Origin of the sequence: Pseudomonas morbosilactucae, assembly GCF_023241665.1 — a bacterium.
GTDB classification, from domain to species: Bacteria; Pseudomonadota; Gammaproteobacteria; order Pseudomonadales; family Pseudomonadaceae; genus Aquipseudomonas; species Aquipseudomonas morbosilactucae.
In genome coordinates, this window is sequence record NZ_JALQCX010000005.1 from 57,672 (window position 1) to 283,879 (window position 226,208).

The 226,208-nt window shown below is 62.8% G+C and carries 209 protein-coding genes and 10 pseudogenes (2 of these 219 cut by a window edge); 117 read left to right on the plus strand and 102 right to left on the minus strand.

Translation table 11 applies throughout. The annotated features are described in order from the left end of the window. The 3 genes in view from znuC to M1B35_RS02220 are tightly spaced (at most 37 nt apart) and all read left to right on the plus strand, a layout consistent with a single transcriptional unit that may run on beyond the window. Positions 1–784 carry the 3' portion of a zinc ABC transporter ATP-binding protein ZnuC gene (gene znuC, locus M1B35_RS02210; protein ID WP_268261106.1) on the plus strand. Its footprint begins 2 nt before the window's first position, so only the last 784 of its 786 coding nucleotides appear in the window; the start codon is cut by the window's left edge — 1 of its three bases falls inside, at position 1; the stop codon is at positions 782–784. Further along, positions 777–1,565, plus strand: a complete 789-nt coding sequence (znuB, locus tag M1B35_RS02215; RefSeq protein WP_268261107.1) for a zinc ABC transporter permease subunit ZnuB — start codon at positions 777–779, stop codon at positions 1,563–1,565. The genes znuC and znuB overlap by 8 nt, the downstream gene beginning before the upstream one ends. A gap of 37 nt (positions 1,566–1,602) precedes the next feature. Then, positions 1,603–2,322, plus strand: a complete 720-nt coding sequence (locus M1B35_RS02220; protein WP_268261108.1) for a PA5502 family lipoprotein — start codon at positions 1,603–1,605, stop codon at positions 2,320–2,322. A 44-nt stretch (positions 2,323–2,366) separates the two neighbouring features. Here the strand turns inward: M1B35_RS02220 and katE are convergent, their stop codons facing one another. Then, a complete protein-coding gene (katE, locus tag M1B35_RS02225) occupies positions 2,367–4,505 on the minus strand; it encodes a catalase HPII (RefSeq protein ID WP_268261109.1) in 2,139 nt (712 codons plus the stop codon). Between the two features lie 268 nt (positions 4,506–4,773). On the opposite strand from katE, the gene M1B35_RS02230 reads away from it, so the two are divergent. From M1B35_RS02230 to M1B35_RS02240, 3 genes are read left to right on the plus strand one after another with little or no spacing between them, the layout of a single operon-like run. Further along, positions 4,774–5,781 carry a methionine ABC transporter ATP-binding protein gene (locus M1B35_RS02230; RefSeq protein ID WP_123328063.1) on the plus strand — a complete coding sequence of 336 codons (1,008 nt, stop codon included), beginning with the start codon at positions 4,774–4,776 and terminating at the stop codon, positions 5,779–5,781. After that, positions 5,781–6,446, plus strand: a complete 666-nt coding sequence (locus M1B35_RS02235; protein ID WP_123328062.1) for a methionine ABC transporter permease — start codon at positions 5,781–5,783, stop codon at positions 6,444–6,446. The genes M1B35_RS02230 and M1B35_RS02235 overlap by 1 nt, the downstream gene beginning before the upstream one ends. 48 nt (positions 6,447–6,494) lie before the next feature. Continuing rightward, positions 6,495–7,268, plus strand: a complete 774-nt coding sequence (locus M1B35_RS02240) for a MetQ/NlpA family ABC transporter substrate-binding protein (protein WP_123328061.1) — start codon at positions 6,495–6,497, stop codon at positions 7,266–7,268. Positions 7,269–7,401: 133 nt separating this feature from the next. Here the strand turns inward: M1B35_RS02240 and M1B35_RS02245 are convergent, their stop codons facing one another. Genes M1B35_RS02245 through M1B35_RS02265 form a run of 5 tightly spaced genes read right to left on the minus strand, consistent with a single transcriptional unit; the run spans position 7,402 to position 11,310 of the window. Further along, positions 7,402–8,037, minus strand: a complete 636-nt coding sequence (locus M1B35_RS02245) for an SCO family protein (RefSeq protein ID WP_268261110.1) — start codon at positions 8,035–8,037, stop codon at positions 7,402–7,404. Beyond that, positions 8,034–8,933, minus strand: a complete 900-nt coding sequence (gene cyoE / locus M1B35_RS02250) for a heme o synthase (RefSeq protein ID WP_123328059.1) — start codon at positions 8,931–8,933, stop codon at positions 8,034–8,036. Before cyoE ends, M1B35_RS02245 begins: the two co-directional genes overlap by 4 nt. Beyond that, positions 8,921–10,000, minus strand: a complete 1,080-nt coding sequence (locus M1B35_RS02255; RefSeq protein ID WP_268261111.1) for a COX15/CtaA family protein — start codon at positions 9,998–10,000, stop codon at positions 8,921–8,923. The genes cyoE and M1B35_RS02255 overlap by 13 nt, the downstream gene beginning before the upstream one ends. A 10-nt stretch (positions 10,001–10,010) precedes the next feature. Next, positions 10,011–10,604 carry a hypothetical protein gene (locus tag M1B35_RS02260; protein WP_268261112.1) on the minus strand — a complete coding sequence of 198 codons (594 nt, stop codon included), beginning with the start codon at positions 10,602–10,604 and terminating at the stop codon, positions 10,011–10,013. Next, complete coding sequence (locus M1B35_RS02265; RefSeq protein WP_123328056.1) at positions 10,570–11,310, minus strand: SURF1 family protein; 741 nt, start codon at positions 11,308–11,310, stop codon at positions 10,570–10,572. The genes M1B35_RS02260 and M1B35_RS02265 overlap by 35 nt, the downstream gene beginning before the upstream one ends. Positions 11,311–11,382: 72 nt before the next feature. Between M1B35_RS02265 and M1B35_RS02270 the strand changes: the two genes are divergently transcribed. Further along, the gene (locus M1B35_RS02270) at positions 11,383–11,586 is read left to right on the plus strand and encodes a twin transmembrane helix small protein (RefSeq protein WP_123328055.1); all 204 of its coding nucleotides are present in this window, start codon (positions 11,383–11,385) and stop codon (positions 11,584–11,586) included. A 7-nt stretch (positions 11,587–11,593) separates the two neighbouring features. Here the strand turns inward: M1B35_RS02270 and M1B35_RS02275 are convergent, their stop codons facing one another. The 4 genes from M1B35_RS02275 to coxB form a co-directional block, all read right to left on the minus strand. Further along, positions 11,594–12,481 (minus strand): cytochrome c oxidase subunit 3, encoded by an 888-nt coding sequence (locus M1B35_RS02275; RefSeq protein WP_123328054.1) that lies wholly within the window; start codon positions 12,479–12,481, stop codon positions 11,594–11,596. A 34-nt stretch (positions 12,482–12,515) separates the two neighbouring features. Further along, positions 12,516–13,073, minus strand: coding sequence for a cytochrome c oxidase assembly protein (locus M1B35_RS02280; RefSeq protein ID WP_268261113.1), 558 nt, complete (start codon positions 13,071–13,073; stop codon positions 12,516–12,518). A gap of 25 nt (positions 13,074–13,098) precedes the next feature. Then, a complete protein-coding gene (gene ctaD, locus M1B35_RS02285) occupies positions 13,099–14,694 on the minus strand; it encodes a cytochrome c oxidase subunit I (RefSeq protein ID WP_123328052.1) in 1,596 nt (531 codons plus the stop codon). An 82-nt stretch (positions 14,695–14,776) separates the two neighbouring features. Then, positions 14,777–15,904, minus strand: coding sequence for a cytochrome c oxidase subunit II (coxB, locus tag M1B35_RS02290; protein WP_123328051.1), 1,128 nt, complete (start codon positions 15,902–15,904; stop codon positions 14,777–14,779). Between the two features lie 373 nt (positions 15,905–16,277). Between coxB and M1B35_RS02295 the strand changes: the two genes are divergently transcribed. Beyond that, positions 16,278–16,928: a hypothetical protein gene (locus tag M1B35_RS02295; RefSeq protein ID WP_123328050.1), complete on the plus strand. Its 651-nt coding sequence runs from the start codon at positions 16,278–16,280 to the stop codon at positions 16,926–16,928. 82 nt (positions 16,929–17,010) lie between these two features. On the opposite strand, the gene M1B35_RS02300 is transcribed toward M1B35_RS02295, so the two are convergent. From M1B35_RS02300 to M1B35_RS02310, 3 genes are all read right to left on the minus strand, one after another. Next, on the minus strand, positions 17,011–18,567 hold the full coding sequence (locus M1B35_RS02300) for a SulP family inorganic anion transporter (RefSeq protein WP_268261114.1): 1,557 nt from the start codon (positions 18,565–18,567) through the stop codon (positions 17,011–17,013). A gap of 91 nt (positions 18,568–18,658) precedes the next feature. Beyond that, positions 18,659–19,393, minus strand: a complete 735-nt coding sequence (locus tag M1B35_RS02305; RefSeq protein ID WP_123328048.1) for a carbonic anhydrase — start codon at positions 19,391–19,393, stop codon at positions 18,659–18,661. A 233-nt stretch (positions 19,394–19,626) separates the two neighbouring features. Continuing rightward, positions 19,627–20,685, minus strand: coding sequence for a PA0069 family radical SAM protein (locus M1B35_RS02310; RefSeq protein WP_268261115.1), 1,059 nt, complete (start codon positions 20,683–20,685; stop codon positions 19,627–19,629). Positions 20,686–20,961: 276 nt separating this feature from the next. Between M1B35_RS02310 and M1B35_RS02315 the strand changes: the two genes are divergently transcribed. Continuing rightward, positions 20,962–21,618 carry a phosphatase domain-containing protein gene (locus M1B35_RS02315; RefSeq protein WP_268261116.1) on the plus strand — a complete coding sequence of 219 codons (657 nt, stop codon included), beginning with the start codon at positions 20,962–20,964 and terminating at the stop codon, positions 21,616–21,618. 115 nt (positions 21,619–21,733) lie between these two features. On the opposite strand, the gene M1B35_RS02320 is transcribed toward M1B35_RS02315, so the two are convergent. Next, a complete protein-coding gene (locus M1B35_RS02320; RefSeq protein ID WP_123328043.1) occupies positions 21,734–22,015 on the minus strand; it encodes a YheV family putative zinc ribbon protein in 282 nt (93 codons plus the stop codon). Then, the gene (prlC, locus tag M1B35_RS02325) at positions 22,012–24,063 is read right to left on the minus strand and encodes an oligopeptidase A (RefSeq protein ID WP_268261117.1); all 2,052 of its coding nucleotides are present in this window, start codon (positions 24,061–24,063) and stop codon (positions 22,012–22,014) included. Before prlC ends, M1B35_RS02320 begins: the two co-directional genes overlap by 4 nt. Before the next feature lie 102 nt (positions 24,064–24,165). Here prlC and M1B35_RS02330 point away from each other — a divergent pair, with 102 nt between their 5' ends. Together M1B35_RS02330 and M1B35_RS02335 are read left to right on the plus strand one after the other, a co-directional pair. Next, the gene (locus M1B35_RS02330) at positions 24,166–24,711 is read left to right on the plus strand and encodes a gamma carbonic anhydrase family protein (RefSeq protein WP_268261118.1); all 546 of its coding nucleotides are present in this window, start codon (positions 24,166–24,168) and stop codon (positions 24,709–24,711) included. 28 nt (positions 24,712–24,739) lie between these two features. Beyond that, entirely contained in the window at positions 24,740–25,390 is a 651-nt protein-coding gene (locus M1B35_RS02335) for an HAD family hydrolase (protein ID WP_268261119.1), read from the plus strand. Positions 25,391–25,393: 3 nt separating this feature from the next. Here M1B35_RS02335 and M1B35_RS02340 read toward each other — a convergent pair whose 3' ends face one another. Then, entirely contained in the window at positions 25,394–26,488 is a 1,095-nt protein-coding gene (locus M1B35_RS02340) for an aminopeptidase (RefSeq protein ID WP_268261120.1), read from the minus strand. 59 nt (positions 26,489–26,547) lie between these two features. Between M1B35_RS02340 and M1B35_RS02345 the strand changes: the two genes are divergently transcribed. Together M1B35_RS02345 and M1B35_RS02350 are read left to right on the plus strand one after the other, a co-directional pair. Continuing rightward, positions 26,548–26,961, plus strand: coding sequence for a PA0061/PA0062 family lipoprotein (locus tag M1B35_RS02345; protein ID WP_268261121.1), 414 nt, complete (start codon positions 26,548–26,550; stop codon positions 26,959–26,961). Between the two features lie 42 nt (positions 26,962–27,003). Continuing rightward, a complete protein-coding gene (locus M1B35_RS02350) occupies positions 27,004–27,423 on the plus strand; it encodes a PA0061/PA0062 family lipoprotein (protein WP_123328037.1) in 420 nt (139 codons plus the stop codon). A 6-nt stretch (positions 27,424–27,429) separates the two neighbouring features. Here M1B35_RS02350 and M1B35_RS02355 read toward each other — a convergent pair whose 3' ends face one another. After that, on the minus strand, positions 27,430–27,663 hold the full coding sequence (locus M1B35_RS02355; protein ID WP_123328036.1) for a DUF1161 domain-containing protein: 234 nt from the start codon (positions 27,661–27,663) through the stop codon (positions 27,430–27,432). Positions 27,664–27,827: 164 nt separating this feature from the next. Here M1B35_RS02355 and M1B35_RS02360 point away from each other — a divergent pair, with 164 nt between their 5' ends. Next, on the plus strand, positions 27,828–28,487 hold the full coding sequence (locus tag M1B35_RS02360; protein WP_185039026.1) for a hypothetical protein: 660 nt from the start codon (positions 27,828–27,830) through the stop codon (positions 28,485–28,487). A gap of 57 nt (positions 28,488–28,544) precedes the next feature. Here the strand turns inward: M1B35_RS02360 and M1B35_RS02365 are convergent, their stop codons facing one another. Further along, the gene (locus M1B35_RS02365) at positions 28,545–28,976 is read right to left on the minus strand and encodes an OsmC family protein (RefSeq protein ID WP_123328035.1); all 432 of its coding nucleotides are present in this window, start codon (positions 28,974–28,976) and stop codon (positions 28,545–28,547) included. Between the two features lie 242 nt (positions 28,977–29,218). Between M1B35_RS02365 and M1B35_RS02370 the strand changes: the two genes are divergently transcribed. Further along, complete coding sequence (locus M1B35_RS02370; protein ID WP_123328034.1) at positions 29,219–30,220, plus strand: LLM class flavin-dependent oxidoreductase; 1,002 nt, start codon at positions 29,219–29,221, stop codon at positions 30,218–30,220. A 63-nt stretch (positions 30,221–30,283) separates the two neighbouring features. On the opposite strand, the gene M1B35_RS02375 is transcribed toward M1B35_RS02370, so the two are convergent. Beyond that, a complete protein-coding gene (locus M1B35_RS02375) occupies positions 30,284–30,508 on the minus strand; it encodes a DUF1161 domain-containing protein (RefSeq protein ID WP_123328033.1) in 225 nt (74 codons plus the stop codon). Between the two features lie 132 nt (positions 30,509–30,640). Beyond that, positions 30,641–30,856 carry a dodecin gene (locus tag M1B35_RS02380; RefSeq protein WP_123328032.1) on the minus strand — a complete coding sequence of 72 codons (216 nt, stop codon included), beginning with the start codon at positions 30,854–30,856 and terminating at the stop codon, positions 30,641–30,643. Positions 30,857–31,013: 157 nt separating this feature from the next. Here M1B35_RS02380 and M1B35_RS02385 point away from each other — a divergent pair, with 157 nt between their 5' ends. Further along, positions 31,014–31,340 (plus strand): ElaB/YgaM/YqjD family protein, encoded by a 327-nt coding sequence (locus M1B35_RS02385; RefSeq protein ID WP_123328031.1) that lies wholly within the window; start codon positions 31,014–31,016, stop codon positions 31,338–31,340. Here the strand turns inward: M1B35_RS02385 and M1B35_RS02390 are convergent. Next, a complete protein-coding gene (locus M1B35_RS02390; RefSeq protein ID WP_268261122.1) occupies positions 31,337–32,230 on the minus strand; it encodes a LysR family transcriptional regulator in 894 nt (297 codons plus the stop codon). The genes M1B35_RS02385 and M1B35_RS02390 overlap by 4 nt on opposite strands. Before the next feature lie 114 nt (positions 32,231–32,344). Between M1B35_RS02390 and trpB the strand changes: the two genes are divergently transcribed. The 3 genes from trpB (at position 32,345) to M1B35_RS02405 (ending at position 34,969) form a co-directional block, all read left to right on the plus strand. After that, a complete protein-coding gene (trpB, locus tag M1B35_RS02395; RefSeq protein ID WP_123328029.1) occupies positions 32,345–33,580 on the plus strand; it encodes a tryptophan synthase subunit beta in 1,236 nt (411 codons plus the stop codon). Then, positions 33,580–34,392 (plus strand): tryptophan synthase subunit alpha, encoded by an 813-nt coding sequence (gene trpA / locus M1B35_RS02400; protein ID WP_123328028.1) that lies wholly within the window; start codon positions 33,580–33,582, stop codon positions 34,390–34,392. Before trpB ends, trpA begins: the two co-directional genes overlap by 1 nt. A gap of 121 nt (positions 34,393–34,513) precedes the next feature. Then, the gene (locus tag M1B35_RS02405; protein ID WP_123328027.1) at positions 34,514–34,969 is read left to right on the plus strand and encodes an anti-virulence regulator CigR family protein; all 456 of its coding nucleotides are present in this window, start codon (positions 34,514–34,516) and stop codon (positions 34,967–34,969) included. An 84-nt stretch (positions 34,970–35,053) separates the two neighbouring features. On the opposite strand, the gene M1B35_RS02410 is transcribed toward M1B35_RS02405, so the two are convergent. Both M1B35_RS02410 and M1B35_RS02415 read right to left on the minus strand, forming a co-directional pair. Continuing rightward, complete coding sequence (locus M1B35_RS02410; RefSeq protein WP_268261123.1) at positions 35,054–35,380, minus strand: DOPA 4,5-dioxygenase family protein; 327 nt, start codon at positions 35,378–35,380, stop codon at positions 35,054–35,056. A gap of 59 nt (positions 35,381–35,439) precedes the next feature. Beyond that, positions 35,440–36,390: a choline sulfate utilization transcriptional regulator gene (locus M1B35_RS02415; RefSeq protein ID WP_268261124.1), complete on the minus strand. Its 951-nt coding sequence runs from the start codon at positions 36,388–36,390 to the stop codon at positions 35,440–35,442. Between the two features lie 114 nt (positions 36,391–36,504). Here M1B35_RS02415 and betC point away from each other — a divergent pair, with 114 nt between their 5' ends. From betC to M1B35_RS02430, 3 genes are all read left to right on the plus strand, one after another. Continuing rightward, positions 36,505–38,019: a choline-sulfatase gene (betC, locus tag M1B35_RS02420; protein ID WP_123328024.1), complete on the plus strand. Its 1,515-nt coding sequence runs from the start codon at positions 36,505–36,507 to the stop codon at positions 38,017–38,019. A 15-nt stretch (positions 38,020–38,034) separates the two neighbouring features. Beyond that, on the plus strand, positions 38,035–38,952 hold the full coding sequence (choX, locus tag M1B35_RS02425) for a choline ABC transporter substrate-binding protein (RefSeq protein ID WP_123328023.1): 918 nt from the start codon (positions 38,035–38,037) through the stop codon (positions 38,950–38,952). A 130-nt stretch (positions 38,953–39,082) separates the two neighbouring features. Then, entirely contained in the window at positions 39,083–40,654 is a 1,572-nt protein-coding gene (locus M1B35_RS02430) for a SulP family inorganic anion transporter (protein WP_268261125.1), read from the plus strand. Positions 40,655–41,055: 401 nt separating this feature from the next. Here M1B35_RS02430 and aroE read toward each other — a convergent pair whose 3' ends face one another. Then, a complete protein-coding gene (aroE, locus tag M1B35_RS02435; RefSeq protein WP_268261126.1) occupies positions 41,056–41,877 on the minus strand; it encodes a shikimate dehydrogenase in 822 nt (273 codons plus the stop codon). A 79-nt stretch (positions 41,878–41,956) separates the two neighbouring features. After that, entirely contained in the window at positions 41,957–42,874 is a 918-nt protein-coding gene (gene hemF, locus M1B35_RS02440; RefSeq protein ID WP_268261127.1) for an oxygen-dependent coproporphyrinogen oxidase, read from the minus strand. A 168-nt stretch (positions 42,875–43,042) separates the two neighbouring features. Between hemF and M1B35_RS02445 the strand changes: the two genes are divergently transcribed. Then, the gene (locus M1B35_RS02445) at positions 43,043–44,020 is read left to right on the plus strand and encodes an NADPH:quinone reductase (protein WP_268261128.1); all 978 of its coding nucleotides are present in this window, start codon (positions 43,043–43,045) and stop codon (positions 44,018–44,020) included. Positions 44,021–44,074: 54 nt separating this feature from the next. Here the strand turns inward: M1B35_RS02445 and tsaC are convergent, their stop codons facing one another. Together tsaC and dprA are read right to left on the minus strand one after the other, a co-directional pair. Next, the gene (gene tsaC, locus M1B35_RS02450; RefSeq protein WP_268261129.1) at positions 44,075–44,632 is read right to left on the minus strand and encodes an L-threonylcarbamoyladenylate synthase type 1 TsaC; all 558 of its coding nucleotides are present in this window, start codon (positions 44,630–44,632) and stop codon (positions 44,075–44,077) included. A gap of 54 nt (positions 44,633–44,686) precedes the next feature. Further along, on the minus strand, positions 44,687–45,787 hold the full coding sequence (dprA, locus tag M1B35_RS02455) for a DNA-processing protein DprA (protein ID WP_268261130.1): 1,101 nt from the start codon (positions 45,785–45,787) through the stop codon (positions 44,687–44,689). A 335-nt stretch (positions 45,788–46,122) separates the two neighbouring features. Between dprA and def the strand changes: the two genes are divergently transcribed. The 5 genes from def (at position 46,123) to M1B35_RS02480 (ending at position 50,830) form a co-directional block, all read left to right on the plus strand. Then, the gene (def, locus tag M1B35_RS02460; protein ID WP_123328016.1) at positions 46,123–46,629 is read left to right on the plus strand and encodes a peptide deformylase; all 507 of its coding nucleotides are present in this window, start codon (positions 46,123–46,125) and stop codon (positions 46,627–46,629) included. A 116-nt stretch (positions 46,630–46,745) separates the two neighbouring features. Next, the gene (gene fmt / locus M1B35_RS02465) at positions 46,746–47,693 is read left to right on the plus strand and encodes a methionyl-tRNA formyltransferase (protein WP_268261131.1); all 948 of its coding nucleotides are present in this window, start codon (positions 46,746–46,748) and stop codon (positions 47,691–47,693) included. Beyond that, positions 47,690–49,015 carry a 16S rRNA (cytosine(967)-C(5))-methyltransferase RsmB gene (rsmB, locus tag M1B35_RS02470; protein WP_268261132.1) on the plus strand — a complete coding sequence of 442 codons (1,326 nt, stop codon included), beginning with the start codon at positions 47,690–47,692 and terminating at the stop codon, positions 49,013–49,015. The genes fmt and rsmB overlap by 4 nt, the downstream gene beginning before the upstream one ends. A 23-nt stretch (positions 49,016–49,038) precedes the next feature. Beyond that, complete coding sequence (gene trkA / locus M1B35_RS02475) at positions 49,039–50,412, plus strand: Trk system potassium transporter TrkA (RefSeq protein WP_123328013.1); 1,374 nt, start codon at positions 49,039–49,041, stop codon at positions 50,410–50,412. Positions 50,413–50,497: 85 nt separating this feature from the next. Next, positions 50,498–50,830: a tetratricopeptide repeat protein gene (locus tag M1B35_RS02480; RefSeq protein ID WP_268261133.1), complete on the plus strand. Its 333-nt coding sequence runs from the start codon at positions 50,498–50,500 to the stop codon at positions 50,828–50,830. Here M1B35_RS02480 and M1B35_RS02485 read toward each other — a convergent pair. From M1B35_RS02485 to tag, 3 genes are all read right to left on the minus strand, one after another. Further along, on the minus strand, positions 50,821–51,060 hold the full coding sequence (locus M1B35_RS02485) for a PilZ domain-containing protein (protein ID WP_123328011.1): 240 nt from the start codon (positions 51,058–51,060) through the stop codon (positions 50,821–50,823). The genes M1B35_RS02480 and M1B35_RS02485 overlap by 10 nt on opposite strands. Before the next feature lie 73 nt (positions 51,061–51,133). Further along, positions 51,134–52,021, minus strand: a complete 888-nt coding sequence (locus M1B35_RS02490) for a lysophospholipid acyltransferase (protein WP_123328010.1) — start codon at positions 52,019–52,021, stop codon at positions 51,134–51,136. Positions 52,022–52,063: 42 nt separating this feature from the next. Beyond that, the gene (tag, locus tag M1B35_RS02495) at positions 52,064–52,627 is read right to left on the minus strand and encodes a DNA-3-methyladenine glycosylase I (RefSeq protein WP_268261134.1); all 564 of its coding nucleotides are present in this window, start codon (positions 52,625–52,627) and stop codon (positions 52,064–52,066) included. 81 nt (positions 52,628–52,708) lie between these two features. On the opposite strand from tag, the gene glyQ reads away from it, so the two are divergent. From glyQ to M1B35_RS02515, 4 genes and pseudogenes are all read left to right on the plus strand, one after another. Beyond that, positions 52,709–53,662 carry a glycine--tRNA ligase subunit alpha gene (glyQ, locus tag M1B35_RS02500; protein WP_053253611.1) on the plus strand — a complete coding sequence of 318 codons (954 nt, stop codon included), beginning with the start codon at positions 52,709–52,711 and terminating at the stop codon, positions 53,660–53,662. Beyond that, complete coding sequence (gene glyS, locus M1B35_RS02505; protein ID WP_268261135.1) at positions 53,659–55,713, plus strand: glycine--tRNA ligase subunit beta; 2,055 nt, start codon at positions 53,659–53,661, stop codon at positions 55,711–55,713. Before glyQ ends, glyS begins: the two co-directional genes overlap by 4 nt. A gap of 7 nt (positions 55,714–55,720) precedes the next feature. Then, on the plus strand, positions 55,721–56,254 hold the full coding sequence (gene gmhB, locus M1B35_RS02510; protein ID WP_268261136.1) for a D-glycero-beta-D-manno-heptose 1,7-bisphosphate 7-phosphatase: 534 nt from the start codon (positions 55,721–55,723) through the stop codon (positions 56,252–56,254). 96 nt (positions 56,255–56,350) lie between these two features. Next, a pseudogene (locus M1B35_RS02515) lies at positions 56,351–57,121 on the plus strand (lysophospholipid acyltransferase family protein). Between the two features lie 169 nt (positions 57,122–57,290). Here the strand turns inward: M1B35_RS02515 and M1B35_RS02520 are convergent. The 3 genes from M1B35_RS02520 to M1B35_RS02530 form a co-directional block, all read right to left on the minus strand. Further along, positions 57,291–59,594, minus strand: coding sequence for a CHASE2 and HATPase_c domain-containing protein (locus M1B35_RS02520; RefSeq protein ID WP_268261137.1), 2,304 nt, complete (start codon positions 59,592–59,594; stop codon positions 57,291–57,293). An 18-nt stretch (positions 59,595–59,612) separates the two neighbouring features. Further along, the gene (locus M1B35_RS02525; protein WP_425273379.1) at positions 59,613–60,623 is read right to left on the minus strand and encodes a FecR family protein; all 1,011 of its coding nucleotides are present in this window, start codon (positions 60,621–60,623) and stop codon (positions 59,613–59,615) included. 396 nt (positions 60,624–61,019) lie between these two features. Further along, entirely contained in the window at positions 61,020–61,304 is a 285-nt protein-coding gene (locus M1B35_RS02530) for a hypothetical protein (RefSeq protein WP_123328004.1), read from the minus strand. A 223-nt stretch (positions 61,305–61,527) separates the two neighbouring features. Between M1B35_RS02530 and M1B35_RS02535 the strand changes: the two genes are divergently transcribed. Next, entirely contained in the window at positions 61,528–62,253 is a 726-nt protein-coding gene (locus M1B35_RS02535; RefSeq protein WP_123328003.1) for a response regulator transcription factor, read from the plus strand. 13 nt (positions 62,254–62,266) lie between these two features. Here M1B35_RS02535 and M1B35_RS02540 read toward each other — a convergent pair whose 3' ends face one another. The 6 genes and pseudogenes from M1B35_RS02540 to dnaA all read right to left on the minus strand — a co-directional run bounded on the left by M1B35_RS02540 (position 62,267) and on the right by dnaA (position 69,579). Continuing rightward, a complete protein-coding gene (locus tag M1B35_RS02540) occupies positions 62,267–62,722 on the minus strand; it encodes a hypothetical protein (RefSeq protein WP_123328002.1) in 456 nt (151 codons plus the stop codon). 12 nt (positions 62,723–62,734) lie between these two features. Beyond that, positions 62,735–63,250 carry an Imm21 family immunity protein gene (locus tag M1B35_RS02545; RefSeq protein WP_268261138.1) on the minus strand — a complete coding sequence of 172 codons (516 nt, stop codon included), beginning with the start codon at positions 63,248–63,250 and terminating at the stop codon, positions 62,735–62,737. 113 nt (positions 63,251–63,363) lie between these two features. Continuing rightward, positions 63,364–65,781, minus strand: a complete 2,418-nt coding sequence (gyrB, locus tag M1B35_RS02550; protein ID WP_123328000.1) for a DNA topoisomerase (ATP-hydrolyzing) subunit B — start codon at positions 65,779–65,781, stop codon at positions 63,364–63,366. Positions 65,782–65,785: 4 nt separating this feature from the next. Continuing rightward, a complete protein-coding gene (gene recF / locus M1B35_RS02555; RefSeq protein ID WP_123327999.1) occupies positions 65,786–66,889 on the minus strand; it encodes a DNA replication/repair protein RecF in 1,104 nt (367 codons plus the stop codon). Positions 66,890–66,909: 20 nt separating this feature from the next. After that, positions 66,910–68,012 (minus strand): annotated as a pseudogene (gene dnaN / locus M1B35_RS02560) (DNA polymerase III subunit beta). 38 nt (positions 68,013–68,050) lie between these two features. Then, a pseudogene (dnaA, locus tag M1B35_RS02565) lies at positions 68,051–69,579 on the minus strand (chromosomal replication initiator protein DnaA). A 568-nt stretch (positions 69,580–70,147) separates the two neighbouring features. Between dnaA and rpmH the strand changes: the two are divergent. The 23 genes from rpmH to M1B35_RS02680 all read left to right on the plus strand — a co-directional run bounded on the left by rpmH (position 70,148) and on the right by M1B35_RS02680 (position 92,730). Next, positions 70,148–70,282 carry a 50S ribosomal protein L34 gene (gene rpmH / locus M1B35_RS02570; RefSeq protein ID WP_003213577.1) on the plus strand — a complete coding sequence of 45 codons (135 nt, stop codon included), beginning with the start codon at positions 70,148–70,150 and terminating at the stop codon, positions 70,280–70,282. A gap of 16 nt (positions 70,283–70,298) precedes the next feature. Then, on the plus strand, positions 70,299–70,700 hold the full coding sequence (gene rnpA, locus M1B35_RS02575; protein ID WP_221178408.1) for a ribonuclease P protein component: 402 nt from the start codon (positions 70,299–70,301) through the stop codon (positions 70,698–70,700). Continuing rightward, positions 70,693–70,938 carry a membrane protein insertion efficiency factor YidD gene (gene yidD, locus M1B35_RS02580; RefSeq protein ID WP_010207715.1) on the plus strand — a complete coding sequence of 82 codons (246 nt, stop codon included), beginning with the start codon at positions 70,693–70,695 and terminating at the stop codon, positions 70,936–70,938. Before rnpA ends, yidD begins: the two co-directional genes overlap by 8 nt. A gap of 2 nt (positions 70,939–70,940) precedes the next feature. Beyond that, positions 70,941–72,623 carry a membrane protein insertase YidC gene (yidC, locus tag M1B35_RS02585; protein ID WP_268261139.1) on the plus strand — a complete coding sequence of 561 codons (1,683 nt, stop codon included), beginning with the start codon at positions 70,941–70,943 and terminating at the stop codon, positions 72,621–72,623. A gap of 79 nt (positions 72,624–72,702) precedes the next feature. Further along, on the plus strand, positions 72,703–74,073 hold the full coding sequence (gene mnmE / locus M1B35_RS02590) for a tRNA uridine-5-carboxymethylaminomethyl(34) synthesis GTPase MnmE (RefSeq protein WP_123327995.1): 1,371 nt from the start codon (positions 72,703–72,705) through the stop codon (positions 74,071–74,073). A 760-nt stretch (positions 74,074–74,833) separates the two neighbouring features. Then, on the plus strand, positions 74,834–76,726 hold the full coding sequence (mnmG, locus tag M1B35_RS02595; RefSeq protein WP_123327994.1) for a tRNA uridine-5-carboxymethylaminomethyl(34) synthesis enzyme MnmG: 1,893 nt from the start codon (positions 74,834–74,836) through the stop codon (positions 76,724–76,726). Beyond that, complete coding sequence (rsmG, locus tag M1B35_RS02600) at positions 76,723–77,367, plus strand: 16S rRNA (guanine(527)-N(7))-methyltransferase RsmG (RefSeq protein ID WP_268261140.1); 645 nt, start codon at positions 76,723–76,725, stop codon at positions 77,365–77,367. The genes mnmG and rsmG overlap by 4 nt, the downstream gene beginning before the upstream one ends. Positions 77,368–77,385: 18 nt before the next feature. Further along, the gene (locus tag M1B35_RS02605) at positions 77,386–78,183 is read left to right on the plus strand and encodes a ParA family protein (RefSeq protein WP_123327992.1); all 798 of its coding nucleotides are present in this window, start codon (positions 77,386–77,388) and stop codon (positions 78,181–78,183) included. A 9-nt stretch (positions 78,184–78,192) separates the two neighbouring features. Beyond that, positions 78,193–79,065 carry a ParB/RepB/Spo0J family partition protein gene (locus M1B35_RS02610; RefSeq protein WP_123327991.1) on the plus strand — a complete coding sequence of 291 codons (873 nt, stop codon included), beginning with the start codon at positions 78,193–78,195 and terminating at the stop codon, positions 79,063–79,065. Positions 79,066–79,213: 148 nt separating this feature from the next. Beyond that, positions 79,214–79,621, plus strand: a complete 408-nt coding sequence (locus M1B35_RS02615; RefSeq protein WP_268261141.1) for a F0F1 ATP synthase subunit I — start codon at positions 79,214–79,216, stop codon at positions 79,619–79,621. A 16-nt stretch (positions 79,622–79,637) separates the two neighbouring features. Further along, positions 79,638–80,507: a F0F1 ATP synthase subunit A gene (gene atpB / locus M1B35_RS02620; protein WP_123327989.1), complete on the plus strand. Its 870-nt coding sequence runs from the start codon at positions 79,638–79,640 to the stop codon at positions 80,505–80,507. A 134-nt stretch (positions 80,508–80,641) separates the two neighbouring features. Further along, positions 80,642–80,899 carry a F0F1 ATP synthase subunit C gene (gene atpE / locus M1B35_RS02625; protein WP_002555987.1) on the plus strand — a complete coding sequence of 86 codons (258 nt, stop codon included), beginning with the start codon at positions 80,642–80,644 and terminating at the stop codon, positions 80,897–80,899. Positions 80,900–80,956: 57 nt separating this feature from the next. After that, entirely contained in the window at positions 80,957–81,427 is a 471-nt protein-coding gene (locus tag M1B35_RS02630; protein ID WP_123327988.1) for a F0F1 ATP synthase subunit B, read from the plus strand. A 12-nt stretch (positions 81,428–81,439) separates the two neighbouring features. Continuing rightward, positions 81,440–81,976, plus strand: coding sequence for a F0F1 ATP synthase subunit delta (locus M1B35_RS02635; RefSeq protein WP_123327987.1), 537 nt, complete (start codon positions 81,440–81,442; stop codon positions 81,974–81,976). Between the two features lie 21 nt (positions 81,977–81,997). Continuing rightward, on the plus strand, positions 81,998–83,542 hold the full coding sequence (atpA, locus tag M1B35_RS02640) for a F0F1 ATP synthase subunit alpha (RefSeq protein ID WP_123327986.1): 1,545 nt from the start codon (positions 81,998–82,000) through the stop codon (positions 83,540–83,542). 50 nt (positions 83,543–83,592) lie between these two features. Beyond that, entirely contained in the window at positions 83,593–84,453 is an 861-nt protein-coding gene (atpG, locus tag M1B35_RS02645) for a F0F1 ATP synthase subunit gamma (RefSeq protein WP_123327985.1), read from the plus strand. Between the two features lie 27 nt (positions 84,454–84,480). Further along, positions 84,481–85,857 carry a F0F1 ATP synthase subunit beta gene (atpD, locus tag M1B35_RS02650; RefSeq protein WP_123327984.1) on the plus strand — a complete coding sequence of 459 codons (1,377 nt, stop codon included), beginning with the start codon at positions 84,481–84,483 and terminating at the stop codon, positions 85,855–85,857. Between the two features lie 44 nt (positions 85,858–85,901). Then, the gene (locus tag M1B35_RS02655) at positions 85,902–86,327 is read left to right on the plus strand and encodes a F0F1 ATP synthase subunit epsilon (RefSeq protein WP_123327983.1); all 426 of its coding nucleotides are present in this window, start codon (positions 85,902–85,904) and stop codon (positions 86,325–86,327) included. A gap of 117 nt (positions 86,328–86,444) precedes the next feature. Then, a complete protein-coding gene (gene glmU / locus M1B35_RS02660; RefSeq protein WP_268261142.1) occupies positions 86,445–87,812 on the plus strand; it encodes a bifunctional UDP-N-acetylglucosamine diphosphorylase/glucosamine-1-phosphate N-acetyltransferase GlmU in 1,368 nt (455 codons plus the stop codon). A 189-nt stretch (positions 87,813–88,001) separates the two neighbouring features. After that, positions 88,002–88,769 carry a DeoR/GlpR family DNA-binding transcription regulator gene (locus M1B35_RS02665; protein ID WP_123327981.1) on the plus strand — a complete coding sequence of 256 codons (768 nt, stop codon included), beginning with the start codon at positions 88,002–88,004 and terminating at the stop codon, positions 88,767–88,769. A 10-nt stretch (positions 88,770–88,779) separates the two neighbouring features. Beyond that, the gene (glmS, locus tag M1B35_RS02670; protein WP_268261143.1) at positions 88,780–90,627 is read left to right on the plus strand and encodes a glutamine--fructose-6-phosphate transaminase (isomerizing); all 1,848 of its coding nucleotides are present in this window, start codon (positions 88,780–88,782) and stop codon (positions 90,625–90,627) included. A gap of 138 nt (positions 90,628–90,765) precedes the next feature. Beyond that, positions 90,766–91,728, plus strand: a complete 963-nt coding sequence (locus tag M1B35_RS02675) for a bifunctional GNAT family N-acetyltransferase/nucleoside diphosphate kinase regulator (protein WP_268261144.1) — start codon at positions 90,766–90,768, stop codon at positions 91,726–91,728. Positions 91,729–91,974: 246 nt separating this feature from the next. Then, a complete protein-coding gene (locus tag M1B35_RS02680; protein ID WP_123327979.1) occupies positions 91,975–92,730 on the plus strand; it encodes a FadR/GntR family transcriptional regulator in 756 nt (251 codons plus the stop codon). Positions 92,731–92,775: 45 nt separating this feature from the next. On the opposite strand, the gene M1B35_RS02685 is transcribed toward M1B35_RS02680, so the two are convergent. The 3 genes from M1B35_RS02685 to M1B35_RS02695 form a co-directional block, all read right to left on the minus strand. Next, positions 92,776–93,666: an SMP-30/gluconolactonase/LRE family protein gene (locus M1B35_RS02685; RefSeq protein WP_268261145.1), complete on the minus strand. Its 891-nt coding sequence runs from the start codon at positions 93,664–93,666 to the stop codon at positions 92,776–92,778. Between the two features lie 35 nt (positions 93,667–93,701). Beyond that, positions 93,702–94,526: an NAD-dependent epimerase/dehydratase family protein gene (locus tag M1B35_RS02690; RefSeq protein ID WP_123327977.1), complete on the minus strand. Its 825-nt coding sequence runs from the start codon at positions 94,524–94,526 to the stop codon at positions 93,702–93,704. Between the two features lie 94 nt (positions 94,527–94,620). Further along, complete coding sequence (locus M1B35_RS02695; RefSeq protein WP_268261146.1) at positions 94,621–95,346, minus strand: oligogalacturonate-specific porin KdgM family protein; 726 nt, start codon at positions 95,344–95,346, stop codon at positions 94,621–94,623. Positions 95,347–95,708: 362 nt separating this feature from the next. Between M1B35_RS02695 and M1B35_RS02700 the strand changes: the two genes are divergently transcribed. The 12 genes and pseudogenes from M1B35_RS02700 (at position 95,709) to M1B35_RS02750 (ending at position 109,009) form a co-directional block, all read left to right on the plus strand. Next, positions 95,709–96,863, plus strand: a complete 1,155-nt coding sequence (locus M1B35_RS02700; protein ID WP_123327975.1) for a mandelate racemase family protein — start codon at positions 95,709–95,711, stop codon at positions 96,861–96,863. A 72-nt stretch (positions 96,864–96,935) separates the two neighbouring features. Continuing rightward, on the plus strand, positions 96,936–98,546 hold the full coding sequence (locus M1B35_RS02705) for an ABC transporter substrate-binding protein (RefSeq protein WP_268261147.1): 1,611 nt from the start codon (positions 96,936–96,938) through the stop codon (positions 98,544–98,546). 68 nt (positions 98,547–98,614) lie between these two features. Beyond that, entirely contained in the window at positions 98,615–99,652 is a 1,038-nt protein-coding gene (locus M1B35_RS02710) for an ABC transporter permease (RefSeq protein ID WP_123327973.1), read from the plus strand. A gap of 50 nt (positions 99,653–99,702) precedes the next feature. After that, positions 99,703–101,313: an ABC transporter substrate-binding protein gene (locus M1B35_RS02715; RefSeq protein WP_268261148.1), complete on the plus strand. Its 1,611-nt coding sequence runs from the start codon at positions 99,703–99,705 to the stop codon at positions 101,311–101,313. 62 nt (positions 101,314–101,375) lie between these two features. Then, a complete protein-coding gene (locus tag M1B35_RS02720; RefSeq protein ID WP_123327971.1) occupies positions 101,376–102,293 on the plus strand; it encodes an ABC transporter permease in 918 nt (305 codons plus the stop codon). Positions 102,294–102,304: 11 nt separating this feature from the next. After that, entirely contained in the window at positions 102,305–103,144 is an 840-nt protein-coding gene (locus tag M1B35_RS02725; RefSeq protein WP_123327970.1) for an ABC transporter ATP-binding protein, read from the plus strand. Between the two features lie 10 nt (positions 103,145–103,154). After that, entirely contained in the window at positions 103,155–103,931 is a 777-nt protein-coding gene (locus M1B35_RS02730) for an ABC transporter ATP-binding protein (RefSeq protein ID WP_123327969.1), read from the plus strand. A gap of 195 nt (positions 103,932–104,126) precedes the next feature. Continuing rightward, positions 104,127–105,038 (plus strand): 5-dehydro-4-deoxyglucarate dehydratase, encoded by a 912-nt coding sequence (kdgD, locus tag M1B35_RS02735; protein WP_123327968.1) that lies wholly within the window; start codon positions 104,127–104,129, stop codon positions 105,036–105,038. Between the two features lie 183 nt (positions 105,039–105,221). Then, positions 105,222–105,668: pseudogene (locus tag M1B35_RS32085) on the plus strand (cache domain-containing protein); the annotation flags it as partial. Between the two features lie 366 nt (positions 105,669–106,034). Continuing rightward, on the plus strand, positions 106,035–106,739 hold the full coding sequence (locus M1B35_RS32090) for a methyl-accepting chemotaxis protein (protein WP_425273382.1): 705 nt from the start codon (positions 106,035–106,037) through the stop codon (positions 106,737–106,739). Positions 106,740–106,765: 26 nt separating this feature from the next. After that, positions 106,766–107,134, plus strand: coding sequence for a 5-carboxymethyl-2-hydroxymuconate Delta-isomerase (locus M1B35_RS02745; protein ID WP_123327966.1), 369 nt, complete (start codon positions 106,766–106,768; stop codon positions 107,132–107,134). 54 nt (positions 107,135–107,188) lie between these two features. Further along, the gene (locus M1B35_RS02750; RefSeq protein WP_268261150.1) at positions 107,189–109,009 is read left to right on the plus strand and encodes a glycoside hydrolase family 28 protein; all 1,821 of its coding nucleotides are present in this window, start codon (positions 107,189–107,191) and stop codon (positions 109,007–109,009) included. A 69-nt stretch (positions 109,010–109,078) separates the two neighbouring features. On the opposite strand, the gene M1B35_RS02755 is transcribed toward M1B35_RS02750, so the two are convergent. The 7 genes and pseudogenes from M1B35_RS02755 to M1B35_RS02780 form a co-directional block, all read right to left on the minus strand. After that, on the minus strand, positions 109,079–110,776 hold the full coding sequence (locus M1B35_RS02755) for an ABC transporter ATP-binding protein/permease (protein ID WP_268261151.1): 1,698 nt from the start codon (positions 110,774–110,776) through the stop codon (positions 109,079–109,081). Further along, positions 110,773–113,556 (minus strand): M16 family metallopeptidase, encoded by a 2,784-nt coding sequence (locus tag M1B35_RS02760; protein ID WP_268261152.1) that lies wholly within the window; start codon positions 113,554–113,556, stop codon positions 110,773–110,775. Before M1B35_RS02760 ends, M1B35_RS02755 begins: the two co-directional genes overlap by 4 nt. Positions 113,557–113,626: 70 nt before the next feature. Beyond that, on the minus strand, positions 113,627–116,566 hold the full coding sequence (locus M1B35_RS02765) for a TonB-dependent receptor plug domain-containing protein (RefSeq protein WP_268261153.1): 2,940 nt from the start codon (positions 116,564–116,566) through the stop codon (positions 113,627–113,629). A gap of 271 nt (positions 116,567–116,837) precedes the next feature. After that, positions 116,838–117,596 carry a FecR family protein gene (locus tag M1B35_RS02770; RefSeq protein ID WP_268261154.1) on the minus strand — a complete coding sequence of 253 codons (759 nt, stop codon included), beginning with the start codon at positions 117,594–117,596 and terminating at the stop codon, positions 116,838–116,840. A gap of 86 nt (positions 117,597–117,682) precedes the next feature. After that, positions 117,683–117,883: pseudogene (locus M1B35_RS32095) on the minus strand (FecR/PupR family sigma factor regulator); the annotation flags it as partial. Next, positions 117,876–118,382, minus strand: a complete 507-nt coding sequence (locus tag M1B35_RS02775; protein ID WP_268261155.1) for a sigma-70 family RNA polymerase sigma factor — start codon at positions 118,380–118,382, stop codon at positions 117,876–117,878. The gene M1B35_RS02775 and the pseudogene M1B35_RS32095, both read right to left, overlap by 8 nt. A gap of 116 nt (positions 118,383–118,498) precedes the next feature. Then, the gene (locus M1B35_RS02780; protein WP_268261156.1) at positions 118,499–118,720 is read right to left on the minus strand and encodes a hypothetical protein; all 222 of its coding nucleotides are present in this window, start codon (positions 118,718–118,720) and stop codon (positions 118,499–118,501) included. A gap of 90 nt (positions 118,721–118,810) precedes the next feature. Between M1B35_RS02780 and M1B35_RS02785 the strand changes: the two genes are divergently transcribed. From M1B35_RS02785 to M1B35_RS02795, 3 genes are read left to right on the plus strand one after another with little or no spacing between them, the layout of a single operon-like run. Next, on the plus strand, positions 118,811–119,131 hold the full coding sequence (locus M1B35_RS02785) for a hypothetical protein (RefSeq protein WP_268261157.1): 321 nt from the start codon (positions 118,811–118,813) through the stop codon (positions 119,129–119,131). Between the two features lie 53 nt (positions 119,132–119,184). Beyond that, on the plus strand, positions 119,185–120,369 hold the full coding sequence (locus tag M1B35_RS02790) for a DUF3142 domain-containing protein (RefSeq protein WP_268261216.1): 1,185 nt from the start codon (positions 119,185–119,187) through the stop codon (positions 120,367–120,369). Beyond that, on the plus strand, positions 120,356–122,479 hold the full coding sequence (locus M1B35_RS02795) for a hypothetical protein (RefSeq protein WP_268261158.1): 2,124 nt from the start codon (positions 120,356–120,358) through the stop codon (positions 122,477–122,479). Before M1B35_RS02790 ends, M1B35_RS02795 begins: the two co-directional genes overlap by 14 nt. A 3-nt stretch (positions 122,480–122,482) precedes the next feature. Here the strand turns inward: M1B35_RS02795 and lpdA are convergent, their stop codons facing one another. The 7 genes from lpdA to M1B35_RS02830 all read right to left on the minus strand — a co-directional run bounded on the left by lpdA (position 122,483) and on the right by M1B35_RS02830 (position 129,819). Further along, positions 122,483–123,883 carry a dihydrolipoyl dehydrogenase gene (gene lpdA, locus M1B35_RS02800; RefSeq protein ID WP_268261159.1) on the minus strand — a complete coding sequence of 467 codons (1,401 nt, stop codon included), beginning with the start codon at positions 123,881–123,883 and terminating at the stop codon, positions 122,483–122,485. Positions 123,884–124,078: 195 nt separating this feature from the next. Further along, positions 124,079–125,011 carry a phosphatidate cytidylyltransferase gene (locus M1B35_RS02805; RefSeq protein ID WP_123327956.1) on the minus strand — a complete coding sequence of 311 codons (933 nt, stop codon included), beginning with the start codon at positions 125,009–125,011 and terminating at the stop codon, positions 124,079–124,081. Between the two features lies 1 nt (position 125,012). After that, complete coding sequence (locus tag M1B35_RS02810; RefSeq protein ID WP_123327955.1) at positions 125,013–125,633, minus strand: lysophospholipid acyltransferase family protein; 621 nt, start codon at positions 125,631–125,633, stop codon at positions 125,013–125,015. 9 nt (positions 125,634–125,642) lie between these two features. Beyond that, positions 125,643–126,098 carry a hypothetical protein gene (locus M1B35_RS02815; protein WP_268261160.1) on the minus strand — a complete coding sequence of 152 codons (456 nt, stop codon included), beginning with the start codon at positions 126,096–126,098 and terminating at the stop codon, positions 125,643–125,645. Then, positions 126,088–127,428: a phosphatase PAP2/dual specificity phosphatase family protein gene (locus M1B35_RS02820; protein WP_268261161.1), complete on the minus strand. Its 1,341-nt coding sequence runs from the start codon at positions 127,426–127,428 to the stop codon at positions 126,088–126,090. Before M1B35_RS02820 ends, M1B35_RS02815 begins: the two co-directional genes overlap by 11 nt. Continuing rightward, positions 127,428–129,185 (minus strand): bifunctional alpha/beta hydrolase/class I SAM-dependent methyltransferase, encoded by a 1,758-nt coding sequence (locus M1B35_RS02825; RefSeq protein WP_268261162.1) that lies wholly within the window; start codon positions 129,183–129,185, stop codon positions 127,428–127,430. Before M1B35_RS02825 ends, M1B35_RS02820 begins: the two co-directional genes overlap by 1 nt. 10 nt (positions 129,186–129,195) lie before the next feature. Then, complete coding sequence (locus M1B35_RS02830; protein ID WP_268261163.1) at positions 129,196–129,819, minus strand: CDP-alcohol phosphatidyltransferase family protein; 624 nt, start codon at positions 129,817–129,819, stop codon at positions 129,196–129,198. A 260-nt stretch (positions 129,820–130,079) separates the two neighbouring features. Here M1B35_RS02830 and hflK (M1B35_RS02835) point away from each other — a divergent pair, with 260 nt between their 5' ends. From hflK (M1B35_RS02835) to cfaB, 5 genes are all read left to right on the plus strand, one after another. Continuing rightward, positions 130,080–132,035, plus strand: a complete 1,956-nt coding sequence (hflK, locus tag M1B35_RS02835; protein WP_268261164.1) for a protease modulator HflK — start codon at positions 130,080–130,082, stop codon at positions 132,033–132,035. After that, complete coding sequence (hflC, locus tag M1B35_RS02840; protein WP_268261165.1) at positions 132,032–133,096, plus strand: protease modulator HflC; 1,065 nt, start codon at positions 132,032–132,034, stop codon at positions 133,094–133,096. Before hflK (M1B35_RS02835) ends, hflC begins: the two co-directional genes overlap by 4 nt. Then, positions 133,093–134,151 carry a protease modulator HflK gene (gene hflK / locus M1B35_RS02845; protein ID WP_268261166.1) on the plus strand — a complete coding sequence of 353 codons (1,059 nt, stop codon included), beginning with the start codon at positions 133,093–133,095 and terminating at the stop codon, positions 134,149–134,151. Before hflC ends, hflK (M1B35_RS02845) begins: the two co-directional genes overlap by 4 nt. Then, a complete protein-coding gene (locus M1B35_RS02850; protein ID WP_268261167.1) occupies positions 134,148–136,049 on the plus strand; it encodes a heavy metal translocating P-type ATPase in 1,902 nt (633 codons plus the stop codon). Before hflK (M1B35_RS02845) ends, M1B35_RS02850 begins: the two co-directional genes overlap by 4 nt. A gap of 253 nt (positions 136,050–136,302) precedes the next feature. After that, the gene (gene cfaB, locus M1B35_RS02855) at positions 136,303–137,490 is read left to right on the plus strand and encodes a C17 cyclopropane fatty acid synthase CfaB (RefSeq protein WP_123327947.1); all 1,188 of its coding nucleotides are present in this window, start codon (positions 136,303–136,305) and stop codon (positions 137,488–137,490) included. Here cfaB and cls read toward each other — a convergent pair. Further along, complete coding sequence (cls, locus tag M1B35_RS02860) at positions 137,487–138,926, minus strand: cardiolipin synthase (protein ID WP_268261168.1); 1,440 nt, start codon at positions 138,924–138,926, stop codon at positions 137,487–137,489. The two genes, cfaB and cls, sit on opposite strands and share 4 nt — an antisense overlap. A gap of 131 nt (positions 138,927–139,057) precedes the next feature. Here cls and M1B35_RS02865 point away from each other — a divergent pair, with 131 nt between their 5' ends. After that, the gene (locus M1B35_RS02865) at positions 139,058–139,579 is read left to right on the plus strand and encodes a DUF3617 domain-containing protein (RefSeq protein ID WP_123327945.1); all 522 of its coding nucleotides are present in this window, start codon (positions 139,058–139,060) and stop codon (positions 139,577–139,579) included. Positions 139,580–139,594: 15 nt separating this feature from the next. Here the strand turns inward: M1B35_RS02865 and thrS are convergent, their stop codons facing one another. Genes thrS through folE2 form a run of 8 tightly spaced genes read right to left on the minus strand, consistent with a single transcriptional unit; the run spans position 139,595 to position 147,185 of the window. Beyond that, positions 139,595–141,496 (minus strand): threonine--tRNA ligase, encoded by a 1,902-nt coding sequence (gene thrS, locus M1B35_RS02870; protein ID WP_268261169.1) that lies wholly within the window; start codon positions 141,494–141,496, stop codon positions 139,595–139,597. A 34-nt stretch (positions 141,497–141,530) separates the two neighbouring features. Beyond that, complete coding sequence (locus M1B35_RS02875) at positions 141,531–142,868, minus strand: dihydroorotase (protein WP_268261170.1); 1,338 nt, start codon at positions 142,866–142,868, stop codon at positions 141,531–141,533. Positions 142,869–142,870: 2 nt separating this feature from the next. Continuing rightward, positions 142,871–143,431, minus strand: a complete 561-nt coding sequence (locus M1B35_RS02880; RefSeq protein WP_123327942.1) for a gamma carbonic anhydrase family protein — start codon at positions 143,429–143,431, stop codon at positions 142,871–142,873. Next, positions 143,428–143,865, minus strand: a complete 438-nt coding sequence (gene hisI / locus M1B35_RS02885; protein ID WP_123327941.1) for a phosphoribosyl-AMP cyclohydrolase — start codon at positions 143,863–143,865, stop codon at positions 143,428–143,430. The genes M1B35_RS02880 and hisI overlap by 4 nt, the downstream gene beginning before the upstream one ends. Next, entirely contained in the window at positions 143,862–144,746 is an 885-nt protein-coding gene (locus tag M1B35_RS02890) for a metal ABC transporter substrate-binding protein (protein ID WP_268261171.1), read from the minus strand. The genes hisI and M1B35_RS02890 overlap by 4 nt, the downstream gene beginning before the upstream one ends. Positions 144,747–144,757: 11 nt before the next feature. Then, positions 144,758–145,624 (minus strand): metal ABC transporter permease, encoded by an 867-nt coding sequence (locus M1B35_RS02895; protein WP_268261172.1) that lies wholly within the window; start codon positions 145,622–145,624, stop codon positions 144,758–144,760. Beyond that, positions 145,624–146,292 (minus strand): metal ABC transporter ATP-binding protein, encoded by a 669-nt coding sequence (locus M1B35_RS02900; protein WP_268261173.1) that lies wholly within the window; start codon positions 146,290–146,292, stop codon positions 145,624–145,626. The genes M1B35_RS02895 and M1B35_RS02900 overlap by 1 nt, the downstream gene beginning before the upstream one ends. Beyond that, positions 146,289–147,185 carry a GTP cyclohydrolase FolE2 gene (folE2, locus tag M1B35_RS02905; protein WP_123327937.1) on the minus strand — a complete coding sequence of 299 codons (897 nt, stop codon included), beginning with the start codon at positions 147,183–147,185 and terminating at the stop codon, positions 146,289–146,291. Before folE2 ends, M1B35_RS02900 begins: the two co-directional genes overlap by 4 nt. A gap of 129 nt (positions 147,186–147,314) precedes the next feature. On the opposite strand from folE2, the gene M1B35_RS02910 reads away from it, so the two are divergent. Further along, entirely contained in the window at positions 147,315–148,532 is a 1,218-nt protein-coding gene (locus M1B35_RS02910) for an N-acetylmuramoyl-L-alanine amidase (RefSeq protein WP_268261174.1), read from the plus strand. An 87-nt stretch (positions 148,533–148,619) separates the two neighbouring features. Here M1B35_RS02910 and M1B35_RS02915 read toward each other — a convergent pair whose 3' ends face one another. After that, positions 148,620–148,997 carry a glutamine synthetase gene (locus M1B35_RS02915; RefSeq protein ID WP_123327935.1) on the minus strand — a complete coding sequence of 126 codons (378 nt, stop codon included), beginning with the start codon at positions 148,995–148,997 and terminating at the stop codon, positions 148,620–148,622. Positions 148,998–149,119: 122 nt separating this feature from the next. On the opposite strand from M1B35_RS02915, the gene dksA reads away from it, so the two are divergent. The 4 genes from dksA (at position 149,120) to M1B35_RS02935 (ending at position 152,519) form a co-directional block, all read left to right on the plus strand. Further along, the gene (gene dksA / locus M1B35_RS02920; RefSeq protein ID WP_123327934.1) at positions 149,120–149,524 is read left to right on the plus strand and encodes an RNA polymerase-binding protein DksA; all 405 of its coding nucleotides are present in this window, start codon (positions 149,120–149,122) and stop codon (positions 149,522–149,524) included. Between the two features lie 31 nt (positions 149,525–149,555). Next, positions 149,556–150,767, plus strand: a complete 1,212-nt coding sequence (gene zigA / locus M1B35_RS02925) for a zinc metallochaperone GTPase ZigA (RefSeq protein WP_268261175.1) — start codon at positions 149,556–149,558, stop codon at positions 150,765–150,767. Next, positions 150,767–151,471, plus strand: a complete 705-nt coding sequence (locus M1B35_RS02930) for a DUF1826 domain-containing protein (RefSeq protein WP_268261176.1) — start codon at positions 150,767–150,769, stop codon at positions 151,469–151,471. The genes zigA and M1B35_RS02930 overlap by 1 nt, the downstream gene beginning before the upstream one ends. Positions 151,472–151,556: 85 nt before the next feature. Continuing rightward, positions 151,557–152,519, plus strand: a complete 963-nt coding sequence (locus tag M1B35_RS02935; RefSeq protein ID WP_268261177.1) for a CobW family GTP-binding protein — start codon at positions 151,557–151,559, stop codon at positions 152,517–152,519. A 49-nt stretch (positions 152,520–152,568) separates the two neighbouring features. On the opposite strand, the gene M1B35_RS02940 is transcribed toward M1B35_RS02935, so the two are convergent. Next, positions 152,569–152,961, minus strand: coding sequence for a DUF3301 domain-containing protein (locus M1B35_RS02940; RefSeq protein ID WP_123327930.1), 393 nt, complete (start codon positions 152,959–152,961; stop codon positions 152,569–152,571). Between the two features lie 116 nt (positions 152,962–153,077). On the opposite strand from M1B35_RS02940, the pseudogene pdxY reads away from it, so the two are divergent. Further along, positions 153,078–153,949: pseudogene (pdxY, locus tag M1B35_RS02945) on the plus strand (pyridoxal kinase PdxY). Positions 153,950–153,968: 19 nt separating this feature from the next. Here the strand turns inward: pdxY and M1B35_RS02950 are convergent. Together M1B35_RS02950 and M1B35_RS02955 are read right to left on the minus strand one after the other, a co-directional pair. Beyond that, the gene (locus tag M1B35_RS02950) at positions 153,969–155,360 is read right to left on the minus strand and encodes an APC family permease (protein ID WP_268261178.1); all 1,392 of its coding nucleotides are present in this window, start codon (positions 155,358–155,360) and stop codon (positions 153,969–153,971) included. Positions 155,361–155,608: 248 nt separating this feature from the next. Further along, entirely contained in the window at positions 155,609–156,091 is a 483-nt protein-coding gene (locus M1B35_RS02955) for an acyl-CoA thioesterase (protein WP_123327927.1), read from the minus strand. A gap of 290 nt (positions 156,092–156,381) precedes the next feature. Here M1B35_RS02955 and M1B35_RS02960 point away from each other — a divergent pair. Beyond that, positions 156,382–158,144 (plus strand): annotated as a pseudogene (locus M1B35_RS02960) (cation:proton antiporter). A 67-nt stretch (positions 158,145–158,211) separates the two neighbouring features. Here the strand turns inward: M1B35_RS02960 and M1B35_RS02965 are convergent. The 4 genes from M1B35_RS02965 to uvrD all read right to left on the minus strand — a co-directional run bounded on the left by M1B35_RS02965 (position 158,212) and on the right by uvrD (position 162,541). Next, the gene (locus tag M1B35_RS02965) at positions 158,212–158,619 is read right to left on the minus strand and encodes an SMI1/KNR4 family protein (RefSeq protein ID WP_123328123.1); all 408 of its coding nucleotides are present in this window, start codon (positions 158,617–158,619) and stop codon (positions 158,212–158,214) included. A gap of 138 nt (positions 158,620–158,757) precedes the next feature. Further along, positions 158,758–159,630, minus strand: a complete 873-nt coding sequence (locus tag M1B35_RS02970) for a Tim44 domain-containing protein (RefSeq protein ID WP_123327925.1) — start codon at positions 159,628–159,630, stop codon at positions 158,758–158,760. A 174-nt stretch (positions 159,631–159,804) separates the two neighbouring features. Further along, a complete protein-coding gene (locus M1B35_RS02975; RefSeq protein ID WP_268261179.1) occupies positions 159,805–160,245 on the minus strand; it encodes an EamA family transporter in 441 nt (146 codons plus the stop codon). 112 nt (positions 160,246–160,357) lie between these two features. Then, a complete protein-coding gene (gene uvrD, locus M1B35_RS02980) occupies positions 160,358–162,541 on the minus strand; it encodes a DNA helicase II (protein ID WP_268261180.1) in 2,184 nt (727 codons plus the stop codon). 246 nt (positions 162,542–162,787) lie between these two features. Here uvrD and M1B35_RS02985 point away from each other — a divergent pair, with 246 nt between their 5' ends. The 3 genes from M1B35_RS02985 to M1B35_RS02995 all read left to right on the plus strand — a co-directional run bounded on the left by M1B35_RS02985 (position 162,788) and on the right by M1B35_RS02995 (position 167,065). Beyond that, a complete protein-coding gene (locus M1B35_RS02985; protein WP_268261181.1) occupies positions 162,788–165,658 on the plus strand; it encodes a GGDEF domain-containing phosphodiesterase in 2,871 nt (956 codons plus the stop codon). A 150-nt stretch (positions 165,659–165,808) separates the two neighbouring features. Next, the gene (gene hexR / locus M1B35_RS02990; RefSeq protein ID WP_011064325.1) at positions 165,809–166,675 is read left to right on the plus strand and encodes a transcriptional regulator HexR; all 867 of its coding nucleotides are present in this window, start codon (positions 165,809–165,811) and stop codon (positions 166,673–166,675) included. 177 nt (positions 166,676–166,852) lie between these two features. Continuing rightward, positions 166,853–167,065 (plus strand): PA3496 family putative envelope integrity protein, encoded by a 213-nt coding sequence (locus M1B35_RS02995; RefSeq protein ID WP_123327921.1) that lies wholly within the window; start codon positions 166,853–166,855, stop codon positions 167,063–167,065. On the opposite strand, the pseudogene M1B35_RS03000 reads toward M1B35_RS02995, so the two are convergent. Next, positions 167,007–167,968, minus strand: a pseudogene (locus M1B35_RS03000) (LysR family transcriptional regulator). The gene M1B35_RS02995 and the pseudogene M1B35_RS03000 sit on opposite strands and share 59 nt — an antisense overlap. 190 nt (positions 167,969–168,158) lie before the next feature. Here M1B35_RS03000 and M1B35_RS03005 point away from each other — a divergent pair. Next, the gene (locus tag M1B35_RS03005) at positions 168,159–169,574 is read left to right on the plus strand and encodes an acetyl-CoA carboxylase biotin carboxylase subunit (protein WP_123327919.1); all 1,416 of its coding nucleotides are present in this window, start codon (positions 168,159–168,161) and stop codon (positions 169,572–169,574) included. Positions 169,575–169,676: 102 nt separating this feature from the next. After that, entirely contained in the window at positions 169,677–171,485 is a 1,809-nt protein-coding gene (oadA, locus tag M1B35_RS03010) for a sodium-extruding oxaloacetate decarboxylase subunit alpha (protein WP_268261182.1), read from the plus strand. Positions 171,486–171,987: 502 nt separating this feature from the next. On the opposite strand, the pseudogene M1B35_RS03015 reads toward oadA, so the two are convergent. Together M1B35_RS03015 and M1B35_RS03020 are read right to left on the minus strand one after the other, a co-directional pair. Next, a pseudogene (locus tag M1B35_RS03015) lies at positions 171,988–172,823 on the minus strand (amino acid ABC transporter permease). Next, entirely contained in the window at positions 172,820–173,641 is an 822-nt protein-coding gene (locus tag M1B35_RS03020; protein ID WP_123327916.1) for an ABC transporter substrate-binding protein, read from the minus strand. Before M1B35_RS03020 ends, M1B35_RS03015 begins: the two are co-directional and overlap by 4 nt. A 110-nt stretch (positions 173,642–173,751) precedes the next feature. On the opposite strand from M1B35_RS03020, the gene M1B35_RS03025 reads away from it, so the two are divergent. Next, positions 173,752–174,651 (plus strand): homocysteine S-methyltransferase family protein, encoded by a 900-nt coding sequence (locus M1B35_RS03025; protein WP_123327915.1) that lies wholly within the window; start codon positions 173,752–173,754, stop codon positions 174,649–174,651. Between the two features lie 63 nt (positions 174,652–174,714). Here M1B35_RS03025 and M1B35_RS03030 read toward each other — a convergent pair whose 3' ends face one another. Genes M1B35_RS03030 through M1B35_RS03040 form a run of 3 tightly spaced genes read right to left on the minus strand, consistent with a single transcriptional unit; the run spans position 174,715 to position 176,480 of the window. Further along, positions 174,715–175,383 (minus strand): GNAT family N-acetyltransferase, encoded by a 669-nt coding sequence (locus tag M1B35_RS03030; protein WP_123327914.1) that lies wholly within the window; start codon positions 175,381–175,383, stop codon positions 174,715–174,717. Between the two features lie 17 nt (positions 175,384–175,400). After that, the gene (locus M1B35_RS03035; RefSeq protein ID WP_268261183.1) at positions 175,401–175,847 is read right to left on the minus strand and encodes a GNAT family N-acetyltransferase; all 447 of its coding nucleotides are present in this window, start codon (positions 175,845–175,847) and stop codon (positions 175,401–175,403) included. A gap of 9 nt (positions 175,848–175,856) precedes the next feature. Beyond that, positions 175,857–176,480 (minus strand): FMN-binding negative transcriptional regulator, encoded by a 624-nt coding sequence (locus M1B35_RS03040; protein WP_268261184.1) that lies wholly within the window; start codon positions 176,478–176,480, stop codon positions 175,857–175,859. Positions 176,481–176,583: 103 nt separating this feature from the next. Between M1B35_RS03040 and pdxR the strand changes: the two genes are divergently transcribed. After that, positions 176,584–178,134: a MocR-like pyridoxine biosynthesis transcription factor PdxR gene (pdxR, locus tag M1B35_RS03045; RefSeq protein ID WP_268261185.1), complete on the plus strand. Its 1,551-nt coding sequence runs from the start codon at positions 176,584–176,586 to the stop codon at positions 178,132–178,134. A gap of 114 nt (positions 178,135–178,248) precedes the next feature. On the opposite strand, the gene M1B35_RS03050 is transcribed toward pdxR, so the two are convergent. From M1B35_RS03050 to M1B35_RS03065, 4 genes are all read right to left on the minus strand, one after another. Then, positions 178,249–179,349 (minus strand): polyamine ABC transporter substrate-binding protein, encoded by a 1,101-nt coding sequence (locus tag M1B35_RS03050; RefSeq protein WP_123327910.1) that lies wholly within the window; start codon positions 179,347–179,349, stop codon positions 178,249–178,251. Between the two features lie 12 nt (positions 179,350–179,361). Then, positions 179,362–180,393, minus strand: coding sequence for a histone deacetylase family protein (locus M1B35_RS03055; RefSeq protein WP_123327909.1), 1,032 nt, complete (start codon positions 180,391–180,393; stop codon positions 179,362–179,364). A gap of 162 nt (positions 180,394–180,555) precedes the next feature. After that, on the minus strand, positions 180,556–182,469 hold the full coding sequence (locus M1B35_RS03060) for an ankyrin repeat domain-containing protein (RefSeq protein WP_425273380.1): 1,914 nt from the start codon (positions 182,467–182,469) through the stop codon (positions 180,556–180,558). Between the two features lie 70 nt (positions 182,470–182,539). Beyond that, a complete protein-coding gene (locus M1B35_RS03065; RefSeq protein WP_123327908.1) occupies positions 182,540–183,532 on the minus strand; it encodes an AraC family transcriptional regulator in 993 nt (330 codons plus the stop codon). Between the two features lie 198 nt (positions 183,533–183,730). On the opposite strand from M1B35_RS03065, the gene M1B35_RS03070 reads away from it, so the two are divergent. Continuing rightward, entirely contained in the window at positions 183,731–184,276 is a 546-nt protein-coding gene (locus M1B35_RS03070; RefSeq protein WP_259740329.1) for a hypothetical protein, read from the plus strand. 72 nt (positions 184,277–184,348) lie between these two features. Here M1B35_RS03070 and M1B35_RS03075 read toward each other — a convergent pair whose 3' ends face one another. The 12 genes from M1B35_RS03075 to aspA form a co-directional block, all read right to left on the minus strand. Beyond that, on the minus strand, positions 184,349–185,353 hold the full coding sequence (locus M1B35_RS03075; RefSeq protein WP_268261186.1) for an asparaginase: 1,005 nt from the start codon (positions 185,351–185,353) through the stop codon (positions 184,349–184,351). 96 nt (positions 185,354–185,449) lie between these two features. Next, entirely contained in the window at positions 185,450–186,901 is a 1,452-nt protein-coding gene (locus M1B35_RS03080; protein ID WP_268261187.1) for an alanine/glycine:cation symporter family protein, read from the minus strand. 400 nt (positions 186,902–187,301) lie between these two features. After that, entirely contained in the window at positions 187,302–188,318 is a 1,017-nt protein-coding gene (locus tag M1B35_RS03085) for a Rieske 2Fe-2S domain-containing protein (protein ID WP_268261188.1), read from the minus strand. Beyond that, positions 188,315–189,466 (minus strand): hypothetical protein, encoded by a 1,152-nt coding sequence (locus M1B35_RS03090; RefSeq protein WP_268261189.1) that lies wholly within the window; start codon positions 189,464–189,466, stop codon positions 188,315–188,317. The genes M1B35_RS03085 and M1B35_RS03090 overlap by 4 nt, the downstream gene beginning before the upstream one ends. Then, complete coding sequence (locus M1B35_RS03095) at positions 189,442–190,596, minus strand: ATP-grasp domain-containing protein (RefSeq protein WP_268261190.1); 1,155 nt, start codon at positions 190,594–190,596, stop codon at positions 189,442–189,444. The genes M1B35_RS03090 and M1B35_RS03095 overlap by 25 nt, the downstream gene beginning before the upstream one ends. Further along, a complete protein-coding gene (locus M1B35_RS03100; RefSeq protein WP_268261191.1) occupies positions 190,584–191,942 on the minus strand; it encodes a F390 synthetase-related protein in 1,359 nt (452 codons plus the stop codon). Before M1B35_RS03100 ends, M1B35_RS03095 begins: the two co-directional genes overlap by 13 nt. Next, positions 191,932–192,786, minus strand: coding sequence for an MBL fold metallo-hydrolase (locus M1B35_RS03105; RefSeq protein WP_268261192.1), 855 nt, complete (start codon positions 192,784–192,786; stop codon positions 191,932–191,934). The genes M1B35_RS03100 and M1B35_RS03105 overlap by 11 nt, the downstream gene beginning before the upstream one ends. Beyond that, positions 192,783–193,790 carry an NAD-dependent epimerase/dehydratase family protein gene (locus M1B35_RS03110; protein WP_268261193.1) on the minus strand — a complete coding sequence of 336 codons (1,008 nt, stop codon included), beginning with the start codon at positions 193,788–193,790 and terminating at the stop codon, positions 192,783–192,785. The genes M1B35_RS03105 and M1B35_RS03110 overlap by 4 nt, the downstream gene beginning before the upstream one ends. Then, positions 193,790–194,803 carry a beta-ketoacyl-ACP synthase 3 gene (locus M1B35_RS03115; protein ID WP_268261194.1) on the minus strand — a complete coding sequence of 338 codons (1,014 nt, stop codon included), beginning with the start codon at positions 194,801–194,803 and terminating at the stop codon, positions 193,790–193,792. The genes M1B35_RS03110 and M1B35_RS03115 overlap by 1 nt, the downstream gene beginning before the upstream one ends. Positions 194,804–194,863: 60 nt before the next feature. Next, positions 194,864–195,523 carry a hypothetical protein gene (locus M1B35_RS03120; RefSeq protein WP_123327897.1) on the minus strand — a complete coding sequence of 220 codons (660 nt, stop codon included), beginning with the start codon at positions 195,521–195,523 and terminating at the stop codon, positions 194,864–194,866. 57 nt (positions 195,524–195,580) lie between these two features. Further along, positions 195,581–196,222 (minus strand): UBA domain-containing protein, encoded by a 642-nt coding sequence (locus M1B35_RS03125; RefSeq protein WP_123327896.1) that lies wholly within the window; start codon positions 196,220–196,222, stop codon positions 195,581–195,583. Positions 196,223–196,531: 309 nt separating this feature from the next. Next, positions 196,532–197,956 carry an aspartate ammonia-lyase gene (gene aspA, locus M1B35_RS03130; RefSeq protein WP_028618519.1) on the minus strand — a complete coding sequence of 475 codons (1,425 nt, stop codon included), beginning with the start codon at positions 197,954–197,956 and terminating at the stop codon, positions 196,532–196,534. A 181-nt stretch (positions 197,957–198,137) separates the two neighbouring features. Here aspA and M1B35_RS03135 point away from each other — a divergent pair, with 181 nt between their 5' ends. From M1B35_RS03135 to M1B35_RS03155, 5 genes are all read left to right on the plus strand, one after another. Beyond that, positions 198,138–199,052, plus strand: a complete 915-nt coding sequence (locus M1B35_RS03135; protein WP_185039016.1) for a LysR substrate-binding domain-containing protein — start codon at positions 198,138–198,140, stop codon at positions 199,050–199,052. Positions 199,053–199,362: 310 nt separating this feature from the next. Continuing rightward, positions 199,363–199,854, plus strand: a complete 492-nt coding sequence (purE, locus tag M1B35_RS03140) for a 5-(carboxyamino)imidazole ribonucleotide mutase (protein ID WP_020298262.1) — start codon at positions 199,363–199,365, stop codon at positions 199,852–199,854. 11 nt (positions 199,855–199,865) lie between these two features. Continuing rightward, entirely contained in the window at positions 199,866–200,951 is a 1,086-nt protein-coding gene (locus M1B35_RS03145) for a 5-(carboxyamino)imidazole ribonucleotide synthase (protein WP_123327894.1), read from the plus strand. A gap of 103 nt (positions 200,952–201,054) precedes the next feature. Continuing rightward, positions 201,055–201,300: a GlsB/YeaQ/YmgE family stress response membrane protein gene (locus M1B35_RS03150; RefSeq protein ID WP_011064289.1), complete on the plus strand. Its 246-nt coding sequence runs from the start codon at positions 201,055–201,057 to the stop codon at positions 201,298–201,300. A gap of 87 nt (positions 201,301–201,387) precedes the next feature. Next, positions 201,388–201,924 carry a DUF3299 domain-containing protein gene (locus M1B35_RS03155; protein WP_268261195.1) on the plus strand — a complete coding sequence of 179 codons (537 nt, stop codon included), beginning with the start codon at positions 201,388–201,390 and terminating at the stop codon, positions 201,922–201,924. A gap of 60 nt (positions 201,925–201,984) precedes the next feature. Here the strand turns inward: M1B35_RS03155 and M1B35_RS03160 are convergent, their stop codons facing one another. Next, entirely contained in the window at positions 201,985–202,884 is a 900-nt protein-coding gene (locus M1B35_RS03160) for a D-hexose-6-phosphate mutarotase (protein WP_268261196.1), read from the minus strand. 71 nt (positions 202,885–202,955) lie between these two features. After that, positions 202,956–203,360: an acyl-CoA thioesterase gene (locus M1B35_RS03165; RefSeq protein WP_003229628.1), complete on the minus strand. Its 405-nt coding sequence runs from the start codon at positions 203,358–203,360 to the stop codon at positions 202,956–202,958. 394 nt (positions 203,361–203,754) lie between these two features. Here M1B35_RS03165 and M1B35_RS03170 point away from each other — a divergent pair, with 394 nt between their 5' ends. The 10 genes and pseudogenes from M1B35_RS03170 (at position 203,755) to M1B35_RS03210 (ending at position 215,181) form a co-directional block, all read left to right on the plus strand. Beyond that, a complete protein-coding gene (locus M1B35_RS03170) occupies positions 203,755–205,053 on the plus strand; it encodes an MFS transporter (protein WP_123327891.1) in 1,299 nt (432 codons plus the stop codon). A gap of 165 nt (positions 205,054–205,218) precedes the next feature. Beyond that, positions 205,219–206,202: a phosphate ABC transporter substrate-binding protein PstS gene (locus M1B35_RS03175; protein ID WP_123327890.1), complete on the plus strand. Its 984-nt coding sequence runs from the start codon at positions 205,219–205,221 to the stop codon at positions 206,200–206,202. Positions 206,203–206,587: 385 nt separating this feature from the next. Beyond that, positions 206,588–208,621: an ABC transporter permease subunit gene (locus M1B35_RS03180; RefSeq protein WP_268261218.1), complete on the plus strand. Its 2,034-nt coding sequence runs from the start codon at positions 206,588–206,590 to the stop codon at positions 208,619–208,621. 15 nt (positions 208,622–208,636) lie between these two features. Beyond that, positions 208,637–210,307, plus strand: a complete 1,671-nt coding sequence (gene pstA, locus M1B35_RS03185) for a phosphate ABC transporter permease PstA (protein WP_123327888.1) — start codon at positions 208,637–208,639, stop codon at positions 210,305–210,307. Positions 210,308–210,418: 111 nt separating this feature from the next. Continuing rightward, positions 210,419–211,252: a phosphate ABC transporter ATP-binding protein PstB gene (pstB, locus tag M1B35_RS03190; protein WP_123327887.1), complete on the plus strand. Its 834-nt coding sequence runs from the start codon at positions 210,419–210,421 to the stop codon at positions 211,250–211,252. A gap of 115 nt (positions 211,253–211,367) precedes the next feature. Further along, positions 211,368–212,129 carry a phosphate signaling complex protein PhoU gene (phoU, locus tag M1B35_RS03195; RefSeq protein ID WP_123327886.1) on the plus strand — a complete coding sequence of 254 codons (762 nt, stop codon included), beginning with the start codon at positions 211,368–211,370 and terminating at the stop codon, positions 212,127–212,129. A 164-nt stretch (positions 212,130–212,293) separates the two neighbouring features. Beyond that, positions 212,294–213,220, plus strand: coding sequence for a response regulator (locus M1B35_RS03200; RefSeq protein WP_123327885.1), 927 nt, complete (start codon positions 212,294–212,296; stop codon positions 213,218–213,220). Between the two features lie 499 nt (positions 213,221–213,719). Further along, positions 213,720–213,902, plus strand: a pseudogene (locus M1B35_RS32015) (type II toxin-antitoxin system RelE/ParE family toxin); the annotation flags it as partial. Positions 213,903–213,909: 7 nt separating this feature from the next. Next, entirely contained in the window at positions 213,910–214,224 is a 315-nt protein-coding gene (locus M1B35_RS03205) for a helix-turn-helix domain-containing protein (RefSeq protein ID WP_268261197.1), read from the plus strand. Between the two features lie 60 nt (positions 214,225–214,284). Continuing rightward, entirely contained in the window at positions 214,285–215,181 is an 897-nt protein-coding gene (locus M1B35_RS03210) for a M23 family metallopeptidase (RefSeq protein WP_268261198.1), read from the plus strand. A 40-nt stretch (positions 215,182–215,221) separates the two neighbouring features. Here M1B35_RS03210 and M1B35_RS03215 read toward each other — a convergent pair whose 3' ends face one another. From M1B35_RS03215 to phoB, 3 genes are all read right to left on the minus strand, one after another. After that, entirely contained in the window at positions 215,222–216,562 is a 1,341-nt protein-coding gene (locus tag M1B35_RS03215; protein ID WP_123327882.1) for a hemolysin family protein, read from the minus strand. A gap of 117 nt (positions 216,563–216,679) precedes the next feature. Continuing rightward, a complete protein-coding gene (gene phoR, locus M1B35_RS03220; protein WP_259740334.1) occupies positions 216,680–217,972 on the minus strand; it encodes a phosphate regulon sensor histidine kinase PhoR in 1,293 nt (430 codons plus the stop codon). A gap of 126 nt (positions 217,973–218,098) precedes the next feature. Next, positions 218,099–218,788 (minus strand): phosphate regulon transcriptional regulator PhoB, encoded by a 690-nt coding sequence (gene phoB / locus M1B35_RS03225; RefSeq protein ID WP_003176964.1) that lies wholly within the window; start codon positions 218,786–218,788, stop codon positions 218,099–218,101. 150 nt (positions 218,789–218,938) lie between these two features. Between phoB and M1B35_RS03230 the strand changes: the two genes are divergently transcribed. Further along, complete coding sequence (locus tag M1B35_RS03230; RefSeq protein WP_123327880.1) at positions 218,939–219,319, plus strand: COG4315 family predicted lipoprotein; 381 nt, start codon at positions 218,939–218,941, stop codon at positions 219,317–219,319. A gap of 54 nt (positions 219,320–219,373) precedes the next feature. Here M1B35_RS03230 and ubiA read toward each other — a convergent pair whose 3' ends face one another. Further along, positions 219,374–220,264, minus strand: coding sequence for a 4-hydroxybenzoate octaprenyltransferase (gene ubiA / locus M1B35_RS03235; RefSeq protein WP_268261199.1), 891 nt, complete (start codon positions 220,262–220,264; stop codon positions 219,374–219,376). After that, positions 220,264–220,827, minus strand: coding sequence for a chorismate lyase (locus M1B35_RS03240; protein WP_123327878.1), 564 nt, complete (start codon positions 220,825–220,827; stop codon positions 220,264–220,266). Before M1B35_RS03240 ends, ubiA begins: the two co-directional genes overlap by 1 nt. Positions 220,828–221,041: 214 nt before the next feature. On the opposite strand from M1B35_RS03240, the gene M1B35_RS03245 reads away from it, so the two are divergent. The 9 genes from M1B35_RS03245 to M1B35_RS03285 all read left to right on the plus strand — a co-directional run. After that, positions 221,042–221,209 carry a rubredoxin gene (locus tag M1B35_RS03245; RefSeq protein ID WP_007930291.1) on the plus strand — a complete coding sequence of 56 codons (168 nt, stop codon included), beginning with the start codon at positions 221,042–221,044 and terminating at the stop codon, positions 221,207–221,209. Between the two features lie 41 nt (positions 221,210–221,250). Further along, positions 221,251–222,399, plus strand: a complete 1,149-nt coding sequence (locus M1B35_RS03250; protein ID WP_268261200.1) for an NAD(P)/FAD-dependent oxidoreductase — start codon at positions 221,251–221,253, stop codon at positions 222,397–222,399. Positions 222,400–222,586: 187 nt separating this feature from the next. Beyond that, the gene (locus M1B35_RS03255) at positions 222,587–222,862 is read left to right on the plus strand and encodes an HU family DNA-binding protein (RefSeq protein WP_003213368.1); all 276 of its coding nucleotides are present in this window, start codon (positions 222,587–222,589) and stop codon (positions 222,860–222,862) included. Positions 222,863–223,071: 209 nt separating this feature from the next. Further along, positions 223,072–223,554, plus strand: a complete 483-nt coding sequence (locus tag M1B35_RS03260; protein WP_259740327.1) for a hypothetical protein — start codon at positions 223,072–223,074, stop codon at positions 223,552–223,554. Continuing rightward, on the plus strand, positions 223,542–223,913 hold the full coding sequence (locus M1B35_RS03265) for a hypothetical protein (protein WP_123327876.1): 372 nt from the start codon (positions 223,542–223,544) through the stop codon (positions 223,911–223,913). The genes M1B35_RS03260 and M1B35_RS03265 overlap by 13 nt, the downstream gene beginning before the upstream one ends. Before the next feature lie 121 nt (positions 223,914–224,034). Continuing rightward, entirely contained in the window at positions 224,035–224,469 is a 435-nt protein-coding gene (locus M1B35_RS03270; RefSeq protein ID WP_268261201.1) for a DcrB-related protein, read from the plus strand. Between the two features lie 23 nt (positions 224,470–224,492). Continuing rightward, the gene (locus M1B35_RS03275; protein ID WP_123327874.1) at positions 224,493–225,785 is read left to right on the plus strand and encodes a polymorphic toxin type 46 domain-containing protein; all 1,293 of its coding nucleotides are present in this window, start codon (positions 224,493–224,495) and stop codon (positions 225,783–225,785) included. Continuing rightward, on the plus strand, positions 225,782–226,066 hold the full coding sequence (locus tag M1B35_RS03280) for an immunity protein Tsi6 family protein (protein ID WP_123327873.1): 285 nt from the start codon (positions 225,782–225,784) through the stop codon (positions 226,064–226,066). Before M1B35_RS03275 ends, M1B35_RS03280 begins: the two co-directional genes overlap by 4 nt. A gap of 8 nt (positions 226,067–226,074) precedes the next feature. Then, positions 226,075–226,208: the beginning of a hypothetical protein gene (locus M1B35_RS03285; RefSeq protein ID WP_268261202.1), read on the plus strand. The gene runs 178 nt beyond the window's last position; 134 of the gene's 312 nt are visible here — the first part of the coding sequence; its start codon is at positions 226,075–226,077; its stop codon lies beyond the right edge, outside the window.

The window sequence follows — 226,208 nt, forward strand, 5'->3', positions numbered from 1 at the left end:
GAGCACTGCGTTGATCCGCCTCGAGCAGGTCGCGGTGACCTTTGCCGGGCAAAACGTCCTGGATAACATCCAACTCAGCGTCGAGCCGGGGCAGATCGTCACCCTGATCGGCCCCAACGGCGCCGGAAAGACCACCCTGGTTCGGGCCGTGCTCGGCCTGCTCAAGCCCGACAGCGGCAGCGTTTGGCGCAAACCCAAACTGCGAGTCGGCTATATGCCGCAGAAGCTGCATGTCGACCCGACCTTGCCGCTCTCGGTGCTGCGCTTTTTGCGCCTGGTGCCGGGCGTGGACCGCACCCGCGCTTTGGCGGCGCTCAAGGAAGTGGGCGCCGAGCAGGTGATCGACAGCCCGGTGCAAAGTGTTTCCGGCGGTGAAATGCAGCGTGTGCTGCTGGCCCGGGCGCTGCTGCGCGAACCCGAACTGCTAGTGCTCGACGAGCCGGTGCAAGGTGTCGACGTGGCCGGCCAGGCCGAGCTCTACAGCCTCATCACACGCCTGCGCGACCGCCACGGCTGCGGCGTACTCATGGTCTCCCACGACCTGCACCTGGTGATGAGCACCACCGACCAAGTGGTGTGCCTGAACCGTCACGTCTGCTGTTCCGGGCACCCGGAGCAGGTCAGCGGCGACCCGGCCTTTGTCGAACTGTTCGGCAAGAACGCGCAAAGCCTGGCGATCTATCACCACCACCACGACCACGCCCATGATTTGCACGGGTCAGTGGTTGCCGAGGCCCCGACCGGCCACGCCCATGTTCACGGAGAAAGCTGCAAGCATGGCTGATTTTCTGCTCTACGCCCTGCTTGCAGGCCTGGCCCTGGCGCTGGTTGCCGGCCCGCTGGGGTCCTTCGTGGTCTGGCGGCGCATGGCCTATTTTGGCGACACCCTGTCCCACGCCGCGCTGCTCGGCGTGGCCCTGGGCTTCCTGCTGGACATCAGCCCGGCTGTGGCCGTGACCGTCGGCTGCCTGCTGCTGGCGGTGTTGCTGGTGACCCTGCAACAACGCCAACCCCTGGCATCCGACACGCTGCTGGGGATTCTCGCGCCCAGTACCCTGTCCCTGGGCCTGGTGGTACTAAGCTTCATGCATGAAGTGCGCATCGACCTGATGGCCTACCTGTTTGGCGACCTGCTGGCGATCAGCCCCGGCGACCTGGCCTGGATCCTCGGCGGCAGCGCCGGGGTGCTGTTGCTGCTGGTGTCCTTGTGGCGACCGCTGTTGGCGATCACCGTGCACGAGGAACTGGCCAGGGTCGAAGGCCTGCCCGTGGCCTCCCTGCGCCTGGCGTTGATGCTGCTGATCGCGGTGGTGATTGCCGTGGCGATGAAGATCGTCGGCGTTTTGCTGATCACCTCGCTGCTGATCATTCCAGCGGCAGCAGCCCAGCGCCACGCCCGGTCGCCGGAGCAGATGGCCTTGGGCGCGAGCCTGCTGGGCATGCTCGCGGTGTGCGGCGGGCTGGCCTTGTCCTGGTTCAAGGACACCCCGGCCGGGCCGTCGATTGTGGTCACTGCCGCCGCACTGTTTCTGCTGAGTTTTGTTCTGCCCCGTCGAGGGGTGTAGACTTGCTCGCTTTTTGCGCAATTAGAGAGTCGCAGGAATGAAGCCGTTCGCCTCCCGTTATCTGCTCCTTGTTGCATTTTCCCTGCTGCTGGGAGCCTGCCAAAGCACGCCGCCCGCGGCCACCCAGGTCCCGGATGCACGGGCCACGGCCATCGCGCAGCTGGAACAAAACATCGCCAGCAGCGAGTTGGCCACCGCCGAAGACCAACTGGCAGCGTTGCAGGCCCAGTCGCCCAACGATCCGCAGCTTGAGCAATACCAGCGCCAGCTGGCCGAAGCCTATTTGCAGCGCAGCCAGATCGTCCTGCAAAAAGGTGACGTCAACGCCGCCGCTACGGCCCTGAGCCGTGCCCGGGCGCTGATGCCCAAGGCGCCGGCCCTGACCGGTGGCGTCAACAGCGCCATCACCCACGCTCGCAAAGCCGAGTTGGACCAGGCCGAGGCCGCCCTGAAAGCCGCCGAAGCTCGCCCAGTGGCCAAATTGATCGACCCGACGGCGGAAAGCACCACCATTGCGCTGAACATCCGCGATATCAAGCAACTGCGCCGACAACTGGACGCGATTGCCACCGATGTCGTGAATTATGAGTGTGAAGTGAGCATCCAGGCGCCCCGTACCCAGGATTACCCGTGGCTGGCCACGCTGCTGAGCAAGCGGGTGAAAAAACTGGACAGCACCTTCGACCTGAAGATCGAGCGCCAGATCCTGCGGCACATTCCCGCACAAATGGTGCTGATCCCACGCAAGGCGCAATAACGCCCAGGGTCGGCCAGCCCGGGCTGGCGACCGCGGCACGCTCTTTAGGCCGGCACGGCCTTGGCTTTCGCCTCCCTGTCCCAGACCCGATGCTCAGCCATCGCGGCAAACAACGCTTTGAACAGCTGGGCATCCTTGCCAACGATCAAGCCGGCATCCGCCTCCAACCTCAGCACATCCAGCAATTGCCCGGCATCCCCGTGCAGGGCGATAGCCTTGAGGTGCTTGTAGGCTTCCAGCAGGTAATGCAGAGCCACGCCATCGCTGCTCAGCGCCTTGATCGAGGCCGCACCACCCGGCACAAACACCGCATCAAACGCCACCGACGGCAGCCCCTCCATCGAGGCATCCACCGGCAACTGTTTGCCATCGGCGGTGGTCACTGGCGCCGAGGTCGGGCCAAGCAACTTGGCATGGGCCCCTTCGGCTTTCAGGGCCTGCTGAAAAGCACTGATCGCCGCCCCATCGACGCCATTGGCCGCCAGAATTGCTACTTTTCGGGTTTTTATACCGCCCGGCAGCAAGTTGGCCTGGCTCAACGCCGGCGAGCGCGCCAACGAGGTCTTGCGCTCGGCCACCGTGGGCGCTTTCGGCGCTGGCAGGCCGAGGTTCTGGGCTACACGGCCGGCCAGTTCAAGGTCGATATTGGCAAGGATCTCATTCACCTGCCGCTCACGGATCCACAAGCGCTCGACCTTGCCCAACTCAAAGCTGTAGGCCGCGATGATGTGCTCCTGCTCGTGCTTGCTCATGCTCTTGAAGAACAGCCGGGCCTGGGAGAAGTGATCGCCGAACGACTCACTGCGCTGGCGAATCTTGTGGGCGTCGATCCGTTCGTTGTAACTCTCAAAACCGCCATCCTGTGCGGCCGCCGGCGTTTCCTTCGGCCAGCCGCCATCGATGGAGTTGGGCTCGTAGGACGCCCGCCCCTTGTCGATGGTGGTGCGGTGCATGGCATCGCGCTGGCCATTGTGGAAGGGCGCCACTGGCCGGTTGATCGGCAGTTCGTGGAAGTTCGGCCCGCCCAGGCGGCTGATCTGCGTGTCGGTGTAGGAAAACAACCGGCCCTGCAGCAGTGGGTCATTGGAGAAGTCGATACCCGGCACGATATGCCCCGGGCAGAAGGCGACCTGCTCGGTCTCGGCGAAGTAGTTGTCCGGGTTGCGGTTAAGCACCATTTTGCCCAGGGGCGTGATGGGCACCAGCTCCTCGGGAATCAGCTTGGTGGGGTCGAGAATGTCGAAGTCGAAACTGTGCTCGTCCTCTTCGGCGATGATCTGTACGCCAAATTCCCATTCCGGGTAATCCCCCCCTTCGATGGACTCCCACAAGTCCCGCCGATGGAAGTCGGTGTCCTTGCCGGCGAGCTTCTGCGCTTCATCCCAGACCAGGGAACAGGTGCCCACCGTTGGCCGCCAGTGGAACTTGACGAAGCTCGACTGGCCCTCGGCATTGATCAGGCGAAAGGTGTGCACGCCAAACCCCTGCATGCTGCGCAGGCTTTTCGGAATGGCCCGGTCGGACATGGCCCAGATCACCATATGGGCCGATTCGGGCTGCAGGGAGACGAAGTCCCAGAAGGTGTCGTGGGCCGAACCGCCAGTGGGTATTTCGTTGTGGGGCTCGGGCTTCACCGCGTGTACAAAGTCGGGAAACTTGATGGCGTCCTGAATGAAGAACACCGGCATGTTATTGCCCACCAGGTCGAAGTTGCCCTCGTCGGTGAAGAACTTCACGGCAAAGCCGCGCACGTCACGCACCGTATCGCCGGAACCGCGAGGCCCCTGCACGGTGGAAAAGCGCACAAACACCGGGGTCTGCTTGGTCGGGTCAGAAAGGAACCCGGCCTTGGTCAGGGCCGAGTGGTTGCCGTAGCTCTGGAAGTAGCCATGGGCGCCCACGCCGCGCGCATGGACGATCCGCTCGGGGATCCGCTCATGGTCAAAATGGGTGATTTTCTCCCGCATGATGAAGTCTTCCAGCAACGAAGGCCCGCGGGCACCGGCTTTCAGGCTGTTCTGGTTATCGACGATCTTGACGCCCTGGTTGGTGCGCAACGCCTGTTCGGTGGCATCGGAACGGAAGGGCTCCAGGCTCTCCAGCTTGCTGTTGCTATTGCCCCGATCCAGGGTGTCAGTCCCGGCCAGCTGGCTTTTGCGGGCGCTTGGCTTCTTGGTACTCATCAGACAAAAACTCCTCGTGTGCAAAATCCCGGGCGAACCCGGGCTTCATGAGCAAGTTGTCCAGGCACGGTACCTGGACACTTTGGAGTGGCTAAGTAGTGACTGATGAGCGAAGAGCACCGTTCCTTTTTTATGACCTTTGATCGCGTTATTGCCAAATGGAAGGATGATCGCGAAATAAATGCTAAGAACCTCTATACGGACAGGCTAAAATGCCCGCCCGGCTTACCGCTGACCCCTTTTCAACGCGCCCCACAAGGTTCGCTACGTGATCGAGTTTCAAGACGTCCATAAAACCTACCGGGTTGCCGGCAAGGATATTCCCGCTCTGCATTCGACCAACCTGCGGGTCGAAAACGGCCAGGTGTTCGGCCTGATCGGCCACTCCGGGGCGGGTAAAAGCACCCTGTTGCGCCTGATCAACCGCCTGGAAAACCCCAGTGGCGGCAAGATCATCGTCGACGGCGAAGAAGTCACCGCCCTCAACGCCAACGGCCTGCGCCGTTTCCGCCAGCAGGTCGGGATGATTTTCCAGCACTTCAACCTGCTGGCGTCCAAGACCGTGGCCGACAACGTCGCCCTGCCACTGACCCTGGCCGGCGAACTGTCCCGCAGCGAGATCGACAAGCGGGTCACCGAATTGCTGGCCCGAGTCGGCCTGGCCGACCACGCCAAGAAGTACCCCGCCCAGTTGTCCGGCGGCCAGAAGCAGCGCGTCGGCATCGCCCGCGCCCTGGCGACCAAGCCGAAAATCCTCCTGTGCGACGAGGCCACCAGTGCCCTCGACCCGCAAACCACGGCGTCGGTCCTGCAACTGCTGGCCGAGATCAACCGTGAGCTGAAGCTGACCATCGTGCTGATCACCCACGAGATGGATGTGATCCGCCGCGTCTGCGACCAGGTGGCGGTGATGGACGCCGGGGTCATCGTCGAGCAAGGCTCGGTGGCCGAGGTGTTCCTGCATCCCAAGCACCCGACCACCAAGCGCTTCGTCCAGGAAGACGAGCAGATCGATGAAAGCGAACAGCGGGACGACTTTGCCCACGTGCCCGGGCGCATCGTGCGCCTGACCTTCCAGGGCGACGCCACCTACGCGCCGCTGCTGGGCACCGTGGCCCGCGAAACCGGCGTGGATTACAGCATCCTCGCCGGGCGCATCGACCGCATCAAAGACACCCCTTACGGGCAATTGACCCTGGCCGTGACCGGCGGTGACATGGAAGCGGCCTTCGCCCGCTTCACCGCAGCGGACGTCCACATGGAGGTGCTGCGCTGATGGATACCTTCTTCGCCAACATCGACTGGCTGGAAATCTGGCTGGCCACTGGCGACACCCTGATGATGCTCGGCGGTTCGCTGCTGTTCACCGTGCTCCTGGGCCTGCCCCTGGGCGTGCTGCTGTTCCTCTGCAGCCCGCGCCAATTGCTCGAGCAAAAGAACCTCTACGCGCTGCTGTCGCTGGTGGTGAACATCCTGCGCTCGCTGCCGTTCATCATCCTGCTGATTGTGATGATCCCCTTCACGGTGCTGATCACCGGTACGTCCCTGGGCGTCGCCGGGGCCATTCCGCCGCTGGTGGTGGGCGCCACGCCGTTCTTTGCACGCCTGGTGGAAACCGCCCTGCGTGAAGTGGACCGTGGCATCATCGAGGCCACCCAGTCCATGGGCGCCACCACCCGCCAGATCATCACCAATGCCTTGCTGCCAGAAGCCCGCCCGGGCATCTTTGCAGCCATCACCGTGACCGCGATCACCCTGGTGTCCTACACCGCCATGGCCGGCGTTGTGGGTGCCGGCGGCCTAGGCGACCTGGCGATCCGTTTCGGCTACCAGCGTTTCCAGACCGATGTGATGGTGGTGACGGTGATCTTGCTGTTGGTGTTGGTTCAGGTTCTGCAAACCGTCGGCGATAAGCTGGTGGTGCACTTTTCCCGCAAATAAATGCAATGCCGGCGCCCGGGACCGGGCGTCTTACAAGGAGCTTGTTCGATGAAAAAACTACTCGTCGCTTTCGCAGCCGTGGCCGCGTTTTCCGCCCACGCCGCCGAAACCCTGACCGTGGCCGCCACACCGGTGCCCCACGCCGAGATCCTGGAATTCGTCAAACCGGCCCTGGCCAAAGAAGGCGTGGACCTCAAGGTCAAAGTCTTCACCGACTACGTGCAGCCCAACGTGCAAGTGGCCGAGAAACGCCTGGACGCCAACTTCTTCCAGCACCAGCCGTACCTGGATGAGTTCAACAAGGCCAAGGGCACTCACCTGGTGAGCGTTGCCGGCGTGCACCTGGAGCCCCTGGGCGCCTACTCCAACAAGGTCAAGAAACTCGACGAGCTGCCAGGCGGCGCCAACGTAGTGATCCCTAACGACGCCACCAACGGCGGCCGTGCCTTGCTGCTGTTGGCCAAGGCCGGGCTGATCAAGCTCAAGGACTCGAACAACATCCTGTCCACCGTCAAAGACATCACCGAGAACCCGAAAGACCTGAAGTTCCGTGAACTGGAAGCCGCCACCATTCCCCGCGTGCTGACCCAGGTCGACCTGGCGCTGATCAACACCAACTACGCCCTGGAAGCCAAGCTGGACCCGTCCAAGGACGCCCTGGTGATCGAAGGCAACGACTCGCCTTACGTGAACATCCTGGTGGCCCGTCCTGACGACAAAGACTCGGACGCCATGAAGAAACTGGTCGCCGCCCTGCACAGCCCGGAAGTGAAGCAATTCATTCTCGAGAAATACAAAGGCGCGGTACTGCCAGCCTTCTAACAACCTTAGGCGCTGGCTTGCCAGCGATGCGCCGCTCAAGAGCGCTATCGCCGGCAAGCCGGCTCCTACACGTTGTAGAAACACAAACGGGGCCCCTCAGGGCGCCCCGTTTTATTTGCGGCGGTTCTTCCGCTTACGGGCGTTGCAACATCACCGGCAACTGGGCCACCAACTTCTGGTTGTTCAGCGGCGCACGGATAAAGCCCCGCTGGGTGCCGTCCGGGCCGATCACCGCCAGGTTGCCGCTGTGGTCCACGGTGTAGTTGGGTTTGCTGGTGTCCGCCGGAATAAACGGGATGCTCACCGCATTGGCCAGCTTCTGCAGATCTTCCACCGAAGAGGCGGTCAGCCCCTGGAAGTCCTTGTCGAAATAGCCCAGGTACTGCTTGAGCTGCTGCGGCGAATCACGATGGGGGTCGACGCTCACCAGCACCACCTGCAGCTTGTCCACCGCCTCCTTGGGCAGCTCGCTCTTGATCTGCCGCAGTTGGGCCAAGGTGGTGGGGCAGATGTCCGGGCAGAAGGTGTAACCGAAGAACAGCAGCGACCACTTGCCCTTGAGTTCATCGATCACCACCGGCTGGCCATTCTGGTCCGTCATCTTCACGCTCGGCAGATTGCGGCTTTGCGGCAGCAGGATAATCCCGGCGTCGATCAACGCAGTGGGGTCGCCCTGGCCCTTGCCGGACAGCACTTTGTTAACGGTCAGGCCCAGTACCAGGGCCACCAGCGCCACAAGAATAAAGACGGTTTTCTGAGTTCGAGTCATAGGGTCAACAATAGGTAGTGGTCTACGAGCAGGGCGATGAACAGCAGGAACAAGTAATAAATAGAGTACTTGAAGGTGTTGATCGCCGCGTGCGGCCGAGTGCCACGGTACAGCACCCAGGCCCATTGCAGAAAGCGCGCACCCAATCCCAGGGCACACACCAGGTACAACACGCCGCTCATGTGGATCACGAACGGCAGCAGGCTGACCGCCAGCAGGGCAAAGGTGTAGAGCAGGATATGCACCTTGGTGTAATGCTCGCCGTGGGTCACCGGCAGCATGGGGATATCGGCCTTGGCGTACTCCTCCTTGCGGTGAATGGCCAGGGCCCAGAAGTGCGGCGGGGTCCAAGCGAAGATGATCAGTACCAGTAACAGCGGCTCGGCACTGACATGCCCGGTGGCCGCCACCCAGCCGAGCAGGGGCGGGGCGGCGCCGGCCAGGCCACCGATCACAATGTTCTGCGGGGTCGCGCGTTTCAGAAAGCCGGTGTAGATCACCGCGTAACCGAGCAGGGAAGCCAAGGTCAGCCAGGCAGTCAGCGGGTTGGTGAACGCCAGCAACAGGGCCTGGCCGGCCAGGGCCAGGAGCAGGGCGAAGGTCAGGGCCGCGCTCGGCGAAACCCGGCCCTGGGCCAGCGGGCGTTTGTGGGTGCGGGCCATCACCGCATCGATGCGCCGATCCACCACGTGGTTGACCACCGCCGCGCCCCCCGCGCACAAGGCGATCCCCAGGTTGCCGAACACCAGCACCGTCCAGGGCACGCCGGCGCGGGTGGCGAGGAACATGCCGACCAGGGAAGTGATCAGCATCAACACCACCACCTTGGGCTTGGTCAGCTCCAGGTAGTCGCGCCAGATCGCCTGGCCCGCCCGTTCACCGATCAGAGTCGCCATGGCAGCTCTCCTTTTAAGGTTATGAGCCCGGCCACGTGTTTACGTGGGCTGAGGCGCCAGCCAAAGGGCCGTTGGTCCTTGACCCGGACCAGGCTGGTGCGGGCGTGGTAATTGACCAGCACCAGGGTCAGCAACAGCGCCGCGCCCCCGGCGTTGTGGGCCACGGCTACCGGCAGCGGCAGGTGGAACAGCACGTTGCTCACCCCCAGGGTGATCTGCACCCCGAGGGCCAGCAGCACCAACCCGGCCAGGCGGGTCATACCCACGTGTCGCAACTGCCAGGCCAGCCCCAGCAGCACCAGGGTCACCACCAGCGCACCGATGCGATGGGTCAGGTGAATGGCGGTGCGCGCCTCGCTGTCGAGCTGGCCGCCCAGGTAGTTGGGGCCGATGTGCTGGGTCAGGTGAAAGCCGTTGGCAAAATCCGCCGCCGGCCACCACTGGCCGTGACAGGTGGGCAAGTCGATACAGGCCACCGCCGCATAGTTGGAACTGACCCAGCCGCCCAGGGCGATCTGCCCGATCACCAACACCAAGCTGGCCGTGGCCCAATATTGCAGGCGCCGCGGCACAATCAACGCCGGCAACACCCCGGACAACCGCAAGGTCAGCAGGAACAACAGGCTCAAGGTGGCAAAGCCGCCGAGTAAATGCGCAGTGACCACTTGCGGCCAGAGCTTGAGGGTCACCGTCCACATGCCGAAGGCCGCCTGGGCAAACACCACCGCCAACAGGAACAACGGCAGTTTCAAGGGCTGCCCGGGGTACTGCCGATGACGCCAGGCGCGTGCCGCCAACAACACGATCAACAGCCCCAGGGTGCCGGCGAAGTAGCGGTGGACCATCTCGTTCCAGCCTTTATGAGCCTCCACCGGCGTGTCGGGGAAATGCAGCTCGGCATGGGCCAACTGGGCTTCGCTGGCGGGCACGCTGATAAAGCCGTAGCAGCCGGGCCAATCCGGGCAGCCGAGGCCGGCGTGGGTCAGCCGAGTATAGGCACCGAGCAGCACCACAATCAGCGCCAGCAAGGTGGCAAACAACGCGAGGCGAAATCCAGGTTTGGCCATGACGATGCCCTTATCCGATGTTCGACAGTTTCAGCAGGTGGCGCAGGTCGTTAAGCAAGTCCTTGCCGTTGACCCGGGCGTCGTAGCGCAGCACCAGGTTGCTGTGGGGGTCGACGATCCACAGCTGCGGCGCCTCTTGCTCATGGGCGCCCTTCATAAAAGTCGGCAGGTCCAGGGGGTAGCGCTGCAACTGCGGGTACTCACGCGCCAGCGTGGCCTGGTAGTTGGCACTCAAGGGCTGGGCGCTGGCCAGGGCATGGCTGGCCCGGGACGCATCGCGCCCCAGGGCGACCTGGATCTGCCGCGCCAGGTACACCAGTTGCTGGCAATCCTCGGCACAGCCCTTGGGCGCGGTCACCAGGATCTGCCAGCGCTCCTCGTCGGCCTGTACGCCGATCTGGGCGCGGGTCTGGCCGTTACCGATCAGCTCACCGTGGTAGCTGCGGCTTTCCGGCACCCAGAACTGCAGCTTGTACATGCCGGTGGCGAGGACCATGGGGCCGATCACCATGGCCAGGATCAGGATCAGTTGCCAGCGCCCGCGACGCCGGCTCTGCGGTGCCGACGGCTCAGACATGTTGGTTGGATTGATGGCCGTTCCCATGCGGTTTCTCCCTTGCGTTGTGCCAGCCGAGATAGAGGTAGAGCGCAAACAAAGCCAGGGCCATGGCGAACCACTGCACCGCGTAGCCCAGGTGTTTTTCCGGCCCCATGGCCACCACCGGCCACTGGGTGAGGTAGGCGCCCGGGCCGGATTCCTGGCGCACTTCGTAAGCAAAACCGCTGCGGCCCAACTCACTCCAAAGCTTGCCCGGCTCCACCGCCGTCACCAGCCGGGGCCAGCGGGCGCCGGCCGGATCGGCGTGCAGTTGAAAGGTCGCGCCCGGGGCGACATAGACCCAGGCATCCAGGCTTACCGGCTGCTCCGGGGTGCTGAACACCGGTGGCGTGCGCCGGTCAGGCCAGGGCAACCAGCCGCGATTGAGCAGCAACCAGTTTCCGCTGGCCTGGTCCTGAAAGGGTTGCAGCAACTCCACGCCGACCTGGCCGTCGTGCTGGCGGTTGTCCAGCAGCAAGCTGTACTCGGGATCAAAATGACCGTGCAAGCGCACCCGGCGGAAGGCCGGATCCTGAACACTTAGCAGCTCATGCACCGACAGTGGCTCGGCGGCCCGGCGCTCGGCGTAACTGGCCAGCAGCTCGCGCTTCTGCTCGCCACGACTCAGTTGCCAAAACCCCAGGGCCACCAGGATGGGCAGCAGCAACAGCACCACCAGGCTCGGCGCCAGGCCGGGGCGAAAGCGCTTCATGTGGGCGCCGTAAAGTGCGCAGATCGACTCGCTATACTGCTGTTCATCGTCATTCCCCCCGGGAGTCCCGCCATGCTCAAAGCAGCGATCGTCCTGATGCTGATTGCCACGGTTATCAGCCTGTTCAGCGGCCTGTTCTTTTTGGTCAAGGACGACAGCGGCTCCAAGCGCGTGGTCAATCTGCTGACCGTTCGGGTGTGCCTGGCCGCGATCACCGTGGGCTTGATCGCCTGGGGTTTCTTCAGCGGCCAGTTGGTCTCACACGCCCCCTGGTAGCGGCGTTTCAGAGCACGTAGACAAAGACGAACAGCCCGATCCACACCACATCGACGAAGTGCCAATACCAACTCGCGGCCTCAAAGCCGAACTGGTGCTCGGCGTCGAAATGCCCGCGCAGGATGCGCATCAGCATCACGAACAGAATCAGCGTGCCGATGGTCACGTGGGCACCGTGGAAACCGGTGAGCATGAAGAAGGTCGCGCCATACACCCCCGATCCCAGGGTCAGCCCCAGTTCTTTGTAGGCATGGATGTATTCCTCGGCCTGGAAACCAAGGAACGCGCAGCCGAGCAGGACGGTCAGCGCCAGCCAGATTTTCAGCGCGCCGCGATGACCTCGTTTCAAGGCATGGTGGGCGATGGTCACCGTGACGCTGGAACTCACCAGAAGAACGGTGTTAAGCAGCGGCAGGCCCCAGGGGCTGATGGTGCCCTTGGGCGTAGGGAAGAGTTTGGGGTCGGGGTTATTGAGCAGCGGCCAGACGAACTCGAAGTTCGGCCACAGCATATGGGCCAGGCCCTTGCTGCCTTCCCCGCCCAGGGCCGGCCCAGAGATATGGCGCACGTAAAACAGCGCACCGAAGAAGGCGATGAAGAACATCACCTCGGAGAAGATGAACCAGCTCATGCCCCAGCGGAACGAGCGGTCGAGCTGAGCGCTGTACAAGCCGGAACGGCTTTCCTTGATCACCGCCCCGAACCAGCCGAACAGCATGTAGGCCAGCAACAGGCCGCCGACAAAGAAGATCAGCGGGCCATGGGATTCCGGACGCGCCGCCTTGAGGTCGTTGAACCAAGTCGCCAGGCCAAACACGGTGACGAACATGCCCACCGTCGCGATGATCGGCCACTTGCTCTGGGCGGGAACGTAATAGTGCTCATGAGTCGCCATTGATTGTTCTCCTTATCGGGCACGCTAGAACGTCTTAACCACCGGTCTTGGCAGTGGCCGCCACAGGTGGATGACGCGCGGTGATATCGAACAGCGTGTAAGCCAGCGTCAGGTGCTTCACATCCTTGGGCATGTCACGGTCCACGATGAAGCGCACCGGCATCTCGATCTTTTCACCGGGCTGCAACACTTGCTGGGTGAAACAGAAGCATTCGGTCTTGTGGAAATACATCGCCGCGCTGCTCGGTGAAATGCTCGGCACCGCCTGGGCGCTCATCGGGCGATCGCTGGGGTTATGGGCGATAAACACCATTTCGTTCACCGCTCCGGGGTGGACCACGATGTCTTCGGACTTGGGGTAGAAGTCCCAGACCATGTCGATGGCGTTGGTTGACAAGAACTGCACCCGCACCTGGCGCGATGCGTCGACCTGCTGCCCCTGGTCCGCGTACTGCCCGCCGGTCTTGCCGTTGATGCCCAGGGCCTTGCACATCACGTCGTAGATCGGCACCAGGGCAAAACCGAAGACAAACATCGCCACCACCACCAGCAACAGGCGCGTCACCAGTTTCTTCAGCGAGATCTCGGCCATTTCAACCTCCCCGGGTAGGAGCTGTTCATTTCACTTCCGGCGGCGTGGTGAAGGTGTGATACGGCGCAGGCGAAGGAATGCTCCATTCCAGCCCTTCGGCCCCATCCCACGGTTTGGCCGGTGCCGGCTTGCCGCCACGGATGCACTTGATGACGATGAACAGGAAGAAAATCTGCGTGGCGCCAAAGGTGAAGGCACCGATGGACGAGACCATGTTGAAGTCGGCGAACTGCAGGTTGTAGTCCGGGATCCGCCGCGGCATCCCCGCCAGCCCGACGAAGTGCATGGGGAAGAACGCCATGTTCATGCCCACGAAAGACAGCCAGAAGTGCAGCTTGCCCAGGGTTTCGTCATACATATGCCCGGTCCACTTCGGCAGCCAGTAATAGGCCGAGGCGAAGATCCCGAAGATCGCCCCCGGCACCAGCACGTAATGGAAATGCGCCACCACGAAGTAGGTGTCCTGGTACTGGAAGTCCGCCGGGGCGATAGCCAGCATCAAGCCGGAGAAGCCGCCGATGGTGAACAGAATGACGAAGGCCACAGCGAACAGCATCGGCGTCTCGAAGGTCAGCGAGCCCTGCCACATGGTGCTGACCCAGTTGAACACCTTGACCCCAGTGGGCACGGCGATCAGCAGGGTCGCGTACATGAAGAACAGTTCGCCCACCAACGGAATGCCCACCACGAACATGTGGTGCGCCCAGACAATAAACGACAGGAAGGCGATGGAGCCCGTGGCGTAGACCATCGAGGTGTAGCCGAACAACGGCTTGCGGCTGAAGGTCGGAATGATCGAGCTGACAGCGCCGAAGGCCGGCAGGATCATGATGTACACCTCGGGATGCCCGAAGAACCAGAACACATGCTGGAACAGCACCGGGTCGCCGCCGCCGGCAGCACTGAAGAAGCTGGTGCCGAAGTGAATGTCCATCAGCATCATGGTCACGCAGCCGGCCAGCACCGGCATCACTGCGATCAACAGGAACGCGGTGATCAGCCAGGTCCAGACGAACAGCGGCATTTTCATCAAGGTCATGCCCGGGGCACGCAGGTTGAGGATGGTGGCGATCACGTTGATCGCGCCCATGATCGAACTGATGCCCATCAGGTGGATGGCGAAGATAAAGAAGGTCACGCTTTCCGGGGCGTAAGTGGTGGAGAGCGGGGCGTAGAAGGTCCAGCCGAAGTTCGGCCCGCCACCGGGCATGAACAGGGTCGAGACCAGCATCAGGAAGGCTGCCGGTAACAGCCAGAAGCTGAAGTTGTTCATCCTCGGCAGGGCCATGTCCGGCGCCCCGATCATCAGCGGGATCATCCAGTTGGCCAGCCCGACAAAAGCCGGCATCACCGCGCCGAAGACCATCACCAGGCCGTGCATGGTGGTCATCTGGTTGAAGAACGCCGGCTCGACGATCTGCAGCCCGGGCTGGAACAGCTCGGCGCGGATCACCATGGCGAAGGAGCCACCGAGCAGGAACATGCAGAAGCTGAACCACAGGTACAGGGTCCCGATGTCCTTGTGGTTGGTGGTCAGAACCCAGCGCATCAGGCCCTTGGCCGGGCCATGGGCGTGGTCATCATGGCCGGCGTGGCCGTGGTCATCGATCACTGCACTCATGCCCTGTCTCCTGCAAACGGGTGGGCTGGACGCTCAAGGGCACTGCACCCCGAGCGGTTGCGGAAATACCCAATAAGCCGGCTCATTGGCTTTCCGCCTGTTTCAGCGCCAGCACTTCTTTTGGCGTGACCATGTCGCCCTTGTTGTTGCCCCAGGCGTTGCGCTCGTAAGTGACGACCGCAGCGATATCGACTTCCGACAACTGCTTGCCGAAGGCCGCCATGGCGGTGCCTGGCTTGCCGTGGAAGACGATGCTCAGGTGAGCCTCCTTGGGCCCGGTGGCGATTTTCGAGCCTTTGAGGGCCGGGAACATGGGCGGCAGGCCCTGGCCTTCCGCCTGGTGACAGGCGACGCAGGTGGTGTGGTAGATCTTGTCGCCGCGCGCCACCAACTCGTCGAGGGTCCATTCCTTGCTGGTCAGTTCCTTGAGCTTGGCGGCTTCGGCTTTGCGCTCGCCCATCCAGGTGTCGTAGTCGGCTTTAGTCTTGACCTCGACCACGATCGGCATGAACCCATGGTCCTTGCCGCACAGCTCGGCGCACTGGCCACGGTAGATGCCGGGCTTGTCGACCCGGGTCCAGGCCTCGTTGACGAAGCCGGGGATGGCGTCGCGCTTGACCGCAAAGGCCGGCACCCACCAGGAGTGGATCACATCAGCCGCCGTCACCAGGAAACGCACCTTGGCGCCCACCGGCAGCACCAGCGGCTGGTCCACTTCCAACAGGTAGTGCTCGCCTTTGACGGCCTGGTTATGGATCTGCTCGGCGGGGGTGGCCAGGTTGCTGAAGAACTCCACGTCCTGGCCCAGGTATTTGTAGTGCCATTTCCATTGGTAACCGGTGATCTGGATGTCCACGTCCGACTCGCTGGCGTCGTACATCTTGATCAGGGTCGCGGTGGCCGGCACAGCCATGGCCACCAGGATCAGGAAGGGGATGATGGTCCAGAGAATTTCGACCGTGGTGCTTTCGTGGAACTTGGCGGCCACCTGCCCGGTGGAGCGACGATGAACGATCATCGACCAGAACATCGCGCCGAAGACAATGATGCCTATCACCACACAGATCCAGAAAATGGTCATGTGCAGATCGAAGACCGCGTGGCTTATTTCGGTCGCTCCAGGCGCCATATTCACGGTCCAGGCGGCGTTCGCCTGGCTGAATATCGACCACAACAGGAGGCCCATCCAGACTTGTGGATGTCGCATCATTGCGGGTTCCCCTTATCGTTCTTGTTATCCCGTAGGCTTAACGCCTGCGGCCAAGGGAGCGGCTGCCTAGACTACGAACTTAAACCGCCGAGCCTTCGCTGCACGGGCAGCAGGGCGTCATCAGCTAACTTCATACAAGGCCGAGTATAGACAGCGAGTTCGACCTCGCAACGCAGGGGGGCAAATCAGCAAAAACAGCATGGACAGGCCACACAAGCCACGAAAAGAGGGGGGTTGGCAGAGGAAGATGGCAATTCGATATAACCGCCATGACTAAGCATGAAATAATTATGACAAATGCGTCTTAGCCGATTTTTTGATCAGGCTAACTTATGTCTGCCCTCTTTAATTGCCCATGGTCCCTGGAGTTTTCATGAACACCGCCGCGTTGCGCGAGCAAATCCGACTGGCCCAGCAACACGAAGCCAGCACAGGCCAATTGACGCGTCAATTGGAAACCCAACTGCCTCACTTGCACCCCGCCATCCAACTGCCTGATGTCGACGCCAACGGCGTGATGACCCGTTTTGTCGCCGCGTATATCGACCAAGTGCCCGACCTGCTCGACGCTGCCAACGAGGTCGCCCGCGAGGCCGGCATCGAATCGCAGATCAAGCCGGTACTGAAAATTGCCGAGCAGTTCTTTATCCAGCCGCCGGCCATCATGGACGGCCATGTCGGCCTCGATAGCCTGCTGGACGAGGCCTACCTGGCTCACCGCCTGGTGGAAGAGGTCAACGATCTCTACATCAAACACTTTGGCCAGCCGCTGATCCCCCTGGACACCACGGTCGCCAACCTGATCGCCCACCAACTGATCGGCGAAGACTTCGCCAACCAACTGGATGAAGCGGTGCACCACGCCGTGGACGCCATGCTCGATGAAGACAGCTTCGCCCTGGAGTCGGTGGAAGCCTACCGCGACAAGCTCGCCAGCCCGGACACCGAAGCCGCCTGGAAACGCTGGCCGTGCCTGTCACGCCAACTGGGTGTGGAACTGGAACTGGACCAACCCGCCGCCTGAATCACAGCCCACATGACCCGGGCTGATTGAACCCAAAACGCGTGGCGAGGGGGCTTGCCCCCACTCGCCACGAAGGGTGCACTCAGCGCCCGCCGGTATCGACCGCAACCATCGCCCGCCCCGACCCCACGCCCGTGGTGGTGGTCAAGCGTCCCTCCAGGCGCCGCTTCAAGCCTCGCTCCTCGATCAGCAGCCGGTTGCCCTTGGCGCTGTTGGCCCGTGCCCATTCCTCCAGCAATTCCAGGCAGGAATGATCGATGTAGTTCAGGTTATTCAGCGGTACGTGCACGGTGGTGCCCGCCGGGATGGTCCCCAGAACCCGGGTCAGCGCCGGCACTTTGAGGAAGGTCGCCGCCCCCACCAGTCGCAACTCCATCTCCCCTGGCTCTGGCAGGTCGATCAGGCTGATTTTCAAGCGCGAGGCTTTCCAGGCCAACTGGGCCAGGGTCAGGCCGAAACCAATCAGTACCCCGGTGAGCAAGTCGCTAAAGATAATCGCCAGGGCCGTGACCCCGTAGATCAGCATCGGCATCCGCCCGTAACGTCCCAGGCCACGGAAAGCCTTGAGGTCCACCAGTTTGAAACCGGTGTAGACCAGCACCCCGGCCAGGCTCGCCACCGGAATGCTTTGCAGCACGCTGGACAGCAACAGCACAAAACCCAGCAGCCAAAAGCCATGGAAAATCGCCGAATAACGCGTCGTCGCCCCCGCCTGGACATTGGCCGAACTGCGCACAATGACGCCGGTCATGGGCAACGCCCCCAGCAATCCGCAGAGCATATTGCCGACGCCTTGGGCCGAGAGTTCGCGGTCAAAATCCGAACGCTGGCCGCTGTGCATGCGGTCCACCGCAGCGGCCGAAAGCAGGGTTTCAGCGCTGGCGATAAAGGCCACGGCGAAGGCCGCGATCAATAACTGCGGATCCGCCAGGTTGAGCAGGTCGCTGGGGCGCAACCAGTCGATGGCCTCGGCCAGGTTTTCTGGCACGTTGACCCGGTTTACCTGCAACGCCAGGACCAGGCTTGCGCAGGTCGCCGCCCCTACGCCGAGCAGCGCGCCCGGGATAAAGCGCAGCGCCTGGGGGCGAAGTTTTTCCCAGAGGTACATCACCGCGATGGTGCCCAGCCCCAATGCCCCGGCCTGCCAGCCCAGGCTCGGCAAGGCCTCGGCCACCGCCCCCGGGAAGCCTGCCAGGTTATCCAGCCCCGAGGCGTTGGGCTTGGCGTCGAGCATCACATGGACCTGGGATAGCACGATCAACACACCAATCCCCGCCAACATGCCGTAGACCACTGCTGGCGCCGTGACCCGGAACCAGCAGCCCAGGCGCAAACGCCCGGCCAACAGTTGCAGGAAGCCCGCCAGCAGCAGGATCGGCCCCAACATCACCACCCCGTGCTGGCGCACCAGTTCGAACACCAGCACCGCCAGCCCGGCGGCCGGGCCGCTGACCTGCAGGGGAGAGCCGGCCAGCCAGCCCACCACCAGCCCGCCGATGATTCCGGTAATCAAGCCCTTGGCGGGCGGCAGGCCCGAGGCAATGGCGATCCCCATGCACAGGGGCAGGGCCACCAGAAACACCACCACGGACGCCATCAGCTCCCGTGGCAAAACCGCTTTGAGTTGTGCTGCACGCATGACAATGCTCCCGAAGTTTTCTTCAGGCATGGCGAAGCCAGACCGCACAAAAGGCAGTCATGGCTTGAACCACACAGGTCGTTAGGAGGATTTAGAAGCGCGCTTTGGGCGTCGCAACCGGCACCGGATGGCTGCCATCAAGCGGCAGGAAACAGCCTTGATCGGCGTCGTAGGCCTTGATGGCGCTGGTTTCGATGTCGTACACCCAGCCGTGGATGTACAACTGGCCGTTAGCCATGCGCGAAGCCACGGAAGGGTGGGTGCGCAAATGCTGCAACTGGGCGATGACGTTTTCTTCGGTCAGCACATGCATGCTGGCGCTTTCATCGGCGCAATCACAGTTTTCATGAACCATGGTCTTGGCCACTTCGGCATGACGCAGCCAGGCTTTGACCGTGGGCATTTTTTCCAGGCTTTGCGGGTTGAGCACGGCGCGCATGGCGCCACAGTCCGAATGCCCGCAGACAATGATGTGATGCACCCCCAGGGCCAGCACCGCGTACTCGATGGCGGTGGAGACGCCACCGTTCATCTGTCCGTAGGGCGGCACTACGTTGCCGACGTTACGGGTAACGAACAGGTCGCCGGGGGAACTCTGGGTAATCAGCTCTGGAACGATGCGCGAGTCCGCGCAGGTAATGAACATCGCCCGGGGTTGCTGGGCGGTGGCGAGTTTTTTGAAGAGCTCTTCCTGTTGCGGAAAAACCTCGTGATGAAAACGCAAAAAACCCTCAACGATATTTTGCAGCGCTGCATCGGCGCTTTCGGCGCCCTGGCTGGGGGCTGAAGCCGATGCAGCCAATGGCTGTTTATCCTTGTCACTCATGATTCATCCTCTTTGACGGATTAGGTGAATTTTCCAGATTTATCCGGCAGGACGCTAGTGATTGATTAAAAAACAACCAGACCGCCCATCGCGACCTGTGGGTCACTTGGTGAACAAGGTAGCGGCAAAAACTTAACTCAAACTGAACGGAGGGCTCTAGATCGCCACTATTGCCTCTGCAAAAACGTGACCAGCCTGTCCGGGGCAGCCCTTAAACCTTAGGCCATGGGCTGCTAGAGCAACGACATCTGCCCGCCTGGCGGACAAAAGGCCGTGCAATCCAGGTTGAAGTTGTCACGACGATCAAGCCCCAAGCGCTTGCTGGCTTTGGCAAAACGCTGGGCCAGAAGTTCGGCGAAGGGGCCTTCACCGCGCATCCGTGCACCAAAGCGGCTGTCGTACAGTTCGCCGCCACGGGTCTGGCGGATCAGGCTCAAGACATGGGCGGCGCGCTGGGGATAATGCGCCAACAGCCATTCCTCGAACAGCGGCGCCACCTCCAGCGGCAACCGCAGCATCATATAGGCCGCGCTTTGCGCGCCGGCTGCCTTGGCTTCACTGAGCAGGCTCTCCAACTCGCTGTCATTGATCATAGGGATCATCGGCGAACACAAGACACCCACCGGAATCCCCGCCTCGCGCATCACCCGGATCGCCCGCAACCGGGCCTTGGGCGCCGCCGCACGGGGCTCGAGGATGCGTTTGAGCTCATCGTCCAGGGTGGTCAGGCTGATCATCACCGCCACCAACCGTCGCTGCGCCAACTCGACCAGCAAGTCCAGGTCCCGGAGGATCAACGACCCCTTGGTGACAATGGTCACCGGATGGCGATAGCGCAGCAGCACTTCCAGGGTGCGCCGGCTGAGCTGCTGTTCACGTTCGATGGGCTGATAGGGATCGGTGTTGGAACCCAGGTTGATCGGCGCGCAGCGATAACCCGGCTTGGACAACTGCTGCTCCAGCAGCGCGCCGGTGTTGCTCTTGGCGATCAGCTTGGTCTCGAAATCCAGCCCCGGGGACATATCCCAATAAGCATGGCTGGGCCGTGCGTAGCAGTAGATACAGCCATGCTCGCAACCGCGATAGGGGTTGATCGAGCGGTCAAAGGGCAGGTCCGGCGACTGGTTGCGGGTGATGATGGTCTTCGCCGTTTCAAAACGGACTTGCGTGCCTTGGGTCAGCGGCACTTCCTGATACCAGCCATCGTCCTCGGCCACCGAGCGGTGGGCGGCAAAACGATTGTGCGGGTTGCTCGCAGTACCGCGGCCGCGGGGAGGTAGAGGGGTGAACATGGACGGCGCTCCATTACTGTATGCACATACAGTAATGGAGCCAGATTTATCTGACCAGCACCGCCCGACCGAAACCCCGTGACCTTCAGGGCGCCGGTTCGCCTCGGCCTTGATCCTTGAACCCATCGAAGCGGATGAAAAACTGTCACGAAAGGCCGGAAAGCCCCCTGAAATCGGCGACTTCACGAATCTTTGACGAACGCCTCACGGGCCTTTGACTGGCCGAAGCCGAAGCTGCCTGGCATCCGCCCATCCCTCATCTACGGCCCACTGCGCATGTCCAGAACCCGCGTCCTCCCTGCTCTCTGTTTGTCATTGTTGGCGCTGCTCGCGTGGCCACAGGTGCAGGCCGCCTCCACGCCCTCGACCCGCCCGGAACAATGGGCGCAGCCGGTGGAGGTGCAATACAACCTGTATCAGATGTCGCCCACCCTCTATCGCAGCGCCTTGCCCGACAAAGGGGCGGTGCCGTTGCTGGAAAAACTCAAGGTGGGGACGGTAATCACCTTCCTGCCAGAGTCCGACGCCGACTGGCTGTCGAGCCCGGGGATCAAGCAGGTGCAATTGCCTTATCGGACCAACCATGTGGACGATGCCGATGTGCTGGCGGCGTTGCGGGCCATTCAAGAAGCCGAGAGCCAAGGCCCGGTGCTGATGCACTGCAAGCACGGTTCCGATCGCACAGGGTTGATGTCGGCGATGTACCGAGTAGTGGTCCAGGGCTGGAGCAAAGAGGACGCCCTGAATGAAATGACCCAGGGCGGGTTCGGCGAAAGTACCCACTTCAAGGACAGTGTTCGCTACATGATGCAGGCCGATGTCGACAAACTGCGTAGCGCATTGGCCAATGGCGATTGCAGCACCAGCGTGTTTGCCACCTGCTCGGTCAAAAGTTGGCTATCGACCGTCAGCGCCAGCAAACCCGCCCATTGACCGCCGCGATAGGAGCTGGCGTGTCAGCGATAGCGTCCTCAGGACCGCCATCGCCGGCAAGCCGGCTCCTGCAAAAACCGCGTCACCAATGCAGACAGCCCGCCCCCTTACGGGGTTATTCGGGCTTTTTCTTGAGCTTGGGGTTGGGGAAGAACTGCACCGCTTGCACCTTGGTATCCGGCACTTTCAACGCGGTGGTGTTGACCCGCGTGCCCAATTCCTTGGGCACCGACAACCCCTGTTCATTCAGGGTGTCGGCATAACCGCAGGCCACGCACTCACGGTGGGGCACGCCGTCTTCGCTCCACATCATCAGCCGGTCCGGCTCACTGCACGCCGGGCAAACCGCCCCGGCGATAAAACGTTTCTTGGTCGTGGTCACGGGTGCATCACTCATGCTGCAGCGTCCTCACTCAGGCCGCTGTGGCGCAAGAGTGCGTCAATCGACGGGGCGCGTCCGCGGAAATCGACGAACAGCACCATCGGCGCCTGGGAACCGCCACGGGCCAGGATCGCCTCGCGGAAGGCGCGACCGGTCTGCGGGTTGAGCACACCGTCTTCCTCGAACTTGGAGAAGGCGTCCGCCGACAGCACTTCAGCCCACTTGTAGCTGTAGTAACCGGCCGCGTAGCCGCCGGCGAAGATGTGCGCAAAGCTGTTGGGGAAGCGGTTGTAGGCTGGCGGACGCATGACCGAGACCTCGTCACGCACGCCTTCGAGCACCTGCAGCACGCTGCGGCCATCACCGTGGGTGGCGTGCAGTTCGAAGTCGAACAGCGAGAACTCCAGCTGGCGCACCATCATCAGGCCGGACTGGAAGTTCTTCGCCGCGAGCATTTTCTGCAGCAGGTCCTGGGGCAGGGGTTCGCCGCTTTCGTAGTGACCGGAGATCAGCGCCAGGCCTTCCGGCTCCCAGCACCAGTTCTCCATGAACTGGCTCGGCAGCTCCACCGCATCCCAGGCCACGCCGTTGATGCCGGAGACGCCAGCGTGCTCGACCCGGGTCAGCAGGTGGTGCAGGCCATGGCCAAATTCGTGGAACAGGGTGGTGACTTCGTCGTGGGTCAGCAGCGCCGGCTTGCCGCTCACGGCTGGGGTGAAGTTGCACACCAGGTTGGCCACTGGGTTCTGCAAGGTGCCTTCCAGGGTGCGCCGACGATCACGGGCGCCGTCCATCCAGGCACCGCCACGCTTGTTGGCGCGGGCGTACAGGTCGAAGAAGAAACGCCCAACGTGCTGGCCGTTTTCCTTGATTTCAAACAGGCGGACATCCGGGTGCCAGGTGTCGAAGCCCTTCTGTTCGGCAATCTCGATGCCGTACAGGCGCTGGACAATGGCGAACAGGCCGCTCAGCACCTTGTCGATCGGGAAGTAGGCGCGCAGGGCTTCCTGGGCCACGCTGTAGCGCTGCTCGCGGAGTTTTTCACCGTAGAAACCGCTGTCCCAGCTTTGCAGGTCCGGGCAGCCTTGTTCGGCGGCGTAGGCCTTGAGCTGCTCCAGGTCCTGGGCGGCGAACGGCTTGCTGCGCTTGGCCAGGTCCCGCAGAAAGCTCAGCACTTGGTCGCTGGACTCGGCCATCTTGGTGGCCAGGCTCAGCTCGGAGTAGCTGGCGAAACCCAACAGCTGGGCCAATTCCTGGCGCAGGTCGAGGATCTGTTCCATCACCGGGCCGTTATCATTCTGACCGGCGTTCGGGCCTTGGTCCGACGCACGGGTGCAGTAGGCGCCATAGACTTCTTCGCGCAGGGCGCGGTCTTCGGCGTAGGTCATCACGGCGTAGTAACTAGGGAATTCCAGGGTAATCAGCCAGCCGTCCAGGTCCTTGGCTTGCGCGGCGGCAGCCATTTGCGCCTTGGCCGAATCGGTCAGGCCGGCCAGGGACGCTTCGTCGGTGACGTGCTTGGTCCAGGCCTGGGTGGCATCGAGCAACTGGTTGGAGAAGCGGCTGCCCAGCTCCGAGAGCTTGCTTTGCACTTCGGCATAACGCTGCTGTTGCTCAGGCGGCAGGTCGATACCCGACAGGCGGAAATCCCGCAGGGAATGTTCCAGGATGGTTTTTTGCGCAACGTCGAAGGTCGCGGCTTCCGGGCCATTGGCCAGGGCTTCGAAGGCCTGGAACAGCTCACGGTTCTGGCCCATTTCGGTGGAGTAGGCACTCAACGCCGGCAGGCACGCTTCATAGGCTTCACGCAGTTCTGCGCTGTTGCACACGGCGTTCAGGTGGCTGACCGGGCTCCAGGCGGCGCCCAGGCGATCATTTAGCTCGTCCATGGCCAGCACCAGGCCGGCCCAGGTCGGCTGCTGGCCTTGGCTCTTGAGGATTTCAGCGATGGCAACCCGGTTGTCCGCCAGGATCTGTTCGATGGCCGGTTGCACATGCTCGGCACGGATCGCCGAGAACGGCGGCAGGTCGTAGGACTGTAGAAGAGGGTTGTTCAGGCTCACGGTTGGCACCTTGGCTGGAAGAAACGTAGCGCCATCTTAATTACAATCGATGCCAACCGCAGCTATCGACCCCATTAATAAATGTCAGAGAGGCAACCCCACTTGGCCATTCGCACTTACCAGAACCTCACGCCGAGCCTCGGCGAACGGGCCTTCGTCGACAGCTCGGCGGTGGTGATCGGCGACGTCGAAATCGGCGCCGACAGCTCCATCTGGCCGCTCACGGTGATCCGCGGCGACATGCACCGCATCCGCATCGGCGCCCGCACCAGCGTGCAGGACGGCTGCGTACTGCACATCACCCACGCCGGACCGTTCAACCCCGACGGCTTTCCGCTGCTGATCGGTGATGACGTCACCGTCGCCCACAAGGTCATGCTCCATGGCTGCCAGATCGGCAGCCGGATCCTCATCGGCATGGGCAGCATCGTCATGGACGGTGCAGTGGTCGAAGACGAGGTGATCATCGGCGCCGGCAGCCTGGTGCCGCCGGGCAAACGCCTGGAAAGCGGCTTCCTGTATGTGGGCAGCCCGGTGAAAGCCGTGCGCCCGCTGACCGACAAGGAGCGTGCGTTCTTCACCTACAGCGCCGCCAATTACGTGAAACTCAAGGACCTGCACCTGGCCGAAGGCTACGACCGTCCCTGACCTTTTGCCCCACTGCCCAGGAAATTCCATGCATTACCAAACCGTTCTGTTCGACCTCGATGGCACCCTGACCGACCCCCGCGAAGGCATTACCCGCTCGATCCAGTTCGCCCTGGGCAAACTGGGGATCGACGAGCCTGACCTGAGCAAGCTCGAACACTTTATCGGCCCGCCTTTGTTGCAAGCCTTTATGCAGTTCTACGACTTCGACGAGGCCCGGGCCTGGGAGGCGGTGAATTTCTACCGCGAGCGCTTCAAGGTCACCGGTCTCTATGAAAACCGCGTGTTCGACGGCGTCACGCCGCTGCTGGAAACCTTGAACGGGCAGGGCCGGCAGCTGTACATCGCCACCTCCAAGCCTTGGGTATTCGCCCGGGAAATCGCCCGGCACTTCGATTTTGCCAAGCACTTCAAGGTGATCTACGGCAGCGAGCTGGATGGCACCCGCACCGACAAAGTGCAGTTGATCGCCCATCTGCTGGCCGAAGAACACCTCGACCCGGCCAGCACCCTGATGATCGGCGACCGCAAGCACGACCTGATCGGCGCCCAGCGCAACGGGCTGGACGCAGCGGCGGTGGGCTACGGGTTTGGCAGCCGTGAGGAATTGACCGCCGAGGCGCCGGCCTATCACTTCGAGACCCTGGCCGAGCTACATCAGGCGTTTTTACGGAGCTAGGGTTTAGGGAGCTAGGGCGAAGCTCTCGCCGGCCAGCCTCGCCAGGGCCGCCTTGCGTTGCTCGATCGGCAAGCGCCCGAGCTGTTCCACGGCGGTGTAGAACGCCGGCCAATCCCCCTTCACCTGGGCGAACAACGCGGCGAACGCCGGCACCCATTGGTCGTACAGGCCAAAGGGCAGCAAGCGCGCGTTGTTCAATGGGGCGTCGATCCAGGCGTCGTAGCGCTTGGAGCCGCCCCACCGGTGATCCCGCCGTTGGCGATAGTCTTGCCGCAGACGGTCGAACTCCGCGGCCTTGCGCTGGCGCATCTGCTCGGCGGGCAAGGGCAGGGCGTACAGCTGCCCCAAGCGCTTGCGGCAATCGAGCAGCAACTGGATAAACTCATCGCGCTGACGCCGATCCCCTTCCGCCAAGGGCGGCAGGCCGCGATAAGCACGCCATTGCCGAGTGCCTTCCTGCTCGACAAAGTTGGCAAAGGACTCGTTGAACTCGGTGTCGTCCTGCACATAAAAGCGCTGATGTGCCAGTTCGTGGAAGATCAGGGTCGCCAGGCGCTCATCCCCCCAATGCAGCATCGAACTGATGATCGGGTCATTGAACCAACCCAGCGTGGAATACGCCTCCACCCCGCCTATCGACACGTCCATGCCTTGCTGCTGTTGCAGCGCCGCTTCCCCGCGCGCGGCGCCCTGGCTGTAATAGCCGCGATAGGCCACGCAACCGGCAATCGGGAAGCAATGGGTTTGCGGGCTCAGGGAAAACTCCGCCGTGGCGAACACATTCCACACCACATAGGGCCGGCCTATGTCGGCAAACAGGCGATAGCTCTGATTGTCCGGCAGGTGCAGGTGCTGACTGGCGAAGGCCCGGGCTTTTTGCGACTGGGCCAGGTGGGCCCGCAATTGCGGGTCGCGAGCGGGGTCGTCGAGCACCTGTTGCACCGGCGTACGCGCCCGCAACAACTGCCACTGGCCGCTGGCCAACTGGCCGTAATAGCCCAGGCTGGAACAACCGTTGAGCAACAAAAGCACCAGGCCCGGAAACAAAAGACGCAAAACAGGATCAAGTAACCCATGGCTTGAACGCGGCCTAGTCAAATCGAATCATCCTCCGAGGGTCTGCCCGCCAGACTATCTCGCCTGCCTGGAGTTTCGCCATGCGCGTGTTGCTGTTGACCACTGGATTGCTCGCCCTGAATGGCTGCGCCAGCCTGCCCGACCCCGATCCGACGCAAGCCTGGATCGACCTCGCTGCCCACCAGGACAGCACCCTGCAAGCCCTGGAAGTGGACGAAAAGACCGCCGTCGATAAACGTTATTTTGAAGTCCAGCCCGGCAACCATCAATTGACCGTGCGCTACCAGTTCGCCGTGGCGCCGACCAATATCGGCCCCGAAGCCCAACCGCTGTGGCGTGACTGTCAGTTGAACCTGACCTTCAACGACTTCAACGCCGGCCAGCGCTACCAACTGCAGGCCGGGGCCATCGGCTGGCGCCCGTGGGCCAAGCTCTACGACGAACAGCGCAAACTGGTGGGCAGCGGACAACCGGCAGGCTGTCAGCGCAGTTGATCGGCGTTATGCTGAGCCCTTCGCGTCCCATCGGCCGACATCATGCGCCCGCTCCTGCTGCTTTTCGCCCTCACCACCCTGACCGCCTGCTCCAGCCCCTTGCCCAGCGCCGACCCGCAACAGGCCTGGGTCGACCTGATCACCCGCACCCCGGGCGGCAAGCTGGTAATGGCCGAACGGCTGGACAAGCAAAAACTCACCGACGGGCGCTATTTCCAGGTCAGCCCCGGCAGCCATGAACTGACGGTGCGCTTCGATTTCGAAGTGCCCGGCAGCGGCATGAGCGGCATGAACAGCCCGCAAGAACGCCTGTGCTACCTGACCTTGAACTACGACCGGTTCGAGGCCGGCCAGCGTTACCTGCTGGAAGCCCGCTCGCTGACCTTCACCCCCAGCGCCCGGCTGTATAACCCGCAACGCCAGGTGGTGGCCGAAGAGCGCCTGATCCACTGCGTGCCCTGAGTGGGTTCAGCGATCGTTCTTCTGATAGATGATCTTCTTGGTGCCGTTTTCACAGCTACCGACCACCATGTTGTTGTCGTGGACTTCGTCATTGCTGACGATTTCCAGGGTGTAGGACGCCACGCCCTGGGCCTGGATCTTGGCTTCGATCTCGGCCTTGAGTTCTTCACAGGGCTTGGGGGCCGCCAGGGCCGACGTGGCCAGTGCGCAACAAACTACCGCCAAGGCAAAACGTTTCATGATGTACCGCTCCCTTGCTGCAGCGCCCATACCCATGAGCTGAAGCTGCAGACACTTTGTCTGACTGCCTTTTGACCAAGCGAGTTCTGAGCCCACGCACATTCAGCTGAACCCCGCGCCCGATGCCGGGCTCGAAGAGGGTGAATAGCACAATAGGCGCGCACATGAACTGGCAACTGGTGGAATGGCTACGCGAATACAAGGATCCCCTGACGCTGCTGGTGAGCGTTGGCACCCTGGTGGTGTGGATTCTCTATGCACAACTGCTGCTCAACAATTACCAGCGCCAGCGGCGCCCGCGCATCATCATCAACCGTGGCGCCGGCAAAGGCATCGGCTCGCTGTGCCTGATCAGCAACATGAGCGCCGAACCGATCTTCATCAACCAGATCGTGTTGCGGCTCAACACCAGCCAAGGCCCGCTGTGCTGCGATGTCACTGATATCCGCGAAGAGAGCAAGGGCGAGATCGAACAGGACCTGATCCTGCACAAGGCCACGCGCCAAGGGCCGTTGCGCACGGGCGACTTCACCCACATCGGCACCTTCGCCACCTTGATCCAGCGCCTGGCGCTGCTGCACGACATTCCCATGCAGGGGCACCTGCCCGATGCAGCCTGGCGTTTTCTCGACCTGGAAATTCGCGTGATCGCCTTCTACGGCTCAGACAAACACGCCATCGGCGCACGCCGAACTTTCAACTTAGGGGAAGCCGCGGAGGGCGGTTGCCAGTTGTTCGCCCAAAGCCGCGAAAGCCAGCAATACAACTCACGCTGGCAACGGCGCCAGGTGCGGCGTCATTGGATGCTGGATGTGGAGGGTTGACCAGCCGGCCATCGCCGACATGTTGTCGGCAATGGCCGTGCAGGCCGAGTAGGGTCTTTAGCTGACCAGGGTCGCGTCGAGGCTGATCTTGGCATTCAGAACCTTGGACACTGGGCATCCTTCCTTGGCCTTGGTGCTCAACTCTTCGAATTGCTGCTGGCTGGCGCCGGGGATTTTCGCCTTGAGGATCAGGTGCACCGCCGTAATCGCAAAACCGCCGTCGACCTGGTCCAGGGTGACTTCTGCCTGAGTGTCGATGCTGTCGGCTTTCAAGCCGGCGTCACCGAGAATCATGGAAAACGCCATGGAAAAACAACCCGCATGGGCGGCGCCGATCAGCTCTTCCGGGTTGGTGCCCTTGCCGCCTTCAAAGCGCGCCTTGAAGCCATAAGGCGCTTCACGCAGGACTCCGGTTTCAGTGGAAATCGAACCGATGCCGGTTTTCAGGTCACCTTCCCAATGAGCCGATGCTTTCTTTTTGATACTCATATCCGTCTCCTCAAGAACCGACGCGACGGGTGGCGCGCCATTGGTTTGTGCTGCTCAAAGGTCTGAGGATAGAAGGACGGGCAAAGTTCACCCGGGTATTCCAAGCCATTTATCGGCGAGCAATTCACAGCCTGCTATTGAATCTCGGGTATATGCCCACATTGCATAGAACTGACTTATAGAATTCGCCAGGTTTTGCCGCCCACGACAAACGCCTGCGCAGCCATTGGAGAAGCAGGCTTATGAAACCGCTGTCCGAGATCAAATTTTCCACCCTCGACCTGGTGCCCGTGCGTGAAGACGGCAGCCCGGCGCAATCCCTGCGCAATTCCCTGGACCTGGCGCAACACGTAGAGAAGTTCGGCTACACGCGCTTCTGGGTCGCCGAGCACCACAACATGGACGGCATCGCCAGTTCCGCCACCTCGGTGCTGCTGGGCTACCTGGCCGGCGGAACCTCGAGCATTCGCGTCGGCTCCGGCGGGGTGATGCTGCCCAACCATGCGCCGCTGGTGATCGCCGAGCAGTTCGGCACCCTGGAAAGCCTCTACCCGGGGCGCATCGACCTGGGCTTGGGCCGCGCCCCGGGGTCCGACCAGATGACCGCCCGCGCCCTGCGCCGGGAACGCTCCGGCAGCGCCGACGACTTCCCCGAAGACGTTGCCGAACTGATGGCCTACCTCGGCCCACGCAGCCCGGAACAACGGGTGATCGCCGTGCCGGGCACCGGTACCAACGTCCCGGTCTGGCTCCTGGGTTCGAGCCTGTTCAGCGCGCAACTGGCCGGTGAGCTCGGCTTGCCTTACGCCTTTGCCTCGCATTTCGCCCCGCGCTACATGCACGAGGCGATTCGCGTGTACCGCAATCACTTCAAGCCTTCGGCGGTGCTCGACAAACCTTACGTGATGCTCGGCGTGCCCCTGGTGGCCGCCGACACCGACGAGCAGGCCGACTACCTGGCGACCTCGGTGTACCAGCGCATCCTCGCCCTGATGCGCGGCCAGAGCCTGGTGCAGCGCAAACCGGTGGCGTCCATGGACGGCCTGTGGCTGCCCCACGAGAAAGAAGCGGTGGCCAGCTTCCTTGGCCTAGCCATGGTCGGCAGCCCGGCTAAGATCCGCGCCAAGCTGGAAGTGCTGATCGAACAGACCGGCGCCGATGAGCTGATTTTCACCTGCGACCTCTACGAACACGCCGACCGCGTGCATTCCTACGAGCTGCTGGCGCAAATAATGAAAGGCTGAGGCCGCTTTCAGGCCTAAAAAAACCGACGCCATGGCGTCGGTTTTCTTTGCGCAGCAGAAACATCAGCCGCGTTTGTAGACGATCTCCTTGGAGCCGGCTTCGCAGGTGCCTACCACTTTGCCGTCAGCAGCCGCGCCTTTATCGACCACTTCCAGCGAATAGCCTGACGCACCCTTGGCGTCGATCTTCGCGGCGATTTCGCTTTTCAGCTCGTCACACGGCTTGCCTGCAGCAAGGGCTGTTCCCGCAAGGCTCAACAGCGCTGCAGCTAATACTAGTTTTTTCATCGGTCACATTCCCTGGTCGGATCAAAAGGGTCAGCATTTACGCCGGCCTGACTGAGGCTCAAGACATGTAGCGCTTTGCCATTTCCTATGGCACTCGGCCAGCGCACAAGTTCAAGAGCCTAGACCAAGGCTTCAACTATTGGCAATTCGGAAGCCTACCTTGAGGGTGACCTGGAAGTGCGCGGCTTTGCCGTCCTTGATATGGCCCCGGGTGTCGATGACTTCAAACCACTCCAGGTGCTTGATGCTCTTGTGAGCCTCGGCCAGCGCATTGTTGATGGCTTCCTCGATGCTGGTCGGGGAGGAGCCGACCAGCTCGACTTTCTTATAGGTGTGGTGATCAGTCATAACGCTCTCCTTTTTTGGCTGTGAAGACAGCCTAGCAGTGATTGTTGCTATTTCCTGTGGCGCCCGGAACGCAGTGAAGTTCAGATTTTCTGCACTTTCGCCGCACCCCGCAGTCGGAACCTACACACGCCAATCATCACCCTGCAGGAGAGCCGACATGGCCAACACCTCGTTACGCAAAGCCTCACTGGAAAGTATGGAAGCCGAGATCTCCAGCCTGCTCAAATCCCTGGAGAGCCTCAAGGACGACGCGTCTGACGAGTCGCGTAAAACCCTCAAGGCCTTGAAAGGCAATGCCGAGAACGCGCTGAAGCATTCGCGCAGCCTGCTCAGCGATGCCTATGAAGAAGTCAAAGTGAAAACCCGTGAAACCGGGATCGCCACCCGCGACTACGCCCAGGAACACCCTTGGACCACCGCCGGCGTTGCGGTCGGGGCGATTGGCCTGCTGGCCGCTTACCTGTTGTGCAAACGCGGCGACTAAGCCGTCTGGCCCAGCTCGTGCCTGAGCCATTGGGCCAATTGCCGGGCGCGCCCGTCTGCGGCGCGCTTGGGTAGCCACAGCGCCAGTTGCCCCGGGGTGTCACAAAACCCCCACGGGGCAACCAGGCGTCCAGCCCGCAAGTCTTCGGCCACCAATGGCTCGGGTGCAATCGCCACCCCCAGCCCGGCCACCGCCGCTTCCAACAAATAATACAAATGCTCGAAACCTTGCCCGTAATTCAGGGCCTGGGCATCGAGGCCGTTGTGCTGCGCCCAACTGGGCCAGGCCTGGCGGCGGGACGTGGTGTGCAGCAAGGGTTCGTTGAGCAATGCCTCGGCCGGGGCCTGGCGCAGCGCCTCGTAACGGGCATAACGCGGGCTCAACACCGGGCCGATGCGCTCGCGGGCCAGTTCATAGACCTGCATGTCGGCCGGCCAAGGGGGTTCGGCGAACACCAACAGGGCGTCGAGCCCTGGGCGGCGCGGGTCGAGGTCACCTTCGCCGGCGGACAAATGCAGGCGCAGGTCCGGCAAGTCGGCGTTCAAGCGCCCCAGCCGGGGAATAAACCAGCGCGCCAGCAAGCTGCCGGAGCAGCCGAGGACGAACGGCGCATCCACGCCGCCCTGGGACAACTCGGCGCACACCCCGCGCACGCGCTCGAACGCCTCACTACTGACGTCCCGCAGACGCAGCCCTGCATCTGTGAGTTTCAGGCCGCGCCCATCTTTGATGAACAGGCTCACGCCCAAGTGCTCTTCAAGCACCTTCAACTGCCGGCTTACGGCACCGTGGGTCACGTGCAGTTCTTCGGCAGCCTGGCTGACGCTGTTCAGGCGGGCGGTGGCTTCGAAGGCGCGGAGGGCATTCAGAGGGGGCAGGTCGTGGCTCATGGGATATGTGAGTTTTCCTGACAGGTTGCGGCGATCTTATCGGTTTTCAGGGCCCGGTGTCAGGGGTAGAGTGGCGCTCATTGTCTTTCCACTCATTCATACGGGAGCGCTCCAATGACCCAGACCCAATTGCGTAATGGTCCTGACGACAACGGCCTGTTTGGTGCGTTCGGCGGCCGTTACGTCGCCGAAACCCTGATGCCGCTGATCCTCGACCTGGCCCGTGAATACGAAGTGGCCAAGGAAGACCCCGAATTCCTCAAGGAGCTGGCCTACTTCCAGCGCGACTACGTCGGCCGCCCGAGCCCGCTGTACTTCGCCGAACGCCTGACCGAACACTGTGGCGGCGCCAAGATCTACCTCAAGCGCGAAGAGCTGAACCACACCGGCGCGCACAAGATCAATAACTGCATCGGCCAGATCCTCCTGGCCCGGCGCATGGGCAAGAAACGCATCATCGCCGAGACCGGCGCCGGCATGCACGGCGTGGCCACCGCCACCGTGGCCGCGCGTTTTGGCCTGCAATGCGTGATCTACATGGGCACCACCGACATCGAGCGCCAACAGGCCAACGTGTTCCGCATGAAGCTGCTGGGCGCCGAAGTGATCCCGGTGGTGGCCGGCACCGGCACCCTGAAAGACGCGATGAACGAAGCCCTGCGTGACTGGGTGACCAACGTCGACAGCACCTTCTACCTGATCGGCACCGTGGCCGGCCCACACCCGTACCCGGCCATGGTTCGCGACTTCCAGGCGGTGATCGGCAAGGAAACCCGCGAGCAGATGCAAGCCCAGGAAGGCCGCCTGCCGGACAGCCTGGTGGCGTGCATCGGTGGCGGTTCCAACGCCATGGGCCTGTTCCACCCGTTCCTCGACGACAAAAGCGTGCAGATCATTGGCGTTGAAGCCGCCGGCTACGGCATCGAGACCGGCAAGCACGCGGCCAGCCTGAACGGCGGCGTACCCGGCGTACTGCACGGCAACCGCACCTTCCTGCTGCAGGACGACGATGGCCAGATCATCGACGCCCACTCGATCTCCGCCGGCCTCGACTACCCCGGCATCGGCCCTGAACACGCCTGGTTGCATGACATCGGCCGCGTCGAATACACCTCGGTGACTGACGACGAAGCCCTGGCCGCATTCCACCAATGCTGCCGCCTGGAAGGCATCATCCCGGCCCTGGAAAGTGCCCACGCCCTGGCCGAAGTCTTCAAGCGCGCGCCCACCCTGCCCAAGGATCACCTGATGGTGGTCAACCTCTCGGGCCGTGGCGACAAAGACATGCAGACCGTGATGCACCACATGGAACAGTCTCAACAAGAGCCATCCCAGCAGGAGAAACACTGATGAGCCGCCTGCAAACCCGCTTCGCGCAGCTTAAAGAACAGAATCGCGCCGCCCTGGTGACCTTCGTCACCGCCGGCGACCCGAACTACGACACCTCCCTGGCGATCCTCAAGGGCTTGCCGGCCGCGGGCGCCGACGTGATCGAGTTGGGCATGCCCTTCACCGATCCAATGGCTGACGGCCCGGCCATCCAGCTGGCCAACATCCGTGCCCTGGGTGCCAAACAGAACCTGGCGAAAACCCTGCAGATGGTTCGCGAATTCCGCGAAGGCAACAGCGACACGCCCCTGGTGCTGATGGGCTACTTCAACCCGATCCACCACTACGGCGTGCCGCGCTTTATCGCCGACGCCAAGGCTGCCGGTGTGGACGGGCTGATCGTGGTGGACATGCCACCGGAGCACAACAATGAGCTGTGCGACCCGGCCCAGGCCGCCGGCATCGACTTTATCCGCCTGACCACGCCGACCACCGACGACGCCCGTCTGCCCAAGGTACTCGACGGCAGCTCCGGCTTTGTCTACTACGTCTCGGTTGCTGGGGTAACCGGTGCCGGCGCCGCCACCCTGGAACATGTGGAAGAGGCCGTGGCCCGCCTGCGTCGCCACACCGACTTGCCGATCAGCATCGGTTTCGGCATCCGCACCCCGGAGCAGGCCGCTGCCATCGCCCGCTTGGCGGACGGTGTGGTCGTGGGCTCGGCGCTGATCGACCACATCGCCAATGCCAGCACTCACGAGCAGGCCGTGGACGGCGTGTTGAGCCTGTGCGCGGCGCTGTCCGAGGGCGTGCGTCAAGCCCGGGTCAGCTGAAGGTAAAGTTCCTGATACAGAGGAATTAGCGCCCGAAGCCACAGACTAACTAGCAAGACCGAGGGGTTCAGGACCAGGTTCTGAACCCCTTTTTGCTGTTCGCGCTGTGAGGAAAGACCTGATGAAAATGCCCAAACGTCTGATTGCCGGTCTCGGTGTGCTGATGCTCAGCGCCAGCCCGCTGATGAACGCCATGGCCGATCAACGCGGCGACAATGATCGCGGTGGCGATCGTGGCGGCCCGCAGCAGGAACAACGGGACAACCGGGGTAACGATCATCGCGGCCCACAGAATGATCGCCGTGGCGGCCCGCCCAAGGACTTCGGCCCAGTGCGCCAGACCATCCGCGACAACCATGGCTACTTCGTCCGCGGCGCGCCGCCACCGCCCGGCATCCACTTGGTGCGTGGCCAGCCGCTGCCCCGGGGCTACTACGGCGAACGCCTGGACAACCGCGCCCTGAACCATCTGCCACGCTACCAGGGCTACGAATGGCGGCGCATGGGCGGCGATATCGTGCTGATCGCCATTGGCAGCGGCATCGTCTATGAGATTCTCGACGGCGTGCTTAACTGATCACTTTTCGTACAGACCGCCCACCGGCTCCCACAATCCGCCCTGTGCCCTTGTAGGAGCCGGCTCCCCGGCGATCCCCCGCCCTCAAAAACCCGATAGATCCAACGGCCGCATCGCCCCCATCCACAGGGCATGCTCGGTGTGGTCCAGCAGGTCATTGCCCGTATCCGGGTGCAAGAACACCACCAGCCCCTTGCGATTGAGCGCCAGCCACGGCAATACCACGGCCAGGTACTGCGGCTCGAACGCCAACTGGCAGCTCCAGTCCGGGTGCGGGCCCACCGGCCGCTCATGCACCCGGCCCATCTTCAGCGGAAACAACTGCGCAGCCTGTTCACACAAGGACCGGGCCTGCTCGATGGTGCTGGCGTCGAAGTAGACGTGGGCGTGGTAGCCCTTGATACGTTGCATAAGAACCCTCGGAAGAAAGCCGAACCCGGCTATGGTGCCACGACTCGCCGGGGATGCGCTCAGACCGCAATCGACGGCAGCCCGACGCCATTCAGCGACTGGGCACTGCCGGCCTGCTCGGTCATCAGCCAATCGACGAACTGCTGGATCAGCACACTGCGGCGTTTGCGCTGGGGCAACACCACGTAATAGCCGTAGGTGGAGATCACCGTCTCGGCCAGCGGTCGACACAGCAAGCCCTGTTCCAACAAGTTATCCACCAGGTGCCGCCAGCCAATGGCCACGCCCTGGCCGCCGATCGCCGCCTGGATCAACAGCGTGTAGTTATCAAAGCGCAACTGCCCGGGCGCGGGCGGCGTGCTGATGCCCAGTTCGCGAAAGACCCCGCTCCAGTCAAACCAGTGGCTGCTGTTCTCGCCCCGCAGGTGCAGCAGCGGCCAGTCCAGCAACGCCTGGGCGGGCAGGGGAGTGGCCCGGTCCTTGAGCAGCACGGGGCTGCACACCGGAAACACTTCCTCGCTGAACAGCCAATGGCTCTGGCCCTGCTTGAAGCGGCCATCACCGAACAGCACCGCCACGTCGATATCGCTGCGCAGCATGCTGTGGCTGCGCTCGCTGGTGACCAGGCTGACATCCACCTGCGGGTTGGCTTCATGAAAGCGGTGCAGGCGCGGCATCAGCCAATAAGCGGCGAAGGCGAAGTCGGTGGCCACGTGCAGCACCTCGTGCTGGTGCTGGGCACTGATGGCACTGAGGCCGGCGTCGATGCTCTGCAAGCCAGCCTGCACCTGCTCGAACAGAATCATCCCGGCCTCCGTGAGTTCGATACCGCGGTAGATCCGGTCGAACAAGCGGGTGCCCAGTTGCTCCTCCAGCCGCTTGATCTGCTGGCTGATGGCCGGTTGGGTGGTGCCCAACTCCACGGCAGCGGCGGTGAAACTGCGTTGCCGCGCCGCCGCTTCAAAGGCACGTAACAGGTCCAGGGACAGGTCACCAAGGGCGTCATACATAAGCTGGGCTTATCCTAGTCATTGCCGCGCATGGGCTTTACCGCGAATGGCAGGGGTTTCATCCTCAATCGCAGCACTTTCGCATAACCATCGACTATGGAATGCCGCGAATACATGAAGCGCAAGAACATTCTTTTCATCATGGCCGATCAAATGGCCGCGCCCTTGTTGCCGTTCTACGGTGCCTCCCCGATCAAGCTGCCCCACCTCAGCCGCCTGGCGGCCGAAGGCGTGGTGTTCGACGCCGCTTATTGCAATAGCCCACTGTGCGCCCCGTCGCGCTTCACCCTGGTCAGCGGCCAGTTGCCGAGCAAGATCGGCGCCTATGACAACGCTGCGGACTTTCCCGCCGATGTGCCGACTTACGCCCACTACCTGCGCCGCCTGGGTTATCGCACCGCGCTCTCGGGAAAGATGCATTTCTGCGGCCCGGACCAGTTGCACGGCTATGAAGAACGCCTGACCAGCGACATCTACCCCGCCGACTACGGCTGGGCGGTGAACTGGGACGAGCCCGACGTGCGCCCCAGTTGGTACCACAACATGTCCTCGGTGCTGCAGGCCGGCCCTTGCGTGCGCACCAACCAGCTGGATTTCGACGAAGAGGTGGTGTTCAAGGCCCGACAATACCTGTTCGATCACATCCGCGAAGACGGCGACCAGCCGTTCTGCCTCACCGTGTCCATGACCCACCCCCACGACCCGTACACCATCCCCAAGGCCTATTGGGACCTGTACCAGGACGCCGACATCCCCTTGCCGCAGACCCCGCCGCAAGACAGCCAAGACCCCCATTCCCAGCGTCTGCTCAAGGTCTACGACCTGTGGGACAAGCCACTGCCTGTGGATAAGATTCGCGATGCGCGCCGGGCCTACTTCGGGGCGTGCAGCTATATCGACGACAACGTCGGCAAACTCCTGCAAACCCTTGAAGAAACAGGCTTGGCCGAGAACACCATCATTGTCTTCTCCGGCGACCACGGCGACATGCTCGGCGAGCGTGGCCTCTGGTACAAAATGCACTGGTTTGAAATGGCCGCCCGGGTGCCGCTGCTGATCAGCGCGCCGGGGCAGTTCGCCGCCGGCCGGGTCAGCGCCGCGGTGTCCACGGCCGACCTGCTGCCCACCCTGGTGCAACTGGCCGGCGGTGAGTTGCAACCCGGCCTGCCCTTGGATGGCCGCTCCCTGGTCCCGCACTTGCAGGGGCAGGGCGGCCACGACGAGGTGTTCGGCGAGTACATGGCCGAAGGCACCATCAGCCCACTGATGATGATTCGTCGCGGCGCCTACAAATTCATCTACAGCGAAGATGACCCTTGCCTACTCTTCGATGTGCACAACGACCCGCGTGAGCAGGAAGAACTCAGCCAGTCGCCGGCCCATCGATCACTGTTCGCGGCCTTCCTCGCCGAAGCCCGGGCCAAGTGGGACATCCCGGTCATCCGCCAACAGGTGCTTGCCAGTCAGCGCCGCCGGCGTTTCGTCGCCCAGGCGCTGACCCTGGGTACGCTGAAGAGCTGGGATCACCAGCCCCTGGTCGACGCCAGTCAGCAATACATGCGCAACCACATCGACCTCGATGACCTGGAGCGCAAGGCTCGTTATCCACAACCCTGCCAACACCAATAATGTAAGGGGAAGCGCATGCAAAGGTTATCCACAGCACTGACGCTCGGGCTCCTGGCCCTGGGCAGCGCATCGGCCTGGGCCGACTCGTGCGAGACGGTGAAAATGGCCGATCCGGGCTGGAGCGACATCGCCGCAACCAACGCCATTACCGGGTTCCTGCTGGACGGCCTGGGCTACAAGGCCAAGGTCGACACCCTGGCGGTGCCGATCACCTTTGGCGGCCTCAAGGACGGCCAGGTGGATGTGTTCCTGGGTAACTGGATGCCGGCGCAGCAGGGCTTCTACGACAAGTTCGTGGCCAATGGCGATGTCACTCAACTGGCCAAGAACCTCGACGGCACCGAGTTCACCCTGGCCGTGCCGGACTACGTCTGGGACGCGGGGGTGCACGATTTTGCCGACCTGAACAAATTCGCCGACAAATTCGAGAAGAAGATCTACGGCATCGGCTCCGGCGCCCCGGCCAATATCTCGCTGCAGGAGATCATCAAGAAGAACGACTTCGAACTCGGCCAGTGGAAGCTGGTGGAATCCAGCGAGCAGGCGATGCTGGCCGAAGTGTCGCGGGCGGTGAAAAAGCAGAAGTTCGTGACCTTCCTCGGCTGGACCCCACACCCGATGAACGTGCAGTTGAACATGCATTACCTCAAGGGCGGCGAGAAGTACTTCGGCGACACCGGCAGTGTCTACACCCTGACCCGCAAAGGTTATGCACAGGCCTGCCCGAATGTTGGCAAGCTGCTGACCAACCTGAGCTTCACTCAGGAGATGGAGAACAGCATCATGTCCGAGGTGGTGAACAAGAAAGTCAGCAATGCGGTAGCGGCCAAGGCCTGGATCAAGGCCAACCCGGCGGTGCTGGACAAGTGGCTGGACGGGGTCAAGACCCTGGACGGCAAAGACGCGTTGGCGGCGGTAAAGGCCAAGCTGTAGATCGAGGCGCACCGTTCGCCCTGTGACCGTCGCCGACCGGCGGCCGCCCCGGGCGAACGGCCTTTGGAACTTGCACCCCAATCGCTGACACGCCACCCTGACGCTCCATTTCCCCACACCGCGAGGACCCATGGCCTGGCCCAACCGCCACTCCCTCTTGCCGTTCCTGAGCTGGCTGCCGCAACAAACCCGCGCCAGCGTCGGCCGCGACCTGCTGGTGGGTCTGAGCGGTGCCATCCTCGCTTTACCGCAATCCATTGCCTACGCCCTGATCGCCGGCCTGCCCCCGGAGTACGGCCTGTACGCAGCCATTGTCCCGGTGTTGATTGCCTGCCTCTGGGGCTCGTCCTGGCACCTGATCTGCGGGCCCACTGCGGCCATTTCCATCGTCCTCTACGCCAGCGTCAGCCCCCTGGCGGTGCCGGCGTCCCAGGACTACATCACGCTGATCCTGTTGCTGACCTTTCTTGCCGGGGTTTTCCAATGGCTGCTGGGCCTGCTGCGTTTCGGCGCCCTGGTGAACTTCGTCTCCCATTCCGTGGTGCTGGGTTTCACCCTGGGCGCTGCGGTGGTGATCGCCCTCGGCCAGTTACCCAACCTGCTGGGGCTGGACCTGCCCAGCCAGGCCACCGCCCTCAATAGCCTCAACAGCCTGCTGGAGCACCTGCATGACCTGGATAAACCCTCGCTGCTGCTGGGTCTGGGGACCCTGGTTGTCGGGGTCGGACTCAAGTTGCTGGTGCCGCGCTGGCCGACATTGCTGATCACCCTGGTGCTCAGCAGCCTGGTGGTCTGGCTGTGGCCGGCCCTGTTCGGCCACGTGAAGCTGGTCAGCGCCTTCGTCGGCCACCTGCCGCCCTTGAGCCCGCTGCCATTGCTGGACCTGGAGATGATCCTGCGCCTGCTGCCCAGTGCGGTGGCGGTGGGCATGCTCGGCCTGGTCACCAGCCTGTCGATCGCCCGCTCGCTGTCGGCACGCTCCGAACAACTGCTGGACGCCAACCAGGAGGTCCGCGCCCAGGGCCTGTCGAACATCATCGGCGGATTCTTCTCCGGCTACCTGTCTTCCGGCTCGTTCACCCGCTCCGGGCTGAGCTACGACGCCGGCGCCCGCTCGCCCCTGGCCGGGGTGTTTTCCGCACTGTGGGTGGCTTCGTTCGCGGTGGCCGGGGCCGGGCTGATTGCCCATATCCCGATCCCGGGCATGGCCGCGAGCATTCTGCTGATCTGCTGGGGGCTGGTGGACCACCGGGGCATTCGGGCCTTGTTCCGGGTGAGCCGCGCTGAGTTCGTGGTGATGAGCCTGACCTGCGTCGCCACCTTGCTCCTGGAGCTGCAAACGGCGATTTATGCCGGGGTGCTGGCGTCGCTGTTCTTCTACCTCAAGCGCACTTCCCAGCCGCGGGTGCAGCAGTGGCGCGAGGGTGATGAGGACATTCTGCGGGTGGGGGGCTCGATCTTCTTTGGCGCCAGCCATTACCTGCAAGTGCGCATGCAGCGCTGCCAGGCCCCGAAGCTGGTGATCGATGCCCAGCACATCAACTTCATCGACTATTCCGGGGTGGAAATGCTCCACCAGGAAGCCCGCCGGCTGTTACGCCAACACCGCAGCCTGACCTTGCGCCGCGCCCGGCAACCGGTGATGGAGGAATTGATCAAGCTGGAAGGCCCGGAGAAATGCCCGATCCGTTTTGAAGATTGAGGTTTTTATCGGGGCGGGGATCAAGCCCGTAATCGCTGGCAAGCCAGCGCCAACAAATTAGGCGGCCCCAAACCCGTAGGAGCCGGCTTGCCGGCGATGGCGATCTTGAAGGCGCTATCGCTGGCAAGCCAGCTCCTACAAATGGGCGGCCTCAGAACCGTAGGAGCCGGCTTGCCGGCGATGGCGATCTTGAGGGCGCTATCGCTGGCGAGCCAGCTCCTACAAATGGGCGGCCTCAGAACCGTAAGAGCCGGCTTGCCGGCGATGGCGATCTTGAGGGCGCTATCGCTGGCGAGCCAGCTCCTACAAATGGGCGGCCTCAGAACCGTAGGAGCCGGCTTGCCGGCGATGGCGATGTTGAAGGCGCTATCGCTGGCGAGCCAACACCTACACAGGGCGTGTCAGAGGGCCAGTTGGCGGCGCAGTTCGGCCAGCACCGGGGCGCTGTCCGGGCGGACACCGCGCCACAGGTAGAAGGCTTCCGCCGCTTGTTCGGCCAGCATTCCCAGGCCATCCAGCGCCGCCACCGCGCCGTGTTCAGTGGCCCAGCGGCAGAACGGCGTGGGCTCCTTGCCGTACATCATGTCGTAGCAAACGGTGTGGCCGGGCTCGATCAGGCTGCTGGCAATCGGTGGCAGGTCGCCGGACAGGCTGGCCGAGGTGGCGTTGATAATCAGGTCCACCGACTCCTCCAACCAATCGAAGCCGCTGGCCGACACCGGTCCCAAATCAGCGAACAGCTCAGCCAGCAACTCGGCCTTGGCCACGGTACGGTTGGCGATCACCACCGACGCCGGTTGCTCGGCCAGCAACGGCTCCAGCACCCCACGCACTGCGCCGCCGGCCCCCAGCAACAAGATGCGCTTGCCCTTGAGGCTGACACCGGCATTCACCGTCAGGTCGCGCACCAGGCCGGCGCCGTCGGTGTTGTCACCCAGCAGGCGGCCGTCGGCGAGCTTACTCAGGGTGTTGACCGCGCCAGCACGCTGGGCCCGTTCGCTGAGGGTATCGGCCAGGCGATAGGCGTCTTCCTTGAACGGTACGGTGACGTTGGCGCCCCGGCCCTCGGCGAAAAACGCCTGGGCGCAGCCGACGAAATCATCCAGGGGCGCCAGCAAGGTGTTGTAGTCCAGTTGCTGGCCGGTCTGCTCGGCAAACAGCCGATGGATCAGCGGCGACTTGCTGTGGCCGATCGGGTTACCAAAAACGACGTACTGATCCATCTCTCACCCCTTTTGCTCAGCACCCACCTGCAGCCGCAGCCTGTTCGCCGACGAGCCGGTTCCTACAGTGGGTGAGCGATTAGTTGCTGCCTGCCAACCAGTCCCGGTCTTGCAGGAAGTACTCGGTCAAACGTGCTTCTTCGCTGCCGGGCTCGGCCTTCCAGTCGTAGCCCCAGCGCACGTGGGGCGGCAGCGACATGAGGATCGACTCGGTACGCCCGCCCGACTGCAGGCCGAACAGGGTGCCACGGTCGTAGACCAGGTTGAACTCCACATAACGGCCACGACGGAATTCCTGGAAGGCCCGCTGCTGCTCGGTGTAGGCCATGGTTTTGCGGCGCTGCACGATGGGCAGGTACGCCTCGATGTAGGCGTCGCCGATGGCGCGCATAAAGGCGAAGCTGGTGTCGAAATCCCACTGGTTCAGGTCATCGAAGAACAGGCCGCCAATGCCCCGCGGTTCGTTGCGGTGCTTGATGTGGAAGTAACTGTCGCACCAGGCCTTGTAGCGCGGGTAGACGTCGGCGCCGAACGGTGCACAGGCGCGCTCGGCTACGCGGTGCCAGTGCACGCAGTCTTCTTCGTGGGCGTAGTAGGGGGTCAGGTCAAAGCCGCCGCCGAACCACCAGACCGGCTCTTCGCCTTCTTTCTCGGCGATGAAGAAACGCACATTGGCGTGGGACGTGGGCACGTGGGGGTTGTGCGGGTGGATCACCAGGGACACACCCAGGGCCTCGAAGCCGCGCCCGGCCAGTTCCGGCCGATGGGCGCTGGCGGAAGGCGGCAAGCCGCTGCCGAACACGTGAGAGAAGTTGACCCCACCTTTTTCAATCACTGCGCCATCGGCCAGCACCCGGGTCCGGCCGCCGCCGCCAGCAGGGCGGGTCCAGGCGTCTTCGACAAAACGCGTACCGCCGTCTTCGATTTCCAGGGCAGCGCAAATGCGGTCTTGCAGGTCGAGCAGGTAGGCTTTTACGGCCTCGGTGCGGGTAGTCATGGCATCACCTTGAATCGGGCAAAGCTACGCGGCGCCAGGGGTGCAGCGGTGGGCCGGCGCAAATGGGCGCGTAGCATAACACCGCGCCAGGGTCTGCCACAGTTGACGACGGTCAAGCAGAGGAGTCCGATAGAGCACTTTCGCGACACGACCGAGGAGAAATTGCAGATGGCCAAACGTATCCAGTTCCGTGCCCATGGCGGCCCCGAAGTGCTTGAGTATGTCGACTACGTCCCCGCCGAGCCTGGCCCGCAACAGGTTCGCGTCAGCAACAAGGCCATTGGCCTGAACTTTATCGACACCTATTTCCGCAGCGGCCTCTACGCGCCGCCAGCCCTGCCTTCGGGCCTGGGGGCTGAAGGTGCCGGGGTGGTCGAGGCCGTGGGCAGCGAGGTCAGCCAGTTCAAGGTGGGTGATCGGGTGGCCTATGGCAGCGGCCCCCTGGGCGCCTACAGCGATGTGCACGTACTGCCGGCGGCCAACCTGGTGCACCTGCCGGACGCCATCAGCTTTGAGCAGGCTGCCGGGGTCATGCTCAAGGGCCTGACCGTGCAGTACCTATTGCGTCAGACCTATGAACTCAAGGCCGGTGAAACCGTACTGTTCCACGCCGCTGCCGGGGGCGTGGGTTCCCTGGCCTGCCAGTGGGCCAAGGCCCTGGGCGTGAAGCTGATCGGTACCGTCAGCTCGCCGGAAAAAGCCGCCATCGCCAAATCCCTCGGGGCTTGGGAAACCATCGACTACAGCCATGAAGACGTGGCCCAACGGGTGCTGGAATTGACCGATGGCAAGAAGTGCCCGGTGGTCTACGACGGCGTCGGCAAAGACACCTGGCTCACCTCCCTGGACTGCCTGGCGCCGCGCGGGCTGATGGTCAGCTTTGGTAATGCGTCAGGGGCCGTGGACGGGGTGAACCTGGGGATTCTCTCGGCCAAGGGCTCGCTGTACGTAACCCGGCCGACCCTGGCGACCTACGCCAACAATGCCGAAAACCTGCAACACATGGCCGATGATCTGTTCGCCATGATTGCCAGTGGCAAGCTGAAGATCGAGATCGGCCAGCGCTTCCCACTGGCAGACGCGGCCAAGGCACACGTGGAGTTGTCGGCGCGGCGTACGACCGGCTCGACCATCCTGCTGCCTTGAGGGTTATCGCCGGCAAGCTGGCTCCTAAGGGAGCCGGCTTGCCGGCGATGCTTGTTACGAAGGCCGCACCACCTTTCCGGTGGCCAGATCCCGAATCAGGCTCGGGTTCTTGCGGCCACCCAGGTTGCCCCCCAGCACCAGGTCCAACTGCCCGCGGAAGTACTGCTCGATGCGAATCCGCGTGCGCGCCGCCGGGCGCCCTTGAGGGTTGGCCGAGGTGGAAATCAGCGGCCCTACCAAGGAACACAACTCACGGACTTGAGGATGGTCGCTGACCCGCAGCGCCACGGTGTCGTGCACCCCGGTGATCCACTCGGGCAGCAAATCCTGATGGGGCACCAGCCAGGTATTGGGCCCCGGCCAGGTGCTGGACATGCGCTCGATCCATGTGTCGGGGAAGTCCTCGAAGAGGAAATCGAATTGACGGATGTTGTCGGCAATCAGGATCAGGCCCTTATCCACAGACCGGGACTTGATCGCCAATAACCGATCCACCGCCTCTTCGTTCCACGGATCACAGCCCAGGCCCCACACCGCTTCGGTTGGATAGGCAATCACCGCCCCTGCGCGAATTTCTCGTGCGGCTTGCTGCACACGCCAACTGCTGACCATTGCTGATTCTCCGGATAAAAGCTGTGCGCAGTTTACCGATCTTGCCCGTAAAGCCTAGCGGGTACGCGCAAACCAGCGACCGTTTTCGCACACCGCGCGACCCTCGATCTCAAGTTCCGTCAGGGCCGCCAGAACAGTGGGCAATGCCCAGCCCATAGCGGCGGCCAGGGCTTCGCTGCTGTGGGGCGCGGCGTGCAACAGCGCCAGCAAGGGATGCTCCGGCGCCGACGGCACACTGACCGGCCCCACGTTCTGCCAGCCCCGCAAGGCCTCAAGAATGTGTTCGATGGTTTCCACCAGCACCGCACCGTCACGAATCAACTGGTGGCAACCCCGGGCGCCGGGGTGGTGGATGGACCCGGGAATGGCGTACACCTCGCGCCCTTGTTCCGCAGCCAGGCGCGCAGTGATCAGCGAACCGCTGGCGACACTGGCTTCCACCACCAGCACACCGAGGGACAGACCGCTGATGATCCGGTTGCGCCGCGGGAAGTGGCCGGGCAGGGGTGGCGTGTCCAGGGGGAACTCGGAAATCACCGCGCTACCGCGCTCGATCATCGCTTCGGCCAAGGCTCGGTGGCGCTGTGGATAAAGTTTTTCCAGACCGGTGCCCAACACCGCTACGGTCTGGCCACCCACGGCCAACGCCGCCTGATGAGCCGCACCGTCGATGCCCAGGGCCAGGCCGCTGGTGATGACAAAACCGGCGGCGGCCAGCTCGCGGGAAAACGCCGTCGCGGTGTCCAGGCCCGGTCGCGATGCGCGCCGGCTACCGACCATCGCCAGTTGCGGTTTTTCCAGGATTTCCGGGGCGCCGGCCACGAACAGCAGCGGCGGGGCGTCGGTCAACTCGGCGAGCAAGGCCGGGTAGCCGGGCTGGCCCAACATCAGTAAATGCTGGCCCGGACGCTCCAGCCAGGCCAGTGCATGGCTTGCGCCGTCCCGCACCTGGGCACTGCGCCGGGCCTCGGCGCAGGCCGCCGGCAACCCCAGGGACCGCCAGGCGGCAGCCGGTGCACTGAGGGCTTTGGAGGCCGAGCCGAAGGCGTGCAGCAAACGTTGAAAGCGCGCCGGCCCAAGCTCGGGCAGACGGTGCAGACGTAAACAGGCTTCGAGTTCCGCAGGGGAAATCGTCGCCGGGACAGACGCAGTCATCGGATCATCCTTGATCGTTTCAGCTCCCGCCGCAGCGAGAACAAGCTGTGGATAAGTCTGTTGGTAACTTGTTGAATCTTTATTCGTTTCAGGGGCGCCGAAGGGGGCTGGCCGGCGTCATTGCCCACAGCGCCAACTGAGGCCGGAGCGGCAAGAGCCTGGCGAGTAGTCATTTCCTCAGGGGCTGAATCCCTTTATTATGTGCGTTCGCGTGAAACGCCAGAGCCTGCGCGGCTCGCAGCTCCTACCGAGCACGTTTCGCATCGGCGGCCCTGGTCCACGACTTGCCCGGCCCCCGACTCCGCCCTTACTTCACACGTGCAGCAATCAAGCTTATGGCCATTTTAAACATCCTCGAATTCCCCGATTCGCGCCTGCGCACTATCGCCAAACCCGTGGCCGTAGTGGACGACGAAGTGCGTCAGTTGGTCGATGACATGTTTGAAACAATGTATGAAGCCCCGGGCATCGGCCTCGCGGCGACCCAGGTCAACGTGCACAAGCGCATCGTGGTCATGGACCTGTCCGAAGACCGCAGCGAGCCACGGGTGTTTATCAACCCTGAGTTCGAGGCCCTCACCGATGAGATGGACCAGTACCAGGAAGGCTGCCTGTCGGTACCGGGTTTCTACGAAAACGTCGATCGCCCGCAGCGGGTCAAGATCAAGGCCCTGGACCGTGATGGCCAGCCTTATGAACTGATCGCCGAAGGCCTGTTGGCGGTGTGCATCCAGCACGAATGCGACCACCTCAACGGCAAGCTGTTCGTTGACTACCTGTCCACGCTCAAGCGTGACCGGATCAAGAAGAAGCTGGAAAAGCAGCATCGCCAGAACGCTTGATTCCTTATCCAGTGGTGCATCGCGGGCAAGCCCGCTCCTACAATGGTTCATTTGTGTAGGAGCGGGCTTGCCCGCGGTCGTTTCACCTGCGTCCCCTTTCCAAGCGAGTACCCATCATGCGCATCGTCTTTGCCGGCACCCCGGAATTTGCCGCCGAACACCTCAAGGCCCTGCTTGCCGGCCCTGACGAGATCGTAGCGGTCTACACCCAGCCGGACCGTCCAGCGGGGCGTGGGCAGAAGCTGATGCCAAGCCCGGTCAAGCAGTTGGCGCTGGAGCACAACATCCCGGTGCTGCAACCGCCGACCCTGCGTGACGCCGCGGCCCAGGCCGAACTGGCGGCACTCAAGCCGGACCTGATGGTGGTAGTGGCCTACGGCCTGATCCTGCCGCAAGTGGTGCTGGATATTCCGCGCCTGGGCTGCATCAACAGCCACGCCTCGCTGCTGCCGCGCTGGCGCGGTGCGGCGCCGATCCAGCGCGCCGTGCAAGCCGGCGATGCGATGAGCGGCGTGACAGTGATGCGCATGGAAGCCGGCCTGGACACTGGGCCGATGCTGCTCAAGGTCAGCACCCCGATCAGCGCCGCAGACACCGGCGGCAGCCTGCATGACCGTCTAGCCGAAATGGGCCCGCCGGCCGTGCTCCAGGCCATTGCCGGCCTGGCGGCAGGCACCCTGGAAGGCGAAGTACAGGATGACAGCCTGGCCACTTACGCCCACAAACTGAACAAGGACGAGGCGCGCGTCGACTGGAGCCGTCCGGCACCGGAACTGGAGCGCCTGGTGCGCGCCTTCAACCCGTGGCCGATCTGCCACAGCACCCTCAACGGCGAATCGCTGAAGGTCCTGGCCGCCAACCTGGCCGAAGGCCAGGGCACACCCGGTGAGATCCTCGGCGCCAGCAAAGACGGCCTGATCGTCGCCTGCGGTGAACAGGCGCTGTGCCTGACCCGCCTGCAATTGCCCGGCGGCAAGGCCCTGAACTTCAGCGACCTGTTCAACAGCCGCCGTGAGAAATTCGCCCTCGGCACCGTCCTCGGTCAAGCGGTGGACGCCCAATGAACCCACGTCTGGCCGCTGCCAAGGCCCTGACCGCCGTACTCAACGGCAAGGCCTCCCTCAACAGTTCGTTGCCCACCCAACTGGACAAGGTCGAGGTCCGCGATCGCGGCTTTACCCAGGACCTGGCGTTCGGCACCGCGCGCTGGCAGCCACGGCTGTCGGCGCTGGCGGCCAAGCTGCTGCAAAAACCCTTCAAGGCTGCCGACGCCGATGTCGAGGCGCTGCTGCTGGTGGGGCTTTACCAACTGCTCTACACCCGGGTGCCGGCCCACGCCGCCATCGGTGAAACCGTGGGCTGCGCCGAAAAGCTGAAAAAGCCCTGGGCCAAGGCCCTGCTCAACGCCGTGCTGCGCCGCGCCCAGCGCGAAAGCGAAGCGCTGCTGGCCGAGCTGGAACATGACCCGGTGGTGCGCACGGCCCACCCGCGCTGGCTGCAAAAGTCCCTCAAGGCCTTCTGGCCCGAGCAGTGGGAAGCCATTTGCGCCGCCAACAACGCCCACCCGCCGATGATCCTGCGGGTCAATCGCCGCCATCATTCCCGGGACGCGTACCTGCAGTTACTGAGTGCCGCCGCCGTCGAGGCCAAGCCATGCGTCTTCAGCCAGGACGGCATCGTCCTCGATGAAGCCTGCGACGTGCGCAACCTGCCGGGTTTTGCCGAAGGCTGGATCAGCGTCCAGGACGAAGCCGCGCAACTGGCTGCGGACCTGCTGGAGCTGGCGCCGGGGCAACGGGTGCTGGACGCCTGCTGTGCGCCCGGGGGCAAGACCTGCCATATCCTCGAAGTCGAACCGGCCCTGGCCGGTGTGGTCGCCGTGGATCTGGAAGCCAAGCGCCTGGTGCGGGTTCGCGAGAACCTTGAGCGCCTGGGCCTGGCCGCTGAACTGATCGCCGCCGACGGTCGCGACACCCAGGCCTGGTGGGATGGCAAGCCGTTCCAGCGCATCCTGCTGGACGCGCCGTGCTCGGCCACCGGCGTAATCCGTCGCCACCCGGACATCAAGCTGACTCGCCAACCCGACGACATTGCCGCCCTGGCCCAGTTGCAAGGTGAGTTGCTGGACGCCCTGTGGCCAACCCTGGAGGTCGGCGGCATCCTGGTCTACGCCACCTGCTCCACCTTGCCCACCGAGAACACCGAGGTGATCGAGGCTTTCCTGGCCCGGACCACGGGCGCTCGCGAACTGGACATCGCCGGCCAACTCGGCCAGCCTGCCGCGGGCCTCAAGCAGCCCTACGGACGCCAGTTGCTGGCGCAAGAGGGCGGCCATGACGGCTTCTACTACGCCAAGCTGATCAAGATCGCCGCAGCACGCGGCTAACACGGGTTTAAGGGAGTGACTGGATGAAAATCATCATCCTCGGCGCAGGGCAAGTGGGCGGCACCCTGGCGGAACACTTGGCCAGCGAAGCCAACGACATCACCGTGGTCGACACCGACGGCGAACGCCTGCGCGACCTCGGCGACCGCCTGGACATCCGCACCGTGCAGGGCCGGGGCTCGTTCCCCACAGTGCTGCGCCAGGCCGGTGCCGACGACGCCGACATGCTGGTGGCGGTGACCAACAGCGACGAGACCAATATGGTCGCCTGCCAGGTCGCCCACACCCTATTCCACACCCCGACCAAGATTGCCCGGGTACGCGAAGCCGCCTACCTGACCCGCGCCGGCCTGTTCGACAACGACGCGATCCCGGTGGACGTGTTGATCAGCCCCGAGCAAGTGGTGACCAACTACATCAAGCGCCTGATCGAACACCCCGGCGCCCTGCAGGTGATCGACTTCGCCGAAGGCAAGGCCCAACTGGTGGCGGTCAAGGCTTACTACGGCGGGCCGTTGGTGGGCCAGCAATTGCGCCAGTTGCGCGAGCACATGCCAAACGTCGACACCCGGGTGGCGGCGATCTTCCGTCGTGACCGACCGATCATGCCCAAGGGCGACACGGTGATCGAGGCGGACGACGAGGTGTTCTTCATCGCTGCCAAGGTCCACATCCGTGCGGTGATGAGTGAGATGCGTCGTCTCGACGAATCCTACAAGCGCATCGTTATCGCCGGCGGTGGGCAGATCGGCGAGCGCCTGGCCGAGGCCATCGAAAGCCGCTACCAGGTGAAGATCATCGAGATGAACCCGGCACGTTGCCGCTACTTGTCCGACAGCCTCGACAGCACCGTGGTGTTGCAGGGCAGTGCCTCGGACCGCGACCTGCTACTGGAAGAGAACATCGCCGATGCCGACATCTTCCTGGCCCTGACCAACGACGACGAAGCCAACATCATGTCGTCGCTGCTGGCCAAGCGCCTGGGCGCCAAGAAGGTCATGACCATCATCAACAACCCGGCTTACGTAGACCTGATCCAGGGCGGCGACATCGACATCGCCATCAGCCCGCAGCTGGCCACCATCGGCACCTTGCTGGCCCACGTGCGCCGTGGCGATATCGTCAGCGTGCACTCCCTGCGCCGCGGGGCGGCAGAGGCCATCGAGGCCATCGCCCACGGTGACGCCAAATCGAGCAAGGTCATCGGCCGGGCCATCGAGAACATCGGCCTGCCGCCGGGCACCACTATTGGCGCAATCATCCGTGACGAAGAGGTGCTCATCGCCCACGACGACACAGTGATCGAAGCGGGCGACCACGTGATTCTGTTCCTTGTGGATAAAAAGCACATTCGCGATGTAGAGAAGCTGTTCCACGTAGGGTTGAGCTTCTTCTGAGGCTAGGCAGCGATGGCGGGCTTGAACGGCCTATCGCTGCCTAGCCAGCTCCTACGCACATTTGCGCGGCATAGAAGGGGAGTCTGTGATGCTGGAATCGTTGGAAAAAATGCTCGCCAAGGGTGTGGATAACGCCCTGTTGCGCTTCGGCCTGGGCAAGGGTTACCTGGACCTTGGGGATAACTCCAAGGCCGCCGAACACCTGCAACGCTGTTTGGGGTTCGACCCCAAGTACTCCGCCGCCTGGAAGCTGTTGGGCAAGGCCTACCTGGCTCAGGACGATTATCCGGCGGCGCGCCAAGCCTGGGAGCAGGGCCTGGAAGTCGCTCGCGGGCATGGCGATAAACAGGCGGAAAAGGAAATGACCGTGTTTCTTAAGAAGCTCGAGCGCAAGGCGCCCCGAAACGCCTACAAATAGCGCAGGGCAATGCCCTCAGCGTCCACTTGCACCACTTCCATGCGCACCCGCGGCGCCGTCACCGGCAAGCCCTGCACCTGGCCATACACCACGGCGCCCTTGGGCAGCCGGGCCAGGGTCGGGCTCTGCACATACACACCACTGGCGGACAACTGGCGCGTCTGCCCCAAACACTCGCCGAAGCTTTCGTGCTGGATCTTGATGCGGAAGGATTTGCGGTGTTCGGACATCTTTAGCGCCCTTTGATCAATGGCTGTGGATAACCAGGCCACTCCAGTTATCCACAGATCGTGCCAGCGCCGGTCAGTACCAGCGTTCTTCGCCCGGTGGGCGTTTCTTGAAGCGCTTCATGCTCCACATGTACTGGCTCGGATACGCAGCCACGTAACGCTCGACCACCCGGCTCATGGCGGCGCAGGAGGTTTCGGTGTCAGTGCTGTACATGTCTTCCGGGGCTGCTTCGAGGATCACCTTGTAGCCCGAACCATCCGGCAAGCGCAGGGCATGCAGGAACACGCCCACCGCCTTGCCGCCGGCCAGCATATTCGGCACGAACTTGCTGGTCAGGGCCTGGGTGGCGAAGAAGGGCACGAAGATCCCGGCGGATTCGGCCGGTTCCGGGTCGGCGGGAATACCCACTGCACCGCCTTTGCGCACTTCCTTGATGACGCTGAGGATGCCTTCCTTGGTCGAGGCGGCGACGCGGTTGCCCAGTTGCACCCGCTGCTTGCGCAACAGCTCGTCCACAGCCTTGAGCTTGGGTGGACGGTAGAAAATGATCGGTTTGCACTGGCTGCAGTAGAAATGGTTGAGCACTTCCCAGTTGCCCAGGTGGCTGGTGATGCCCACCACGCCCTTGCCCGAAGCCAGGGCCTCCTTGAGCACATCCAGGCCTTCGACTTCGCGCACCAGATCGATGGAGCGCTGGGCCGGCCAGATCCAGGCGCAGGCGCTTTCGGTCAGGGATTTGCCGATGTCTTTCAGGCTCTGGCCGACCAAGCGCTCGCGCTCAGCCGGGTCCATCTGCGGAAAGCACTTGGCCAGGTTGATGCGCACCACGTCCCGGGAACGGTTGGGGGTTTTCCACATGACCCAGCCAATGGCCGAGCCAACGGCTTGCACCGCGCGCCATGGCAGCAGGGCAAACAATCGCAGGGCGCCCACCAGCAGGGCGCCTTTGAACTTATCCACAAGTGACTCCTGATCTGTAGGTCATGATCTGTCGCGAGCCGGCTATTCTAACCGGCTGTTCAACAGGACGGCGTAACGATCACAGTCTTGAGTGTGATCCATGACCATGCCCGAGGCTTGCATCAGGGCATAACAAATGGTCGGGCCGACGAAGGTGAAGCCGGCCTTTTTCAGGCCATGACTCATGGCTAGCGCCTCGGGCGTGACCGCCGGGACTTCGCTGCGATCCTTGAAATGATTGACCTTGGGCTGGCCATCGACGAACGACCAGAGAAATTCCACCGGGTCTTCCAGGGCCAGCCAGGCCTCGGCATTGCGCCGGGCGGCATTGAGTTTCAAGCGGTTGCGGATGATCCCGGGGTCGAGCATCAGCTCGTCGATTTCCGCATCGCTCATCTGCGCCACACGCTGTACATCGAAGCCCCAGAGCACTTGCCGATAGCGATCGCGCTTCTTCAATACGGTGATCCACGACAAGCCCGCCTGGAACCCTTCGAGCAATAACAACTCGAACAAGCGCTGCGCATCCCGTAGCGGCACGCCCCACTCCTGATCGTGATAAGCCATGTACAGCGGATCTTCGGAACACCAAAAGCAGCGTGGCATAAGGCTCCAGGGGGCGTGCGCAGGACCGAATCGGGTATACTCCCGCTCCTTAAATCGCAGCCCAAGTAACAGGTGAATTTCGTGAGCCAGCCTACGCCAGCCGTGCGTACCTTCCAAGACTTGATCCTCGCCCTCCAGCAGTACTGGGCCGAGCAAGGTTGTGTGGTACTTCAGCCCTACGATATGGAAGTAGGCGCCGGCACTTTCCACACCGCTACCTTCCTGCGGGCCATTGGCCCGGAAACCTGGAACGCCGCTTATGTGCAGCCCAGTCGTCGCCCGACTGACGGCCGCTACGGCGAAAACCCCAACCGCCTGCAGCACTACTATCAGTTCCAGGTGGTGCTCAAGCCCAACCCGGACAACTTCCAGGAGCTGTACCTGGGCTCGCTGAAACATGTCGGCCTGGACCCGCTGGTCCACGACATCCGTTTCGTTGAAGACAACTGGGAGTCGCCGACCCTGGGCGCCTGGGGCCTGGGCTGGGAAGTCTGGCTCAATGGCATGGAAGTGACTCAGTTCACTTACTTCCAGCAAGCCGGTGGCATCGAGTGCTACCCGGTGACCGGCGAGATCACCTACGGCCTGGAACGCCTGGCCATGTACCTGCAGGGCGTGGACTCGGTGTACGACCTGGTCTGGGCCGACGGCCCGTTCGGCAAGGTGACCTACGGCGACGTGTTCCATCAGAACGAGGTGGAGCAGTCCACCTACAACTTCGAACACGCCAACGTCGAGAAGCTGTTCGAACTGTTCGATTTCTACGAAAGCGAAGCCAAGCGCCTGATCGAACTGGATCAGCCGCTGCCGCTGCCAAGCTATGAAATGGTCCTCAAGGCATCCCACACCTTCAACCTGCTGGATGCGCGCCGGGCAATCTCCGTTACCGCCCGTCAGCAGTACATCCTGCGGGTACGCACGCTGGCGCGTTCCGTCGCCCAAGCCTACCTGATGGCTCGCGCCAAGCTGGGCTTCCCGATGGCGACCCCGGACCTGCGTGATGAAGTGTTGGCTAAGTTGGAGGCGGCACAATGAGTGCGCAAGATTTTCTGGTTGAACTGGGCACTGAAGAGCTGCCACCCAAAGCCCTGAACACCCTGGCCGAAGCCTTTCTGGCCGGCATCGACAAAGGCCTGCAAGCCGCTGGCCTGAGCTTCGAAGCCAAGCAGGTCTACGCCGCGCCACGACGCCTGGCGGTGCTGATCACGCAACTGGCCACTCAGCAGCCCGATCGCAGCATCAACCTGGACGGCCCGCCGCGCCAGGCCGCGTTCGACGCCGACGGTAACCCGACCCAGGCGGCCCTGGGTTTTGCCAAGAAGTGCGGCGTGGACCTGAGCGAGATCGACCAGAGCGGTCCGAAACTGCGTTACAGCCAGAGCATCCAGGGCAAGCCTACTGCCAGCCTGCTGCCGACCATCGTCGAAGACTCGCTGAACGACCTGCCGATTCCCAAGCGCATGCGCTGGGCCGCGCGCAAGGAAGAGTTCGTGCGTCCGACCCAATGGCTGGTCATGCTGCTGGGCGATGAGGTGATCGACTGCACCATCCTTGCCCAGAAAGCCGGTCGCGAGTCCCGTGGCCACCGTTTCCATCACCCGGAAAACGTGCGCATCAGTGCCCCGGCCAACTACCTCAACGACCTGCGTGCTGCCTACGTACTGGCCGATGCCAACGAGCGTCGCGATCTGATCAGCAAGCGCACCGCCGAACTGGCCACCCTGCAAGAAGGCACCGCCATCGTTCCGGCCGACCTGCTGGACGAAGTGACCGCCCTGGTGGAATGGCCTGTGCCGCTGGTGTGCTCGTTCGAGGAACGCTTCCTCGACGTGCCGCAAGAAGCCCTGATCACCACCATGCAGGACAACCAGAAGTACTTCTGCCTGCTGGACGTGGACGGCAAGCTGCTGCCGCGCTTCATCACCGTGGCCAACATTGAAAGCAAGGACCCGCGCCAGATCATCGAGGGCAACGAGAAAGTCGTGCGCCCACGCCTGACCGACGCCGAGTTCTTCTTCAAGCAGGACAAGAAGCAGAAGCTCGAAGCCTTCAACCTGCGCCTGCAGAACGTGGTGTTCCAGGAGAAGCTGGGCAGCGTCTACGACAAAGCCGAACGCATCTCCAAGCTGGCGGCGTTCATTGCCCCGCGCATTGGTGGCGACGCCCAGCGTGCAGCCCGTGCCGGCCTGCTGTCGAAGTGCGACCTGGCCACCGAAATGGTCGGCGAGTTCCCGGAGATGCAAGGTGTCGCCGGCTACTACTACGCCCTCAATGACGGCGAGCCGCAAGACGTGGCCCTGGCCCTGAACGAGCAGTACATGCCCCGTGGCGCCGGCGCCGAGCTGCCAAGCACCCTGACCGGTGCCGCCGTGGCCATCGCCGACAAGCTGGATACCCTGGTGGGGATCTTCGGCATCGGCATGTTGCCTACCGGCAGCAAAGACCCCTACGCCCTGCGTCGTGCCGCCCTCGGCGTGCTGCGCATCCTGATCGACAAGAAGCTCGACCTCGACCTGACCGAAGCCGTGGCATTCGCCGTCAGCGCGTTCGGTGCCAAGGTCAAGGCCGCCGGCCTGGGCGACCAGGTGCTGGAATTCATCTTCGACCGCCTGCGTGCGCGTTACGAAGACGAAGGCGTGGACGTGGCCACTTACCTGTCGGTACGTGCCCTGAAGCCGGGTTCGGCCCTGGACTTCGACCAGCGTGTACAAGCCGTGCAGGCCTTCCGCAAATTGCCGGAAGCCGCCGCCCTGGCGGCAGTGAACAAACGCGTGTCGAACCTGCTGAGCAAGGTTGAAGGCAGCGTGCCAAGCACCGTGGAAGCCAAGTACTTCGACAACGCCAACGAGTTCTCCCTGTATTCGGCGATCCAGCAAGCGGACCAGGCAGTGCAGCCGATGGCCGTGGCCCGTCAATACAGCGAGACCCTGGCGCGCCTGGCCGCCTTGCGCGAGCCGGTGGACGCGTTCTTCGAAGCGGTGATGGTCAACGCTGAAGACCCCAAGGTACGGGCCAACCGCTATGCGCTGCTGGCGCGTCTGCGTGGCTTGTTCCTGGGTGTCGCCGACATCTCGTTGCTGGGGTAAGCGCGCGTTGAAACTGCTGATTCTCGATCGGGACGGGGTCATCAACCATGACTCCGATGTGTACATCAAATCGGTGGCGGAGTGGATTCCGCTGCCCGGCTCGATCGCGGCCATCGCGCAGTTGAGCAAGGCCGGCTGGACCGTGGCAATCGCCACCAACCAGTCCGGCATCGCTCGTGGCTACTACGATTTGGCCACCCTCGACGCCATGCACGAGCGCTTGCGCACGTTGGTGGCGGAGCAGGGTGGCGAGGTCGGTTTGATCGTTTATTGCCCACACGGCCCGGATGAAGGTTGCGCCTGCCGCAAACCCAAGCCGGGGATGCTGCGGACAATTGCCGAGCATTATCAGGTCGATCTCGCCGGATGTTGGTTCGTGGGCGACAGCCTCGGTGACCTGGAGGCCGCGAAAGCCGTCGATTCACAACCCGTTTTGGTAAAGACCGGGAAAGGTGAAAAGACCCTGGGGAAAACCCTGCCGGTGGGGACGTTGATTTTTGACGACCTGGCGGCCGTGGCTGCTGAACTTATCCACAACTGAATTTATTAACAAAGTGCACTTCCGACATCCTGAACAAGGACTGCTCAGGGGTACGCTTTTTACAGGCGGGTACTGCCCGCAATGGTAAATGCCGCTATGTCGATCCTGCAGGCAATCAGAACCTTTTTCTTTTACCTGCTGTTGGGCACCAGCTCGCTGCTGTGGTGCTCCCTGAGCTTTTTTTATTGCGCCGTTCCTGCCGTTCAAGGCACGTTACCGTTTTATCAATGTGTACTGGTGTCGCTGCGCGTTGTGGCTGACCAAGGTCTTCCTGAATATCCACGTGGACGTGAAGGGCGCAGAAAACGTCCCGGAGCGGCCGTGTGTGATCGTTTCGAACCACCAGAGCACCTGGGAAACGTTCTTTCTCTCGGCGTACTTCGAGCCCCTGAGCCAAGTGCTCAAGCGTGAGCTGCTGTACGTGCCGTTCTTCGGCTGGGCCATGGCCATGCTGCGCCCCATCGCGATTGATCGTGATAACCCCAAGGCCGCCCTCAAGCAGGTGGCAAGCAAAGGCGACGAGTTGCTCAAGGACAATGTCTGGGTGCTGATTTTCCCGGAAGGCACCCGAGTGCCTTATGGCCAGATTGGCAAGTTCTCCCGCAGCGGCAGTGCCCTGGCGGTGAATGCCGACTTGCCGGTGTTGCCGATCGCCCACAACGCCGGCAAGTTCTGGCCCAAGGCTGGCTGGGCCAAGCGCCCCGGTACCATCACCGTGACCATCGGCGCGCGATGTACGCCGAAGGCAGCGGCCCACGGGCCATCGCCGAGCTCAACGAGCGGGTACAGGCCTGGAACGAGCAGGCACAACGGGACATGGGCTCCCTGCCTGCCGTGGCCACAAAGGCCGATCAAGTGGCGCTATGAGCATCTGTGGATAACCTGTGTACGAGATTGTCGAAAAGTCCTGAATTTGATCTGTAAGCTAATGATTTAAATACATATTTCTGAAGCTCATAAAATCACTGAAAACGTGCATAAGTTTTTAGGTGATAAAAAAACCGGCCTGAAAAGCCGGTTTTTTTTGCCTCGATTTTTACTCCTTGAGCAAGGGCAGACCCAGCGTGAAGCACGTGCCCTGGCCCACCACGCTCTGACAACGGATACGCCCTTCATGGCGATCCACCACCGCCTTGACCATGGCCAGGCCCAAACCGAGCCCTTCGATTCCTTGGGCCGATGCAAAGCGCTGGTACTGGCTGAACAGCCGAGGCAACTCTGCGGTGGCGATCCCCCGGCCCTGATCGACGATTTCACAGGTCAGCCAATGCTCATCCACGTGCAGTTGCACACGCACCGTGGAGCCGGGCGGGCTGTATTTGATGGCGTTCTCCAGCAGGTTGAACAAGGCCCGGGTCAGCAGAGCCTGATCGGCCAGCACCAATCCTTCATCCTCGTCATCCAGCTCGTGGAGTAATTGGATCTGCTTCAGCTGGGCCAGGGTGTTGGCCTGGTCGAAAGCGTCCAGCACCAGCATGGCGAACATGCTCGGTTCAAACTGATAGGCCTCGGACTCGGCCCTGGCCAATTGCACAAAAGCTTCGGTCAACTCCAGGGCACGGCGCACCTGGAGTTCGATCTGGTTATACACAGGCTGATCGTCGGGCGCCTGAAGGCGCTGCACGTCAAGCAAGGCCAGGATCGCGGAATGGGGCGCACGCAGGTCGTGGGAGAGAAAGCGCAGCAACAGCCCACGCTGGCGTTCGGCATCACGCTCAACGCTGAGGTCGGTCAGGCTCAGCAGCCAGCCGATGGGAATATCGCTGTCCACCGGTAACAGCGGCGCCAGGTCAGTACGCAGGCTGCGCTCCTGGGTATCGCGAAACTCCACGGGCACCAGGCTGGCCAGGGTCTGATCCTCCAGCCCCGGGTAGCCCAGGCTGGCCAATTGCGCGAGCAGATCGCTGCCGACCAGGCTGTGCGCGAACAACTCGCGGGAGTTGCGGTTGGCCAGCAAAATCCGCCCGCCCGGATCGCTGATCAAGGTGGCCACCGGCAGGTACTCCAGGCCGTCGGCGATAAAACGCTGGGTATCCCGGGTGCGGCTCATGGCCTGTTCCAAGGCGACAATCTGCCCCTGCAACACATCACCGCTCGGCGCCTGGCGTCGACGCCGCTCGGGCAGCACCTTGGGTTCGGCGTCCAGGCGCGCCAGCTCCCAGCCGAAGTACGCCAGGACGACCCGCAAGCGTCGCCAGTTCCAGGTCAGGTACGCCAGCAACATGCCCAGCACACTGGCCGCCGGGGACCACCAAGCCCCCAAGCGCAGCAACAGGGCCGAGCCCAGCAACGCGGCGGCCATACAACCCAGGGTCAGCCACAGGGCGTGTCGTGGACGCCACAACAACAGGCTCAACAACGCCGCCACCAAACCCAGCGACAGGCACATTCCCGTCAGTTCGCCGAGGGCGACGATGCTGCGTTGCTGCAACAGGCCGTTGAGCACATTGGCCTGGATTTCGATGCCGGGGGTGGTGCCCTGCTGGGCGGATTGCGGAGTGACGTAGCGATCCCCCAAACCGGCCGCCGTAGCGCCCACCAGGATCAGGCGATCGCGCAGCAGCTCGGCGGGCACCTCCCCGCGTAACACGCTGACATACGGCACGCTGGGAAAGCCCGCCGTGGCGCTGATAAAGGGAATACGCACCTCATGGGAACGCAGCCAGCCCTGGGTAATGGCTGCCGCAGGGACGCCCGGCATCTGCGCCTGAGCCACGTCCTGCTGGGCCAACTCATAGAGCCGCCAGGCCAATTGCGGCTTGGGGTTATCCACAGGCCCTTCACGCAGGTACACGCTGCGCACAATTCCATCGCGGTCGGCCTCGGCATTGATGTGGCCGACGCTCCGGGCACACGCCAGTAGGGACGGCACCGGAGCCAGCTCGCCAAGAGGCTGTGCATAACGGGCAACGTTCTCCCGCAGCACCGGCAAATAAACATTGCCGGCCCGGCACAGGGCGCTGGCCAACAGGGCATCGTTGGCGGGCAGCGGGTCGGGCTCACTGAAGATCACGTCGAACAACACGCCCTTGGCTTGCGCCGCGTGCAAACGGTCCAGCAAGGCGCCGTGCACCGTCCGCGACCAAGGCCATTGGCCCAGCTGCTTGAGGCTGTAATCGTCGATGGTGACCAGCAGAATCCGCGGGTCCACGGGCAGTGGGCTGAGGCGCCGCAAGCTGTCATACAGCAGATTGTTCAGCGCCAACCCATGGCTCAGGGATAGCACGGCGGTCAGCGGCAGGAGGATCAGGCTGACCCCCAGCCATTCCCGGACCAGGCGCCGGAACAGCTGCTGGGCCTGGCTTGGCTCACGCCCGTCGGCGCGACGCCAGGGCTTCATGGACAGCCCGCGGTTGGCTTATTCGGCCCGCGCCGTAGGCGGGTAATAAAAGATGTCATAGACCCCGGTTTCTCCTTCCAGGCCCTGCTCATCGAACGCCGAAAGGCGTACGTGGTAGAAAAACGCTTTCAAGCCACTGAAGCTGATCTCGGGTGTGCTGGAAAACTGTTCCTGCTTGATGTCGCGAAATTCCTTGTCCGTGGCCACTTGGGCCCGATAGCGCTGGGCGCCGGGCAAGGGTCTCATAATCAGCCGCCAATACGGCAGCTTTCCGGACTGCCCGGACTGGCCCAGCAACTGTGGGGCCGGGAGCAGCTCCACCGGTTTCAACGCCCCTTGCCGCTGGATGCGCAACCCTTGCCGGGCCATGACCTGAACCTCTCCCGGCACCGGGCCTGCGGGTTTATCCACAACCCGCTTGGTGGCGCGCGGCTTGCTCCCGGTCGCGGATTGTTCCTCGCGACTGACCGCCACCTGGCCATTGAGCACCTCTACCAGGGATGCCTGATCATCATTGCGCACGCGAAAATGCGTACCACGTACCCCCAGCACCCCGACCGGCGTGAGGATCTGAAAGCGGTCGTAGTCACTGTCGCGCTTGATCACATATGACTCGACCTGGCCCTGTTCCAGGCTCAGTTGAGGAATCGGCTGCTGCCGGTTGAGGCGCAAGGTGATGTGGGAACTGGACGGCAGCACGACCCGCGAACCATCGCCCAGGGACAGGCTGACAAAGGCCGAAGGCGAGGTCTTCACACCTTCCTGCTCATCAATGCTCATGCCTTCTTCCAGCAGGATCTCCCGTCCCTTGGCGTCGAGCTTCCAGGCTTCCCCGGTCAAGTGCTCGACCGTCGCCGGCAATGGCTGGCCGCGACACTGTTGCTGGTCATCGATGTAGGGCAGGCGCTGGGGCGCGGCGTTGAGATGGCCCAGAGGCAGGAAAAAAGTCGCCAGCAGGCCGCTCACCATCAACAGGCGCTGAGCCATGGGGCCAGGGTTGGGAAAAGGCGAAGGGTGGACGTCATTCATGGGTGTTCTGTGAGCCCTTGGGGAAGTCACTGCGAAATCCTACGCACCATACCTGAGGCCGGTCACGGGCCGATAGCCGAACCCGGCGCGCTCGACTGGCGCCTAGAGAGCTGGCAAGTATTGCCGGAAAAACCTAAAGGGGAGGGGAGTGACACATCCCTGTGTCGGAACCGAAGCGACGGGTCGATCGATCCTGGATCCTGAAGAGGCACTCCTTTTGGTTCCCCTTCGGCGTGGCCCGCAAACAGACCACGCCCCCGCCAACCTGGCGGTTGACACATCCTGTGTCGGAGCACAATCCCGCGCTCCAGGTGCCACTCAGCCCGAGCCAATTTACCCGCCGCAACGAAGCCGGAGGAGATTTGCCAGATTTGTTCAGAATCATCCGTCCAGCCCCTAAAACACCCAGCGTTGGGCTGGCGCATAAATGCCGGAGGGCAGGGCAATGGGTTGCACCTGCGGTTCAAGCCCCGGGGCAAACCCGAGGGTCTCATTCAAAGCACTGTGAATGGGCGCAACCTTGAAAGGCTGCGGTGTGGGCCGCTGCTCGGTGAACGCCTGGCCGCTGCTGCAGCCCAGACTCAAATAGGCGGCCAGGACCAGGCCGGTGAAACGGGTCGCTTGAAGGCCACTGACGATGATCGCTCGCTGGCCCAGGCCGGAGCCAAACAGATTGCCCATGATGCTTTCCTTGCGGACTCACGCCGCTGTCTCGCCATTGCACGCCAGCGCCCACATGCCCTGTGGGTTACCGGCTATTTGACATCAGCGTACCGACCCAGGGAGCGCGACAGGGGTATTCAGCACAATTGTTCAGATTCCACACAAACGCCTAAACTCCCCCCACTCGGGCGCTTGTCGCCAACGCCCCCAGCACTCCCCGGATTTCAAGGAACTGCCTCGCATGCGTGTCGCAATACTGGATGACGAACCCGCCGAACTGGCTCGGGTAGAACAGACACTGCGACAGATACCCGGCCCGTCCGAACAGCCCTGGAGCCTGCACTGTTTTGCCCGGGGCGAAGACCTGCTGCGGCAACTGCGCCGGGAGACCTTCGACCTGCTGATTCTCGACTGGCAACTGCCTGACCTTAGCGGCCTGTCGCTGCTGCGCTGGACCCGGGAGCACATGGAGGCGCCACCGGCGGCCATCATGCTCACCAGCCGCGATGCCGAGAGCGACATTGTCCAGGCCCTGAATGCCGGCGCCGACGACTACGTCAGCAAACCCTTCCGCCCCAACGAGCTCAAGGCCAGGGTTACCGCGGTGCTGCGGCGCAATGGCCTGCAGCGCACAGCCGCCAGCGAGGTGCTGGTGTTCAATGACTTGAGTTTCGACGATGCGGAACTGACTGTGACCCGGGCCGGCCTGCCCATCAGCCTGACCGAGCGCGAGTACCGGCTGGCCCGCTGCCTGTTCGCCAACCTGGGACGACCGCTGTCCCGGGAGTACCTCTATGAGCGTTTCTGGACCCATGAAGAAATCGCCTCTTCCCGGCCCCTGGATACCCACATCTACCGCCTGCGCAACAAACTGGGGCTGACGGCAGACCGGGGCTGGCAACTGCTGACCATCTACGGCTATGGCTATCGGCTGGAAAGCGTCAGCCCGGCAATCGAGCAGAGCTGAGAAGGCTGGGCGATCAACGCCCTAAAAACCGCCCCCTGAAGAACCTCTCCTCGCAGGAAAAAATGCCCCTGGCGCTGTGCTCCATGATCAACAGGGTGTTGTCGTCATCGGGATAAAAGAAGTCATCCCAGCACCTCACAAAGACGTCACTGGGCACCCGCGCCGCGCAATCCCGGCCCCAGAACAACCAGAGCCATTCCTCACCCTCTAGGGCCTTCTGGAAAAACCCAACGCCGTCAGCCCGACGCTTGAAATCCAGAGTGATCGTTTCGCTGACCTGGAACGTCCCAGCGCTGACGCTCATCAGGTGCGAAACCGCAACCCGCTCATCCCATAGCGCCTGGGACTGCGCCTGCTGGTACAAGCACAGACGCTGTTTGTCGCTATAGGACAACCCACAATCCCGAGCATTGAACCGCCAGGCAATGGGGTAGCGTTGCTCATCAAAAAGGTAGTGCTGCCTATCCATGCAGGCCAAACCTCAGTACGGATGGGCCCACTGGCGAGGCACTATCTGGTGGATCAGCAGGGCGGTATCGGCCGTGGGCTGGTAGCGGAATGTCGATACCTCGCTGTGCGGCGACAACAGTTGAAGGTCCAGACAAGCCTGTGGGTCAAACCGCTCGGCCCCGTCAAACAGCACCAGCGCGTCGCTTGCCCAATCAATACTCAACCGCTCGATCGGGGTCAGTGAACCAAGCTCAAGCAGATCAAGCTGCGCCAGCACCTCGGCCTCAGATGGGGCGCATATCCATCGGATAATCAGCAAGGCATCGTCCGCCGTGGCAATCGCCGTGTCCAAAGGCTCGTCACCCAGAACAAGAATGTCGCCATCAACGCCCTCCAGTCGGCCGGCATAGTCATCAATCTGACACGCCCTGTGGTAATCCGAGGGATGGCCGTCGAGGCCACGCCACATACCGGCGAAACCCTCACCCATCACCACCAAGGGGCCACCGGAACTGGACAGCCATGGAGAAATCTTCAATCGACTCATAGGCTCCTTGCCTTTCTGTTAAGCAGAACAGCTACATGATCCACGGACAACGCCATGATGTCGGCACAAAAAAAAGCCAACGCTAGGCGTTGCTTTTGGGGTGCAGCTGCTGATCAGAAGTCCAGGTTGGACACTGCCAGCGCGTTGCTTTCGATGAAGTCGCGACGAGGTTCGACCGCATCACCCATCAGGGTGTTGAAGATCTGGTCAGCGCCGATGGCGTCTTCGATGGTCACCTTGAGCATGCGACGCATGCTTGGGTCCATGGTGGTTTCCCACAGCTGATCCGGGTTCATCTCGCCCAGACCTTTGTAGCGCTGGATGGTGTGGCGCTTGGTGCTTTCGGCCATCAGCCAGTCCAGGGCTTCCTTGAACTCGGTGACTGCTTTCTTGCGTTCGCCACGCTGAATATAAGCGCCTTCGTCCAACAGGGTGCTCAGTTGCGCGCCCAGGGTGACGACGGTCTTGTAGTCATTGCTGCCGAAGAAGTCGCGGTTGAAGGTGACGTAATTGGACAAGCCGTGGGAGATCAGTTCGACCTCGGGCAGCCAGACGTTACGTTCACGGTCTTCGCGCAGGCTGGCTTTGTAGACCAGGCCGGATTTCTCGACGGTGCGCAGGCGCGTTTCGTACTTGGCCAGCCACTCTTGCATCGCGGCGTGGTCAGACAGCTGCTCCAGGCTTACCGCTGGCAGGTAGATGAAGTGCTCCGTCAGTTCCTGTGGATACAGGCGCGACAGGCGCTTGAGGGTCTTCATCACCATGCGGAAGTCAGTCACCAGGCGCTCGAGGGCCTCACCGGAAATACCAGGGGCTTCGTCGTTCAGGTGCAGGCTGGCATCTTCTAGGGCCGACTGCGTCATGTAGTCTTCCATGGCGTCGTCGTCTTTGATGTATTGCTCTTGCTTGCCTTTCTTCACCTTGTACAGCGGTGGTTGAGCGATATAGATGTAGCCACGCTCAATCAGCTCAGGCAACTGCCGGAAGAAGAAGGTCAGCAGCAGGGTACGGATGTGCGAACCGTCGACGTCAGCATCAGTCATGATGATGATGTTGTGATAACGCAGCTTGTCGATGTTGTACTCGTCGCGACCAATACCGCAGCCCAGCGCAGTGATCAAGGTGCCCACCTCTTGCGAGGAGATCATCTTGTCGAAGCGTGCTTTCTCGACGTTGAGGATCTTGCCTTTGAGCGGCAGGATCGCCTGGGTTTTACGGTTGCGTCCCTGCTTGGCGGAGCCGCCAGCAGAGTCACCTTCCACCAGGTAGAGTTCGGAAAGGGCAGGGTCTTTTTCCTGGCAGTCCGCCAGTTTGCCCGGCAGGCCGGCGATATCCAGCGCACCTTTACGACGGGTCATCTCACGGGCTTTACGCGCCGCTTCACGAGCACGGGCGGCGTCGATCATCTTGCCGACCACCAGCTTGGCTTCGTTGGGGTTTTCCAACAGGAAGTCGGAGAAGTACTTGCCCATTTCCTGTTCGACCGCGGTCTTCACTTCGGAAGACACCAGCTTGTCTTTGGTCTGGGAGCTGAACTTCGGATCCGGCACCTTCACCGAAATGATCGCGGTCAGGCCTTCACGAGCGTCGTCACCGGTGGTGGCGACCTTGTGCTTCTTGGCCAGGCCTTCGGCTTCGATGTAGGTATTCAGGTTACGGGTCAGTGCGGAACGGAAACCCACCAAGTGAGTACCGCCGTCGCGCTGCGGGATGTTGTTGGTGAAGCACAACAGGTTCTCGTTGAAGCTGTCGTTCCACTGCAGGGCGATTTCGACGCCGATGCCGTCTTCACGCTGGATGTTGAAGTGGAACACCTGGTTGACCGCAGTCTTGTTGGTGTTCAGGTATTCAACGAATGCACGCAGGCCGCCTTCGTACTTGAACAGCTCTTCCTTGCCGCTGCGCTCGTCCTTGAGGACGATGCCGACACCGGAGTTGAGGAAGGACAGTTCACGAATCCGCTTGGCCAGGATGTCCCAGCTGAAGTGGATGTTCTTGAAGGTTTCAGCCGAAGGCTTGAAGTGAATCTGAGTACCGGTGGATTCGCTGTCGCCAACGATCTTCATCCGCTCTTGCGGCACACCGTGAACGTAGGTCTGTTCCCAGATCTTACCGCTACGACGCACGGTCAGGATCAGCTCTTCAGACAGAGCGTTCACCACCGACACACCCACGCCGTGCAGGCCGCCGGAAACTTTGTAGGAGTTGTCGTCGAACTTACCGCCGGCGTGCAGTACGGTCATGATGACCTCGGCTGCGGAAACGCCTTCTTCTTTATGCACGTCCACCGGAATGCCGCGACCGTTGTCACGCACGGTGATGGACTCGTCCGGGTGGATGATGATGCTGATGTCGTCGCAGTGGCCGGCCAAAGCTTCGTCGATCGAGTTGTCGACCACCTCGAACACCATGTGGTGCAGACCGCTACCATCATCGGTGTCGCCGATGTACATACCGGGACGTTTGCGTACGGCATCCAAACCTTTCAGCACTTTAATGCTGGTCGAGTCGTACGTATTTTCTTCGCTCATGCCTTCACTCCCGATGGTCGTGGGTCTGGGTGATACGGCCCTGTTCCACGTGGAACAGAGCAACTGGCGTTTCCGTCTGCCAGCCTTCCCTCAATAATTCGTGATCTACACAGGTGATAAACACCTGGCAGCGTAAGTCTTCCAACAAGCGACAAAGTGCGCGGCGATGCTGCTCGTCCAGCTCGGACGGCAAGTCATCCACCAGATAAATACACTGGCCACGCCGGGCCTGGCTGACCAAATGCCCTTGGGCGATACGCAAGGCACAGACCACCAACTTCTGCTGCCCGCGGGACAAGATATCCGCGGCGTTGTGTGCGCCCAATCTAAGACGCAAATCAGCACGTTGGGGGCCGGCCTGGGTATGACCCATTTGCTGATCACGATGGAGGGACGTCGCGAGCACTGCACTGAGTTCTCGCTCTTTATCCCAACCACGGTAATAGCTAAGCGTTAAGCCCTCGAGCTCCAACAAATCGCTCAAGGTCCGCTCAAAGACTGGTTTCAAGGCTTTGATATAAGCGCGGCGGTATTCATCAATTTCAGCGCTGGCCTGACACAGTTCCCGGTCCCAGGCCGCTTGCGAAGCGGCGTCAAGTGTACCATGCCGCAGCCATGAGTTCCGCTGCCGCAGGGCCTTCTGCAAGCGCTGCCAGGTTGACATAAAGCGGGGTTCCACGTGGAACACCCCCCAATCGAGGAACTGCCGACGAATCTTCGGCGCCCCTTCCAGCAAGCGGAAGCTATCCGGGTTGATCAGTTGCAACGGCAGAATTTCTGCCAGCTGTGCCGCACTACGAGCATTCTGCCCGTCGATGCGGATCTGGAATTCCCCCTGCCGATCACGAGAGATCCCCAGGCTGCTATGGCCACCCTCCGCCAACTCGACTTGGCCGAACACGGTGCACGCCAGTTGTTCGTATTGGATCACCGGCAACAGCCGGGCACTGCGAAACGAACGCGCAAGCCCCAGCAGGTGGATGGCTTCCAGCACGCTGGTTTTGCCACTGCCGTTGGCGCCGTAGAGGAGGTTGATGCGGGGAGAGGGGGAGAAGGTCACCGGGTGCAGATTGCGCACCGCGGTGACCGAGACGCGACTGAGGGACATCTAGCTTCTGCTGAGCATGATTACAGGCGCATCGGCATGACAACGTAGGCCGAGTCGTCGTTGTCGGACTCCTGGACCAGGGCGCTGCTGTTGGAGTCGGAGAGGATCAGACGCACCTGCTCGGTGGTCATCACGCCCAACACGTCCAGCAGGTAGCTGACGTTGAAGCCGATCTCCAGGGAGCCGCCGTTGTATTCCACGCCCACTTCTTCTTCCGCTTCTTCCTGCTCCGGGTTGTTGGCCTGGATTTTCAGCTGACCATTGGCCAGTTGCAGACGGATACCACGGTACTTCTCGTTGGACAGGATCGCCGTGCGGCTGAACGCTTCACGCAGTGCCTGACGGTCGCCCAGTACCAGCTTGTCACCACCTTTTGGCAGCACGCGCTCGTAGTCCGGGAACTTGCCGTCCACCAGCTTGGAGGTGAAGGTGAACTCGCCGGTGGTGGCGCGAATATGATGCTGACCCAACACGATGCTGACATTGCCGTCCGGCTCGGTGAGCAGACGCGCCAGCTCCAGGATGCCTTTACGCGGCACGATCACCTGGTGGCGGTCCGGCTGACCGATGTCGGCCTGCATCGAGCACATGGCCAGGCGGTGACCGTCGGTAGCGACCGCGCGGATGATCCCGGCAGACACTTCCAGCAGCATGCCGTTGAGGTAGTAGCGCACGTCCTGCTGGGCCATGGCGAAGCTGGTGCGTTCGATCAAGCGACGCAGCTTGCTCTGGTCCAGGCTGCAGGTCAGCGAGCCAGGGCCTTCTTCCACAGTAGGGAAGTCATTGGCTGGCAAGGTGGACAGGGTGAAGCGGCTACGACCGGCTTTCACCACCAGCTTCTGCTCATCGACTTGATATCGATCAAGGCGTCGTTGGGCAGGCTTTTGCAGATGTCCATCAGCTTGCGCGCAGGCACAGTGATCTCGCCGGGCTCGGCGGGTTCTTCAAGTTGCACGCGACCGACCAGCTCGACTTCAAGGTCGGTACCGGTCAGCGACAGTTGCTGGCCTTCGACAACCAGCAGCACGTTGGAAAGTACCGGCAAGGTCTGACGGCGTTCGACGACGCCGGCGACCAGTTGCAGGGGTTTCAACAGGGCTTCGCGTTGAATGGTGAAATGCATGGTCTAGTCCCTTGCCTTAATAAGCTGCGCTGGTGTCATCAAGTGGTCAGTGTACGCAGCAGGTTCTTGTAGTCCTCGCGGATGTCCGCGTCGGATTCCTTAAGTTCATTGATCTTGCGACAGGCGTGCAAGACCGTGGTGTGATCGCGGCCACCAAACACATCGCCGATTTCCGGCAGGCTGTGGTTGGTCAGCTCCTTGGACAAGGCCATGGCCACCTGACGCGGCCGCGCAACGGAACGCGAGCGGCGCTTGGACAACAGATCGGAGATCTTGATCTTGTAGTACTCGGCGACGGTGCGCTGAATGTTATCCACAGAGACCAGTTTGTCTTGCAGGGCCAGCAGGTCCTTCAGGGATTCGCGAATCAGCTCGATGGTGATGTCGCGGCCCATGAAGTGCGAGTGAGCGATAACGCGCTTGAGCGCGCCTTCGAGCTCACGCACGTTGGAGCGAATACGCTGGGCGATAAAGAACGCCGCATCGTGAGGCAGATCGACTTTGGCCTGGTCGGCCTTCTTCATCAGGATCGCCACGCGGGTTTCCAACTCAGGTGGTTCTACCGCCACCGTCAGGCCCCAGCCGAAACGCGACTTCAGGCGTTCTTCCAGGCCTTCGATCTCTTTCGGGTAGCGGTCACTGGTGAGAATCACCTGTTGGCCACCTTCCAGGAGGGCGTTGAAGGTGTGGAAAAACTCTTCCTGGGAACGCTCTTTACGGGCGAAGAACTGAATATCGTCGATCAGCAACGCATCCACCGAACGGTAGAAGCGCTTGAACTCGTTGATCGCGTTGAGCTGCAACGCCTTGACCATGTCCGCCACGAAGCGCTCGGAATGCAGGTACAGACCTTGGCATTCGGGTTCTTCTTTAATAGGTGGTTACCCACAGCGTGCATCAAGTGGGTTTTACCCAAGCCGACGCCGCCATAAAGAAACAGCGGGTTGTAACCGTGCTTGGGGTTGTCCGCGACTTGCCAGGCCGCAGCACGGGCCAGTTGGTTGGACTTGCCTTCGACGAAGTTCTCGAAGGTGAAGGTGCGGTTCAGGTAGCTGGTGTGCTTGAGCGCACCCTCGACCTGAACGGTGCGTTGCTCGGCGCGAACCGGAGCCTGCTGGGAGCTGGCGCCCGCCATGGGGTCGAAGCTGTCGCGAGAAGGTTCTTCACTGACCTCGGCGGCTTTCTGCGTGGCGACCGGTTTGCTCGGTGCGGTTGCGGCGGCGGGCGTGGTGTTGCTGACCGGAGCGGCAGCCGCGGCTTGCTGTGCCTGAGAGGCGGCAGCGGCCAACGGTGCATTCGGTGCCGCACGGGGCGCCGAGCTGCGTTTGCTGCCTATTAATAAGGAAAGCGCCGGCGCCATGCCATTGCCATGCTCATCCAGCAGTTCGAGCACGCGGCCCAGGTACTTTTCATTGACCCAATCGAGAACAAAGCGATTCGGTGCGTAGACACGCAACTCGTCGCCTTCGGCTTCGACCTGTAGCGGACGGATCCAAGTGTTGAATTGCTGGGCAGGCAGCTCATCACGCAGAAGCTCCACGCACTGCTGCCAAAGTTCCACTGACACGGATATCCCCTAAGTTGAAAGCCGGTGAGGCAAAAACAAGCGGCCATTGTAGCGACCAGACGCCCACTTATCCACATGTAGGTTGATCACAGATCACCAAGAATCAATGTCTTAACCGGGGAAAACACGACCAATGGTATGTGCATAAGCTCTGTGGATAACCCCACTTGAGGTCGTTGTACAAGTGGGGGCGAAACTCAGTGGATAACTCGCCTGTGGATAACAGCCCATTCCACACACAGGTTTTCCGAGGGCGCAGCACAGGCAGAGCACCGCTTCTCAACCGTGTTGTCATTCTCTGTACAGCACGTGATAGAAGGGCTAAAGGCAGTTATCCACAGATGAGTGCGTCCCTAGTCTTTATAAGCTTTACAGAAAAGCTTTAAATAATTCCCTTCTTTTATTTCTATATCTGGCTAACCGGGTTTCTCGGCACAAGAGCCCGACATACCCGGATAAAGGAAAAGCTGGTTGGAAATTGACCTAGAGGCTTGCTTTCTCTAGAATCGCCGGTCTCTTAAAACGGGGGCCATTCCGGCCCGTTGTGGACGAACCAGGTAACAACGCCATGAAACGTACTTTCCAACCAAGCACCATCAAACGCGCCCGTACCCACGGCTTCCGTGCTCGCATGGCTACCAAGAACGGCCGTGCTGTCCTGTCGCGTCGCCGCGCCAAAGGTCGTGCGCGTCTGGCAGTTTGATAATCCGGTACTGGAGGTGAGTCAGGACTTCAGTCGGGAAAAGCGTCTGCTAACTCCCCGGCACTTCAAGGCAGTCTTTGACTCCCCTACCGGCAAGGTTCCGGGGAAAAATCTCCTGCTCCTTGCGCGCAACAACGACCTGGATCATCCCCGTCTGGGGCTAGTGATCGGGAAAAAGAGCGTCAAGCTCTCCGTTGAGCGCAATCGCCTCAAGCGTCTGATGCGCGAATCGTTTCGCCTCCACCAGGATTCACTGGTTGGTTGGGATATCGTTATCGTCGCGCGCAAAGGTTTGGGCGATGTAGAAAACCCCGAATTGATTCAGCATTTCGGCAAACTCTGGAAGCGTCTGGCACGTAACAAGCCGGTACCGGAAGTCAAAGCCGAAACTGTAGGGGTAGACAGTCCCGATGCGTAAACTGGCGCTCGTTCCGATCCAGTTTTACCGCTATGCCATTAGTCCCCTGATGGCCAGTCACTGTCGTTTCTACCCCAGTTGTTCCTGCTACGCGTTAGAGGCCATAGAAAATCATGGCCTTCTGCGCGGTGGCTGGCTGACCTTTCGTCGTTTAGGTCGCTGTCATCCGTGGAATCCCGGTGGTTATGACCCGGTTCCACCTATCCCTACCTCCCGTTCTTCTTCGATGGCCGAGTAATCATGGATATTAAACGCACGATCCTGATCGTCGCCCTGGCAATCGTGTCCTACGTCATGGTCCTTAAATGGAACCAGGACTACGGCCAAGCTGCCCTGCCGACTCAGAATGTTGCTTCCAGCACCAGCACAACGGGCCTGCCAGACACGGCGGCTGGTAACAATGCTTCCGTCAGCGACGATATTCCGCGCGCAGCAAGCGATACCAGTGCTCCCGCTGAAACTCCCGTGGCAGCCAGCAAAGACCTCATCCAGATCAAAACGGATGTGCTCGACATTGCTGTCGACCCACAAGGTGGTGACATCGCTCAGCTGCGTTTGCCTTTGTATCCACGTCGCCAAGACCATCCGGAAATTCCGTTCCAGCTGTTCGATAACGGCAATGAGCGGACCTACCTGGCGCAAAGCGGCCTGATCGGCACCAACGGTCCGGACGCCAACCCGGCCGGTCGTCCGGTGTTCTCTTCGGAGAAGAAGACTTATCAACTGGCCGATGGCCAGGAACAACTGGTTGTCGACCTGAAATTCAGCAAGGACGGCGTCAATTACATCAAGCGTTTTACCCTGAAGCGCGGCCTGTATGACATCACCGTTTCCTACCTGATCGACAACGAAAGTGCTCAACCTTGGTCCGGTGCGATGTTCGCCCAGCTCAAGCGTGACGCCAGTTCCGATCCATCCTCCAGCACTGCCACTGGCACCGCGACTTACCTGGGCGCTGCCCTGTGGACAAGTTCCGAGCCGTACAAAAAAGTGTCGATGAAGGACATGGACAAGGCTCAGTTGAAAGAGACCGTCCAAGGTGGTTGGGTTGCCTGGCTGCAACACTACTTTGTAACTGCGTGGATCCCGGCCAAGGGTGAAAACAACCTGGTCCAGACCCGCAAAGACAGCAAAGGCAACTACATCATTGGCTACACCGGCCCAGCATTGACCGTTGCACCAGGTGCCAAGGCTGAAACCAGCGCCATTCTGTATGCCGGCCCGAAAAGCCAGGCGGTGCTGAAAGAGTTGTCCCCAGGTCTGGAATTGACTGTGGACTACGGTTTCCTGTGGTTCATCGCTCAGCCGATCTTCTGGCTGCTGCAACATATCCACAGCCTGGTGGGTAACTGGGGCTGGTCGATCATCTTCCTGACCATGCTGATCAAGGGGATCTTCTTCCCACTGTCGGCTGCCAGCTACAAATCCATGGCTCGCATGCGCGCCGTGGCACCGAAACTGGCTGCTCTGAAAGAACAACATGGCGATGACCGGCAGAAAATGTCCCAGGCCATGATGGAGCTGTACAAGAAAGAGAAGATCAATCCGCTGGGTGGTTGCTTGCCAATCCTCGTGCAGATGCCGGTCTTCCTGTCTCTGTACTGGGTACTCCTGGAAAGCGTGGAAATGCGCCAAGCGCCGTTCATGCTGTGGATTACCGACCTGTCGATCAAGGATCCGTTCTTCATCCTGCCGATCATCATGGGCGCCACCATGTTCATCCAGCAGCAGTTGAACCCGACTCCACCGGATCCGATGCAGGCCAAGGTGATGAAAATGATGCCAATCATCTTCACCTTCTTCTTCCTGTGGTTCCCGGCGGGCCTGGTTCTGTACTGGGTTGTGAACAACTGCCTGTCGATCGCCCAACAGTGGTACATCACCCGTAAGATTGAAGCCGCGACCAAGAACGCCGCTGCCTGACCTACGCTGTGGATAACCACTCAAGACGCCCCCTAGTGGGGCGTTTTGCTATCTGTCACTTTTATCTGGAACCTGGGTTATGACCGTCCCTCGTGAAACCATCGCCGCTGTCGCCACCGCCCAAGGTCGCGGCGGCGTGGGTATCGTCCGGATCTCCGGGCCCCTGGCCAGCGTGGCTGCCCAAGCCATCAGCGGCCGCGAACTGAAACCGCGTTTTGCCCATTACGGGCCATTCCTCAGTGCGCAGGACGAGGTGCTGGATGAAGGGATCGCCTTGTATTTCCCCGGGCCGAACTCATTCACCGGCGAGGATGTATTGGAGCTTCAGGGGCACGGCGGCCCCATCGTCCTGGATATGTTGCTGCAACGTTGCCTGCAACTGGGCTGCCGCCTGGCCCGGCCGGGAGAATTCAGCGAGCGGGCTTTTCTCAATGACAAACTCGACCTGGCCCAGGCCGAAGCCATCGCCGACCTGATCGAAGCCAGTTCGACACAGGCGGCGCGCAATGCCTTGCGGTCCTTGCAGGGCGCGTTCTCGCAACGTGTGCATCATCTGACCGAGCAACTCATCGCCCTGCGTATCTACGTTGAAGCCGCAATCGATTTTCCTGAGGAAGAAATCGACTTCCTCGCCGATGGCCACGTGCTGTCGATGCTCGATGCGGTTCGTGATGATTTATCCACAGTACTGCGTGAAGCCGGGCAGGGCGCCTTGCTCCGCGATGGCATGACGGTGGTGATTGCCGGCCGGCCGAATGCCGGCAAATCCAGCCTGCTCAATGCCCTGGCGGGCCGGGAGGCAGCGATCGTCACTGAAATCGCCGGCACCACCCGGGACATCCTGCGTGAACATATCCACATTGATGGCATGCCGCTGCACGTGGTCGATACTGCGGGCTTGCGAGATACCGACGACCAGGTGGAAAAAATCGGTGTGGAGCGGGCACTCAAGGCCATCAGTGAAGCCGATCGCGTACTGCTGGTGGTGGATGCCACGGCCGCTGAGGCGGCGGACCCCTTTGCCCTGTGGCCGGAATTTCTCGAACAACGCCCCGATCCGGCGAATGTCACGCTGATCCGCAACAAGGCCGACCTGACCGGTGAAGCCATTGCCCTGGAAACAAGCGATGACGGTCACGTGACCATCAGCCTCAGTGCCATGGCCGCCGGCACCGGCCTGGAGCTGCTGCGCGAGCACCTGAAAGCATGCATGGGTTATGAACAGACGTCCGAAAGCAGCTTCAGCGCTCGCCGTCGCCACCTTGAAGCCCTGCGCCATGCCAGCACGGCACTGGAACATGGTCGTGCCCAACTCACCCTGGCCGGCGCAGGGGAGCTGCTGGCGGAGGATCTGCGGCAAGCGCAGCACTCCCTGGGCGAAATTACCGGCGCGTTCAGTTCAGATGATTTGCTGGGAAGGATCTTTTCCAGCTTCTGCATCGGCAAGTAATCCCTCCGCCTTGGAACCTGCAGGTCTCTTACGGCCTGCAGCACCAGGTGAATCCCTTTGATCGTCCAAGTTGCAAGCGGTCTTATTTCAGGGCCTGAATAGGCTGCCTGGGGATAATTCCGCCGGCGTGTGGCGCTCGTACCCTCAATCGGCTCCCTTTCACCCATCCTTGCCACCCAAATGGTGAAGGTTGATGGTGCCCAAACCTGCCTCGAGTGCCTGACAGATCGCATCAGCCGGTGCGTCACTCGACCTTCACCCTCGCGATTTATAGATTTTTGCCAGTCACTCCTCTCCAGGAGAGGAACAGTCGTGGGTGAAATTCATCGCTCAGCAGGCGTTTCTGTGGATTAAGCCCTGTGAATAACTGGCCCTGTGCTCAGTTGATAACAGGGCTTCAAAACTGAGGAAAACCACCTCTGTGGATAACCACCCCATTCATCCACAGGCTTAAACCGGTTATCCAACGCCCTCATTGGCACCTAACCACAGACTTTAAATTCTCTGTACACATTGAAAATAAAGGCTTGTAGCAATCTATCCACAGAAAGGGTGCTCAGTAAGAATAAACATAAAAACAAAGATTTAATAAATTTCTCTCTTTTAATTTCTATTGTCCGTGAGTCATCCACAGCTGGTTAAATTTTGTGCAAAGGGTTCTTTAGGAAGGGCTAAGTCCCTATACTTGCCGCCTTGGTCCAAAAACCAACCCAACAACTACTCCTAATTACTCCTACTTGAAGCAGGCACGAGGTGCGTGGTGGATTTCCCTTCCCGTTTTGAAGTGATCGTCATCGGCGGCGGTCATGCCGGTACCGAGGCAGCACTTGCATCAGCACGCATGGGGGCAAAAACCCTGTTGCTGACGCATAACGTGGAAACCCTCGGAGCAATGAGCTGCAACCCCGCCATCGGTGGGATTGGTAAAAGCCATCTGGTCAAGGAAATCGATGCCCTTGGCGGCGCGATGGCCATCGCGACCGATAAAGGCGGTATTCAATTTCGTGTATTGAACAGTCGCAAAGGCCCAGCCGTACGCGCTACTCGCGCCCAGGCCGACCGCATTCTGTATAAAGCCGCTGTGCGCGAGATCCTCGAGAACCAGCCCAACCTGTGGATATTTCAACAGGCCGCGGACGACCTGATCGTTGAACAAGACCAAGTGCGCGGCGTGGTTACTCAAATGGGCCTGCGTTTCTTCGCCGAATCCGTGGTGCTGACCACCGGCACCTTCCTCGGCGGACTTATCCACATTGGGATGCAGAACTATTCTGGCGGCCGCGCCGGCGATCCACCTTCGATCGCCCTGGCTCACCGCCTGCGGGAGTTGCCTCTACGTGTGGGCCGGCTGAAAACCGGTACCCCGCCACGTATCGACGGCCGTTCTGTGGATTTTTCGGTGATGACCGAACAACCTGGCGATACACCGATCCCGGTGATGTCGTTCCTGGGCTCGAAAGAACAGCATCCAGCGCAAGTCAGTTGCTGGATTACCCACACCAACGCCCGTACTCACGAAATCATCGCGTCCAACCTTGATCGGTCGCCGATGTATTCCGGGGTAATCGAAGGGATTGGCCCGCGCTATTGCCCGTCGATCGAAGACAAGATTCATCGCTTTGCCGACAAGGAAAGCCACCAGGTGTTTATCGAACCTGAAGGCCTGACCACACACGAGCTGTACCCGAACGGGATATCCACATCCTTGCCGTTCGATGTGCAGTTGCAGATCGTGCAATCGATCCGCGGTATGGAAAACGCCCATATCGTGCGTCCGGGCTACGCCATCGAGTACGACTACTTCGATCCGCGCGACCTGAAGTACAGCCTGGAAACCAAAGTCATCGGCGGTCTGTTCTTTGCCGGGCAGATCAACGGCACCACCGGTTACGAAGAAGCCGGGGCCCAAGGTTTGCTGGCCGGCGCCAACGCAGCTTTGCGTGCACAGGGCAAAGACAGCTGGTGCCCGCGGCGCGATGAGGCGTACATCGGCGTGCTGGTGGACGACTTGATTACCCTGGGTACCCAGGAACCGTACCGGATGTTCACCTCTCGGGCGGAATACCGTTTGATCCTGCGCGAAGACAACGCTGACCTGCGCTTGACCGAAAAAGGCCGCGAACTGGGCCTGGTGGATGACGTGCGTTGGGCGGCGTTCTGCAAAAAACGCGAAAGCATTGCCCAGGAAGAGCAGCGTCTGAAATCCACCTGGGTCCGCCCGGGCACCGAGCAGGGCGATGCGATCGCCGAGAAATTCGGCACGCCGCTGACCCATGAATACAACCTGTTGAATCTGCTGAGCCGTCCGGAAATCGACTACGTGGGCCTGGTGGAAGTGACCGGGCAGGGCGCGGAAGACCCACAGGTCGCCGAGCAGGTCGAGATCAAGACCAAATACGCCGGTTACATTGATCGTCAGCAGGATGAAATTGCTCGTTTGCGGGCCAGCGAGAACACCAAGCTGCCTGTGGATATCGATTACACCGGCATTTCCGGCCTGTCCAAAGAGATCCAGAGCAAGCTCGGCGCAACGCGTCCCGAGACGCTGGGCCAGGCGTCGCGGATCCCCGGGGTTACACCGGCGGCGATTTCCCTGTTGATGATTCACTTGAAAAAACGCGGCGCGGGCCGTCAGTTGGAGCAAAGCGCTTGAGTTCGTTGGTTACCGTGCAACATGCCGAAGAGTTATCCACAGGTGCCCGCCAGCTCGGGGTCGACCTGAGCGAAGCCCAGCACACGTTGCTGCTGGGTTACCTGGCCCTGTTGATCAAATGGAACAAGGCGTACAACCTCACGGCGGTGCGCGATCCGGACGAAATGGTCTCGCGGCATCTGCTGGACAGTTTGAGCGTGATGCCCTTCATCGAAAATGGCCGTTGGCTGGACGTGGGCAGTGGCGGCGGAATGCCTGGTATTCCCCTGGCGATCCTGTTTCCCGAGTCCCAGGTGACCTGCCTGGACAGCAACGGCAAGAAAACCCGCTTCCTGACCCAGGTCAAACTCGAACTCAAGCTGGATAACCTGCAAGTTATCCACAGTCGGGTCGAAGCCTTCCAGCCTGATCAGCCGTTCAACGGGATCATTTCCCGGGCGTTCAGCAGCATGGAGAATTTCAGCAACTGGACCCGCCACCTCGGCGACCGCGATACACGTTGGCTGGCAATGAAGGGCGTTCATCCCTCGGATGAGCTGGTAGCATTGCCCGCGGACTTCCACCTTGATAGCGAACACGCCCTGGCCGTACCCGGTTGCCAAGGCCAACGCCATCTGCTGATACTGCGCCGCACGGCATGATTGGGAACACAAGCAAGAATGGCTAAGGTATTCGCGATAGCGAACCAAAAAGGTGGCGTGGGCAAGACCACCACCTGCATCAACCTCGCAGCTTCCCTGGTCGCTACCAAGCGACGGGTGCTGTTGATCGATCTTGATCCACAGGGCAACGCCACCATGGGTAGCGGTGTGGATAAACACGGCTTGGAAAACTCGGTCTACGACCTGTTGATCGGCGAGTGCGACCTGGCCCAGGCCATGCACTTCTCGGAGCACGGCGGTTATCAATTGCTGCCGGCCAACCGCGACCTGACCGCGGCGGAAGTGGTGCTGCTGGAAATGCAGATGAAGGAAAGTCGTCTGCGCAGCGCCCTGGCGCCGATTCGCGAGAACTACGATTACATCTTGATCGACTGCCCGCCGTCGTTGTCGATGCTCACCCTCAACGCCTTGGTGGCCGCCGATGGGGTAATTATCCCCATGCAGTGCGAGTACTACGCGCTGGAAGGTTTGAGCGACCTTGTGGATAACATCAAGCGCATCGCTGAATTGCTCAACCCCGAGCTGAAGATCGAAGGCCTGCTGCGGACCATGTTCGATCCGCGCCTGAGCCTGATGAACGATGTTTCGGCCCAGCTCAAGGAACACTTTGGCGAGCAGCTGTACGACACCGTGATTCCACGCAACATCCGCCTAGCAGAAGCTCCGAGTTACGGCATGCCGGCGTTGGCCTATGACAAACAATCCCGTGGCGCGCTGGCCTATCTGGCCCTGGCGGGCGAGATGGTTCGCCGGCAACGGAAAAACTCACGCGCCGCCGCCGCCCTGCCAACTTAAGGAATCCCCATGGCCGTCAAGAAACGAGGTCTCGGACGTGGACTGGATGCTCTGTTGAGTGGTCCGACCGTCAGCGCCCTGGAAGAACAAGCGGTGCAGGCGGATTCGCGTGAACTGCAGCACCTGCCCCTGGACCTGATCCAGCGTGGCAAATACCAGCCGCGTCGGGACATGGATCCCCAGGCGTTGGAAGAACTGGCTCAGTCGATCAGGGCCCAAGGTGTGATGCAGCCCATTGTGGTGCGCCCCATCGGCAGCGGCCGCTTTGAAATCATCGCCGGTGAACGCCGCTGGCGTGCCAGCCAGCAGGCTGGCCAGGAAACCATTCCGGCCATGGTCCGCGATGTGCCGGATGAAACCGCGATTGCCATGGCGCTGATCGAGAACATCCAGCGCGAAGACCTCAACCCGGTGGAAGAAGCCGTGGCCCTGCAGCGTTTGCAGCAGGAGTTCCAGCTGACCCAGCAACAAGTGGCTGAGGCGGTGGGCAAGTCGCGGGTGACCGTGGCCAACCTGTTGCGCCTGATCGCGCTGCCGGAAGTGATCAAGACCATGCTGTCCCATGGCGACCTGGAAATGGGCCATGCCCGTGCCTTGCTCGGCTTGCCGGAAAATCAGCAGGTGGAAGGGGCGCGACATGTTGTCGCACGAGGGCTGACTGTGCGCCAAACCGAGGCATTGGTTCGCCAGTGGTTGAGTGGCAAACCGGAGCCCGTGGAAGCGGCCAAACCCGACCCGGATATCGCTCGCCTCGAACAGCGCCTGGCCGAGCGCCTGGGCTCTGCGGTGCAGATCCGCCACGGCAAGAAGGGGAAAGGGCAGTTGGTGATTGGCTACAACTCCCTCGATGAGTTGCAGGGCGTCCTCGCACACATCCGCTGAAACATTTCCTCATGTAGCGCGCAGTCGGAAATCACTACCTGGCAGTTGAATAGGGGCTGAACCGCCCCTATACTCTGCGCGCATTTTGTCGGCACAAATTATGCCAAGTTATTGAATTCTGGCAGCCGGCCTTTGAGGAGCAAGAGTGATGGAAACCCGCACGCCAAACCGCTTGCCGTTCCATCGCTTGGCGGTTTTTCCCGTGTTATTGGCTCAATGTGTTGTGTTGCTGCTGGCCGCTTTGGCGCTGTGGCAATGGCATGGAGTCGTTGCCGGGTATTCGGGCCTTTGCGGAGGACTGATAGCCTTGCTACCCAATGTGTATTTCGCTCACAGGGCATTTCGGTTTTCCGGCGCCCGAGCAGCCCAAGCCATCGTCCGGTCTTTTTATGCCGGTGAGGCGGGCAAACTGATTTTGACGGCAGTGCTGTTTGCATTGACGTTCGCAGGTGTGAAGCCATTGGCGCCGCTAGCTGTATTCGGCGTCTTCGTGCTGACCCAAATGGTCAGCTGGTTCGCTCCCCTGCTAATGAGAACAAGACTTTCGAGACCTTAGGGCGTTTGAGGCAACCATGGCAGAAACAACCGCTTCGGGCTATATCCAGCACCACTTGCAGAACCTGACCTTCGGTCAGCTACCCAATGGCGGCTGGGGCTTCGCCCACACCGCAGCAGAAGCCAAGGAAATGGGCTTCTGGGCATTCCACGTCGATACCCTCGGCTGGTCTGTTGCACTGGGTGTGATTTTCGTTCTTCTTTTCCGCATGGCGGCCAAGAAAGCTACCTCCGGCGTGCCTGGCGCGCTGCAGAACTTCGTTGAAGTGCTGGTGGGCTTTGTCGATGGCAGCGTGAAGGATAGTTTCCACGGCCGCAGCCCGGTGATTGCACCGCTGGCGCTGACCATCTTCGTCTGGGTGTTCTTGATGAACGCCATCGACCTGGTGCCGGTGGACTGGATTCCACAACTGGCCATGCTGATCTCCGGTGATGCGCACATTCCATTCCGTGCCGTATCCACCACTGACCCGAACGCTACCCTGGGCATGGCCCTGTCGGTGTTCGCGTTGATCATTTTCTACAGCATCAAGATCAAGGGCTTCGGCGGCTTCATCGGCGAACTGACCCTGCACCCGTTCGGCAGCAAGAACATCTTCGTTCAAGCGCTGCTGATTCCGGTGAACTTCCTGCTGGAGTTCGTGACGCTGATCGCTAAGCCAATCTCTCTGGCACTGCGTCTGTTCGGCAACATGTACGCTGGCGAGCTGGTGTTCATCCTGATCGCTGTGATGTTCGGCAGCGGCCTGCTCTGGCTCAGCGGCCTGGGCGTGGTGCTGCAATGGGCGTGGGCTGTGTTCCACATCCTGATCATCACCCTGCAAGCGTTTATCTTCATGATGCTGACCATCGTCTACCTGTCGATGGCGCACGAAGAGAACCATTAAGACCAGTCTCGACTAGTCTGATGTCCCTCTCGGTCAAACGAGAGGGGGCCCGCTTAGGGCTTGATGAAACGATTTGTTTTACCGCTTTAAATTAAAAAAACCTAAACCATACGACGTAAAAGTCGGGAGGAAAGATGGAAACTGTAGTTGGTCTAACCGCTATCGCTGTTGCACTGTTGATCGGCCTGGGCGCACTGGGTACCGCAATTGGTTTCGGCCTGTTGGGCGGCAAATTCCTGGAAGGCGCTGCTCGCCAACCAGAAATGGTTCCAATGCTGCAAGTTAAAATGTTCATCGTTGCCGGTCTGCTCGACGCCGTAACCATGATCGGCGTTGGTATCGCTCTGTTCTTCACCTTCGCGAACCCCTTCGTTGGCCAACTCGCTGGCTAATCACTCGATTATTCGAGTTGATTGGTGTGATGGACAACGAACGAGCGAGGTGTTGGCGTGAACATTAATGCAACCCTGATTGGCCAGTCCGTTGCGTTCTTAATTTTTGTACTGTTCTGCATGAAGTTCATTTGGCCTCCGGTCATTGCTGCTTTGCACGAACGTCAAAAGAAGATCGCGGATGGACTGGACGCTGCCAACCGAGCAGCTCGTGACCTGGAACTGGCCCAAGATAAAGCGGGTCAGCAACTTCGCGAAGCTAAGGCTCAGGCAGCTGAAATCATTGAGCAAGCCAAGAAACGCGGCACTCAGATCGTCGACGAAGCCCGTGAACAGGCTCGTGTCGAAGCTGAACGTGTGAAGGCTCAGGCTCAGGCCGAGATCGAACAGGAACTGAACGGCGTCAAAGACGCGCTGCGCGCCCAACTGGGCAGCTTGGCGGTCAATGGTGCAGAGAAGATCCTGGGCGCCACAATCGATCAAAACGCGCACGCAGAGCTGGTTAACAAACTGGCTGCTGAAATTTAAGCGAGGGCGATCATGGCAGAATTGACCACGTTGGCCCGACCTTACGCTAAGGCGGCCTTCGAGCACGCTCAGGCCCACCAGCAGCTGGCCTCTTGGTCAGCCATGCTCGGCCTGGCTGCAGCGGTGTCACAAGATGACACCATGCAGCGCGTGCTTAAGGCCCCGCGACTGACGAGCGCAGAAAAGGCCACCACGTTTATCGACGTGTGTGGCGACAAGTTTGATGTCCAGGCACAGAATTTCATTCACGTTGCCGCCGAAAACGACCGTCTCCTGCTATTGCCGGAGATCTCTGCTCTGTTCGACCTGTACAAGGCCGAACAAGAGAAGTCGGTGGATGTGGATGTGACCAGTGCTTTTGCATTGAACCAAGAACAGCAAGACAAACTCGCCAAGGTTCTCAGTGCACGGCTCGGCCGGGAAGTGCGCCTGCACGCTGCGGAGGATGCCAGCCTGATTGGTGGCGTCGTAATCCGCGCCGGCGACCTGGTTATCGATGGCTCGATTCGCGGGAAACTCGCGAACCTTGCCGAAGCATTGAAATCTTGAGTTTGAAGGGGCAGCAGAGCAATGCAGCAACTCAATCCTTCCGAAATAAGTGAAATTATCAAGGGCCGCATCGACAAGCTCGATGTGACCTCCCAAGCCCGTAACGAAGGCACTGTCGTCAGCGTATCTGACGGCATCGTGCGGATTCACGGTCTGGCCGACGTTATGTACGGCGAGATGATCGAGTTTCCGGGCGGCGTCTACGGTATGGCCCTCAACCTTGAGCAAGACTCTGTAGGTGCCGTTGTACTGGGCGCATACACCTCTCTGGCTGAAGGCATGAGCGCCAAGTGCACCGGCCGCATCCTCGAAGTTCCGGTTGGTAAGGAACTGCTGGGTCGCGTAGTCGACGCACTGGGTAACCCAGTTGACGGCAAAGGTCCGCTGAACAACACCGAGACCGACGCGGTCGAGAAAGTTGCTCCAGGCGTGATCTGGCGTAAGTCGGTAGACCAGCCTGTACAGACTGGCTACAAGGCTGTCGATGCCATGATCCCAGTCGGCCGTGGCCAGCGTGAGCTGATCATCGGTGACCGTCAGATCGGTAAAACCGCTCTGGCGATCGACGCGATCATCAACCAGAAAGACAGCGGCATTTTCTGCGTCTACGTAGCGATCGGTCAGAAACAATCGACCATCGCTAACGTGGTTCGCAAGCTGGAAGAAAACGGCGCCCTGGCCAACACCATCGTTGTGGCCGCCAGTGCTTCCGAATCTCCTGCGCTGCAGTTCCTGGCACCGTACTCCGGTTGCACCATGGGCGAATTCTTCCGCGACCGCGGTGAAGACGCGCTGATCGTTTATGACGATCTGTCCAAGCAAGCAGTGGCTTACCGCCAGATTTCCCTGCTGCTGCGCCGTCCACCAGGCCGTGAAGCTTACCCAGGCGACGTGTTCTATCTCCACTCCCGTCTGCTGGAGCGCGCATCCCGCGTTTCGGAAGAGTACGTAGAGAAGTTCACTAACGGCGCAGTGACCGGCAAAACCGGTTCCCTGACCGCTCTGCCGATCATCGAAACCCAGGCTGGCGACGTTTCCGCGTTCGTTCCGACCAACGTGATTTCCATCACCGACGGTCAGATCTTCCTGGAATCGGCCATGTTCAACTCCGGCATCCGTCCGGCAGTGAACGCCGGTGTTTCGGTATCCCGTGTAGGTGGCGCCGCTCAGACCAAGATCATCAAGAAGCTCTCCGGTGGTATCCGTACCGCTCTGGCTCAGTACCGTGAACTGGCGGCATTCGCCCAGTTCGCTTCTGACCTGGACGAAGCGACCCGTAAGCAACTTGAGCATGGTCAGCGCGTTACCGAGCTGATGAAGCAGAAGCAATACGCGCCAATGTCGATCGCCGACATGTCGCTGTCGCTGTATGCCGCTGAGCGTGGGTTCCTGACTGACGTCGAAATCGCCAAGGTCGGCAGCTTTGAACAAGCGCTGATTGCTTACTTCAACCGCGATCACGCCGATTTGATGGCGAAGATCAACGTGAAGGGTGACTTCAATGACGAAATCGACGCTGGCCTGAAAGCCGGTATCGAGAAGTTCAAGGCCACCCAAACCTGGTAAGCCGCAGCGGGAGCCGCAAGGCTCCCGCTTGCTAACCTGATAGGTGTTACATGGCAGGCGCAAAAGAGATTCGCAGTAAGATTGCGAGCATCAAAAGCACGCAAAAAATTACCAGCGCCATGGAAAAAGTGGCGGTCAGCAAAATGCGCAAGGCACAAATGCGCATGGCTGCTAGCCGTCCTTATGCGGAGCGCATCCGCCAGGTTATTGGTCATCTGGCCAACGCCAACCCGGAATATCGTCACCCTTTCATGATCGACCGTGCTATCAAGCGCGTCGGTTACGTTGTGGTGAGCAGTGACCGTGGTCTGTGTGGTGGCTTGAACACCAACCTGTTCAAGGCCCTGGTCAAGGACATGGCGGTAAACCGCGAAAACGGCGTCGAGATCGATCTGTGCGTGGTCGGTAGCAAGGGTGCGGCCTTCTTCCGCAACTTCGGCGGTAACGTCGTTGCAGCTATCAGCCATCTGGGTGAAGAACCGTCGATCAATGACCTGATCGGCAGCGTCAAGGTGATGCTGGATGCTTACCTGGAAGGCCGTATTGACCGCCTGTCCGTGGTGTCCAACAAGTTCATCAACACCATGACGCAACAGCCTACCGTGGAGCAGTTGATTCCGCTGGTGGCAACCCCAGAGCAAGAACTCAAGCACCACTGGGACTACCTCTACGAACCGGATGCCAAGGAGCTGCTCGACGGCTTGATGGTCCGTTACGTGGAGTCGCAGGTCTACCAGGCGGTGGTCGAGAACAACGCAGCTGAACAAGCGGCGCGGATGATCGCAATGAAGAACGCTACCGACAACGCCGGTGATTTGATCAGCGATTTGCAGCTGATCTACAACAAGGCGCGTCAGGCTGCGATCACCCAAGAGATCTCGGAAATCGTCGGCGGCGCTGCCGCGGTTTAACGGTTCAAATATTCAGAGGATCCAGCTATGAGTAGCGGACGTATCGTTCAAATCATCGGCGCCGTTATCGACGTGGAATTTCCACGCGACAGCGTACCGAGCATCTACAACGCGCTGAAAGTACAAGGCGCGGAAACTACTCTGGAAGTTCAGCAACAGCTGGGCGACGGCGTAGTTCGTACCATTGCGATGGGTTCCACCGAAGGCTTGAAGCGCGGTCTGGACGTTATCGACTCCGGTGCAGCCATCTCCGTACCGGTCGGTAAAGCGACCCTGGGCCGGATCATGGACGTCCTCGGTAACCCGATCGACGAAGCTGGCCCGATCGACACCGAAGAGCGCTGGGGTATCCACCGCGCCGCTCCTTCCTTCGCAGAACAGGCAGGCGGCAACGACCTGCTGGAAACCGGCATCAAGGTTATCGACCTGGTTTGCCCGTTCGCCAAGGGCGGTAAAGTCGGTCTGTTCGGTGGTGCCGGTGTAGGCAAAACCGTAAACATGATGGAACTGATCCGTAACATCGCCATCGAGCACAGCGGTTATTCCGTGTTCGCCGGTGTGGGTGAGCGTACTCGTGAGGGTAACGACTTCTACCACGAGATGAAGGACTCCAACGTTCTGGACAAAGTGGCACTGGTTTACGGTCAGATGAACGAGCCGCCGGGTAACCGTCTGCGCGTAGCACTGACCGGCCTGACCATGGCCGAGAAGTTCCGTGACGAAGGTAACGACGTTCTGCTGTTCGTCGACAACATCTATCGTTACACCCTGGCCGGTACTGAAGTATCCGCACTGCTGGGCCGTATGCCTTCCGCAGTAGGTTACCAGCCGACCCTGGCTGAAGAGATGGGCGTGCTGCAAGAGCGCATCACTTCGACCAAGGAAGGTTCGATCACCTCGATCCAAGCGGTATACGTACCTGCGGACGACTTGACCGACCCGTCGCCAGCGACCACCTTCGCCCACTTGGACGCTACCGTCGTTCTGTCCCGTGACATCGCTTCCCTGGGTATCTACCCAGCGGTAGACCCACTGGACTCGACTTCCCGTCAGCTGGATCCGAACGTGATCGGCAACGAGCACTACGAAACCGCTCGCGGCGTTCAGTACGTGCTGCAGCGCTACAAAGAGCTGAAGGACATCATCGCGATCCTGGGTATGGACGAGCTGTCGGAAGCCGACAAGCAGTTGGTAAACCGTGCTCGTAAGATCCAGCGCTTCTTGTCGCAGCCGTTCTTCGTGGCTGAAGTCTTCACTGGTTCTCCAGGCAAATACGTTTCCCTGAAAGACACCATCGCTGGCTTCAAAGGCATCCTCAACGGTGACTACGACCACCTGCCAGAACAAGCGTTCTACATGGTCGGCGGCATCGAAGAAGCGATCGAGAAAGCCAAGAAACTGTAATCCCGGCGCCCGGCAACGGGCGCTAATCAGGTTGAGGCAAGCAGATGGCTATGACAGTCCATTGCGATATCGTCAGCGCGGAAGGAGAAATCTTTTCCGGCCTGGTCGAGATGGTGATTGCGCACGGCAGCCTGGGTGATCTTGGTATCGCTCTGGGTCACGCTCCGCTGATCACTGAACTCAAACCAGGTCCGATCCGCCTGATCAAACAGGGTGGGGAAGCCGAGGTGTATTACATCTCCGGTGGGTACCTCGAGGTTCAGCCGAACATGGTCAAGGTTCTTGCCGACACCGTGCAACGTGCTGCCGACCTGGATGAAGCCTCCGCTCAGGAAGCCGTCAAGGCTGCTGAGAAGGCCCTGAATGAAAAAGGCGCAGATTTCGACTACGGTTCTGCTGCTGCACGTCTGGCCGAGGCCGCAGCTCAGCTGCGCACCGTCCAGCAGATCCGCAAGAAGTTCGGCGGCTAAGCCGCAAACGTCCTGTGCGATTGATTAAAAAGGGTAGCCTCGGCTACCCTTTTTCTTTTTCTGCAACATCTCCCCCCTTTGGGTCACAGCCTGACCTCCCAGGATTGGTAGCCAGTCATGTCTCTTGAAATCGTTATCCTCGCCGCCGGTCAAGGCACTCGCATGCGTTCGGCCTTGCCCAAGGTGCTTCACCCGGTCGCCGGCAACTCCATGCTTGGCCATGTTATCCACAGCGCCCGGCAACTTGATCCACAGCGCATCCACGTGGTCATCGGCCACGGAGCCGATGCCGTGCGCGAACGCCTGGCGGCCGACGACCTGAATTTCGTGCTGCAGGACAAGCAACTCGGCACCGGCCATGCCGTGGCCCAGGCTGTGCCTTTTATCAGCGCCGACACCGTGCTGATCCTCTACGGCGACGTGCCGCTGATCGAAGTGGACACCCTGCAGCGCTTGCTGCAAAAGGTCGGCCCCGAACAGCTGGGCCTGCTCACTGTCGAGCTGGACGACCCCACCGGTTATGGCCGCATTGTGCGTGACGCCACCGGCCAAGTGACCGCCATCGTCGAGCAGAAAGACGCCAACGAAGCCCAGCGCGCCATCACCGAAGGCAACACTGGGATCCTCGCGGTGCCGGCCCAGCGCCTGGGCGACTGGATGAGCCGCCTGTCCAACAACAACGCCCAGGGCGAGTACTACCTCACCGACGTGATTGCCATGGCCGTTGGCGATGGCCTGGTGGTTGCCACTGAGCAACCCCACGACGCCATGGAAGTGCAGGGCGCCAACGATCGCAAGCAACTGGCCGAACTCGAGCGTCACTACCAACTGCGTGCCGCTCGCCGCTTGATGGCCCAGGGCGTGACCCTGCGTGATCCGTCTCGCTTCGACATTCGGGGTGAAGTCAGTGTGGGGCGCGACGTGATCATCGACATCAACGTGATTCTCGAAGGCCGTGTGGTGATCGAGGATGACGTGGTGATCGGTCCGAACTGCGTGATCAAGGACAGCACCCTGGGCAAGGGCGTGGTGATCAAGGCCAACAGCCACATCGACGGCGCGATCATGGGCGAGGGCAGCGATGCCGGTCCGTTCGCTCGCCTGCGCCCGGGCAGCGTGCTGGGAGCTCGGGCCCATGTGGGTAACTTTGTCGAGTTGAAGAATGCCCACTTGGGCGAAGGCGCCAAGGCTGGTCACCTGACTTACCTCGGGGACGCGGAGATCGGCGCGCGCACCAACATTGGCGCCGGCACCATCACCTGCAACTACGACGGCGCCAACAAGTACCAGACCACCATTGGCGACGATGTGTTTATCGGCTCCAACAACTCGCTGGTTGCCCCCGTCAGCATTGGCGATGGTTCAAACACGGCGGCCGGTTCTACCATCAATCAGAATGTGGATAAGTCCCAGTTGGCTGTGGCGCGCGCGCGCCAGCGCAACATCGACGGCTGGAAACGCCCGGTCAAAATCAAAAAGACCTGAGTTATCCACACCCTGGCTGACCTGTAGGAGCCGGCTTGCCGGCGAAAGCGTCCGAGCATCGCCACCCGGCGACCTGGAGTGATCGCCGGCGAGCCGGCTCCTACATTTTTTCTGATCGCTGCTTGACGATTTCCTTGCGATAGGTTTTGATTGCTTCCGTTATCTTTCGAATCGAAACTTAAAGCCCCCATGTCGAAACGCAATACTCCCCAACGTCGCCACAACATCCTTGCCTTGCTCAATGAACAGGGCGAAGTGAGCGTTGACGCGTTGGCCAAGCATTTCGAAACTTCGGAAGTTACGATCCGTAAAGACCTGGCGGCACTCGAAAGCCATGGCCTGCTGCTGCGTCGTTACGGCGGCGCGATCACCATGCCCCAGGAGCTGGTCAGCGACCTTGGCCAGCCCGTCTCCAAATACAAACAAGCCATCGCCCGCGCTGCGGTCAAACGCATTCGCGAACACGCGCGGATCATCATCGACAGTGGCAGTACCACCGCGTCGATGATTCCCGAACTGGGCCAGCAACCCGGCCTGGTGGTCATGACCAACTCGTTGAATGTCGCCAGCGCCTTGAGCGAACTGGAACACGAACCGGTGTTGCTGATGACCGGTGGCACCTGGGACCCTCATTCCGAGTCGTTCCAGGGCCAAGTGGCCGAGCAGGTTCTGCGTTCCTACGATTTCGACCAACTGTTTATCGGTGCCGACGGCATCGACCTGGTGCGCGGTACCACCACCTTCAACGAGCTGCTGGGCTTGAGCCGGGTCATGGCCGAAGTGGCCCGGGAAGTGGTGGTGATGGTCGAGGCCGACAAGATCGGCCGCAAGATTCCCAACCTGGAGCTGCCTTGGAGCAGTGTCCATACCCTTATTACCGATGATCGCCTGCCCCTTGAGGCCCGCGACCAGATCCAGGCCCGCGGCATAACTTTGATTTGCGCGGCTGTCAGCTAGGAGAAAAACCATGTGTGGAATTGTTGGCGCCGTTGCTGAACGCAATATCACCGCCATTTTGCTGGAAGGCCTCAAGCGCCTCGAATACCGCGGCTACGACAGTGCAGGCGTTGCGGTGTACACCAACGCCGGTACCCTGGAGCGCATGCGTCGCCCGGGCAAAGTCAGCGAGCTGGAACAGGCCCTGGTCAACGAACCCCTGGTCGGTCGTCTGGGCATCGCCCACACCCGCTGGGCCACCCACGGTGCGCCGTGCGAGCGTAATGCCCACCCGCATTTCTCTGGCGACCTGGCGGTGGTGCACAACGGCATCATCGAAAACCACGAACCCCTGCGTGAGCAGCTCAAGGCCCTGGGTTACGTGTTCACCTCGGACACCGACACCGAAGTCATCGCCCACCTGCTCAATCACAAGCTCAAGGAACTGGGTGACCTGACCACGGCCCTCAAGGCCACGGTCAAGGAACTCCACGGCGCTTACGGTTTGGCCGTGATCAGCGCCAGCCAGCCGGATCGCCTGGTGGCAGCCCGCAGTGGCAGCCCGCTGGTGATCGGTCTGGGCCTGGGGGAAAACTTCCTCGCCTCCGACCAACTGGCCCTGCGCCAGGTCACCGACCGTTTCATGTACCTGGAAGAGGGCGACATCGCCGAGATCCGCCGCGACAGCGTGCAGATCTGGGACGTGACCGGCCGTGCTGTCGAGCGCGAAGCCGTGCAATACCGCGACAGTGCCGAATCCGCCGAGAAGGGCGAGTACCGCCACTTCATGCTCAAGGAAATCCACGAGCAACCGTCCGTGGTGCAACGCACCCTGGAAGGCCGCCTGAGCGCCAACCAAGTGCTGGTCCAGGCCTTCGGTCCACAGGCGGCCGAGCTGTTCGCCAAGGTACGCAACGTGCAGATCGTGGCTTGCGGCACCAGTTACCACGCCGGCATGGTTGCCCGTTACTGGCTGGAAGAGCTGGCCGGCATTCCCTGCCAGGTCGAAGTTGCCAGCGAGTTCCGCTATCGCAAGGTGGTGGTGCAGGACAACACCCTGTTCGTGACCATCTCCCAGTCCGGTGAAACCGCCGACACCCTGGCCGCGTTGCGCAACGCCAAGGCCTTGCCTAGCGACGCCGGCGGTTATCTGGCCAGCCTGGCGATCTGCAACGTCGGCATCAGCTCCCTGGTGCGTGAGTCCGACCTGACCCTGCTGACCCAGGCCGGTCGTGAAATCGGCGTGGCTTCGACCAAGGCTTTCACCACCCAATTGGTGGGCCTGCTGCTGCTGACCCTGTCCCTGGGCCAGGTACGCGGTACGTTGGCGCCGGGCGTCGAGGCCCAGTTGGTGGAAGAACTGCGTCGCCTGCCGGTCCGCCTGGGCGAAGCCCTGGCCATGGACGGCGTGGTGGAAAAGACCGCCGAGCTGTTCGCCGACAAGCACCACACCCTGTTCCTCGGCCGTGGTGCCCAGTACCCGGTGGCGATGGAAGGCTCGCTCAAGCTTAAGGAAATCTCCTATATCCACGCCGAAGCCTATCCGGCCGGTGAGCTCAAGCACGGTCCGTTGGCCCTTGTGGATAACGACATGCCGGTGGTCACCGTGGCGCCGAACAACGAGCTGCTGGAGAAGCTCAAGTCCAACCTGCAGGAAGTGCGCGCCCGTGGCGGCCAACTGATCGTGTTTGCCGACGAACAGGCCGGCATGACCAACGGCGAGGGCACCCACGTTATCCACATGCCCCATATCCACGACATCCTGTCGCCGATTCTCTACACCATCCCGCTGCAGTTGCTGTCGTATTACGTGGCCGTGCTCAAAGGCACCGACGTCGACCAGCCACGCAACCTGGCCAAGTCGGTCACCGTGGAGTGAGTTATCCACAGCCGGACGGGGTCCTGGTTTTAGAGCATTAAAACTGTCGCGAAGGGTGCCCGTATTTCGGGGGCCTGCAGCGTCGTATAAAGGAACCGCAAACTGTCGCAGCCCCCACCGTTTGCCGAAAGAACCGTCATGGCCATCACCATGACGGGCTTCCAACCTTTACAAGTAAGTGTGCTGAAGATGAACAAGCCTTTCATTTCGCTGTGCCCTGAAATTACTCGGGCGCATGCGCTGACGCTGATGGATTGGTTGGAGGATGAGCGCGTCACCTGCTATCTGAGCGATTCGCGTCATGTCTCCCGCTCCATCGAGCACGTCATCGATCGGACTCAATTGCCGATCCTGACCCATCTATTCAATCAGGGCGGCCGATTCTTCATGGCCTATGACCGGCACGACGCTCCGGTGGGCTTTGTCCGTCTAATCAAGACCGGCTCAAATTGCGAGATAGTCCTGGTCATCGGAGACCGCGACAAATGGGGCCGAAACCTTGGCCCCCGCACGATCCGCGAAGGCATGAAACTGGCTTTCCTCGACATGCGGGCCGAGAAGCTCATCGCCAAGATCCACCCGGATAACGCGCGTTCGCTGAAAGCCTTTCTGCGCAGCGGCTTTCTGCTTGAGAGCGAAACGCTGACATTGAAGTCCTTTTCCATGACGGTGGGGCGCTATCTCCAGTTATTGCGCGAAGGGGCCGTTGGCGACTCCACGAGGATCTACATCACTGAAATCGACAAGGCCAGGCTCGAGAGTCTGATCGCGCTCGAGCCTGGCCCGGCCGTTGTGGAGCTCGAACATGAGCTTGAGCGAGCCATTGTCGTCAAGCCGCAGCAGGTGGCGGGCAATGTCGTCACGATGAACTCCAGGGCCTTGCTGCAGCTGGACGACGAAGAGATCGAAGTGGCCTTGGTCTACCCTGAAGACGCGGACAGCAACGCAGGCAAGCATTCCGTGTATTCCGACATAGGCGCCGCCATCCTGGGCTTCCAGGAAGGGGATGCCATCGACTGGCGAATTTCTGATCGGACCCGCCGGATTGAGATCAGGAAAGTGCTTTACCAGCCGGAGGCGGCGGGCGACTTCCACCTGTAATTGCGTGTTTTGCTAAACCGCTTCTGCCAGCGTAATTGCATACAAAAGCCCGGGAAATCAATGGATTACCCGGGCTTTGTGGTTTTTACCAGTCCACCTTGAACCACACCCCCGCAACCGTCGATCTAGAGCAGTTGCGGTTTTTTAAACCATAAATCAGCGAGGTTCGTACGCAAATTTACTGTTGTCGTACAACTGCGTCAGCTATCATTGGCGCTTATCAGTTGACTGAGACAAGCGTTCGCCATGGACCAACCCACCGTCCAACCTCGTACCCGCCGTAAACATCGCAGCCTGGCCCAGGAGCTGGTGACTGAGTTCACTCGGCGCATTCGCGACGGCGAGATTTCCCGTGGCAGCAAATTGCCGACCGAGTCGCAGATCATGGAAGAGCAGGGGGTCAGCCGCACCGTGGTGCGTGAAGCCATCTCCCGCCTGCAGGCCGGTGGCCTGGTGGAAACCCGCCACGGCATCGGCACTTTTGTATTGGATATCCCCAGCCCCAGCGGCTTTCGCATCGACCCGGCGACCATTGTCACCCTGCGTGATGTGCTGGCGATTCTTGAGCTGCGTATCAGCCTGGAAGTGGAGTCGGCAGGCCTGGCCAGTGCCCGGCGTACCGATGAGCACCTGCGTCTGATGCGTGAAGCCCTGGACACCCTGAATGCCAGCGTCAATCGCTCCAGCGACGCGGTGGCGGCGGATTTCCAGTTCCACCAGCAGATTTCCCTGGCCACGGGTAACCGCTACTTCACTGACATCATGTTGCACCTGGGCACCAGCATCATTCCGCGGACCCGGCTCAACTCCGCGGGCCTGGCCCATGACGACCAGAAGCTCTACTTGGAACGCCTGAGCCGTGAGCACGAGGAAATCTACTCGGCCATTGCCCGCAAGGATGCCGAGTCGGCCCGGGCAGCGATGCGCCTGCACCTGACCAACAGTCGCGAGCGGCTGCGCCAGGCGTATGAAGAAGCGGAGGAACAAGCACTGCGCGGCTAATCAGCCGCGCAGTTGTTTTCAGGAAGGGAACGTATGACGGGCTGATCAGCTCCGGGCGACAGGTTCTGCCAAGCCCTTGACCCCAGGGTTCAAGGCGAACACGCCGCCAGCCAGGGGTTGGTCGCTGAGATCGCCCTGGGGACGGATCGAGGTGACGAACAAGGTGTCCAGGCCGCTGCCACCAAAGGCGCACATGGCCGGTTTCTTCACCGGTACGGCCAGGGAACGGTCGAGTTTGCCTTCAGGGGTGAAGCGCAGGATCAGTCCCGCATCGTTGGCACAAATCCAGTAGCAACCTTCAGCGTCCACCGCGGCCCCGTCCGGGCGCCCGGGATGCTGGTTCATGTCCACGAACACCCGGCGATTGGATGGCGTGCCGGTATCCGTGTCGTAGTCAAATGCCCAGATCAGTTGCACGCTCGGGTGCGAGTCGGACAGGTACATCGTCCGTCCGTCTGGGCTGAACGCCAGGCCGTTGGGCACCACCAGGCCTTCCAGTTGGGGTTGCAGCAACGGCACGATGCCAGCCTGCTCACCGTCGTAACGGTACAACCCGCCCACGCTGTCACCGCCCATATTGACCTGCATGGTGCCGGCCCAGAAACGCCCCTGGCGGTCACAGCGACCGTCGTTGAAGCGCATTTTTGCGGTGGCGTGCTCAACCGCGGCCAGGGGCCGGGCGCGCAGTTGCCCGTTGTCCTGGGGCGTGAGATGGAACAACCCGGTTTCCTGGCCGGCCAACCATTGGCCGTCGGCACTGCGGGCGATACAGGCGAGCATTTCTTCGGATTGCCAGTGACGGGTCTGCCCGTCCGGGGTCCAGCGGTGCAGGCGCCCGGCCGGGATATCCACCCAGTACAGGGCGTTTTCAGCGCTGTGCCAGACCGGGCTTTCTCCGGTGGCGTTCTGTGCATCGACGATCAGTTCGGCTTGCATGGCGGTCCTTTCCAAAGTGGGGGCTATCGGGCGACTCAGTCGCCGAACGGGCCGGCTGCGCAGAAGGCACCGCCTTGCAAGGTGGCGTTGGGGTCATCGGCGGCCGGCTTGGGCTGCTGTTCGACCTGGCTGCGGAAGCGTTCCGAGCTGTCCTGAGGGGCAAAACCCAGGTGCGCGGCGTAACGGTTGTCCCACCACAGGTCGCGGTTGGCGGAAACGCCGTAGACCACGGTGTGGCCAACGTCTTGAGTGAGCAGGGCGCGTTCCACCAGACGGTCGAGGTCCGGGTAGCTGAGCCAGGTGGACAACATGCGTAGGTTGCGCGGTTCCGGGAACGAAGAGCCGATGCGCAGGCTGACGGTTTCGATGCCGTAGCGATGGAAATAGAAGGTTGCCAGGTCTTCGCCATAGGACTTGGACAGGCCGTAGTAGCCGTCCGGGCGACGCGGCGATTGAGCGTCGATCTTTTCGTCCTGTGGATAAAAACCGGTGACGTGGTTGGAGCTGGCGAAGATCACGCGCTTGATCCCGTGTTTACGGGCCGCTTCATAAATGTGGAAGGTGCCGCTGATGTTGGCCGCGAGGATTTCCTCGAACGGACGCTCCACCGAAATACCACCCAGGTGGACGATGGCATCCACGTCTTGGGCCAGGGCCAGGACGCCGGCCTTGTCAGCCAGGTCGCAAGGCACCACTTCCTCGTGTTCGCCACGGCTGGCGGCCATGTCGCTGATGTCCGAGACGCGGATGATGTGCGCGTGGGCCAGCAGGCTTTCCCGCAGGATCTGCCCAAGGCCGCCGGCGGCGCCCGTCAGCAGGATGCGGTTGAAGGGTTTGCGAGAGGGAGTCGATGGGGTCATGGCGGGGCCTTCCAATAAGCAGTGGTTGCGTGTTGAACGATATCCGTGGAATCTGCCGGGCGGCCGATGCGCGACCGCCGGGCAAGATCGGCACTTACATGAAGTTGTACTGGATCCCCAGACGCCAGCGCGCCTGACGGTCGTCGGTGGTGGAGCTGACTTTTACATCACCGATTTCCATGAACGGGACCCATTCCTTGGTCAGTTTGTATTTCACGATCATGTTCTGTTCGTAGTCGCTCTTTTTGTTGTCGTAGCGGATGTAGTCGGTCTTGAAGTAGATGTACTGGTATTCAAGAGCCCACTTGCTGGCGGGGGTGTAACCCAGCCAACCTTCAAAACGGTTGGTGTTTTGGTTGTCCTTGCCACGATCAGGTACATCTTCATTGATCTGGTCACGATCAAGTTTCTTCGCGTCCAGACGATAGCGGGTCGCGACGTAGAACGTGTCGTTGATCTTGTAGTTGTACTTGAGGCCGAACTTGTAGCTGGTGGAGTCTTTCGAGCTGTCCATCTGGAACGCGGGGGTCAGCGTCGACTGAGGGCTCAGCTTGTAGTTGTAACTGACGGTGAATTCGTGGCCGTTGTTGACCATGTTGTCGTAGGCAACGTCTTCACGGTCACCGGCAGTGCGGTATTTCATTTCCGCTTCAAAGCCCAGGCCGCTATCCATGCGATAGCCCAACTTGATTCGGTCAGCGTGAGCGCTGTCCTCTTCAGTGAACTGGTGGCGGTAGTTGATGTTGGCGGAATCGGCGTTGGCGTAGACAGACAAGCCGAGGGTCGCAACGGTAACGAGGGTGCGTAGTGTGGTGTTCATGCGATCTTCTTTTATTGTTTTTGTTGGGTTCGTTTGAAGAGTGCTACTGGCAGTAGAAGGTGTTGCAGGAGGCTCCATAGGGTGGGTTTAGATATACGTTATCGTACGACATTCTAGGTGTCTACGAATTATTCGCATGGTTGTGTGATCTCTTTTCGCAACCGCTCAAGAACGAGGCTTTGCTGCAAATTCGCTGGCGTGATTACTTGAAATAGGCCGCTTTTATGGGCTGAAATGCGGGTTTTAGGCGGGGAAACAAAGGTGTTATTTGGGATCTTTTCAAGCGTTGTACGATGACGTATGATCGATCCAACACAGGCGACCCTCCTGCCACAAATCCAATAAGAAGGCTCAAGACGTCCATGAGAATTACAGCAGTCAACGTCCAGGTGTTTTCCTATCCCACCCGCCGCGCAGTGGACAGCGCTGGCCATGCCCACCCCGGTGATGTGACCCAGGCCAAGATGGCCCTGCTGCGCATCCAGACCGAAGACGGCAACGAAGGTTATGCCTTCGGCGCTCCTGAACTGATCCGTCCTTATGTGCTTGATGGTTTTGTACGCAAGGTGCTGGTAGGGCAGAACGCTTTCGATCGCGAAAAAATCTGGCACGACCTGGTGCACTGGCAGCGTGGTAGCGCCAGCCAGCTCACCGACCGTGCCCTGGCCCTGGTCGAACAGGCCCTGTGGGACTGGGCCGGGCGCAAGCTGAATGTGCCGGTACACAAGCTGATCGGTGGTTTCCGCGACAAGGTCCCGGCTTACGGTTCGACCATGTGCGGCGACGAGCTGCCGGGCGGCCTGGCGACACCGGAAGACTACGGTCGTTTTGCCGAAACCCTGGTCAAGCGTGGCTACAAGGCGATCAAGCTGCACACTTGGATGCCGCCGGTATCCTTCGCGCCAAGCCCGCGCATCGACGTCAAAGCCTGCGCCGCCGTGCGTGAAGCGGTCGGCCCGGACATCGCCCTGATGCTCGACGGCTACCACTGGTACAACCGCACCGACGCTCTCTACATCGGCCGTGAGCTGGAGAAGCTCGACTTCGCCTGGTTCGAAGAACCGATGATGGAAGACTCTGCCGAATCCTACGCCTGGCTCGCGGGCCAGTTGGACATCCCGGTCCTGGGCCCGGAAACCCTGGCTGGCAAGCACCTGAGCCGTGCCAGCTGGGTGAAGAACGATGTCTGCGACATCCTGCGTGCCGGTGTGGCCGGTGTCGGCGGTATCGCCCCGTGCCTGAAAGTCGCGCACATGGCCGAATCCTTCGGCATGGATTGCGAGATCCACGGCAACGGCGCGGCCAACCTGGCAGTGGTCGGCGCGATCAAGAACTGCACCTGGTACGAGCGCGGCCTGTTGCACCCGTACCTGGATTACGACGAAGTCCCGGCCTACCTCAAGCGTCTGGTCGACCCGATGGACAACGACGGTTTCGTCCACCTGTCCGACTTGCCGGGCCTGGGCGAAGAAATTGATTTCGAGTTCATCGAGACCAATACGCTCAACAGCTTCTGATTTGTGTCCGGGCGTCCCGGCCCATGCCGGGTCGCCCGAGAGCCCTATAAATATAAGAAAGGCACTCTCACTATGAGCATTCTCCCCTCGCTTTGGGCGCGGGTATTTGCGGCTACGCTGGCGATCACCGCCGTGCCTGCCGTCTATGCCAAAACCCCGGCCGACCAACTGATCGTCGGCATGAGCATGATCAACCTGTTGTCCCTGGATCCTGCTGCCGCTACCGGGCTGGATGTCTCGGAGATCAACGCCAACCTCTACGACATGCTGCTGGTGCAGGACGTGGCCCAGCCCGATCGCCTGGTGCCGGCCCTGGCCGAACGCTGGGAAGTCAGCGAAGACCGCAAGACCCTGACTTTCCACCTGCGCTCCGGCGTGAAGTTCCAGTCCGGCAACCCACTGAGTGCCGAAGACGTGGCCTGGTCGCTGCAACGGGTGCTCAAGCTCAACCTGGCCCTGGCCTCGACCTGGAAGGCCTACGGTTTCAGCGCCGACAACGTCGAAAGCACCATGCGCGCCACCGACGCCAACACCTTTGTCATCGAGCTGCCACGGCCCACCGACCCGATGCTGGTGCTCAATACCCTGGCGACGTCGCCCAGCGCCTTCGTCCTCGATCGCAAGAAAGTCCTGGAAAACCAGAAGAACAATGACCTGGGGGCCGCCTGGCTGGTGACCCACGCCGCCGGCAGCGGGGCCTTCGTGCTCAACGACTGGCGCGCCAACGACGTGATCCTCATGACCCGTTTCGACGGCTACTGGGGCGGCCCGGCCAAGCTCAAGCGCATCGTCATGCGCAACATGACCGAGTCCCAATCCCTGCGCCTGATGATCGAACGCGGCGACCTGGACATCGCCAAAGGCATGTCCGCGCCTGATATCGAAGCCCTGCAAAGCAGCGACAAAGTCCGCACCCAGACCCTACAGCGCGGCACCCTCTACTACGTCGCCCTGAGCGTCAAACAGCCGATGTTCGCCGACGCCCGTGTGCGCAAGGCCGTGCGTTCGCTGATCGACTACCAGGGCATCAACCAGACTGTGATGCCGCACTACGGGCTGATCAACCAGCGCCCGCTGCCCCTGGGCCTGCCGGCGCGCCTGCCCGACCCGGGCTACCGCCTGAACGTCGAGGAAGCCAAGAAGCTGTTGGCCGAAGCCGGTTACCCCAACGGCTTCAAGACCACCATCCGCGTGCTGGCCGAACCGCCGTTCATCAACATCGCCTCCAACCTGCAGTCGACCCTGGCCCAGGCCGGGATCCAGGCCAGCATCATCACCGGCACCGGCAACCAGATTTACGGCGCCATGCGTGAACGCAGCTTCGACATCATCGTCGGCCGTGGCGGTGGCGGGGCAGAGCGCCATCCGCACTCCAGCCTGCGCACCCTGGTGTACAACCCGGACAACCGCGACGAAGCCAAGCTGAGCAACTTCCAGGGCTGGCGTACCTCGTTCTACAGCCCCGAGTTGAACCAGCTGATCGAGAGCGCCGAAGTCGAGCCGGACGCAGCCAAGCAACTGGCCGACTACCGCAAGATCCAGGAACAGCTCGATCAACAAGTGGGCGCCATCCTGCCGGTCTCGCAGATGACCGACACGGTGCTGATCTACGGCGATGTCGTCGACTATCAGGGCCACACCGCCGCCACCACTCGCTACAAAGACGTCTACAAAAAGCGCTGACAGGACGGCGTGGGGCTTCGGCCCCGCGCCCCTGGATGCAGCGGTGACCGATTGATCAGGAGTTCACTATGTTTGTTTCGACTGCCTCCGTATTGGGGGCCCGCGCTTCCAATACCGCCCGGCGTGCCAGCACGGTCCTGGTGACCTTGCTTGGCCTGCTGGCACTGACCTTCGTCATTGGTCGGGTCATGCCGCTGGATCCCGTGCTGGCGGTGGTCGGGCCAGACGCCGACAGCTCCACCTACGACCAGGTGTACCGGGCCATGGGCCTGGACAAGCCGATCTGGACCCAGTTCGGCCTGTACCTCAATGACTTGCTGCACGGTAACTTTGGCAACGCCCTGTTGACCGGCCACCCGGTACTCGACGACATCCGTCGCGTGTTCCCGGCGACCATCGAGCTGGCCACCCTGGCCATTCTCTTCGGCGTGCTGATCGGCCTGCCACTGGGCGTCTGCGCGGCCAGCAACCAGGGCCGCCTGGGCGACCATGTGGCCCGGGTCATCACCCTGTTTGGCTACTCCACACCGATTTTCTGGCTGGGCATGATGGGCCTGCTGGTGTTCTACGCCTGGCTCGGCTGGGCCGGTGGCGCCGGCCGCATCGACCTGGCCTACGACGGCATGGTCCCCGACGTGACCGGCCTGCTGCTGATCGACTCGGCCCTGGCCGGGGACTGGGAAGCCTTCACCAGTGCCCTGCGCCATATCGTCCTGCCGGCGCTGATCCTGGGCCTCAACTCGGTGGCCTACATCAGCCGCATGACCCGCAGCTTCATGCTGGAACAGCTGTCCCAGGAATACATCATCACCGCCCGGGTCAAGGGCTTGTCCCGCCGCCAGGTGGTCTGGGGCCATGCCTTCCGCAACATCCTCGTGCAACTGCTGACAGTGGTGGCCCTGGCCTACGGCTCCCTGCTCGAAGGCGCGGTATTGATCGAGACGGTCTTCGCTTGGCCCGGTTTCGGCCAGTACCTGACCAGCAGCCTGATGCTCGGCGACATGAACGCCGTGATGGGTTGCGTGCTGGTGATCGGCTTGATTTTTGTCGCCCTGAACCTGATCAGCGACGCCCTGTACAAGGTGTTCGACCCACGGACCCGCTAATTCGCAACCCCAGCTGCCGAACCGATAAAACTATAAAAAAGGACGCTCGAATGAAGACTGCTTTTACCAAACTGCACCTCAGCCTGTTGGCCGCTGTCCTGACCCTGGGTCCGATGGCGGCGGTGCAGGCCAAGACACCCGCCGACCAACTGATCGTCGGCATGAGCATGGTCAACCTGTTCTCCATCGACCCGGCCAACGCCCCGGGCCTGGATGCGTCCGGGGTCAACGCCAACCTCTACGACACCCTGATCAAGCGCGACAACGGTAGCCCGGAAAAACACCTGCCTCAATTGGCCGAACGCTGGGAGATCAGCGAAGACGGCAAGCAAGTGACTTTCCACCTGCGCCAGGACGTGAAGTTCCACTCCGGCAATCCGCTGACCGCTGAAGACGTGGCCTGGTCGCTGTACCGGGTGATGAAGCTCAACTTCGGCTTGGCCACCACCTGGAAGGCTTACGGCTACAGCGTCGACAACATCCAGTCGCTGATCCGCGCCACCGACACCCACACCCTGACCATCGACCTGCCGCAAGTCATGGACCCGCTGCTGCTGGTGGACTCCCTGGCCATTTCCCCTAGCGCCGTGGTGGTGGACCGCAAGACGGCCCTGGCCCACGAGAAGAATGGCGACCTGGGCGCCGGCTGGCTGGTGACCAACGAAGCCGGCAGCGGGCCGTTCGTGCTGACCAAATGGAGCGCCAACGATTCCCTGCTGCTGACCCGCTTCGACGGCTACTGGGGCGGCGCGGCCAAGCTCAAGCGTGTGGTGGTGCGGCACATGACCGAATCCCAGTCCCTGCGCCTGATGCTGGAGCGCGGCGACCTTGACCTGGCCTATGGCATGGCCGCACCGGACATCCGTGCCATCGACGGCTCGGAAAAAATCCAGGTGCAGTCCCTGCAGCGCGGCACCATGTACTACGTGGCCATGAGCATGAAGCAGCCTGAGTTCGCCAAGCCCAAGGTCCGCGAGGCGGTGCGCAACCTGATCGACTACAAGGGCTTGGATGAGCAGGTCATGCCGTACTACGGCAAGCTCAACCAGCAGCCGATGCAGCTGAGCCTGGAAGCCCGCCTGCCGGACCCGGGTTATCACATGGACGTGGCCAAGGCCAAGAAGCTGCTGGCCGAAGCCGGCTACCCGGAAGGCTTCACTACCACCATCCGCACCTTGTCCGAGCCGCCGTTCATCGACATCGCCGCGCGCTTGCAATCGACCCTCGCCGAAGGCGGGATCAAGGCCAGCATCGTCACCGGCACCGGCAACCAAGTGTACGGCGCCATGCGTGCGCGCAACTTCGAGATCATCGTCGCTCGCGGCGCCGAACGTTACCCGCACCCGTACTTCAGCCTGCGGACCTTTGCCTACAACCCCAACAACAGCGACGACGCCGGCTTGCCGAACTTCCAGGGCTGGCGCGCCTCGTTCTTCAGCCCGGAACTCAACACCCTGATCGACAAGGTTGGTGTGGAGCGTGACGGTGACAAGCGCCTGAGCATGTACCACCAGGCGCAGAAGCTCTACGACCAGCAGGTCGGCCCGATCATGATGATTTCCCAGATGACCGACACCGTGGTCAGCGCTGCCGACGTTAAAGGCTTCGACGGCGATGACGCCGAAGCCACCCGTTACCTGGGCGTCTACAAGCAACGCTGAGTGCCGCCTGGCGCGCCTGTTGGCGCGCCGGGTGATCCTGATTTCAAATCGAGAACATGCCGATGATTGCCAACATGTCTTCTACCGACACCACCGCCAAGCGCCAGGCCGATCGTACCCCCGGCTCCAGCTTCGATGCCTTGTGCAAGAGCGGCCTGCGGGTCCTGCGCCACTTGTTGCGTAACCCCATGACCCTGGCCGGGCTGCTGGTCGCGGTGCTGTTGATCGTGGTGGCGGCGTTCGCCCCGTGGATCGCCACCCATGACCCGGTGGTGCAGAACCTGGCCAATGCCCTGCAGGCACCCGGCGCCGCCCACTGGTTCGGCACCGATGAGTACGGCCGCGACATCTTCAGCCGGCTGGTCTATGGCTCGCGCATCACCCTCTACATCATTGCCCTGGTCACCGTGATCGTCGGCCCCATCGGGCTGTTTATCGGCACCGTCTCGGGCTACTACGGCGGCATTGTCGACACGGTGTTCATGCGCCTGACCGACATCTTCATTTCTTTCCCCAGCCTGGTGCTGGCGCTGGCGTTCATCGCCGCCCTCGGCCCTGGCCTGGAGCATGCGGTGGTGGCCATTGCGCTGACCTCCTGGCCGCCCATCGCCCGTCTGGCGCGGGCGGAAACCCTGTCCCTGCGCAAGGCCGACTTCGTGGTCGCGGTCGAACTGCAAGGCGCGTCCTCGGCGCGGATCATCCTGCGCCACATCGTGCCCATGTGCCTGTCGTCGGTGATCATCCGCCTGACCATGAACATGGCCGGCATCATCCTCACCGCCGCCGCCCTGGGCTTCCTCGGCCTGGGTGCCCAGGCGCCGCTGCCGGAGTGGGGCGCGATGATTTCCACAGGCCGTCGCTACATGCTCGAGTGCTGGTGGCTGGTAGCCGTTCCAGGCGCTGCGATCATGTTGGTCAGCCTGGCTTTCAACCTGTTGGGCGATGGCCTGCGGGACATCCTCGATCCGCGTAGCGAGTAACCGGAGGCTTTATGTCTGCCATCAAATTGAATGTCGAAGGCCTCAATGTGCGCTTCGTCAACGGTCAGAAAGAAACCCACGCAGTGCGTGATGTGTCCTTCACCCTGGGTCGGGAAAAGCTCGCCATCGTCGGCGAGTCCGGCTCGGGCAAGTCCACGGTCGGTCGCAGCTTGCTGAAGCTGCACCCGGCCAGCGCCAAGATCACCGCCAAGGCCATGCAGTTCGGTGACATCGACCTGCTTTCGGCCGGTGAAAAGGCCATGCAGAAGATTCGCGGCCAGCGCATCTCGATGATCATGCAAGACCCGAAATACTCGCTGAACCCGGTGGTCAAGGTCGGCGACCAGATCGCCGAAGCCTACCTGGCCCACCACAAGGCCAGCCGCAGCGATGCCCGCGAGCGGGTCATGGAAATGCTCGAAAAAGTGCATATCCGCGATCCGAAACGGGTCTACAACCTGTACCCCCATGAAGTCTCCGGCGGCATGGGCCAGCGCATCATGATCGCCATGATGGTCATCACCCGCCCGGAAGTGATCATCGCCGATGAGCCGACCTCGGCCCTCGACGTGTCTGTGCGCCAGCAGGTGCTCAGCGTGCTTGAAGAGCTGGTGGAGCAGCAGGAACTGGGGCTGATCTTCGTCAGCCACGACCTCAACCTGGTGCGCAACTACTGCGACCGGGTGCTGGTGATGTACGCCGGGCGGGTGGTGGAATCCCTCGCGGCCTGCGACCTGCAACACGCCCAACATCCCTATACCCGTGGCCTGCTGGCCGCGCTGCCGAGCATGGACAACCGCCGCGAGCGCCTGCCGGTGCTGCAGCGCGATCCACTCTGGCTGACTTCCTGAGGAACCGACCATGCCCATGATCCAAGCACACGCGCTGAACCTCAGCTTCGGCGCCGGCCCGGCCCTCAACCAGGTGCTGCACGATGTCAGCCTGAGCGTCGCCGACGGCGAATCCTTCGGCCTGGTGGGGGAGTCCGGTTCGGGCAAGACCACCGTGCTGCGCTGCCTGGCCGGGCAGTACCGGCACTGGAGCGGCGAGCTGAGCATTGCCGGCGCGCCCCTGCAGCACAAGATTCCCAAGGAACACTTTCGCAAGGTGCAGATGGTCTTCCAGGACCCCTACGGTTCCCTGCACCCGCGCCACACCATCGACACCGCCTTGCGCGAGCCGCTGATCATCCACGGCATCCAGGACAAGGACGACCGGATCAACGAAATCCTGCTCAAGGTCGGCCTCAACGACAGTTTCCGCTACCGCTACCCGCACCAGTTGTCCGGTGGCCAGCGCCAGCGCGTAGCGATTGCCCGGGCGCTGATCCTCGAACCGCGGGTCTTGCTGCTGGATGAGCCGACCTCGGCCCTGGACGTGTCGGTGCAGGCGGAGATCCTCAACCTGCTGGCGGACCTGCGCCAACGCGAGAAGCTCACTTACCTGATGGTGACCCACGACCTGGGCGTGGTGACTCACCTGTGTGACCGGGTGGCGGTGATGCAGCAGGGCAAGATCGTCGAGTTGCTGGACAGCCAGGCGCTGAGCCAGAACCTGGCCGCCCACGCCTATACCAAGATGCTGGTGCAGGCCAGCCGCGACTTCAGCCAAGAGTCCGAGCGTAAGCTCGCTAGCTAAGTCATCGTACAACTATGGCTGTTATGGGCCGCCTGTAAGGGGCTCGTAACGCAAGCCAGCCCCAGTATTACCTGATTACTTAACCTTTGTGCACCAAAAAAGCACATTGAGCATGGCCCTCTTCAAAGTTTAGTTGTACGATGACGTACCTCTTAAGGTATCTCCTCTCACTTTTCGGCTCGAGGTTTGCGAACCATGACTCCACAAGAATTAAAATCCGTCCTGTCTTCCGGCTTGCTGTCGTTCCCCATCACCGACTTTGACGCGGCGGGGGATTTCCGCGCCGACACCTACGCCCGTCGTCTCGAGTGGCTGGCCCCTTACGGCGCCAGCGCACTGTTCGCCGCCGGCGGCACCGGGGAGTTCTTCTCCCTGGAGCGCGACGAATACACCCAGATCATCAAGACGGCGGTCGACACCTGCAAAGGCCAGGTGCCAATCCTCGCCGGTGCCGGCGGCCCGACTCGCCAGGCCATCGCCTACGCTCAGGAAGCCGAGCGTCTGGGCGCAGCGGGCATCCTGCTGATGCCGCACTACCTCACCGAAGCCAGCCAGAAAGGCCTGGTGGCCCACGTTGAGCAGGTGTGCAAGTCGGTGGACTTCGGCGTGGTGGTGTACAACCGCAACCTCTGCCGCCTCGACGCCGACAGCCTGGAAGTGCTGGCTGAACGCTGCCCGAACCTGATCGGCTTCAAGGACGGCATCGGTGAGGTTGAATCCATGGTCTCGATCCGTCGTCGCCTGGGTGATCGCCTGACCTACCTCGGCGGTCTGCCGACGGCCGAAGTCTATGCCGCGGCCTACAAGGCCCTGGGCGTGCCGGTCTACTCCTCGGCGGTGTTCAACTTCATCCCCAAGACCGCCATGGACTTCTACCGTGCCGTGGCCGCCGACGACCACGCCACCGTGGGCCGTCTGATCGACGATTTCTTCCTGCCGTACCTGGCCATCCGCAACCGTTGCGAAGGCTATGGCGTGAGCATCGTCAAGGCCGGTGCACGCCTGGTGGGCCACGACGCCGGCCCGGTACGGGCGCCACTGACCGACCTGTTGCCCGATGAAATGGAACAACTGGACGTACTGATCAAAGCCCTGGGCGCTCAGTAAGCCCGATGCCTGCGGCGCTCCCTGGAGCGCCGCAGACGTTTCCGGGATCAGGGGATGAGCCAGGTACAACGCAACAGGAAGGCGTTAATGAAGCTTCATCATCGACTCACGCTTATGGTCTTTTGCACCGTGCTTGGCCTGCTGTTGGTGGCCGGGTTCGGCTTGAGCGCGCTGCGCTCGAACATGTTGGAAAACAAGCGCGGCGAGATCTACACCGTGCTCAATCTGGCCGCGCAGCAAGTGGCTTATTACCAGGCGCAGGAACAGCGTGGGACCCTCACTCGCGAGGCCGCCCAGGCCAAGGCCATCGAAGCCTTGTCCAGCCTGCGTGACGGCAAGAAAGCCTACCTTTGGGCCCGCACCGTGGATGCCCTGGGCCTGGTCCACCCCAACCCCGAGGTGATCGGCAAGGTGGATGTCGGCGTGACCCTGCCCGACGGCCGGACCAAGTGGCAGGGCTACCTGGATGGCCTGAAAAACACCCATTTCGCCTATTTCGACGACTTGGCCAAATACCCGGGCGCCGAGCAACCGGTGCCCAAGATCAATGGCATCACCAAGATTGACGGTTGGAACTGGCTAGTGGGTTTCGGCATTTTTGTCGATGACATCGATGCCGCATTCTGGCGTCTGGCCTGGCAGTTCCTTGGGGTCGGGCTGTTGGTGGTGCTGGTCACCACGGCGCTGGCGCTGAGCATGTCCCGCAGCATTTACCGCAGCCTGGGGGGCGAGCCGGCCTACGCCACCGAAGTGGCCCGGGCGATTGCCGCCGGTGACCTGAGCCGGCCGGTGCTCGGGCGCTTTGGCCCGCAAAGCCTGCTGGCGGCCGTGGCGACCATGCAGACCAGCCTGCGCGAGATGATTGTCGGTATCCAGAACGGCTCCGGCCTGCTGGGTGAAGCGGCCACCGGTCTCACCGGGCAAATGCTGAGGATCGACAGCGCTTCCCAGCAAACCTCCGAAGCCACCACCGCCACCGCAGCCGCCATCGAACAGATGTCGGTGACCATCGACCACATCTCCTTCAGCGCCCGCGAGACCGAAACCAACTCCGCGCGCTCGGCGCAATTGGCCGCCGACGGCGAGCAATTGGTGCACCAGGCGGCGGGGGCCATCCAGCAGGTATCGACTCAGGTCGAAGACGCCTCGGTGCGCATCGCCGGGCTGGTCAAGCGCACCCATGAAATCGACGGCATCGCCAGCGCCATCAGCGACATCGCCAGCCAGACCAACTTGCTGGCGCTCAACGCGGCCATCGAGGCGGCGCGGGCCGGGGAGCAGGGGCGAGGGTTTGCAGTGGTGGCCGACGAGGTTCGGCAACTGGCCCAGCGCACCGCCCTGGCGACGCAGGACATCACCCGCATGATCAGCTCGATCCAGATCGACACCGGCTCGGTGGTCGAGGGCATGACCGCCGTCACCCCGCAGGTGGCGATTGGCGTGGCCCTGGCCGAACAGGCCGCCGGTGCGCTGCGAGAGATCAACAGCGGCGCCTCACTGACCCTGGTCCAAGTACGGGAAGTGGCCAGCTCCACGGCCGAGCAAAGCCAGGCCAGCGCCAGCGTCGCGCAGAACATCGAAAGCATTGCCAACCGCGTTGAAGAGTCCGCCAGTTCGGTGCGCGCGGCCCACGGCAATGTGCATTCCCTGGAGCGCCTGGCGGATGAGCTGCGTGAATCCGTGGCCCGCTTTCGCCTTTGACACCGACCCATTGAAGGAACCCAGCCATGCCCCATTGCATCATCGATTGCCCCAATACCCTGGCCGCACGGGTCGGCGAGCAGACCCTGCTGGCCGCCGTTCACGATGCCCTGGACGCCTTCGGCGTGTTCAAGCCGGGCGACATCAAGGTGCGCCTGAACGGCTTCACCCATTACCGCTGCGGCGCGACCCAGGATGATTTTGTCCACGTCGCGCTCTACCTGTTCAGTGGCCGCAGCGCCGAGCAACAACGCAGCCTCGCTTCGGCCACCCTGGCCGCCCTGGTAGCCTTGCTGCCGGACGTCGAGGCCCTGTCCATGGATGTGAGGGAAATGCCGCGCGAGACCTTCGTCAACCGCAGCCAATACCTCGAAGAGGCCGGGCTCTCGGCCTGAACCTTCGGGTTCAGCCGTCCCGGCGTGATGACTGGCAAAAACAAGGAAAACAAGATGCCGTATCAAAACCCTGATGTCGCTCTGCCTAAACACCCCTTGGCCCGTTCAGTGGTGGCTGCCCTGGCCTTGGGCTGCAGCCTGCCGTTGTGGGCCCTGGAAGCCCCGACCAAGGTGCAGGTGCCGACCCTGGCCTTCGATGATCAGCAGATCATCCTGGTCTGGGAAAAACCCGCCGACCACGCCGCGATCAAGGATTATCGGGTCTACGTCAACGGCACCCTGCTGGGCAGCGCCAATGGCAACAACGACGCCGTGTCGCCGGCCAAGCCCTACATCAATCATTTCTACGAGCAGGACAAGGCCAACTTCCACTACCGCATCGGCATCCACAGCTACACCGCCCAAGGCCTCAAGCCGGACACCGAGTACCGCTTCACCGTGCGTTCGGTGGACGGCAACGGCAAGGAGTCCGCCGACAGCCCGGTGGTGGTGCAACGCACCACCAAGGTCCCGGCGTTGTTCGATGTGAAGAAGTACGGCGCCAAGGGCGATGGCAGCAGCCTCGATACCGTGGCGATCCAGAACGCCATCGACGCCTGCACCGCCGGCTGCAAAGTGCTGCTGCCCAAGGGCACGTACAAAAGCGGCTCGCTCTACCTCAAGAGCAACATGACCCTGGAAATCGCCGAGGGCGCGACCCTGCTCGGCTCCGAGCGTGCCGAGGACTACCCGCTGGCGGGCTACATCCAGTACCCGTACTCGACCACCGTGCGCCCGGCCTCGCTGATCAACGCCTTGCCGCGCGACCCGAAACAACACCAGAAATTCGAGAACATCCGCATCGTCGGCAAGGGCACCATCGACGGCAACGGCTGGAAACGCCAGGCCGACGTCAAGGATGAACTGGGCCGCTCGCTGCCGTTCTACCTGCCCAGCGACAACACCCGCTACATGCAGGACGGCATCCTGGCCAAGGCCCAGGTCGAGCAAGCCGTGGCCCGCGGGGTGAACGTCAAGGACGCCTACGGCCAGATGCGCTCCTCGCTGATCACCCTGCGTGACGTGAAGAATGTGTTCTACGGAGGCTTCACTGTGCTCAACCCGGCGTACCACGGGATCATGAACCTGGAAACCGAAAACGTGGTCATGGCCAACACCACCCACAAGACCTACGACGCCAACAACGGCGATGGCATCGAATTCGCCAACAGTAAGGGCGCGATGGTCTTCAACAACTTCTTCGATACCGGGGATGACTGCGTCAACTTCGCCGCCGGCACCGGCGCCGAAGCGGTGAAACAGAAGCCCCAGGAAGACGCGTGGATCTTCAACAACTTCTTCCGTAAGGGCCACGGTATGGTCGTCGCCGGCAGCCACACTGGCGCCTGGATCCAGAACATCCTGGCGGAAGACAACGTTTCCGACGGCACCGACGCCGGCCTGCGCATGAAGAGCACCAACTTCATGGATGGCGGCGCGCGTAACGTCACCTTCCGCGACTCGGCGATCCGCAACACCGTCAAGCAAGCGTTCATCTTCACCCTCGACTACAACGACCCCAACGCCAAACTCGACTACCAGCGCTCCACCGTACCCGGCCAGTTCCGGGACATCCGGGTCAGCGACGTGACAGTGGAAAGCGCCAAAGTGTCGGCCATCGAGGTCAAGGGTGACAGCGCCCACGGTGCCTACCACCAGGGCCTGGACTTCCAGCGCGTACGCTTTATCGGCCCGGCCAAGGCCAAGATCGACGGCCTGAAAGACTCCAGCTTCAACCACATCACCTTCACCCAGCATGGCAGCGACAACCCCTGGCAAATCAGCGGTAGCCAGGGCTTGACGTTCACCGACGTGGAACCGGCGCCGCAGCCTTAAACCTCTGCACCGTTAAAGCAAAAGGGCCTGTCGAGTGATCGACAGGCCCTTTTTGTTTCGCTCTTCAACTCAGGCTGGCTGCAACTGTGGCGGCGGTGTTGTGGCATTCGCCTGGTGCGCGTGCAGCGCCAGGGTGTGTTCGAACAGGTGCTGCACCCCGGGCTGGTGGCTGATGCCGATCACCCGGCACGCCGGTAGGCGGTGGCGGATCAGGTTGAGCATGTGCTGGGCCGAATGTTCGTCCAGTTGGCTGGTGGCCTCGTCCAGGTACAGGGTGTCCGGGCAATACAGCAGGGCCCGGGCAAAGGCCAGGCGCTGTTGTTCGCCGCCGGACAGTTCACGGGCCCATTCGGCGTCCCGTTGCAGCTTGTCTTTGAGCCAGCCCAGGCCGACATCGTCCAGGGCCTGTTCCAGCGCGGGCTGCTCAGGCACATCCAGGGCCGGGTAGGCCAGCAATCGATCCAGGCGACCGCTGGCGATGTAGGCCTTTTGCGGCAACAGCAGGCTGGTACCCGGTGGCAACTGCCAGTGCCCGCGATGGAACGGCCAGACCCCGCCCAGGGTGCGCAGCAGGGTGGACTTGCCCAGGCCGCTGGGCCCGGCCAGACGCAGCCATTGCCCGGCGTCCAGGCGCAGGTCGATGTCCTTGAGCAGCACCTGCTGGTCCGGCAACAACACCGACGCCCCGCGCAGTTCCAGGGTGTCGCCGCTGACCGGGTGCGGGCGCTGCTGGTGGGCCTGGTCCAGGGCTTTCTTGAACTGGCCCAGGCGTTCCACCGTGGCGCTCCAGTCCATGATCAGGCGGTAGGCGCTGATGAACCAACTGAGGGATTTTTGCACCGCACCAAAGGCGCTGCGGATCTGCATCAGGCCGCCCAGGGTGATGGTCTTGGCGAGGAACGCCGGCAAGGCGGCGAACACCGGGATGATCAGGCTCAGCCGGTCATAGCTGACCACGAAGAAGTTCAGGTCGCGCTCGCGGTTCATCAGGGCCCGCCAGTTCTCGGCGATACGCTCGAAGCGCGCCTTGAGCTGGCGCTCTTCCAGGGCTTCGCCGCGGTACAGGGCGATCTGCTCGGCGTTGTCGCGCTTGCGCAGCAGGTCGGCCCGCAGGTTGGCCTCGCGGTGCTGTTCTTCGTAGCTCAGGCGGTGCAGGGGGTTGCCGATCCAGTGGGTCACGCCGGTGCCGATCAGGGTGTAGAGCACGGCGATCCACACCAGGTAACCGTCCAGGGTCAGGCTGTAGCCCCAGAGGCTGAAGGTCTGGGTGCCCGAGAGCTGCCAGAGGATGCCGAGAAAGGCCCCGGCCTGGGCGAAGTTGCTGATAAAGGACACCAGCAGGTTGAGGCTGCTGACCACCAGCAGCCTGATGTCCTCGGCGATGCGCTGGTCGGGGTTGTCCGGCTCGCCACTGTGGCCCATGCGGTAGAAGGCGTGGTCGTCGAGCCAGCGGCCGATCATCTGCTCGGTCATGCTCTGGCGCCAGCGCAGCACCAGGGCCTTGTGCAGCCAGTCCTTGTACACCGCGATCAGCACGAACAGCGCGAGGTACATCACGTACTGGCCCATCAGGCGATACAGGGCGTCGGTGTTGAACTCGCCGAGGGTGTCGTAGAAGGTCTTGCTCCAGCTGTTGATCCAGACGTTGATCTGCACAATCAGCAAGCCCATGCCCAGCACGCTGGCCAGCAGCAGCCAGGCCACCCACTGCCGACGACTGCGCCAGAACGGCGAGGCCAGCTGGATAAAGGTGCGCAGGGTGTTCATGGTTGCGCCTCAGGGGCCGGCAGCAGGCGTTGCTGGCGCAGGTTGGCGGGGTTCCACACGACCTTGGCCAGGGCTTTGAGGGCCGGCAGTTGCAGGGCCTGGGGCAGGTGCTGTTGCTGGCTCAGGTAACGCGGGTCGGCGTAGGCACGCTCACTGAGGATCAGGCGATGCAGCTGGGTCTGCGGGTCGTCGCGGCGCAGTTTTTCCTGGCTCTCGAAGGCTTTGCGCAGGGGCGCGATACGTTGCTCATCCAGGCGCTGGGGCAGTTCGGCGAAGACCTTGCGCGCCAACTGCCAGAGTTCATCCTGGCGCCGTGGGTCGGTGGTGAATGCCAGGCGGCTTTCGATGCGCTGCTGGTCCTGGCTCAGTTCCGTCTCGAAGCTCAGCTTGTAGACGCCACTGGCTTCACTGCGCAGTTGGGCCTTGAGGTCTTCCGCCAGCAGCTTGCCGAGCAGTGAGACCCCGGCGGCATCGGCCGGGCTCCAGGGGTGCTGGCTGAAGCTGAAGCTGGTCAGGCTGGCCCGGGGTTCCAGGGCGATGGCCAGGGTTTGCTGGCGGGGGCCGGGCAGGGCCTGGGTCAGAGGCGCCGAGAGTGCCGGCCCGCGCGGGATGCCTGCCAGTTCCTGGCTGACCCAAGCCCGCAGGCGCTCGGCATCCAGGTCCGCCATCACGTAGTAGGTCACTGGGCTGCGGCTTATGCGTTGCCACTGTTCGAGCAGGTCTTCGCTGCTGACCTGGGTCAGTTGCTCCGGCGTTGGGGTGATGCTCGGCTGCGGGGCAAAACGCAGCTCGCTCAAGGCCTGGCCCTGGCGGCTGCTGATGCTGTCGGTCTGCCGCGCCAGGCTATCGGCCAGGCTGTTGAGGCTCTCTTCCACGGCTTCCTGGCTGATGCTGGCCTGGCTCTGCCAACTGCGGTACAGGCCCAGCAGTTGCGGCAGTTGCTCCACGGCGCTCTGGCCGCTGAAGGTCAGGCGCTGGGCCTGGCTGTCCAGGCTCAATTGCACGCCGTGGGTGCTGCGCCAGCGGGTCAGTTGGGCTTCGCTCCAGCCCGGCGGGGTGCTTTGGCCCACCAGTTGGGCGGCGGCCTGGGCCTGCCAGGGGATCAGGCCCTGGGCCAGGTAGCCGGCCCCCGAGTCGATGCGCAACTGGGCCTTGCCGTCGGCGCCCGGGCGCTTGAGCCAGACCAGGCGGTCGCCGTTGCTCAGTTGCCAGTGCTCCACCTGCTCGGCGTCGAAGCGCTGGGTGGCGACGACCTGGCCGCTGTTGGGTGCAGGGCTCAAGGTGGGCAGGTCGGCGTTTTGCTTGATGATCGGCAGGGCCACCGCCAGGTCCTGTTGCTGCCAGTGCTGGATGGACGCCTCGACGTGTTCCCGGCTCGGCAATTGCACCGGCGTCAGGCCCGGTGCCTGGTATTGCAGGACGCGGTCCTGCTGGTCGGTCCAGCGGATAAAGTGTTGGTTGAGGTCTTCCACCTGGATGCTGTCCAGCAACTCCAGGGTGTTGCGGGCGATGGTGCTCGGGCGCAGCACTTGGTGCTGCTGCAGGGAGGCGTCGTTCAGGCGCCGTACCCAGTCGGCAAAGTCGCGGTCATCGCCCTTGTCCAGCATGCGCTGGGCGATGCCGCGCAGGCTGTCCTTCTGTTCCTGCAAGTGCTGGGGGTTGAAACCGTGCTGGCGCAGGCGGGCGATCTCTTCCAGCAGCCGTTGCAGGCCTTGCTCGTGGCCGCTGGCGCCGACCCCGGCGCCAATGGCGAGGACCGTGGACTGCTGGCCGATCTGGTGTTTCTGCACCGTCAGGCTGCGCACCGCAGAGTGCTCCTGGCGAGCCTGGCGGCCCAGCTGTTGTTGGACCAGGCCCAGGGTCAGGCGTGCGATCAGGCGCTCCCGGGCGGCGGCCGCGTCCTGGCCGCGGGCGTCCGGCTCCTGGAAGCGGAACATCAGCGCCACGTTGCTGCCGCCGCTCTGGCTGTCTTGCAACTGGATGATCTTCAATTGCCGATCGAGGGGCAGGTCAAGGTAGTCCCGGGCTGGCGAGCGGGTGGCCGGAAGCGAGCCGAACCAGTGTTCGATGCGCTGGGCCAGGGCTTTGGGGTCGACGTCGCCGACGATGATCAGGCGCATGTTGCTGGCCTGGTACCAGTCCTGATGGAAGCGCTTGAGGCTCTCCAGTTGGGCGTTCTCGATGCCTTGCTGGCTGCCGATGGGCGGGTGGCCGACGTAACGCGAGCCGGCGCGCTGGGCGTCACGGCGCTGCTCGTTCATGCGTTGCGCCACACCCAGGCCGCCGCGCCACTCTTCGAGCACGATGGGCCGTTCCCGGGCCAGGTCGGCGGCGTTGAAATCCGCCGGGCCGGCGATGGTCGCCAGCACTTGCAGGCTCAGCTCCAGTTGCTGGTTGCCGGCGGCGGGGCTGAGCAAGTACTGGGTGCGGTCGTTGCTGGTCACCGCGTTGAAATTCATCCCCTGTTTCCAACCGGCACCGAGCAAGGTCTGGCGCACCGTGCCGGGCAACTGGCCGCGTTGATAGAAGGCCATGTGTTCCAGCAAGTGGGCGTTGCCAATCTGCTCCGGGCTCTCATCCACTGAACCGGCCTGCACCAGCAGGCGCATGTCTACCCGGCCCTTGACCGCCGGATCGGCCAGCAACCAGTATTCGAAGCCGTTGGCCAGGGTGCCGCGTTGCAGGCGGTCGTCCCACTGGAAGGAAGTGCGCGGCGTGTGCGAGGCGCACGCCGTCAGCAACAGCAGGCCGAGCAGGCCGGTGAAGAGGTTCTTGGACATAAGGGTCTCGGGCTAATCACACAAAGGGTTGGGGCTGACTTATGGTTGTCAGCTCTGCAAAGGCGTCGGGTCAGAAGCGGTAGCCGACCTCCAGCCAGTACTGGCGGCCGATTTCATAACTGGTGCTGCCGCTGTAGCTGACGATGGGCGAGACCTTGTCCATGACGTTGGTCACGTCCACGGCGACGAACATGGCCTGTTCGTCGGCGGTGGGCAGTTCCCAGTAGAGCCGGGTGTCCCAGGTCGGCGCGGCTTTCACCGTGGCGGCTTCGTAGACGTCGTATTCGGTGAGGTAACCGTTGGTGGGCAGGATGGTGGTGTCGCCGGTGTTGACGATCTGCTTGTAGGCGCCGCGGTAGCGGAAGAAGTTGCTCCAGGTCAGGTGCAGCGCTGGGACCTCGGTGATGGTGGTCAGGCGGGCGGTCCAGGGGCGGTTGAAATCCCCGGATGGCAGGTCGCTGTAGGCGGTGACCTTGCCGTCGTAAAGCACATCGGTGTCATCCACTTCCGTGGCCGACAGGGTGTCCTGGTAGTCGGAGTGGGTGCTGCGGGTGCGGTTCCAGTCGAAGGCTGCCTGCATCGAGGTCGTGGTCCCCAGACCGGTCAGGCGCCAGTCGGGGCTGATGGTCAGGGTGATGTTGTCGCTCTCGCTGCGGCCCAGGTTGGAGTAGGTGTAGTAGTTGGCGACGGTGCCGCTGCCGTCGCCATCGGCCAGGTCGAGGTTGCGTGCCCGGGAACGCACCACCTGGTCGCGGCCTTCGCGATGGATGTACTTGAGGTCGAAGGTGGTGTCGAGAAAGCGCTGGCTAATGCCCAGCATCACTTCGTCGTCGTAGGGGATGTCCAATTGGCGGAACGAGTTTTCGTCGACGCCGTAGTTCACCCAATCACCGAACACGGGAATGTTGGTGGCACCCGAAACCGCGCGGCTACGGCGCCAGCGCAGGGACTCTCGGCCATCGGCCAGGCGATAGATGAACAGGTTGCGCCCGTAGTAACGGTTGAGGCCGCCGGTCAGCACCGTGGAGCGGTCGGCAAACACGTCGTACTCGGCAGAGAAGCGCGGCGCCAGGGTCTTTTTGTCCATGTAGTCGTCGCCGTCAAAACGCAGGCCCGGGCGCAGGGTCAGCTTGCCCAGCTGGATCTCGTCCTGAGCGAACAGGGCGTACTTGCGCTCCGTCAGCTCAATGCTTCCCTCGCGGTAGTAGTTGAGCATGCGCAGGTACTGGCGAACCGGCGTCCCCACGGCGTTAGTACTGATCGAGCAGTACTCCGAGTCCAGGCCGCCACCGACGGTGTTACAGGTCTGGGTGCCGGTGTAGTTGGTGCTCACTACGGTGGTGGCGGTCCAGGCATCTTCGGGACGTTCGTAGGTAGCGGTCTGCTGGGACAGCTCCAGCCCGGTCTGCAGCTTGTGGGTGATGCCAAAGGTGGTGACTGGCAGCCAGTCGGCCTTGAGGCTGTAGGTGCCTCCGACCTGAGTCTGGTTCAGGTCGCCCATGCCCCCTTCGTTACTGGTGGCGGCCGCACTGAGTGCGCCGTTACGGGTCGGGTTGCCCCAGTTCTTGTCCTGAGACCAGCGCCACGTCTTGTAAACGTTGGCGTCGGACGCACGTGAGCTTTCCAGGTTGGTATAGGCCAGCTTGTGGGTATAGGTGGCCTGGTCGCCGAGCCAGATGGCCTGGAACGAACCCTGGTAGCCGCCTTGATGGATCTGCATGCCGGAGTCGCGTGCGTTGTCGCGGTAATACTGACCTTCCTGGGGCGCGTGCATCAGGCTTATGCGGGTTTCCAGGCGCTCGTTGGGGTTCCAGAACGCCTTGAGCACGAAGTTGTCGATCTGCCTTTTTTGATCGCGCTTTTCTGAGTCGGCCGCACTGTTGAACCCATTGTCATAGGCGTTCAACGGGATCAGCGAGGTCTTGCGCGAGAAGTTGGCCATCAAGCCGAAATTTTCGGTGAGATGGCCTTCGACCGTGGCCTTGTAGGTGAACTTCTCGAAGTTTGGCTGGTTCTGCGAGTTGGTCGATTGCTCGAAGGCGGTGCGTTGATCATCGGCGATATGGAAGTTGGTCCAGGCCGAGCGGGTCATGCTCATGGACACCTTGCCGTGCAGGTCTTCGGTGGGGCGGCGGGTGATGGCGTCTACCACGCCACCGTTGAACCCCCCGAATTCAGCCGGCACGTTGCTGTCGTAGACCTTTACCGATTCCAGCTGGTCGGCATCCAGGGCAATGCCGTGGGAACGACTGGGCAGGCCTTCCTGGCTGTTGTAGTCGTTCCAGGTATGGCTGCCGGGGTCCAGGTCGTTGTTGATGCTGATCCCGTCGATCATGAAGTTGTTCTGGTAGTACTTGGCGCCGTTGATGCTGATGTCCGCCGGGTCGATTTCCCCGGCGGTGTTGGAGCTTTTCTGATCGGCGCTGAACTTCACGCTGGGGTGCATCTGCAGCAGCGTGGTGATGTCACCGTTGGCCCCGGGGAAGGCTTCGATGGCCTTGCGGTCGATCACCGTCTGGCCCATGTAGCTGGCCTCGGGTGGGGTGCCGAGGACCACGATGTTTTCCGTGACCATGACCTCGCTGGTGCTTTGGCGGCTGGCCTCGGTCTCGGGGATTTCTTCCAGGGTCAGGGTGTCGGCCGCCGGGTTCAGGCGCCAGCGCACGCCGCTGCCGTGCAGCAGGTCGATCAGCGCGCTCTGGGCTGAGAGCTGGCCGTGGGCGCCAAGGGATTCACGGTTGCGCAGCAGGGCGCTGTCGGTGCTGATCTGGATCCCGGCCTGCTGGCCGAAAGCGATCAGCGCGCCAGCCAGGGGCTGGGCCGGGATGTCGAACGTGAAGCGTTGTTCCAGGCGCTGGCTGACCGGGACCACGGCGCTGGTTTCGGCCGCTTGCAGCGAGGTACTCAACAACACGCCGGCCAGGCCGACGGCCCCCAGTTGCAGGCTGATACGGCTGAACAAGGTGGAATCAGACGGCGAATTCAAAGACGCCGGCTTGGCAATGGTCATCCGAAACTACTCCCCAGAGCACCGCAAAAATGCGCACGCAAAACAGAATGAGAACGCATCTCAAATGCGTCGTAGGCAAATGACGCAGTGCTTCAGGAAATTTTCAGAAAATAGGCAAAATAATTTTCTGCCCGGCTCGGAGTTCGCAGAGGGAAGGGGCGTTTGTAAGGGGAAGACGCCGCTCAGATGGCCCGGTAGAGCGGTTCGAGAGGTGTCACGGCGAGGCTTGGCCCTCGCCGTTCAGGGTGGTTTGGCGTGAGGCCCTAGAGGCTTAGGGGCGCGAAACAATCCACAGGTAGGCGCTGGTCACCTTGAGCTGGCCGCCGTGGGCCTGGACGATGGCGCGCAACGCGGCCTGGGGGTCGCGCAGGTCGTAGACGCCGGTGACGGTTTCCCCGGCCAGGGAGCTGTCCGGTAGCAGGATCAGGCCACGGTGATAGCGCCGCAGCTGTTCCACCAACTCGCCGATGCTCAGGTCGTTGGCGATCAGTTGCTGCTGGCGCCAACTGGCCACCTGGCTGGCTTGCAGGCGGCTGCGTTGCAAGGTGGCGGCCGTGTAGTCCAGGCGCACCTGGTCGCCGGCGCGCAGCGCAGTGTCCAGTTCCGGGGCATGCAAGCGCTGGTCGCTGAGCTTGACCGAACCATGGGTCACCGCCACCTGGGTGCGGTGGTCGTCGAGGCGCACATCGAAGGCGGTGCCGGTGACCCGCACTGCTGCGCTGCCGGCCTTGACGGTAAAGGGCCGGGCCGGGTCCGGGCGCACCTCGAAATACGCTTCGCCACGCAGCAGCTCGACATTGCGGGCGCCGCCATCGAAGTGATCGGCCAGGGCGCTGTCGCTGCCGAGGGTCACCAGGCTGCCGTCGCTGAGCTGGACCTGGCGAATTTCACCGACTTGGCTGCTGTAGTCCGCGCGCCATTGGGTGGTGGTGGGCAACACCGCCAGCACCAGGCTCGCGGCCAGGGCGGCACCGACCCAAGTGCGTCGGCGGCGGTTGGCCCGGGGCTTGGCCGGCGGGCTGAGCACCATGGGTTGTGGGGTCGCAGTCTGTCGGCCGACCACTGTTCGCTGAACTGCGGCGGCAGTTCGCCACTGAGGCGCCAGATGCGTTCGGCCTTGCGCCAGGCTTTGGCGTGGGCCGGGGATTCGGCCTGCCAGGCTTGGCAGGCGGCCAGCAGGGCGTTGTCCTGCGGGCGTTGTTGCACCCGTTCAAGCCAGTCCAGGGCGGTATTCCAGACGGGGTCCTGGGCGAGGGGAGCCTTCATTGGCACAGTGCGGTCCGTGGTGTCGGGGGGCGCCAGTGTCGCATCAGTCATCGTCTTCGCCCAGTTGTTCGGCGCAATGGGTGAGGGCGGTGCGCACCAGTTGATGGACCAGGCCGATGGAAATGCCCAGGTGATTGGCCACCTGCTGCAGGGTGCAGCCACCCAGGCGGTGCATCTCGAAGGCGATCCGTGTGCGTTCAGGCAACTGGGCCATGGCCGATTCCAATTGTCGCAGTTCATCCTGATGGTACAGCTGGTGTTCGGGGGATGGGGTGTCGGCGGGCAGGGTGGCCAGCAACTCGGCGCCATCCGCCTGGTATTTGTCGGTGTGCAGGCGCCGGGTCAGGTCCACGGCCAGGTTACGCACGATCCGATACAGGTACGCCACCGGCTGCTGGATCGGGCTGGCGTCGCGGCCGTCGAAACGCAACCAGGCATCCTGGACCACGTCCTCGGCTTGTGCGCGCCCGCCTACGATCGGCGCGGCGTAGTCCACCAACGCCTTGCGGTTGGCGAGGTAGATTTCCAGCTTGGTACCTGGCTCGGCCATGAAATGAATGAACGCTCTGAAAATGGAGCCAATGGGCAGCGGTTCGCGACTTTACTTTGATTGATAAGCATTATCAATTGAGTCGTTCCGGCGTGCGCTGAACGGCGTTCTCCATGTCAATCCAGTTGCTCGGGCTTGAGTTCGGGGTGCTGCCGGATGAGCGGGTTGAGAAAAGCCTCGATGATCTCGCCCATCACCTTGCCCGTCGCCAGCTTATAGGCCCTGGCCTGCCCGTCGTCGAGGTGCGGCAGGGTGTCTGCCAGGTGCTGGTCGGCCCGCTGCAAGATGTCGAGGTACAGATCCAATGTTGCTTGGGCGATCGCTTTATCCGGTACCATTTGCCCTCCAGAAAACCGCGGCTTGGGCTATAGACGCACGAGCACGGTTTTTTTTCAGAATAAAACTGCAAGTCCGGTGAATGGGGCCTGATGAACACTCGATGGTTGCGTGCATGGATGCTTGTCCCGGCCTTGGGTGTCGTGCTGTTGGGGGGCCTGACCCCTGTGCTGTCCAACGCCTGGCAGCTGTTGGTCGAGCGCTCCAATTTCATTCCGCCGGAGTCGTCGATCTGGACCTTCGAGCCCACGGTGATCAACCAGGGCTCCAGCAATTACTGGCTGTACGGTGAAGACCGGCAGCACTATTTCTATTTCTCCTACGCCCCTGAAACCCCCTACCGGCTGATCGGCAAAGACGCCCGTTGCCCGGGGTTCAATCCGCGGGAGGTGGCCACGTGGTGCACGCCGTGAGCCGAGGGGTTTTTTGCCTCCAAGGGCCGCACTCGCGATTAGCCTCAGCCGGTATTCGTTTCGCCGCGCTGCTGCTGGGCGTGCTGCTGCTCAATGGCTGTGAGCAGCGGGCCGCGCCGCCCCTGGATCAGCAGGTGTATGTCTGGCAGCGCCAGTGGAAAGACGCCCATCGCGAGGCGCTGGCGCACAGCCGCGAGGACTTTTCCACGTTGCGCGTCCTGGCCTTGCAGGCCTTTCCCAAGGCGGGGTGGAGCCGGGCACGGATCGATGCCCAGTCGCTCAAGGCCGACGGCCGCCCGCTGATCGCCGTGGTGCGCCTCGACGGCCAACTGCCGGCCCTGGACCAGGACCAGATCAACACGCAGATCCAGCTACTGCTGGCCGACTGGCAAGCCCAAGGCCTGACCCTGGCCGGGCTGGAAATCGACCATGACGCGGGGGTTGCCCGGCTGCCGGGTTACCAGGCCTTTCTGGCCCAGTTGCGCAACCGCCTGCCGAGCACCCTGGCCCTGAGCATCACCGCCTTGCCGTCCTGGCTTGGTAGCCGTGAGCTGCCGGCGCTGCTGGCCACGGTGGACAGCAGCGTGCTGCAGGTGCATGCGGTGAGCGACCCGCGCCTGGGGCTGTTCGAACCCGGCCAGGCCCGGCAGTGGGCCCAGGCCTGGAGCAAGGTCACCGATAAACCCTTCTACCTGGCCTTGCCGGCCTACGGCGTGGCCTTGCTGTCGAACACCGAAGGCGCGCCCCTGGTGGAAAGCGAAGTGGCCATCGAGCAGGCCGGTGAACGTCAGGAGCTCATGGCTGACCCCCGGCAACTGGCAACCCTGGCCCTGGAATTACGCAAGGATCCGCCACCACACTTGGCGGGGCTGATCTGGTTTCGCCTGCCGCTCAAGGGCGATCGCCGGGCCTGGAGCCTGACCACCCTCAAGGCCGTGGCCCGGGGCGAGGCCCTGGACAGCCAGCTCGGCCTGTCGCTGGTCGAGCAGGACGGGCTCTTCGATATCCGCCTGCGCAACCAGGGCAACCTCGACAGCCCTTTGCCGGAACACCTGACCCTGGCCGTTGCCCAATGCGACGGCTTCGATGCCGTGGCCGGTTACACGGTGCGCCAGCAGGGCCCACAGCTGTTGTTCAGCCGCCAGCAACCCGCTCGCCTGGCCGCGGGCGGTGAGCGGGCTGTGGGTTGGGCGCGCTGTACAAAAATTGATCAAGGAGCTTCCCATGTTCGCCCCTAAACCCCGGCATCTGCTGTGCCTGAGCCTGTGCCTGCCGTTGACCTCGGCCCTGGCGTGCGGGCCGTATTTCCCCATGCGCCTGCTCAGCGACCGGGCCTACAGCCTGGCGCAGTTGCCGGAAGGCAGCTTCATCCTAGAGGCCAGTCGCCTTGGTCCGGCGATCGACGGCCTGCAGCCCTTGACCGATGCCTTGGTCAGCCAGAGCTACCAGAAGACCAAGGCCGAGAACGCAGGCCTGAGCCCGGAGCAGGCCGGCTTGTTGGTCCAACTGCGCGAACTCAGAGACGCCCATGAGGCTGAGCGCCGGGGCGCCACGTTGCCTCGGGAAATCAATCTCTACACCGCTGGCGCCGTGGCCTTCAACGCCGGCGATTACACCCTGGCGGCGGAGTATTTCCGCCAGGTGCTGGCGTTGCCAGCGGCCCAGCGCGCCCAGCGCAGCACCTGGGCGGCCTACTCCCTGGGGCGCTCGTTGTACGCCTTGGGCCTGGACGCCAGCGAACTCGATGACGCGGCCCGCCAGGCCAGCCTGCTCCAGGCCCGGCAAGCCTTCCAGCAAGCCCGGCAATTGAGCATTGAAGGCTTCAGCGACCCGCTGGCCCTGGGCATTGCCAGCCTTGGCGAGGAAGCGCGGCTGGTGAAAATGGACGGCGACTGGCAGCGGGCGATTGAGCTGTACGCCAGCCAGAGCCGCCTGGGTTCCGACACCGGCACCAGCTCCCTGCGGGAGTTGGCGGCCGAGTTGGCGAGCCTGCCCGATGAGCAGTTGCAAGGCCTGCTGAGCCACAGCGCGGTGCCCCGGTTGTTGGCGGCGGTGATGATCGGTTACCTGGACAACAGCTCCGGTGAAACCACCGACTCGAACAAGAAAATCATCAGCCTGCTCAGCAACAGCCCCCAGGCCAGCCTGGACAATGCCGATCGCCTGGCGGCGCTGAATTATCAGATGGGCGACTACGCCAACACCCAGCGCCTGCTGGAAAAGGCCGGCGACAGCGGTCTGGCCTGGTGGCTGCGGGCCAAGCTGGCGGTCCGCGCCGGCGACAAGCAGGCGGCTGCCGAGGCCTATGCCAAGGCGTCCAAGGCCTTCCCCCGGGACGAGCAGTGGGGCGAGCGCACGGATGGCGAGGGCTATTACGAAACCCTCAAGCCTGGTTGCCGGGTCGATGGCGAAAACGCCCTGCTGGCCCTGGACCGTGGCGACTACCTGCAAGCCTTCCAACTGCTGTACCGCAGCGAAGGCATTTACTGGCAGGACGCAGCCATGGTGGCCGAGCGGGTGCTGAGCCTGGACGAGCTCAAGCAGTTCGTCGATGAGCAGGTGCCGGCCCCGCCGTACACGCCGCCCAAGGCCGACGACTATTACTCGACCTTGCCGGTGGCGGCGCAATTGCGTGAGTTGTTGGGGCGTCGCTTGCTGCGCGAAGGGCGTTACGCCGAAGCCCCGGGTTATTTCGCCAGCCCCGAGTTGCAGGCTGCGGCCAAGGCTTACGGCGAATACCGGGAGCAGGCCGAGTCTGCCTGGCTACCGAGCCGTCGGGCCGAAGGTTATTACCAGGCGGGCCTGTTGGCGCGGCGTTCAGGCATGGAAATCCTCGGCTACGAGATGGGCCCGGATTACCACAGCCTTTCGGGCAGCTACAGCCTGGAGATCAGCGAGCCGGTGGCCGGGCCCTGGATCGGTGCCGATGAAGTGCAGCGCCAGCAAGCGACCCGGGCCGAGCCCGACGTGCGTTACCACTACCGTTATGTGGCCGGCACCCTGGCCAACCGGGCGGCGGACCTGCTGCCGCACACCAGCCAGGCCTTCGCTGCGGTGCTGTGCAAGGCGGCGCGTTGGACCCGGGGCAGTGACGTCGAGTCGGCGGCCTATCAGCGCTATGTCGAGAACGGGCCCTTTGTGCAGTGGGCTGAGAACTTCGGCAACGAGTGTGAAGACCCGGACTTCTCCGGTGCCAACAAGCGTTACCTGACCCAGTTTGTTGGTGACCTGCGCCAGACCCTGGCGCCGATCAAGGGCCCGCTGCTGGCCGGGGGCGCCCTGGTGCTGCTGGCTGGCGGCGGCGCCTTGTGGTGGCGTCGCCGCAGCGGTCGCGGGGTCGCGCCCTAGGCCTTACATCTGGGTGGCCAGGCCCTCCACATTCATCGCCGCCTGGCGCAGAGCTTCGGAACGCGTCGGGTGGGGATGGCAGGTCAGGGCAATGTCCTGGGCCGAGGCGGAAAACTCCATGGCCACGCAGTATTCGCCAATCATCTCGCTGACGCTCGGGCCCACCAGGTGCACGCCGAGGATCTCGTCGCTGTGGGCATCGGCCAGGACCTTGGCGAAGCCCTCGGTCTCGTGGTTGATCTTGGCCCGGCTGTTGGCGGTGAAGGGAAACTTGCCGACTTTGTAGGCGCGACCGGCGGCCTTGAGCTGCTCTTCGGTCTGTCCGACGCTGGCCAGCTCCGGTTGGGTGTAGATGACGTTGGGGATCAGGTTGTAGTTGACCTCGCCAGCCTTGCCGACGATCTGCTCGATGCAAGCCATGGCTTCGTCTTCGGCTTTGTGGGCGAGCATCGGGCCTGACGTGACGTCGCCGATCACCCAGACCCCTTGCGCCTCGGTGCGATGCCGGCGGTTGCCGAGCATGCCGCGCTGATCGGTGTTCAAACCGACATTTTCCAGCCCCAGGCCCTGGGTGTAGGGGCGCCGACCAATGGCCACCAACACGTAGTCCGCCTCTATCTGTTCGGCTTCGCCACCGGCCGCCGGCTCCACCTGCAGTTGCACGCCCTGGCCTGAAGACAAGGCGCGGGTGACCTTGGTGCCGAGCTTGAACTGGATGCCCTGTTTGGCCAGGGAACGCTGCAAGGTCTTGCCGGCTTCGGCGTCGGTGCCCGGGCAAATGCGCTCCAGGTATTCAATCACCGTCACTTGCGCCCCCAGGCGGCGCCAGACCGAGCCCAGTTCCAGGCCGATGACCCCGGCGCCAATCACCACCAGGTGCTTGGGCACTTCCGTCAGGGACAAGGCGCCGGTGGAGTCGAGAATTCGTTGGTTGTCGATCTCCACCCCGGGCAGCGGCGTCGGTTCCGAGCCGGTGGCGATGACGATGTCCTTGGCGTGCAGCTCGGTCTTGCTGCCCTGGCTGTCGGTCACGGAGACCCGGCCGGGCCCGTCGATATGGCCCCAGCCCTTGATCCAGTCGACCTTGTTCTTGCGGAACAGAAACTCGATGCCCTTGGTCAGGCCGGCCACGCTGTCGTCCTTCTGCTTCATCATCTGCGCCAGGTTGAGCTGCGGCTTGACCTCGATCCCCAGGTTGGCGAACTCCGCACCCATGGCCGCCGCGTAAAGCTCTGAGGCATGCAGCAGGGCCTTGGACGGCATGCAGCCAACGTTCAGGCAGGTGCCGCCGAGGGTCGCACGGCCTTCGACGCAGGCGGCCTTGAGGCCCAGCTGACCGGCACGGATGGCGGCGTTATAACCCCCGGGGCCGCCCCCCAGAATCACGACGTCGTAGTTGCTCATGGCGGATCTCCTGCGCAGGAATCGGGCTGTAAAGGTAGGTGGTGGAAAATATTACGAGCGTAATATGTTCTGCGCAAGCCACACCGGTCAAGCCTGGTGTGTGGGAAAGGAGCGGTGGTTGCGGAGGGATCGTCGGCCAGCCGGCGCCTGCGGGGAGCAGGCCTCGGCTGGCCGGCAAGGGCTAGCGGCTGGGTGTCAGGTCCACCAGTAGCGCACCAGGTGGAAGAAGATCGGCGCCGCGAAACACACCGAATCCAGGCGGTCGAGCATGCCGCCGTGGCCTTCGATCATGTGCCCCCAATCCTTGACCCCGCGGTCGCGCTTGATGGCCGACATGACGATGCCGCCGGCGAAGCCCAGCAGGTTGATCAGCAGGGCGATCAGGAACGACTGCCAGATGGCGAACGGGGTGATCCACCACAGCGCACCACCGATCAGCGACGCCAGGAAGATCCCGCCGACGAAGCCTTCGACGGTTTTCGACGGCGACAGGTTGGGCGCGATCTTGCGCTTGCCGAAGAGTTTTCCACAGACGTACTGCAGCACGTCGGAGAGCTGCACGACGATCACCAGGTAGGCGATCAGCAGCAGGTTGCGGCCTTCGTAGCCGGCGATGTCCAGGGTCAGCAGGGCCGGTACGAACGACACGCAGAACACCGCGATCATCAAGCCCCACTGGACTTTGGACGCCCGCTCCAGGAAGTGCGTGCTGTCGCCGCCCAGGGAGGCGAGGATCGGCAGCAGCAGGAACACATAGACCGGAATGAAAATCGAGAACAGCCCGTACCAGTCCGAGTAGATCAGCAGGTATTGCAGGGGCAGGGCCAGGTAGAACGCGGCCACCAGCGCCGGGTAGTCGCTGCGTCGGGTCGGCGTCAGGGTGAGGAATTCCCGCAGGGCATAGAACGACACCGCGTAGAACAGCAGGATCACCGCACCGGTGCCGAGCCAGAAAGCGATGCCGATCACCAGCACCATCACCCACCAGGCGTTGATCCGCGCGTTGAGGTTTTCAATCACGCTGTTGGGGGTGCCACGGGTTTTCAGCTTGAGGATGAATCCGATCAGCGAGGCCAGCACCAGGATCGCGCCGATTCCGCCGAACAACATCAGGGTTTGCTTATCCATGTCAGGAATGCTCCGGGGCCAGGGCCAGCAGCGCGTCGCGGCTGCGTTCGAGGAACTGCTCTTTGCTTTCACCCTCTTCCAGGTTCAGCGGGGCGCCGAAGCTGGTGGTGCAGAGCAGGGGCAGGGGCAGGAAACGGCCCTTGGGCATGACGCGGTTGAGGTTGGCGATCCACACCGGCACCAGTTCCGCCTGTGGGTAACTTTTCGCCAAGTGGTAAATGCCGCTCTTGAACGGCAACAGGCCGTCTTCCAGGTTGCGCGTGCCCTCGGGGAAGATAATCAGCGAGTCGCCGTTCTCCAGGGCGTCGAGCATGGGCTGCAGGGGGTTATCCACAGGCTCCTTGCGCTCGCGGTCGATCAGCACGCCGTTGAACACGCGGTTGATGATGTAGCGCCGCAGCGGGCTCTTCTGCCAGTAATCGGCGCCGGCCACGGGCCGGGTCAGCTTGCGCAATGCCGGCGGTAGCGAGGCCCAGAGCAGCACAAAGTCGCCGTGGCTGCTGTGGTTGGCGAAGTAGATGCGTTGCCGCCGTTGCGGTTCACAGCCAAGCCACAGGCTGCGAGCCCCGGTGATGGAGCGGGCGGCGGAGGTGATCAGGTTGGCGACCAGGGGTTCGAACATGAGAATTCCTTATCCAGCGAAGGTCAGCCAGGGGCTGGCCAGGATCAAGCCCAGTGTCAGTAGGAGTTGTGCAGCGAGCAGCAGTGCCTGGCGGCGTAACAACGCCAGGGCACCTTGAATCCGGGGTTCCCAGGGGCGGCCGCCGCGTGCCGCCGGCTGCAGGCCGAGGGCGGCCAGGGCCTGGTCCAGTGCCGTGGCGCGTTCTGCCACAGGCGCCGTTGAGTCGGCTGTCACCTGGAACAGTTCGGCGTCGAAGGCCACCCGCAGGGCGAAGTATTTTTCCAGCAGGCCAAGCACCAGCAGCGTCACGCTGAGCAGCAGCCCCCAGAGGCTGACGCTGCCCAGTAGGTACTGGCCCAGGCCCAGCAGCGCGCCGAGCAGGGTCAGGCCAGTGGATAACTGGTCCAGGGCCTTACCCCGCCGCAGCAGGGCGGCCACGCTGAACAGTTGCAGGTCAGTGGGCATGGGCTGCCTCACGGGTTGTGGATAAGCCTGCCAGGGCCTGGCGGTGGGCCGGGTGCAGGACGATTTGCGGGCGCACTCGCCGAATCTGCGCCACGGCGTCATCCACCGTGGCCGCGCGGCCTGTGGATAACAACCAGGCGGCCAGGGCCGTGGCGCTGCGCGAGTAGCCCAGGGCGCAACACACCAGCAGCGGGCCGTGGCCGCGCAGCGCCTCGATGGCATCGGCGGCGGCCTGGCACTGTTCGCGGCTGGGGGCGGTCAGGTCCAACACCGGCACTGAGCGATACGCCACGCCCTGGCTGTCCAGGGACAGTTCGGCGCAGAGGTCGACCACGGCACGGAACGGGCTATGTTTCAGCTCGTTGGCCGTGGGCAGGCGACCGAGCCAGACGTTATCCACAACCTGATCCGGCTGTGGATGTTTTTTTGTCCACAACCGCGAGTTGATCCACGCCGCCGCCAGGTAGGGCGCCAGCAGCCAGCGCGCGGCCGGGGTCAGGCGTCCGTCCTGGCGTTTTTGAAAGCCCGTGGCGCCCAGCAGGGCGTAGTTCAGGCTCACCAGCAGCAGGGCCACGGCAGGCCAGATCAGCCACAGCCAGGTGCCGCCCAGGAAGCTCGGGGCGGCCAGCAGCGCCGCGCCCAGGGCGTAGCGCAGGGCCAGGCGTCGGCGTTGCGGGTCCTGGGCCAGCCGTGCGCTGAACAGCGGGCTTGGCCGGTCCAGAGGCCACAGCCAGACGCACAGCCAGCCGGCCAGTGCGCCGGTGGGCACATCGACGAAGTGGTGTTGATAAGTGGTCAGCACCGACACCCCGATCAACGCGAACCAGCCATGCACCAGCACCCGCCACAGGCCCTGGGTGTGCCGCGCGTAGCAGGTCCAGAGCACCACCAGCAGGGCAATGTGCAGGGACGGTGCCTGGTTGAAGGGTTTGTCGAAGCCGGCCAGCACCGCGAACATCCAGCCGAACACGCCCTCCAGGGGCGGCCGTTCGAAGGTGAAGGTCAGGGGCCAGAGCAGGAAACAACTGACGGCAATCAGCTGCGCCGTGAGCAGGCGCAAGGCGTGGCGCTTGAGCTCGTCCCGGGTGTTGGGCAGCAGCAGCGACAGCCCGTAGAGCAGGTCGATGGACCAGTACGGCACGATGGTCCAGGCCCAGAACGGCATGTGCCGCTCCCAGTCGAACACCAGGGTGCCAACGTCGTCGCGCTGGCTGGTGAACCATGTGGCAAAACCGTAGGTGCTGAAAAACAGCGGTGCCAGCAGCAACAGCCAGAGCACCGCCGGTTTCAACAGGCCGGGTTCGCGCGTGGGCAACACCCTGCCGGTCATCATTGCACCCGTTGCGCCAGGGACACGCTGAAGATCCCCCACTCATCCACGCGCATGGTCACTTTGCGGAAGCCTGCGGCCTCCACCAACTGGTCCATCTCCACCTGGCTGCGGCGGCGCATGACCCAGGCCTGGCCTTCGCGGTGGCTGGTCAGGGCGCGGGCGATCAGTTCCAGCTGCGGGTGCCATGGCTGGCCGGTGTAGACCAGGTAACCGCCGGGTTCCACCGCCTCGGCCAGGCCCGCCAGGGAGCCACCGACCATGCTGTTGTCAGCGAACAGTTCATACAGGCCGGAGACCACCGCCAGGGTGGGTTTCGGGTCCAGGGCGGCCAGGTCTTCGCGGTCGAAGGCGTTGCCTTTGACGAAGCGGGCGATGTCACCCAGGCCTTTTTCCTGGATCAGTGCGCTGCCGTCACGCACGTTGATGTCGCTGTAGTCGCGCAACAGGATCGATTCCGGCAGCGGGCTGACCCCTTGCAAGGCTTCGAGGATGTAGCGGCCGTGGCCGGCGGCGATGTCGACGATGCGCACTTCGCTCTGCTGCTCGCGCAGCTGTTGCATGGCCAGGCGCAGAAGCTCCTCGACGTGCAGCTTGCGCTGGCGGATGCCTTTCCAGCCGATGGAGTTCAGGTAGTTCTGGTCGATCATCCGGCCCACGGCGCTGCGCCCGCTGGGGCGGTTGCGGTAGACGTAGTCCAGGGTGCTGCCGGAGTCGAAACCGGTGTCGAAACCCAGCTTGACCCCGTCCGACAACTGGCTGCCCAGGCGCATGCTGGCGCGGGTCATGCGCCAGTACAGGTCACGCGGGGAGTTGTGGGGCAGTGGTGCGGCCAGGGATTCGGACTCGGCGCAGGTGGCCCCCAGGACGTCGGCGTGCAGCAGGGAAGGGCGCTTTTGCGGGCGCTCGAAGTTCTGCAGGATAAAGCGTCGGGCACTGGCCACGGCCGGGGCGCGATTCTTCTCGCCCAGGGTGTCGTGGAAGAAGCCTGGGAGGATGTGTTTTTCCTTGTGCAGGGTTCCCAGGCGTTCGAAGAACTGTTCCTGGGGTTTGCGCTCCACCACGAAGTCCGAGCCGGAAATCAGCAACTGGGTCGGCACCTGGATCGCCTGGGCATCGGCCACCACGCGGTCGGCAGCTTCATACAGGCCCAACAGCACGTTGACCGAAATGGCCTTGGTGATCAGCGGGTCGCTGTCGTAGGACGCCACGCGCTCCGGGTCATGGCTGAGAAAGCGCGCCTTGACGTAGCTGTTGACGAAGAAGTTGCCGCGCAGCTTGCGCATCAGCGCCAGGCCCGGACGGGCGAAAGGCACGTAGAGCTTCACCTTGAAGGCCGGCGAGGCCAGCACCAGGGAGCGGATGCGTGGCGCGTAGTCGTGGACCCAAGTGGAGACGATCACCGCGCCCACGCTCTGGGCCACCACGGCCAGGTTGTCTTCGGCGATCTGATGGGCCGTGCCGATGTGATCGCAGAAGGTCTGCACGTCACGCACGCTGGTGGCGAAGCTCGGGCTATCGCCACGGGCGCCGGGGGATTGGCCGTGGCCCCGGGAGTCCCAGGCAAAGAAGTCGCAGTGGGGCAGGTCCAACTCGTCCACCAGGTGGGCGATACGCCCCGAATGCTCATGGCCGCGGTGGAACAGCAGCACGGCCTGGCGAGGTTCGCCGGGCACGGCCGCGGGCGCAGGCCAGTGGCGATAGAACAGTTCGACGCCGTCATGGGTAGTGAAGGACTGATGTTGGGCTTCGCGCATTACCATTTCCTTATGCTGTAGGGGCGTTGTTCTGCACTTCTTTCAGGCCCTGGCGGACCCGGTTGACCAGGGTGTAGATCAGCAGCGCGGCAACCAGTGCCAGCACGCCGTTGATCCACACGGCCGCGAGCCAGCCCAGGGCAATGCCGGTGGCCAGCACGCCGAAGATAAAGGCTCGATCACTTTTGCCCATGGGCCCGTCGTAGCGCCGCGAGGCCCCGACCATGGGCCCGAGCACACCGGCGTATTCACTGAACAGGGCCAGCAGAGTGACCAGCAGCACCAGCACCAGGCTGACGCCGGGCAACAGGGCAAAGGGCAGGATCAGAGCGCTGTCGGCGACGATGTCGCAGAGTTCGTTGAGGTAGGCGCCGAGGCGGGATTGCTGGCCGAACTCACGGGCCAGCATGCCGTCGATGGCGTTCAGCGCCATGCGCAGGATCATCCACAGGGGAATCAGGACGAAGAGCCAGGTGTGTTGGGCGAAGGCGGCAATCAGCACCCCCAGCAGCACGGACACCACGGCCGCCAGCACCGTGACCTGGTTGGCCGTGGTGCCGTTGTCGTACAAACGCTGCACCAGGGGCCGCAGCAAATTCTGAAAGCGCGGTTTGAGCTGGTAGATCGAGAGCATGGTGGGACCTTTCCTTGTCACGCATGGGGTAGCAGGTGCGGATTATTGGCATAAATGCCGAAGGCCGGACATCAGAACTTTCGGCAACAATCCAGTGCTGTCTCGTGATGGTTCGACGCACCTCGCGCAGCAAAAGACATGGCGCGCTGACAAAAATTTCACCACTATCGTTATATCGTAACGAATTGTTTCGATTGGCAGCCGCCTGAGGGGTTATCCACAGGCTGTGTTTTCTGCAGGACGACAGACGCTGGGGTGCTATGCGAGTCGATTTAGAGGCTGAAGGGGAGGGGCTTGAAGCCCTGCCACGGTTTCAGCAGGCGGGGCTTCACCGGCGGCGTTCTCAGCGTTGGGGCGTGGTCCTGGCGGCAATGGCCGGCCTGGGGCTGGTGGCGGCGTTTTTTGTCGATCTGTTCGCGCCCCAGTCGATCTGGCCGGCGTTGTTGGTGAATCAGGCGGCGGCCTTGCTGGTGCTGGTGGCCGGGTTGCAATCGGCGGCGACCGTCAGCACCTGGCGTCAGCACGCGCTGGCGCCGCCGGACCTCACCCTGGCGCCGCCGTCCGAGCCTGAGGTTATTCACGGGGCGTATGAGCGGCTGTTGGCCTGGATCGGCGAGCGCGGGGCGCACGGGTTGGCACAGATCGGCGCGCCCACCTTGTGGCTGGGTGGCTGGGCACTGTTGATCCTGTTCAGCGTCCGGGCCATCTGGAACCTGGCGTTGCCGGCTGCGGCCCTCGGCCTCAATGCCAGTGTCGCGGCGGTCCTGGGCTTGTTGCTGGCGTTTGCCTTGTTGGTGTTTGAGCGCCACTTGGCCCAGCAAGCGCCGGAGCAATGGCCGGAAGCGGGCGCCCTGGCCGCCTTGGCACGGGTGGCGATCATCAGCCTGGTTCTCGGTGCCGTGAGCCTGTTGTTCAGCAGCGACGCGGCTTTGTGGCCGGTACGGCTGGCCGTGCTACTGGGCCTGTTGCCGGCCCTGGTGGCCCTGGAGTTGTTGCTGCGGGCGTTGTTGTCACTGTTCAGCCCGCGTCGCGAGTTGCAGGAACCGCGCCTCTTGGCCCACAGCATGCTGGCCGATCTGCTGCGTTGGCCGCCTCGGCCGCTGCAAGTCTTGCAGCACGAACTGCACAACCGTTTCGGCATCGACCTGCGACAGATCTGGGCGTTCACCTACATGCGCCGGGCGTTGTTGCCGGTGCTGCTGGTGGTGGTGTCGGTGGGTTGGCTGTTAACCGGGGTTCATGAAATATCCCTGCAAAGTCGCGGTATTTATGAGCGCTTTGGCAAACCCGTGGCGGTGTTTGGCCCCGGTTTGCATGTCGGGTTGCCGTGGCCGTTGGGCCGGGTGTTGGCGGTTGAAAACGGCGTGGTGCATGAACTCGCCAGCAGCGTTGGCGATACCCCCGCGCCGGTGCCGACATCGGCGGCGGAAGGCCCGGCGCCGACCACGGCCAACCGACTGTGGGACGCGAGCCACGTGAATGACAAATCCCAAGTGATTGCCAGCGGCAGTAGCGATAAGCAGAGCCTGCAGATCGTCAATATGGACGTGCGTTTTGTCTACCGCATCGGCCTCAGCGATCAGGCGGCCCTGGCCGCCACCTACAACAGCGCCGATGTTCCAGCGCTGATCCGCAGCACCGCCAGCCGGATCCTGGTGCATGACTTTGCCTCCCGGACCCTGGATGGCTTGCTCGGCGAAGACCGTACTTCCCTGGCCGAGGACATTGGTCGGGCGGTGCAGGCCGATTTGCAGCGGCTCGACAGCGGGGTGGAAATCCTCGCCACCGTGGTCGAGGCCATTCACCCGCCAGCCGGCGCGGCCAATGCCTACCACGGGGTGCAGGCCGCGCAGATAGGTGCCCAGGCCCTGATTTCCCGCGAGCGTGGCGCTGCCAGTGAGCAGACCAACCAGGCGCAGTTGCAGGCCAGCGTTGCCCGCGACCAGGCCGACGCCGATGCCCATGAAGCCCGGGCCACGGCGAAGGCGGCCGACCTGCGTTTTGCCGCCGAGCAAAAAGCCTACGCGGCGGCGGGGCAGGCCTTTGTTCTGGAGCAGTACCTGAGCCAACTGAGCCTGGGTCTGAGCCACGCCAAGCTGCTGATTCTTGATCATCGATTGGGCGGGGCCAGCGCGCCGACCCTCGATCTGCGTACTTTCACTGTGCCGGCCGACCCTTCGGTACCCGGCAAGGCCGCGCCAGGAGCCGTCCATTGAGCCAGTCTTCCGCTACTCACGATCAGCATGACGATCATGCGTCGAACCACGAAGGTCATGACCATGGCCACGCTCATCATCACGGCCACCATCATGGGCATCACCACCACGGTCACCCAGGCGAGGCGGGGCCGTTTCCCTGGCGGCGCATGGGCTGGGCCCTGTTGCTGGTGATGTTTGCCGTGGCGGCGGCGAGCCTGGTGCAGGTGCGCTCCGGTGAAGCCACGGTGATTACCCGCTTCGGCAACCCGGCGCGGGTGCTGCTGGAACCGGGTTTGAACTGGCGCTGGCCAGCGCCGTTCGAAGCGGCGATCCCGGTGGACCTGCGCCTGCGCACCACCTCCAGCGGCTTGCAGGATGTCGGCACCCGCGACGGTTTGCGGATTATCGTCCAGGCCTATGTGGCCTGGCAGGTGCAGGGCGACCCGGACAATGTGCAGCGCTTTATGCGTGCGGTGCAGAACCAACCCGACGAAGCGGCACGGCAGATTCGTACCTTTGTCGGCTCAGCCCTGGAAACCACCGCCAGCAGTTTCGACCTGGCGAGCCTGGTGAACACGGATGCCGGCAAGGTGCAGATCGCCGATTTCGAAGCTCAGCTGCGCAAACAGATCGACCAACAGTTATTGAGCACCTATGGCGTTCGGGTCCTGCAAGTGGGCATTGAGCGGCTGACCTTGCCCTCAGTCACCCTCAGCGCCACCGTGGACCGGATGCGCGCCGAACGTGAAACCATTGCCACCGAGCGCACGGCCGTAGGCAAACGCGAAGCGGCGCAAATCCGCTCGGCAGCCGAGCGTGACGCGCGAATTCTGCAAGCCGATGCCACGGTGCAGGCGGCGCAGATTGAAGCCCAGTCCCGGGTTGAAGCGGCGCAGATTTATGGTCGCGCCTACGCCAGCTCGCCCCAGCTGTACAACTTGCTGCGCTCCCTGGACACCTTGGGCACGGTGGTCACCCCTGGAACCAAGCTGATTCTGCGCACCGATGCGGCGCCGTTCCGGGTGTTGGTGGACGGCCCGCCAAGCCTGGGCAATAAAGCCGCCGGGCCGCAGCCATGAATAAGGTTCCACGTGGAACATCCGAACTGGGCAGCCCGTGGATTCAGGCTGGGCGTTTGGCATTTATCGCCCTGTATGGGGTGACGGTGCTCGCAGCACTGGCCTGGGTTTTCTCCAACGTCAGGCAGATCGACCCGCAAAATCGCGCGGTGGTTCTGCATTTCGGCGCCCTGGATCGGGTGCAGAATGCCGGGCTGTTGTTGGCCTGGCCGCGGCCCTTTGAGCAGGTGGTGTTGCTGCCGGCCGCCGACCGGGTGATCGAGCGCCGGGTCGAAGGCTTGTTGCGTTCCGATGCCGCCTTGCAGGGGGATCGGGTAGCGAGTTTTGCCACACCGTTGAGCGATGCCCTGGCCGGCTCCGGTTATTTGCTCACCGGTGATGCCGGGGTGGTGCAACTGGATGTGCGGGTCTTTTACAAAGTCAGCGAGCCGTATGCCTTTGTGTTGCAGGGCGAGCATGTGCTGCCGGCCCTGGATCGCCTGGTCACCCGCAGCGCGGTGGCACTGGCCGCAGCGCGGGACCTGGACACTATTCTGGTGGCCCGGCCGGAGCTGGTGGGCGCCGATCACTTGGCCGCTGAGCGTCGCGAACGTCTGCGCGGTGACTTGTTGCAGGGTATCAACCAGCGTTTGGCGCAGTTGACGGCCAGCGGTCAGAGCCTGGGCATCGAAGCCACTCGGGTGGACGTGCAGTCCAGTTTGCCGGAGCCCGCGGTGAGTGCCTTTAATGCGGTGCTGACCGCCAGCCAGCAGGCCGACAAGGCTGTGGCCAATGCCCGCACCGACGCGGAAAAGCTCAGCCAAAGCGCCACCGAACAAGCGGATCGCAGCCTGCAGGTCGCCCATGCCCAGGCCAGTGAGCGTTTGGCCGGCGCCCAGGCGCAGACCGCCACGGTGCAAGGTCTGGCCGAGGCGCAGCAGAGCGGCAGCGACCCGGACATGCTCCTGCGCCTGTACCGCGAACGCCTGCCGAAAATTCTTGGCCAGGCCGGGTCGGTGACCACGGTCAATCCCCAAGACGATTCCCGCCTGATTATCCAGGGAGCCCAACCATGACCGCCCACTCTCACGCCGCTCCGGCGAGCATGCTGACGTCGGCCGAACAACGCAGTGCCGCGCGGCAATTGACCCTGGCCATGCTTGCCTTGGGCCTGCTCGGTTTGGGGTTGGCTTGGCGCTGGTGGGCTGCCGACCAAATGGGTGTCAGCCAATTGTTGCTGGGGGTCGCCTCCCTATTGGTGGCCGTGCCAGTCATGCGTTCGGCTTGGTACAGCCTGCGTTACCCCAGCTTGCATGGCATTACCGATCAGTTGATCGCCCTGGCCATGCTCGGGGCCTGGGCCACCGGTGACCTGCTGACCGCCGCCTTGCTGCCGATCATCATGATCTTTGGCCATGTGCTGGAAGAGCGCAGCGTGATCGGCTCCCAAGAGGCAATCGACGCCTTGGGCCGTTTGACCCGCAGCCACGCGCGCTTGGTGCAGGCCGATGGCAGCATCCTGGAAGTGGACAATGCCAGCCTCAAGGCCGGGGATCAGGTGGAAGTGCGCGCCGGGGATCGGGTGCCCGCCGATGGTCGGGTGCTGTCCGGGCAGGCGAGCCTGGACACGGCACCCATCACCGGTGAGTCGGTCCCGTTGGAGGCCGTGGTCGGGACCCTGGTGTTTGGCGGGGCGATCAACCTCGACGGTTTGCTGCGTTTGCAGGTGACCCGCACCGGCCATGAATCGACCCTGGGCAAAGTCATCGCCCTGATGCAGAACGCCGAGCGCTCCAAGCCACCGATCACCCGTCTGCTGGAGCGTTATGCCGGCAGCTATCTGGTGCTGGTGTTGCTGCTGGCGGCGGTGACCTGGTTCATCACCCATGACGCCCAAGCCATGCTCGCGGTGTTGGTGGCAGCGTGCCCGTGCGCCCTGGTGCTGTCGGCGCCGGCCACGGCCATCGCCGGAATCGCCGTGGCGGCCCGGCACGGCATCCTGATCCGCAGCTCGGCCTTCCTCGAGGAGTTGGCGGACCTGACCTCCCTGGTGGTGGACAAGACCGGCACCCTGACCTTTGGCACCTTGCGCTTGCAGGCGCTCGACACCCACCTGGAGGATCACAGTCGTTTGCTGGGCCTGGCGGCGAGCCTGGGTTCAGCCAGCAGCCACCCGGTGAGTCGGGCCCTGGCTGGCCTGGTAGCGCCCGACGCCTACCTGCCACTGGAGGAGATTCGTGAACGCCAGGGCCTCGGTGTGGTGGCCCAGACTGAGCAGGGCGAAGTGGCGCTGGGTCGCCCGGAGTTGTTCAGCCAACTGGGCATCGTCACCACGGCAGTACCGGCCCATGACGGGCCGATTGCCGGGCTGGCCCTGAACGGCGAGTTTCTCGGTTGGCTGCTTCTGGCCGACAGCGTCAAGCCTGAGGCGCGGCAGGCCTTGAGTGAGTTGCGTGAGTTGGGCCTGGGCCGGCAGTTATTGTTGACCGGGGACCGCCACAGCGTGGCCCAGCAACTGGCGCAGGACGTCGGCATCAGTGACGTTGAGGCCCAGGCCTTGCCGGAAGACAAACTCAACCGCGTGCTGGGGGAAATCGGCAAAGGCTTCCGGCCGATGGTGGTGGGGGATGGCATCAACGATTCCCTGGCACTCAAGGCCGGGGTGGTGGGCGTGGCCATGGGGGCGGGCGGGGCAGACATCGCCCTGGCCTCGGCGGACGTGGTGCTGATCGGCAGTGATTTGCGGCGCCTGGGTACGTGCGTGCGCTTGAGCCGCGAGTGCCGGCACACCTTGCAGGTCAATGTGGTGATTGGCTTGGGCTGGACCCTGGCCATCGTGGCCTTTGCCGCGTTTGGCTGGCTGGGGGCGGCAGGGGCGATGATTGCTGCGTTGCTGCACAACCTCAGCACCTTGCTGGTGTTGGGTAACGCCGGGCGGTTGCTGCGCTTTCAAGAACCCCTGGCCAAGCTCTGAACCGGGCAAGCCGGCACAGCTGCCTGGGCGTTCCGATGGCGCTGGGCAGCGCTGCTGAACTAGTGAGCGGCACCCGCAGTCCTCTATCAAGAGGGCGCGCCGTTACCTGCGGCACAGCGCTGAAACGGTGGGCTGACGGCGGCGGGTTACGGCGTAGCGGCTTATAGAAGCGGGCTATCAAATCGATAGCCTGCTAATTTTCAGCGATGGTCTACCCTCTTTTTCAGACGTCTGAAACAAGGGGGGATTTTCCATGCTCGCGCAACTTCCACCGGCCTTACAGAATCTGCATCTACCGCTGCGCTTGCGGCTCTGGGATGGCCATGAGTTCAACCTTGGGCCTGAGCCTAGCGTCACCATCGTGGTCAAGGACCCACAGCTGGTCGCGCAACTGAGCCATCCGAGCCTGAATGCCCTGGGAGGCGCGTTTGTCGAGGGCAAGCTGGAACTCGAGGGTTCCATCAGCGATGTGATCCGCGTCTGCGATGAATGGAGCCAGGCCTTGCTGGGCGCCGATGACGACAACCTGCCGTCGCGCTCGGTGCATGACAAGGCCACTGATGCCGCGGCCATTTCCTACCATTACGACCTCTCCAACGCCTTCTATCAGCTCTGGCTCGACAGCGACATGGCCTATTCCTGCGCCTATTTCGAGACCGGCAGCGAAAGCCTGGAACAGGCCCAGCAGGCCAAGTTTCGCCATCTGTGCCGCAAGCTGCGGCTGCAACCCGGGGACTATCTGCTGGACGTGGGCTGTGGCTGGGGCGGGCTGGCGCGCTACGCCGCCCGTGAGTTCGGCGCCAAGGTGTTTGGCATCACCCTGAGCAAGGAGCAACTGGCCCTGGCGCGGGAGCGGGTGGCAGCCGAAGGCCTGGAGGGCCAGGTCGAGCTGCAACTGCTGGATTACCGTGACCTGCCCCAGGACGGTCGCTTCGACAAAGTGGTGAGTGTCGGCATGTTCGAACACGTGGGCCACGCCAACCTGGCGGAGTACTGCAAGACCCTGTTCGGCGCCGTGCGCGAAGGCGGCCTGGTGATGAACCACGGGATTACCGCCAAGCACACCGACGGTCGCCCGGTGGGGCGCGGGGCCGGCGAGTTTATCGAGCGTTATGTGTTCCCCAACGGCGAGCTGCCGCACCTGGCGATGATCTCTGCCGAGATCAGCGAAGCGGGGCTGGAAATCGTCGATGTCGAGAGCCTGCGCCTGCATTACGCGCGGACCCTGGACCATTGGAGCGAGCGCCTGGAAGACAACCTCGAAGCCGCCGCCCGGGAAGTGCCGGAGCAGGCCTTGCGGATTTGGCGCCTGTACCTGGCCGGTTGCGCCTACGCTTTCGCCAAGGGCTGGATCAACCTGCACCAGATCCTTGCGGTGAAGGCCCACGCCGATGGCAGCCATGAGTTGCCGTGGACCCGCGACGACATCTACACGCCTTAAAGAATCGGAGAAATCAGCCGCGCGATCCGCATGCCCAGCTGTTGCAGGCGGTGGGTCTGGTGGCTTTCTTCCCGGGCCACTTCTCGGGCTTGGGCAAAGTCTGCCGTGAGCATGTGCTCGACCTCGGCGGCAAAACCTTCATCCACCGTCAGCAGCATCACTTCGAAGTTGAGGCGGAACGAGCGGTTGTCCAGGTTGGCGCTGCCGATCGCGCTGATTTCGTTGTCGATCAGCACCACCTTCTGGTGCAAGAACCCCGGCTGATAACGGAACACTCGGACCCCGGCGCGCACCGCTTCAAAGGCATACAGGCTGGAGGCGGCGTAGACGATGCGGTGGTCGGGCCGCGAGGGCAGCAGAATGCGCACGTCCACACCCCGTAGCACCGCCAGGCGCAGGGCGGCGAAGACCGCTTCGTCGGGGATGAAATAAGGGCTGGTGATCCACACTCGCTCATTGGCGGCGTGGATGGCTTCGACGAAGAACAGGGAACAGGTTTCGTACGGGTCCGCCGGGCCGCTGGCCAACAATTGGCAGAGCACCCCGTCATCGGGGTAGGTGTCCGGGAGGATCAGCGGCGGCAGTTGCCGCGACGCCCAGAACCAGTCTTCGGCGAAGGATTCCTGCAAGCACGCCACCACCGGGCCGCTGACCTGCACATGGGTGTCGCGCCAGGGCGCCAGCGGCGGCTTCTTGCCCAGGTACTCATCGCCCACGTTGTGCCCGCCGACAAACCCCAGCAGGCCATCGACCACCACAATCTTGCGGTGGTTGCGGAAATTCACCTGGAAGCGATTGAGCCAGCCACTGCGGGTGGCGAAGGCGTGTACCTGGACTCCGCCGTCCCGCAGGGGCTGCAGGTATTCGTGGGGCAGGGAGTGGCTGCCGATGCGGTCATACAGCAAATGCACCGTTACCCCCTCGGCGGCCTTGTGCAGCAGCAGGCTTTGCAGGCGTCGGCCCAGGTCGTCGTCGTGAATGATGAAAAACTGGATCAGCACCGCGCTGCGGGCTCGGCGGATGGCGTCGAAGATGGCCTCGAAAGTGGCTTCGCCATTGATCAGCAGGCGCACCTGGTTATTGGCCAGGCACGGCATGCGCCCGAGCTTGGGCATGGCCCGCAACGACGCGTAGGCGCTGGAGGCGCGAGCGGTCAGGGCTTCCTCGACCCAGGGTCGCCAGTTCAGTTCGTTGATGGCTTTGTGCATTTCCAGGTTGGCCTGGCGCCGCGCCTGGATGTAGGCGTCGAACGTGCTGCGGCCGAACACCAGGTAGGGAATCAGCGTGAGGTAGGGGATGAACATCAGCGACAGGGCCCAGGCGATGGCGCCTTGGGCGGTCCGCACGGTGAGCACTGCGTGAAGGGCGGCGATCAGCCCGAGGAAATGCAGCAGTGCGATCAAATAGCCAAAAAGGTGGGGGCCAAAGTAATCCATGGGGCAAGGCAGCTCCTGAAGACTCAATGCCTAACAGACCATGTTCCACAGCGAATGTCGCTATTTTATTCGCCGTGCAACACTTGCAGGTTTCCGGCGTCTAACGGCCACTACTGTCTAGGAGTTATGCAATGAAGCTTCGTCTACTGGGTTGCGCCATGGTCCTGGGTGTGTCGCTGCCGCTGGCCGCGCAGGCGCAGATGCTGCAGCCGGGCTTGTGGGAATTGACCAGCAGCAACATGAAGGTCGACGACCAGAACCTGCCCGATTTGTCGTTGATCCTTGGCCAGTTGCAGCAGCAGATGACCCCGGAGCAGCGGGCGATGCTGGAGAAGCAAGGCGTGACAGTCGGCGGCAAGGGCATCCGCTCCTGCTTGACCCAGGCTCAGGTGCAGTCCGACAGTATTCCCCTGCAGGACCCGCAATCGGGCTGCAAGCAAGAGATCACTGAACGCAGCGGCAACCAGTGGAAATTCCGCTTCAGTTGCCCCAAGGCCCAGGGCACCGGCGTGGCCACCTTTATCAGTGATCGCGAGTTCACCAGTAAAGTCAGCGGCACCTTCAATGCCACGGGCATCCAGCAGAAGGGCAGCATGGACACCCGCGCTGTATGGCTCGGCCAGGATTGCGGCACGGTCAAGCCGCGCACCTGATCGCCATTCCCACCGTCAGCGACTGGCCGCCGCCATTCGCTGCACCGCCTGCTCCAGTGGCAGCCGCCCCAGGTCTTCACCGTGGCGGCTGCGCAGGCTGACAAATCCCCCATCTTTTTCCTTATCCCCCAGCACCAGCAAGTACGGCACTTTTTGCAGGCTGTGCTCGCGAATCTTGTAGCTGATCTTCTCGTTGCGCAGGTCGGCCTGAACCCTCAACCCTCGTTGGCGCAAGGCGTGGGTGACTTGCTGCGCGTACGTGCTCTGGTTTTCGCTGATGTTCAGCACCACCGCCTGATGGGGTGCCAGCCAGTAGGGCAGGGCGCCGCTGTAATGCTCGATGAGGATGCCGATAAAACGCTCCAGGGAACCGAACAAAGCCCGGTGCAGCATCACCGGCTGACGGCGTTCGCCCTGTTCGTCGATGTAGCTGATGTCAAAGCGCTGCGGCAGGTTCAGGTCCACCTGTAAGGTGCCGCACTGCCAGTCACGGCCGATGGCATCGCGCAGCACGAACTCCAGCTTGGGCCCGTAGAAGGCGCCTTCGCCGGGGTTGAGCTGGTAGTCGATCTGCATGCCCAGCAGCGCCCCGGACAGGGCGCCTTCCAACTGATCCCACACCGCGTCGCTGCCGATGCGATTGGCCGGACGGGTGGAGAGTTTCACCGCCACATCGGTAAAGCCGAAGTCACGATAGATGTCGAACACCAGGGCGATGGTGCGGGCGCACTCGTCCTGCATCTGCGCCGGGGTGCAGAAGATGTGCGCGTCGTCTTGGGTGAAGTGGCGTACCCGCAACAAACCGTGCAGGGCTCCGGAAGGTTCGTAGCGGTGGACCTTGCCGAACTCGGCGATGCGCAGCGGCAGGTCGCGGTAGCTTTTCAGGCCGCGGTCGAAGATCGACACCGCACCGGGGCAGTTCATCGGCTTGAGGGCGAACACCCGCTGGTCTTCGGTGCTGGTGGTGAACATGTGGTCGCGGTAGTTCTGCCAGTGTCCGGAAGTTTCCCAGAGCCCGCGGTCCATGACGTCCGGGGTGTTCACTTCCTGGTAACCGGCCTGTTCCTGGCGCTGGCGCATGTAGCCCAATAGTTGCTGGAACAGGCTCCAGCCCTTGGCGTGCCAGAACACCGAACCCGGCGCGCAGTCGTCGAAGTGGAACAGGTCCAACTGCTGGCCGAGTTTGCGGTGGTCCCGCTTGCCGGCCTCTTCCAGGCGCGTGAGGTAGGCGTCCAGGTCTTTCTGGCTGGCCCAGCAGGTGCCGTAGATCCGTTGCAGCGGTGCCAGGCTGGCATCGCCGCGCCAATAGGCACCGGCCACCTTGGTCAATTTGAAGGCCTGGAGCTGACCGGTGCTGCGCAGGTGCGGGCCCCGGCACAGGTCTTCGAAATCCCCTTGGCGATACAGCGACAGCACCTGGCCCTCGGGGATGTCGCGGATCAGCTCGACCTTGTAGTGCTCGCCCCGGGCGCTGAAGTGTTCCAGGGCTTGCTCTCGCGACAGCTCGCGGCGCTGCACGCTGTGGTTGGTGGCAGCCAGGCTGCGCATGCGGGTTTCGATCAGCGCCAGGTCGTCGGGGGTGAAAGGGCGCTCGTAGGCGAAGTCATAGAAGAAGCCGTCCTCGATCACCGGGCCGATGGTCACCTGGGCCGAAGGGTAGAGCTGCTTGACCGCCATCGCCAGCAGGTGGGCGCAGGAATGCCGGAGGATCTCCAGGCCTTCGGGGTCGCGGCCGGTGACGATGCTCAGTTCGGCATCCTGTTCCAGCAGATGGTTGCAGTCCACCAGCACGCCGTTGACCCGGCCGGCAATCGCCGCCTTGGCCAGGCCCAGGCCGATGCTGGCGGCCACCTCGAACACGGATAACGCTTGGTCGTACTCACGGCACGAGCCATCAGGTAGGGTGATGCGGATCATCTTCGGTGGTCCTTGGGGTTCGCTTCAGGGGGAGTCAACGCAGGAACCGCAGAGGCAAACCCTGGCAGTCGTCGTAGAGGCGCTCGTTGTGCCAGGCAAGCTGCCCGGAGACCACGGTGGTACTGACACTGTGGCGAAAGCGCCGCTCGGCGAAGGGCGTCCAGCCGCATTGGCTGAGCACCGGCTGGCGGGCCACGGCCTTGCCGGCGGGTTCCGGGTGGATCAGCACCAGATCAGCCCAATAACCTTCGCGCAGGTAGCCACGGTCGGGAATGGCGAATAGGTCGGCGACCCGGTGGCTGGTCTTGGCCACCAGGGTGCTCAGGGGCAGCAGGCGGTCGGCGACCAATTCCAGCAAGGCGGGCAGGGCGTGTTGCACCAGGGGCAGGCCGGCGGGGGCCTGGGCGTAGGGCCGCTGTTTCTGCTCCCAGGTATGGGGCGCGTGATCGCTGCCGATCACGTCCAGGCGGTTGCTCAACAGGGCCTGGCGCAAGGCGTCGCGATCGTCTTGGCTCTTGATCGCCGGGTTGCATTTGATCTGGTGGCCCAGGCGCGGGTAATCCCGGTCGTCGAACAGCAGGTGGTGCAGGCAGACCTCGGCGCTGATGCGTTTGTCGGCCAAGGGTTTGTCCTCGAACAAGGCCAGTTCCCGGGCACTGGTCAGGTGCAACACGTGCAGGCGGGTGCCGTGTTTTTTCGCCAGGGCCACGGCCAGGGACGAGGAGCGGTAGCAGGCGTCGGCGTCACGGATCCGCGGGTGAGCAGCGGCGGGGATGGCGTCGCCGAACAGTTCGCGCCATTGGGTTTCGTTGGCCTGGATGCTGGGGGTGTGTTCGCAATGGGCCAGGAGCACGGTCGGCACCGTGGCGAACAGGCGCTCGAGGATCTGCGGGTCGTCCACCAGCATGTTGCCGGTGGAGGCGCCCATGAACACTTTGACCCCGGCCACCCGTTGCGGGTCCAGGGCGGCGACGGTGTCCAGGTTGTGCTGGCTGACCCCGAAGTGAAAGCCGTAATTGGCCACCGAGGCGATGGCGGCGCGGCGCATCTTGTCCTCCAGGGCGGCCAGGGTCAGGGTGGCCGGCGAGGTGTTGGGCATGTCCATAAAGCTGGTGATACCGCCGGCCACCGCGGCCCGGGATTCGGTATAAAAGCTGCCTTTTTCCGGGGCCCCGGGCTCGCGAAAATGCACCTGGTCGTCGATCATGCCCGGCAGCAGCCACTGGCCTTGGGCGTCGATTTCCACGTCAGCGTTGTGCCCGTCGATGCTGCTGGCGATCTTCTCGATGCGCCCTTGGACGACCAGCAAGTCGGCATCGAACTCCTGGCCTTCGTTGACCAGGCGGGCATTGCGAATAAGGAGGTGGCCCATGCTTAAAACTCGTTCTGCAGGGCCTTGTAGCCACGGACCAGGTCGACGTTGGTGCGCGCCACGTCCTCGGAAAATTCCGAAGCACTGACACTCACCGGTGGGAATTGCGCGAGATCGGTCTTGGGCCCGATGCGGGTTGTGGAGGGCACATAGAAGCCGGGCGGCAGGTCGCGACCGTCCACCACCGAGTTGTGGCGGACCACGCTGCCGTCGCCCACCACGCAATTGAACAGCACGCTGTTGAACCCGATAAACACCCGGTCACCGACCTGGCATGGGCCGTGGACGATGGAACGGTGGGCGATGGAGGTGAACTCACCAATGGTCACGGCCGCGCCGGATTTGGAGTGGATCACCACGCCGTCCTGGATGTTGGAATTGGCGCCAATGGTGATGGGCTCCATGCTGCCGGACGCGTCCACCTCGTCGGCGCGGATCACCGCATAGGGGCCGACGAAGACGTTGTCGCCGATCACCACCTTGCCGCAGATGATGGCTGTCTTGTCGACGTAGGCGGATTCGGCGATGACCGGCAGATCGCCGGAAGGGTTCTTGCGGATCATGTTGGGGATTCCTCAATGGGGGCACTGATGACTTCCACCGCGCCACCCCGGATGGCGTTGTAGAAACAGTTGGGGCGGCCGGTGTGGCACGCCGGGCCTTGCTGGTCCACGAGCAGCAACACGGCATCGCCGTCGCAGTCCAGGCGGGCTTCGATCAGGCGCTGGCGGTGGCCGGAGCTTTCGCCCTTGCGCCACAGTCGCTGGCGCGAACGGGACCAGTAGCAGGCCTGGCCGCTGGCGAGGGTCTCTTCCAGGGCCTGGCGATTGACCCAGGCCAGCATCAGCACCTCGCCGCTGTCGTGTTGCTGGGCGATGGCGGCAATCAGGCCATCGCTGTTCCACGGCAGGGCATCGAGTACGGCGGGCAGGGGCCAGCGACTGCCTTGGGTGGCACCTTCAAGGTCGAGCATCGACAGCGGCGAAGGCCGGGTCATGGTTGGCTCAGGGCGTCGTAGAGGGTGTTGAGGTTGTATTCGAACAGACCGGTGAAGGTGCTGGCCGGGCCCTTGGCCGCCAAGGCATCGGAGTACAGAGTGCCGCCGATATGGGCGCCGCTTTCCTCGGCGATTTGCTTGAGCAGGCGCGCATCCTTGATGTTTTCCATAAACACCGCCTTGACCTTGGCCTGGCGGATTTGGGTGATCAGCGCCGCCACTTCGGCGGCCGAAGGTTCACGCTCGGTGGACAGCCCTTGGGGCGCCATGAAGTCGATGCCGTAGGCCTGGCCCAGATAGCCGAAGGCGTCGTGGGAGGTGACGATCTTGCGGTTGCCCGGAGGCAGGCTGCCGAACTTGGCCTTGGCTTCGGCCAGCAAGCGATAGATCTGTTTTAGGTAGGCCTGGCTGTTGCGCTGGTAGTCGGCTTGGTCGGCCGGGTCGGCGGCAATCAGCGCCTTGGTGATGGTGTTCACATAGAGTTCGACGTTGGCCAGGTTGTGCCACGCATGGGGATCGGGGATGGTTTCGCCGTCCTCTTCCAGGCTGCGCGGAATCACCCCGCGGCTGGCGGTGATCACCGGCGTTTGAGTGCCGGTGCTGGCCACCAGGCGGTCCAGCCAGGGCTCGAAGCCTAGGCCGTTCTTGATGATCAACTTGGCCTTGAGCAGGGCTTTGGCATCGTCGGGCGAGGGTTCGTAGGTGTGAGCGTCTTCATCCGCCCCGACCAGGTTGGTGATCTGGATATGCTCGCCACCGATCTGCTGGGTGATGTTGGCCAGGATGCTGAAGCTGGTGACCACCTGGAGTTTTTCCGCAGCCTGGGCAGTCGACAATGACAGCGGCAGCAGCAAGCTGAACAGCACAAGTAAAGCGCGCATCGGGAAACACCTCATGGGGATGTGAACAAAGGCGGGCGGCGCAGCAAGCCGTGCACCGGACCAAACACCACAGACAGCAGGTACAGGCCACCCGCCACCAGCACGATGGCCGGGCCGCTGGGCAGCGAGTAATGGAACGACAGCAACAGGCCGAGCCAGACCGAGGTGCAGCCGAGCACCGCAGCGATGGCGATCAACACTGGCAGACGCCGGCTCCAGAAACGTGAGGCAGCGGCCGGTAGCATCATCAGTCCGACCACCATCAGCGCGCCGATGGCCTGGAAGCCGATCACCAGGTTGAGCACCACCAGGGTCAGGAACAGGCCGTGGGCCAGTGGGCCGAGGCGGCTGACGCTGTGCAGGAACAGCGGGTCGAGGGTGTCCAGCAGCAGCGGTTTGTAGATCAGCGCCATGGCCAGCAGGCTGAAGCCCGAGACCCAGAGCATGCCGTTGAGAGTCGGGCCATCCACGGCCAGGGCCGAGCCGAACAGCAGGTGCAGCAAGTCCAGGCGTTTGCCGGCCAGGCCTAAAATCAGCACGCCGCCGGCCAGGGAAATGGGGTAGAGCGCGGCGATGCTGGCGTCTTCCCGCAGGCCGGTGCGGCGGGTAATCCAGGCCGCCAGACCGGCCAGGCCCAGGCCGGCACCGAGGCCGCCCAAGGTCAGCGCCGGCAGGCTTAGCCCGGCGAACCAGAAGCCCAGTGCCGCACCCGGCAAGATCCCATGGGCCACGGCGTCGCCGATCAGGCTCATGCGTCGCAGAATCAGAAACACCCCCAACGGGGCGATGCTGCAGGCCAGCACCAAGCCGCCGAGCAAGGCCCGGCGCATAAAGACAAATTCGTGGAAGGGTTGCCAGAGTTGGGTGGCGAGCAGCATCACGCCACCCACATGTGCAGTTGTGGGGCGATCAGTTGTTGGCTGGCGCCGTACAGGCAACCGGTGCTTTTCAACAGCAGGGTGTGAGGGATTTGTTGGCGCACGCTGACCAAGTCATGGCAGACCACCAACTGGGTACGGCCTTCGGCTTGCCACTGGTGGATGTGCTTCCACAGCAACCCCTGGCCCAGTTCGTCGAGGGCCGCGTGGGGTTCGTCCAGCAGCAACACCTGGGCATCGGCCAGACTCAAACGGGCCAACAATGCCCGTTGCAACTCACCGCCGGAGAGCGCCATTAACGGGCGTTGCTCCAGGCCGCTCAGGCACCAGTCTTCCAGCACGAGGCGCAGGCGTTGGGCGCGCACTTGGCTGGGCTGTTTATTGCCCCAGAGCCCGGCGGCCACCAGCTCTTGCAGGCTGATGGGAAACTGCCGGTCCAGGTGCTGTTGTTGTGGCAAGTACGCCAGGCCTTCGCGGCGTGGAACCGCCAGCCGGACCTTGCCCCGCAGGGGCTTCTGCAAACCGGCGAACACCTTCAGCAGGCTGCTTTTGCCCGAGCCGTTGGCACCGATGATGGCGTTGAGGCTGCCGGGTTCCAGGCTCAGGTCCAGGGGGGGCGTCAGTGGCTGGCCCGGCGGCCCCCACTGCACTCCTTCGCAACGAATCATGGCGCGTCCCAGTTCCAGGCACTTTGCGCCACGGCGTCGTGGGCGTGCAGGCTTTCCGCGTGGACCACTCGCAGGCGCAGGGCCTTGATCCCGGGGGCGCGTTTCAGGGCCAGGTGCAAACGGCGGGCGGCGTCCTCGCAGAACATCAAGTTCTGTCCGTTGGCCAGGGCAAAGGCTTGCTCATCGGCGCGTTTCACGGCGGTTTGCACGGCGGTACCGAGGGCTTGTTCGGCGTCGTCGATCAGCGCGATCAGCGGCAGTTGGGTTACATGTTCATGCAAGCGCAGTTGCAACTGAGCGCTGCTGCGTTGGCTGTGGGGCGTGGCCACGATGCCGCGTGTCGAGCCCAGCCAGTCCAGAACCGCGTCGTGATGCAGCGTCTGATTGGCGAAATCCTCGGCGAATTGCTGCTGGATCAACTGCCGGGACAGGGCGGCGGAGCAGGGGCAGGTGGAGGAATAACTGACGTCGATTTTTAGTTCCACGTGGAACATTGCGTTTTCCAAGCGCGCTTCGATGCTCACCGGGTAGCTTTTCCAACCGCTCAATGGGCTGACCAAGGCCGGGCGTTTAAGCAGCAGATCCGCGTGAATTCGCAAGTAAGCACGGTTGGACAAACCTTCATGGCTGTCGAGGAAACGCTGCAATACCTGGCGCAGCAGGGCGGGGGTCAAGGCGTGCTGTTCGAGCCTCTCCAGGGCCAGGTACAGCCGCGACATATGAATGCCCCGGGCTTCGCCATCGTCCAGGCTGACGCCCGCGTCCGCGGTGGCGGCGATGCGCTGGCCGTCGATCAACACAGGTAGGGCAATGCCGCACATGCCCACCCAATCCAGGGGCAAGGCTTGGCGTGAGGCCTGCGCGGCGATATCCGGCAGAGTCAGCGCATTCATGAGCAGGTCCATCGTTGGAAATAATTCGACATGTTATATTATAACAATACACATGATGGAATCTTTTCCTGAAGGTTTTTTGCCCAGCCCTTGTGAGTACGGACGCTCCCTCCATTCGCGGTACATGCCATGCACAGACGTCAATTGCTCAACCTGCTGTTGGCCGGTTCGGCCCTGTTGTTGCCCCTGGGAGTCAGTGCCACGCAGATTCGCGACGCCCGGCTTTGGCGTTCGGCTGACAAGCTGCGACTGGTCCTCGACCTGAGCGGCCCGGTGCTCTACAAGACCTTCACCCTGACGGCGCCCGAGCGGTTGATCATCGACCTCAGCGGCGCCCAACTGCGCGGCGACTTCAGTCAACTGGAACTGGCCAATACGCCGATCCGGGCGATTCGCTCCGGGCACGTTGGCCAGGGCGCCACGCGCATCGTGCTCGACCTGAGCGAGCCGCTGCAGCTCAACAGCTTTTTATTGCCGCCCCAGGATGGCCAGGGCCATCGACTGGTGCTGGACTTGTCCCATCGCGCCGCGCCACCGGCGCCAATGGCGGCTGCGCCGGTGATCGCTTCGATTGCCCCCAAGGGCCAGGCCCATGCCAAGCGCGACATCATGGTGGTGGTCGATCCCGGCCACGGTGGCAAGGACCCGGGTGCGGTGGGCGCCCGTGGCGAGCGGGAGAAAGACGTGGTGCTGTCCATCGCCCAGTTGCTGGCCAAGCGCCTGAAGCGCGAGAAAGGCTTCGACGTGAAGCTGGTGCGCAACGACGACTTCTTTGTGCCCCTGCGTAAAAGGGTGGAGATCGCCCGCCAGCACAGGGCCGATATGTTTATTTCCGTGCACGCCGATGCGGCGCCGCGGCTGACTGCCTCTGGCGCCTCGGTCTTTGCCCTGTCCGAAGGCGGCGCCACTTCGGCCACTGCGCGTTTTATGGCCCAGCGGGAAAACGACGCCGACCTGCTGGGCGCCACCCGCCTGCTCAACCTCAAGGACAAGGACCCGATGCTGGCGGGGGTGATTCTCGACATGTCGATGAACGCCACCATTGCCTCCAGCCTGCAATTGGGCGGCAGCGTGCTGGACAGCCTGTCGGGCATTACCAGCCTGCATCAGAAGCGTGTGGAACAGGCTGGCTTTGCCGTGCTCAAGTCCCCGGATGTGCCGTCGATCCTCGTGGAAACCGGGTTTATCTCCAACGTTCGCGACAGCCAGCGGCTGGTGACGGCGCGGCATCAACAGGCAATCGCGGATGGCCTGTTTACCGGTCTGCAGCGCTACTTCCAGAAAAATCCGCCAGCGGACAGTTACCTGGCCTGGCTCCAGGACACAAAAAACAACCGCCTCGCGTAGGAGCCGGCTTTGGGTTTTGGGCTGGGCTTGAGGGCGCTATCGCTGGCGAGCCAGCTCCTACATGGGGGCAGGTGGGGTGACGGGGGCTTAGCAGCCGGTGATGCGGCTGCAGGTGAATTGGCTGCTGCTGCCGCCGGAGCTGGAGAAGCGGTTGCGGGTGGTCCAGCCGATGCGCTGGCTGTAGCCCACCCAGGCTTCACCGTCGGAGGCCAGGCCAGTGAAAAACGTCAGTTGCCCGTAGCGGCTGTTGGTTTGTGCCCAGTAACGCTTGCCGATTACCTCGAAACCCCGCAGGTACGTGGTGCTGCCGGCGGTGGCCACGCTGTAGGCGTTGCCCAGCGGGTCGACGCAGGCCAGCAGGTTGGCGCTGCGGGTGCAGGTGGCCGTCAGGCTGGGCATTTGCGCGGCGGCGGGTCCGGCCAGCAGCAAGAGCCCGGGCAGCAGGTAGTTCAGGGCAGGGCGCATCGGTGTTCTCGGGAAGCAAGAGGGCGCCAGCATCGCGCCCTTCGTCGCGGTCGGCAAGAGAGGATTGGCTTATTTGTATTGTTATAATATAACATAAAATAAAACCTGATCCGTGACCCGCCATGACTGAACAAGAGCTGCTCGCCCAACCCGAAGCGGACTACATGAACGACGCTCAGCAAGGCTATTTCCGCGATTTGCTGCTGGCCCAGCGCACTGAACTGCAAGCGCGCATCGCCGGCGAGTTCGAGGATTTGCGTGAGCATGAACCCCAGAGCGACCCGGCTGACATCGGCAGCGCCGAAGAGCAGCGGCAGTGGCAGCTGCGCTTGCTGGAGCGGGAAAAGAAGCTCCTGGACAAGATCGACGAGGCCCTCGAACGCCTGGTCCGGGGCGAGTACGGCTGGTGCCGCGACACCGGTGAAGCCATCGGTCTCAAGCGCCTGTTGCTGCGCCCCACCGCCACCCTGTGTATCGAAGCCAAAGAACGCCAAGAGCTGCGCGAACGCCATCAACGAGCGTTTTGATCCAGCCACCTTCCCTGATGAGGAACCCCCGATGACCGACCGTCTTCCCGTTACCGTGCTGTCCGGCTTTCTCGGCGCCGGTAAAAGCACCTTGCTCAACTACGTCCTGCGTAACCGCGACAACCTGCGGGTGGCGGTGATCGTCAACGATATGAGCGAAATCAATATCGATGGCAGCGAAGTCCAGCGCGATGTCAGCCTGAATCGCGCGCAAGAGAAGCTGGTGGAAATGAGCAACGGCTGCATTTGCTGCACGCTGCGCGAAGACCTGCTGGAAGAAGTCGGCAAGCTGGCCCGGGACGGGCGTTTCGACTATTTGCTGATCGAGTCCACGGGGATTTCCGAGCCGCTGCCGGTGGCGGAAACCTTCACCTTTCGTGACGAGCAAGGCCAGAGCTTGGCCGATGTGGCGCGTCTCGACACCATGGTCACCGTGGTCGACGGCATGAACTTCCTGCTCGACTACCAGGCCGCTGAAAGCTTGGCCTCCCGGGGCGAAACCCTGGGCGAGGAGGATGAGCGCTCGATCACCGATCTGCTGATCGAGCAGGTCGAGTTCGCCGACGTGATCCTGATCAGCAAGATCGACCTGATCAGCAGCGACGAACGCCGGGAGTTGATGGCGATCCTCGAGCGTCTCAACGCCCAGGCGCAGATCATTCCCATGGTCATGGGCCAGGTGCCACTGGAGCGGATCCTCAACACCGGGCGTTTCGACTTTGAGCGTGCGGCCCAGGCGCCGGGCTGGCTCCAGGAACTGCGCGGCGAGCATGTGCCGGAAACCGAAGAATATGGCATCGCCTCCACTGCCTATCGGGCGCGGCGGCCGTTTCATCCGCAGCGCTTTTTCGACTTTATCGATCGCCCGTGGATCAACGGCAAACTCCTGCGTTCCAAAGGCTTTTTCTGGCTGGCCAGCAAACACCAGGACGCGGGCAGTTGGTCCCAGGCTGGCGGCTTGATGCGCCATGGTTTTGCCGGGCGCTGGTGGCGGTTTGTGCCCAAGCAGCACTGGCCCCATGATTCGGAAAGTACCGCGGCGATCATGCAGAACTGGCTTCCCGCCACGGGCGACTGCCGTCAGGAACTGGTGTTTATCGGCCAGAACATCGACTTCTCGCAGCTCAGCGCCGAGCTGGATGCCTGTCTGCTGACTGACGCGGAAATGGCCCTGGGTGCCGAAGCCTGGAGCCTTCTGGCGGACCCCTTTGGCCCCTGGCACGACGAGGGGGTGGCGGCCTGATGTTGACCCTGAATACACCCATCCTGCCGTTGCCGGCGGTTCGATCGGCTGGGGTGCTGGTGCTCCAGACCGAGCCGACGACCGTTCGCCGCCAGGTGCAGGGCGATGCCCCGGCCGTGCTGGCCCAGGTGCTGGACGATGAGATCAACCTGGCGCTCTGGCAGCGCCAATTGCCGGCACACATTGCGGACTTTGGCGAGTTGCTGCTGTCGTTGAACGAGCCCTTGGCGCAATCCCTGTCCCTGGAGATTGCTGACGACGAGGCCGAACCCGACCTGCGCGGCCTGGCTTCGGGCTTCAGCGATTTGGAAGGGTATGAGGGGTTTATCGCCGATGTGGCCTGGCTGGTCAGCGCTTTTGCCTGCCTGCTGGGGGCCCGGCGTGTGGGCCTGCGTTTGCGGGTGCTGGACAAGGCCATGTGCCCGCGCTTTCACGTGGACCATGTGCCGGTGCGCTTGATCACCACTTATGCCGGGGTCGGCAGCCAGTGGCTCAAGGAAGGCGCCATGGACCGGCGTCAGTTGGGGCAGGCCGCCGCCGAGCCTGAGGACGCGGGGCAGATCCAGCAGATTGCCAGCGGCGCTGTGGCGTTGTTCAAGGGCGAAAAGTGGCACGGCAATGAAGGGTTTGGTTTGATTCACCGCTCGCCGCAACCGGCGCCGGGTGAGCGCCGCTTGATCCTGACCCTCGACTGGCTGGGCTGAAGGGCGCGCCATCGGCCTCATGGATTTTCACCCTCTGGGTGAAGCGCGTAGGATCACAGGCCACCGTTGTGGAAACCTTTCCTCCATGTTGCAGAACATTCCTACCCATGTGATTGCCGGCCCCTTGGGTGCTGGCAAGACCAGCCTGATCCAGCACCTGTTGCGCCAGAAACCGGCCGAGGAGCGCTGGGCCATCCTGATCAACGAGTTCGGCCAGATCGGCCTGGATGCCGCGTTGTTGACGCGTGACGACGACGGCATTGCCCTCGGCGAAGTGGCGGGCGGCTGCCTGTGCTGCGTCAACGGCGCGCCGTTTCAAGTGGGTCTGGGGCGCTTGCTGCGCAAGGCCCGGCCGGATCGCTTGTTGATCGAGCCTTCAGGGCTCGGGCACCCCGGGCAGTTGCTCAAGCAATTGGGCGAGGCGCCGTGGCGCGGTGTGCTGGCGGTCCAGCCGGCGCTCCTGGTACTGGACGCCCAGGCCCTGGCGGCGGGCAAGCCCTTGCCTCAGGCCCAGCAGGCGGCGTTGGCCCGTGCGGGCTTGCTGGTGCTGAACAAGGATGAAGGGCTGGATGAACCCCAGCGGCAGCAGATCGCCCGGCAATTGCCGGACTGCCCGCTGTACTGGACCCGCCAAGGGCAACTGCCGCTGGCCCGCCTGCCGGGTCTGCAGGCCCGGGCCAGCGCTGCCGTGGCCGACCTTCAGGTGCCCCAGGGCCTGGCGCAGATGCCCGCGGTGTGGACCGACCCGAGCGTGCCGATCTGCCTGAGCCAGGCCCAGGAACAGGGTTGGAGTGTGGGGTGGCGTTGGCACCCCAGTCAGCAGTTCGACGCTGTTCGGCTTCGCGATTGGCTGCACAGCCTGGACTGGCGGCGGGCCAAGCTGGTGGTGCATGGCGCGGATGGTTGGTGTTCGGCCAACGCCCTGGACAATGCCGAGATCGACTGGCAGCCCAGTGAATGGCGTCGGGATTCGCGTCTTGAACTGATTTTCCACCAGGCCCAGGATCTGGGCCGCTTGCAAGACGGCCTGGCGGCCTGCCGTTTGTAAGGGATGGTATTTCAGTCAGGCGTCGCCCCGGCACGTGGCGGGGCGAGCCTTACTGCCGGCCCTTGTTGTGCTCGTCGCGCCACTGGCTCAGTTCAATCACTTGCGCACTGGGCGCTGGGGTTTTCACTTCGAAGGGGTAGGGCGCCAGTTCAATCTGCGCACTGTGGGCGCCGAACTGGGTGATGGTCCCTGAATGCCGGGTTTCACCCGTCACCGTGAACTCGAAATTGTAGATTCGCGCCAAGCGTCGCCGGCCTTTGGCGTCCTTGACGAAGCCGATGCGCTTCAAGGCGACGTTGCCATCGAGCAGCTCGATGTCCAGCTTGGCGCAGTGCTGCTTGACCCTCTCCAGTGCCCGCTCGCGCAAACCGTGGTTGTGCCACAGCCAGGCGCCGCCGGTGGCCAATAGCATCAGCACGAAAATGTTTCCAAGGGTCAGCATGAACAAGGCTCCAACGAAGAGGCACCAGCTTAACTGGCGCGCGGTCTGTCGTACAGGATGGGTTTAGTCGCATACTGCGCGGCTCGAATTCCAATGGTTTTATGGAAAAATTCTGCATGAAACGTACGCCTCATCTGCTCGCGATCCAGTCCCATGTGGTTTTTGGCCATGCCGGCAACAGCGCTGCGGTGTTTCCGATGCAGCGGGTCGGGGTGAATGTCTGGCCGTTGAATACCGTGCAGTTCTCCAACCACACGCAATATGGGCAGTGGACGGGCGAGGTCCTGGCGCCGCAGCAGATTCACGCGTTGGTAGAGGGCATTGCCGCGATCGGTGAGTTGGGCAATTGCGACGCGATTCTGTCCGGCTACCTGGGCAGCGCGGCCAGGGCAGGGCGATTCTCAGCGGCGTGGCGCGGATCAAGGCGGTCAACCCCAAGGCCCTGTACCTCTGTGACCCGGTGATGGGCCACCCGGAAAAAGGCTGCAGCGTGCCGTCCGAGGTCAGTGACTTCCTCCTCGACGAGGCCGTGGCCATGGCGGATTTCCTCTGTCCGAACCAGTTGGAGCTGGACAGCTTTTCCGGACGCAAACCGCAATCCCTGTTCGACTGCCTGGCCATGGCCCGCGCGCTCTTGGCCCGTGGACCAAAAGCGGTGTTGGTCAAGCATCTGGATTACCCCGGCAAGCTGCCGGACGGCTTTGAGATGTTGCTGGTGACAGCCCAAGGCAGTTGGCACCTGCGTCGCCCGCTGCTGGCGTTCCCCCGTCAGCCGGTGGGCGTGGGCGACCTCACGTCCGGTTTGTTCCTGGCCCGGGTGTTGTTGGGGGACAGCCTGCTGGCGGCCTTCGAGTTCACTGCCGCCGCGGTGCATGAAGTGCTGCTGGAAACCCAGGCCTGCGCCAGCTACGAGCTGGAACTGGTGCGGGCCCAGGACCGCATCGCCCATCCCCGGGTGCGATTCGAAGCCACGCCGATCAGCCTCTAAGCCAAACGGTGCGGGGCCTTCAAGGCTGTTCGGAGAACTGCACCGTGGGCGCCCGGCGCTTGAAACCGCCGGTGTGCCAGGCCAGGTAGGCCAGGCCGGCGCCGAACCAGGCGAAGCCGATGCCCAGGGTCAGCGCCGACAGGCTGGTCCAGAGCCAGGCAATCAGGGCAAAGCCGATCAGCGGCAGCAGGCCATAGCGCAGCAGGTCGGCGCCGCTGCGGGGTTGGCCGTTGCCCAGGTGACTCTTGATTACCGCCAGGTTGACCACCGAGAACGCCACCAGGGCGCCGAAGCTGATCATCGAGGCCAGGGTGGTCAGGTCGATGACCATCGCCAGCAGCGAAACCAGGGACACCAGGACGATTGCCGTGGTCGGCGTCTTGAAGCGCGCCGACAAGGTGCCGAACACCCGGCGTGGCAGGATGCCGTCGCGGCCCATGCTGAACAGAATCCGCGACACCGACGCCTGGGATGCCAGGGCCGAGCCCGCAGCGCCGGCCACATAGGCGGCGGTGAACAGCATCTCCAGGAAGTGCCCCCCAGCCTTGAGCATGACTTCGCCCGCGGCGGCGTCTGGGTCCTTGAACTGGCTGCCGGGAAACACCAACTGGCTGAGCAGGGCCAAGAGGATGAACAGCAGCCCGGCGCCCAGGGTGGTCATGACAATCGCCCGGGGAATGTCGCGTCGCGGATCGCGGGCCTCTTCGGCCAGGGTCGAGACCGCGTCGAAGCCCAGGAATGACAGGCACAGCACCGCCGCACCGGCCATCAGCGGCATCAGGCCGCCCTGGCTGCCATCGCCCAGCCACGGGGCGCTCAGGTCCACCTGTTCCGCCCCCAGCAACTGCCGGCCCGCCAGGGCCACGAAGACTAGGACAAAGACGATCTGCGCGCCGACGATCAGGTTGCTCATGCTCGACACCGAGCTGATGCCACGGATGTTCAGCGCCGTCACCAGGCCGATGGTGGCGAGGATAAACACCCAGGCCGGCACCTGGGGGAAGGCGATACTGAGGAACAGGCCGATCACCAGGTAATTGATCATCGGCAGGAACAGGTAATCCAGCAGCAGCGACCAGCCGGCGAGAAAACCGATTCCCGGGCCGAAACTCAGGCTGGCGTAGGAGTAGGCCGAGCCGGCAATCGGGTATTTCTTGACCATGAAGCTGTAGGACAGTGCGGTAAACACCATCGCCAGCAGCGTCACTACATAAGCCGCGGCCGTGCGCCCGCCGGTGATCTGGGTCACCACGCCATAGGTGGTGAACACCGTGAGCGGCACCATGTACACCAGGCCGAAAAACACCAGGGCCGGTAGCCCGAGGATGCGGCGCAGGGCAGTACCTTGGGCGCTGTGGGTAAAGTCATGGGAGGAGGGATGGCTGGACGGGCGTTGGCTGGCACTGGGCATGTTGTTGTTCTCACGCGTTCGTTTTGCTCGAATCTCCCAAGCCTCGGGAGTGCGTTTTGCCGGTGCGTCGATTCTGGCAGCGGGGCTGCGGGGGGATAACCCTCTATGTGGTCAAAAGGGGATCGAAATGGCCAATCGAGATGACCGAAGATCACTGCCAGAGGCGCTGAAGGCCGAGGCGAAAGGGGCGCAGTTGGGCTGCAAGGAGGCCGTCCCTGGCCCCGAATGTCAGGCGTTGCGGCTGAGCCTTAGGCGTCGCCCTTGATTTCCTGGTAGCGCTTTTCCAGCTCCTGGCGGATCTGCCGGCGTTGCTGGGCCTGCATGAAGCGGCGCTTGTCTTCGCTGGTCTGAGGCTGCAGCTGTGGCACCACCGCCGGTTTGCGCTGATCGTCCACCGCCACCATGGTGAAGAAGCAGCTGTTGGTGTGGCGCACCGAGCGCTCGCGGATGTTCTCGGTGACGACCTTGATCCCCACTTCCATGGAGGTGTTGCCGGTGTAGTTGACCGAGGCCAGGAAGGTCACCAGTTCGCCGACATGGATCGGCTCGCGAAAGATCACCTGGTCCACCGACAGGGTCACCACGTAGCGGCCGGCATAGCGGCTGGCACAGGCGTAGGCGACTTCGTCGAGGTACTTGAGCAGGGTGCCGCCGTGGACATTGCCAGAGAAGTTGGCCATGTCAGGGGTCATCAATACGGTCATCGACAGCTGGGCGTTTCCGGGTTCCATAGCACACTCACGGGTTGTAGGCAGGGATGACGGGTGCACCTCTGTGGGTGCTCGATCAGCATTTTCAAACCATCGATAACGGGACGCCGGGCCGTGGCTCGCCGTCACGCGACTGTGGATCTGTTTCCATATATTGCACCGGCTTTTTGCTGGAAGTCCCGGTGTTAACCTTCGAAAAGCCCGGTCCAGGGCATTTTCTTACCATCTATCGGGGTTTTTCTTTCTCTATCTCAGATCATTCTTGTGGATAGGTCGATCGCATCCGAGTGCAATTCAAGGAGATCTTCGCCATGCATGCCATCAGCTTTATTCAGGACCTGGCAGTGATCATGTTGGTCGCAGGCGTGGTGACCATCCTCTTTCATCGGCTCAAACAGCCCGTGGTCCTGGGCTACATCGTCGCCGGCTTTATCATCGGGCCGCACACACCGCCGTTCGGCCTGATTCATGACGAAGACACCATCAAGACCCTGGCCGAGCTGGGGGTGATCTTCCTGATGTTCTGCCTGGGGCTGGAGTTCAGCCTGCGCAAACTGTTCAAGGTCGGCGCCACGGCGTTTATCGCAGCGTTCCTGGAAATCGTCCTGATGATCTGGATCGGCTACGAAATCGGCCGCTGGTTCGACTGGAACACCATGGATTCGCTGTTCCTCGGGGCCATCCTGGCGATCTCTTCCACCACCATCATCGTCAAGGCCCTCAACGACCTGAAGATGAAGAACGAGCGCTTCGCCCAGTTGATTTTCGGCGTGCTGATCGTCGAGGACATCCTTGGTATCGGCATCATCGCCTTGCTTTCGAGCATCGCCGTGAGCGGCACCGTCAGCTCCGGCGAGGTGTTCTCCACCGTAGGCAAGCTCTCGTTGTTCATGATTGTGGCCCTGGTGATCGGCATTCTGCTGGTACCGCGGCTACTGGCCTACGTGGCCAAGTTCGAGAGCAACGAGATGCTGCTGATCACCGTGCTGGGGCTGTGTTTCGGCTTCTGCCTGCTGGTGGTCAAGCTTGAGTACAGCATGGTCCTGGGGGCCTTCCTGATTGGCGCGATCATGGCCGAATCCCGGCAGTTGCTGAAGATCGAGCGCCTGATCGAGCCGGTTCGCGACATGTTCAGCGCCATCTTCTTTGTCGCCATCGGCTGATGATCGACCCGCAGATTCTGCTGCAGTACGCCTGGCCCATCGCGGTGATCACCGTTGCCGTGGTGCTGGGCAAGATGCTGTCCTGCGGGCTGGGGGCCTTTATCGCCGGCAACGACGGACGTACCTCGCTGCGCGTGGGCATGGGGCTGTCACAGATTGGCGAATTTTCGTTCATCATCGCGGCCCTGGGCATGACCTTGCAGGTCACCAGCGACTTCCTGTATCCCGTGGCGGTGGCGGTATCGGCCATCACCACGTTGCTGACGCCGTACCTGATCCGCGGTGCCGATCCGCTGTCGCAGAAGCTCGCGGCGGTGATGCCCCAGCGCCTGGGCCGGGTGTTGGGCATGTACGGTGAATGGCTGCGCAGTATCCAGCCCCAGGGGGAGGGCGCGCTGCTGGCGTCGATGATCCGGCGGATTCTGTTGCAGGTGGGGGTCAACCTGGCCCTGGTGGTGGCGATCTTCTTCTCTGGCGGCTTCTTTGCCCAGCGGATCGCCGGGTACATGCAGGACTGGGTCAGTGATCCGAGTTGGCAGAAGGCCGTGATCTGGGGCGGGGCGCTGCTGTTGTCGTTGCCGTTCCTGATCGCCGCTTATCGCAAGCTCAAGGCGCTGTCGATGCTGCTGGCGGAGATGGGAGTCAAGGCAGAGATGGCCGGGCGGCACACCCAGCGGGTACGACGAGTGATTGCCGAGGTGATCCCGATCCTGTCGTTGCTGGTGATTTTCCTGCTGTTGTCGGCGTTGTCGTCGAGCATTTTGCCGACCAACGAATTGCTGATGTTGATCGCGGTAGTTGCGGCGGCGGTGGCAGCGGTGCTGTGGCGCTGGTTTATCCGGGTGCATACGCGGATGCAGGTGGCGCTGATCGAAACCCTCGACAACCACAAGGACGGTACGGGGCACTGAGCCTCGCTAGCGCCCCCGCCAGGCATGGGAGGGAGCAGGTCGAGAGGGTCGACCTGCTCCGCAGTCATCAGCTTTCCAGCCAGACATCCCGCGCCCAGTGCCACACCGATTCCCAGGATTCTTCGGTAATCAGCTCTTCTTCGCCGGACCACAGCACCACGGTGCCATCTTCTTCGACGCAGTAGTAATCCTCACCGTCCTGGCAGATAGGGATCAACTCGCGCGGCACGCCCAGGTCCCAGGCGGTCGCTGCCACTTCCGGTAGGTAGGTATGGGATTGCGGGTCGGTGACCGTCACGGGCTCCAGGCTGCCGTAGACCACATCGCTCACGGTCAACAGGAACTCTTTGAAGACAAAGGGGATGTTGATGAACAGTTGTTCTTCAATTTCCACCAGTTGGTCTTCATCCGGCAGTTCCAGGGGAACGGGCACCGGTTCATTGGCTTCACGGAGTTGTTCGATGACTTCTTCCACGGCCTGCATCCTCTCTAGCTCTATGGCGCGGTTTGTATGACGGCGGTTTATACAGTAGCTCGCTATAACTGCAAATTGCGAAATGCAAAACCCCGACCGGAGTCGGGGTTTTGTCTACTGCTGTGACACCAGGATTGATCAGCCGTTCTGGCGGATACCTGCCACCAGCCAAGGCTGGTTTTCGCCTGGAGCGCGCTCCATGTTCCAGCTTTCGCTGAACACTTCGCCTTGGTCGAAACGCGAGGTCTTCGACACACCACTGAAGGTCAGGGTGGCGATGGTCTTGTCGGCACGGTCGTCCACGCCATCGAGTTGCACATTCAGGTTGTCGATGTAGGTCGACTGGAAGTTGTCGCCCAGATCAGCGCGCTCCTGCTTGAGGAATTGCAGCAGTTGCGGGGTGACGAACTCGGCAATCTTGTCCATTTCGTTGGCGTCCCAGTGCTGTTGCAGGGACTGGAAGTGGTTGCGTGCGGCTTCGACGAAACGCTCTTCGTTGAACCAGGCCGGGGCATTGATCACCGGACGGGCTGCGGCTGCCGAAGCGCCACCGAAGATCGAGCCTGGTGCCTGGGCTGGCTGCTGAGGTTCGAAAGCTTCACGCTGCATTGGCGCATGGCCGGCTGGAGCGAATTGCTCCTGCTGCTTGCGACGACGTGCGGCGATGAAACGGAACACCAGGAAGGCGATGACCGCCATGATCAGGATGTCGAAGATCTGCATGCCCTGGAAACCGTCGCCCATGAACATGGAGGCCAGCAGGCCGCCAGCGGCGATACCGGCCAGAGGGCCGAGCCAGCGCGAAGCACCGCCGGCTTTGGCAGCGGCGCCAGCGGCACCTGCAGTGGCGGCAGCAGCCGGTGCGCCAGGCGTGGCTGGTGCAGCTTGGCGAGTCTGGTGGGTCGGCGCGGCGCCGGCGCTCTTGCCACCACCAAAGCGTTTGGCGTTGGCGTCCAGGCTCATCGTCAGGCCGATGCACAGCGCCATGGCGATGCTAAGAAAACGTTTCATAAAGGGGGGTTCCCATTTTGTGGATGGCAGGCGCGTCATGTTGCACAGGTGACGTGTCAGTGGCTAGCGACATAATGTTTCGGGCTTTTGCCTGACAGGCTGGGTTCAGCTTCGGCAGGTGCAGCGCGGTCGTGTCTAGGTTTGTCCGTTGAACGGGTGGAGGCGTCCCGCGCTTCAGCGCCGCAAGGCCAGCAGCACCACGCCCGCGGTGATCAGGCCGATGCCGCCCCATTGCCGCAGGTCGAGTTTCTCCCCGAGCAGCAGCACGCCGATCAGGGCGACGAACACCGCGCTGAGTTTGTCCACCGGCGCCACCAGCGAGGCGGGGCCGAGTTTCAAGGCGCGGAAATAGCACAGCCAGGAGGCGCCGGTCGCGAGCCCCGAGAGCAGCAAAAACAGGTAGCTCTTCGCGGAGATCGATCCCAGGGATTGATATTGGCCCGTGGCGTACAAAATCAAGGCCAGGCTGGCCAGCACCACCACGGTGCGCAACAAGGTAGCAAAGTCGGAGTTGACGTTCTCGATGCCGATTTTGGCGAAGATGGCCGTCAATGCAGCGAAGGTTGCCGACAGCAGGGCCCAGAATGTCCACGAGGAAAAAAAGCCTGAGCCCATGATTGCGCTTCCATTGTTGCCCTAGCCCGCAGGAGCCGGCTTGCCGGCGATAAGGCCGTTAAACGGCACGTCGCCGTGCCGTTCCCACCCTAGCCAATCCACGGCAATGGCTTTAGATGACTTCCAGTTTGGCGTAGCCGAGCATCAGCCACTTGCTGCCTTCGCTGAAGTTCACCTGCACCCGGGCCTGGGCGCCAGCGCCTTCGAAGTTGAGGATCACGCCGTCGCCGAACACTGAGTGGCGAACCTGTTGCCCCAGGCTGAAGGCGGTTTCCGGAATCACCGAGCCACCGAACAGGCTGCTGGAGCTCTGCTGTTGGCCGCCGCCGAAAGGGCGGCTGACGCTGTTGGACAAGCGCACTTCCTGAATCAGGCCTTTGGGAATCTCACGAACGAAACGCGACACCTTATTGTAGGTTTCGCTGCCATACAGGCGTCGGGTTTCAGCGTAGGTCATCACCAGGTTCTGCATCGCCCGAGTGATGCCGACGTAGGCCAGGCGGCGTTCTTCCTCAAGGCGGCCGGGTTCTTCCAGGCTCATCTTGTGGGGGAACAGGCCCTCTTCCATGCCCACCAGGAACACGTAGGGGAATTCCAGGCCCTTGGCACTGTGCAGGGTCATCAGTTGCACGCTGTCTTCGTGCTCGTCGGCCTGGGTGTCGCCGGCCTCCAGGGAGGCGTGGCCGAGGAAGGCGGCCAGGGGCGTCAGGTCGGCGTCTTCTTCAGTGTTTTCGAAGTTGCGCGCGGCACTCACCAGTTCCTCAAGGTTTTCCACCCGGGCCTGGCCTTTCTCGCCTTTTTCCGCTTCGTGGTAGGCGATCAGCCCCGATTGCTCGATGACGGTCTGGGTCATCAAGTGCAGGGGCATTTCCAGGGTTTTTGCCGCCAGGTTCTCGATCAACTCGACAAAGGCACCCAGGGCGCCGGCAGCGCGGCCGGTCAGGCCTTTATTGGCCACCAGCTGACGCATGGCTTCCCACATCGACACGTCGCTGTGGCGTGCGTGTTCGCGGATGGCTTCGACGGTCTTCTCGCCAATGCCCCGGGCCGGCACGTTGATCACCCGCTCCAGGGCCGCATCGTTGCCGCGGCCTTCGAGCAAGCGCAGGTACGCCATGGCGTTCTTGATTTCGGCACGCTCGAAGAAGCGCTGGCCGCCATAGATGCGGTACGGAATGCGTTCGCGCAGCAAGGCCTCTTCCAGTACCCGGGATTGGGCGTTGGAGCGATAGAGAATGGCGACATCGCTGCGGGCCAGGCCGGTCTTGATTGCGCTTTCGATGGTTTCCACCACGTAGCGCGCTTCATCGTGTTCGTTGAAGGCGGCGTAGAGGTTGATCGCCTCGCCTTCGTTGCCGTCGGTCCACAGCTCTTTGCCCAGGCGCCCGGTGTTGTTGGCGATCAGGGCGTTGGCGGCCTTGAGGATGCCGGCGGTGGAGCGGTAGTTCTGCTCCAGGCGGATCACTTCGGCGTCCGGGAAGTCGGCGGAGTACTGATGGATGTTCTCGATTTTCGCGCCGCGCCAGCCGTAGATCGACTGGTCGTCGTCGCCCACCACCATCAGGCTGTCACCGCCCTTGGCCAGCAGGCGCAACCAGGCGTACTGCACGGCGTTGGTGTCTTGGAACTCGTCCACCAGCACATGGCGGAAGCGCTTCTGGTAGTGCGCCAGCAGGCCCGGGTGGTCGCGCCACAGGTCCAGGGCGCGCAGCAGCAGTTCGGAGAAGTCGATGACCCCGGCGCGCTGGCAGGCGGCTTCATAGGCTTCATAAATGCTGCGCATGGTGGCCAGGAACAGGTCACCGCTGGCCTGGATGTGTTGCGGACGCAGGCCTTCGTCTTTCTGCCCGTTGATAAACCACTGGGCCTGACGGGCCGGCCAGCGCTGCTCGTCCAGGCCCAGGTCGCGGATCACCCGTTTGACCAGGCGTTGCTGGTCGTCGCTGTCGAGAATCTGGAAGGTCTGGCTCAGGCCGGCCTCTTGCCAGTGCGCTCGCAGCAGGCGGTGGGCCAGGCCGTGGAAGGTGCCGACCCACATGCCGGCCGGGTTGATACCCATCAACTGCTCGATGCGATGGCGCATCTCGGCAGCGGCCTTGTTGGTGAAGGTCACCGACAGGATCGAATGGGGTGACGCGTTCTCGACCTGGATCAACCAGGCGATACGGTGCACCAGCACTCGGGTTTTGCCGGAGCCAGCACCGGCCAGGACCAACTGACGACCCACGGAGGCAGCTACGGCCTGGCGTTGGGCATCGTTGAGGGAGTTCAACAGGAGGGAGAGATCATCGCGCATCGGCGCATTCTAGGGGGCCGGACGACCCCGGGCAAACCCGGCGTGGGTTTAACCGACAAAACTGTGTTTGATGACGACCGGTCGGTCATTGCCTGCAGCCGTGGGGCGGTCTGGGCCTGGGGTTTTGCGAGGGTGGCGGTACCGGAGAGTTTTCTCGACTTTTATGACGTGGGGCAGTTTGGTCCGGCGCATTGCTTGTGTATGCTCCCGCGACGTTTCGGGCTCACCATTATAAGAACATTGCCTATGACACTTGACCCCAGCCTGTCCGGCCCCCTGGTGGAGCCGCGGGTGATTCGCCAGCATTACGCCATGGAGATGGCCGTGGAGCGCACACGCCTGTTGTACCAAGGCTCGCTGCTGCCCACCCTGTTCATGCTGCTCAATGGCCTGGTGTGCGCCTGGTTGCTGTGGAGTCCCGAGCGTTATCTGCTGATCAGCGTGTGGATGGTCTGGCTCCTGGCCCTGGTGGCGCTGCGGGTGATCCAGGTCGCCGCGTTCGACTCCGCCATCCCCAGTCGCCAGGCCCAGCCGGTGTGGCAGCGCATGTTTCTGCTCGGCTCCACGGTCAGCGGCCTGACCCTGGCTTGTGCCGGCATTGCCTTGATGCCCACCGACAACTTCCTCCAGCAAGCCTGGGTCTTCGGCCTGATCGGCGCGGCCATCCTTAGTGCCAGCGTTGCCTATGCGGTCAGCCTGCCGGCCTTCCTGTCCTTTACCTTGCCCTGCCTGCTGCCGGCCATCGGCTATCTGTTCTGGGGCGGTGATGAGCAGCAGCGCGGCTGGGGGTGGCTGGGGTTGATCCTGCTGGGGTCCCTGAGCGTGGTGGCGTGGCAGATCAACCGGCTGATCCAGCATGGCCTGCTGCGACGTTTTCAGAACCAGGCACTGATCGAGCATCTGCAAACCGCCCAGGGCCGCAGTGAACTGCTCAACCGCGAATTGGCCCGGGAAATCGAACAGCGCCGGCGCGCCGAGGATGAGCTGCGCGAAGTCCAGGCTGGCCTTGAGCAACGAGTGGCCCAGCGTAGCCTGGAGCTGGACGCGGCCAACCAGGCCTTGAGCAAAAGCGAAGCGCGCCTGGCCCTGGCCCTGAAAGCCAGTGAGCTGGGGCTGTGGGACTGGAACCTGCAGACCGATGAAGTGCACCACAGCCATGTCAAAGAGCTGTTCGGGCTGGAGCCGGAATACGTCACTGCCATGCTCAGCCACCTCAAGCCGCGGCTGCATCCCGAGGACCTGCCGCTGCTCAAGCGCGCCCTGGTGGAGCACCTCAAGGGCCGCAGCGAGGATTATCAAGTGGAGTACCGGGTGCGGCACGGCGCCGGGCACTGGGTGTGGATCGAGGACCGTGGGCGGGCGGTGGAGCGCAGCGCCAGCGGGCGGGTCACGCGGATGCTCGGCACGCGACGGGACATCAGCGCCAGCAAGGAGCTGGAAGCCCAGCGCGACTTGGCGGCCACGGTGTTCGAGGCGGCAAGCGAAGGCATCGTGATTTTCGACCCGGACTACGCCTTGCTCGCAGTCAATCAAGCGTTCAGCCGTGTCACCGGTTATCAGATCGAAGACATGCTCGGGCGCAATGTGCTGGAGCTGCCGTGCAGCCGCGACGCGCGTCGGCACTTCAGCATGATCCACCAGGCTCTGGAGCAGCACGGCAGTTGGCAGGGCGAGTTGGTGGAGGCGCGTAAGAACGGCGAATTGTACCCGCAATGGCTGCAACTCAATGTGGTGCGCGATAAGCGGGGCAAAGTGCGGCATATCGTCGGCTTCTACGCCGATCTTTCGGCGCGGCGCGAGTCCGAAGAGCGCATGCGCTACTTGACCCACTACGACGAACTCACAGGCCTGGCCAACCGTTCGCTGTTTCGCGAGCGCCTCAGCGAAGCCCATCAACGGGTACGCCAGGGCGGGCGCAGCCTGGCTTTGCTGCATATCGACCTGGACCGCTTCAAGCTGCTCAACGACAGCCTGGGCCACGAGATGGCCGACCAGTTGCTGCAGAAGATGGCCCGGCGCCTGACCAATGCCTTGCCCGAAGCCGACACCATTGCCCGGTTGTCCGGGGATGAATTCGCCGTGCTGTTCGATGCCTACGGCAGCCTGTCGAGCCTGACCCGGGTCGCCACGCGGTTGCTGAGCAAACTGCGCCTGCCGCTCATTGTGGAAGGCCATGAATTGGTGGTCAGCGCGTCCATCGGCATCAGCATGTTGCCGGACAGTGCGCGGGACATTTCTGCCCTGGTCAGCCAGTCGAACATGGCCATGCAGCACGCCAAGCACTTGGGCGGGAACAATTTCCAGTTCTACACCGAGAACCTGCAAGCCAGCACGTTGGAGCGCCTGCAGTTGGAAAACCAGCTGCGCAAAGCCATCGACGAGCACCAGTTGAAGGTCTTCTATCAACCCAAGCTGTGCCTGGCCACCGGCAAGCTGAACGCTGCCGAGGCCTTGGTGCGCTGGGACCACCCGACCATGGGGCGGATTCCCCCGGGGGATTTTATCGGCCTGGCGGAAGAGACCGGCCTGATCGGGCCCATCGGCGAATTCGTACTGCGCCAGGCTTGCTGGCAGGCCTGTGAATGGCAGCGCCAGGGGCTGCCGCCGATCCGCGTGTCGGTGAACCTGTCGGTGCATCAGCTGCGCCAGGGCAAGTTGGTCAGCCTGGTGCGCCAGGTCCTCGAAGAGAGCGGGCTGGACCCGCACCTCCTTGAACTGGAGCTGACCGAGAGCCAGTTGCTCGACAGCGTCGAACACATCATTGCCACCTTCCAGCAACTGCGTAACCTGGGGGTCAAGTTGGCGATCGACGACTTTGGCACGGGCTATTCGTCCTTGAGTTACCTCAAGCGTATTCCGGTGGATTACGTGAAGATCGACCAGGCGTTTATTCGCGGCCTGGCCGAAGGCAGCGAGGACGCCGCGATCACCCGGGCGATCATCGCCATGGCCCACGGTCTGTCGTTGAAAGTGGTAGCCGAAGGGGTGGAGCACCCCGGGCAATTGGCCTTCCTCAAGCGTGAACATTGCGATGAAGTGCAGGGCTATCTGATTAGCCGCCCAGTGGAGGCCGAGGGCCTGGCGCAGTTGCTCAGGGCCGATTCCCAAGCCTTGTAGGCGCCCATGGCTACAAGGCGCCCGAGCGCTAAAACAGCGGGCGTCAAGGATGTCGAGTTGTGTATTGAGCGGGCAAAAAGCCATTTCTTGTAGTATAACTACAAGCTTGCTACATCCCTGGCGTCTGCCCATAACAATGAGTCCAGCCCTTTGAATCTGTTGCAGCACATTGCCCAGTCCCGTCACCTGTTACGCAAATCGGAGCTCAAGGTCGCAGACCATGTGCTGCTCGATCCGGCGGCGGTGATGCACAGTTCCATGGCTGACCTGGCCCATAGCGTGGGCATCAGCGAGCCGACCATCGTGCGCTTCTGTCGCGCCATCGGTTGCTCGGGTTTTCAGGATCTCAAGCTCAAATTGGCGCAGAGCCTGGCGGCGGGTGCCAGCTTTGGCCAGTTCGCGATCCATGAAGATGATTCGGTCGCTGACTACAGCCTGAAAATCTTCGACACCACCCTGCACACCCTGATGGAGGTTCGCGAGAAACTCGACCCGGTGGCGTTGCAGCAGGCGGTGACCGCCATGTCCCAGGCCCAGCGTGTTGAGTTCTACGGTTTCGGCGCGTCGGGCGCAGTGGCGGCGGATGCCCAGCACAAGTTCTTTCGCCTGCTGCTGACCGCAGCGGCCTATTCCGACCCGCACATGCAGGCGATGTCGGCCGTGACCCTCAAGCCCACCGATGTGGCGATCTGCATTTCCCAATCCGGGCGCTCCAAGGACCTGCTGATCACCGCCAACCTGGTGCGTGAAAGCGGCGCCTCGCTGATCACCCTGTGCCCGAGCCAGACGCCATTGGCCGAGCTGTCCACGGTCAACTTGGCGATCGATGTGCACGAAGACACCGAAATCTACACCCCGCTGACCTCGCGTATCGCCCACCTGGTGGTGATCGACGTGTTGGCGATGGGCGTGGCCATGGCCCGCGGCCCGAGCCTGGTCAACCACCTCAAGAGCGTCAAGCGCAGCTTGCGCAGCCTGCGCCTGTCACCCAAGTCGGTCAAAGCCCTGGATGATTGAGCCGCTTGCTGGCGGTAGGGGGGTTGGGATTGATATCGCCGGCGAGCCGGCTCCTACAAGGGCGCGATCGTAAGAGAGGCCCGGCGCAATATTCATCGTCCTGTCATGGGCGCGCCGTTAAACCGTAACGCCCTGCGTCCATCGTGAAACTCCCGTACTCGCATTGGGAGACTCGAAATGGCCCGGCCTTACGAAGAAAGCAACAGCGTTGTAAAAACCCGCCGTCAGCAGGAAGACCAGCGTCGCATGGAGTTCCGACGCGCGATTGAACACCGTTGTGAGCTGCGCCAGTTGCAGCAGGAAATCAACGATTACCCGGAGCTTGAAGCCATCAACTACTGGCAGGCCGCGCCGGCAGCTTCCCGTCGAAACGCTCAACCAACCCGCTGATCTGCACCCGTTCGCTGCGGATAAACCCCAGGAACGCATGCGCCACCGGTGACAGGCGTTTAGCCTTGGCCTGCACCAGGCACCAGCTGCGGTACAACGGCAGCTCTTCGACGGGCAACTCGATGAGTCCCCCCGTCGCCAACTCTAGGTTCAGGGCGTGGCGCGTCAACAAGGCCACGCCCAGACCCGCTCGCACACACTCGCGCTGGGCTTCGGCCGACGACACTTCCAGGGTCTGGGTGAAGTGCACGCGTTTTTCCTTGAAGTATTCCTCGCAGGCCAGGCGCGTGCCGGAACCCTGTTCCCGCACCAGCAGGTTGTAGGGTTCCAGGTCTTGCAGGCGCAGTGGCCCCAAGTGGCACAGCGGGTGGTCCGGCGGGGCCACGGCAACGATCGGGTTGTTGAGGAACGGCAGGAATTCCAGGCCCATGTCTTGCGGGACCATGGACATGATCACCAAGTCATCGCGGTTGTCGGAAAGACGGCGAATCACCTGGCCGCGGTTGACCACCGTGAGTTGCAGGTTCACTTCCGGGTGCTGGCGCTTGAACGCGGCGAACAGGTGCGGCACGAAGTACTTGGCGCTCGACTCCACCGCCAGCTTGAGTTGGCCTTGCAGCGATCCCTGCATGTCCGAGAGCTGCATGTCGAGGTTTTCCAGGCGCCCGAAAATATCCCGGCTGGCCCGTTGCAGGGCTTCGGCGCCTCGGTCATGTAGAGTTTTTTGCCGACGTAATCGAACAGCGGCTGGCCGACCAGCTCTTCCAACTGGCGAATCTGCAGGCTGACGGCCGGCTGAGTGAGGGACATTTCCTCGGCCGCTCGGCTGTAGGAGCGCAAATCGCACACTTCATTGAAAACCTGAAGTTGACGCAATGTCATACGCATCAATGACTTACGAATTATTTTTACTCCCGCACCCAAGGCTCAAGCCGCAACTATAAGTCTTTGCTTATGCACGACCCAATAATTATTGATTTTTGTTAATCCATCGCGGCCGCTAGTGTGGTTGGGCGACTGGCTTGAAACATTTAGTCATGCGCCGACTCGGTCTAGCGGGTCGTCTGTGCCAACGGCTCAAGGGAACCTCCAAGTGATAAAAAAGATCCTGATTGCCAACCGTGGTGAGATTGCCGTACGAATCGTGCGTGCTTGCGCCGAGATGGGCATTCGCTCGGTCGCAATCTTCTCCGACGCCGATCGCCATGCCTTGCATGTGAAGCGCGCTGATGAGGCCCACAGCATCGGTGCCGAACCTCTGGCCGGCTACCTCAACCCGCGCAAGCTGGTGAACCTGGCTGTGGAAACCGGCTGCGACGCCTTGCACCCCGGCTACGGTTTTCTCTCGGAAAATGCCGAGCTGGCGGACATCTGCGCTGAACGCGGGATCAAGTTCATTGGCCCGTCGGCGGAAGTGATCCGGCGCATGGGCGACAAGACCGAAGCCCGCCGCAGCATGATCAAGGCCGGCGTGCCCGTCACCCCGGGCACCGAAGGCAACGTAGCAGACATTGCCGAAGCCCTGACCGAAGGCGATCGCATCGGTTATCCGGTGATGCTCAAGGCCACCTCCGGTGGCGGCGGTCGCGGCATTCGTCGTTGCAACAGCCGTGAAGAACTCGAACAAGCCTTCCCCCGGGTGATTTCCGAAGCCACCAAGGCCTTCGGTTCGGCGGAAGTGTTCCTGGAAAAATGCATCGTCAATCCCAAGCACATCGAGGCGCAGATTCTCGGTGACAGCTTTGGCAACGTGGTGCACCTGTTCGAGCGTGACTGCTCGATCCAGCGCCGCAACCAGAAGCTCATCGAGATCGCCCCCAGCCCGCAACTGACCCCGGAGCAGCGCGCCTACATCGGCGACCTGTCGGTGCGCGCGGCCAAGGCCGTGGGCTACGAGAACGCCGGCACCGTGGAGTTCCTGCTCGCCGAGGGCGAGGTGTACTTCATGGAGATGAACACCCGGGTGCAGGTGGAACACACCATCACCGAAGAAATCACCGGCATCGACATCGTTCGTGAACAGATCCGCATCGCCTCCGGCCTGCCGCTGTCGGTCAAGCAGGAAGACATCCATCACCGTGGTTTCGCGTTGCAGTTCCGCATCAACGCCGAAGACCCGAAGAACAACTTCCTGCCCAGCTTCGGCAAGATCACCCGTTATTACGCGCCCGGCGGCCCCGGCGTGCGCACCGACACGGCGATCTACACCGGCTACACCATTCCGCCGTTCTACGACTCCATGTGCCTGAAGCTGGTGGTCTGGGCCCTGACCTGGGAAGAGGCGATGGACCGTGGCCTGCGGGCCCTGGACGACATGCGTCTGCAGGGGGTGAAGACCACCGCCGCCTATTACCAGGAAATCCTGCGCAACCCGGAATTCCGTAGCGGCCAGTTCAATACCAGCTTCGTTGAAAGCCACCCTGAACTGACCAACTACTCGATCAAGCGCAAACCCGAAGAGCTGGCCCTGGCCATCGCTGCCGCCATCGCCGCCCACGCAGGCTTATGAATAAAAAGCGGCAAGCTTTCAGCGGCAAGCGCCAAGTCAGGGCCGATAGGCTTTTGCTTGCAGCTTGTAGCTTTAAGCTTGCCGCTATGAGGAGATCCTAATATGTCCAAGAAAATCTTCGTAACCGACACCATCCTGCGAGATGCCCACCAATCGCTTCTGGCCACCCGCATGCGCACCGAAGACATGCTGCCGATCTGCGACAAGCTCGACAAAGTCGGCTACTGGTCGCTGGAATGCTGGGGCGGCGCGACCTTCGACGCCTGTGTGCGGTTTCTCAAAGAAGACCCGTGGGAGCGTCTGCGCAAGCTGCGCGCCGCGCTGCCTAACACGCGCCTGCAAATGCTCCTGCGTGGCCAGAACCTGCTGGGCTACCGTCACTACAGCGACGATGTGGTCCGGGCGTTTGTGGCCAAGGCGGCGGTCAACGGCATCGACGTGTTCCGTATCTTCGACGCCATGAACGACGTGCGTAACCTGCGGGTGGCCATCGAAGCGGTGAAAGCTGCCGGTAAGCACGCCCAGGGCACCATCGCCTACACCACCAGCCCAGTGCACACCATCGAGGCCTTCGTGGCCCAGGGCAAGCAGATGGAAGCCATGGGTTGCGACTCCATCGCGATCAAGGACATGGCCGGCCTGCTGACCCCCTACGCCACCGGCGAGCTGGTCAAGGCGCTGAAAAGCGAGCTGTCGTTGCCGGTGTTTATCCACTCCCACGACACCGCCGGCCTGGCCGCGATGTGCCAGCTCAAGGCCATCGAGAACGGTGCCGACCACATCGACACCGCCATCTCCAGCTTTGCCTGGGGCACCAGCCACCCGGGCACCGAGTCCATGGTCGCGGCCCTTAAAGGCAGCGAGTTCGACACCGGCCTGGACCTGGAACTGCTGCAAGAGATCGGCCTGTACTTCTACGCCGTGCGCAAGAAGTACCACCAGTTCGAAAGCGAGTTCACCGCGGTCGACACCCGGGTGCAAGTCAACCAGGTACCGGGCGGGATGATTTCCAACCTGGCCAACCAGCTCAAGGAACAGGGCGCCCTGAACCGCATGGGCGAAGTGCTGGCCGAGATCCCGCGGGTGCGCCACGACCTCGGTTACCCGCCGCTGGTAACCCCGACCTCGCAGATCGTCGGCACCCAGGCGTTCTTCAACGTACTGGCCGGCGAGCGCTACAAGACCATCACCAACGAAGTGAAGCTCTACCTGCAAGGCGGCTACGGCAAGGCGCCGGGCGAAGTGGACGTGAAACTGCGACGCCAGGCCATCGGCAGCGAAGAGGTGATCGACGTTCGTCCGGCCGACCTGCTGAAGCCGGAAATGACCAAGCTGCGCGGCGAAATTGGCACCTTGGCCAAGTCCGAAGAAGACGTGCTGACCTACGCCATGTTCCCGGACATTGGGCGCAAGTTCCTCGAAGAACGCGAAGCCGGCACCCTGGCGCCGGAAGTGCTGCTGCCAATCCCGGAAGCGGGCGGTGTGAGCAAGCCGGGTGGCGAGGGTGTGCCGACCGAGTTCGTCATCGACGTGCACGGCGAAACCTACCGTGTGGACATCACCGGTGTCGGGGTCAAGGCTGAAGGCAAGCGTCACTTCTACCTGTCCATCGACGGCATGCCGGAAGAAGTGGTGTTCGAACCGCTCAACGAATTCGTCGGCGGTGGCAGCAGCAAGCGCAAGCAGGCCAGCGAACCGGGCCACGTCAGCACCACCATGCCGGGCAACATCGTTGATGTGCTGGTCAAGGAAGGCGACGTGGTCAAGGCCGGCCAGGCCGTGCTGATCACCGAAGCCATGAAGATGGAAACCGAAGTCCAGGCGGTGATTGCGGGCAAGGTCACCGCCATTCACGTGGCCAAGGGCGACCGGGTCAACCCGGGTGAAGTACTGATCGAGATCGAAGGCTGATTCCAGACCTTCATCTGCAACGTTTTACCTCGGGGGGCATGTGCCCCCCTTTTTTTTCGCCCGCAATATTGCCAGCAAGCCGGTTGCAGGGAGGACGTGATATCCGCCGGGTAGGGGCGTCGCCAGCATGAGGTGCGTAGGAGCTGGCTTGCCAGCGATGGCGGCCTGGGGTGTGAGTCCGGATTCGAGGGCCCCATCGCCGGCAAGCCGGCTCCTACGGAGGGCGTGATATCTGCCGGGTAGGGGTGTCGTCAGCAAGAGGTGCGTAGGAGCTGGCTTGCCAGCGATAGCGGCCTGAGGTGTGAGTCCGGATTCGAGAGCCCCATCGCCGGCAAGCCGGTTCCTACGGAGGGCGTGATATCCGCCGGGTAGGGGCGTCGCCAGCAAGAGGTGTGTAGGAGCTGGCTTGCCAGCGATGGCGGCCTGGGGTGTGAGTCCGGATTCGAGTGCCCCATCGCCGGCAAGCCGGCTCCTACGAGGGCGTGCCGGGTAGGGGCTTCGGTCACTCGCGCTTGGCGTAGGCCTTGCCGTAATGGCGTTCCATGCGGGCCTGGATCAGTTCCAGGCCGATCGACAACAGCCAGTAGATGATCGCCGCGGTGGTCAGCATCTCGATGTAGCGGTAGCTGGAGCGGCCGTAGGACTGGGCCAGGAACATCACTTCCCAAACCCCCATCACCGAAATCAGCGACGAGTCCTTGAGCATGGAGATGAACTGGTTGGTGGTCGGCGGGATGATGGTGCGCATGGCTTGGGGCAGGGTGACTTGCCAGAAAATCACGCTGTCGCGCATGCCCAGGGCCAGGGCGGCTTCACGTTGCCCGTGGGCCACGCCGAGGATGCCGGCGCGGAAGATCTCGCTCAGGTAGGCGCCGTAGTTCAACGACAGGGCAATGATCCCTGCGGTGACGGCACCCGGCACCACGCCCAATTGCGGCAGGCCGAGGTAGATCAGGAGGATCTGGATCAGCAGCGGCGTGCCGCGGAAGAACGACGCGTAGAAGCTCGCCACGCCGAAGGCCACGGCGCTTTTCGACAGGCGTCCCAAGGCTGTGATAAAGCCCAGGGCGCATGAGGCAACGATCGAGCACAGGCAGAGGAACAGCGTCAGCGCCGCCCCCTGGAGGAAGCCGTTGGGCGCCAGGTGCAAGCCGATCAGGTTGGGCAGCTTGTCGAGAATGATCGAGAACTTCAGGTCGAAGCTCAGGAAAAAACTGGCAAACAGGCCGAACATCACCGCCCAGGTCAGGAACAGCCGGGTGCGGAAACCCAGCAAGCGTTTGATAAACGACTCAGCACCGGTTGCGGTGGCTGAGGGGGTTGCGAGAGAGAGGTCATTTGCTGATGTCGGCGCCGATCCATTTGTCCGACAGTTTGCTCAGGGTGCCGTCTTGTTTCAACTGGGCAAAGACTTCACGCACTTTGCTGTTCCACTGGGCGTCGCCTTTCTCGATGGCCACCGAGTTGGGTTCGGCGTACAGCGGTTCGCCCGCGAGCTTGAAGCGTTTGTCCTGATTCAGGCGCGGTTGTGCGGTCACCAGGTTGGTCAGGATGGCGTCCAGGCGCACGCCGGCGCCCAGGCCCAGGTCTTGGAAAGCCACGTTGTCGGTGTCGTACGGGGCGATCTGCACGTTCTCGAACGGGTATTGCAGTTGAGTGTCTTCGGCGCCTTCGATCACCAGGTTCTTGTTCAGATAGCTCTCGTAGCTGGAGGCGCTGGTCAGGCCGACCTTCTTGTTGCTCAGGTCCTTGGCGCTGTGGATGCGATCGTCCTTGGCGTTGACCACGATCACCGCAGGCGAGGCGTAGTACTCAACCGGGAAGTCGAAGACTTCGGCGCGGGCTTTGCTCGGGGTCATGGAGCAGATGCAGATGTCATAACGACCGCTCCAGCGACCGGCGGCAATCACGTCCCAGGACGGTGTTTCCAGGCGCAGCTTGACCCCGAGTTTTTCCGCCACGGCCTTGGCCACGTCGACGTCGAAGCCGTCCAGCTGGTTCTGGTCATTGAGGAAAGAGAAGGGCGGGTAGCTTTCCATCAGCACGCCGACCAGTTCTTTTTTCTGCTCGATGCGGTCCAGGGTGGCACCGGCAAAGGCTTGGCCAGAGGCAGCAATCAGTGTCAGGCCCAGGGCCAGTAGCGGTTTGAGATTCATGGGGATCCTGACTGAAAAAAGGTTGTGATTAACCGAATGGAGCGTATTTAATAGTTATAAGACCGACTCCGGTAGTGAGTTATTTTTATAAGCATATGAGTAAAAAGCATATGGGCGCAGGCAGCACAGTAATCCTGGATGGCGGCATGGGCCGTGAACTGCAGCGTCGCGGCGCGCCGTTCCGGCAACCCGAGTGGTCTGCCCTGGCGTTGAGCGAGGCACCGCAGGCGGTTGAGGCGGTGCACGCGGCCTATATCGAAAGCGGCGCCAACGTCATCACCAGCAACAGCTACGCGGTGGTGCCTTTCCACATTGGTGAAGAACGCTTTGCCGCCGAAGGCCAGGCCCTGGCGGCCTTGGCTGGCGAGTTGGCGCGTCGCGCCGTGGATGCTTCCGGCAAACCGGTGCGGGTGGCGGGCTCGTTGCCGCCGCTGTTCGGTTCCTACCGTCCCGACCTGTTCCAGGCCGAGCGGGTCAGCGAACTGCTGACACCACTGGTCAAGGGCCTGGCGCCCCATGTCGACCTGTGGCTGGCGGAAACCCAGAGCTCCATCGTCGAGGCGCGGGCGATTCGTGCCGGTCTGCCCCAGGACGGCAAGCCGTTCTGGCTGTCCTTCACCCTCAAGGATGAAGACACCGACGAAGTGCCGCGTCTGCGTTCCGGCGAGCCGGTGGCCGAAGCGGCTGCCGTGGCGGCCGAGTTGGGGGTGGAAACCCTGCTGTTCAACTGCAGCCAGCCGGAAGTGATCGGCGCTGCCGTGGACGCGGCCCGTGAGACCTTCGAACGCCTGGGCGTGCAGATCAACATTGGCGTGTACGCCAACGCCTTCCCGCCGCAACCCGAGGACGCTACCGCCAACGACGGCCTGTGCCCGTTGCGCGAAGACCTGGACCCACCTGGCTACCTGCAATGGGCGGCGGACTGGAACCAGCGCGGCGCCAGCCACATTGGCGGCTGCTGCGGCATTGGCCCGGAGCATATTGCGGTGTTGGCGCAGAAGCTCGGCTAAGCCCTTCGCCGACCAAGGCAACGTCGCCTGGCGTTGCCTTGGTCGGTGATACCGTTGTTCGGTCTAGCCCCGGCATTGCGCCAGGGTTTGGATCTGCCCCGAACCGCTCTGGTTCTCATCGCTCAGCCACTGTTCGAAACCCTTGGCAATCGCCGGCCATTCCGAGTCCAGGATCGAGTACCAGGCCGTGTCACGGTTCTGGCCCTTGACCACCATGTGTTGGCGAAACACCCCTTCAAAACTGAACCCCAGGCGTTCCGCGGCATAGCGCGAGCGGGCGTTGTCGTTGTTGCACTTCCACTCCAGGCGCCGGTAACCCATGGCGAAGGCTTCCTTGGCCAGCAGATAGACCGCCTCGGTGCTTTTCGGCGAACGCTGCATGGGCGCGCCGAAGGTCACATGACCAATCTCGATACGCCCCTGGGCGGCGACGATGGACATCAGGCTGAGCATGCCCTGGACCTCACCGCTGGCCTGGTCGACCACGCAGAAAAAGTACGGGTCGCTGTTGGCTGCGTGGTTGGCCAGCCAGGCATCGAACGGGGCGCGCTCGAACGGGCCATAGGGCAGGTAGTCCCACAACTTGGGGTCGGCGCCGGGGCCTTCGAGGGCTTGCCACAGGCCGTCGCCGTGGCGCGCCGGGTCCAGTTTTTCCAGGCGGATAAAGCGCCCTTGCAGCAGGGTGGCCGAAGGCAGCGGGGCCCCTTTCCAATCGGCGAGTGACGTCGACATATTGCTCTCCTTGAGCCTCAAAGGCCTTTGCGAAACTGGATGAAGCCCGGGCGCTCGGCAATGCGCTCGTAGAGCTGGATGGCCGTGGCATTGGTTTCGTGGGTCAACCAATGGACCTTGCAGCAGCCATCGGCCTTGGCCTGGGCGTAGACGAATTCGATCAGTTGCCGGCCTACACCGGTGCCCCGTTGCTCAGGGGCCACCAGCAGGTCCTGCAGGTAGCAGGAGTTCTCGATGCTCCAGTTCGAGCGATGGTAGATGAAATGCACCAGGCCCACCGCTTGTTCGCCATCCCAGGCCAGGGCGGCGTGGGTCGGCTCGCTGGCATCGAGCAAGCGCTGCCAGGTGCTTTGGGTGACGGCCTCGGGCAGCTCGGTGTTGTAGAAGCGCAAGTAGGCCTGCCACAGCGGCAGCCAGGCGGCGTGATCAGCAGGGGTGACGGGGCGGATCTGAATCTGGCTCATGCAAGTTCCTTAGCGCATCAGGTGGGAAAGTTGTTGGTCACGGGGATCGGTACTGGCGGCCAGGCCCTCGCGCACCCCGGCCATGTCAGCCGGGGTGCGGTTCTGGCTGAGTTTGCGTTTGCCTTCCAGGCGCTGGATCGGCAACGCGAAACCGACGATGGCCTTGAGCATGCCGTCGATGTAGTCGGCGGGGGCATCGCTGACCTGCCAGGGCTGGGCACGCCCGGCTTCGTGGCGGTCGGTCAGGCCGCTGACCAACGCCAGCAGGCGCGGGGCATCGCTGAACACCTCGGGGTTGCCGTAGGCATGCACCGCCACGTAATTCCAGGTGGGCACCACTTTGCCGTGCTCCGCCTTGCTCGGGTAAAAGCCCGGGCTGACGTAGGCCTCCGCACCGGCAAAAATCACCAATGCCTCGGCGCCGCTGGCCAATTCCTGGCACTGTGGGTTGGCCCGGGCCAGGTGCCCGTAGAGGGTGCCATTGGGGCCCTGTTCAGGGTGCAGCAGCAGGGGCAAGTGGCTGGCTTGCAGGCCCAGCGCGCCATGGGTTACCAGGGTTGCGAGGCGGGTTTCGCTGATCAGTTGTTGCAACGTGGACAGATCGTCCTCGGCAAAGGCGCGGGGTAGGTACATGGAAAATATCCTTGGCGAATGGCTGCATCCTAGGCAGGCTAATGGTCTGTTGTAAGAGCCATCTAGGGTCTATTTCATAGGTCCAATCATTCAGGTTCCCGCCATGAACAGCCCATCGCTGCCGTTGTCTTTCAACCCGGCCGGTATCGAACTCGACCGGCGCCAGGGCCTTAGTCGCCAGCTGTACCAGGCCCTGCGTTTGCGGGTGCTGGACGGGCGCCTGGCCAGCGGTACGCGACTGCCGGCCAGCCGCGACCTGGCCGCGGCCCTGGGGATTTCCCGCAACAGCGTGGTGCGGGCCTACGACCAGTTGTACGCCGAAGGCTTTATCGAAGGCCGCGTCGGTGACGGCACCTATGTGGCCCAATTGCCGGAAACCCGCCTGCCAATCAAAAAACTATCCACAAAAGTATCCACAGGGTTTTCAACAGGCTTACCCACAGGTTTATCCACAAAATCGACGGGTTTACCTGGTATTACATCCAGTGAAGTTATCCACAGCGGCGCTTTGCAGCGTGTGGAGCAGCACCATTTGAGCCTGCCGCCCAGTGGTCCGCCACGGGCGTTTCGCGTGGGTATTCCAGCCTTCGACCTGTTCCCGTTCGAGGTCTGGGCCAAGCTGAACGCGGCTTTCTGGCGCAAACCCGACCTGCGCCAGTTGTGTTACGGCGACTCTGCCGGGGACAGCCGCTTGCGCGGCATGATCGCGGCGTATTTGCGCAGCTCGCGGGGGCTGCAATGCAGCGCTGAACAAATTGTGATCACCAGTGGCGCGCAGCAGGGCATTAGCCTTTGTGCACAGCTGCTGGTGGAGCCCGGCGACGCCGTGGCTGTGGAAAACCCCGGCTACCGCGCGGCCGGTCATGCGTTCGCGATTGCCGGGGCGCAACTGCGTGGCGTGGCGGTGGACCAGGAGGGTATCGACTGTCAGGCGCTGAACCGCCTGGAGCACTGTCGCCTGGCCTACGTCACGCCGTCCCACCAGTACCCCACGGGGGTCATCATGAGCCTGGCCCGGCGCCTGGAGCTGCTGGCCTGGGCCGAGCGTACCCAGGGCTGGATCGTCGAGGACGACTACGACGGCGAGTACCGTTACAGCGGTGCGCCCCTGGCGCCGTTGGCTGCGCTGGATCGCCAGGGGCGGGTGATTTACGTCGGCACCTTCGGCAAGGTGGCGTTCCCGGCCCTGCGCCTGGGTTACCTGGTGCTGCCGCCGGGGCTGGTGCAGGCCTTTGCCCAGCGTCGGGCAGTGGATGTACGGCATTCGGAAGTCAGCACCCAAGTGGTGATGGCCGAATTCATGGCCGCCGGGCATTTTCAGCGGCACATCCGCCGTATGCGGCGGGCGGCGCTGAGCCGACGCAATACCTTACTGGCCGGTTGGCCTGTGGATATCCCTGGCGTGGGCGCATTGCCGACGGTGGCGGCGGGGTTGCACCTGACCATCCCGGTAGCCAGCCTGGCCCGCGAGCAAGCCTTGGTGGCCCAGGCGGCCGAGGTCGATGTGGAAATCAGTGGCCTCAGCCGCTACTGGTTGCCGGACTCGGAGTTGCCCGTGGATCAGCGAGCGGGGCTGGTGCTGGGTTTTGCCGCCGTGCCCGAAGCCGACATCCAGTCCGCCCTGGCCCGCCTGCGCAACGCCTGGACCCCGTAGGCGCCGGCTTGCCGGCGGTAAGGCCCGTGGGTTTGCAGCGGTCTCAGGGGCGCTATCGCTGGCAAGCACAACGCCCCCCCAGCCGCTCTTGCAGCGGCCCCCAACAAATGGGCGTCAGGTTCCGGATTTGATTTTGGTCCAGGCTCGGGTCCGGGCGCGTTCGGCGTCGCGGGGCAGGGGTTGCAGGGTGTAGAGGGTGCCCATCGCCGCTTCGGTGGGGTACAGGTTGGGGTTATTGCGGATCGCCGGGTCGACCAGCTCGGTGGCGTCCTTGTTCGGGTTCGGGTAGCCGACAAAGTCGCTGACCGGGGCAATCACCTGGGGTTGCAGCAGGTAATTGATGAAGGTGTAGGCATCTTCCGGGTTCTTCGCGCCTTTGGGGATCGCCAGCATGTCGAACCAGATCGGCGCGCCTTCCTTGGGCAGACGCATGTCCACGGTCACGCCATTCTTGGCTTCCTTGGCGCGGTTGGCGGCCTGGGAGAAGCTCCCCGAGTAGCCCACTGCCACGCAGATGTCGCCATTGGCGATGTCCGCCATGTACTTCGAGGAGTGGAAGTAAGTGATGTACGGCCGGATCTTCATCAACAGTGCTTCAGCTTTGGCGTAGTCCGCCGGCTTTTTGCTGTTGGGGTCCAGGCCCAGGTGCTGCAAGGCCAGGGGCAGGATCTCTGATGGCGAGTCGAGCAGGGCCACGCCGCACTGCTTGAGCTTGCTGATGTTCTCTTCCTTGAAAATCAGGTCCCAGCTGTCCACCGGCGCCTTGTCGCCGAGGGCGGCCTTGACCTTGTCCGGGTTGAAGCCGATCAGGATGGTCCCGTACATGTAGGGCACGGCGAACTTGTTGCCCGGGTCGTTGGCCTCGATCAGCTTCATCAGCTTGGGATCGAGGTGGTTCCAGTTGGGCAGCTTGCTGCGGTCCAGGGGCTGGAACACCCCGGCCTCGATCTGCTTGGCCAGGAATACGTTGGACGGCACCACCACGTCGTAGCCGGAGTTACCGGTCAGCAGCTTGGCTTCCAGGGCTTCGTTGGTGTCGAAGATGTCGTACACCAGCTTGGTCTGGGTGTTCTGGGCCTTGAAGTCGTCCAGGGCCTTGGGGGTGATGTAGTCGAACCAGTTGTAGACCCGCAGGGTGCGTTCTTCAGCGTGCGCGGCGCCACCGACAAAGGTGGCGCAGAGGGCTGGGACGATCAGGCGTTGGAATCGTTTCATGCTGCTATTCCCTCATTGGGCGCGTTGAAAACCTTCGAGAACGTTCACGGCGTTGATGCCGATTTCTTCTACCGCGTAACCGCCTTCCATAACGAACAGCGTCGGCTTGCCGAGGGCCGCGATGCGTTCGCCCATGGCCAGGTAGTCCGGGCTGTCGAGCTTGAACTGGGAGATCGGATCGTCCTTGAAGGTGTCCACACCCAGGGACACGACAATGATGTCGGCGCCGTAGCGGGCGATCTCTGCGCAAGCCTCTTCCAGGGCTGCGCTCCATACATCCCAGCCGCTGCCGGCGGCCAGAGGGTAGTTGAAGTTGAAACCTTCGCCCGGGCCTTCGCCGAGCTCGTCCGCGTAGCCGAGGAAGAACGGGAACTCCGCTTCCGGGTGGCCGTGGATCGAGGTGAACAGCACGTCGCTGCGCTCATAGAAAATCGACTGGGTGCCGTTGCCATGGTGGTAGTCGACGTCGAGGATCGCGACCTTACCGTGGCCCTGGTCGAGAAAGGCCTGGGCGGCGATGGCGGCGTTGTTCAGGTAGCAGTAGCCGCCCATCAAGTCGCTGGCGGCGTGATGCCCCGGTGGTCGGCACAGGGCAAAGGCGCTGTGGGCGCCGGCCTGGATCGCGGCCTGGGCGGTGAGCGCCACTTGCGCCGCGCTGTAGGCCGCTTGCCAGGTGCCGGCGGTGATCGGCGCGCCGCCGTCGAAACTGTAGTAGCCCAGTTGCCCGTGCAGGTTGCTGGGGAGTACCCGGCGCAACGTGCGGGCCGGCCAGGTGAAGGGCAGCAGGTCGCCATCGATGCCTTGGGCGGCCCAGCGGTCCCAGGCGCCCTTGAAGAAGTCCAGGTAAGCGCGGCTGTGGATACGCTCGATGGGACCCAGGCCGAAGTCCTTGGGCGCCTCCACCGGGCCCAGTTGGCGGGCTTGCACGCGGCTCAACACATGGTCGGCGCGGGAGGGCATTTCAAAGCAGGGCATGAGCTGGCCGTCGATCAATTCGCAGCGGCCATGGTGCAGGTGGTGATCGTCCGAGTAGATCGTCAGCATTTCTTGTTCTCCGCAGGCTGATTCGGTGGGTCACAGTCTTGCGGGGCGCGGGGTTTCGGAGAACGGCAGGAAAGGCCAAAAGGGGATCGATATGGCCAAAGTGTTTGACCGAAATTCGCCCCCTAAAGAGGCGTGGCGCCCCATTGCGGGGCGCCAGCGGTGTCAGCTCGCGGCGGGCTGGGGAGCCAGGCGTTGCAGGACCTGGAGCATGTCGTCGCGTTTTTTCCGGGCGATGATCTCCAGCAGCAGGGCCCGGCCCTTCTTCTCGCAGTGCTGGCCAACATTCGGATCGGCGCCCTTTTCCAGGAGCAGGGTGAACATGTCCAGGGTTTCCTGCCGGCTGACGATGGGGGCGCCCTGATCCGGGGAAATCTTGTCGGCCACGAACATCAGCAGGCTCTGACCCAAGGGCTCGTTGTAGCAGGTGCCACGGCCATAGCTCAGGTTGAGGTCGGCCCCAGCCTCGATCAGGAGCCTCATGGCGGCGTAGTTGTTGCCCCAGAACGCCCGGTACAGCGCGGTTTCACCGTCATTCAGGGTGCGCAGGTCGAGCTTCTGCGGGTGCTGCAGCAGCCAGGTGAAGCCTTCGAGATTGCGCTGTTGTTCGGCCAGAATCATCAGCGGCGTCATGCCCTGGCTGTCCTGCTCGTCGATGGCCACGCCAGCGTCCAGCAGGAACTTCAGGCGCCCGCCCTGGCGAAGGTCGGTGCTGTCCCGCAGGTCGCGGCGCATGGCCAATATGGCCAGGGTGCTGTAGTTGTAATGGCCGTGGGTCTGGGCGCCGTTGTCCAGCAGCAGTTGGGCGATCGCCAGGTGCGGGGCCTCCAGCGCGTGCAGCAGGGCGCTGCGCCCATCGAAGGCCATGACCTCGCCACTCACGCCACTGGCCAGCAAGCGCCGCACTTCGCTTTCGTCACCGGCATCCACCGCTGCCACCAGCGGCCAGAAGCCCTGGCACGCCTGCGGGTTGGCGGCGCTCAGGCCCAGGCGCTGGAGCACCCTGGGCGGAATGCTCATCTGGCGTTTCAGGCGCAGGCCGCAGTACACCCGGTAACCCTCGATGGCCCGGCCCTGGTGGAGTTTATCCTGTGGTCGTTGCTCGAACTGGGCCCAGTCCAGGTCCGCCAGGTTGAGGTACGTCGGCATGCGCCCGGGGTCGCGGCGCAGCACTTCCGCCAGCCAGGGACGGGCGGTTTTCAGTTGGCCGGCTTCGGTGGTCCAGTAGGCAATGTCGTTGAGCAGCCCGGGGTACTCGCTGCGGTCCGGGGCGAGGGTGCGGTAGTCATGCACGGCGAAGAAGTCCTCGACCTGGAGGATGCCCGGCCCTTTGTCCTTGGCCTTGCGCAATTGCTCGTGCAGTGCACGGAACTGTTTCCAGGTGGCCTCTTCCGCGGCCGGTGCCGAGTATGCATTGAAGGTGATCGGGCCTTTGCCACTGGTGAAGGGCCGGAACCATTGAGGAAAGTGCTGCAAGGCCAGCAGCCACTGTTGCTCGATCTCGGCGTTGACGGGCTGCAGCGGGGTGAAGCTCAAGTCCGTCATGTCCCGGCGATGACTGATGGCCAGCAGCGGGTGTTGCGGGTCGCGCTGGTCGATCAGCAGATAACGCTGGTTGAGTTGCCATTCCGAAGGGCTTCGGCAGTCGAAGCTCAGGGGCGTCAGGCTGATCCCGTCCACCAGTTCATTAGTGGGCGGCCAGTTGTCCGAGACCTGGATCGACTCGCCTGGCGACACGCAGGCGCGCAACTCCTCGGGGCTGAACAGCGGTATCGGCGCTGATTTATAGATCCGCTGCCGGTACCCGCGGTCCTGGTAGGCGTTGAGGTAGAACAGCCCACGGTACTGGCTGAGCACGATCCGCGCCGCCGGTTGCGCCAGGCCGGGCAGGGGGAACGGCTTGATCTGCAGGGTGGCGGTTTCCGGCTCGTCCATGACGAAGTCGCTGGACATGTCCCACCACTTCATCTTGGCCAAGTCGAAGGCCTGGGCGGCGGGTACGACGGCGAGCATCAGCAGTGCCAGGCCGATTCGGCGCAAGCGCGTGGGGCTGGCGATGGCGCCTGTGGAGAGGTTCAAGATTGCAGTCCCTTGCCGGTAGAAAGGTCGGCAATGTAATGCAATCGGGCGCTTTATGCCGGGGTTTGTGTCAGGGCCGGAACTGGCTGGGCGCCACGCCGCTCCAGCGGATAAAGGCGTGGCGGAAACTCGCGGTTTCGCTGAAGCCCAGGGCCTCGGCGATCCGGTAGATCGGCATCTGGTCTTCGCAGAGCATCTGCTTGGCCTGTTCGAAACGCAGCTCGTCGAGCAGTTCCTGATAACTGCAGCCCAGGTCCTTGAGGTGCCGGCGCAGGGTGCGGGCCGAACAGTTCATCTGTTCCGCCAGCCCCTCAAGCCCTGGTGCGGCGTCCAGCTGCGCGGCCAGCAGTTGGCGGATGCGCCCGAGCCAGGCCTGGCGCCCGGTGAACTCGGTGTTCTGCTTGCGGCAGCGCTCGGCCATGGCCTGGTGGGTAATGGCGTCGGCCAGGGGCAGGGGCTGGTCGAGCCAGCGCGGGTCGAAGGCAAAGGCGTTGCTGCTGGCCTCGAACTGCAACGGGCAGTCGAAGCGTTCGCCGTAGCGTTGTTGGTAGTCCGGGGCGGGGTACTCGAAGCGGGCACCCAGCAGCGGCAGCGGATGGCCCAGCAGGTCGTCGCAGATGACCTTCAATGAGGCCAGGCAGAACTCGGTATTGAAGGCGGCCAGGGCCGGGCACTCGCGATAATCGGCGGCGGTGAGCCAGGTACGCGGCCCGTCGCTTTCCAGGCTGAGCTCGAAAAGTGTTCCCATCAGCGCCGGATAACGCAGCGCCAGGCGCAAAGCGTCACCTAAGGTGGCACTGGTCAGCAGGGCATAGCCGAGCATGCCGTAGGACGAAACGTGCATGCGCCGGCCCAGCTCCAGGCCGATGTCTCGTTGCAGGGCAACCGCGTTGGCACACACCAGCATTTCCTGGCTGGTGGTGATGCGGGTGTCGGCGCGGCTCAGGTCCGCGGCGTTGATACCGCTGCCGGCCAGCAACGCTTCACTGGGCAGGCCCTGGTCCTTGAAGGTGTTGAGCACCAGGGAAACGGCATTGAGGGTGGTGAGGTGCGAGTGCAGCATGCGCAGATTCCAGCCTGGGTAAGGCCGGTAAGCGGAGCAAGTTGCATGCCGCCCGCGATCAGACCTGCGGTTCGCCGGCCAGCGGCATGCCGCATTCCGGGCGCAGTGTGGCTAGTGACTTGGCGCTTTGATTGGTGCAACCTGCCTGCCATTCACCGCCTGAGGTGGTGGTGTAGCAACCCCGATAAAGGACTATGTATGACCCTCACTCCTGCGCGTTCCCTGCTTCTGGTGTCCGGCTTGCTCCTGAGTTCGCTGTGCCTGGCCGAGGCTGAGCCAAGCAGCGAAAGCACCATCAAGGACTCTGCCAAGTCAGCCGTCTCGTCAGCCATTTCGGCAGGCAAAAACCTTTTGGGCGGCGTCAGCGAAGGCGTGCTCGATGGTCGCCAGTCGGCGCAAGGCGTCGACGGTGCCTCGATCATTTCCTCCCGTGAGCAAATGAAAGGCCGCGTCGACGTCCAGGTATTGAAGACCGAAGCCGCCGGCGACAGCTTCAACGTTACCCTGGGTTTCAAGAACAGCAGCGACAGCCAGTTGCGGCTGATCAACCTCAAGCAGGCCGGCGCCCTGCTGGCGATCGACCAGGACGGTTACGCCAACAACTTGACTGCCAGCCTCGACAACCCGGACGAAGTCACCATCCCGGCCAAGGCGGCAGTGCGGCAGAAGTTCGTGTTTGAAGGGCCGATCGAGAGCTCGAGTTCGGTGCGGGTCTGGGGCCAGGATTACTCGGTCAAAAAGTAACCCGATAGCCACCCTCTGCTCGTCGTCGAGCCGGCGGCTACCGCAGTAGCTACCGGCTCCCGAGCGCGAGCTTCAGCTCAATTCGCCACACAGATCGAGTTCGACCAGGCGCCGCACTTCGGCGGTCTCCAGGCCGGCACCGAGCAAGGCATTGAGCTTGCCGAAGGCTGCTTCGCGGGTCATGCCGCCACCGGACAACACACCCACGCCGCGCAGGCGGCTACCGGCTTCGTAGATGTCCAGATCCACACCGCCTTCATGGCACTGAGTGATCGCAACCACCACCACGCCCAGGTCGCGGGCGCGTTGCAGGCTGGCCAGGAATGCCGGGTTGTCGCTGGGGCCGGTGCCGCTGCCGAAGCATTCCAGCACCAGGGCCTGGATGCCGCTGTCGAGCACGCCATCGAGCAGCTCGGCGCCGATACCGGGGAACAACGGCAGCACGCCGACCTTGGCCAATTGCTTGGCCTGGCGATAATCCAGGGCCGCTGGAATGGCCTCGGCCTTGGTGCCGCCGCCCTGGCGTTGCAAGGCGGCAAACGGGTGCCGGCCAAAGCTGCGGATTTTCGCGCAGCGGGTCGGTGCCAGCAGCTCGCCGTGGAAATACAGCTGCACGCCGGGCGCCAAGCCTTGACCCAGGGCCACCAGGGCGCCGCTGAGGTTTTCCCAGGCGTCGCTGTCCGGCACGCCGGCCGGCAACATGGAGCCGGTGAACAGCACCCGCGCCTTGAGGCTCAGCAACTGGAAGCTCATGGCCGCCGCGCTGTAGGCCAGGGTGTCGGTGCCGTGTAGGATCAGCACGCTGTCGCAGCCCTGCACATCCACCGCGTCGACCACGGCTTCGCGCAGGCGCTGCCAGTAGTCGGGGGTCATGTTGGCGCTGTCGATCAGCGGCGCCATCTCGCGAAAGCGCCAGTTGGGCACCACCAGCTCAGGCTGGCTGTGCAGGTACTCGCGCATCCGGGCTTCGAAGCCGGACGCTGGGGCCAGGCCGTTGGCGCTGGCTTGCATGCCGATGGTGCCACCGGTGTAGAGCACCATGACGTTCTGCGCGGCGGGGAAAGTTGTGGGGTTCATTGGCCATTCTCCTGGGCGATGACTGCGTGCGCCGCAGCATGCCTGCGGGCGTACGCCGTGTCACGTCGGGCGGCGCGGGGCCGCCCGGTTCTGCACTCAGCGTTGCGCTGGGCTGGCGTTGGCCGGGGCCGCTTGGGCCGCGGTAGCTGGGGTCTGCGGGTTGGCAGGCCAGGCCTTGGTGTCCAGGTCCAGGTCGGCAAACTTGCTGGAATCGAACACTGGGGTCTTGATCCCGGCAGCGCGCTGGTCGTCGTAGTCACGCAGGATGCGCATGGCGACCTTGAACAGCAGGAACAGGGCGATCAGGTTGACGAACGCCAGCAGGGTCATGGTGATGTCGGCAAAGGCGAACACCGTGCCCAAGTCCTCGATCGCGCCCCAGAAGATCAGCACCAGCACCAGGGTGCGGTACAGGAGCAACGCGTTGCGGTTCTCGCCAAGCAGGAAGCGCAGGTTGTTCTCGCCCAGGTAGTAGTTGTAGAGGATCGAGGTGAATACGAACAACGCCAGGGCCACCGAGATGAACATCCGGCCCCATTCGCCGACCACGGCTGCCAGGGAGTTCTGGGTCAGGGCGATGCCGTCACCTTCGAAGCCCGGGGTGTAGAAGCCCGACAACAGGATCAGCAGCGCGGTGCAGGTGCAGATCACGAAGGTGTCGAGGAACACGCTGAACGCCTGTACCACGCCCTGTGCCACCGGGTGCTCGACCGAGGCCACGGCGGCCACGTTCGGCGCACTGCCCAGGCCGGCTTCGTTGGCGAACACGCCACGTTTCACGCCCATGATGATGGCGCTGCCCACCAGGCCACCGAAGGCTTGGTCCAGGCCGAAGGCGCTCTTGACGATGGTTGCCAGCATGGCCGGCACATGGTCGAACTGCAGGACGATGACGTAGATGGTCACGCCGATGTAGACCAGGGTCTTCACCGGTACCAGCAGGTCAGCGACCTTGGCGATGCGCTTGATGCCACCGACAAATACCAGGCCCAGCAGCACGGCCAGGGCCAGGCCGGTGTAGGTCGGGTTGAGGTCGAAGGCGTTTTTCAGCGAGTGGGTCACAGCGTGGGATTGCAGGCCGTTGAAGGCGAAACCGAAGGTCACCAGCAACAGGAAGGCCATGATCATGCCCAACCAGCGTTTCTGCAGGCCGTGCTGAATGTAGTACGACGGGCCGCCACGGTATTGCCCTTCGGAGTCGCAGCGCTTGTAGAGCTGGCCCAGGGAGCATTCGAAGAAGCTGCTGGACATGCCCACCAGCGCGGTGACCCACATCCAGAACACGGCGCCAGGGCCGCCCAGGGTAACGGCGATGCCGACGCCTGCGATGTTGCCCGCACCGACGCGGCCGGCGAGGCTGAGCATCAGGGCCTGGAACGAACTGAGTTGGCCGGCGCTGCTTTTCAGGCTGTCGCGGAACACCGCGAACATATGGAAGAAGTGGCGCAATTGAACGAAACGCGAGCGGATCGTGAAGTAGCTACCGAGCCCGACAATGAGCACGATCAGTACTTTCCCTGAGAGGAAGTCGTTGATGACTTCGAGCATGGAGTATTCCTCGCTGTTTTTTGTAAAGGCAAATGCTGGCCCGTTTGAAATATCTCGTTACATGGTCTTTTGCGGGCAGCAAAATCCATGGGGCGAGCTTTCGTCCCGGTTCCATATCGCGGGTTGTTATTAGTTCGGCTTTCGCATGCGGCTGGGCCTCGTGACCGAAGGCTGTGCATGCGAAGAGGGGGCGCACTATACCGGTGCGCGCGCTCGCCGTCTGCATGTTGCGCATTTGGCCGAGGAACGGCAGGGCCCGCGAGGGCTGAATCGGTTCTTGTCAGCGTCCCCAAACGCCCTCTACGCGCCTACTTACACACGCCCGGGCGTTGGCTCCTACCCATTCACCGCTGCCCGCAATAAGGCCTGAAAGCCCACCAACGCCTGTGGGACCAGGCTCCTACAGCCAGAAGGCGTCGTGCCGTTCCTGGAAATCGCGCAACTCTCCGTGTTCCAGCAACTGGCGGATCCAGGGTCCGAGCAAATCCTGCGGGCTGTCCTGGGGTGTGTTTCGACGCCATGGGGCGGGGACGTCGGCAAAACGCTGCTGATTGGCGCTGAGTTTTTCCAGGATCTGCCGGTCCTGCCGCAGGATCACCTGGAACAGCGGCTGCAGCAGGCTGCGTTTGAGCCAGGCCGGGGCGCGGTGGCGGGCGGTGGCGATGCGCGCGAACAGACGCAACTGGCCATCAGCGGCCGGGGTGAGCCAGGCGCTGACCAACAAATTCAGGCGGCCCTGGCGGTCGTGGTATTCGATTTCTGCCAACCCCGGCAGGCGGAAGCGTCCCATGCTGACGCCGCGTTCTCCTTCGAACAGGCGGGAAATCAGCCCGGACTGGGTGCCTTCTTCGCTGTATTGCGCTTCGACGCCATCCTCCAGCCGATGCACCCAGGTCCGAATGTGCTGGCGTTTGCGGTCGTGGCGAATCCACCCGGCATGGACGAAATGGGTATGGAAACCATCGAGAAAATTCTCCGCGGCATCCTGCAGCGAGCAGCGCACCTGGCTCTGAATCCAGAAGGTATCCAGGGGCTGGCGTTGTTCGGCAGGGGCCACCGGAGCGATCGTCGGGCGCTCGGGCGCCAGGCTGGCCCACACCAGCCCCTGGGTTTCGCAACTGTGCAAGGGTTGCAGCAACACCTGGCTGCAACGTTGCTGTTGCTGGCCCGGCAGATGGGCGCAGCGGCCCTGGGCGTCCAGGCGCCAGCCGTGGTACGGGCATTCGATCTGCCCATCGCGCACCCGCCCGGCACTCAGCGGCGCAAAGCGATGGGGGCAACGGTCCGGCAGCACTGCCGGCACGCCCTCGGCGTCGCGAAAGATCACCAGCGGCACGCCCTGCAGGGTGCAGCCCAGCGGCTGGCGTTGCAGTTCGCGGCTCAGGGCCACGGGCCACCAGGCAAGGTTGGGTTTCACAGTTTGAGCCTCCTCATCAGGGGCACTCCGATCCGCGTCAGCAGCAGGCTCAGCAACTGCCACACCAGGCGTCGACCGAGGGACAGATGCGCCACGTGGACCAGGCTGTATTCGATCTCCGGCTGGCCGCCGCGCAGGCGTTTGAAGCCTGCGGCGCCGGAACTGAAGTTGAGGACTTGGCGCCGCTCCACCGCCTCCTGCAGGCACAGCCGGGTCAGTTGTCGATACAGGCCGGCACGCTGGGGCAGGGCGGTGTCGTAGCCTACGATCGGCGTGCTGATCAGGGCGCTGTTGGCGAACCAGCCAAGGGCGCCGTCGATGCGCCCTTCGGGGCTGCGCAGGGCGCGCATTTCCAGCCAGCCTTCGGCCTGGCCGCGCTGCATCCATTGGGCGCTGTAGTGGGGGTTCAGGGTGCTGTATTTATCCAGGTACAGCAGGTTGTAAAGCTGCTCGATGCGCTGGAAGTCGGCCGCCTGCAGCTGTTCGCCGTGCACCAGGCTATAGGGGCTGCGGCGCAGCAGGGTGGCGTCGAGGCGGGTGTTGTGGTGGCGCAGGAAGGCCGCCCGCTCACCGTCGCGACCGTCGAACAGGTAGACCTGGCGGCTGGGGATGGCCAGGTAGCCCAGGGCTTGCAGGCGCTGGCGCAGCCCCGGGTTGCTGAAGTCGTTGAGTGAACGAAAGCCGAAACCGTGATCAGGGAAGTCCCGCTTGAGCAGCTCGGTGATCGCCGGCAGGTCGTCACCCGTCCAGTCGGGCGGGTAGAGGTTGGTCGACAGCAGCCAGTTATTGACCTGCACCAACCGGTCGACCTTGGCCGCTCGCAGCAGGCGGTCGACGCCTTGGGTCAGCAGCTTCAGCGGCCAGGTCAGCCAGGGCCGCTGCAGGCGTTTGAGCTCTTCCCGGGCGTAGCCGCTGTAGGCCGTCAGGGGCGAGACCACGTAGCAGTTGTCCGCCGGCTCGTTGCCATCGGTGATGCTGACCGGAAACTGCTGGCTGCCGGTGTCGAGTAGCGCCAGGCCGGTGCTGAGGTTGCCGATCAGCGTCGCGCCGGCGCAGGTCTGCACGTAACGCCGCGCCGGGCTGTCGTCAGGCAGTGCGGCCAGTTGTTCGGGGCGCAGCAGCTTCATGGTCGGGGGCTGTCCAGGCATTGGCCGTTCCACTCGATGTCGGCGGTGGAGGCGGCGAGTAAGCCGCAGCGACGGGTCAGGGCGCGGCCGATAATTTCCGCCAGGCTCAACACCTGGGCGGTCAGGGGGCCGCGATCGGCGCCCTGGACGATCACGTCCCGGGCGCGCCGGTAGTCGTGCCAGAACGCGCCGCTCAAGGCCCGTTGTGGGGCGGCCAGAAGCAGCATGGCCAGGGCGATCATCCGCGGTTCATGGGTCGCCTCCAGCGGCTCGGTCGCGACAGTGCCGAGCGCCGCCACCAACGGTGAGCGCTGGTCGTCGAACAAGTGCACGCCGCTGGTGGCCCTGGGGTTGCATTCCAGGACCTGGAAGCGGCCCTGCCCATCCTCGATAAAGTCGAAGCCCACCTGCCCGGTGTAGCCGGTGGCGCGACCGAACTGCTCAATAAAGGCGCGGATGGGCGCGGGCGCGCAGCTGTTGAAGTAAATCCCGGAGCCGCGCCCGACCCGGTAGCGCGGCTGGTAGCAGCTATGGGCCCGCAACTGGCCGTCCACCAGCACGCTGAAACTGCAGTATTCCTGCCCGGCGACAAAGCGCTGGGCGACCCAGGGCACGCTGGCCGTGGGCCGGACTTTGGCCAGTTGCGCAGCACTGGGGCGGATCAGGGTCTGGGAGGCGAAGCGTGAATACGCCGGCTTGAACACCAGCTGCTCACGCTCAGCGACCAGGGCCTGCACGGCTGTGGCGTCGTGCAGCAGTTGGGTGGGCGGCGCGGCCACGTCCCAGCCTTGAGTCATGGCGGCGAACTGGCCCTTGTGATGCAGGCGATGCAGCAAATCGAAGGGGCTGGTGAACACCCGGCACAGCGGGCTCAGGCGTTCCAGGCCGTGAGCCAGGTAGAACACTTCTTCGCAGGTGGGCAGCAGCAGGTCGATGGCCTGTTGGCGGATCACCGTGGCCAGGGCTTCGATCCAGGCATCGGGGTCTTGCCTGGGCTCGGGCAAGCGCACGAACTGCTCGGCCGAGCGGCTGAAGCGGCTCAAGGGGTGGGCCAGGGAATCGGCCACGGTGACGCTCCAGCCGGCGTGCTCGAAGGCTCGCGCCCACTCCAGGCAGGCCGGCGCGCGGGCGCCAAGAATCAGTACACGCATGGCAGTCCCTCGGGGGCTTGAAGCATCTGAAGGCGACGGCGTTTGGCCTGGGGCGGCGGTGCCTGCCAGTGGCCGAAGCTCAAGGTCGGGGCTTGCAAGCCTTGCTGGGCGCAGAGCTCGCCAAGGGCCGCGCTCAGGCGTTGGCAGAGGTCGGGGTGGTCGCCGGGTGTCAGCAGGTTGACCTGCCAGTGGCGGCCCTGTTGGCGGATTTCGTATTCCTCCAGCGCCGGCCCGAGCATCAACAGGCAGCGGCGCAGCACGTCGGGATAAAGCGCGGCCAGGTGCCCGCCGTCGAGGCTGGGCAGCCAGAGGATTTCATCGGCGCGACCCTCCACGGCAGCAATCGCCCGTTCGGCCCGGCCGCAGGGGCAGGGTGCGCTGGCGACCCGCAGAATGTCGTTGAGGCGATAACGCACGATTAGCTGCGTACGCCGGGAAAAGTCGGTGATGATCGGCTGAAAACGGGTCTTCCCGGTGTCCAGCCATTGGGGCTCGATGTGCAGGTGGCTCTCGTTGAGGTGCAAGGTTCCGGCTTCGCAGGTGTAGCCGAGAAAGCCCTCGCTGGCCTGGTAGATCTGCTGGGCGTGGAGCCCGAAGGCGCTGTACACCGCCTCGGCATCGGCACTCTCCAGCACTTCGGCGACCGACAGGATGTGCCGTGGGCGAATGCTCAAGTGGCCGGCCAGCGCAGCCTGGGCCAGCCCGCGCAGCACCGTGGCCGGGGCCACCAGTACATCCGGGTCCTGTTGGTTGAGGCGCCCCAGGGACGCCGGCAAACCGAGGGTCAGGTCGTGAAAGGCGAAGTCGATCCGGCGGCTGGCCAGGGTGGTGTACAGGCGGCTGTTGGCCCGCAGGAAGAAGGCAATCCGCAGCGGCGCCAGCCACGGGCACAACAGGCGCGGCAGCAACGCCCGGGGCAAGGTGCGCGCCAGCAGGATGCCGGCCCAGCGCTGGCGCTCCACGCTGCTGACCAGGAACACCCCCTGGGCCCCCGACGTGCCGCTGGACAGGCCGACGGTAATGTCGCCCAGGGTCGGGCTGAAGTCCCGGGACTGTTCGGCCGCGATGGCCACCGGCAGTACCTGCTCCAGGCTCAGGCCGCGGGTGTTGAAGGCGGCGAAGTCGTTCATCAGCGTGGCTTTGTCCATGATCGGCAAGCTCTGCAGGTCACTCGCCCGCAGGTGCCGGAAGCGTTGCCCACGGGGCATGACCTTGGCCATAAAGTGCTTCAGGCGCCGGGCTTGCCAGGCTTGCAGCCGGTCGCGCCGCTGAAAGCGCAGGGCATAGCGGCTGAGGAGGAAAGAGGCGGCGCTGCGCAAGGTGCCGATCAGGCGTTCACTGTTCATCGAGGAAGGCCTGCCAGGCGTGGGTGCAATGGGAGGGCAGTACCGCCACCGCCGGTTCGCGGCGGATTAATTGCCCGAGGTCGCTGTAGGTGCGCCGGTACTGCCGTTGATCGGCGCTGGCAAACCACAGCGCCGGTGCGGCGGGCAGGCGTTCGGCGCGACAGGCCGGGACTGACCAGCACGCGTCGGCCACCAGAAACACCGGCCGGCCCTCGGCGTCGGGGATAAACAGGCCCAGTTGGCCCTCACTGTGCCCCGGCAGCGGCACGCCGATCAGGCTGGCGTCGCCGAACAGGTCGAGGCCGCGTTCGAACGGCGTCATCCATGCGGGCAGGGCGCAGGCCGGGCTGGCATTGGCCAGGCGCAGGCGGGCGCTGAAGTCCTCCGGCAGCAACCCGGGCAAATGCCCGCCCAGGGTGGCGCGCCAGCGATGGCCGCGCAGGCTTTCGATGTGTTGATGGTCCGCTTCCAGGGCAATAAAGGTGGCGCGGGGGAAGTCCCGCAGGCCGGCGATATGGTCGGCGTGGAAGTGGGAAATGATCACGCAACGGATGTCTTCCGGGCCAATGCCCAGGGCATGCAGTTGGGCGAGCAACTGTTCCGCCACTGGCAACTGGACGGGCACGGCGCTGCGATACAGGCGCTCCGGCAGGGCACGGGTGGCCTGGAAAAAGTGCTCGGCGTAGCCCGTGTCGTAGAGGATCCAGCCGTGGTCCGGGTGTTGGATCAGGCCGCACAGCGCCGGGAACTGGCGGGGCGCCAGGCGTCCGCCGCGATCGGCCATGCATTCCAGGTGCTGGCACCAGCCGGCCCGCAGGATGTGCACCTGCACGCGACGGCTCATGCCGGTGGCCTCTGTTGCTCCAGCCACCAACGGGCGTGCTGGGCAATGCCCTGGTCCTGGCTGATGACCGGGCGATAGCCCAGTTCGGCGCAGATGGCGCTGATGTCCAGGGTCTGGCTGAACGCCAGGACCCCGGCGCCGTAACGGGTGATCAACGGTTCGCTGCCGTTGCCCAGGCGTGCCCTCAGTTCAAGCAATTGCGCCACCCGGTCCACCAGGCGCCAGGGCAGTCGCCGGGTGCGCAGGGGCAGTTCGAAGTGCTTCGCCACCTGATCCAGCAGCGCCTTGAAGCTCAGCGGCGTGCCATTGCTCAGGTTATAAATGCACAGCCGGCGCGGCAGTGGCCGGGTCAGGGCCAGCCACACGGCCTCCACCAGGTTGTCGATGCAGGTCAGGTCCAGTTGCGCATTGCCGCCGCGCATCAGCGGAATGGCCCCGCGCTGCATCACCCGCAGCAAGCGTGGCATCAGGGTCGCGTCCCAGGGGCCGAACACCGCCCTGGGCCGGAGGATTACGCATTGGGGCAGGTCGGCTTCGCGCAGCAGGGCCTCGGCCTGGGCTTTGCTGCGGGCGTAGTCGTTGACTGGCGGCGGCAGGGGCTGGTCTTCGCGGATGCCCAGGCGGTCGCGAAAGTTGAAGTACAGGCTGGGGGTGGACAGGTGCACCAGCCGTGGGATGTGGTGTTCCCGGCAGGCATGGATCACTTCGGCGGTGGAGTCGAGGTTGGCGTGGGCAAATGCCTGGGGCGAGCCCCAAGGGGATGACAAGGCCGCGCAGTGCACGATGGCATCGCAGCCTTGGCTGGCGTCGGCCAGCAGGCGTTGCCCTAGCGGGCTGCCGTGCTCCAGGCGCAACCAGCGCACCGGCGCCGGGCTGTGGGCCATGACCTCGGCGGCGGCCTCCGGGTTGCGCCCGCTGAACTGCACCTCGCAGCCTTCGCCAGCCAGGCGCCAGACCAGGTGCCGACCGATAAAACCGGTGCCGCCGGTGACCAGGATCTTCATCAGTACTCCAGGACCATGCCGCCGAGAGACAGGCCCGCGCCCGTGCCGATCAGCATCAGCCGTTGCCCGCGCTGGATGCGCCCGTCACGCACGGCGATGTCCAGGGCGGTGGGCAGGGACGCGGCCACCTGATTGCCGTGCTGGGCAAAGATATCAATGACCTTCTCCGGGCCCAGGGCCAGGCGTCGGGTTGCGTGCTGCATGGCTTGCTGACTGGCCTGATGGGGGATCACCCAGTCGATCTGATCGCGGTTCAGCCCGGCCTGGCCCAGCAGCTCGTCCATCAGCGTGGGCAGGTGCTTGGCGGCGAGGCGAAACACGCCTTTGCCGTGCATGGCAAAGCTGGTCAGGGGTTCGAAGGGCACGTCGATGCGCCGTGGGTGATAGCGCGATCCGCCAGCGGGGATCTGGCACAGCTCGGCGCCTTCGGAATAGGTTTTCAGGCGAGAGGCGAGGATGGTTGCGCCACCGTCGCCGGCCCCCAGGACCACGGCTGCGGCGCCGTCGCCAAAGATCCCGCTGACTTCCACCTGCTGCCAGTCCAGGCCGCAGGAGGCGATATCGGCGCATACCAGCAGCACGCGCCGGTAATGCCCGGCCTGGATCGGCCAGGACAGGGTATCCAGGGCGGCGATAAAGCCCAGGCAACTGGCGTTGATGTCCATGGCCGGGATGCCGGATTGGCCCAGCCCCAGCTCCCGTTGCAGCAAGGCGGCATTGCACGGCATGCCTTGGTCCTGGGTGCCGCTGGCGCAGACGATCAGGTCCAGTTGCCCCAGCTCCAACTGTGCCGCCAGCAGCGCCTTGCGGGCCGCGAGGGCGCCCAGGCTGGCGGCGTTTTCCGTTGGGCTGGCGACATGCCGCTGCTGCACACCGCTGATGCGTTCCACGCTGCCGGTTTCCAGGCCGAGCTGGCGGTCCAGCTCGGCACTGGTGACCACCCGCTGAGGCAGGGCATGGCCGGTGCCGAGGATGGCCAGTGCGCGGGGCTTGGCAGGGGCTGGTTGAGACATGTGCATGCAAATTCCGTTTCTGGGCAATAAGGCAAGGCAGGATAGCGGCGGGGTGATCCGTCAGGCGGGCTGAGGCGCTATCGGGCATTTCTCCAGCAGCAGCGCCAGCCCTTGCTGGTAAGCCTCGGGCTCCATGAGGTCACTGTGTTTGGCAACCATGTACAGCTGTTTTTTGGCCTCCAGTTTGGCGCAGGCCAGGAAATAGAAGTCGGCGTTTTCCTTGAAACTCACAATCTGGTCCCAGTCCAATCCGCTTTGGGCTCCTTTGCCGTTGATCATGACAAAACCCTGGTCTCCGAGCTGCAGGCGATAGGTGCCCTCGATGGATTTCAGCACGATGTGCAGTCGGGCCTTGATCAAGCGCTCCTGCGTGCCGCGAAAGTTTTTACGGGGCTTGGCGTAACTGGCACTGACGCCGGCCCTCAAGCGCGTCAGCCATTGGCCGGAAAAACGCCGCCAGAGCAGGGTCAGGATCAGGGTGTAGACGAGCGCGGCAATGATTTTCCCTGGGGTGATCTGCTGCGCGGGGAAATACATCGCCAGCGCCCCTGCCACCAGCAGCAGGCTGAACAGCAGCGGACCGAGCAGTTTTTTATGCCAGTGTTCCAGCCAGCGCATCCGCCGCGCCGTTTTTTCTTCATCCTTGCGCAACTCGAGTTCTAGCTGCTCCGCGAGTTTGAGGGCGGTGTATTCCGGGGTGATGCTGAACTGAAGTTCCATGGTGATGAGGCTGACGTCCGTATCCGAGCAAGGGCGGCAGTTTACTCGCTCATCCGGTTACTGCGGGAACAGCGGGATATTCTCTTGCGCCAGGTTCAGCAGTGCCTCGTCCAGCTGCGGCTTGTGCCGTTGGTAAGCCTCGCGGCCCAGGCGCAGGTCGGGCTGTTCAAGGGCGTCCGCCAACTCCAGCCATTGCAAGTACCTGAACTGGGCAATGGTTGGGGCCAGTTGGAAATGCACGGCGCTGTCAAAACCCTCCCAGTCTTCATAACTGGCCCACTCGTACAGCGTCATGAAGCAGCGCAGCGCCGGGGCCAGGGCGTCCAGTTGCTCGAGCGCCAGCCAGTAGGCGCGGTGAAGCTGATGCACGGTTTCCACGGCCTGGGCGATCAGGCTGACGGCATGGCCCGGGTCGCGGTGGTGTTTGCGCAAAATCCGTTGGGTCAGGGTAAAGCGCGCTTCCTCTATAGCAGCCAAGGCGCGGGGTAGGTCGTAGTCGGCGTGCTGCAAACAGTCCCGGGCCTGTTCAAGCGGCAGCCCGGACTGAGTCACCAGGTGCTGCAGCAACTCGGCCTTGAAACGTTCGGCAGCCTGCTGCGGATCGCCCGCGCACTGTTCAAGCAGCACTTGCGCATGGCGCAGGCCCACGGGGACCCAACTGCGTAGCTGTTGCAGGGCCTGGATGTGCGTCGGATCCATCGACTGAAATGCCTCGGTGTTGGGGGAGGCACGATTATCCACCGTGACGCACGAATCTGCGCTGCTAAAACGGCCAATGGCCTTTTGTAGGAGCCCGCTTGCCGGCGATGGCGTCGGTTGCGGTGATGAGGAGGGCAGGCCGGGCTTTATCGCTGGCACGCCAGCTCCTACAAAGGCGCGCGGTGTTGGGGGGCGTTTTTTGGGCAAAAAAAGGGCCTGGAGAGTGATCTCCAGGCCCTCAAAAGGTGAGAGGTGTCTAGTCCCTCAGCCTGGTGAGCGTGGCCCTGGGTTGGCAGGGCCGGCGTTGGTTCAAGCCTTCAAAGGCACCAGACGCGGGGCAATCATGTTTTCCGGGCGCAGGATGTCGTCGAGCATGGCGTCGTCGAGCAAGCCTTCTTCGCGCACCAGTTCCAGTACGCCACGGCCGCTTTCGAGGGCGATACGGGCGATACGGGTGGCGTTTTCATAGCCGATGTACGGGTTCAGCGCGGTCACCAGGCCGATGGAGTGCTCCACCAGCTCGCGGCAGCGGGCTTCGTTGGCGGTGATGCCGACGATGCAGTGCTCGCGCAGCATGTCCATGGCGCGTTGCAGCAGGCGGATCGAGTCGAAGATCTTGAAGGCGATCAACGGCTCCATCACGTTCAACTGCAGTTGGCCGCCTTCGGCTGCCATGGTCAGGGCCAGGTCGTTGCCGATGACTTGGAACGCCACTTGGTTGACCGCTTCCGGGATCACCGGGTTGACCTTGCCGGGCATGATCGAGCTGCCGGGCTGACGCGCTGGCAGGTTGATTTCGTTGATGCCGGTGCGTGGGCCGCTGGACAGCAGGCGCAGGTCGTTGCAGATCTTCGACAGCTTGACCGCGGTGCGCTTGAGCATGCCGGAGAACAGCACGAAGGCGCCCATGTCGGAGGTGGCTTCGATCAGGTCGGCAGCCGGTACCAGCGGCTGGCCGCTGATGGTGGCCAGGCGTTGTACGGCCAAGGCCTGGTAGCGCGGGTCGGCGTTGATGCCGGTGCCGATGGCGGTGCCGCCCAGGTTGACTTCGGTCAGCAGCTCGGGCGCCAGGGTTTTCAGGCGGGCCAGGTCTTCGCTGAGGGTGGTGGCGAAGGCGCGGAATTCTTGGCCGAGGGTCATCGGCACGGCGTCTTGCAATTGGGTACGGCCCATTTTCAGCACGTGGCCGAATTCGACGCCCTTGGCAGCGAAGGCTTGGATCAGGCTGTCGAGGCTGGCCAGCAGCGCGTCATGGCCCAGCAGCAGACCCAGACGGATCGCGGTTGGGTAGGCGTCGTTGGTCGACTGCGCCATGTTCACGTCGTTGTTCGGGTGCAGGTACTGGTATTCGCCCTTGTTGTGGCCCATGGCCTCCAACGCGATGTTGGCGATGACTTCGTTGGCATTCATGTTGGTCGAAGTGCCAGCGCCGCCTTGAATCATGTCCACCACGAACTCTTCGTGGAAATCGCCGCGGATCAGACGGGCACAGGCTTCGCTGATGGCTGCGTGCTTGGCTTCGCTGAGCTGGCCCAGCTCGCGGTTGGCATCAGCTGCCGCCTGCTTGACCATCGCCAGGCCGACCACCAACTTCGGGTAATGCGAAATCGGAACGCCGGAGAGACGGAAGTTATTCACCGCTCGCAGGGTCTGGATGCCGTAATACGCTTGAGCGGGTACTTCGAGTACGCCAAGCAGGTCTTTTTCTGTGCGGAAAGATGCAGCGGAGGACATGATAGAAATCATCTCGATTAAGGACCCGGTCTGTGCCGGAACGCTGTGAATCCTAGGCTTACGGGAAAATTTGGGCCAATGCTGTTCAGCACTGGCCTATGCATAAACGGCATAATGTCCGTGTGACGCCGCTTTGTCGGCGAGCGTGTGACCTAAAATGGTGCGTGTCCGGGAGGACGTGATGAATCTGGAAAGCAAATGGCTCGAGGACTTCAGTGCCCTGGCCGCCACCCGCAGCTTCTCGCAGGCCGCCGAACGGCGCTTCGTGACCCAGCCGGCGTTCAGTCGGCGGATCCGCAGCCTGGAGGCCGCCTTGGGCCTGACCTTGGTCAATCGCTCGCGCACGCCGGTCGAGCTGACGGCGGCAGGGCAGTTGTTTCTGGTGACCGCGCGCACCGTGGTCGAGCAGCTCGGTGAAGTGCTGCGCCACCTGCATCACCTGGAAGGCGGGCAGGGCGAAGTGATGCAGGTCGCTGCCGCGCATTCCCTGGCGTTGGGGTTCTTCCCGCGCTGGATCGCCCAGTTGCGCAACGAAGGCCTGAACATCGCCACGCGGCTGGTGGCGACCAACGTCGGCGACGCGGTGCATGCCTTGCGCGAGGGCGGTTGCGACCTGATGCTGGCCTTCTACGACCCGGACGCGGCGCTGCAGATGGACTCGGAAATCTTCCCGTCCCTGCATTTGGGCCACACTGAAATGCTCCCGGTGTGCGCGGCGGATGCCGACGGCCAACCGTTGTTCGACCTTGAAGGCGAGGCCAGCGTGCCGTTGCTGGCCTACAGCGCCGGGGCTTTCCTCGGGCGTTCGGTGAACCTGCTGCTGCGCCAGCGCAACCTGCGGTTCACCACGGTGTATGAAACCGCCATGGCCGACAGTCTGAAGAGCATGGCCCTGGAAGGACTGGGCATCGCCTGGGTGCCACAACTGAGCGTGCGCGCCGAGCTGGCTCGGGGCGAGTTGGTGGTGTGTGGCGGCCCGCAGTGGCATGTGCCCCTGGAGATTCGCCTGTACCGCTGCGCCCTGGTGCGCAAGGCCAATGTGCGGCTGTTGTGGCGCAAGCTGGAGGGCGGCGCCGCACAAGCCGCGGCCGTGTAGGAGCCGGCTGTTGGCGAAAGCGTCGGCCGGGAGGAGGGTGATTGCCGGGCTGGTCTCTTCGCTGGCAAGCCAGCTCCTACGAGGGACGGGGGATTGACCTGGGGGTCAATAAAATCGGGGTTTTGCGCCGGAAATACTTTGTTCGACAGATGGTCGGCGAAAGTGCGTTTAACCCACCTTTTTCGGTATACTGCGCGGCCTTCGGCCGGTTCGCCCGGCCATATTTCGTATAACAAGCCACGCCGGTCCTCCTGCGTGGCTTGTTGTTTTTTGACGCGCCTGCGGGCGCCCAGAGAGAAGAGGCACGACGATGAGTGCACTGGTTGGCGTGATCATGGGCTCCAAGTCCGATTGGTCCACCCTTAGCCACACCGCCGATATGCTGGAAAAGCTCGGCATCCCTTATGAGGTGAAAGTGGTCTCTGCCCACCGCACCCCGGATCTGCTGTTCCAGTACGCCGAAGAAGCCGAGGCCCGTGGCATTGAGGTGATCATCGCCGGTGCCGGTGGCGCGGCTCACCTGCCAGGCATGTGTGCGGCCAAGACCCACCTGCCGGTGCTGGGCGTTCCGGTGCAGTCGTCGATGCTCTCGGGTGTGGATTCCCTGTTGTCCATCGTGCAGATGCCTGCGGGCATCCCGGTTGCCACTCTGGCCATCGGCAAGGCCGGCGCGATCAACGCCGCGCTGCTGTCGGCGAGCATCCTGGGCGCCAAGCACCCGCAATTCCACACCGTGCTGAAGAAATTCCGCGCTGAGCAGACAGACAGCGTGCTGGACAATCCAGACCCACGCGTCGCCTGAGGCTTTTGACCATGAAAATCGGTGTAATCGGTGGCGGCCAGCTGGGTCGCATGCTAGCCCTGGCGGGCACCCCGCTGGGCATGAATTTCGCTTTCCTGGACCCGGCGCCGGATGCCTGTGCCGCGGCGTTGGGCGAGCACCTGCGGGCCGATTACGGCGATCAGGATCACCTGCGCCAGTTGGCCGACGAAGTGGACCTGGTGACCTTCGAATTCGAAAGCGTGCCGGCGGAAACCGTGGCCTTCCTTTCGCAGTTCGTGCCGGTCTACCCGAGTGCCGAAGCCCTGCGCATCGCCCGCGACCGCTGGTTCGAAAAGAGCATGTTCAAGGACCTGGGGATTCCTACCCCGGCGTTCGCCGACATCCAGTCCCAGGCTGACCTGGACGCCGCCGTGGCCGCCATCGGCCTGCCGGCTGTGCTGAAAACCCGCACCCTGGGTTATGACGGCAAGGGCCAGAAGGTCCTGCGCAGCGCCGCCGACGTGACCGGCACCTTTGCCGAACTGGGCAGCGTGCCGTGCCTGCTGGAAGGCTTTGTGCCGTTCACCGGTGAAGTCTCGCTGATTGCCGTGCGTGCCCGTGACGGTGAAACCCGTTTCTACCCGTTGGTGCACAACACCCACGACAGCGGCATTCTCAAGCTGTCCGTGGCCAGCTCCGAGCACCCGCTGCAAGCCCTGGCCGAGGACTACTCCAGCCGCGTGCTCAAGCAGCTGGATTACGTCGGCGTCATGGCGTTCGAGTTCTTTGAAGTGGACGGCGGCCTCAAGGCCAACGAAATCGCTCCGCGGGTGCACAACTCCGGGCACTGGACCACCGAAGGCGCCGAGTGCAGCCAGTTCGAAAACCACCTGCGGGCGGTCGCCGGCCTGCCACTGGGTTCCACCGCCAAAGTGGGCGAGAGCGCCATGCTCAACTTCATCGGCAGCGTGCCACCGGTGGACAAGGTCATCGCCATCGATGACTGCCACCTGCACCACTACGGCAAGGCCTTCAAGGTCGGGCGCAAGGTCGGCCACGCCAACCTGCGCTGCGCCGACAAGGCAACCCTCGAAGCGCAGATCCTCAAGGTCGAAGCGCTGATCGCCGAGCAATAAAACCCGGGCGACGGCGGAACCTTCAAGGGCCGCCGTTCTCTGATGGCAGGATGCCAAAGTGCTGACTAGGCTTTGGCGTAACCCCTAATACAGAGGAAAAGCCATGGGAATTATCGGCACCATTTTTATCGGTTTGATCGTGGGTCTGCTGGCGCGCTTCCTCAAGCCAGGGGATGACAGCATGGGCTGGATCATGACCATCCTGCTGGGTATCGGCGGTTCGCTGGCGGCGACTTACGGCGGCCAGGCCCTGGGTATTTACCAGGCCGGTCAAGGCGCGGGCTTCATTGGCGCGCTGGTCGGCGCGATCGTCCTGCTGGTGATTTACGGCTTTGTGAAAAAGAGCTGATTTAGCGACAAAGCCCTCTCTGCTGCGCAGGCCGGGAGGGCTAGAATGCTCGGCGACTTATCGTCCCTTCCTTGACCGAGCTCCTCCATGCGCCGTCTTTTGTTGACCCTTGTGTTGCTGGGCAGTGGCCTGGCCCACGCCGCTGAACTCCCGGAAACCGACTGGCTGGAACTGATGCCCAAGTCGGACCAGAAAGCCCTCGAGCAGATGCCGGAAATCGACCACAACTCCCCCGAAGCCCAGGGCACCTTTACCGACAAGGGTGGCTTGAAGCAGAGCAAGGGGTTGCCGGCCGTGATGTATTCCACCAAGACCGTGCCGAGCATGAACGGCAAGGAAATTCGCATTGGCGGGTATCCGGTGCCGTTGGAATCCGACGCCAAGGGCCGCAGCACGCTGTTCTTCCTCGTACCTTACCCAGGCGCCTGCATCCACGTGCCGCCACCGCCGCCCAACCAACTGGTGCTGGTGCGCTACCCCAAGGGCCTGAAGCTGGACGACATCTACACGCCGCTGTGGGTGACTGGCACTTTGAAGATCGAAAAGGTCAGCAACGACCTGGCCGATGCGGCCTATGCGCTGGAGGCGGGCAAGGTGCGGGTGGTCAAGGAATCTGACCTCTGAAGGGCTAGGGGAGGCGGCTTGGGGCGACAGTCGTATCGCCGGCAAGCCGGCTCCTACAGGTCAGAGCGGGGTGCTGGTGATGCTGACGCCCAGGGTATGGCTGGCGCCGGGGGCCAGGGTGACGATGTCATCCAGGACGTTGGCGGTTTCGATGCACAGCATGCGTTGCCAGCCGTCGTCGGCCATGTCGCTGAACTGCGCGGCGCGAGCGATCCAGGGGTTCCAGATCACCGCTGAGCGCGAGCCGCGGCTGGTCAGTTGGATCCGCCGTTCCCAGGTCGGGTCGACAATGTTCAACTGCACCGGGGTATCGAGGTAGATGCGGTCGGTCTCGCCGGCAAACTGCAGGTCGCCCACTTGGGCCACGGTCTTCCAGTCGTCCAGGGTCTCGATGTAGTTCAGGCCATCCAGCCCTTCTACCCGCACATTGCGCACGTCACTGACCGCGAAATAGCTGTGCAGCGCCTGGCTGATGCTGACGCTGTCCGTGCCTTGGTTATGGCTGGTGAGGTTGATGTGCAGTTGTTGATCCAGGCGGATCGACAGGGTCAGGCCAACCTGGTGCGGCCAGCCCGGCAAGCCGCCTTCGGGCATGGTCAGTACCAGCTCCACCAGCAGGCCATCGTCGTCGCCTTCGATGCCCGCCAGGGTCCACTCGCTGGCGCGAACCAGGCCGTGGGCCGGCGCCGGCTCGTTGCTCTGGCGCATGGCCTGCACGCTTTGCGGGTTGCGCGCCAGGTTGCCGAACCACGGCCAGCACACCGGCACACCGGCGCGAATGCTTTTGCCCTGCTTGAACAGTGCCTCGTCGTTGAGCCAGATCAGCGGCGGTTGCCCGGCCACTTGATAGCTGAGGATGTGTGCTCCTTGCTGGGCCACCAGCAATTCGGCCTGACCGTGGCGGATGCGCCAGCAGTTCAGTTCATCCAGTTTCACTGTTTCAACGTGAGGCGTCGGCATCGTGCAATTCTCGTTCAAGAGCAGGGGCTGCTATGGACCGCGCAACGGCTGTCAGGTTTAACCTTGGCCGGTCAGCGCGCCCGTGGCGGAACCGAACGGGTACGGCCGCTGCCATCGATGGCGACGAACACGAACACCGCCTCGGTGACTTTGCGCCACTCGCTGGACAGCGGGTCGTCGCTCCAGACCTCAACCATCATCTGGATCGAGCTGCGGCCGATTTCCAGGGTCTGGGTATAGAAGGACAATTGTGCGCCTACGGCGACCGGCACCAGGAAGGCCATGCGGTCGATGGCCACGGTTGCCACTCGGCCACCGGCCACGCGGCTGGCCATGGCGGTGCCGGCGAGGTCCATCTGGGCCACCAGCCAACCGCCGAAAATATCGCCAAAACCGTTGGTTTCACGGGGGAGTGCGGTGATTTGCAGGGCCAGGTCGCCTTGCGGGATCGGATCTTCTTGTTCGAGCTCTATCATGCCGAGGGTGCCTCTGACCCGTGACGCTTCATGGGTACTTCAGGTGAATAGCCGTCTTTAGGAAAAACGATTCAGCCCCGAACATACTACGTTCGTCACGTTCTTTCTAAGGCGCGCTAAAGGGAAACTCTGCGAAACCGGCTGGCTCATTCAGTCGAGGAGGAGGCACAACAGCGTTTTCGCACAGCAACCCTTGCCAGGAGCGGGTTTGCGCTCCGAGGTTTGCGAGTATATCGGTCGATAGACTCCGCGACGACCGTCCGGTTCTCATTTTGCTCGCCAATTGCGCACATCCATGTGCTTTTTCGAACAATTTGCTATCGTGCCGAACCTGCCAGGCCCCAACCAGCGCTGTTGCGGTTTCCAGATTGACCTATAAGAGAAGCCCCTTGCCATGACCTCTGTGCCCTCGAGTGCCGCGCAGCCTGCGCAACCCGCTCGTCCGTTGACTCGCAACGACTACAAAACCCTTTCGCTGTCCGCCCTGGGCGGTGCGCTGGAGTTCTACGATTTCATCATTTTCGTGTTCTTCGCCACCGTGGTCGGCAAGCTGTTCTTCCCGGCGGACATGCCCGAATGGCTGCGCATGATGCAGACCTTCGGGATCTTTGCCGCCGGTTACCTGGCGCGGCCCCTGGGCGGGATCGTCATGGCCCACTTCGGCGACCTGCTGGGGCGCAAGAAGATGTTCACCCTGAGCATTTTCATGATGGCGGTGCCGACCCTGATCATGGGCCTGCTGCCGACCTACGCACAGATCGGCATGTGGGCACCGATCCTGCTGCTGTTGATGCGGGTGATCCAGGGGGCGGCCATTGGCGGTGAAGTGCCGGGCGCCTGGGTCTTCGTTTCCGAGCACGTACCGCAACGCCACATCGGCTACGCCTGCGGCACCCTGACGTCGGGCCTGACCGCCGGCATCCTCCTGGGCTCCCTGGTGGCCACGGCCATCAACAGCATCTATACCCCGGTGGAAGTGTCCGACTACGCCTGGCGGATTCCATTCCTGCTGGGCGGTGTGTTCGGCTTGTTCTCGGTCTACCTGCGCCGTTGGCTTCACGAAACCCCGGTGTTCGCCGAGTTGCAGCAGCGCAAGGCCCTGGCCGAAGAAGTGCCGCTGCGTGCGGTCTTGCGTGACCATCGTGGGGCGATTGCCATCTCCATGCTGCTGACCTGGCTGCTGTCCGCCGGGATCATCGTGGTGATCCTGATGACCCCCACCGTGCTGCAGACCGTCTACAAGTTCCCGGCGGCCACCGCCCTGGAAGCCAATAGCCTGGCGATTGTCTTTCTTAGCCTGGGCTGCATCGCCTCCGGCGCCCTGGCCGACCGTTTCGGTGCTGGCCGGGTGTTTGTGTTCGGCAGCGGCCTGCTGCTGGCCACGTCCTGGACCTTCTATCACAGCCTGCTGCAGCACCCCGAGTGGCTGTTCCCGCTCTACGCCCTGACCGGGCTGTTTGTCGGCACCATCGGCGCCGTGCCCTACGTCATGGTCAAGGCTTTTCCGGCGGTGGTGCGCTTCAGCGGCCTGTCGTTCTCCTACAACCTGGCGTATGCGATTTTCGGCGGCCTGACGCCGATGGCCGTGACCTGGCTGCTCAAGGAAAGCGCCATGGGCCCGGCCTACTATGTGGCGATCATTTGCAGCCTGGGGATGCTGGTGGGCCTGTATTTGTGGAAGAAGGGCCGCTGATCCGGTCCCTACAGAGCGGCGCTTGAGCCGTGCTTCAGCGAAAGGCCAGCCTCTTCATCGAATGCTGGCCTTTCATCTAATTGTCATATTTCAGACATAGAGTGTTCACATGGCCTACAGATACTTGGCCCCGACTTAACACACCCTATCTGCTAGGAGTAAGGCATGAAACTGAAGCGTTTGATGGCGGCAATGACCTTTGTCGCCGCTGGCGTTGCGACTGCCAACGCGGTTGCCGCTGTCGACCCTGCTATCCCGAGCTACACCAAGACCACGGGTGTTTCGGGCAACCTGTCCAGCGTCGGTTCCGATACCTTGGCCAACCTGATGACCCTGTGGGCCGAGAACTACAAAAAGGAATACCCGAACGTCAACATCCAGATCCAGGCTGCCGGCTCCGCCACTGCGCCACCTGCGTTGACTGAAGGCACCTCGAACCTGGGCCCGATGAGCCGCAAGATGAAGGACACCGAACTGGCGGCCTTCGAGCAGAAGTACGGTTACAAGCCAACCGCTATCCCGGTGGCCGTGGACGCCCTGGCGGTGTTCGTGCACAAGGACAACCCGATCCAGCACCTGACCATGGAACAGGTCGATGCGATCTTCTCCTCCACTCGCCTGTGTGGCGCCAAGGCTGAAGCCAAGACCTGGGGCGACCTGGGTGTGACCGGCGACCTGGCCAACAAGCCTGTGCAATTGTTCGGTCGTAACTCGGTATCCGGCACCTACGGCTACTTCAAGGAAGAAGCCCTGTGCAAAGGCGACTTCAAGCCTAACGTCAACGAACAACCGGGCTCGGCTTCGGTGGTGCAGTCCATCAGCTCCTCGCTGAACGGTATCGGTTACTCGGGCATCGGTTATAAGACCGCCAGCGTGAAGACCGTGGCCCTGGCCAAGAAAGGCAGCACTGAGTTCATCGAAGACACCGAAGAAAACGCCCTGAACGGCAAGTACCCGCTGTCGCGCTTCCTCTACGTTTACATCAACAAAGCCCCGAACAAGCCTCTGGCCCCGCTGGAAGCCGAGTTCGTGAAACTGGTCCTGTCCAAGCAGGGTCAGGAAGTTGTGGTGAAAGACGGTTACATCCCGCTGCCAGCCAAAGTGGCCGCCAAGGCCCTGGCTGACCTGGGTCTGAAAGAAGGTAACTAAGGCGCTACCGTAGGAGCTGGCTCGCCGGCTCCTACAACCCCTTTTCTGTCCGCTGCCAGCTTTGCTTCGCGGCGGTTTTGTTGCGTCACTGCATTGTCATCTTTCTGTCATACAGGATCGCTAGGGTGTGCGCATGAATGATCTGGCCAATTCCCCCATGACTACGACTTCTCCCCCCAAGCGCATTGATTTCAATACGCCTGAGTTGCAACGCAAGCGCCGTATTCGCGCGCTGAAAGATCGCCTGACCCGTTGGTACGTCCTTGTGGGCGGCCTGGCGGTGTTGGCCGCAATCACCCTGATTTTCTTCTTCCTGGCTTATGTCGTCGCGCCGTTGTTCCAGGGTGCCGACCTGACCGCCAAGGACCCGCTGACCCCGGCCTGGATGCAGGACGCCGGCAAGCCACTGATGTTCTCGCTCGAAGAGCAGAACCAGGTCGGCATGCGCGTCTCCGACAAGGGCCAGGCACTGTTCTTCGACATCGACTCGGGCGCCGAGCTGCGCCGCGTCGACTTGCCGATCCCGGCCGGTACCCACGTCACCGCCATCGGCAAGGACCAGCCCGGCAGCCCGCTGGTGGTGGTCGGCCTGTCCAACGGCCAGGCTTTGGTGTTCCGTCACACCTATAAAGTGACCTACCCGGATGGCAAGAAAACCATCTCCCCGGCCATTGAATACCCTTACGGCGAAACCCCGATCGTGCTCAACGAGCAGGGCGGTGCGCTGGAGCACGTCAACCTCAACGCCACGGACTCCGCGCTGGTGCTGGCCGGTTCGACCGGTTCCCAGCTGCAGGTGCTGCAACTGACCCGTGAAGAAAACATGATGACTGGGGAAGTCACCAGCGAGCAGAAGCGCATCGAACTGCCGCAGATGACCGAGCCGGTTAAGGCCATGTATGTCGATCCACGCCAGCAATGGCTGTACGTGATCAACGGCCGGGCCCAGGCCGATGTGTTCAGCCTGCGCGACAAGAGCCTCAACGGTCGCTACAAACTGCTGGACGACGCCGACAGCGAAGTCACCGCCAGCACCCAACTGGTGGGCGGCATCTCGCTGATCATCGGTACGTCCAAGGGTGGCCTGGCCCAGTGGTTCATGGCCCGCGACCCGGACGGCGAGCTGCGCCTGAAGCAGATCCGCACCTTCCAGATGGGCACCGCACCGGTCATCGAAATCACTGCCGAAGAGCGTCGCAAGGGCTTTGTCGCCCTGGACGCCGCCGGCAAGCTCGGCGTGTTCCACAGCACCGCCCACCGCACCCTGCTGGTGGATCAGGTGGTGGAAGGCCAGGGCCTGTTCGGCCTGTCGCCACGGGCCAACCGGGTGATCGTCGAAGCCGGTGGCAAGTTGCAGCCGCTGGTGCTGGACAACCCGCACCCGGAAGTGTCCTGGAGCGCGCTGTGGAGCAAGGTCTGGTACGAGAACTACGACGAGCCTAAGTACGTCTGGCAATCCACGGCGGCCAACACCGACTTCGAACCCAAGCTGAGCCTGTCGCCCCTGACCTTCGGCACCTTGAAGGCCGCGTTCTACGCCATGCTCCTGGCGGCGCCTCTGGCGGTGGCGGCAGCGATCTACACCGCTTACTTCATGGCCCCGGGCATGCGCCGCAAGGTCAAGCCGGTGATCGAGCTGATGGAAGCGATGCCGACGGTGATCCTCGGCTTCTTCGCCGGCCTGTTCCTCGCCCCCTATGTAGAAGGCCACCTACCGGGCATCTTCAGCCTGCTGATGCTGCTGCCAATCGGCATCCTGGTGGCAGGCTTCGCCTTCAGCCGCCTGCCGGAGTCGGTCCGCCTGAAAGTGCCGGACGGTTGGGAAAGTGCGTTGCTGATCCCGGTGATCCTGTTCGTGGGCTGGCTGTCGCTGTACATGAGCCCGTTCATGGAGAACTGGTTCTTCGGCGGTGACATGCGCATGTGGATCTCCCACGACCTGGGCATTACCTACGATCAGCGCAACGCACTGGTGGTCGGCCTGGCCATGGGCTTTGCGGTGATCCCGAACATCTATTCGATCGCCGAAGACGCCGTGTTCAGCGTGCCGCGGGGCCTGACCCTGGGTTCCCTGGCCCTGGGCGCTACGCCGTGGCAGACCATGACCCGTGTGGTGATCCTCACCGCCAGCCCGGGCATCTTCTCGGCCCTGATGATCGGCATGGGCCGCGCCGTCGGCGAAACCATGATCGTGCTGATGGCCACCGGTAACACCCCGGTCATGGAAATGAACCTGTTCGAAGGCCTGCGCACCCTGGCCGCCAACGTTGCGGTGGAAATGCCCGAATCGGAAGTCGGCGGCAGCCACTACCGCGTGCTGTTCCTCTCGGCGCTGGTGCTGCTGTTGTTCACCTTCGTCATGAACACCCTCGCGGAGCTGATCCGTCAGCGTCTGCGCAAGAAATACTCGTCGCTTTAATAAAGGTAGAAGTCTGTGAAACAGAACTCCCTGAAAGGTTGGTTCAAGAGCGGCGCCCCAGGCGTCTGGATCAGCGGTGGCGCGGTGTCCATCGCGGTCATCATGACCATTGGCCTGCTGGCGGTGATTGCCGTACGCGGCCTGGGCCACTTCTGGCCCGCCGACCTGGTGCACGCGCAGTACGACATCCCGGGCCAGGCCCAGCAGTTGGTTGTCGGTGAAGTGGTGCAGAAGGAAGAAGTGCCCCGCGCCCGTCTGAAAAGCGCCGGCTTGCCGGTGCCGGACCAAGGCCCGGAGTTCATGACCCGTGAGCTGATCAAGGTCGGCAACCGTGACCTGAACGGCAATGACTTCACCTGGATCGTTGGCGAGTGGCTGACCAATCAGACCACGCCACGCGAGTTGATGGCCATCGAGCGGCGTGAGTGGGGCAACTTCTACGGCTACCTGGTCAACGTCAAAGAAAGCGGCAAGGTGATTGCCGAAGGCGAAGCGGCCTGGCCGGAACTGCAGGCGCGCATCCAGCGCGTCAGCCAACTGGCGGCCCAGCTCAAGACCCTGGAAAAAACCGATATTGGCGCGATCAACGCCGGCCTTGAACGCATCCGTCTGCACAGCCGCAAGCTGGAGCTGGAAGGCAAACTCGACGCCACTGCTCAGGCGGACATGGAAACCGAGCGCGCCGAACTCAATGCCCGCTATCAGGACATCGAGGCGCGCTTGAGCGACCTGCACGCCCAGGTCAACCGCGACAGCCTGACGGCCCGCGATGCCAACGGCAAGGAAGTGGTCATTGACCTGGGCAAGGTGGTGCACGCTTATCAGCCCAACGGCATGAGCACCCTGACCAAGGTCGGTTTCTATTTCAGCAAGGTCTGGGAATTCCTCAGCGACGACCCGCGTGAAGCCAACACCGAAGGCGGGATCTTCCCAGCGATTTTCGGCACCGTGATGATGACCCTGATCATGGCCATGATCGTCACCCCGTTCGGCGTGCTGGCAGCGGTCTACCTGCGTGAATATGCGCGCCAGGGCCCCATGACTCGCTTGATCCGCATCGCCGTGAACAACCTGGCGGGGGTTCCGGCCATCGTCTACGGCGTGTTCGGCCTGGGCTTCTTCGTTTATGTACTCGGTGGTTCCCTGGACCGCATGTTCTTCCCTGAAGCTCTGCCGGCGCCGACCTTCGGCACCCCGGGTCTGCTCTGGGCGTCCCTGACCCTGGCGCTGCTGGCGGTGCCGGTGGTGATCGTGGCCACCGAGGAAGGCCTGGCGCGGATTCCCCGCACCGTGCGTGAAGGTTCCCTGGCCCTGGGTGCGACCAAGGCCGAGACCTTGTGGAAAATCGTCCTGCCCATGGCCAGCCCGGCGATGATGACCGGCATGATCCTCGCCGTGGCCCGCGCCGCCGGTGAAGTGGCGCCGCTGATGCTGGTGGGTGTGGTGAAACTGGCGCCGTCGCTGCCGGTGGACGGCAACTACCCGTACCTGCACCTGGACCAGAAGATCATGCACCTGGGCTTCCACATCTATGACGTCGGCTTCCAGAGCCCCAACGTCGAGGCCGCGCGGCCGCTGGTGTACGCCACGGCGCTGCTGCTGGTGCTGGTGATCGCTACGTTGAACCTGTCGGCCGTGTGGATCCGTAACCACCTGCGGGAAAAATACAAAGCGCTGGACAGCTAATCAATAAGCCACAAGCGGCAGGCTCAAGCGGCAAGCTACGTGTCGCAAGCCGCTTTTGCCCAAACTTGCGGCTTGCAGCTAGAAGCTTGCAGCTACGAACGGAGTGAGACCATGCAACACGAAACCCACACCCATGGCATCAACATGTCCGCTCTGGGTCGCGACAAGCAGAGTCTGGACCTGGAACAGGAAACCGTGGCCATTGAAGTGCCTGGCCTGAGCCTGTTCTACGGCGACAAACAAGCGTTGTTCGACGTCAGCATGAACATCCCCAAGCAGCGCGTGACGGCCTTTATCGGCCCGTCCGGCTGCGGCAAGTCCACGTTGCTGCGGACCTTCAACCGCATGAACGACCTGGTGGACGGTTGCCGTGTGGAAGGCGCCATCAACCTCTACGGCAACAACATCTACCGCAAGGGCGAAGACGTGGCCGAGCTGCGTCGCCGTGTGGGCATGGTGTTCCAGAAGCCCAACCCGTTCCCCAAGACCATTTATGAAAACGTGGTCTACGGCCTGCGGATCCAGGGCATCAACAAGAAGCGCATCCTTGATGAGGCCGTGGAATGGGCCCTCAAGGGCGCGGCGCTGTGGGATGAGGTCAAGGACCGCCTGCACGAATCGGCCCTGGGCCTGTCGGGTGGTCAGCAACAACGTCTGGTGATCGCCCGCACCATCGCGGTGGAGCCGGAAGTGCTGCTGCTGGACGAACCCTGTTCGGCACTGGACCCGATCTCGACCCTGAAAGTCGAAGAGCTGATCTACGAACTGAAATCCAAGTTCACCATCGTCATCGTGACCCACAACATGCAGCAGGCGGCGCGGGTTTCCGACTACACGGCCTTTATGTACATGGGCAAACTGGTGGAATTCGGCGACACCGATACCCTGTTCACCAACCCGGCGAAAAAGCAGACCGAAGACTACATCACGGGGCGCTACGGCTAGTTGAGGCAGTTGTAAGCCGCAGGCTTCAAGCGGCAAGTTAAAGCGGTTCAGCGTAACGACACACATTGGCTTGCAGCTTGTAGCTTGCGGCTTACAGCTTTTGCGGAGCAATCGCATGATTAGTAAAGAAGGCCTTACCCACCACATCTCCGCGCAGTTCAACGCCGAGCTGGAAGAGGTGCGCAGCCACCTGCTGGCCATGGGCGGGCTGGTGGAGAAACAAGTCAATGACGCGGTCACCGCGCTGATCGAGGCCGACTCCGGCCTGGCCCAGCAAGTGCGCGAAATCGATGACCAGATCAATCAGATGGAGCGCAACATCGACGAGGAATGCCTGCGCATTCTTGCCCGTCGCCAGCCTGCGGCCTCTGACTTGCGCTTGATCATCAGCATTTCCAAGTCGGTGATCGACCTGGAGCGCATCGGCGACGAAGCCACCAAGATCGCCCGTCGCGCCATCCAGTTGTGCGAAGAAGGCGAAGCGCCACGGGGCTACGTCGAAGTGCGCCACATTGGCGACCAGGTGCGCAACATGGTCCGCGATGCCCTGGATGCCTTTGCCCGTTTCGACGCCGAGCTGGCGCTGTCCGTGGCCCAGTACGACAAGATCATCGACCGTGAATACAAGACCGCTCTGCGCGAGCTGGCCACCTACATGATGGAAGATCCGCGCTCGATCTCGCGGGTACTGAGCATTATCTGGGTACTTCGCTCCCTGGAGCGTATTGGCGACCATGCGCGGAACATCTCCGAGCTGGTGATCTACCTGGTACGCGGCACCGATGTGCGCCATTTGGGCCTCAAGCGCATGAAGGAAGAAGTTGAAGGAACCAGTGCTGAAAGCGCTAATGTTCCGGGCAAAACTGACGATAAGTAAGATTGCCCAAGACGAACGCCCGGCCCTTGGCCGGGCGTTTTTGTTTGCGGCTTTTCCAGTAAAAAGCAGCACCCGCGAACGAAAAGTCCCGGCGTGACTGAAGAGTTTTGGCAAAGTGCCATCAGCCAGCGTTATGCTTGCCGGGATTTTTAAAGGGGTGTTGGATGAGCAAGATCAGTGTGTTGGTGGTGGACGATGCTTCGTTCATTCGTGACCTGGTGAAGAAGTGCCTGCGTAACTACTTCCCGGGTATCCGGACCGAAGATGCGGTCAACGGTAAAAAGGCCCAGGCGATGCTGGCCAAGGAAGCGTTCGACCTGGTGCTGTGCGACTGGGAAATGCCGGAAATGTCCGGTCTCGAACTGCTGACCTGGTGCCGCACCCAGGACGCCCTGAAAAGCATGCCGTTCGTGATGGTCACCAGCCGTGGCGACAAGGAGAACGTGGTCCAGGCGATTCAGGCCGGTGTCTCCGGCTACGTCAGCAAGCCTTTCACCAACGAACAGCTGCTGACCAAGGTCAAGCAGGCGCTGAACAAGGTCGGCAAGCTCGATACCCTGATGAACAGCGCGCCCACCCGGATGAACTCGGCGTTCGGCAACGACTCCCTGAGCGCCCTGACCGGCGGCAAGACCGAAGTGCTGGGCGCTGCCCCTGCGGCCAAGCCGGCCGCACCAGCGGCAGCCGCCCCGTCCCGGGGTTTGCTCAACAGCCCACCGGTGAAGGCTCCAACGCCAGCGTCGGCGGCATCGGGCGGTCGTGGTCAAGGCCAGTTGCGCCTGCCAAGCGGTACCCAGCAATGCGTGATCAAGGCCCTGAGCATCAAGGAAGCCTTGCTGGTGGTGAAGCGCGGTGAAGTGCTGCCTCAGGTGCTGGACAGCGCCGTACTCGACCTGGAGCAGGGCGATAACGCCGAGGTGGCCCGTTTGAACGGCTACCTGCATGCGGTGGTGGCCCACGAGCCGAAGCCGGACAGCGATTGGCTGCAACTGACCTTCCGCTTTGTCGATCAAGACGCGCAGAAGCTCGATTACATTTCGCGCCTGATCGCCCGCGGCACCGCGCAGAAGCACTTCGTCCCGGGCGCTTGATGGCGTCTCCGGGCTCCGCCTGAGTGGCGGCTCCCTTGCGTGTGGTCTTGGCTGCACGCCATCTCCCTGATCAACACCTGCACTCGGCCAGCCGCCGGGGCAGGTGGATCATGAGCCAACGCTCAAAGCCTTCACGTCCGTGCACGGCCTGAACCCGCATCACCGCCCGAAACCTGCCGCAACCACTTTCTCGCGCCGTTTTTTTACCTGTGGATAAAGTGCCTCAGAGGCCTATTTTTCCGCTTGCTTCAGCGGTTGCCGGTGACGCTCCGGATCGCTGCAAGGCCGCCCCAGGCCAAGTATTGATGGGCTTAGGCGGTATTGGGTGCCGTGCGTCTGTTGCTGGTTTTTCAGCTTGATTTATATCTGTTTGGATATAGATTGAGGCCTGGCGCTTTTCGCCATTCTGTCTTCCAGGCCATGCCTTGAAACAACCCGGGGCACCCTGTCCTGGCGTGTTTGTTTAGCCTGGGTCTGGGTCAGTCACAGGAGAAGTTCGATGACCAGGCACAAGGATGTGGTGTTTGTCGGAAGCGCGCTCAGTGACCTTCGGGCGTTCCCGTTGGATGCACGCCGCGCCGCAGGTTTTCAGTTGGACGTGTTGCAGGCCATGCGCAAGACCAAGCGCCGCACCGAAATACGGGACATCGAACGGGCTCGCGCCAGACTGCAGGGGATAGGTCCACGCCATGACCGAACACATCAATACCGATCGTTTCACCAGTGTCTGGGACGCCCTCGAGGCGTCACCCCAGGACGCGGCCAATATGCGCTTGCGGGCCAAGCTGATGCTGGCGCTGGGCAAAGCCGTCAAGGCCTGGGGCGTCTCCCAGAAGGAGGCGGCCAAGCGTCTGGGCATCAGCCAGCCACGGCTCAACGACGTGCTCAGCGGCAAGATCAACAAGTTCTCCCTCGACGCCCTGGTCAACCTGTCCGACGCCGCACAGCTGGGAGTGGATATCAGTATCAGTGGTGTAGATCTGCCGCCTCTGGCCCCGGTTTGAGTGCTGCCCCAGCGTTCGGGCTGCTAGCCTTGCCACAGCTCTTCTGAAGAATTTTGTCCTATGTTCCTGCGCCTGTTGTTGCTCTGTGGTCTGTTGCTGGCCGCCCCTTGGGTGGTGGCCATGACCATCTACAAAACCACCGATGCCGACGGCGTGGTGTCCTACAGTGATCGGCCCTCGCCGGGGGCCCAGGTGTTCCTGTTTCAGGACCGTATGGTCGAGCGCCTGGAGCGTCAGGTGCACCTGGATATCCAGAAGCGCAACGGTGTGGACAGCGTCTTTGTGCGCAACGACCTGTACGCCCCGGTGGAGGTCGAGCTGAGCTTTGCCGGGTTGAGCAATGTCAGTGGCGCCCCCAGGCAACCGGTCCGCCAGGTCCTGGCACCCCGCAGCCGCCAGCGCCTGGCGCTGCTCAGCGCCACTCAGGCCGGCAAGCCGCTGGTGTACACCCCGAAGTTTCGTTACTCCCTGGGGGACCCTGGCGGCGTGGCTCGGGGCTACCGTTATCCGTTGCCCTGGCTGGGCGGGCCCTTTCGCCTGACCCAGGGGCCCAATGGCCCCTACAGCCACTTTGGACCCAAGAGCCGTTATGCCATGGACATCGCCATGCCCGAGGGCACGCCGATCATCGCGGCGCGGGGCGGGGTGGTGGTGAAGACCGAGAATGCCCAGAGCGGGCGGGGCGACAACCCGGCAGGCAATTTCGTCCGGGTGCTGCATGAAGACGGCACCATGGGCGTCTACCTGCATCTCAAGCGTGGTTCGGTGAAGGTTCGCGAAGGCCAGCGTGTGGCAGTGGGCAGCCCCTTGGGCCTGTCGGGTAATACCGGCAACAGCACCGGGCCGCACCTGCACTTTGTGGTGCAGCGCAATACCGGGTTGGGGCTGGTGTCGATTCCCTATCAGTTCAACCAGCCACTGGGGGCGTTGCCGAACTTTGCGTTGGGCAAACAATAACCTTCGCCGGTAGGAGCCGGCGAACGGGCCGAATGGCCCGTCAATCCAGCATCAAGACCTTGGCCAAAACGATTTTCGGGCCCTTCATCTTCTTGATGATGATGCGCAAGCCTTCAACCTCCAGCACTTCTTCCTCTTCCGGCACCCGTTTCAGGGTTTCGTAGATCAGCCCGGCCAGGGTTTCGGCTTCGATGTGGTCCAGGTCGATGCCCAGCAGGCGCTCCACCTTGAACAACGGCGTGTCGCCACGTACCAGGAGCTTGCCTGGCTGATAGGCGAGGATCCCGCGCTCGGCCTTGCGGTGTTCGTCCTGGATGTCGCCCACCAGCACTTCCAGCACGTCTTCCATGGTCAGGTAGCCAATGATGTTGCCATCGGCCTCTTCCACCACGGCGAAGTGCGAACCGCCTTTGCGGAACTGCTCCAGCAGTTGCGACAGCGGCATGTGCCGCGACACGCGTTCCAGCGGGCGGGTCAGTTCGGCCAGGTTGAACGATTCGGGAATATGGTCCAGGGCCGCCAGTTCAAGGAGCAGGTCCTTGATGTGCAGCAGGCCGACGAACTCGTTGCGCTCGCTGTCGTACACCGGATAGCGGCTGAACTTGTGGCGACGGAACAGCGCGAGGATTTCCTTGAGCGGCGCGTTGAACTCCAGGCTGATCAAGTCTTCCCGGGAGTTGGCCCAGTCCACCACTTCCAATTCGCCCATTTCCACGGCCGACGCCAATACGCGCATGCCCTGGTCGCTCGGGTCCTGGCCACGGCTGGAGTGAAGGATCAGCTTGAGCTCTTCACGGCTGTAATGGTGCTCGTGGTGCGGGCCGGGTTCACCCTGGCCAGCGATGCGCAGGATGGTGTTGGCGCTGGCGTTGAGCAGGTAGATGGCCGGGTACATCAGCCAATAGAACAGGTACAGCGGCACCGCCGTCCACAGCGACAGCAGCTCGGGTTTGCGGATGGCCCAGGATTTGGGCGCCAGCTCACCGACCACGATGTGCAGGTAGGAAATGATGAAGAAGGCGGTAAAGAACGACACGCCTTTGACCACTTCCGGAGAGTTGACGCCCAGGGCGCTGAGCAGCGGCTCCAGCAGGTGGGCGAAGGCCGGTTCACCGACCCAGCCCAGGCCCAGGGAAGCCAGGGTGATACCCAGCTGGCAGGCGGACAAGTAAGCGTCGAGCTGGCTGTGCACGGTGCGCAGGATCTGTCCGCGCCAGCCGTTCTGATCGGCAATGGCCTCGACCCGGGTCGAGCGCAGTTTGACCATGGCGAACTCGGCCGCAACGAAGAAGCCGTTGAGCAGAACCAGGATCAGTGCAAAAAGAATCATGCCGAAATCGGCGAAGAGTGTAGAGAGGGTAAAGCCTGTGGAAGGGTCCATGATGGAGTTTTGCGGGTTCCGTGTCGGAGAAAAAGAGGGCCATGCGGTGCCTGAAGGGCAGGCACAAGCTACGCAATGTAGCGGCTGACACGACGATTGCCTAGGGGCGAATCGCGGTCAGCGCTGGTCGGTGATGGCCTCGACGGAGGTTTTTTTCACCTGGGCTGGAGCGAAGTGGCAGGTGAAGGTGCTGCCGTGGCCCAATACGCTGCTGATTTCCAGGCGTGCCCGGTGGCGCAGCAGCACGTGCTTGACGATGGCCAGGCCCAGGCCGGTGCCGCCCGTGGTGGAGTTGCGGCTGGAGTCCACACGGTAGAAGCGCTCGGTCAGGCGCGGCAGGTGTTTGTTGTCGATGCCGATCCCCGAGTCCTGCACGCTCAGGTGCGCGCCGTGCTCGTCGCCCCACCAGCGGATGCGGATATTGCCTTCGGCCGGGGTGTATTTCACCGCGTTGAACACCAGGTTGGAGAAGGCGCTGCGCAGCTCCGCCTCGCTGCCTTTGAGCTGCACCGTGGCATCGGCGTCCAGGCTGATGCGCTGGTTACGGTCGCCGGACAAGGCCTGGGCGTCGCTCTTGATCGACTTGAGCAGGGCGTCGATGGGCACCGGCTGGTTGTCCGAGGGGTAGTCGGTGGCTTCCAGCTTGGCCAGCAACAACAGGTCGTTGAGCAGGGTCTGCATGCGTCCGCCTTGCTGCTGCATCTGCTGCAGGGCACGGCTCCAGCGCGGGTTCACGTCTTCAACGTTGTCCAGCAGGGTTTCCAGGTAGCCGCAGATCACCGTCAGCGGCGTGCGCAGTTCGTGGGACACGTTGGCGATGAAGTCTTTGCGCATCTGTTCCAGCTGGTGGATGCGGGTCACGTCGCGCACCAGCATCAGGTGTTCGTTGTTGCCGTAGCGGGTGATGTACAGCTGGATGCGCAGGCGGTCGTTGATCGGCGAAGGAATTTCCAAGGGCTCGGCGTAGCTGTCCTGCTCGAAATATTCCTTGAAGCGCGGATGGCGCACCAGGTTGGTCACGGGCTGGCCGCTGTCTTGCGGAGTCTTGAGGCCCAGCAGGGTTTCTGCGGCGCGGTTCCACCATTCCAGGTTGCCGTCGCTGTCGAGCATGATTACCGCGTCCTTGAGAGCCGCGGTGGACTCCTGGACCCGGTCGATCACCGCTTGCAGGCGCCCGCGAACCCGTTGGTCGCGGCGTTGCAGGTGGTAGATGCTGTCGAACACTTCGCCCCACAGGCCGTAGCCGTCGGGCGGTGCTTCATCGGGTTGGTGCTTGCGCAGCCATTCATGCAGGCGCAGCAGTTGTTTCAAGGTCCAGGCCAGGTACAGGCCCAGGCCGATGGCCAGGCTCCAGCCGTAATAGCCACTGATCAGCCCCACCAGCAGGCAGCCGGTGACCAGCAGGAGCATGTGGCGGATCAGGGTGCTGTGCCAGTTTTGGTTCAAGTTGCATCCTTCGGAACAGTTTCAAGTTTCAAGCTCCAAGCTAAAGCAGTCCCGCTTTTAACTTGCGGCTTGTGGCTGATTGCTTGTAGCTCAACCTTTGGTTGAAAACCGATAACCGGTGCCGCGCACGGTTTGTACCAGATTCTCGTAGGCGTCACCCAGGGCCTTGCGCAGGCGCCGGATGTGCACGTCCACGGTGCGCTCCTCGACGTACACGTTGCCGCCCCAGACTTGGTCCAGCAACTGGCCACGGGTGTAGGCGCGTTCCTGGTGGGTCATGAAGAACTGCAGCAGACGATACTCGGTGGGGCCCATCTCGGCCGGTTTGCCGTCGATGGTCACGCGGTGGCTGATGGGGTCCAGCAGCAGGCCGCCGACTTCGATCGGCGCTTCGCCATCGGTCGGGCCGGCACGGCGCAGTACGGCTTTAAGCCGGGCCACCAACTCACGGGGGGAAAACGGCTTGGTGATGTAGTCGTCGGCACCGACTTCCAGGCCCTGGATCTTGTTGTCCTCTTCGCCCTTGGCGGTGAGCATGATGATCGGGATATCCCCGGTTAGCTCATCGCGCTTGAGGCGCCGCGCCAGCTCGATGCCGGAGGTGCCGGGCAGCATCCAGTCGAGCAGGATCAGGTCCGGCTTGCGGTCGACGATAATGGCGTGGGCCTGCTGGGAGTTCTCGGCCTCCAGGCAGTCATAGCCGGCCATTTCCAATGCGACGGCGATCATTTCGCGAATGGGCGCTTCGTCGTCAACGATCAGAATGCTCCTGCCAACCATGCTTAATCCTCTTGTCATTTAACTGTCTTGCGCCGCATTAGATAACGGAATTATTGCAGTCGTGTGACAGTATTTCCGCCGGGCGGCGTGACGCAGATTCCTCAACTAAGCTTTGAGTCCGAATCCTGACAACCACAAGAGAAGGTTTCCATGACTCAAATGACGCAATCCTGGAAAGCCCTGCTGGTCGCGGCCGCTCTCGCGCTGCCGTCGCTGGCCTTCGCCGCCGAACCGGCGATGACCAAGGATGGGATGATGGTCGACCACAAAGGCATGGCCTTGTACACCTTTGCCAAGGACGCCGACGGCAAGTCCATGTGCAACGACAAGTGCGCCGCCAACTGGCCGCCGCTGATGGCCGAAGGCAGCGACAAGGCCATGGGCAAATGGACGGTGATCAAGCGCGATGATGGGGCCATGCAGTGGGCCTACGACGGCAAGCCGCTGTACACCTTCGTGATGGACAAGAAGGTCGGTGACATGACCGGCGACGGCAAGATGGACGGCGCCTGGAAGGTCGCCAAGCCCTGATGGTTCGCCGGTAAGCCCGCTCCTGGCAGGAGCCGGCTTGCCGGCGTCACGTATTCAACGCAAACCGTAGTCCGCCACGATCCCCACGAAAATCGCCAGCCCCGCCCAGTGGTTATGCAGGAATGCCTTGAAACAGCGCATCCGGTCGCGGTCGCGGGTGTACCAGAACTCCCAGGCAAAACAGCCCGCCGCCGCCAGCAAACCCAGCTGGAACCAGCCTCCCAGCTCGAACCGCGCGCCTGCCAGCAACAGGCAGCCCAGGGCCAGCAGTTGCAGGCTGAGGATGATCACCCGGTCCGCTTCGCCAAACAGAATGGCTGTGGATTTCACCCCGATCTTCAAGTCGTCGTCGCGATCGGTCATGGCGTAGTAAGTGTCGTAACCCACGGTCCACAGCAGGTTGGCGATGTACAGCAGCCAGGCCGCGGCCGGCAGTTCGCCGGTCTCGGCGGTGAACGCCATGGGGATGCCCCAGGAGAACGCCGCCCCCAGCACCACTTGGGGGTAATAGGTGTAGCGCTTCATAAACGGGTAGCTGGCCGCCAATGCCAGGCCGCCGAGGGACAGCCAGATGGTGGTGGCGTTGGTGCACAGTACCAGCACGAAGGCGATCAGCATCAGCACGGCGAAGAACAACAGGGCCTCTTTGGAGCCGATCTTGCCGCTCACCAGTGGGCGCTGCTCGGTGCGTTTAACATGGCCGTCGACCTTGCGGTCGGCCCAGTCGTTGATCACGCAACCGCCGGCCCGGGTCAGTATCACGCCGAGCACGAAGATCAGCACGTTGGCCAGGGAGGGCGAGCCCTTGCCGGCAATCCACAGGGCCCAGAGCGTTGGCCAGAGCAGCAGGTAAATACCGATCGGCTTGTCCATGCGGGTCAGCTGGATAAAGTCCCAGGCCCGGGGATGCAGGCGATTGAGGGATTTGAGCAGGCTCTGGTACATCAGCAGTTCTCCGGATGGCTGGCCGCAGCCGCCCACAAGGTCGGCAAGAAAATTTCCGCCACCAGCACGCTCAGGGTGCCGCGGTCGAAGCGCGAGCGGCGACCCCACAGGCCTTCGCCACACACGTCTTCGGGCAACCAGGCGCCAGGGTAATGGCAGACCTCGATGGGCCGGCGCTGGAAGGCCTGGTCACAGAACAGCAGTTCCCCCAGGGAGCGGCTGCCCAGCTCATCGATATTGAAACCACCGTTTTCCAGGGCGCTGCGGGCGGCAACGCTGCGGGCAAACACCCAGGGTTCGCCGTGGCCCCGCAGATACACTTCGCGCACCCAGCCCTGGCTGCCCAGCGACAACTCCAGGGCGGCACACTCGTCGTCGCGCAGGGTTTGCCAGCCCTCCACCAGCGGCGTGACGCTGAAGTGGTCAGCGGACAGCCGGGACAGGCGCCGGGTCAACGAACCTTCATCGAACAGCCAGTCGAGGGTTGGCGCATCGGGGCAGGGCGACAGCCGGCTTTGCGGCAGCCAGGCCGGGGCACTGGAGGGGGGCTTTGAGTGCGGCACGGTGGGTCATTATTGGCAGCAAAAGAGGCGGCGAGCTTAGCATGTCACCGGCCGATTTTGACTCGCCGGCGCGGGGCGCCGCTGCGAACGTGCTTGCATCTGCCGTTACCGATCAGTACAAAACGCCCTGTGCCGGGTGCGCTTTGGCGCGGCATCCAGAGTCGACCCATCGACCGATTCACCGGCAACGCCTGAACCCTGAGGAAATGCGTACATGAAAAAGTGGCAATGTGTGGTCTGCGGCCTGATCTATAACGAAGCCGACGGCTGGCCGGACGACGGCATCCTGCCCGGCACTCGCTGGGAAGACGTGCCTGAAGACTGGCTCTGCCCGGACTGCGGCGTGGGCAAGATGGATTTCGAGATGATCGAAATCGGCTAATCACGGATTTTTGATCCTCATACACACCTAAGGAGAAAGGCATGAGCGCACCTGTCGTAATCGTTGGCACCGGGCTGGCCGGCTACAACCTGGCCCGGGAGTTTCGCAAGCTCGACAGCGAAACCCCGCTGCTGCTGATTACTGCGGATGACGGTCGTTCCTACTCCAAGCCGATGCTCTCCACGGGCTTTGGCAAGAACAAGGATGCCGATGGCCTGAGCATGGCCGAGCCGGGCACCATGGCCGAGACCCTCAAGGCCGAGGTGCGCACTCACACGCGCATCACCGGCATCGATCCGGGCCACCAGCGCCTGTGGATCGGCGAGGAAAGCGTGCCTTATCGCGACCTGATCCTGGCCTGGGGCGCAGAAACCGTGCGTGTGCCGGTGGAAGGCGACGCCTCGGCGCTGATCTTCCCCATCAACGACTTGGAAGACTACGCCCGCTTTCGCGTAGCTGCGGCCGGCAAGCGCCGGGTGCTGTTGCTGGGCGCCGGCTTGATTGGCTGCGAGTTCGCCAATGACCTGATCCTCGGCGGTTACGAGGTCGAGTTGGTGGCGCCTTGTGAACAAGTGATGCCGACCCTGCTGCACCCGGCGGCTGCGGCGGCGGTGCAGGCCGGCCTGGAAAGCCTGGGCGCGCGCTTCCACCTGGGGCCGGTGCTCAATCGCCTGCAACAGGCTGGCGACGGTTTGGAGGCCCATCTGTCCGACGGCCAGGTCATTCCCTGCGACCTGGTGGTCTCGGCCATCGGCTTGCGCCCGCGCATCGACCTGGCGGCCGCCGCCGGCCTGGTGGTCAACCGCGGGGTGGTGGTGGATCGCCAACTGCAAAGCTCCCACGCCAACATCTACGCCCTGGGCGACTGCGCCGAGGTCGATGGCTTGAACCTGCTGTACGTCATGCCGCTGATGAGTTGCGCCCGCGCCCTGGCGCAGACTCTGGCCGGCACACCGACGGCGGTCAGCTACGGGCCGATGCCGATCACTGTCAAAACCCCGGTCTGCCCGTTGGTGGTCTCACCGCCGCCAAAAGGCCGCGAAGGCGTCTGGACCGCCGAAGGGCAGGGCGCCGACATCAAGGCGCTGTGCCGCGATGCTGACGGTCACCTACTGGGTTACGCCCTGACAGGGGCAGCGGTCATGGAAAAACTGGCCCTGAACAAAGAACTTCCGCCCTTGCTGGCCTAAATGCCGGTCGTTCTGTCGGAATAACCCTGTTTCTTGCCCTACAAAGGTCGTGGGGAGACTGGCGCCACTCTCAAGCGCGTGCCATCCTCACATCCGTCTGCCGCAGACTAGAGCCTGCGGCGCCTTGGGCGCTGTTCCGGAGAACAGCACGGACATAACAACAAAAAACCGTCAAAGAGGCTTCACTATGCGTAAACCAGAACTCGCCGCCGCCATCGCTGAAAAAGCGGATCTGACCAAAGAGCAGGCCAACCGCGTACTCAACGCCGTTCTCGAAGAAATCACCGGTGCCTTGCACCGCAAAGACAGTGTCACCCTGGTGGGCTTTGGTACCTTCCTGCAGCGCCACCGTGGCGCCCGTACCGGCAAGAACCCGCAAACCGGCGAGCCGGTGAAAATCAAGGCCAGCAACACCGTTGCCTTCAAGCCTGGCAAGTCCCTGAAAGACAGCGTCAACCCTTAAGCATTGCGCTTTCTCCCCAGGGAGAGGGCATGACTGAATGGGCACACCGACTGGGTCGGGTGCCCATTTTTCATGCCTGGACGTTGCCCGTCCGGGCCGCTTGCACCGATGCGGCGGCATGGCTAGCATGCGCGATTGCTTGATTCGCGAATCAAAGGCCAAGGATGACCCGCTCGACTTCTACCTCGCTCCCACGCCCCCTGAAATCCGTGATCCTTCGCCTGCGCGCTTGGCGTGTGCTGCTGTGTGGCGCCTTGCTGTGCGCCCAGGCCTCGGCCTTTGCCGTGGCCGAACGCGGCACCCTGCTCGGGCCGGTGGGTTACCGCGAGGCCCTGCAGTGGTTTCACAGCCAGAAATACGACAGCCCCGGTTCTTGGCTCTGCGGCTATTCCCTGGCCCGCGAGGACTACAGCGTGGCGCCCAAGGCTCCGCGTCTGCTGGTGGAAGTGGACCAGCGCTTTCTCTACCTCAAGTCCGCCGGCCAACTGGTGGAACTGACCGGCGCCGCCCAGGGCCCTGGGCGCAGCGAGTACCAGAACGCCAGCGCTCACATCCGAGTCACCCTGAACATCCTCAAGCGCAACAATTTCAGCGAGTACCAGGAGTCGCACGATCGCCAGGTACTGGCACGCATCGAGATGAAGGACCAGGTCGAAACCCTCACCCTCAAGGGGCAGTCATGCGGTACTTGAACCTGGCAGGCCTTGGCCTGCTGATTGCCAGCGCGGCCATGCCCGCCCTGGCGGATGAATCGAACCCGGGCAAGGGCTGCTACGGCTACCTCACCGAACTGGTGCGCAGCAGCGATTTTCCCTACCGCGACTTCACCACCCCGGAGCACCTCAAGCTGTTGATCGACCGCGATGAGGGTGACCAGTTGAGCCTGCAGCTGTTCTACGAAACCTCCGGCAGCGGGATCATCGGCTGGGTCCGCTACGATGTGCCACAGCAGGCATTGTGGAATGTCAGCATCGACCCCGAAGAGCCCCAGGCGCTCAAGTTCGACCCACGTTTTGCCCGGGCCTATGCGTCCTGCCTGGCGTCGCGCTAGGCCTCGGCCAGTTGTCATTGGCGCTGTGCAGAGTTGCCGAGTGGTTCCTTGATTGTTGCCAGTCATTGCTTGAGAATTTGCCGTCATCCGAATCACCCTTTCAGCATGGAACGCGAATCTCTTGTCCTCCTACCGCATTCAAGAAGCTGATCTCGATATTCCTGACGCCTGGCAGGACCAGAGCATCAATATCTTCAAGCTGCCCGCCGTCGGTGGCGCCCAGGAAGCCAGTTTTGTCATCAGCCGCGACGCCAGCCAGGGCGATGCCGCCTTCGCCGACTATGTCGCCGGGCAACTGCGCTCCGCCGAGCAGCAACTGCCGGGTTTCAACCTGATCAAGCGCTGGGATTTCGACATGCACGGCCACGCCTCGGTCCTGCTGGACTACAGCTGGAAACGCGAAGGTCGCGAGCTGATGCTGCGCCAAGTGTTCATCGAGCGTAAGCCGGCGGTGCTGATCACCACCCTGACCACCACGGTCAATGATCTGGTGCACCACGAACCCGCCTGGAAACAGGCCATGCAAAGCCTCAAGCCCCAGCCAGCGGTGGTCTGATCCTCCAGGCCGAGTAACGAACCATGGATATGTTGGCAGCAGCCCGTCTGGGGGATGAGATCGCCCACGGTTTTGGCGTGGCGGCGATGGTGGCGGGGGCTGTTGTCGGTGCCCTGATTGGCGCCGCGGTGGTGGCGGCGACCGTGGCCACCGGTGGGGTGGCGATCGCCATCATCGCGGGTTCGGTCGCCGCGGGCGGCCTGTCGATGTTCCAGATCGCCAAGGGCCTGAGCACTATCTTCAACCTGCCCGAACCCAGCACGGGGGTGCTGGTAGAGGGCAGCTTCAATGTCCGCATCAACCTGCGCAACGCCATGCGTGCGGGCCAGGACCATTCGTCCTCGTGCAGCGGCCTGCCGCTGAACCACCCGATCTGGCCGTTCCCGGTGCTGATCGCCGAGGGCAGCGCCAAGGTCACCATCAACGGCAAGCCGGCCGCACGCCTGCAAAGCAAGATGGTCTGCGGCGCCCACATCAAGACCGGCAGCGAAAACACCTTCATTGGCGGGCCCACGGTGCAGGTGGCGTTCGTCCTGGATATCGAAGGCTGGATGCACACCGGGCTGGAGGCGCTGGGGTTGGCGGCGCTCGGCGCCGGGCTGGTGGTGGCGGCCATGGCGGGAGTGGCGGCATTGGCTGGTGCCCTGGCAGTGGGCGCCGCGGTGTATGGCGGCATGGCCCTGCTGGGGGACCTGGGCGACCGCCTGGGGCCGGGCTATCGCGATTTGCTGCAAGGGGTGGCCGGCATGGCCCTACTGGGCTTGGGGCCGAAACTGGCGGCGCGCAAACCGGCGACCGCGGTACCCGAGTTGACCTCGCGGCGTGCCTACCTGAATCAGAAGTTCGGCCGCTCCGGCGACTTGCACGGCGACATCAATTACCGTGGCAACCGCGAAGTGGCGGCGAACTTCTTCGAGTCCCAGGGCTATTCCAAGGTCGACGCACAGTCCTACATGAACGGCCTGGATTTCAATCATCCGGTGCGCGTGGAGACCCTGGCCTCCGGCAAGAACCTGTGGCAATACCAGTCCCCCGGGGCGCCGCAGGGCAACTGGTATACTCTCAGCCCGCGGGTGCAGCCGACCGAGCTGGGGATCAACCCCATGGGCACCAACCGCGCCGCCAACACCATTGAACCCAAGGTTCTCAATTCCTATGGAACAACCCGCAAGGTGCAGGTCCTGCGCAGCACGGCTGCGCCGACCAACGACTTCTGGTCGGTCAAGGGGCAGTCCTATCCCGCCAAGGGCGGGGCGCAGCAGTTGTTCTCCAATGACAAAGGCGCCTTCGGCGCGCTCTCTCCCGGTGGACCATGAAACCAATCGACTACATTGATCACGCACTGGCGCTGGTGGCCAAGCGGGCCCTGGTCCTGCCGGGTTACGAAGTCTTCGACCTTCTGCAAAAACAGCTGCAGTACGTTCGCGCGGTACTGCTGGACCGCAGCCTGGACCGTTCCGGGCTGCACCAGATCAGCATTGGTGCCATTGCCGTGAAGGAGTTCGACGAAACCGACCCGGAGCTGGCCCGGGCGTTGAAAGACGCACACTACGTGGCGGTACAGACCGGGCGTGGCTTGAAGGTCGATCTGCCCTGAGGCGCGCCATGCTGTTCAAGGATCTGTTGGTCAACCGCGAGGAAATGTTCTTGATGGGCATCGAGGAGTCCACCGCACAGTACTACGTCTCCTTTCCGGTCAGCCTCGGCGTGGTGGACTACGAGGAGTACTACGCCATCGA

Bases quoted from the DNA above. Each gene is read 5' to 3' on its own strand.
- znuB (WP_268261107.1), top strand. From the start codon at position 777: ATGGCTGATTTTCTGCTCTACGCCCTGCTTGCAGGCCTGGCCCTGGCG.
- M1B35_RS02220 (WP_268261108.1), top strand. From the start codon at position 1,603: ATGAAGCCGTTCGCCTCCCGTTATCTGCTCCTTGTTGCATTTTCCCTG.
- katE (WP_268261109.1), bottom strand. From the start codon at position 4,505: ATGAGTACCAAGAAGCCAAGCGCCCGCAAAAGCCAGCTGGCCGGGACT.
- M1B35_RS02235 (WP_123328062.1), top strand. From the start codon at position 5,781: ATGGATACCTTCTTCGCCAACATCGACTGGCTGGAAATCTGGCTGGCC.
- M1B35_RS02240 (WP_123328061.1), top strand. From the start codon at position 6,495: ATGAAAAAACTACTCGTCGCTTTCGCAGCCGTGGCCGCGTTTTCCGCC.
- M1B35_RS02245 (WP_268261110.1), bottom strand. From the start codon at position 8,037: ATGACTCGAACTCAGAAAACCGTCTTTATTCTTGTGGCGCTGGTGGCC.
- cyoE (WP_123328059.1), bottom strand. From the start codon at position 8,933: ATGGCGACTCTGATCGGTGAACGGGCGGGCCAGGCGATCTGGCGCGAC.
- M1B35_RS02255 (WP_268261111.1), bottom strand. From the start codon at position 10,000: ATGGCCAAACCTGGATTTCGCCTCGCGTTGTTTGCCACCTTGCTGGCG.
- M1B35_RS02260 (WP_268261112.1), bottom strand. From the start codon at position 10,604: ATGGGAACGGCCATCAATCCAACCAACATGTCTGAGCCGTCGGCACCG.
- M1B35_RS02265 (WP_123328056.1), bottom strand. From the start codon at position 11,310: ATGAAGCGCTTTCGCCCCGGCCTGGCGCCGAGCCTGGTGGTGCTGTTG.
- M1B35_RS02270 (WP_123328055.1), top strand. From the start codon at position 11,383: ATGCTCAAAGCAGCGATCGTCCTGATGCTGATTGCCACGGTTATCAGC.
- M1B35_RS02275 (WP_123328054.1), bottom strand. From the start codon at position 12,481: ATGGCGACTCATGAGCACTATTACGTTCCCGCCCAGAGCAAGTGGCCG.
- M1B35_RS02280 (WP_268261113.1), bottom strand. From the start codon at position 13,073: ATGGCCGAGATCTCGCTGAAGAAACTGGTGACGCGCCTGTTGCTGGTG.
- ctaD (WP_123328052.1), bottom strand. From the start codon at position 14,694: ATGAGTGCAGTGATCGATGACCACGGCCACGCCGGCCATGATGACCAC.
- coxB (WP_123328051.1), bottom strand. From the start codon at position 15,904: ATGATGCGACATCCACAAGTCTGGATGGGCCTCCTGTTGTGGTCGATA.
- M1B35_RS02295 (WP_123328050.1), top strand. From the start codon at position 16,278: ATGAACACCGCCGCGTTGCGCGAGCAAATCCGACTGGCCCAGCAACAC.
- M1B35_RS02300 (WP_268261114.1), bottom strand. From the start codon at position 18,567: ATGCGTGCAGCACAACTCAAAGCGGTTTTGCCACGGGAGCTGATGGCG.
- M1B35_RS02305 (WP_123328048.1), bottom strand. From the start codon at position 19,393: ATGAGTGACAAGGATAAACAGCCATTGGCTGCATCGGCTTCAGCCCCC.
- M1B35_RS02310 (WP_268261115.1), bottom strand. From the start codon at position 20,685: ATGTTCACCCCTCTACCTCCCCGCGGCCGCGGTACTGCGAGCAACCCG.
- M1B35_RS02315 (WP_268261116.1), top strand. From the start codon at position 20,962: ATGTCCAGAACCCGCGTCCTCCCTGCTCTCTGTTTGTCATTGTTGGCG.
- M1B35_RS02320 (WP_123328043.1), bottom strand. From the start codon at position 22,015: ATGAGTGATGCACCCGTGACCACGACCAAGAAACGTTTTATCGCCGGG.
- M1B35_RS02335 (WP_268261119.1), top strand. From the start codon at position 24,740: ATGCATTACCAAACCGTTCTGTTCGACCTCGATGGCACCCTGACCGAC.
- M1B35_RS02345 (WP_268261121.1), top strand. From the start codon at position 26,548: ATGCGCGTGTTGCTGTTGACCACTGGATTGCTCGCCCTGAATGGCTGC.
- M1B35_RS02350 (WP_123328037.1), top strand. From the start codon at position 27,004: ATGCGCCCGCTCCTGCTGCTTTTCGCCCTCACCACCCTGACCGCCTGC.
- M1B35_RS02355 (WP_123328036.1), bottom strand. From the start codon at position 27,663: ATGAAACGTTTTGCCTTGGCGGTAGTTTGTTGCGCACTGGCCACGTCG.
- M1B35_RS02360 (WP_185039026.1), top strand. From the start codon at position 27,828: ATGAACTGGCAACTGGTGGAATGGCTACGCGAATACAAGGATCCCCTG.
- M1B35_RS02365 (WP_123328035.1), bottom strand. From the start codon at position 28,976: ATGAGTATCAAAAAGAAAGCATCGGCTCATTGGGAAGGTGACCTGAAA.
- M1B35_RS02370 (WP_123328034.1), top strand. From the start codon at position 29,219: ATGAAACCGCTGTCCGAGATCAAATTTTCCACCCTCGACCTGGTGCCC.
- M1B35_RS02375 (WP_123328033.1), bottom strand. From the start codon at position 30,508: ATGAAAAAACTAGTATTAGCTGCAGCGCTGTTGAGCCTTGCGGGAACA.
- M1B35_RS02380 (WP_123328032.1), bottom strand. From the start codon at position 30,856: ATGACTGATCACCACACCTATAAGAAAGTCGAGCTGGTCGGCTCCTCC.
- M1B35_RS02385 (WP_123328031.1), top strand. From the start codon at position 31,014: ATGGCCAACACCTCGTTACGCAAAGCCTCACTGGAAAGTATGGAAGCC.
- M1B35_RS02390 (WP_268261122.1), bottom strand. From the start codon at position 32,230: ATGAGCCACGACCTGCCCCCTCTGAATGCCCTCCGCGCCTTCGAAGCC.
- trpB (WP_123328029.1), top strand. From the start codon at position 32,345: ATGACCCAGACCCAATTGCGTAATGGTCCTGACGACAACGGCCTGTTT.
- trpA (WP_123328028.1), top strand. From the start codon at position 33,580: ATGAGCCGCCTGCAAACCCGCTTCGCGCAGCTTAAAGAACAGAATCGC.
- M1B35_RS02405 (WP_123328027.1), top strand. From the start codon at position 34,514: ATGAAAATGCCCAAACGTCTGATTGCCGGTCTCGGTGTGCTGATGCTC.
- M1B35_RS02410 (WP_268261123.1), bottom strand. From the start codon at position 35,380: ATGCAACGTATCAAGGGCTACCACGCCCACGTCTACTTCGACGCCAGC.
- M1B35_RS02415 (WP_268261124.1), bottom strand. From the start codon at position 36,390: ATGTATGACGCCCTTGGTGACCTGTCCCTGGACCTGTTACGTGCCTTT.
- betC (WP_123328024.1), top strand. From the start codon at position 36,505: ATGAAGCGCAAGAACATTCTTTTCATCATGGCCGATCAAATGGCCGCG.
- choX (WP_123328023.1), top strand. From the start codon at position 38,035: ATGCAAAGGTTATCCACAGCACTGACGCTCGGGCTCCTGGCCCTGGGC.
- M1B35_RS02430 (WP_268261125.1), top strand. From the start codon at position 39,083: ATGGCCTGGCCCAACCGCCACTCCCTCTTGCCGTTCCTGAGCTGGCTG.
- aroE (WP_268261126.1), bottom strand. From the start codon at position 41,877: ATGGATCAGTACGTCGTTTTTGGTAACCCGATCGGCCACAGCAAGTCG.
- hemF (WP_268261127.1), bottom strand. From the start codon at position 42,874: ATGACTACCCGCACCGAGGCCGTAAAAGCCTACCTGCTCGACCTGCAA.
- M1B35_RS02445 (WP_268261128.1), top strand. From the start codon at position 43,043: ATGGCCAAACGTATCCAGTTCCGTGCCCATGGCGGCCCCGAAGTGCTT.
- tsaC (WP_268261129.1), bottom strand. From the start codon at position 44,632: ATGGTCAGCAGTTGGCGTGTGCAGCAAGCCGCACGAGAAATTCGCGCA.
- dprA (WP_268261130.1), bottom strand. From the start codon at position 45,787: ATGACTGCGTCTGTCCCGGCGACGATTTCCCCTGCGGAACTCGAAGCC.
- def (WP_123328016.1), top strand. From the start codon at position 46,123: ATGGCCATTTTAAACATCCTCGAATTCCCCGATTCGCGCCTGCGCACT.
- fmt (WP_268261131.1), top strand. From the start codon at position 46,746: ATGCGCATCGTCTTTGCCGGCACCCCGGAATTTGCCGCCGAACACCTC.
- rsmB (WP_268261132.1), top strand. From the start codon at position 47,690: ATGAACCCACGTCTGGCCGCTGCCAAGGCCCTGACCGCCGTACTCAAC.
- trkA (WP_123328013.1), top strand. From the start codon at position 49,039: ATGAAAATCATCATCCTCGGCGCAGGGCAAGTGGGCGGCACCCTGGCG.
- M1B35_RS02485 (WP_123328011.1), bottom strand. From the start codon at position 51,060: ATGTCCGAACACCGCAAATCCTTCCGCATCAAGATCCAGCACGAAAGC.
- tag (WP_268261134.1), bottom strand. From the start codon at position 52,627: ATGCCACGCTGCTTTTGGTGTTCCGAAGATCCGCTGTACATGGCTTAT.
- glyS (WP_268261135.1), top strand. From the start codon at position 53,659: ATGAGTGCGCAAGATTTTCTGGTTGAACTGGGCACTGAAGAGCTGCCA.
- M1B35_RS02520 (WP_268261137.1), bottom strand. From the start codon at position 59,594: ATGAAGCCCTGGCGTCGCGCCGACGGGCGTGAGCCAAGCCAGGCCCAG.
- M1B35_RS02525 (WP_425273379.1), bottom strand. From the start codon at position 60,623: ATGAATGACGTCCACCCTTCGCCTTTTCCCAACCCTGGCCCCATGGCT.
- M1B35_RS02530 (WP_123328004.1), bottom strand. From the start codon at position 61,304: ATGGGCAATCTGTTTGGCTCCGGCCTGGGCCAGCGAGCGATCATCGTC.
- M1B35_RS02535 (WP_123328003.1), top strand. From the start codon at position 61,528: ATGCGTGTCGCAATACTGGATGACGAACCCGCCGAACTGGCTCGGGTA.
- M1B35_RS02540 (WP_123328002.1), bottom strand. From the start codon at position 62,722: ATGGATAGGCAGCACTACCTTTTTGATGAGCAACGCTACCCCATTGCC.
- M1B35_RS02545 (WP_268261138.1), bottom strand. From the start codon at position 63,250: ATGAGTCGATTGAAGATTTCTCCATGGCTGTCCAGTTCCGGTGGCCCC.
- gyrB (WP_123328000.1), bottom strand. From the start codon at position 65,781: ATGAGCGAAGAAAATACGTACGACTCGACCAGCATTAAAGTGCTGAAA.
- recF (WP_123327999.1), bottom strand. From the start codon at position 66,889: ATGTCCCTCAGTCGCGTCTCGGTCACCGCGGTGCGCAATCTGCACCCG.
- rpmH (WP_003213577.1), top strand. From the start codon at position 70,148: ATGAAACGTACTTTCCAACCAAGCACCATCAAACGCGCCCGTACCCAC.
- yidD (WP_010207715.1), top strand. From the start codon at position 70,693: ATGCGTAAACTGGCGCTCGTTCCGATCCAGTTTTACCGCTATGCCATT.
- yidC (WP_268261139.1), top strand. From the start codon at position 70,941: ATGGATATTAAACGCACGATCCTGATCGTCGCCCTGGCAATCGTGTCC.
- mnmE (WP_123327995.1), top strand. From the start codon at position 72,703: ATGACCGTCCCTCGTGAAACCATCGCCGCTGTCGCCACCGCCCAAGGT.
- M1B35_RS02605 (WP_123327992.1), top strand. From the start codon at position 77,386: ATGGCTAAGGTATTCGCGATAGCGAACCAAAAAGGTGGCGTGGGCAAG.
- M1B35_RS02610 (WP_123327991.1), top strand. From the start codon at position 78,193: ATGGCCGTCAAGAAACGAGGTCTCGGACGTGGACTGGATGCTCTGTTG.
- M1B35_RS02615 (WP_268261141.1), top strand. From the start codon at position 79,214: ATGGAAACCCGCACGCCAAACCGCTTGCCGTTCCATCGCTTGGCGGTT.
- atpB (WP_123327989.1), top strand. From the start codon at position 79,638: ATGGCAGAAACAACCGCTTCGGGCTATATCCAGCACCACTTGCAGAAC.
- atpE (WP_002555987.1), top strand. From the start codon at position 80,642: ATGGAAACTGTAGTTGGTCTAACCGCTATCGCTGTTGCACTGTTGATC.
- M1B35_RS02635 (WP_123327987.1), top strand. From the start codon at position 81,440: ATGGCAGAATTGACCACGTTGGCCCGACCTTACGCTAAGGCGGCCTTC.
- atpA (WP_123327986.1), top strand. From the start codon at position 81,998: ATGCAGCAACTCAATCCTTCCGAAATAAGTGAAATTATCAAGGGCCGC.
- atpG (WP_123327985.1), top strand. From the start codon at position 83,593: ATGGCAGGCGCAAAAGAGATTCGCAGTAAGATTGCGAGCATCAAAAGC.
- atpD (WP_123327984.1), top strand. From the start codon at position 84,481: ATGAGTAGCGGACGTATCGTTCAAATCATCGGCGCCGTTATCGACGTG.
- M1B35_RS02655 (WP_123327983.1), top strand. From the start codon at position 85,902: ATGGCTATGACAGTCCATTGCGATATCGTCAGCGCGGAAGGAGAAATC.
- glmU (WP_268261142.1), top strand. From the start codon at position 86,445: ATGTCTCTTGAAATCGTTATCCTCGCCGCCGGTCAAGGCACTCGCATG.
- M1B35_RS02665 (WP_123327981.1), top strand. From the start codon at position 88,002: ATGTCGAAACGCAATACTCCCCAACGTCGCCACAACATCCTTGCCTTG.
- glmS (WP_268261143.1), top strand. From the start codon at position 88,780: ATGTGTGGAATTGTTGGCGCCGTTGCTGAACGCAATATCACCGCCATT.
- M1B35_RS02675 (WP_268261144.1), top strand. From the start codon at position 90,766: ATGGCCATCACCATGACGGGCTTCCAACCTTTACAAGTAAGTGTGCTG.
- M1B35_RS02680 (WP_123327979.1), top strand. From the start codon at position 91,975: ATGGACCAACCCACCGTCCAACCTCGTACCCGCCGTAAACATCGCAGC.
- M1B35_RS02685 (WP_268261145.1), bottom strand. From the start codon at position 93,666: ATGCAAGCCGAACTGATCGTCGATGCACAGAACGCCACCGGAGAAAGC.
- M1B35_RS02690 (WP_123327977.1), bottom strand. From the start codon at position 94,526: ATGACCCCATCGACTCCCTCTCGCAAACCCTTCAACCGCATCCTGCTG.
- M1B35_RS02695 (WP_268261146.1), bottom strand. From the start codon at position 95,346: ATGAACACCACACTACGCACCCTCGTTACCGTTGCGACCCTCGGCTTG.
- M1B35_RS02700 (WP_123327975.1), top strand. From the start codon at position 95,709: ATGAGAATTACAGCAGTCAACGTCCAGGTGTTTTCCTATCCCACCCGC.
- M1B35_RS02705 (WP_268261147.1), top strand. From the start codon at position 96,936: ATGAGCATTCTCCCCTCGCTTTGGGCGCGGGTATTTGCGGCTACGCTG.
- M1B35_RS02710 (WP_123327973.1), top strand. From the start codon at position 98,615: ATGTTTGTTTCGACTGCCTCCGTATTGGGGGCCCGCGCTTCCAATACC.
- M1B35_RS02715 (WP_268261148.1), top strand. From the start codon at position 99,703: ATGAAGACTGCTTTTACCAAACTGCACCTCAGCCTGTTGGCCGCTGTC.
- M1B35_RS02720 (WP_123327971.1), top strand. From the start codon at position 101,376: ATGATTGCCAACATGTCTTCTACCGACACCACCGCCAAGCGCCAGGCC.
- M1B35_RS02725 (WP_123327970.1), top strand. From the start codon at position 102,305: ATGTCTGCCATCAAATTGAATGTCGAAGGCCTCAATGTGCGCTTCGTC.
- M1B35_RS02730 (WP_123327969.1), top strand. From the start codon at position 103,155: ATGCCCATGATCCAAGCACACGCGCTGAACCTCAGCTTCGGCGCCGGC.
- kdgD (WP_123327968.1), top strand. From the start codon at position 104,127: ATGACTCCACAAGAATTAAAATCCGTCCTGTCTTCCGGCTTGCTGTCG.
- M1B35_RS32090 (WP_425273382.1), top strand. From the start codon at position 106,035: ATGTCGGTGACCATCGACCACATCTCCTTCAGCGCCCGCGAGACCGAA.
- M1B35_RS02745 (WP_123327966.1), top strand. From the start codon at position 106,766: ATGCCCCATTGCATCATCGATTGCCCCAATACCCTGGCCGCACGGGTC.
- M1B35_RS02750 (WP_268261150.1), top strand. From the start codon at position 107,189: ATGCCGTATCAAAACCCTGATGTCGCTCTGCCTAAACACCCCTTGGCC.
- M1B35_RS02755 (WP_268261151.1), bottom strand. From the start codon at position 110,776: ATGAACACCCTGCGCACCTTTATCCAGCTGGCCTCGCCGTTCTGGCGC.
- M1B35_RS02760 (WP_268261152.1), bottom strand. From the start codon at position 113,556: ATGTCCAAGAACCTCTTCACCGGCCTGCTCGGCCTGCTGTTGCTGACG.
- M1B35_RS02765 (WP_268261153.1), bottom strand. From the start codon at position 116,566: ATGACCATTGCCAAGCCGGCGTCTTTGAATTCGCCGTCTGATTCCACC.
- M1B35_RS02770 (WP_268261154.1), bottom strand. From the start codon at position 117,596: ATGGTGCTCAGCCCGCCGGCCAAGCCCCGGGCCAACCGCCGCCGACGC.
- M1B35_RS02775 (WP_268261155.1), bottom strand. From the start codon at position 118,382: ATGGCCGAGCCAGGTACCAAGCTGGAAATCTACCTCGCCAACCGCAAG.
- M1B35_RS02780 (WP_268261156.1), bottom strand. From the start codon at position 118,720: ATGGTACCGGATAAAGCGATCGCCCAAGCAACATTGGATCTGTACCTC.
- M1B35_RS02785 (WP_268261157.1), top strand. From the start codon at position 118,811: ATGAACACTCGATGGTTGCGTGCATGGATGCTTGTCCCGGCCTTGGGT.
- M1B35_RS02795 (WP_268261158.1), top strand. From the start codon at position 120,356: ATGTTCGCCCCTAAACCCCGGCATCTGCTGTGCCTGAGCCTGTGCCTG.
- lpdA (WP_268261159.1), bottom strand. From the start codon at position 123,883: ATGAGCAACTACGACGTCGTGATTCTGGGGGGCGGCCCCGGGGGTTAT.
- M1B35_RS02805 (WP_123327956.1), bottom strand. From the start codon at position 125,011: ATGGATAAGCAAACCCTGATGTTGTTCGGCGGAATCGGCGCGATCCTG.
- M1B35_RS02810 (WP_123327955.1), bottom strand. From the start codon at position 125,633: ATGTTCGAACCCCTGGTCGCCAACCTGATCACCTCCGCCGCCCGCTCC.
- M1B35_RS02815 (WP_268261160.1), bottom strand. From the start codon at position 126,098: ATGCCCACTGACCTGCAACTGTTCAGCGTGGCCGCCCTGCTGCGGCGG.
- M1B35_RS02820 (WP_268261161.1), bottom strand. From the start codon at position 127,428: ATGACCGGCAGGGTGTTGCCCACGCGCGAACCCGGCCTGTTGAAACCG.
- M1B35_RS02825 (WP_268261162.1), bottom strand. From the start codon at position 129,185: ATGCGCGAAGCCCAACATCAGTCCTTCACTACCCATGACGGCGTCGAA.
- M1B35_RS02830 (WP_268261163.1), bottom strand. From the start codon at position 129,819: ATGCTCTCGATCTACCAGCTCAAACCGCGCTTTCAGAATTTGCTGCGG.
- hflK (WP_268261164.1), top strand. From the start codon at position 130,080: ATGCGAGTCGATTTAGAGGCTGAAGGGGAGGGGCTTGAAGCCCTGCCA.
- hflK (WP_268261166.1), top strand. From the start codon at position 133,093: ATGAATAAGGTTCCACGTGGAACATCCGAACTGGGCAGCCCGTGGATT.
- M1B35_RS02850 (WP_268261167.1), top strand. From the start codon at position 134,148: ATGACCGCCCACTCTCACGCCGCTCCGGCGAGCATGCTGACGTCGGCC.
- cfaB (WP_123327947.1), top strand. From the start codon at position 136,303: ATGCTCGCGCAACTTCCACCGGCCTTACAGAATCTGCATCTACCGCTG.
- cls (WP_268261168.1), bottom strand. From the start codon at position 138,926: ATGGATTACTTTGGCCCCCACCTTTTTGGCTATTTGATCGCACTGCTG.
- M1B35_RS02865 (WP_123327945.1), top strand. From the start codon at position 139,058: ATGAAGCTTCGTCTACTGGGTTGCGCCATGGTCCTGGGTGTGTCGCTG.
- thrS (WP_268261169.1), bottom strand. From the start codon at position 141,496: ATGATCCGCATCACCCTACCTGATGGCTCGTGCCGTGAGTACGACCAA.
- M1B35_RS02875 (WP_268261170.1), bottom strand. From the start codon at position 142,868: ATGGGCCACCTCCTTATTCGCAATGCCCGCCTGGTCAACGAAGGCCAG.
- M1B35_RS02880 (WP_123327942.1), bottom strand. From the start codon at position 143,431: ATGATCCGCAAGAACCCTTCCGGCGATCTGCCGGTCATCGCCGAATCC.
- hisI (WP_123327941.1), bottom strand. From the start codon at position 143,865: ATGACCCGGCCTTCGCCGCTGTCGATGCTCGACCTTGAAGGTGCCACC.
- M1B35_RS02890 (WP_268261171.1), bottom strand. From the start codon at position 144,746: ATGCGCGCTTTACTTGTGCTGTTCAGCTTGCTGCTGCCGCTGTCATTG.
- M1B35_RS02895 (WP_268261172.1), bottom strand. From the start codon at position 145,624: ATGCTGCTCGCCACCCAACTCTGGCAACCCTTCCACGAATTTGTCTTT.
- M1B35_RS02900 (WP_268261173.1), bottom strand. From the start codon at position 146,292: ATGATTCGTTGCGAAGGAGTGCAGTGGGGGCCGCCGGGCCAGCCACTG.
- folE2 (WP_123327937.1), bottom strand. From the start codon at position 147,185: ATGAATGCGCTGACTCTGCCGGATATCGCCGCGCAGGCCTCACGCCAA.
- M1B35_RS02910 (WP_268261174.1), top strand. From the start codon at position 147,315: ATGCACAGACGTCAATTGCTCAACCTGCTGTTGGCCGGTTCGGCCCTG.
- M1B35_RS02915 (WP_123327935.1), bottom strand. From the start codon at position 148,997: ATGCGCCCTGCCCTGAACTACCTGCTGCCCGGGCTCTTGCTGCTGGCC.
- dksA (WP_123327934.1), top strand. From the start codon at position 149,120: ATGACTGAACAAGAGCTGCTCGCCCAACCCGAAGCGGACTACATGAAC.
- zigA (WP_268261175.1), top strand. From the start codon at position 149,556: ATGACCGACCGTCTTCCCGTTACCGTGCTGTCCGGCTTTCTCGGCGCC.
- M1B35_RS02930 (WP_268261176.1), top strand. From the start codon at position 150,767: ATGTTGACCCTGAATACACCCATCCTGCCGTTGCCGGCGGTTCGATCG.
- M1B35_RS02935 (WP_268261177.1), top strand. From the start codon at position 151,557: ATGTTGCAGAACATTCCTACCCATGTGATTGCCGGCCCCTTGGGTGCT.
- M1B35_RS02940 (WP_123327930.1), bottom strand. From the start codon at position 152,961: ATGCTGACCCTTGGAAACATTTTCGTGCTGATGCTATTGGCCACCGGC.
- M1B35_RS02950 (WP_268261178.1), bottom strand. From the start codon at position 155,360: ATGCCCAGTGCCAGCCAACGCCCGTCCAGCCATCCCTCCTCCCATGAC.
- M1B35_RS02955 (WP_123327927.1), bottom strand. From the start codon at position 156,091: ATGGAACCCGGAAACGCCCAGCTGTCGATGACCGTATTGATGACCCCT.
- M1B35_RS02970 (WP_123327925.1), bottom strand. From the start codon at position 159,630: ATGAAACGTTTTCTTAGCATCGCCATGGCGCTGTGCATCGGCCTGACG.
- M1B35_RS02975 (WP_268261179.1), bottom strand. From the start codon at position 160,245: ATGGGCTCAGGCTTTTTTTCCTCGTGGACATTCTGGGCCCTGCTGTCG.
- uvrD (WP_268261180.1), bottom strand. From the start codon at position 162,541: ATGCGCGATGATCTCTCCCTCCTGTTGAACTCCCTCAACGATGCCCAA.
- M1B35_RS02985 (WP_268261181.1), top strand. From the start codon at position 162,788: ATGACACTTGACCCCAGCCTGTCCGGCCCCCTGGTGGAGCCGCGGGTG.
- M1B35_RS02995 (WP_123327921.1), top strand. From the start codon at position 166,853: ATGGCCCGGCCTTACGAAGAAAGCAACAGCGTTGTAAAAACCCGCCGT.
- oadA (WP_268261182.1), top strand. From the start codon at position 169,677: ATGTCCAAGAAAATCTTCGTAACCGACACCATCCTGCGAGATGCCCAC.
- M1B35_RS03020 (WP_123327916.1), bottom strand. From the start codon at position 173,641: ATGAATCTCAAACCGCTACTGGCCCTGGGCCTGACACTGATTGCTGCC.
- M1B35_RS03025 (WP_123327915.1), top strand. From the start codon at position 173,752: ATGGGCGCAGGCAGCACAGTAATCCTGGATGGCGGCATGGGCCGTGAA.
- M1B35_RS03030 (WP_123327914.1), bottom strand. From the start codon at position 175,383: ATGTCGACGTCACTCGCCGATTGGAAAGGGGCCCCGCTGCCTTCGGCC.
- M1B35_RS03035 (WP_268261183.1), bottom strand. From the start codon at position 175,847: ATGAGCCAGATTCAGATCCGCCCCGTCACCCCTGCTGATCACGCCGCC.
- M1B35_RS03040 (WP_268261184.1), bottom strand. From the start codon at position 176,480: ATGTACCTACCCCGCGCCTTTGCCGAGGACGATCTGTCCACGTTGCAA.
- pdxR (WP_268261185.1), top strand. From the start codon at position 176,584: ATGAACAGCCCATCGCTGCCGTTGTCTTTCAACCCGGCCGGTATCGAA.
- M1B35_RS03050 (WP_123327910.1), bottom strand. From the start codon at position 179,349: ATGAAACGATTCCAACGCCTGATCGTCCCAGCCCTCTGCGCCACCTTT.
- M1B35_RS03055 (WP_123327909.1), bottom strand. From the start codon at position 180,393: ATGCTGACGATCTACTCGGACGATCACCACCTGCACCATGGCCGCTGC.
- M1B35_RS03065 (WP_123327908.1), bottom strand. From the start codon at position 183,532: ATGCTGCACTCGCACCTCACCACCCTCAATGCCGTTTCCCTGGTGCTC.
- M1B35_RS03070 (WP_259740329.1), top strand. From the start codon at position 183,731: ATGACCCTCACTCCTGCGCGTTCCCTGCTTCTGGTGTCCGGCTTGCTC.
- M1B35_RS03075 (WP_268261186.1), bottom strand. From the start codon at position 185,353: ATGAACCCCACAACTTTCCCCGCCGCGCAGAACGTCATGGTGCTCTAC.
- M1B35_RS03080 (WP_268261187.1), bottom strand. From the start codon at position 186,901: ATGCTCGAAGTCATCAACGACTTCCTCTCAGGGAAAGTACTGATCGTG.
- M1B35_RS03090 (WP_268261189.1), bottom strand. From the start codon at position 189,466: ATGCCTGGACAGCCCCCGACCATGAAGCTGCTGCGCCCCGAACAACTG.
- M1B35_RS03095 (WP_268261190.1), bottom strand. From the start codon at position 190,596: ATGCGTGTACTGATTCTTGGCGCCCGCGCGCCGGCCTGCCTGGAGTGG.
- M1B35_RS03100 (WP_268261191.1), bottom strand. From the start codon at position 191,942: ATGAACAGTGAACGCCTGATCGGCACCTTGCGCAGCGCCGCCTCTTTC.
- M1B35_RS03105 (WP_268261192.1), bottom strand. From the start codon at position 192,786: ATGAGCCGTCGCGTGCAGGTGCACATCCTGCGGGCCGGCTGGTGCCAG.
- M1B35_RS03110 (WP_268261193.1), bottom strand. From the start codon at position 193,790: ATGAAGATCCTGGTCACCGGCGGCACCGGTTTTATCGGTCGGCACCTG.
- M1B35_RS03115 (WP_268261194.1), bottom strand. From the start codon at position 194,803: ATGTCTCAACCAGCCCCTGCCAAGCCCCGCGCACTGGCCATCCTCGGC.
- M1B35_RS03120 (WP_123327897.1), bottom strand. From the start codon at position 195,523: ATGGAACTTCAGTTCAGCATCACCCCGGAATACACCGCCCTCAAACTC.
- M1B35_RS03125 (WP_123327896.1), bottom strand. From the start codon at position 196,222: ATGGATCCGACGCACATCCAGGCCCTGCAACAGCTACGCAGTTGGGTC.
- aspA (WP_028618519.1), bottom strand. From the start codon at position 197,956: ATGTCCTCCGCTGCATCTTTCCGCACAGAAAAAGACCTGCTTGGCGTA.
- M1B35_RS03135 (WP_185039016.1), top strand. From the start codon at position 198,138: ATGAATCTGGAAAGCAAATGGCTCGAGGACTTCAGTGCCCTGGCCGCC.
- purE (WP_020298262.1), top strand. From the start codon at position 199,363: ATGAGTGCACTGGTTGGCGTGATCATGGGCTCCAAGTCCGATTGGTCC.
- M1B35_RS03145 (WP_123327894.1), top strand. From the start codon at position 199,866: ATGAAAATCGGTGTAATCGGTGGCGGCCAGCTGGGTCGCATGCTAGCC.
- M1B35_RS03150 (WP_011064289.1), top strand. From the start codon at position 201,055: ATGGGAATTATCGGCACCATTTTTATCGGTTTGATCGTGGGTCTGCTG.
- M1B35_RS03155 (WP_268261195.1), top strand. From the start codon at position 201,388: ATGCGCCGTCTTTTGTTGACCCTTGTGTTGCTGGGCAGTGGCCTGGCC.
- M1B35_RS03160 (WP_268261196.1), bottom strand. From the start codon at position 202,884: ATGCCGACGCCTCACGTTGAAACAGTGAAACTGGATGAACTGAACTGC.
- M1B35_RS03165 (WP_003229628.1), bottom strand. From the start codon at position 203,360: ATGATAGAGCTCGAACAAGAAGATCCGATCCCGCAAGGCGACCTGGCC.
- M1B35_RS03170 (WP_123327891.1), top strand. From the start codon at position 203,755: ATGACCTCTGTGCCCTCGAGTGCCGCGCAGCCTGCGCAACCCGCTCGT.
- M1B35_RS03175 (WP_123327890.1), top strand. From the start codon at position 205,219: ATGAAACTGAAGCGTTTGATGGCGGCAATGACCTTTGTCGCCGCTGGC.
- M1B35_RS03180 (WP_268261218.1), top strand. From the start codon at position 206,588: ATGCAGGACGCCGGCAAGCCACTGATGTTCTCGCTCGAAGAGCAGAAC.
- pstB (WP_123327887.1), top strand. From the start codon at position 210,419: ATGCAACACGAAACCCACACCCATGGCATCAACATGTCCGCTCTGGGT.
- phoU (WP_123327886.1), top strand. From the start codon at position 211,368: ATGATTAGTAAAGAAGGCCTTACCCACCACATCTCCGCGCAGTTCAAC.
- M1B35_RS03200 (WP_123327885.1), top strand. From the start codon at position 212,294: ATGAGCAAGATCAGTGTGTTGGTGGTGGACGATGCTTCGTTCATTCGT.
- M1B35_RS03205 (WP_268261197.1), top strand. From the start codon at position 213,910: ATGACCGAACACATCAATACCGATCGTTTCACCAGTGTCTGGGACGCC.
- M1B35_RS03210 (WP_268261198.1), top strand. From the start codon at position 214,285: ATGTTCCTGCGCCTGTTGTTGCTCTGTGGTCTGTTGCTGGCCGCCCCT.
- M1B35_RS03215 (WP_123327882.1), bottom strand. From the start codon at position 216,562: ATGGACCCTTCCACAGGCTTTACCCTCTCTACACTCTTCGCCGATTTC.
- phoR (WP_259740334.1), bottom strand. From the start codon at position 217,972: ATGCTCCTGCTGGTCACCGGCTGCCTGCTGGTGGGGCTGATCAGTGGC.
- phoB (WP_003176964.1), bottom strand. From the start codon at position 218,788: ATGGTTGGCAGGAGCATTCTGATCGTTGACGACGAAGCGCCCATTCGC.
- M1B35_RS03230 (WP_123327880.1), top strand. From the start codon at position 218,939: ATGACTCAAATGACGCAATCCTGGAAAGCCCTGCTGGTCGCGGCCGCT.
- ubiA (WP_268261199.1), bottom strand. From the start codon at position 220,264: ATGTACCAGAGCCTGCTCAAATCCCTCAATCGCCTGCATCCCCGGGCC.
- M1B35_RS03245 (WP_007930291.1), top strand. From the start codon at position 221,042: ATGAAAAAGTGGCAATGTGTGGTCTGCGGCCTGATCTATAACGAAGCC.
- M1B35_RS03250 (WP_268261200.1), top strand. From the start codon at position 221,251: ATGAGCGCACCTGTCGTAATCGTTGGCACCGGGCTGGCCGGCTACAAC.
- M1B35_RS03255 (WP_003213368.1), top strand. From the start codon at position 222,587: ATGCGTAAACCAGAACTCGCCGCCGCCATCGCTGAAAAAGCGGATCTG.
- M1B35_RS03265 (WP_123327876.1), top strand. From the start codon at position 223,542: ATGCGGTACTTGAACCTGGCAGGCCTTGGCCTGCTGATTGCCAGCGCG.
- M1B35_RS03275 (WP_123327874.1), top strand. From the start codon at position 224,493: ATGGATATGTTGGCAGCAGCCCGTCTGGGGGATGAGATCGCCCACGGT.
- M1B35_RS03280 (WP_123327873.1), top strand. From the start codon at position 225,782: ATGAAACCAATCGACTACATTGATCACGCACTGGCGCTGGTGGCCAAG.